Raw genomic sequence first — 230,686 nt, 5'->3', positions numbered from 1 at the left:
CCGCGGCAAAACGAGCATGAACGTCAGGATTTACTTGAAAAATTTCTTGCACCGCTATATCCTCGGGTAAAAAGGAATTTAGTTTATAAACCAGATCCTTAATATCGGCAATCTCTTCTACTTCAAAATGTGCATACATCTGTTTAGCATGTACTCCCGCATCTGTTCTTCCTGCACCCATTAGCGGAACATCTGCTCGCAAAATCGTAGAAAAAGTTTTTTCTAAAATCTGCTGCACTGTTATCGCGTTGGGCTGATTCTGCCATCCGTGATACGCCTTTCCGTTATATGAAAATTGAACAAAATATCTCAAAGGTATTCTCTAGATTTGTTGCAAAGATAGATGACCTTTCGGAAATCTAAATTCTGAAATAAACATTCCATAGGAAATGAAAAAAATCTTACTTCTTTCGGATACGCATTCTCATATGGACGGGAAGATTCTAAAGTATGTCCGTCAAGCGGATGAAGTCTGGCATGCTGGTGATATCGGAAGCTTAGAAGTTACCGATGCTCTTGAAAAACTAAAACCCCTTCGCGCTGTCTTTGGCAATATTGATGACCATATAATTCAAAAAGAATTCCCCTTAAATAATAGGTTTATGTGCGAGGGGGTGGATGTTCTAATGACCCATATTGGAGGTTATCCACCAAAATATAACGGACGAACCCGTAAAATGGTAAAGGAAAATCCTCCCAAGCTTTTTATCTGTGGACATTCTCATATTCTTAAAGTGATGTGGGATAAGCCCTTGGGAGTTTTACATATGAATCCCGGAGCATGTGGTAAGCACGGTTTTCATCAAGTAAGAACCATGCTAAGATTTGTTATTGATGGAGCTGAAATTAAAGATTTAGAAATTGTGGAGTTGGGAAAACGAGGTTAGTTAGCAACAGAATAATTTATCATTACCCTTTAGCCTAAGAAGAGCTCCAATAATTTGATATTTGTCATTTCAAACAAAAACCTATGCATTCGTATGTCATAGGTTTCAGAACGTTTTACAGTTTGTTAATTTTTAATCAATCTCTTTTCTTCATTTCCTGACGGGCTTTTAATTCTAAGAATATAAATTCCAGAATCTAAATCAGTTGTATCAATTGTATCACTAAAACTACCAGCTTCGTGATTGTTGCTTTGCTTTAGAGTCATAACTTTTAACCCGTAGATTGAAAAGAGTTCAATATTGACAAATCCATGTTTTTGAATACTGTATTCATAAGTAAATGAGCTGCTAAAAGGGTTGGGCGACACAGAAAGCTCTTTTGCGGAGCTATCTTTAGCTCCAAGGCTATTATTATCTTCAAGACCAATATCATCGACCCTTTTCTCAAGAACAAGACTCCACCTATTCTTTCCATTATCCCTGATAACCTCAAATACCTGAACAAAAAGTAAATTACGATTTGAAGGTTGCCCGGTAATCTGTATCGAAAGACCATCATTACCAGTACCAGAATCGAACTGCTTAGATGCTTGAGCAATCTTAACCCAATTGCCGTTTACATCAAACGCTTTACTGGTCACCCATGCTTGTACCCATCGACTGCCAGTAAATGAGTAGTTGAAAGCGATATCATAACCTTCGCCCTGCACCAATTGGTTGGGAGTTGCCTTAAGCGTTATCGAATCATCTTCTTCAAGTTCCGAAACAGCAACGGTTACTCCTTCTACAACTTGGTTTGCGAGATCTGTCCAGTTCCCATCAGTGCTTAAAACCTGTGCCTGCCACCGATAACTGTTACCGGGGTATTCTGGTACTGGGATAGTAAAGCTGTGGCTTCCTGATCCCGATTTCGTAACATAGCCCTGAGGACTATCACCATTGGGGTTTTCCAATCGAACCAAAACATAGGCCGACGGGTCCGAAATAGTATAATTTACTGTAACCTCAACGGAGTCACCTGCGATCAAATCTATTGGGACTTCTGTAAATTCAACACTACTAGGTGTTACATCGTTTACTGCATCACCATTGCTATTTGGGTTTAAAATGTCTTTAACACCATTAAGTTCCGTAGACACGTTTTCGTACTTAGGCTCTAGTACAGAACCGCTTCCCAATATCCAAAGAGGACCAATATCATTTTTTATAGTACCATCAATAATGGTTATATCTCCTAATTGATCACCTATACCCGCTAAAGCCGGATTTCCGCCCACAGAAGTACCATGCAAATCTGGATTTATAATCTTTATATTTTCGTTAGCCTGTGAATTGTTCGCATTATCACCTGTAAAAAGGAACATACCGAAATTTTTTGCAATGATTTTAGGATTGAAAAAAGTGACATTTTTGGAATGTCTTACTTCAATTCCACCCAAGCTGTTCCCTAATATCTTCACATCGGTAAAAGTTGAATTTTCCACATACTCAACAATACTTGGTCCAGCTGTGGGGTATTGACCACTTATATTATTAACGGTTACGTTTCTACTAAAACCAGTGGCTACGGCAGCATCTTTGGAAAAGGACCAAAAATGGTCTACTCCTTCAAGAAAAGTCTCATCATGCCAGTGTACATTGTTGCCACCTACCAATTCAAGACCGAAAAATAAATTACTGTAGGTATTGTGGTGAATGTTTAAATTTTTACCTGTTCCCGCCAAACTAATGGCAATTCCATGATCAAAAATTCCAAGATTATCAATCTTATTTCCGTAGACATCTATGTTCTCAAATCTGTTTTCATTTGGACTGTTTTGATTAACAATTTCTACGAACATCCCCCCAATGTCATGTGCAAAGTTATCATGAATTTTTACATTTTTAGTGAATGCTGTTCCCGATTCATTGTGCAACTTAATGCCATATCCGTTGTTCGATGGATTGGTAATCTCCATATTCTTGAACGTAAAGCCATTTAGTTGAACACCGCCAATCCAAATTACTGCAGGATTTAATATATTAGGATCGGCGCCATTTGGTACATACGCTCCATTATAATTACCACCTTTAGATCCTTTAGTTCCTCCATTTGCATTTGCGTCATACTCACTTCCTATAGTGAACCCATCGAAAACTATGTTTGTGATCGAAACATCACCTGAGGTCTTATTGAATATTGAAGTGAAGGCAGGAAAATTACCAGTTGCTACTACTTTTGCATTCGGGTGTAATTCAAAATTCAAGTTATTTACCCCATCAAGGTTTACAGAACCTTTGGCAATTATAAACTTGCCCCCTGTTCTACTTTTAATGAAATTGACAGTTCCTGTTACATTGGCGTCTACTGCTAATTGAATTGCCTCACCATCATCTATTCCATCATTGGCAATCGCTCCATAATCCTCAATATATGCGGTATTGAATATTGTATTTAATGCTGAAAGGTCATTGCTGTTATTTATAGCCGCCTTGGTTAAACGGGTTTCAACTCCCTCAGATAAGGAAACCCAAAAAATTGATAGTAGTAGGAAAGTAAAAGATGAAATAAAAAAAACCGTTCTCATGCTATATTAATTTGAAGTTAATAGTACAATGCAGGAATACCCAAAAGGCTAAACCTATTAACTGAGAAATGTTTTGGTAGCTGAAAATCGGTTTGGTCAAACCAAAAAATGCAAAACCTTAGGTTACGATAAAAGAGTTTATCTCAATAAAGCATGCATAAGGCAACAATTACTGAAATGAATTATTCTTAATTGCTTCGTTGCTAACGCTAAGACAACCCAATATATTGTCTAACTTTTATTCATCAATATATAAGCTGAAGATTGAAGCAAGAATTAGTTCGTTGATAAATGGATCCTGAAATGAATTCAGGATAAATTAAAAAACCCGGGAACAACCCCGGGTTTCACGCACTAATACTACTAAGATGTTAGGTTTAACGTAAGCGATCAACAGATTTTACAAGATCTTCATCCTTCTTTATTGCCCTGTTGGCCAGGACTAAAAAAACGATAGAAAATACAGGAATGAGCATCCCAATACCCTTCTCAGAAACCAAAGTCTCTCCGGATAAGTTTAGCGATCGGTAAACGAAAAATCCTAGTAAAAAAAGATTTAATATCATGTTCAATCTGTTTACAACAAATTGATTTTGTCTGTTCTTAAATAAAAATATTGCAATAAGCGCTAATGCAGATATCATATAGAACGCAGAAGAAACCAAAATATCATATTTGGCAAAAAATTCTTCTCCTTTAGCATCTAACCATAAATGAAGAAAAAAGGGCAGAATTGCTGCTAAGAGCGCCACGATTAAAAGATAAACGGTTTGAATTCTCTGTATCATTGTTAATTTTCAATACTCGGACTGCAAAAATACACGTCTTTTTAAAAAATATAGCTGCATTACTGAAAATAATTTGTAATATTGTTTCGTTATTAAGTTACATCACTTACCATAGGGATATCTTTCCCATCTATTACCCGATTAACAACTTACTTCTTGATATTTTTCCAAAAACGTATATAATTCATATTATTCTTAATGTTTGAGATTTCAGATTTAAAATCAAAAAAGCTTCCTGAGCTTCAGGAGATAGCTAAGGGTTTAAATGTACCGAAGTACAAAACCCAAAAAAAATTAGACCTTGTCTACCAAATTTTAGATGTGCAGGCAGCCAATCCTAAAGCTGCTGCCGAAGTTGCACCTGTAACAACTAATGCCGCAGAAGATAAGCCGAAACCAAGGCCAAGACCTCGGGCTAGAGTAGTTAAAGACGAAAAAAAGGTTGAAACTCCAGAAGTTGTCGCAGAAAAAACCGCTACACCTGCAAACACAGAATCAGTAGTTAAAACTGAAGGTGAAGAAACTCCTCGACCAAGACCAAGACCAAGACCGCAAAATAATGCTCATGGGAATGGAAAGAGAGATCAGAAAAATAATCCTCAGCATAAGAATCAAAACAATCAGAACAAAAAACCTCAACATCAAAAACGAGAGGATAAAAATAACTTTGACAAGGACCTGAAAAACAGATATAAAGAACCCGAGTTCGAATTCGATAGTATTATCGCAAGTGAAGGTGTTCTAGATATCATGCAAGATGGTTATGGCTTCTTAAGATCTTCAGATTATAATTATTTGTCTTCTCCAGATGATATTTATGTTTCGCAATCGCAAATTCGTTTGTTCGGTTTGAAAACAGGAGATACGGTTTTAGGAAATGTGCGACCACCAAAAGAAGGTGAAAAGTATTTCCCTTTGATTAAAGTGAATAAAATCAACGGAATCGATCCGCAAATTGTTCGTGATCGTGTTTCTTTTGAGCACTTAACACCTTTATTCCCGGACGAAAAATTTAGATTGGCTGAACGTCAAGCTTCTATTTCAACACGTATTATTGATTTATTCTCCCCTATCGGGAAGGGTCAAAGAGGTATGATTGTTTCCCAACCTAAAACTGGTAAAACAATGTTGTTGAAAGATATCGCTAACGGTATTGCAGCAAATCACCCAGAAGTATATCAAATTATCTTATTGATTGATGAAAGGCCTGAAGAGGTTACTGATATGCAACGTAATGTGCGTGGTGAGGTTGTAGCCTCTACTTTCGATAAGGAAGCTACAGAGCACGTGCGTGTGGCGAACATCGTTCTTGAAAAAGCAAAGCGCTTAGTTGAATGTGGTCATGATGTTGTAATTCTATTAGATTCAATCACAAGATTGGCAAGAGCCTACAACACAGTGCAACCAGCATCTGGTAAAGTATTAAGTGGTGGTGTTGATGCGAATGCACTTCACAAACCCAAACGTTTCTTTGGTGCAGCTCGTAACATTGAAGGAGGTGGATCTTTATCAATCATCGCAACAGCACTTACAGAAACTGGTTCTAAAATGGACGAGGTAATCTTTGAAGAATTCAAGGGTACTGGTAATATGGAATTGCAATTGGATCGTAAAATATCGAACCGAAGAATATTCCCAGCTATTGATCTTACTTCATCAAGTACACGTAGAGATGACTTATTATTAGATAAGGATACGATACAACGCATGTGGATTATGAGAAAATATCTTGCAGATATGAATCCGGTAGAGGCTATGGAATTCATTGAGCAACGTTTCAAACAAACCAAAAATAACGAGGAATTTTTGATGACAATGAATCAATAGTTGCTATAGCGACAAATTATTAAATAAATCCCAAATTCCAAGGTGATCAACACCGCAGAGTTTGGGATTTTTTATGCTTTAATACCTCTCCATTCTATAATTTTTTTCTTTTTTTACTGATTCCTCATATTTTAAAATATCTTTAAGGGAGCAAAAACTATTCTTCCCCCTTTTTTTTGCAAATAACAACCTTTAAACTCTTATGTCATGAATCAGCTTAAAACAAAGTGGCTTCCGCTTACTCTTGTATTTCTTTTATTTTTTACATTATCTAGTTGCAATGAGGAATGTCCTCCCTGCGACATAGATCCAAAACCCGTTGCCGCACCTGATCAAGTTATTGAAGTAGATCAAGCAAAAATGGCTTATGACGCATATGGCAAGCGCAGAGTACCTCTGATACAACGTTACGAAGATTCTATAAACAGAAGTCGAGGTTATGATAAAAAACAGCAAATTCAACAAGAGAAAAATGGTCAGAAATCAGACAACACGGGTCCAAAACCTTTTGACGTGGCAAGATATGTCCACTATGATTATGCGACCATTAAGCAGTATTTAGCTTATATTGAACAGGAAGCGAAAGCTGCCAATGTTGAAATATCTACGCTACGTTTTTATCTTTCAAATTATCCAGATCAGACGTTTTTTCCAGGTACCAAGGATTCGATCATGCACCCAAGACAGAATTCCGTGCTTATTTCTCCAACCATTAAAAAAGGAAAACGTGATTTTCTTTTTTATATCGATGACTCGATTGAAGAGCAACCAAAAGCAGTTATACTAAACGATGGTTTTGGACCAGCTCCAAAAGGTTTTGGAGATAATGCCTCAGAAAACAATCGATCATACGCTTCTTTTCTGCCAAATTTAACTGAGCCAAATGCAAAAGCTCCAATGCTTTATCAGGGGAGAAGTGTCACAATGAATAAAGGAAATGGGGCTCCTCCTCCATATCCTGAACAATAAAATTTTGATTAATCGATTTATTCCCCAAATGTGTTAGAGTTTTTTAAAAGTCATTATTTTATGCCTCTTTATGGTATTGCTTTGATAATATCCGTAATACGCTACCGCAGGTATTATGATAGCATATTGAGATATTTTCCAATAATATTAGGCTACACTTTATTAACGGAAATCCTTGGATTCTTAATTCGCGATTTCAAAAGCTTTCAAATTATCTATTTGGAAAAATATGATTACGCGAATTACTTTATTTACAATATCTACGATATTGTTTTCTTCTTATATTTCTATCTTGTTTTTTGGAAAGTCATTCAGAAGATAGAATATCGTAACTTTATTAAGTATGGGGCGATAATTTATATTGTTTCCACATTTATCAACCCATTTTTTCAAAATGTCCTAATTTTCCCTCAAGTCTATGCTTCTACAATTGGTTCAATTATATTGATTGTTTGCATTCTTCTATATTACCTAGATGATCTAAAAGGTCAAAAGAAAAATAAGCTTCTAATATGGATAAGCATAGGACTGCTGATTTTCAATATTTTCTTTCCTATAATAATGCTGGCGGGTCGGTATGATTATGATTTGTATGAAAAATTGAATTTTAAACAATTCCACAACTTTTTAATTGTTTTAATGTATATCTGTTTCATTATCGGTTTTTTAAAAATGGGTAGAATGAAACCGATTGAAGAAGAGAAATGAATCAAACAATCTTAGAGGCATTAAAAAACAACTATTTTTTTATATTGTACTTCGCAACTTTTGCGATTGCCTTAGTGAGATATCGAAGGTACTTCGATAGTATATTGAAATATTTTCCAATATTCATAGGCTATACGATTCTGACCGAACTACTTGGTTTTATGATTTTAAATTTTGAAACGTTTCAAATCAATTATTCTGAGGAGTATCCTTATGCTAATAATGCTATTTATAACATATATGACTTAGTATTCTTTTTCTACTTCTATACTATTTTCTTTAAAGTAATAAAAAAAAGAAAATCTAAAACACTAATCAAATATGGTGCACTTGCTTATGTAATAGCAACGGTCATCAATCCATTTTTTGAAGACTGGATTATTTTTCCACAAACGTATGCCCTAACCATCGGATCAGCTGTTTTGATAATGACCATCCTACTATATTTTAGAGATTCTAAACATCGAATAGAAAAGAATAACAATTTATTAGTCTGGATCAGTATTGGTCTTTTGGTTTTTAATTTATTCTTCCCTTTAATTATGCTCACAGCGCTTTACAGCACAAAGTTTTATCAAGAATTTCATCTTAGGCAGATTCATCATTTGTTGATAGTTGTGATGTACGGTTGTTTCATTATTGGTTTTTTACAGATGAATGGCAAGCATACGACAATATATGAAGATCTATAAAACAAAAAAATGCTCTAACTTTCGTTAGAGCATTTTTATATATGGTTAAGTAAGTACTTACAACGCAGCTACGTGCTTGTGTAATTTACTTTTTAAGTTAGCAGCTTTGTTATTATGAATAATATTACGTTTTGCCAAACGATCAATCATACTTACAACACTTGGCAATAAAGCTTCAGCATCTTTTTTCTTCTCTTCAGAACGCAGTTTTTTCAATGCATTACGCATTGTTTTATGCTGGTATCTGTTACGAAGACGTACTGCTTCGTTTCTTCTGATTCTCTTTAATGCTGACTTGTGATTTGCCATCTTTTTATCTCTTGATTATAATTCTTTAAATTCCTTCTTCGCCGATCTCACTCGAACTTTTGTAGCCCGTAGGGGAATCGAACCCCTGTTACCAGGATGAAAACCTGGCGTCCTAACCCCTAGACGAACGGGCCAAGTTAACTAAAAACTGAAAATTGTTGATGAAAAATAAATTTTTCACTTTATAATTTTCAACTTTACATTAAACTTTGTAGTCCGTAGGGGAATCGAACCCCTGTTACCAGGATGAAAACCTGGCGTCCTAACCCCTAGACGAACGGACCATTACTTTACGCAATTGCGGATGCAAAAATACAATTATTTTTTACTATCACAACACCTGAATATAATTTCTTTAAATCTTTTAATATGCTTTGGCAAAAAGCACTCGGTGTGATGATGGTTTTCCTGTAACCATGCAGCTTCCCTCTTCTTCTTTAACGTCAATAGGAATGCATCGAATGGTAGCTTTTGTTTCGTTTTTGATTTTATCTTCAGTTGCCATCGTTCCATCCCAATGGGCTGAAATAAAACCACCTTTTTTCTCTAAAACTTCTTTAAACTCTTCGTAAGAATCTACAGGAGTAATATGCTCCTTTCTATAATCAAAAGCTTTCTTATAAATATTCTTTTGAATTTCTTCCATCAAGTACTCAATTCTCGCAACTACTTCATCCGCAGGAACGGTTTCTTTTTCTAAAGTATCTCGTCGCGCAACTTCATAGGTACCATTCTCCAAATCACGTTGACCAATTGCTAAACGTACTGGCACCCCTTTCAATTCGTACTCATTGAACTTAAACCCTGGTTTATGTGTATCGCGATTGTCAAATTTTACGGAAAAACCTTTTGCTCTCAATTCATTTACTAGCGGATTAACTTTTTCAGAAATAATATCCAATTGATCCAATCCTTTATATATAGGAACAATGACCACTTGAATTGGCGCCAATTTCGGAGGAAGTACTAATCCGTTATCATCACTATGCGTCATTACCAAAGCTCCCATTAATCTGGTAGAAACTCCCCAAGAAGTAGCCCAAACATGCTCTTTACCTCCTTCTTTAGTAGCAAACTTCACATCAAAAGCTTTTGCAAAATTTTGACCTAAAAAGTGGGACGTACCAGCTTGCAAGGCCTTTCCGTCTTGCATTAAAGCTTCAATACAATACGTTTCGATAGCACCTGCGAAGCGCTCGCTTTCTGTTTTCAATCCCTTAATAACAGGCACTGCCATATGCTCTTCAGCAAATTCCGCATAAATGTTCATCATCAGTTCAGCTTCAGCTATGGCTTCTTTTTCTGTAGCATGAGCGGTATGCCCTTCTTGCCATAAGAATTCTGCCGTACGTAAAAATAACCTTGTCCGCATTTCCCAGCGCACCACATTCGCCCATTGGTTAATCAATAAAGGTAAATCCCGATAGGATTGAATCCATTTTCTGTAGGTATCCCAAATAATAGTTTCTGAAGTTGGTCTCACGATCAGCTCTTCTTCTAATTTTGCATCAGGATCAACAATAATACCACTGCCGTCTTCAGCATTTTTTAGTCTATAATGCGTAACCACAGCACATTCCTTAGCAAAACCTTCCACGTGACTTGCTTCCTTACTTAAGTAAGATTTAGGAATAAATAGTGGAAAATAGGCATTTTCATGACCTGTTTCCTTGAACATCTTGTCCAAACCAGCCTGCATTTTTTCCCAGATAGCATAACCATATGGTTTGATTACCATACAACCTCGAACTCCCGAGTTCTCAGCTAAATCAGCCTTTACAACGAGTTCGTTATACCATTTAGAATAATCCTCACTCCTCTTCGTTAAATTTTTACCCATTTCTTAAGTTTGGCACAAAACTTGTGTTATTATTTATCGTAATAGTTGGTAAAACTAACTATTTTTATAATGTTCAACAATTTAAATTACAACGATGATACATTCTCTACCCCTCCAAAAAATTCGTACCGCGGCCTTGTTTGCCTTAGTAGGTCTAATAGCCGTTTCTTGCGGTTCATACCAACAGGCTTCGTACTACGATAATGATGGTATTTATGGTGCAAATGAACAACGTGTTTCTGTAGATAGAGCTCCGAGAAAGGCACCACAGGCTAAGCAAGAGAATAACGCCTATGCTAACTATTTTGGACAAAAAGCTGATGAGATTTCAGAAAGTGAAATATTTACTGATGTTGACTCTTATTCTAGCGGCGTAGAAAATGACAGTATTGCTACAGGTGATTTAACGGAATACTACTCTTCAGATAATGATTATGTCGGTAATGCAGGATGGGGAGATAACCCAACCAGTGTTAGCATAAACATTTATGATAATGGATGGAACAACTGGGGCTGGGGAGGCGCTGGATTTGGATGGGGATGGAATGACCCTTGGTTATGGAACCGTGGATGGGGATGGAACAACTGGGGATATGGTGGTTACGGATGGGGCTGGAATCGTTGGAATAGATGGAACAACTGGGGCTGGGGAGGCGCTGGATTTGGATGGGGTGGTTACGGATACGCAGGCGCATGGTGTCCTCCATTTGGTTACGGTTATGCAAACCAAGGATTCTATGGGAATAGAGGTTATGCTTATAACTCAGGAAGACGTGGTTACTACGATAGAAACACGGTTGCTAGAAGCAATTCAAGAGTTGCGTTGAATAGTCGTTCAAATTTGAATACTACCAGAAGAAGTGCTACAGCAGCATCTTCAAAATATAGAAGCAACAGATCAACTTCGAGATCGGGAATCTCTAGAGGCGCGACTACAAGAAGTAATAGAACAGGTGTAGCTTCACGACGTACCGTTGGTGTAGATCGCAATCGTTCTTACAGAACAAGTAGAAGCACAAGGGCTACTCCGAGATACAACAGTTCTTCAAGAAGCAACCAGACTTATAGAAATAGCACACCTCGCAGTAGTGGGTATTCAAGAGGCACAGCTAGCTCAAGAAGTACTACAAGGTCTTCAGCACCTCGGACATCAACTTATAGAAGTTCAGGAAGCAGAACAAGAAGTAGTGGAAACTATAGTAGAAGCTCAAGAAGTTCTTCACCACGAAGCAGCGGTTACAGATCTTCAAGGGGTAGCTCGAGCTCAAGAAGTAGCGGAAGCTACAGAAGTTCGGGTAGCTCAAGAAGCTCTTCCGGAAGCTACAGAAGTTCTGGCGGTTCATCACGATCTTCATCTGGTAGTAGTAGATCATCCGGTGGAAGTAGATCTTCTAGTAGAGGTGGAAGACAATAGAGCTAGAAATAATCAAACAACAGATTTAAAAATTTAAAAAATGAAAAGGAATTTAACTTTCATAGTGCTATTGGTATGCGCGATTGCCAGCGCCCAAAACATTTCTGATGTGATTCGATATAGTTCTGAAAACACGCAGGGTACAGCGCGTTTTCAAGGCATGGGTGGCGCATTCGGAGCACTTGGCGGAGATTTGTCTGCTTTAAACATCAATCCCGCAGGTTCTGCAGTATTCAATAATAACCTAGGGACCGTATCAGGAACTGTCTATAATCGCGAAAACTCAATCTTTTACGGTGGTAATACCAACGGAACTGATCCGAACTATGCGGATATTAATCAGGCCGGTGGTGTATTAGTATTCAAAAGCACAAATCCAGATTCTCAATGGAGCAAAGTAGCTTTTGCCCTCAACTATGATGTTACAGAAAATTTTGGCAATAGTGTTTTTGCTTCTGGGTCTACCACAGAAGGTATCGATAACTACTTTTTGAATTTTGCGCAGGGAGTACCTTTCGGGGATATTCTTCTTCAAGATGGAGAATTTATTGAAGATGGGTATTTAGATATCGGAGCAAATGGAGGTTTCGCAGACCAACAGGCATTTTTAGGGTATTACGGAGGTTTAATAGATCCTGCTGTAATGGAAAATGATAATACCTCTTACGTCAGTAATGCAGGTTATACTAGTGTTAGCCAAGAGTTAACTAGAATTACTTCAGGTTATAATAATAAGTTTACCGTAAATGTTGCTTCTCAGTATAAGGAAAGGTTGCATCTAGGGGCATCACTTAATTTCCACAATATCTTGTACAATAGGTATGATGAATTTACCGAAACTGGATATGACGCAACTTCCGAAATTCAGCGAACCACTTTTGACAATAGATTATTTACACAAGGATCTGGATTTTCTTTTAGCCTTGGTGCTATAGCAAAACTGAATGATTTTGTTCGAATTGGAGGTAGTTACCAATCACCCACTTGGTATCGTTTAGAAGATGAACTTTCGCAACGTATTTCTTCAGATTTAGCCGATGACAATATCAACTTTATAAATTTTGATCAGGTTAATATTTTCCCAACCTACAAATTAAAAACGCCTGCCAAAGTAACGGGCAGCCTAGCATTGGTTTTTGGTAAAAACGGATTGTTAAGTTTCGATTACGGATATCAAGATATGTCTAAAGCAGAATTGGGGCCAAGCAGTGATGCAAATTTTGCCGCAGTAAATACTGATGTTGCAAATGAATTAGGAGCAGTAAACTCGTTTCGATTAGGTGGTGAATATCGAATAGAAAGATTCAGTTTAAGAGCAGGATATCGTTTTGAAGAAAGTCCATATGAAAGCTCAATCGCTATTGGTGATTTAGAAGGAATTTCTGGCGGAATTGGGTACGATTTTGGAGGAAGTCGATTAGACTTGGCAGTTAATAGAATTGAGCGTGATGTAGCGGAACGTTTGTTTGACACTGGGATAAATACACCAGCCTTAGTCAATGGCGTTTCAATGAACGGAACATTAAGCTACACGATAAACTTTTAATGAATTAGGCCAAAAGAGCCTAGCCTACTATAAATAAGAAACCCATCTGTAATGCATACAGATGGGTTTTCTTTTTTGAATTTTGTAGCATTATCGTTTTAGCGTAAAATGGGTTTTACGGGTCTTTGCGACTACAGCTCCATTTTCTTGTTCCCCATATTCAAATCGAAACCAGTAATCAGATGATGGCATTTGTCTTCCATTATAGGTGCCATCCCATCCGCCAACTGAACCCAGTTGCTGCAATAACTTACCATAGCGATCAAAAATAAATACGACAGGATCTTCTAGCCTTTCTATTCCTAGAATATTCCATGTTTCGTGCATTCCGTCACCATTGGGGGTGAAAAATTTAGGATATCCTACTACTATAAAGTCCTCCTCAGTTGTTCCACATCCATTTTTATCATTTACAATAACCGTATTAAGCCCTGGTGGTACATCTAGAAAAACAGGATCATCTTGAAATTCCCCTCCATTAATAGCATATTCATAACTACTATTTCCATCTACAAAAAACTCTATGTTATTTTGATCAGGATCAATAGACAAATTTGAGTCTAAAATTTCCACAAAGTTCTCAGGGTTTAAAACGGGATCTGAATAAAACGTAATTAAGATTCCTCCTTCATCTTGAACTATGGTTCCCAAAGTAGTAGTAATTACAGCAAAATATCGCCCTGAATTTGGGCTAGTCACTACATATTCAGCTCCGTACAATCCCGTTCCAGTTAAGGTATCGTCATCAATAGTGCCATCGTCATCATAATCAACAGCCCATCTCACGTTTCCTTGAATTTCATCTCCTGCAGGAGAATTCAATGCGTTTAACGTGATATCAGGGTCTCCTTCACAGGCAATAATATCCAATCCCAAGAACTCATCTCTTAGGGTACAATCTAAGGCAGTATCTTGATCAGCTTCAACCGAACTTCCTGTAAATGTCAATTCAAAAGGTTCAGCGTCGCCGTCGAAATTGGTGTTATAATTATTAATAAGTATGTAATAAATTTGACCGGGTTCTACCTCTAACCATTCATCATAGGTATTCATATTACCCTCGGTTTCATCTTCCACAGGAGGAACTCCGAGCAAACCAGTATCAGGGTTTACACCAACCCCAGTATAGATAGGATTAGTTGAATTTACTTCTACATTACAACGAATAGGCAAAGCCGTTCTATTAGCAATATCACCACAACTTACATCTGGTCCGTATACGGCAAAATCCCACTCTGCAGTGGGTCTACTGCAATTTTCTGTCCCGTCTGTACATAAGCTCTTAATATTAAAACCAACTTGACCTCCAGTCCCAGCCCTAAAAACAAACCAGGCTGTATTATTCTCAAGATTTGCTGAACTATTGCTTCCTTTGACCAAACAGCCACTTTCATAAGACTCTCTGTCAGGAAAATCATCCAAGACACCAAAATCATCAATATCGCCCGAACCATCTACAAAAGGCAGAATAACCTCCCCATCCGCGCATACAGGAATAGCAGTTCTACAATCAGCTGAATTATTGGATTGGGCGTTTGTTGATAGCGAAAATAGAAGCATACAACACATTACACAAAGAAGTGTTCGCATAGATTTTGGGCTAAATAGGGTATAATTGTATAAATACTATAACTCTATCAAGCCTGATTTAGTATGTTTTCGACGGCAATTTATGCTGTTAATCGACAAACTACATTCGGTGAAACTATACTTAACGCTTTAAAGAGAAGTGGTTATTTAGGTATTTCGCTTCTGTAATTTGACCATTGGTATCTTGATAAGTGAGTTTAAACCAATAATCAGAAGAGGGTAAAGGCTTCCCCGCGAAAGTACCATCCCAGCCTTCACTATTGCGTGTTAACTGTACTAATAATTTACCATAACGATTGTAAATAGAGACTAGAGGGTTTTCCAGATTAGAGATTCCAGCTATTTGCCAATAATCGTGCATATTATCTCCGTTAGGCGTAAAGAATTTTGGGAAACCAACAACAACAATTTGTTCCGAAACTGATCCGCACCCTCTTTTATCATTGACAGTGACCGTATGCATACCAGCCAAAACATCTTTGAATGTAGCTGAAGCTTGATAGGGTCCATCGTCCAAGCGATATTCCCAATCTCCTTCTTCTTGAGTAATTACGGTAATGGTGTTTTCCTCTAGTAAATCTTCAATTTCGACATCTGAAATTATTGGAGGGTCTGAAATTGTAACTGTAACTGCTTTTGAAAGCGTACAGCTAACACCATTCTGAGTATTTGTAACTGTAATGGTATATATTCCTTCTTGAGCGACATCAATACTAGGAGTAGTTTCGCCAGAATCCCAGCTATAGGAATGAAAAGGTCTAGCAATCGTAGAGCCTATTGTAACACTTGACTCGTTATCACAAATAAAAACCTGTGATGGAAAATCTAAAACAGGTGTCTCTAAACGAATTAACTGAAACCTTTGAGATGCATCATAACAGTCAGGGTTTTCACCTGATGAAACGCGAACGTAAATAGTCTGTGAAGTAGTGGGAATTGGCAATAACTTTGGCAGTACATTTGCCCCACTATTCGCATCTGCTAGGGTACTATGATAGCTAACAGTGAAATCATTTGGACTTTGACTGCCAAGAACCTCGTTATCTTTAGTTGACAAATCGAAAATAGTCTCTTCAGAACATGCAGCTACATCTGCCACAGCAAATGAGGTAGGTACTGGAGAAAAACCGACATGAACATCGCTTTTTATGATATTTCCAAAAGTAGTCTCAATTTCAACCAAATAGGTTCCAGAAGTAGAAACTACTAAAACTTCAGAAGTCTCGTCGCTAATGCGTTGAAATCCCGAACCTGCATCTTCGTACCACCTATAAACATCTCCATTAGTAGTTGTCGCATTTAGGGTAACACTCTTTCCTTCACAAGAAGAAATTGGTGGCCCCAAGAGATTGCTTACAATAGAGCAGTCTAGAGCATCAAAAGGGTTCGTGACGAATATATTTCCTGAAAATTGAATGGAAAAACCTGAATTACCATTACTAAAATTATCGATTATAAGGTAATAATCCTCTCCTGCTTCTACCTCCAACCAATCTTCATATTGAATATTTGACCAATCACCAGTAGGGTCCTCCCCTACACCCACATAAGAGTTTCCATCACCATTATCAAAAAAGTTGCAACGTACGGGGACATCTAAACCACCACAACCATCACTTTTATATAGAGCAAAATCCCAATCTTCAGAACTATCAATGCTAAGATTGAATCCCAATTGACCTGAAGCACCGGTTCTAAATCTATACCACGCAGAATTAGTCTCACCCCATCCAGAATTAACACCATTACATCTAATTAAAGAACCGTTAAAATCGTCAACACCGAAACCATTAGTACCCCCATTTACAGGAGTATTGTTACAAATAGGAATAGCATTGCCACAATCAGGAGAAACCTGAGCAGATAAATTATAAATCCCGAGAAATACCAGTGCGCTAAAAAGTACGCAAATACGCTTCATAAGTAGGTTTAAAATTAGGGACATTATAAAGGTAATCTGCAAGCTCTCTTAACACTAATTTATGTTGTGTAATGCCTGAAATAGGATATAAAGTGCCATTTTATGTATATCTTTGCCTTTCGTAAAAGTCATAATTGAATGAAAATTGACAGCACATTGAAAGAGCATTTTGAGGAGATGGGAGACGGTCATGTTTCCTCTTCGGAAGACACTCCCTTGCGTGAAGATGCATTTGTATTGAGTGATGAGGAAAAAATAGAGCGAATCAAAGAAAATGTTAGAGAAATCATGCTAACTCTAGGTTTAGATCTCGATGATGATAGCTTGCAAGGCACTCCAAATCGAGTTGCCAAAATGTTTGTCAAAGAGGTCTTTGGAGGGCTTCGACCTGAAAAAAAACCGAAGGCGTCAACCTTTGAAAACAAATACAAGTATGGTGAAATGTTGGTGGAGAAAAATATTACGCTTTACTCCACCTGTGAACATCATTTACTTCCTATAGTTGGTAAAGCACATGTAGCTTATATTTCTAATGGTACGGTTGTAGGTTTATCAAAGATGAATCGTATTGTTGATTATTTTGCAAAACGCCCTCAGGTTCAAGAACGTTTAAACATTCAAATCGTAAGGGAATTACAAAAGGTTTTAGGTACAGAAGATGTTGCTTGTGTTATTGATGCTAAACACCTTTGTGTAAATTCTAGAGGTATTCGCGATATTGATAGCAGTACAGTAACTGCCGAATATGGCGGAAAATTTAAAGAAGAATCTGTGCGCCGTGAGTTTTTAGATTATCTAAATTTAGATACCAACTTCTAATCCATTGCTTCTATAATGCAATTGTACCAAAATCAGCAACTTAGAATTTATAATTCCCTTTCCGGCAAAAAAGAAATATTTAAACCTTTAAATGAAGGTCACATAGGCATGTATGTATGTGGCCCCACAGTTTACAGTAACGTACACTTGGGTAACTGTCGCACCTTCATGTCTTTTGACATGATATTCCGTTACTTTAAGCATTTAGGTTATAAGGTGCGCTACGTTAGAAATATTACAGATGCAGGACATTTAGTTGATGATGCAGAAGATGGAGAGGACAAAATTGCAAAAAAAGCACGTTTAGAGCAATTAGAGCCGATGGAAGTTGTTCAGCGCTACACAGTTGATTTTCACAATATCTTACAGAAGTTCAATTTTTTACCACCAAGTATTGAGCCTACCGCAACAGGACACATCATTGAACAAATTGAAATCATAAAAGATATTCTTGAAAAAGGATATGCTTACGAAAAGAATGGTTCCGTTTATTTTGATGTCGTCAAGTTTAATGAGACGAATGAATACGGAAAATTAAGTGGTCGAAAGCTAGAAGACATGATCGCCAATACGCGCGAACTTGCAGCTCAAGATGAAAAGAAAAGTCCGCAAGATTTTGCGCTTTGGAAAAAAGCAGAGCCAGAACATATCATGCGTTGGCCTTCTCCTTGGGGAGATGGTTTTCCAGGGTGGCATCTCGAATGTACTGCAATGAGCACCAAATACCTCGGAGAAACCTTTGATATACATGGTGGTGGTATGGATTTGAAATTCCCGCATCATGAATGTGAAATAGCACAGGCTGAGGCAAGCAATGGTCACTCCCCTGTTCGGTATTGGATGCATGCCAATATGCTCACCATGAACGGTAAAAAAATGGCAAAATCTACAGGGAATAATATTTTACCTGGGGAAATATTTACTGGCGACAACAAAATTTTGAGCAAGGCATTTTCTCCCTCTGCGGTAAGGTTTTTTATGATGCAGGCTCATTATACAAGCATTTTAGATTTGAGTAATGATGCACTTTTGGCATCTGAAAAGGGATACAATCGCTTGATGGAAGCAATTGACTCACTTAGCAATTTAGAAGCCGGAAAGTCTTCAGACTTTGATATTGCATCTTGGCAACAAGAGTGCTATGAAGCCATGAATGACGATTTTAATACACCTATACTTATCGCAAAATTATTTGATGCGGTTAAGCACATTAATTTGATCAAAGAAGGTAAAGAAAATATTACTTCAGAAGATAAATCTAATCTTAAATCAATTCTCGACGGATTCGTATTTGATGTTTTAGGACTGGAAAGTAAAACCAATGTTGGCAGCGATTCCGATAAATTGTCTGGGGTAGTTGAACTCTTAATTCAATTGCGAAAAGATGCTCGAGAAAACAAAGATTTTGCGACTTCTGATAAGATAAGAGACCAACTGGCAGAAATGGGTATTCAATTGAAAGATGGAAAAGAAGGCACTACTTTTAGTGTTTCCTAGGTCAACCAGAAAAATGTCTGGTCGAGCGAAGTCGAGACCTAACTCAGGTAAATGACCAATTAGGCCATTTATATCAAAAGTTTCCTGCCTTCACAGGAAAGAAATTAAAAAGATTAAGTTGAAAAAGATACTGATAGCTCCTTTTGTTCTTCTAGTGCGGTTCTATCAACTGGCAATTTCACCATACACACCAGCAACTTGTCGCTATTCACCCACTTGTTCTCAGTATACACTTGAAGCACTCAAAAAACATGGGCTTTTTAAGGGAGGCTGGCTATCACTTAAACGCATTCTAAGTTGCAACCCGTGGGGTGGAAAAGGATATGACCCAGTACCCTAAAATTCAAGTGTAAATACTATTTACTGTTTACTGCATACTGATGACTAATTCATATCTTAGTCGCTCAAAATAAATCTACATGTATTTTTTAGGAATTACCTGGAATCCGAATGAAACCCTTTTCAGTCTTGGACCCCTTCAAATCAAATATTACAACCTTCTTTGGATAGCTGCCTTTGCAATTGGTTGGTTTGTAATGAAACGGATTTTTACAAGTGAAAAGAAAACCGTTGAGCAGCTGGATTCACTTTTTATTCATTGTGTTGTATCGATAATGTTAGGAGCTCGTTTGGGGCATGTTTTCTTTTATGACTGGGCATACTACAAAAATCATTTGTTGGAAATTTTACTTCCAATAAGAGAAAGTACAAGAGGTACTCTATTCGGATTCATTGACGGTTACGAGTTTACAGGCTTCACAGGATTAGCAAGTCATGGAGCTACAATTGGAGCAATAATAGGCATCTATCTCTATTGTAAAAAACAAGATTTAAAAATGCTTTGGGTTTTAGATAGGGCGGTCGTGGCTTCTGCATTTGGTTTATTTTGTATTCGTTTGGGCAACTTTTATAATTCAGAAATAGTTGGAACAAAAGTGAAAGAATCTTTCATTTTCGCCACACGTTTTGTCAGAGATGGTATTGGGCAAAATCAAGCCATGTCAATAACAAAAGAGAAAACCGTTAACGCGGCTTATGATGCACTAGTTAGTAAACCCGAATTTTCGGAATATCTTACGAAAATTCCGTACAAACATCCAGCTCAACTTTATGAGGGAGTTTTATATATAATCATGTTCGCGATTCTGTATTACATTTATTGGAAAACAGATAAAAAAAATCAACCAGGCTTTTTATTTGGTGTCTTTATGGTTTTACTCTGGGGAATTCGATTTGTTGTAGAATTCGTAAAAGAACGTCAAAACGAATTGGACGAATCATTTACTTTAGCTATTGGCCAAATGCTAAGTATTCCGTTTATTATTATTGGTTTATACTTTATGTTTAGACCAACTAAGAGCACCCAGTAGGTAGTTGGCAGTACTCAGATTAGAAGTCGCCTTGCGAATCTTTTTTCTTTGCGCACTTTGCGTTTAAACTTACTATCATGAAAGTTTTAAGATATATTATATTTATAAGTATTATTAGCGCCTTCATTGGCTCATGCAAAGAAGAACCAAAGAAGGTGATTAAAACGGAACCAATAGGCTTTACCAAAGAAGGTGAACTCACCATTACCAAGCAAAAAGTCGACACGTTAATTGCAAAGTTGGATATCGAATTTGCGGAATCCGAATATGAAACCCAAACCGGGTTAATGTATCGCAAAAGCATGGAAGACCACCAAGGAATGCTTTTTATATTTTCAGATGAACGAATGCATTCTTTCTATATGAAGAATACTGAAATTCCGCTTGATATTATTTTCCTAAAAGCAGATCTTACTATAGCAAGTTTTCAAGAAAATGCGCAACCCATGAATGAAACAGGACTTTCATCTCAGGTTCCTATTCAATATGTTCTTGAAGTAAATGCAGGCCTAGCTGAAAAATGGCTTTTAGAAGTTGGAGATAAAATCGCATATAACAAAAACTAGCTTTTTTGGAAGCCATAGTAAAAGAATTTAAAATTCAGACAGCGAACGGTGATACGGTAGCCGTTTCAAAATTCTTTGCAAAAAACCCTTCAAAACATACATTAGTAATTTCTTCGGCCACAGGAGTATTACAGAAGTATTACTCAAAGTTTGCCCTTTTCTGCGCTAATAACGGAATTATCGTTTACACCTTTGATTACAGTGGTATTGGTAAATCAATTTCTTCAACCGAAGAACTTAAAAGACATACAGGCAATCTCAAAAACTGGGGTCAGCAAGATCAAGCAGCAATAGTAAGTCTGGCGAAAAAAGAAAATCCAGATACAAACCTTACTTTAATGACACATAGTATAGGAGGACAAATCTTAGGTTTCAACCCTAATTACGATTTGATTGACAAAGTATTGATGGTTGCCTCTCAAGGTGGCTATTGGAATGATTTTAAAGGTCTGCACAAGTTAAAAATGTGGCTATTTTGGTACTTTCTGATTCCGGTTTCAACCCCTATATTTGGTTACCTACCTACTAAAAAGTTAGGATTCTTTGAGAATTTGCCAAAAAATGTGGTTTATGAATGGGCCACATGGGGAAAGAAAAAGGAATATATGATGCAATTCGAAAATGAAACATATCTCTTCGATGAAATTAAAATCCCCATTCTATCATGGAGTTTTCCCAAAGATTCCTACGCGCCCATAAAGACTGTTGACTGGTTGGTGAAACAATATAAAAATGCACAAATAACCCGAATGCATTATCCCGAAGAAAAACAAAAACAACCAGGACATTTTGGATTTTTTAAGTCTGAATTCAAAGAACTTCTTTGGGAACAAAACCTGAAATGGATACTTACAAATTCCCTAATATGAGCAAATATCTTCTTATCGGCCATGAGACTGAGCGTTTAAGATTTCGTAAATTAGAACCTACAGATTTTGATACCTGGTTACCCTTTCATCAAGAACCCTTAAGTACTGAATTTTGGGAAGGGCTACCAGAAGATCCTGTTGAAGCATGCAAACATTGGTTTGATAAAGCTTTCCATCGTTACGACAACAACTTGGGCGGAATGAATGTTCTTTTGCATAAAGAGACTAATGAATTTATTGGGCAGTGCGGATTGCTTATTCAAATTGTAGACGGCATCAAAGAGCTTGAAGTTGGATATTCTATGCTTCCCAAGCATTGGAGACAAGGGTATGCCACTGAAGCTGCGCAGAAATGCAAAGCCTTCGCCATAGAAAATAAGTTAGCAACATCACTGATTTCCATTATTAATGTAGATAATATTCCCTCGCAAAAAGTGGCTATCAATAATGGGATGCGCTTGGACAAGACTACAATCTTTAATGAAAACCCCGTTCATATATTTAGAATTCAATTGTAAGTATGCAACATTGGGCAGTTTTCATTACAAACGATTCAAACAAATCAAGATTCGTTCATAATCTTTTAGCCGCTATTGTTTCTGAACTCCCATTACCTAAGAACTACAAGGGAGCTTTGTTCTCTAAGCTGGCTCTCGAACGCTTTATGGATGAAGAAAACCGTCATGGAACGAAAATCATCACACAAGGAACGCAACAATCACTAAGAAGCATGTCAAGTGGTGAACAGAAAAAGGCACTGCTCAACCATCTATTTGAAAAGAATAATGACTATATCATACTTGACAATCCTTTCGACAATTTAGATCTTGAGTCTCAAAAAAAGCTTTTTAATGATCTTAAAGATAAAGCTGATCAAATAGTATTCATTCAAATTATAAGTCGAAAAGTTGACTTACTTCCTTTCATAACAAACTTTGCGAGTTTAAGTAAAGAGAAATTATCAATTTTGCAAAACCTAGACGAAGCATTCTCAGCTGAAAAAAATAGTCATTTTCATGGAAGAATACCTCCTCCTCTAGAACCTATTGAATTTCCTTATAATTTGCTTATTAAACTAAAAGATATAACTGTTCGTTTTGGAGATAAAACTGTTCTTAAAAATATTAATTGGGAAATTAATAAAGGAGAATTTTGGCAACTTATTGGCAAAAATGGAAGTGGAAAAACAACCATTTTATCGATGATAACTGGAGAAAATCCAAAGGGATATGGGCAAGAACTTTTCCTTTTTGGAAGAAAAAAAGGTAGTGGAGAAAGCATTTGGGACATCAAACAAAAAATAGGCTATTTCACCCCTGCAATGACGGATAAATTCGCAGGGTATCACAGCATCGAAAACATGTTGATTTCCGGATTCAATGATTCCATTGGTTTATATATGAAACCGACTGAAGCGCAATTGCGATTAGCAAAAGAGTGGCTGATGCTCATAAATCTATGGGAAATAAAAGACTCTTTATTTCATGATCTTTCAATGGGACAGAAACGTTTGGTCATGACCATTAGAGCAATGATTAAACATCCTTTGCTTCTTATTTTAGATGAGCCCACAGCAGGGCTTGATGATGCTTCTTCAAAGTTATTAGTTTCTCTAGTAAACAAAATTGCAAAAGAGAGTAATACTGCAACCCTATTTGTATCTCATAGAAAAGAACCTGGTTTAGAACCAGATCTTGTTTATGAATTACAAAGTCATGAAGAGGGATCAACAGGTAAAGTTGTTACTCAAAAGTTGCCAAGATTTTAAAAAAAAAAAGAGCTGCACTTAACGTACAGCTCTTGAAAGTAAAAATTTGAGTTAGTTATATTCTTACTTTTGTTCTTCTTTACCACCTGTTTTGATACTCTTCTTTAAGCTATCAAACATTACTGGTGTTGCAATAAATAAAGAGGAATAGGTACCTACAATAATACCTACGATCATTGCAAACATAAATCCTCTTAATGATTCACCTCCGAATACAAATATCGCCAATAATACGACTAGGGTGGTCAAAGATGTATTTAGAGTTCTACTTAAGGTGCTATTCAATGCTTGATTTACATTTTCACCTGAACGCCATCCTTTCTCATTTATAATCTCACGAATACGGTCAAATACCACCACGGTATCATTCAGAGAGTATCCGATTACGGTAAGTATCGCTGCGATAAATGCCTGATCTATTTCCATATTAAAAGGCATTATAGTCCCAAAAATGGAGAATACACCCAATACAATTAATACATCATGGAAAACCGCAGTTACCGCACCTAATGAGAATTGCCATTTACGGAAACGCAATAAGATGTAAAGGAAAACAACAGCCAGTGAACCTATAATGGCCAAGAAAGCATTCTTCTTAATATCATCAGCAATCGTAGGACCAACTTTCACAGACTTCATGATACCAATTGATCGACCATCGTTATCATCAATAAAATTCGCTTTACTAGTTCCTGAAGGAAGATACTTCTGAAGTGAAGTATACAATTTATTCTGAATCTCTTCGTCTACTTCTATTCCCTCTACTTCCACTTTATACGGTGTTGTAATACTAATTTGATTAGCCTCACCAAAAGTTTTCACCTTAGTTCCACTACCAAATACATCATTCAATTCTGAAGCAATCTCAGAAGGATTCACTGCTTTTTCAAAGCGTACTTGGTACGAACGTCCACCAATAAAATCAACACCTTGTTGTAAACCAGGTCCTGCGAATAAAGAAAATAAACCAACACCAACTAAAATTGCAGAAATGACATACGCAATCTTACGTTTTCCTAAGAAATTAATATTGATGTTTTGGAATAAATTCTTCGTTAATCCGGTTGAGAAATCTAAAGTTCTAGAACTACTAGATATATACCAGTCTACAAGTAGTCTAGTGATAAAAATTGCAGTAAATAAAGAGGTTAAAATACCTATCAATAATGTTGTTGCAAAACCTTTAATTGGACCTGAACCGAAAACCAATAAAATCAAGGCCGTAAGTCCCGTTGTAATGTTTGCATCTAAGATCGAAGAAAGTGCATTACTAAAACCGTCTGAAACGGCTTGACTCTTTCCTTTACCCTTTTTCAATTCCTCTTTAATACGTTCAAAAATCAGTACGTTCGCATCAACGGACATACCAATTGTTAAAACAATACCAGCAATACCAGGAAGTGTTAATACAGCTTCTAAGCTAGTTAACACTCCGAAGATTAATAAGATGTTCAACAACAATGCAACGTCGGCGAATAAACCAGCTTTTCCGTAATAGAAAACCATCCATAACAAAACGATAATCATGGCGATGATGAAAGACATCAAACCGCTATCAATCGCTTCTTGACCTAATGAAGGACCCACAATTTCAGACTGAATAATTTCAGCTCTAGCTGGTAATTTACCAGCTCGTAAAACATTTGCAATATCAGTAGTCTCAGCTACCGTAAATGTTCCTGTAATTTCAGTTCCTCCTCCAGAGATACCACCAACAACAGAACAGCCAGGAGCCGTATATACCTTATTATCTAATACAACTGCAATACCTGTATTATTTATGTTTGCATCACTAGTTAGCTTTTGCCATTCCTTTGAACCTCGAGAGTTCATACTCATACTTATGGCAGGCTTTCCAAATTGATCGAAAGTATCTCTAGCATCACTAACTACATCTCCACTTATCCGTGGCTCATTATTTCTATTTGATTTTAAGGCGTACAAGTCAATGACTTCAACCTCTTCAGTTGCTGGGCGCTCCCATGCAAATTTTACAAACTGTATATCAGCAGGTAGCAATCTAATAATTTCAGGCATTTTCAAATAGCTGTTAATTTCAGCCGTATCCTTTACCTGCGCTCTAAACATAGCATTGGTTCCAGGTATAGCTGGAAGCAACTTATCATACAGAGGATTTACCTGAGTAGCAATATCTAAAGAATCAGCAGATACATCGGAAAGCAAAGAATCTAATTCAGACGCTTCTTTAATCGGTTCTTCTTTAACAGGAGTATCAACCAACGTTTTCAGCTTTTCATTAGCTTGAATCAAGAATGTACTGAAACTGGTATTGTTTTGTTCGTAGGTTTCCCAAAACTCTAATTGAGCCGTTTGAGAAATCAATGTAATTGCACGTTTCACATCTTTAGCACCAGGAAGTTCAACTAAAACCCGACCTGAAGTACCTAACCTTTGAATATTAGGCTGTGTAACACCAAAACCATCAATACGTTCTCTTAATACTTCAAAAGCAGAAACAATCGCATCGTCAATTTTTGATCGAAGAATTGGTTTTACCTCATCATCAGTCATTTGAAAATTAACTTGATCACTTAACCCTTTATTAGCAAAGATATCAGGTGAAGCCAATTTTGTATCACCTTTGATGTTATCAAAAGCATCAAAAAACAAATCTAAATAAGTATCATCACTATTTTTTGACGCCTCATCTGCATCTGCTAGTGCTCTATTAAATACAGGATTCTTCGAACCGTCGGCCAATCCTTTTAGGATATCTTTAATTGATATTTGAAGTGTTACGTTAATTCCACCCTCAAGGTCAAGACCTTTGTTAAGTTGCTTCTTCTTAGCATCGTTATATGTTGTATAACCAAATTGCTTATTTGTGCCTATCGAATCAAGGTATCGAACAACTAATTGATCTTGCTTTTCCTGAGTTTCAAGGTCACCCGCATCTGGAATTTGACTAATAGCATAGGCTTTCGCCTCATCTTCAACTTTGCTTGTGATAAAAGTAAAGGATAGTTGATAGATACTAACTAGCCCAAACAAGAAAGCAAAAAGCTTTATAAGTCCTTTATTTTGCATTTTATTACTTCGTTTAAGTTTACAATATTCAATAGTTATAAGACTAAAAAATATCGGTAATTATTAATATTGATTGTGATATTGTTTGATTAGAAAACCTAAAGAATAATACGTGTTACAAAGTGTACGAATTCTTTAGTGAAATTATCTTTGAAAAGTTATATGTCTATTAACATAAATATGTCAATTAGTACTTTAACTATTTCCAAAAGAGAAAGGCCCTGCCCTTACCTCTGGGATAGTATCTGAAGTATTATCTATTGCAATTGCAATAACTTTATTTATTTTAAAGGAAACGTGTACCAGAGCATCTTGCTCAAGAGCAATTGTATCATTAAACCGTAGGACTACAGGATTAGAAAACCTCTGATAATCTTGTTTTAATTCAAAAGCTAATTTTCCGTTTAGACCTAATCCATCAGGATTTTGTTGTTGAAGATCCGAAACTACTATACTACAGGTTTCAGGGAGTTTATCTTCTGGAAAATCGACCGGCAGTTGATCTACATCTCCATATACCGATGATAATTCACCATCCTGAGAAATAAATTCTCCCACACTAAGCGCATCAACATCACTATAATAGCGTATGCTTAGTTGTGCATCATCATTTTCTATTATTTCAATATTAACAATACCTAAAGCTTCTAACTTTTTAGTAACTGTTGCCAAAGCATCATCATGCGAAGTTACTGAAGTCATTTCTACATCAGTAAATTGCAGTACAATTTGCTGGTTAGCGACTTTAGTTTGTTCTTGATTTAAGCCTATAAGGGCTAGAATAATAATTAAAGTACTTATGTACCATTTTGTATTCATGCGGCAAATATAAAAATAAAGATAGTACTAGGTAGTATATTTTCTTACAATACGTATTTCTTGAAGGTATCTAAAAAGGGAAAACCTTCATAGTTAAACTACAAAGGTTCTTTCTCTATATACAAAATGTAGAAGCTATAATTCTAAAAGACCGTTGGTTTTCGTAACCCCTTCTGCACTTTCCTGCATTTTTGCTTTCTCAGCATCACTTAAAGGCACATCAACAATTTTTTCAATTCCATTCTTTCCTAAAATTACCGGTACACCAATGCAGATATCATTCAAACCATACTCACCTTCTAAATAGGTAGAACATGGAAACATTTTCTTTTGGTCACAAGCAATTGCTTGAACTAATGCAGAAACGGCAGCACCTGGAGCGTACCAAGCACTTGTACCTAACAAGCCTGTTAGGGTTGCACCACCAACCTTTGTGTCTGCGGCAACTTGTTCTAAACGTTCTGTGGATAAAAATTCAGAAACCCGAATACTATTGCGTGTTGCGTGTGATGTTAAAGGAACCATTCCCTTATCACTGTGTCCGCCAATCACCATTCCGTCAATATCAGAAATAGGTGCTTCCATTGCTTCAGCTAGACGATATTTAAAACGAGCGCTATCTAAAGCTCCGCCCATACCAATTATCTTATGTTTTGGAAGATTAGTAGTCTTATGCACCAAATACGTCATGGTATCCATAGGGTTACTAACTACTATCAAGGTTACGTTTGGAGAATGTTCTATCAAATTAGAAGAAACAGTTTTCACAATTCCTGCGTTGATACCTATTAACTCTTCACGAGTCATACCTGGTTTTCTTGGAATACCTGAAGTAATTACAGCAATATCACTTCCAGCTGTTTTTGAATAATCTCCTGTTGTTCCAGTGATTTTTGTATCAAATCCGTTTAATGAAGCGGTTTGCATTAAATCCATCGCCTTTCCTTCAGCATATCCTTCTTTAATGTCTACCAAAACAACTTCTGACGCGAAATTTTTAATGGCGATGTACTCCGCGCAACTTGCGCCAACAGCTCCTGCTCCTACTACGGTAACTTTCATATGACTTTGATTTATTTGTTGATTTAAAATTTTGCCAAAAATACAAATTCTTAAAAGAAAAATCTCGACGAAATACACTTAAATATCAGCATTATAGTGTTTTAAAACATCGATGAAATGCTTCTGCTGTTAAAAAAATCTACACTTCAACGAAGAAAATCGCAATATCTTACCATACATCGAATTTTAGCAATACCTAATCGAATCGTTACGTTCTACACACACAAAAACCCCGAATCAAACCTACACGATGAAAAAAATATTTTCATTTTTAGCTATTATTGGAATCATTCTCGCAAGCAATTGTTCGCGAATTCCAGAAAATAATGACCCCGTAATTGGAATCTGGTCAAATATTGAAGTAAAGTCTATTAGTCGAACTCAAAAAAGCACAAATAGACAAGAGTGGATATTTAATGATGCTTACTTAGGAAGATATCATAATTATAATAATGGTGCGATTGATGTATTAACCGATTTCAAATGGGAAGAAGAAGATGGTGTATATACCATTTCTTACCCTGGCATAGAAAATAAACAAAACGATGTGGTTACCATGATTAAATCAGAAGACGGCGAGTTGCTCAAAGCTACCGACGGTCAAACTTTGGCCATACGAGAATAAAGAACATTCAATTTAACCTACTAAAAAACCCTGCTTGATATCAAGCAGGGTTTTTTATTTATAATGACAAAAAGTTCTTATTTAGAAAGCTTTCCGTCTTCTGCTAAGAATTCTGTATAATCTAAAATATACACACCTAACAAACTCCACTTAAATTTGTGGTCAGCGTACTTTGCTTTGAACTTAGCATTGTCCATAAACAAAGAAGCAAAATGCTCATCAAAGTCTTTCTTAGTCAACCAAAGTACCTTTTCATCTCCTTTTTTGATGTAGTATGATTTAGCAATACCACCGGCCAATTTCATTCCACCAAATCCAATACTAGCAGTCTGCTTAGCCCATGGATCAGAATATACCTGAATAAATTGACTAAATTTAGGGTTGATAACCTGCATCAAGAATTCTGCCTCTTTCTTCTTATTCTTTAAAGAAACCATTTGATTGGTATACATCGTATAGCCTTTGTTCATGTATTTTGATGCGTCACTTTTACCCCATTTGGTAGCATCATTCATGAAGTTACCTTGTTGATTCATTTTTTCAAGACCTGAAGGGGCCATGTATAAATCGACAATTTCTTCCGCTTTTACACGAAGTTTTTTGCCATCAGGCTTAATAAATTTAATTTCATTAATCTGACCTTTTTTTCGGTCGACATCTTTAATGTCAGCTTCTACTTTCTCTCCACTCTTCAGTGTGACATAAGCAGGTTTTTTTCGCGAGTATGAGCTGTAAGCTGGGTCAAAAGCAGCCTGCTTCTCTCTTTCTTTCAAATCTTCTTGCGCGAAACAAATCACAGCTGAGAAGAACAACATGGTAAAAAACTTAATTTTCATAAAATCTGATTTAGGAATTTATATTAATAATTCCTGCAAATAAAAACGTCCGCCAGTTGGCGGACGAATTTTTGTTGTGAAAGTGCTATTTCTTATACATCAATGTTGGCATAAACCGCATTCTTCTCGATGAACTCCCTTCTTGGAGGAACTTCATCACCCATTAGCATAGAGAAAATACGATCTGCTTCAGTAGCGTTGTCTATAGTAATTTGACGCAAGGTTCTAAAATCAGGATTCATAGTCGTATCCCAAAGTTGTTCTGCATTCATTTCACCTAGACCCTTATAGCGTTGGATGCTTACTCCACCACTATAACTATTTGCGATTTCGTCGCGCTCCTCATCATTCCATGCATAACGTTTCTTTTGACCTTTTTTAACCAAGTATAAAGGCGGAGTCGCAATATAGACATGACCCATTTCAATCAATTCACGCATATAACGGAAAAAGAAAGTCAAAATCAAAGTTTCAATATGACTACCGTCAACATCGGCATCACACATGATGACTACTTTATGATAGCGTAGTTTTTCTAGGTTCAACGCTTTACTGTCCTCTTCCGTTCCAATGGTCACTCCAAGAGCGGTATATATATTCTTAATCTCCTCGTTATCAAAGACACGATGCGGCATCGCCTTTTCAACATTCAAAATCTTACCTCGAAGAGGAAGAATTGCTTGGAAATTTCTATCACGCCCTTGTTTCGCGGTACCACCTGCCGAATCTCCCTCAACCAAGAATACTTCGCATTTTTCGGGATCTTGGTCAGAACAATCTGATAATTTACCAGGCAAGCCGCCAATACTCATTACCGTCTTACGTTGCACCATTTCACGAGCTTTGGTCGCTGCGTGTCTAGCTTGTGCTGCAAGGATTACTTTTTGTACAATTACCTTCGCATCATCGGGATTTTCTTCTAGATAATTCGTCAACATCTCAGAAACCGATTGGCTAACCGCAGAAGAAACTTCACGGTTGCCCAATTTGGTTTTTGTTTGTCCCTCAAATTGTGGTTCAGCAACCTTAACCGAAATAATTGCAGTAAGACCCTCGCGAAAGTCATCTCCTTGAACATCAAATTTCAATTTATCTAACATTCCCGAAGTATCTGCATACTTCTTTAGGGTTCCTGTAAGTCCACGGCGGAACCCTGATAAATGCGTTCCTCCTTCATGGGTATTGATATTATTTACGTAGGAATGCAAATTCTCTGTATACGAAGTATTATATACCATGGCAACCTCAACCGGAATACCATTTTTCTCCCCTTCCATCGAAATAACATTCTGAATCAACTGCTCGCGATTACCATCTAAGAATTTTACAAATTCCTTGAGGCCTTGATCCGAATAAAAAGTCTCACTTAAATAACCTGATTCACTTTCTTTATCTTTTTGTCGCTTATCCGTAATGCTAATCGTCACTCCTTTATTCAAAAAAGAAAGTTCACGCATTCTGTTAGATAGCGTTTCATAGCTATATTCTATGGTCTGGGTAAAAATGGTCGTATCTGGCAAAAAAGTTACCTCAGTACCCCTTTCTGTAGTTTCTCCCGTACTTTTTACAGGATACTGCGCCTTACCCCTAGAGTATTCTTGCTCCCAAACTTTACCATCTTTGAAAACAGTAGCCTTCAAATGACTTGATAAAGCGTTCACACAAGAAACACCTACACCGTGCAGTCCACCAGAAACTTTATAGGAATCCTTATCAAATTTACCACCTGCTCCAATCTTGGTCATTACCACCTCTAGGGCAGAAACACCTTCTTTTTTGTGCATTCCTACCGGAATACCTCTACCATTATCTCTAGTAGTAATCGAATTATCTTCATTTATCGTGACATCAATTTTATCACAATGGCCACCCATAGCCTCATCAATCGAGTTATCGACAACTTCATACACCAAATGGTGCAGCCCTCTCACACCTACATCACCAATATACATTGACGGACGCATACGCACATGTTCCATACCCTCAAGGGCCTGAATACTGTCCGCTGAATATGCCTTCATGGGGGTACTATCTTTTTGAGTTTCTTCTTGAGGTTTTTTATTCTCCTCGGCCTCATTTTTTGCTTCTTCGCTCATAAATAAATTAGGTTGTATTTAATTCAAATTTTGCAATCTTACAAATATACGGAATACCCTATGGAATATAGTGTTTTGGTAAATTTCAAACCTTGAAGTTATTAACAATAAATGTGGACAAAATGAGCCTCAAAAAAATGTTGAAAATGAGCTTTTTATGACAAGAACTCAATACAAAAAGACCCCACCAAAAGGCAGGGTCAATTGACTAATTAAAATAAAAACTGAATAAACAGAATTCACTCTCTTGATTAGGCTAAACCTAATATATTGCTAATAGGCTTCTTCATGAACATTCGCTACGGCTCGTCCTGAAGGGTCATTCATATTTTTGAAGGCTTCATCCCACTCTAGGGCGATTTGAGTACTACAGGCTACCGAAGCTTCTTGAGGCACACTCAAGGCCGCAGCATCCGATGGAAAATGTCCTTCGAAAATAGAACGATAGTAATATTCTTCTTTTGAAGTAGGTGTTTGAATCGGGAATCTGAAATTCGCGCTCTTCAATTGCTCATCGCTTACTTCGGCATCTACGACTTCTTTCAAAGTATCAATCCAACTATAGCCAACCCCATCTGAGAATTGTTCTTTTTGACGCCATGCAACGCTTTCAGGAAGCATATCTTCAAAAGCTTTACGAACCACCCATTTCTCCATACGTTCGCCATTAATCATTTTATCTTTTGGATTGATTCGCATGGCAACATCCATAAATTCTTTGTCCAAGAAAGGTACACGGCCTTCAATTCCCCATGCAGCTAAGGACTTGTTCGCTCGTAGACAATCATACATATGCAACTTGCTCAATTTACGAACGGTTTCCTCATGGAATTCCTTGTCATTCGGAGCCTTATGGAAATATAAATACCCTCCGAACAATTCATCTGCTCCTTCTCCTGAAAGTACCATCTTGATTCCCATAGATTTGATAACTCTTGCCATCAAATACATAGGCGTGGAAGCTCTTATGGTAGTAATATCATAGGTTTCCAGATTATATACTACATCTTTAATAGCATCTAAGCCTTCCTGAATTGTAAATTTTATCTCATGGTGTACTGTACCAATATGATCTGCTACTTTCTGTGCCGCAGCTAAATCGGGAGAACCATCTAATCCCACAGAAAAAGAATGCAATTGAGGATACCAAGCATCCGCTGTGTCACCAGATTCAATTCGCTTTTGGGCATATTTTTTGGCAATTGCTGATGTTACCGACGAATCTAATCCGCCTGAAAGCAAAACTCCGTAAGGCACATCAGACATTAATTGACGGTGCACTGCAGCTTCTAACGCTTCCTTGATTTCTTGAATGCTTGTTTCGTTTTCCTTTACGGCATCATATTCCATCCAATCACGAGAATACCATTGTTTTAGTTCTCCGTCAGAACTATGCAAATAATGTCCTGGAGGGAATAGCTCAATCTTCGCACAGGTTCCTTCCAAAGCCTTCAATTCAGAAGCTACGTAGAAAGTCCCATTTTGGTCCCATCCCATATATAAAGGAATGATTCCCATATGGTCACGAGCGATAAAATATTCATCTTTCTCTGTATCGTAAATAGCGAATCCGAAAATGCCGTTCATCTCGTCTATAAATGAAGGTCCTTTTGCTTGATATAGAGCTAAGATTACTTCACAATCAGATTCCGTTTGAAAGTCATAAGTACCTTCAAACTGCTTTCTTAATTCACGATGATTATAAATTTCTCCATTTGCAGCTAAAATCAATTTTCCATCAGGGCTCAATAAAGGCTGCTTACCGGAAGCTGGATCAACAATTGCCAATCTTTCATGAGCCAAAATGGCTTTTTCATCGGCATAAATTCCACTCCAATCCGGACCTCTATGACGTACTTTCTTCGACATTTCTAGTAACTGGGGGCGCAATACTTCGGTGCTCTCCTTTACATCAAACGCACATACAATTCCACACATAACAATTAAATTTATTTTTAATTACAATACAAATATTATATTATACTTTCATTATTAAAACATATTAACCTAAATCAATTACACATAATTACTATAATCACGCAAAAACTTAAAAATTATTTGATTTTAATGATGTATTCAAAAAGAAAGCGACATTATGTAAGAACTGATGATTTTAACGACTTTTTAGGAGAGTGTCATTGTATTACTCATTAATTTTAACTCCTAAATAAATTAAACACAATTATGAAAAAAGTTTTTACCATTGCCTTTATGGCATTAGCTATGGTTTTTTCAACCCAAGCTGTAGCACAAGATTTTAGCGGAATGGACAAAAGTCCTTTAGACAACGCTTCTTATCCGTCAGATTACAAAGTTTCTGACAAAGCGGTTCGTATCACTTATGGTCGTCCTCAATTAAAGGGTCGTGCTTTATCTGAATTAGCTCCTGCAGGAGAAGTTTGGAGAACTGGCGCTAATGAAGCTCCTGAAATTACATTCTACAAAGACGTTAAGTTTGGTGGACAAGATGTTAAAGCTGGCACCTATGCTTTATTAACTATACCTGGTGATAAAGAATGGACTGTAATTTTACATAGTAACTTGAACCAATGGGGTTCTTATTTCTACAAAGATGAAGCTTCAGATGTTGCTCGCGCTATGGGCGGTGTAAGCATGGGAGACGAATCTCTAGAAGCATTTTCTATCGCTTTCAAAGAAGTTGAAGGTGGAGTACATATGGTAATGGGCTGGGATAAAACTCGCGTTGCCGTTCCGATTATGATGTAATTTCATCATTACCGATAATAAAAAAGCCGAGATTATGGTAATCTCGGCTTTTCCTTTTTAAAGTATGAATAAACTCAAGCAATTTGTAGTGATTCCAAATCTTCTTCGCCGGTAGTTCGCTTAAAGAATCGGGAAATTAAAGTTGGATAATAGTAATTGAGACCTTCAACATCTTCTATTACGCAGGTCTTTAAAAAGGTATTTAAATCTTTATATACGAGATTGACAGACATTGTAGGAGCAAAAGGATGATTCAGGGTTTCTAGATCATAATATTTATCCTCAGCAATGACATTCATATAAACTCGCTTTCGCTTATAATCAATTGAAATATCTGCAGCCTTGTATGATATACGGATTAGCATTTTATGAAAAAGTTCGAACATGGTAACGTCTTCACCCTCCACGCAGCTAATATCAATTAGTAGTTTTAGATCTTTTACTACATCATTCTTTTTTGTTTTCATCGATAATGGTTTATGAGATTGAATTCTATGACCGCAAAGAAGAAAAAAAATAGGATGCAGTAGAAAATTATGTTGTGAAAACAACAATTTATGTAGGCAAATACTTACTTTTTGTAAATATTAACAGTTTAACGATTGTTTTTCAGGCATTTACCTAAAAACCGTATTTTATCGAACTTTGCCCCCAATATAGGTCTGTTCGGCCATAATTGTAGGAATTTCTTTGGCAGAAACCGTCATTAGGTCTTTATTATAAATGGTAAAATCAGCAAACTTTCCTACTTCGATGCTTCCTTTTTCGCTTTCTTCGAAATTAGAATAAGCAGCCCAAATTGTCATACCCCTTAAAGCTTCTTCTCTGGTAAGCGCATCTTGTTTTTGAAATCCTTCTTTAGGATTAGCATCTAAATCTTTTCGTGTTACTGCAGCGTAAAATGTTAAAAATGGACTTACTTGCTCGACAGGAAAATCTGTTCCCAAGGCAACTCTACCGGCTTTATTCAGAAGTTTCTTATAAGCATATGCCCCCTTCACCCGCTCCGCACCCAATCGATCTTCTGCCCAATACATATCACTGGTGGCATGGGTGGGTTGGATAGACGGAATAACTCCCGTCTCAAAATAATCGAAATCTATTGAATCTATAACTTGAGCATGCTCGACTTTCCATCTTCTGTCTTTTTGCCCCTTTAAAACTTTTTCATATGTTCTCAATACAACGGCATTTGCAGAGTCACCAATCGCATGGGTATTCATCTGAAACTCAGAAATGGCTATACGTCTTGCTAAATCCTCAATTTCTGCAACAGGAGTAACCATTGCACCATAATGACCCCATTTGTCAGTATAGGGTTTCTTTAGAACGGCACCTCTAGAACCTAAAGCTCCATCTCCATAGACTTTTACCGAGCGAACATTTAGCTTTTCGGTCTTAATGGGACCGTTGTATAAATAGTGTTCTAGATTATCAGGGGTGTTGCTAACCATAGCATAAACTCGAATCGACAATTCATCATTTTGTTGCAGACTATCAATGAGTTCAATTGTCGAGCGATCAAGCCCTGCATCATTTACCGTTGTCAAACCATAGTTCATGCAGATTCGCTCTGCATCCTTCAAAGCCTCTACCTTACTTTCAAGAGAAGGATCGGGTATGACCGCATCAATCATACGCATGGGATTATCTATAAGAACTCCCGTATTTCCATATTGATTTTTTACAATTTCACCGCCTTCTACCTTTGTATTCCATTTTATTCCTGCTTTGTCCAAGGCAGCTTGATTTACTAAATACGCATGACCATCAATACGTTCTAAAGCCACAGGAGTATCCGGAAAAAGCTCGTCCAATTCCTTTTTGGTGGGAAACTCCTTTAGCTCCCAGTCATTTTGATCCCAGCCACTACCGATAATAAATTCTTTTGAATTTTCTCTTTGAAATTGTCGTACGCGTTGAATTACCTCTTCAAAACTTTTTGTACCTACCAAATCAACTACCTGTTGATTAAGTCCCAACCTATAAAAGTGGCAATGCGCATCAATTAAACCAGGAGTAATTGTCCTTCTGTCTGCGTCAATAATTTGATCAGAAGTATATGTTTTTCGTATTTCTTCGGATGTACCGACTGCAACAAATTTACCCTTATGAACTGCAAATGCTTCAGCTTTGGAGAAATCACCATTAACCGTATAGACATTGGCATTGACGACTACCATATCTACTTCTTCTTTAAAATACTCACAGCTTATGGAAAGGAATACTGCAAGGAGTACGAATACGTTTTTCATTTTGGTTGGAATTGAGTCGCCCAAAAATAAGGAAATAAGTGGCAAACAGGTAAAACAGAATTCTTGTAAACCAAAAATGTCATTTAAGGTACCTTAAATGACATTTTTGGTTCGTACTAATAATATTATTCAGGAGAAATACTTTTTACTCCGGTAATTTTCATTGTACCATTACTTGGAGAAGTACTTGTACCTGAAAGTTTACTCCCATTTGCTTCTAAGGCAACTGACACGGTTTCACCTTCAACATTTACGGTAAATGTAATCTTGTTCCCTTTGACCACTACATTTTCAGCATTAACAGCTCCTCCTGCAAGTTGAATTTGGGCTTTGTACATATCGCCTTGTTTAACAATCATCATAAAGCCTTTTTCATAACCCTCTGGTGCACCTTCTACCGTATATTCCCACCCACCAATTAAATTATCTTTTACGATTATTTCAACGTCACTACTAACAGAACTTGCTATTATTTCTTGAGGTGCGAACATCAATGCAAAAGCCATTAGTAAAAAACCAGCTATTTTTTTTGTCAAATTTTTCATGTTTGTTGTTTTAGGTATTAGTCTATCTCTTTGTAAATGTAAAGAATTATTTAATTTGATGGGGCTAGGCGCAACTTTCAGGTTTAGCTTTTAAAGTTGGCCAGTACCATCATAACCTTATATTACAAAATCAATGCCAAGTTTTTGTAGCTTTCATTTATAGACCCAAGAAAAATCTAAGAAAAGGTTTGCTAGATTTGTTAAACAAAATTCATTTAAATGAGCAGCAAACAAGACTTTACCTTAATTGGTGCAGGAATCATGAGTGCCACCTTGGGGGTATTGATAAAACAATTAGTACCCAATGCTAAAATCACAATCTATGAGCGCTTAGATAAGGTAGCTGCTGAAAGCTCAGATGCTTGGAACAATGCGGGCACCGGTCATTCTGCCTTTTGTGAATTGAATTATACTCCAGAAGGTGAAAATGGTAACATTGATATTTCAAAAGCTCTACGCATTAGCGAGTCTTTTGAAATCTCAAAGCAGTTTTGGGCCTATTTGGTAAAGCAAGGTCTTGTTGAAACCAATGTACCTTTTATCAACGATATCGATCATATGAGTTTTGTTTTTGGCGAAGCCAATCAACGCTTCCTTAAAAACCGATACGATGCCCTTACCGCCTATCCTATGTTTATGGACATGAAACATTCTGAAGACTTTAGTGAAATCGAATCATGGGTACAGCTAATGATGGAGGGAAGAAATACAAACGAGAAAATCGCCGCCACTCGAATGCCTATCGGTACAGATGTGAATTTTGGGGCTGTAACACGGAAAATGATCGCATATTTAGAGAGTTGTGATAATGTAGAAGTTCATTTGGGCCATCAAGTAGAAGATATCGACAAAAGAGATGATGGCACTTGGGAAATAGAACTGACTGACCTCGGCACTGATGAAGAAAAAACTGTTCGTAGTAAGTTTGTTTTTATTGGAGCTGGCGGAGGTGCGCTAAAACTTCTTGAAAAATCTGATATTCCAGAAGGAGAAGGTTATGGCGGTTTTCCGGTCAGCGGGCAGTTTTTAAAGTGCAATAATCCAGATGTAATTTTACGGCACGAGGCAAAAGTATATGGCAAAGCTGAAGAAGGTTCTCCTCCAATGTCAGTCCCTCATTTAGACACACGTATGTTGAACGGAAATCGTTCTTTGCTATTCGGGCCTTATGCGGGCTTCTCAACCAAATTCTTAAAAAATGGATCCTATTTAGATCTCCCTTTATCGTTAGATGCTCATAATATCTATCCCATGATTTCTGCGGGAATCAATAATATATCATTGACCAAATATTTGATTGAGCAGGTAATGCAATCTCCGGAAGAAAAATTTGAAGCTTTGGTAAAATATTATCCAGAAGCAAAATTTGAAGATTGGGAATTGATTACTGCTGGACAGCGAGTACAGATTATCAAAAAAGACAAAGAAGAAGGTGGAAAGCTGCAATTCGGAACCGAAATCGTCGCGAGCAAAGACAAAACTCTCGCTGCATTATTAGGGGCTTCTCCCGGAGCTTCAACGGCCGTTTCTATTATGTTAAATCTCTTGCAAAAATGTTTTCCAGAGGAAATTAAATCTCAAGAATGGCAAACAAAACTTACTGAAATGATTCCCTGTTATGGAAAATCATTGATTGAAGATGGGGAATTATGCAAAAAAACGAGGGAATATTCAACAGCTGTTTTGAAATTAGAGGATGTATAAAAATCTTCTAAGATCAAATTACTTTTGGGAAGCAATCCAAGCATCTATTTTCTCCTCAAGCAAGATCAAAGCCAAGCTACCAGAGTTTAATACTTGATTATGGAATTCTTTGATATCGAAAGCTTCTCCCAGCTCATTTTCGGCTCTAGTTCTTAATTCACGAATTTTTAATTGTCCTATTTTATAAGATAATGCCTGACCTGGAGTAGCCATATAGCGCTCAATTTCGGAAATTATACCGTCTTCAGACTCGGCTTCATTCTCGAGGGAGTATTGAATCGCCTTCTCACGTGTCCAGCCTTTTGCATGAATTCCTGTATCTACCACCAAACGAATCGCCCTATGCATTTCCATGCTCAACATTCCGAAATATTGAAAGGGATCTTCATAAAGTCCTAGTTCCTTCCCCAGAGATTCTGCGTAAAGCGCCCATCCTTCCACAAAAACACCCATGCTTTCTGGATGTAAAAATTCTGGAAGCTTCTTATTTTCTTGCTGAAGTGATAGTTGAAAATGATGCCCGGGAATCGCTTCGTGCAAGAACAAAGCTTCGTCAGCAAATTTGTTATAAGTTTTCACATCAGGAATTGGAACATAGAACGTACCTGATCGACTTGCATCTTTTGAACCAGGCACATACTCAGCACTTGCCGACGCTTCACGAAAAGCTTCAGTTCGCCTTACCTCGAACCCTGCTTTTGGTTTTATATCAAATACGTCTTTCAGCTTAAGTTCCATTCGTTTCTGAATCTCATTGAAGTTGGCAATTACTTCTTCAGGACTAGTGAAAGGCATTTGATCTTTTCTCGATCTGACATGATTAAAGAAAGCTTTCAAATCTCCCTTAAAACCAATATCATTTTTAACACCTTCCATTTCACTCAAAATTCGTTGCACTTCACTTTTACCTAGTTCGTGAATTTCATCAGCCGTCATATTCGTTGTTGTGTGCAATTTGATCAAATAATCATAAGTTTCCTTTCCATTCGGTAAGGAAGATAACCCTGAAGATTCTCTGCAGGAAGGCAAATAAACTTCCTTTAAAAATGTATCTAGCTTTTTATATTTTGGTATTAATTCCTCAGAGAGAAAAGAGTAATACCGATTCTTTATCATTTCCATGTCGGAATCGCTCCAATCTTCGGGGAAATTTTGAATAGGTATGGTGAATAAATGTTCATCAACGGGAGAAGTAATAAACCCTTGTAACTGCGGAATCATTTTTAGCACAATGCTTCTTGGAAGGACTATTTTTTCACTCATACCTTCCTCCATCTTTGCGATACAGGTATCTAGAAACGACATATAATCTTTCAAACGCTCGAGCCAATTTTCATAGTCTTGAACCGTTTTGAAAGGTTGAAAACTTGCGCCACTTCCCAATTGAGCGACATATAAATGAAGCGATTGTATTTGTAATAAAGGCATTAATTCAAAACTTGGCAAGTCATAAACCGGTGATGCCATGGTCACCAATTCATTCTCAAGACCTTTTAATTTTATAGAGCAATCCCAGCGCATCACACGCAAACTTAGCCATTGCTCTGTGCTCATCATACTCTCGTCATACGCATCAAGTTGGGTTAAAAACTCATTATATTTTTCTTTGAGTTCTTCTTGATAATGGTCAGAAATATAATTGGCAATAGTATCGTTGTAGGAATTAAATCCGGCCTTGGTAGCCTCTATGGGATTAATAGCTTTCTTAAAATCATAATAGGTTTCAAAAACCTGATCAATAGGCGCTACTTCTGTTTCAACAACTTCAGAATTTTCCTTGCAGGAACTTACAAGGAGTAGCGCGAAAATAAAATTTGCGATTAATTTCATAGGATGTGAATTTTATAAAAAATATGAATAGAAAGAACCTACTATTTCTTAGATCTCGAATGCTTCTGTTCTTTCATCTTTACGTAGACCAATTTTTTATGCCCTCTAGAGTCTTGACGTCGTTCAACATCAATTGCCTTAATGGATTGAAAAAGTGGTGTAAGCTTTTGGAAACCGTAATTTCTAGAATCAAAATTCGGTTGTTTCTTTTGTAATAAACTGCCAACATCACCTAAAAAGGCCCAACCGTCGTCATCAGCTAAATCACCAATTGTAGTGGCAATTAGACGCAATTGCTTCGATGTGATTTTATCAAATTCGGTCTTCTCTTTTGATTTATGTGCATCGGCATCAGAAGCATCATCTTGCGATTGATTTTTCAAGATTTCTATATAGATGAACTTATCACATGCAACAATAAAAGGATTCGGAGTTTTCTTCTCTCCAATACCAAAGACCTGCATGCCTGCTTCACGGAGTCGCGTAGCTAGCCTTGTAAAATCACTATCACTGCTTACTAAGCAAAACCCATCCACTTTGCCGGAATACAGTATATCCATCGCATCGATTATCATGGCAGAATCTGTTGCATTTTTTCCTTGCGTGTAGCCGTATTGCTGTATGGGAGTTATTGCATTTTCTAACAATACCGTCTTCCATTTGTTGAGGCGCGGATTAGTCCAATCGCCGTAAATTCGTTTGATAGTGGGATTGCCGTATTTGGCGATTTCCTCCATCATTTCTTTAACATATGCCGAGGGAATATTATCGCCATCAATAAGTACTGCTAGATTTAAGTCCATGGATTGTTGTTGGTTTTCTGCAAGTTACGAGAATATTATATTCCTTAAACCTATTAACAAATATCTTTAAAGAATTACTTTTTGCGGGTTTATAGCTTTCAAAAATCAAAAACAATAAATCACAAAAAAAGCCCTGACTAAATCGTCAGGGCTCTGTCTTAAAAAACTAAGAAGTATATATTAAATTACTTTAACGTTTACTGCATTTAATCCTTTATTACCTTCTTGTAGATCGAATTCAACTTCATCGCCTTCACGAATTTCGTCTACCAATCCAGATACGTGTACAAAATGATCTTTGTCCACCCCTTCTTCAGTGATAAAACCAAAACCTTTAGTGTCATTGAAGAATTTTACTGTTCCTTTACTCATTACTTATAATTTAAATTAATTATTTAATATGAGTCAAAGATAGTGCCAATATACGTAACAACTTAGAAATTTGTACTTAATTTATTTTTAATCAAATAGTTAGCTTTATTCTAAGTGTTCAATAAAAGGCTATGACAACTACTTATTTATCTTCCCCCTTTTGGTAATAACAAACTCCACCCTTCTGTTCTGGCGACGACCATTCTCATTGTCATTGGTAGCGATAGGGGTTTTTCCACCAAGACCTTTTGAAACAATTCGGTCTTTAGATAATCCTAGTTTTAGTAGATAATCGGCGACCGCTTGAGCCCGCAGAGTAGATAATTTTTGGTTGTAACCCTCAGAACCTACGCTATCTGTATGCCCTAAGATACTAACATGAAAGGTCGAGTCGGTGCTCAAATGCTTATAAAGTGCTAACATTTCTTTTTTTGATGCTTCCTGAAGCTTGAACTTATCGAAATCAAATAAAAGATTTTCAAAAACATGCGTTTTATCTAGGCTATACATCTCATCAGTTGAGCTAAAATCGGTAATATTTTTTTGTGAAGTCTTAATTTTAGAAAGCGGCTCAACCAGCACTAGGTCGACATAATAATAGGCGCCCTGCTTTGCATTACGCTTGGTCTTAAACATTCTAGTTCTTGGGTTGCTTTTAAAATTACCAATTGTGAGATACCTTTCTGTTCCCTTAGCTATGAACTGAGTATGCACCAAAATCCAGTCTTTAGTATCGGAGTAGAAATTACTATATCCGATTTCCATGAAATTATAATCATTTCCCTTTTGCTGGTACCTCTTTTTCTTTGAAAGCTCTTTTCTTCCAGCTACTTGCATCTTATCCTTGGAAAACAAGACACCAAATTCCTTAATAGCGAAATCGGATCTTTCTGCAAGACTAACATAAAAAGAGACCTGATATTTTTTACCTTTTACCAATTGATCTGATAATTCAGCTTGCAGATACTCACGATAATCATCAGGAGCATATAAATACAAACCTGCATAACCTTCTCCAAAATCGGCTAGTTGGGTACCATTGAAGTTTTTAGGTGTACCCATATCTTGGCTACATCCATTAAAATAATCTGTTGACCCTTCGGTGGGTGTTGACCAGTTTGTTACATCTACGTTAAAATTGCCCAAACGTTTTGGACAATTAACGAATTCTTCAAAACTTGGATTCTTGACTAAGTTTTGAGATAGAGCTACTCCTGTAAAAAGAATACAGGCAAGTAAAGTCAATCGCTTTAAAATTTTAGAATACACTGGGACAAGGTTATAACTACCTCAAAAATAGCAAATTAAATCCCAGAAAAGGTGTTAAGGGTATATCGGTTCGATAAGAAGTAAATGTTTTTGGTTGAAAAACTCCTAATTGTTCGTCCTTTTAAAGGGTTTTACTAGTTGTCTTCATCTTCAAAGAGACCTGAAGCATAAAACTCTCTTTTCTTTTTTGAGATAATGAACTCAACTCGTCTATTTTGTTCGCGCCCTTGTTCAGTGTCATTGGTTACAACAGGTTTTCCGTCTCCAAAACCTTGCCAAGCAATTCGAAAAGGAGACAGGCCATTGTCTACCAAAAACAAACCTAAGGTCTTTGCTCTTCTTTCTGATAAAGCCTTGTTGTACTCTCTATCGCCAATATTATCTGTATGTCCATAAATCACAATGTTTACTTGAGGGTTCTCTTTTAAATACTTAATTAAGGGTTGTAAATAAGTGACTACCTCTCCCTCGATTTTAAATCCATCTACATCAAAATTCAATCCTTCAAAAACATAAATTTCATCAAAATTGAAAGGTTTATTAGCCTCTTCAACCGAAATCATATCGATATAATAATAGGCAGCTTTCTTAAGATTTGGCCCGGTGGAATTTGTTCGAGTCATTCTATTTCCCTTAAAATTTCCGAATGTTATATACCGTTCTGTACCATCAGCAGTATATTCCCCTTCGATTTCTATCCAATATTTTTTATCACTAAAAAAACTACGTTTTATTACTCCTGAATAATGCGAAATACCTTCTCGAACCATAAGACTATGAGGAATGTTCCTTTTGGTATGTAAATCCACTTCTTGACCCGTAAATAGAAAACCAAGCTCGTCAATTGCGTACTCCGATTTTTCGGATAGACTTACCATCGCAGACACAATATAATTCCTACCTTTTTCAAGTCTTTGCTTTAACTCTCCTTGAATGTATTCTCGATAATCTTTAGGTCCGTAAGCATATATACCTGCGTAGGCCTTTCCATGAAAAGCAGCTTGAAAACCAGTAAAATTCCGGTCCACCGTCATCGTTGAACTACAACTGTTAAAGTAATCTGTACTTCCGAAAGTTGGCTTAGTCCAAAATAAAACATCCTCTTGAAAAGTACCATATTCTTGAGGGCATTGAACAAAATCTTCAAAACTAGGGTTCATTACCAAATTCTGACCTATTGTCACTTGACATCCTAATAAAAGAAGAACGAACAAGGTATAGTTATAGCAGATTTTTACCAACTTCAGCAGCATCACATAAATAATTTGTAAGATTTAACCTACTTTATTTGAGGTGATAACGTGATTTGGTTAAAAAAAGTGTGTTTTCTCGATGAACGGCACAAGCAATTAAAGAATCAATTGAAAGTTAATTTGTTAAAGAGAATCTATATAGTCATGAATTAATTGAACTCCTTCAGTATGTTTTATAGTTACTCCAATCAATGGCATTGAAGGACCGAAGGCCGGGTCGGTGTTTACACGGTTTCGAATATCTGCCTTAAATGGTTCAATATTACTATCAGGAAAGCTAGTTTCATATCTTAGATCGGGACGAACACCTATACTTGAATCATGGAATCCGCCAGGTTGATGGCAATGTGCACAATTCACATCCATATAAGCTCTTGCTCTTTCTGAGACACTAAAAGAAAGGTCAGACCAGACGGGAAGCTTTTCAATTTCTGAAATGTTCGGTGCTCCCTCTAAAAGTCCTTTATCCATAAATTTTTGAAGGGAATTGATTCCATCCTGAACAAAATTCAAATTTCTAGCCTTTGGTCCGATTGGGTTAGTAACTCCATTGCTATTATGGCATTGTATACAATTGAGCATAATGGGCACTTGATAATTCACAGAACGGTTTGCACCCGTTGTATCGATCCAATCTACAGGAACGGTTGGGCCTTCTAAACTTAGAATTGCGTCGTCTTGTTCAGTATTCCAAAGGTAATTGCCAAATTGCCAAACTCCCGCTTTTTTAATCAAAAGTCTAGTTTCGATACGTTTTCTTCCTGCGGATGGGTCGCGTTCATCATTCAGATAATAGAAAGTTTTTGTAATAATGGTATTATCAGGAAACTCAAGAAGGCCTTCACCGTTGTAGGTCATTTTTGCATCCTGAGGGAGCGATATGGATCGTAATTTATAAGAGTAATCCGAATATAAAGGAGTTGCTAAATTGTATTCATGAACTGTACTATTGAATTCTAAATTAGCTACATCACCTTTGAACAAATTTAAATCTGAAAGTTTAGGAAGAAACTCTGCCGTGGGGTAAACGGTATCATCAACATAAGGATCAGTCGAATTAACTATTTCTTCACCATTCAAAAAACCATCTAAATCACAATCTGAATTTGACCATAAAGTACTTGAAACATCAAAACCTATATAACCAGCTTCTTGTTTTGGATCACAAGGGTCATTAACATTTGTGCCAGCTAAAATTTCAGCACTATTGACAATACCATCACCATCAGTATCGGTAATTTGATCAACATAGGGGTCAGTAGAAGCGGAAAGCTCATCACCATTTGTGATACCATCTTTATCACAGTCACTAGCCAACCAGACGGAACTTGTATTATCAAAACCGGTATATCCAGAAGGCTGTAAAGGGTCGCAAGCATTGTTCTTATTTGTACCATTAATCACCTCTTGTTCATCAAGTATTCCATCTCCATCCGAATCCAATATCACCACCGGGTTATCACTTGTATCATCTGATTTACACGAAAAAATTATGAGAGAGATAAAAATGAACAGTAAAGAGGATACTCCAAGAAGTTTAGAAACGGGCTTCGGCATAACAATAATTTTCTTCTACAGCATGTTAAAGTTAAGGCTGATAAATCTCATTTACATCAAAACAATTCTATTTTTCGACTAACGGCAATGTATACGCATTAGTCGCACGAATCAGCCTCTGGACTATAAAACAATTGATGAATTAAAAACCCTAATTGAACTGAATTTATTGTGAAGAAATAAAAATTAAAAATCAAACTTATAAGTAGCTCCGCCTAAAACCTGCAAGCCTTGTACTCTAAAGTTGGCCCAGCGCTGGTAGTTGTTGTTGGCTAAATTTGAGCCTCTTACAAAAACGGAAAGCTGATCTGTAATACGATAGCCGATATGAGCATTGGCATCAAAATAACTATCTAGGTCAATAATCGTGGCCGGAAAATCTTGTCTTAGAGTATTTTGAACAACTGTGGTTGAAAAATCTTGTCGCTCTCCAACATAAAATAAGTTAGCTCCTGCATACCATTTCTCGCCTATTTGATAATCTAGAAATAATGAACCCTTTAAATCAGGTAAGTTCCAAGCTGGTAAATCAGTTTCGGTACTGTAATTGAAGTACTCTGCATTTATTCCTAAAGTAAAATTTCTATTGACATCAATATTCAATTCACCAAAAATTCCAAAAGTTCTCACATCATCGCCAAGGGTAATACCGTCAATGGAGAAAATTTCAAAGGAGTTGCCTAAGTAATACTGCTTTTCATCATTTCGGAAATCATTTTGTGGATTCAATTTAAATAAAGGCTTTCTATTTTCTGCTTTATAGGAAGCTTTTACATTATAACTAAGGCTAGGAAACAATTGTCCGCGCAAGCCAAGATATGCATCATATTGTTTATCAGTCGGAGCAATAGTTAGCGTAGGAGACACATACGGATTCTCCTCAACAAATCCAAAATAGGAGTTCTGTACCAATTCACCTTCAATTCCACCGTAAGCAATTGCTAAATCATCCAATAAGCGATAGGAAGCCGTTACTGTAGGATACACATAAAAATTGCTGTCGCTGCGTTCTGCGTCTAATCCGTATACCAAATTCACTCCCAAATTAAGAGTCAAATCATCACGCAACATGGTCAAAGTTGGATTTACCCCTACTTGTAAATTACTATAATTAATCCCCTGAAGATTCTCTGCATTGTTTAGACTTGCGTTTTCAAAACTTCCATTTACATAATCCACTTTAAATTTGATTCCAAAAGTTTCATCAGCAACTGGGAATTCAAATTCTGGAATAAAAACTACACGATTTTCTCCTGATTTTATAACATCCCAAAAACGTCTGTATTTGATTTCTGCACTTTTAAAATAGGAATCCTCAAGGTTGATATGCGCACCAACTTCGCCCATAAAGTAATTTTGACGAGCATCTATACTATTAATATCTGGATCAAGAATAGGGTCATTAAAAAGACCTTCAGGTGTGCCGTACCAATTGTATAATTGATGTTTAAAGCCAAGGTCAATTCCCCAATCATAATCACGATCTCTTCTTTTGTAGGCACCTTCCAATTCACTATTCGAATAGAAGTTATCTAAAACTACTCCGCTAATATCTGCTCTTGAAGAATTGTGTTCCAAGCCAAACGTATAACCTGACTCACGATCGATTGTTCGACTCGTATAAAACTTAGCCATTATGTTAGCAGGGTTACCCCCTCCTGCCGAAGCATAAGAATTATACAAAACAGGCGGTGGTGTTGGCTTAACTTTGGATGCAGTTCCTTTTGTAGGCGAAAAAGTAGATGCTACAGGAACTGAAAATATACTGTAATCGATTTTCTTCTTTTGAAGGGCAATTGAGTCGTTAATATTCGGAATAGATTTAATCTTAAAAGCATCGGAAATAGTTGGTGTATATGCTTTCGTAACCGTAACCGTCTCTGTACCAATATTGGTTGAATCTTTTACCTGAGCAAGGCTAATTTGTGCAAAACCCATTAATAAAAGAAATGTGAATATCTGCTTTTGCATTTTGTGTTCTTTTGTTCTCTAGTTATCGTTTGGGTTTACTGATGAATTACTTTTCGCCTCCTTGGCTTTGATAATGGAAAGCTCTCCCCTAGCCTCAGCAACAATCTCAGGGTATTGACTAAAATTCGTTGTTACGCTTTCTAAAATATAGGTAGCCTGATAGGCATCTCCCAAGGCGTAAAAATTCTTCGCCATAATAATCAAACCTTTTCCACCCCATTCTTTATAACTAGAATAGTCTTTGGCCAATTTTTGAACCGAAGCACTAGAAGCTTCATAATCTTGATCTTGGTTTTTGAAGTAAGCATCATAATACAAGGCTTCTGCTGCTAGTGAACCAGAAGCAATATTAAGCACTTTGGCATAGGCTGCTTTCGCCCTTGGTTCATCGTTTGTCTTTATAGCTGACCTTGCAATCATTGTTTGCGCATCACTCTTTATGCGATTGTCAATGGAAGGTGTTCCCAATACTTTTTCAGCATACGCAATTGTCTTTTCATAATTTTTTTGCTCGTAATAGCCTTTCATCAAATTCGATTGAGCAAAGGTTCTATTTTGCTGAATATCTGCCTGTGCCTCCAAACGTTCTAAATAAGATAATGCAGATGAATAATCTTTATTTCCAATATAAACCTCGCAAACACGGGTTAAGGCTTGTTCTGCATATTCACTAGCACCTTGATCGGCGACATACTTGTAATAAGGTAAGGCCTTCCCCTTTTGATTTTTTCCAAAATACAATTGCGCTAAATTGAAATTTGCTTTGGTAGCGTGAAGGCCATTGGGGAATTGCCTAATATAACTTTCGTAGCCTCGAATAGCGGCATCGGTTTTCCCTTCTAAATTCTGTTTATCGGCTGATTCAAAAGTAGCATTATCCAATTCTGTATCGGTAACCTCGACAAAGTCTAAGTCTCGTACCCAAGCAGCATATTCATCCACACGTCCCATATCGACATAGACCAGTTTTGCTGTAGCTACTGCCTGAATCGCTTCTTGTGTTTTTGGAAAATCACGAACAACAGTTTTAAACTTAGCCAGAGCTGCTTCATTCCGACTGGCATTATAATGCACCAGGCCTTGTCGAACAATTGCTTGAGGCACCAAAGAACTGCCTCGATATCCGCTAATTAACTTGTCATAAGTCTGAAGCCCTTTATTTTCTTGTCCGCTAGATATATACGTATTCCCAAGTTCAAAAAGTGCATCATCTTTTAGTGTTGATCTCGGGTAACTAGAAACAAAACTTTCTAAGCCCTCAATTTTTGAGGCATTTCTACCTACAAAACCGTAGCTCAATGCTTTTTGAAAAGCGGCATAGTCTTTTTCAGGTCCTGAAAGGGCGAGTGATTTATTATAGGTTTCTATAGCTGGCCAGTATTTACTGGTCACGAAATAGCTATCTCCTAAACGCAAATATCCATCATTCAATTTCTGTATATCACTAGTTCCTGAACTGGTAAAATTGGTAAAGTAAGAAATAGCGTTAGTATAATCTCGTAGTTTGAAATAAGTATAGGCCAGACTATAATCGATATCTTTATACTCCTCTGTAGATTTTGCTGTCGGATTCCGTTGGAATTCCATAAAATGATTCAAAGCTGAATCAAAACGATTGAGTAAGTACTCTGATTCACCATTCCAATAACTAGCTCGTGCTTTAAAAATAGCATCTTCTGCATTACCTAGAGACTTTCCAAAACTTTCGGAAGCTCCTGAATAATCTGTATCTACAAATTGTTCGACACCTCTATAAAAGGCAACTTTCTGAAACGTAGTTTTGCTTGCAAAATCACGATTCTTTTCAAGCAATTCCATTGCGCCTTGAAAGTTCTTCGATGTGATATAAGAATCTACCAAAAGCTCTTTCATTTGAGCAGCGTTCTTATCGTTAGGATAGCGGTTTAAATAAGAAGAAATCACCTCAGGAACCGGCTCATAAGGATTCCCAATTTCATAACTCAATCGGGCATAGTTCAAATAAGCGTCTTTTTGAATTTCTGTCGAAAAGTCCATTTGAGAAGCATTGCGAAAGGCATTTAAAGCTTCCTGTTTCTTATCCAACTTCAAATAACATTCTGCTAAATGATAGTATGCATTTTGAGAAACACTGTTTGTACCTCCAATAATCTTATTAAACTGTTGAATGGCGTTTGCAAAATCTCCCTGCTTGTAATAACTATAGCCTAACAAATAATAATCTGTATTATTCCACCTTCCACGTTTCCCTTGATAATCTTCTAAATACGATGCGGCATTTTCATACTGTTTCAAATTAAAATAACTCTCTCCTATGATTTTGCTAAGCTCAGATTTCTCTTTCCGATCGCCTTTTGCCATCTGTTTTTTAGCAAGTGCTATGGCTTTTTCAAAATTTCCAAGCTTGAAATTCATATCAGCTTGGTAATAGTCCATTTTTTCTTCTAAAATATCAGGATCTGTGATCTCATCAAAACGCTCATTCGCTGCCTCATAATCATCTTCTTGATAAGAGATATAGCCCAAATAGTACTTTGCTTGACTAGCATATACCGGAGAATCTGTTACCTTACTTAAGTAACGCTCTGCTTCTTTTGTTTTTTTAGATGCAAAAAGGGAATACCCATAATTGAAATTGAACTTATCCATCTCACCACGAGAAAGTGCTTTTTGATCAACTTTATTGTACCATTTCAGCGCATACGGATATTTTCCGGTTTTAAAATAGTATTCAGCGACATCAGCAAAAGCAGAATTACGTTTTGTAGAAGTTGGGTATTTCACCACAAAATCTTCCATGAGATTATCTGCACCCAACTGATTTAGTCGAACTGCGGCATTCGCTTCATAATAAGCGCTATTTGCCTGAGTTTCTAAATTATCAGAACTTTTCTTGACTTTACTAAAAATAGTCTGCGCCGCCTGGTACTGCTCATTATTGTAGAGCGCCAAAGCGTCTTGGTAATCTTTGTCTTCGTGGGTGTAGATTTTGGTCTCTTGGGAAATTCCTAAAAAAACCATCCCTAGAAAAATCGGGACTAAGGTGATTGACTTTTTAAACATAGTGTTCTAACTATTTTCTATTCTAGATAACGGCAATTATTGCGCCAAAGTATTTTAGCCCATTGGTTTGTTGCTTGATTGGCAACTATAAGCAATACTCAAAATTAGAAAGATTTCGACCATCGGTAATTCGTTATCCATTTGAACTTATTACTTTTATATGAACAATACCTACATATTAGAGCCGTGGAAGATACTACCGAAAAAATACCTGAAACTATTCTAGAGCTGAATGAAGTCTCTATTTTCCAAAAAGAAAGTCTGGTTCTCAATGATGTGAGTTTGGATGTTAAAAAAGGTGAATTTGTTTACCTAATTGGTAAGACAGGTAGTGGAAAAAGTAGTTTTATGAAAACACTTTACGGTGATTTACCCTTAAGAAAGGGAGAAGGAAAGATTGTTGACTTTGATTTGAAAACACTCCGAGAAAAAGACATTCCCTTTCTACGGAGAAAGCTAGGTATTGTTTTTCAAGATTTTAAGCTCCTTCCTGACCGTACAATCAACAAAAATTTACGCTTCGTTTTAAAAGCAACTGGTTGGAAAGATACAGCCAAAATGGACCTGCAAATTGAAGATGTTCTAGAGAAGGTAGGTATGAAAACAAAGGGCTTCAAGTTTCCACATGAACTTTCAGGTGGAGAACAACAGCGTATTGCAATTGCTCGCGCTTTGCTCAACGACCCTGAACTTATACTGGCCGATGAACCGACGGGAAATTTAGATCCTCAAACCAGTGTTGAAGTAATGAAAGTACTTCAAGACATCAATAAAGCCGGTCGCACTATTCTGATGGCCACTCATGATTATGCCTTAATCTTGAAATACCCATCTAAAACATTAAAATGTGACGGAAATAAGGTTTTTGAGGTAATTCAAAGGGCTGTTTAGTTATTGTATTAGTCCATAAAGAGGAGAGCATCAGTCTTTATAAATTATCTGACAACCTTTGATTTGTCAGGCATAAAACTACTTTTATGAGTACACTAAATATTCTTTCTTGGAATGTGGAACATTTCAACGGTAAAGGTGGAATGGACAAACGCAACAGAAAAGCCCGCCTAGATCGTGTTGAACGTGTGGCAAATTTTATCGCTTCAGAATCACCAGACATTTTTGCTCTATCTGAAGTGGAGGGTAAAATAGTTCATGCTAAGATGACTTCTATTTTACCGAATTACGTTTTCAATATAACAGAAGGCAGGCAAAGTCAGCAAATTTTGGTGGGTGTTAAACATGGTTTAACGGCATTTTTCACTCAACGAAATGAATTCAAGCGAAGTAATCCATATCTGAGGCCAAGTGCTTTATTGACAATAACTATCGACGGAAAAAATATTCCGATATTGTTTAGTCACCTCAAGAGCCTTTTATCACCCGAGGGTTTTGGTTTACGAGATGCTATGTTTTCAAAGGTATTTAGCCTAAAAAGAGCCTTAGACAAAGTCGCCCGACGAAACGGAAATGAGTTTGCAAATTTTATAGTGCTAGGTGATATGAATACTATGGGAATGGATTATGAAGGAAAAGACAAAGACATTTCTAGTGCTTTCGAAGTTGAAATTGTTACCAATCGCTTTAGACGAAGAGGAATGGTTCGTTTAGAAAAAAACCATCCGACCACTTTCAACAATGGTTCAGATTCTTCATATCCGCAAACAGACTTAGACCATGTATTTGCAGCCAAACATTTACAATTTAAACCGGTCTCAGGAAATGGGTTTGTAGACGTAGGTGGTTGGGCAAAATTTGATGATGTGGTACAGCAAGATAAATGGATCGAAGATTTTTCAGATCATACACCCATCAAGTTAACCCTTGAAATTTAAATTCTCATGCCCTCAAAACCTATACAACAATCAGATTATCGCATTCGTAAGCTCATTGGAACACTAGGTATAGCGCTACCTGCATTATTACCTTTTTCTGAAGGAATGCTCTTATCTTCAATGAGTCACTATTATTACCAACCATTATCTTCATTAATATTCATTATCATATTATCCACTTTCGGATTATTTCTTCTCTCTTACAAGGGATATAAAATTGACACAGAAACAGAGAAAATAAGTGACGACCTTCTCACTAATATAGGAGGTATATCAGCCCTTATTGTTGTTTTTGTTCCTACCTATTGTCTCGAAAGCAGTAGCACAATAGTAGATGAAATATGTGCTAGTGGAAAATATCCATTATTGGGACATATCAATGAACTTAAAAATACAATTCATTTGATATTCGCCGGAATTTTCATCTTCACAATGGGATGGATGTCGAAGTACAAATTCACCAGAGGAGCAAATACTGTAAATAACAAAATCTATAAGTGGTGTGGAAATTTAGTTTGGTTTGCCATTGCTCTTTTGTTGACATTAGTAATTATTGACTTCTTCAATGAAGACTTTCAAGTAACTGCTTATGACGTTTTCTTTCTAGAAACTTTAGCTGTAATTCCATTCGGAATATCTTGGTTTATAAAAGGAGAAGCTATGGAAGATATCAAAGGTTTATTCACTTAAAGTAAGGTTTTTGAAGCTTTACAAATAGCCACAGCACTAGCCAAAGTTTTTTGCTATTTTTGTTCGCGAACCATAGAATCGTACATGGAAGTATTAGGAATTGATATCGGAGGATCTGGAATTAAAGGTGCTTTAGTGAACTCCATAACAGGAGAAATGTTGACCAAGCGACACAGAATACCAACTCCCGAAGGAAGAAAGCCCAAAGACATGGCTAGAGTGGTTTCTGAAATCGTTAAACATTTCAATCATAAAGGTCCTATAGGAGTTGGCTTTCCAACAGTTATCAAACACGGAGTATGTAAATCTCCTGGAAACCTTCACAAAAAATGGTTGGGCCTAAATGTTGAAGAGCTTTTTAAGGAAGCTACAGGCTTACCTGTAACTGTAGTAAATGATGCAGATGCTGCGGGCTTCGCTACTATGAATTACGGCCTTGGAAAAGATAAAAAAGGTTTGGTTATTATGATTACTATTGGTACAGGTTTAGGTAGTGGGGCTTTTCTTGATGGAAAGCTAATTCCGAACTTTGAATTGGGACAAATTCCTTACAAAAAATATAAAAAAATAGAACTTTGGGCTGCTGATTCGGCCAAAGAGCGCGAAGGGCTTACCTATGAAAAGTGGGGAAAGCGCTTTAATACTTTTTTGAAATATGTGGACCTAATTATCGCGCCTGATTTTATAATTCTGGGTGGTGGGGCCTCAAAAGACTTCGATGAATACAAGCATTGCATTACCATTGATACGCCGGTAATGCCAGCAAAATTGAAGAATCAAGCCGGAATTATTGGAGCTGCAGCAGCTGCGGTTCAATAGCATTCCAAAATTTAAATTTTATAAAAAATAAAATCCCCAAACTGGACTTCAGTTTGGGGATTTTTTATAAAACCTATTTGATATTAAGCAATCTTATTTCGCTTTCTATCCACTTCTGTTAGGAATATTTTTCGAAGCCTTAAATGCTTTGGAGTTACCTCAACATACTCATCTTTCTGAATGTATTCTAAGGCTTCTTCCAAAGAAAACTTAATTGCAGGAACAATCTTCGCCTTATCATCCGCACCAGAAGAACGAACGTTTGAAAGCTTCTTTGTTTTTGTAATATTGATGGTCATGTCGTCTCCACGAGAATTCTCACCAATTACCTGTCCCTCATAAATATCTTCTCCCGGATCAACAAAAAACTTTCCGCGATCTTGTAGTTTATCAATAGAATATGGAATCGCTTTCCCTTTTTCCATAGAAACCAAAGAACCATTTTGTCTTTGTGGAATATCACCTTTCATAGGTTGGTATTCAAGGAAGCGGTGTGCCATAATTGCTTCACCAGCGGTTGCAGTCAGTAATTGATTACGCAAACCGATAATACCTCTAGAAGGAATTAAGAACTCACATACCATACGGTCACCCTTGGCTTCCATGCTGGTCATTTCTCCTTTACGGATAGATACCATTTCTACCGCTCTACCAGATACTTCTTCTGGTAAATCAATAGTTAAGGCTTCAACCGGCTCACATTTCACTCCGTCAATCTCTTTGATAATCACCTGTGGCTGACCAATCTGAAGTTCATAACCTTCACGACGCATCGTTTCAATTAACACAGAAAGATGTAATACACCACGACCAAAAACCAAAAACTTATCAGCGCTATCTGTTTCGTTTACGCGAAGTGCCAGGTTCTTTTCCAACTCACGTTGTAACCTTTCGTTAATATGGCGTGATGTAACAAACTTACCATCTTGTCCAAAAAACGGACTATCATTAATCGTAAACAACATGCTCATTGTTGGTTCATCAATAGCGATTGTTTTCAATCCTTCAGGACTTTCAAGATCAGCGACTGTATCGCCAATTTCAAAACCTTCTACACCCACCAAAGCACATATATCTCCTGTAGCTACTTCTTTAACTTTTTTACGCCCAAGACCTTCAAAGACAAAAAGTTCTTTGATTTTGGACTTGACAATACTACCATCTCTTTTTACCAAAGAAATCTGTTGTCCCTCTTTTAAGTTACCTCTTGTTAGTCGTCCGATTGCAATTCTGCCCGTAAAAGATGAGAAATCCAAAGAAGTAATTAACATTTGTGTATTTCCTTCTGTTGGCTCAAAAGTTGGAATATGCTCAATTACCATATCTAACAAAGGCTCAATATTCTCTGTTTCATCCTGCCAATCCTCACTCATCCAATTGTTCTTTGCAGAACCATAAACGGTAGGGAAATCTAACTGCCATTCTTCTGCGCCCAATTCGAACATCAAGTCAAAAACCTTCTCATGCACTTCTTCAGGAGTACAGTTCTCTTTATCCACTTTATTAATAACTACACAAGGTTTCAATCCTAAATCAATAGCCTTTTGCAGTACAAAACGCGTTTGTGGCATCGGACCTTCAAAAGCATCTACCAACAATAAAACGCCATCAGCCATGTTCAATACACGCTCTACTTCTCCACCAAAATCGGCGTGACCAGGGGTGTCAATAATATTGATTTTTGTGTCCTTGTAAATTACAGATACGTTTTTGGAGGTAATTGTGATTCCCCTTTCACGTTCCAAATCATTGTTATCAAGAATCAAATCACCTGTGTTCTCGTTCTCACGAAACAATTGACAATGGTACATAATTTTATCAACCAAGGTGGTTTTACCGTGGTCAACGTGTGCGATAATGGCAATATTCTTTGTTGTAGACATACTTTTTATATTTAAATAGCGCTACCTGCTATTTTGAGCGTGCAAAGATACTGCTATTTTTCTCTGATGAAGCCAAACTTGTGTTATTTTTATGTTGTTGATTTTGAGGGAGTTATTTTAACGTCGTTTCCTTAGTACCCAACCGATTCTAGCCGCTAAAATTAATCCAACTCCTGAACCAAAGCCGTCTTCTAAATAGGCTACCCCACCTTCAAGTCTATAGAAAAATCCTCTTCTATAGGTACGTTGAATACCATAAACAGGACCTACACCAAATATATCAGGTCTTTGAATATCACCAATAATGGGGTTACCGAACTGAACTAACATAAGTCCACCAACATAATTGCCCGTGTTTCCACTGATGTTTTTTCCCTTTGTAATTCTGCGCTCCAAATTATAATAGTATCGATATTGACCTCTTAGAATAGCACGAATTCCGTATTGCGTTTCGCAACCCGTACATCCCCTCAATTCAAAGCCGGTTACAGCTTCAAGACTTAATGTAGAATTATTGCTAATACCCTTTTCATAAAGAATAGCTGGCATGGGAAGACCTATTTGTACTTGATGTTCTTCAACATTCTTATCGGTTTGAGCATTTAGGATGGAAAAACAAAGTACTGAGAAAAGAAAGGCACATTTTTTCATAGTTGGTTAGTTTAATTTAGCAAGCTGAAAGGTAAATTTCAGGTATCGAAAAGTATTTATCGCTTACGACCTCCTATAACCCAGCCTAGACGAGCATCTAGATATAGAGTTGCGGTGGGATCATTATCTCCCGTAAAGAAAGCGGGACCAACGGCGGCACCAAAATAAAAGCCTTTGCCATAGGTGCGTTGTAAACCATAAACAAAAGCACCCAAATAAGCTACTGGCTCATCATATTCAATATTGCCTATTATTGGAGTTGTTACAAACACCTGGTTTAAGAATGAAACATAGTTTCCACTATTTCCAGAAATATTTTTTCCCTTTTGAACTCTACGATTCATGTTTGTAAAATATCGAAATTCTGCACCCAATGCAGGAAATAAAACCCAATCGAAGTCCCCTCCGCTATCGGCTCTAGCAATGGGAATAACAGATACTTCGAAGTTAAAAGTAGAATTCTTGCCAGCGCCTAGTTCGTATGAAACACCAGGTGTTAGAGCATTAACTTTAAATAGGCCCAGCTCCACATTCTTATTAATTTGAGCGTTGAGGATTGAAAAACAAAATACTGAGAAAAGAAAAGCGCATTTTTTCATAGTTGGTTAGTTTTAGAATCATTTCACTTTCACCAACAAAGATTGCGCCAAAATAGTTTTAAAATGAAGAAATATCTTACTTCCCAACACACCAACGTTTTTCGCTGATAATCCAACCGATACTTAAATTTGCGACAGGTAAGATTTGGCCATTAAACTGACCTAGATAATATGCTGCTCCGATATCGACGGAGAAATTGATTCCTGAATTGTAGCTGCGTTGTAATCCTGTTACCAATCCGGCGTAGCCGAAAGCACCTTTTCCTACTTCATTATTTACCGTTCGAGAACCTGGAAAGAAAGCCGCAACCGATGGTGCTACATAATTTGCAGAATTCCCATAAATCTGTTTCCGATTTCGTTGCCGTTTTTCGAAGTTGTAGTAATAACGGTATTGTCCCGCAACAGCAGGTAAAAAAGCAACTTCCTCGTAAATATTTGAGACCAAAGGGTCTAAGGCAAACTGTAACCCGGCTTTGAAATCTAAGGTTGTATTGGTGCCTAACGCCATCTCGTACTCCACCCCCGGGTTCAAAATGTTTACCTTGAACTGTCGAAGTTCGCAGTTCTTTCCAAATTGAGCGGAAGCCAACATACAGCTAAAAAGCAGTACCATAAGAATGATTCTTTGCATAGTAGATTGATTTGGGATCAATTCATTTTACAAACTAGTTCATACTTTGTCTCATTCTAACGTAAATCTTACAGTCAATTGTACAATCAATGCGATTAAATCAATCAAAAGTAGGTTTACGAGACTTTCGTTTTGTTGCCACCCATCCAAAGTTAAAATTGAAAAGAGGACCGTACCCACTTAAAACACCATCACCGAGATAGTATCCAGCACCCAATTCTGCATTGAAGTTAAATCCATTTTCATAGGTGCGTTGTAACCCGTAAGTGAGACCATAAAATCCTAAATTAAAATCACTAGGACCCTCAATATTAGTAGCCAATCGAAGCGGAGCGAAAAAAACACTACGAGCTGCGCCGATGTAATTTCCTGAATTGCCAGAAACGTTTTTATCTTTAGAAACCCTTCTATTTAGATTATGATAGTATCGTACGCGGGTATGCAGGGTTAAGCCTACAGCATATCCTTCTTCGTAGGTAGCATAACCTAGAACTAGGCCTCCTGACGCACTTACATTTTTGAAAATTCCGAATTCATACGTAAAACCCGGACTAAGCAAATTAAATTTAAATTGGTGTCGTTCGAGATTTATCAATGCGAAGGTATTGCCCGAGTTGGTTTCTGTTATTCTTTGCCCTAGAGCATTATAAACTACAAAAAGAAAAAAAATGATGTTAAGAATCAGTATTCTAATCATGATAGCTGTTTTGATTTCTAAATCTAAAAAGTATACTAGAGTTATTAAGTATCTTTGTGCAAACTTTAAGATATGAATCTATCACTTATCCCACGGATAAAGCATACCGACAGCAATAACTTTTTTCTACTCTCAGGCCCCTGCGCTATTGAGGGTGAAGATATGGCCTTACGTATTGCAGAGAAGATAGTTTGTATTACGGATAAACTTGAAATTCCATATGTTTTTAAGGGAAGTTTTAAAAAAGCAAACCGAAGTCGTGTGGATTCTTTTACGGGAATTGGTGATGAAAAAGCCTTGAAAATCCTTAGAAAAGTATCCGAGACTTTTGAAGTTCCAACGGTTACCGATATTCACGAAGTTTCGGATGCTGCAAAAGCTGCTGAGTATGTTGATGTGCTTCAAATTCCTGCATTTTTAGTCCGTCAAACGGATTTGGTAGTTGCTGCTGCCAAAACCGGAAAAGTAGTTAATCTGAAAAAGGGACAATTTATGAGTCCTGAAAGTATGCAACACGCAGTTAAAAAAGTTACAGATTCAGGCAATGAAAAGGTTTGGATTACCGACCGCGGTACCATGTTCGGATATCAAGATATGGTTGTTGATTTTAGAGGGATTCCGACTATGAAAGAATATGCTCCAGTTGTTTTGGACGTAACCCATTCCCTTCAACAGCCCAATCAATCTTCAGGAGTAACCGGAGGACGACCAGATATGATTGAAACCATTTCTAGAGCTGGAATTGCAACTGGTGTTGACGGGCTCTTTATGGAAACACATTTTGATCCGTCAATAGCGAAAAGTGATGGTGCTAATATGTTGCATTTAGACCATTTAGAGCAATTGCTGACCAATTTGGTGGTTTTGAGGAAAACCGTTAATTCATTACAGTAACTTACTTTTCTACTCATATTACTTACAAACCAAACATCATGGCGATTAAATATGCTTATATAATTCTTGCTATACTTTTTTTTCAATACACCCTTGAAGCTCAGATACCCAAGGAAGATTTTGGCAAACTGACCTATCAAGAAAGAACAATGACTGCCTACGATAAGGATACAACAGCCAATGCCGTAGTTCTTTATGAAAGAGGGGATAATTATTTTACCGTTGTAAAGCGCAAAATTAGACTAGTAATCGAATATCATGGTAAAATCAAAATTCTTAACAAAAAAGCCTATGATCTAGGTACCGTTAAAATTCCTTTATATCATACAGAAAATGCATCTGAAAAATTAATAGAAATAAAAGCAGTAACATATAATGGTATATCAGAATTTCATGTTCAACCTTCTGAAATTTTTACTGAGGATATTTCTGAAAATTGGAAGGAAAAGAGCTTTACTTTTCCCAATCTGCAACCGGGTAGTATTATTGAGTACTCCTACAAGGTACACACTCCATTTTACTATAATTTTAATGGGTGGAAATTTCAAACTAATATACCAGTAATATACAGTGAATTTAATGCTAAAATTCCTGGTAATTGGAAATATAATCGTACCCTAATGGGTTACGAAAAGTTAGATGTTAACACAGCAAATATCGAAGAAAATTGCTTCTATGTTTTAGGATTTGGTAAGACCGCATCATGTGAGGTACTAAAATATATAATGAAAGATATTCCGGCATTTAAAGATGAGGAAAACTATATGCTAGCGCCTTCTAATTATAGGGCAGCCATAGAATTTGAATTGGCAGAATTCAATGATTTTAATGGTATCCCTCATAAATACACTGAAACCTGGAAAACTGCTGATAAAAAATTTAGAGGAGATAAAGACATCGGCAGGCAATTAACCAAAAAAGGTTTTTTTGAAAATCAAGTGCCTGGTGATTTATTGACCCAAGGAGACCCCCTTGCAAGGGCCAAAAATATTTACGATTATGTTAGAAAACACTTCAGTTGGAACAAAAAATATGGCGTTTATAAAAAGGCTCGTGTGAAAGATGCCTTCGACCGTGGTTCAGGCAGTGTTTCTGAAATAAACATGTCACTTATAAATCTGCTCAAAGCGGCAGACATCAAAACGAATTTGATGTTACTTTCCACCCGCAATTCAGGGCTTCCTAAAAGAACGCATCCCGTAATGAGTGATTTCAACTACATCATTGCTAAGGCTGAGATTGATGGTAAGAGTTACTTATTAGATGCCACTGATAAGTATATACCTTTTGGAGTTCTACCATTTCGTGCATTAAATCATTATGGTCGGGTCATGGACTATAAAAATGAAAGTTCGTGGTTCGATATTATACCTAATAAAAACAATAAAGTTATTATTCGGGCAAAACTCAAACTTGATATAGAAAATGAAAAAAATAGTGGAATACTTGATATAACGCATCTGGGTTACAAGGCAATTGGTCAACGAAAAAAATTAGCAGATTTGTCAGAAGATGACTATTTAGACGCTATGGAAAATGGAATTGAAGGTGACATACTATTCACTTCTCATGATCGCACTGATGATACAACAGACGAAAAAAAAGTAGTGGAGCGATTTGAATTTGAAATTGACCAAAAGCTACAGAGTGACATGGTTTATATCAACCCTTTTTTGATACGTTTTTTTAAACAAAACCCCTTTTTGCTTGAAAAGCGTAATTACCCGGTAGATTTCGGATATCCAAGCACTTACAAATATCAAATTAATATTGAAATTCCCAACGGTTATGCCGTTCATGAACTCCCAGAAAAGCAAATCGTTCAAATGGCGGGAAAACAAGCTTTTCTCAAGTTTGATCTCGTTGAGAATGCAACAAACTTAGCATTGATATTTGATTTAAAAATAAATCATTACCATATTCAATCTAAAGATTATCCGGCGTTAAAAGAACTTTTCGAACATGTCACTGATATTCAAAATAACACATTGATCGTTTTAAAAAAAGAGTAACTTTTAAACTAAACCGTCATTTATAAAACTTCTCTTTTCGAACCGAATAAGCGTCTTGTAAAACTTCGACCAAAACAGTATCGTTAATTTCTTCTAGCGTTTTATAACGAAGTGATTTCATCACTTTCCGCTTTTCAGTTACCATAAGCTCAACATGTTTGGTCAAGTATGCTGCATTCCAAAATCCAAGATCAACATAATCTTTGCTCTGATTCATATAGCAGAAAGGTTTTCCATCAATATAATAAAATGGAATCCGGTATTTGTACTTCAGGTCAACACCAGTAATTGTATTCTCAATAGTAACCTGTAAATGTAACAGGATACTTCTAAAAGGTTCTGGCTGATTAAGGATGTAGTTTTCTGCTGGATTCATCATTTTAAAATTACCATTTCTTAATCGAAATCAAATCCATTTTTCTTACTTTAAGGGGATTAAATCCAACCAAAAATGAAAAAAATAGCCATTCTTTTATGCTTAACACTCATGGTTTCCCAATTAGCTGCCCAACATTCACACCAAAGCGAACATGCCCTCACCTACCCCAATATCAGCGGTTATGTAAGCCTAAAAACCGATTTGCACATCCATACCGTTTTTTCAGATGGAAATGTCTGGCCAACGATTCGGGTTCAAGAAGCCTTACGGGAAAACTTGGACGCTATATCCCTAACGGAACATTTGGAATACCAACCGCATAGAGTTGATATTCCTCATCCAGATCGCAACCGATCTTACGATTTGGCTTTAGCCGAGGCCAAAGAACATGACTTACTTATAGTTCATGGTTCCGAAATTACACGTTCGGCTCCTATGGGACATAGCAATGCTGTCTTCATTAAAGATGCGAATCCTTTGCTACAGGATAAAGGTGAAAAAGCATTTTCGGAGGCTAAAAAACAAAACGCTTTTGTCTTTTGGAATCACCCCGCATGGCATGCGCAAAACCCCAATGGAAATCCAATACTCAGTGATTTTCAAAAAGAGCGTATCAACAAAGGAGAATTGCACGGAATTGAAGTAATCAATTCCGTAGACTATAATGAAGAATCATTGGCACTTGCCCTCGACCAAAATCTGACTATTATGGGTACAAGCGATATTCACGGACTCATCGACTGGGATTATACCGAAAAAGGAAATGATAGACCCATAACCTTGGTTTTTGCAAAGGAAAAGACTTTGAAAAGCATCCAAGAGGCCCTATTTGCTGGCAGAACTGTTGCGGTTTACAATTCGCTTTTAGTAGGGAAATCAGAGTTTCTTACTCCCTTAATTCAGTCCAGCATTGAGGTGACTGCTGCGAAATATATTTCAAAAACACAGGTACTTGAAGTACAATTAAAGAATGTTTCTAGCAGTCCGCTTTTATTTGAAAACGCAATGAACTATGGTTTTTACAGTAGCTCACCAGTTTTTGAGATTCCGGCTTTGGGTTCCTACATCCTTCGCATCAAGACTTTGGAGGAAAAAGATAGCATCGATTTGAAGTTAAAGGCTATTGGTGCTTTTACGGCACCTAAAGAATCTCCCGTTGTTTCGTGGAAAATTTCCGTTGAAAAGTAAAATCAATACTTTTTTACCCCAACCTTGGTATAATCTGAAATATTTAATTTAACTTTGAATTTCAAAGTACTTTAAAATGGACTCAAATAAATACTTAGACGACATATCAGAAATTAAAAATATGATGAGCCGCTCGTCACGGTTTATCTCTTTAAGCGGAATATCTGGTATTCTAGCTGGTTGTTATGCAATAGTAGGCGCGGGCTTTGCTTATATGCGGTTAAAAGAAGTTTCCAGTGCCAATTACGAAGGACTATCTGGACGAAGTTCTGCACTTTGGGGAAATGATATCATAAAGGATTTGGCTGTAATCGCTATTTCCGTCATTGTGCTGGCCGTAGTTACCGGTATAATTCTAACCGTTAAAAAAGCTAAGAAGAGTGGTGAAAAAATGTGGGATATATCCAGCAGACGCTTGGTATTAAACTTCCTGCTTCCACTACTAACAGGAGGTGCTTTTTGCTTGGCTCTTATTCAATATGGTGTTGCCGGTCTTGTTGCTCCTGCAACTCTAGTTTTTTACGGACTAGCTTGTATCAACGCAAGTAAATACACTATGCGAGACATTCGTTATATGGGATTGGCTTTTATTATCATCGGCTTAATTTCCACTCAATTTATAGGATATGGATTGTATTTTTGGGCCCTCGGTTTCGGAGTTTGCCATATTGTGTACGGAGCTTTGATGCATTTTAAATATGATAGGAAGTAAGTGGTTAGCAATTGGAAAAGTAAAAACTGTCAGTTCGAGAGGAGTCGAGAACGTGTTAGGAGTTAAAAAATGAGTATAATCAACAACATAAACAAAGCATTCGACCACCGTATTCGGTTGGGTATCATGTCTATTCTAATGGTGAATGACTATGCGGATTTTAAAATGCTGAAAGAGTTGTTGGGCGCTACAGACGGGAATCTAGCGAGCCACACCAAAGCTTTAGAAAAAGAAGAATACATTTTGGTAGAAAAGCAATTTATAGGTCGAAAACCAAATACCAGATACTCGGCAACCAAACTGGGTAAGTTACAATTCAAAAAGCATATTGACGCACTTGAAAAGTTAATCGGAAAGTAAAAACTATATTTTTTTATCAATTTACTTTGAAATTCAAAGTACTTTAAGAATAATAAAGCGTAAAGCGTAAAGCAAAAAAAATGAGAGCAATCATCTTAGAAAAACTATACGAGTGGAGTTTGATTCCCTACCAATCCTTCAAAAAGAATGAAGCTTGGGATTTGGGTATCGAAGACCTCTTACAATACTCCAAAGGCACTTTAGGCTATCAGATGGGTTACTTTTTGCTAAGCAACAATTTTGACCTGCAAGAGAAACTTGAAAGTCATGATGTATTTCATGTATTGACCGGAACAGGAACTACAGTCCCAGAAGAAGTAAGCATGCAATTTTATTTACTTGGGAATGGGAAGCGAAGTGCCTATCTCTTTTCAGTCATCTTTTTAGGTGGTCTACTCTTTCCTGACTATTTCAAAATGTTCCTTTCAAAATATAGACGTGGAAAAGCTTCCTTGCCTTTTCATCAACTGGACTTTAAAAAGCTTTTAAACCAACCGCTTGAACGCATTAAAGACACTTTTTTAATTCAATAAACCCTACTACAATGAAAAACAGATTTAAACATTCCATTAATTACATCGCTGTTCAGATAGCACTTCCCAGCATGATTGTCGGAGCAATATGCTTATTCCTTTTTAAAAACAACTCCAACACAGGCTTTGTCGGAATTGGCTATTTCCTCGCCATAGTAATTGGCGTTCTTAACAGCATTATGCTACTTCCTTTAGTAGTGAACACAATACGAAAAATAAAAGATTATCCAGAACATTTGAAGGCTCTGGTCTCGTTGCTCATTAACATTCCCTTATCGGGAGCTTATCTCGAAGTATTATGAAACTATTTAAAAACAAAGATTCAAAACTGCGTCATATCTACCGAAACTTAAGTCTCCTCATCGGCTTTGTTCTGGTACTTATTGTTGTCCGTATTAAAAATATTATCTCATTCTAAATAGCACAATTATGAACATTCATATCAAATCAATTTTGTCAGCACTAGCTTTTAGTTTGCTGTTTTATAGCAAAAGCTTCGGCTTAAACCTCTTTCTGATTTCTATTTTAGTGGTGATCCTGGTATCTACACTAAAAAACGAACGCACGATTTCTTGGGGCTATTCTCTCGCCTATATGGGAACGGCAGTATTTGTTTTTCTCAATCCCTCAGGCTTTACCATTTTCGTTCACTTTATGACCTTTATGGTATTTGTGGGAAAATCAATTTCCCGAAAAAGCTCGGTTTATCTTACTTGGTTTTTAGGCATGAGCAATATGCTCATCGCATCGATAGCGAACTTCGTCAAAAAACAGGAAAGTGAACAAGGCGTTGAAAAAAAGGAACCAAAAAATAGCTCTCCCAAACTAGTCAATCGCTTGAAAGGTGGACTCGCTGCAACTGCGCTGCTATTCATTTTCGGAATGTTGTATCGAAATGCAAATCCAGTTTTCGGGAATCTTATCGAGCAAATTAATCTAGACTTCATAAGCTTCCCGTGGTTGTTTTTCACCCTATTGGGATATGTCATCTTCTTGCACCTATTGCGTCCTTTCGATGCAAAAGAATTGGTAGAATTCGATTTGGCACAGACTAACGAACTAAAAAAGCCAACCGAAATCGTTCTTATCGGTGAAAAGAAAAAACTCGAAGGTGAACACACGCTAGGTAGCATCGTCTTTATAACATTGAACGCCCTCTTACTCTTTTTTCTAACTACGGATGTTATCTATCTCTTTCAAAAAACTGAAATCACGAATTCCGGATTATCTCAATCCGTTCATCAGGGAGTCTATGCTTTGATGTTTTCTATCGTCTGCGCAATTGCGCTTATTTTGTATTTCTTCCGTGGAAACCTCAACTTCTTCCAGGATAACAAACGCATCAAATCACTAACCTATTTATGGATTGGCCTAAACGTAATTCTAGTCGCTTTTACGGCTTACAAGAACTACACCTATGTAGAAACCTTAGGACTCACCTACAAACGTATCGGTGTTTTTGTCTATCTCTTACTAACCTTAACGGGATTGGTTACGGCCTATATCAAGGTTGCTCAAGTAAAGAATTTCGTCTATTTGGTCCGCACCAATATTGCAACCGTTTTTGCCTTCTTAATTGTGAGTGCCGCCATTCCTTGGGATAAAACTATCACTTGGTATAATTTGCATAAACTTGAAAACCCTGACATCAATTATTTGGTCAGTCTAGGCGATAACAACAGCGAACAATTGCACAGTTATTTAAAAGCCAATGCCCCTAAGCTTGAAACCTATACCAAAGAAAGGATTGAAGATAAGTATACAGACTTTATAGAAGCACAATCTGAAAAAACATGGCAAGAATATACCCTATATCAAATCGCAAAAAACGACACCAAATGATAGCGCTCTTTAAACATAGATGGAATCGCGTAGCCGTTCGTATCGCAACAACATGTTTCTTCTTAGGAACCTTGCTAATGCTTACGGCTTTGATGGCCGAAAATGACATCATACTTTCTGTAGGCATTGCATTTCTGGTCCTCTACATTCCGATTACTTTAATAGTTCTCTTTGTGCTATTTATAAATACCATAGCCCATTTGAAAGACATTCATGAACATGTAATGACCATGATAATTGTACTCATGAACTTTCCCATAGCCTTGTTATATATTAATTTTTTAAGTCCTTAAAACAATGAAATTCAACAATATAAAAATATCCGAATACGGCATACTCTATTTTAATCTATGTCTATCTATTGGGTTTGCACTATTACTATTATTATTTAGAATTCAATTGACCGATAGTCCCTTTTATCTCTTTTTGGTATGGAATCTTTTCCTAGCGGGAATTCCTTTTGCCATAACGCAGCTATTTAAAATGAGTTCAAAATTGCGTTCTCTAAAAATTGTTGGTTTCTTAGGATTTGCTGCGTGGTTACTTTTCCTTCCGAACAGTCCGTATATCATTACCGACTTGGTACACCTGCACAGCGACCGCTCTAGTTTGGTTTGGTTAGACCTCTTTTTGGTATTCGTTTTTGCCTTCAATGGATTGCTTTTAGGCTTACTATCTATGTTGGATATGTTCTCCTTAATCCGTCAGCGTTACGGAAATCGAGTTGCTAAATACACCTTATTCAAAGTATGCCTTTTAAGTGGCTACGGCATCTACTTAGGACGTTTTCTACGTTTCAATTCATGGGATATCACCACCAAACCAGCCACCCTATTCTACCAAATTGCACATAGTCTGAAAGAACCCAAAGTATGGCTTATCACTTTCGCCTTCGGAGGCTTTCTCTGGATTTTGTTTTCAGTGTTGCAGTCGGTTTTGAGTTTGAAGGAGGCACCGGTGGCAGAAAAAAGAGGATAGAAAGAGAGAAGAGAAAATCATGTCTCTTGTCCCTTGTCTCTTGTCTCTTGTCTCTTGTCTCTAAAAAAACATCATGAAACTAAAATTCAACAAAAACTATTTCCTATTCTTCATCCTACTCTTCTTAACAGAAGTAGCAATAGCCTATTATTTAAAGTCCGGATTCATTCGGCATACTTTCGGAGACTTTTTGGTGGTGATACTACTCTACTGTCTCTTTAAAAGTTTTATCAATGCAAATTCGGTACTAGTTGGTTTAATAACCCTAGTCATCGCATATACGATTGAGTTTTTGCAGTTAACCAATTTTCTAGAAATGTTAGGACTCAAAGGCAATGTATGGGCAAATCTAGTTTTCGGGAATAGTTTTAGTATTCAGGATTTGGTGGCTTATACAATTGGAGTTTTAGTAGTTATTTTATTAGAAAATCGCTCAACTCATAACTCATAACAAACCTATTCCTTTCCATCCACATAATTCTGCAAATAGGAATAGCGTTTTGTTAGCTTTCCATTTCTGGTCATACGCGCACGTTTAAGAACTCCGTCTTCATCTTTATTAAAAAAAGCGGGAATCACATGCTTCATAAAAGCCGCTCCGAATCCTACACTTGCATCGTTGGGTAATTCGCAAGGTAAATTATCAACTGCCATTACGGCGATGGCAGATTTGTTTTTAAAGTTGGTTTCCTTTTCTGTTTTGGGGTCGTAACCGTAGATTGGTTTTGCTATGGTGGAGGGTCGAATAGTCGTTGCCACTGGCCCATCTATATCGCAGCTTACGTCCGCCACTACTTTGATTTTAAAATTAGGATGTTTCGCATCTTCCCGAGTGTATAAATACGGAGCGCCGTCTCCATAGAAATGTCCAGCGATATAGAAATCAGTCACACGTGTGAAGCGGGTAAAATTGGTCTTGTACTCTTCGGGATTTGCAAAGAAATCAGCTTTGTTTCCTCGCACGCCGTCTTTGCGTTTGTTGTATTCTGATGCATCAATTTGACAATAAACAGGCTCTTTGAATTCTTCTTCGAGATATTCTGCCACATTTACTTTTCGCATACCCATACCGTCAAGCATTTCACGAGCGCCGTTACCTACTCTACCTCTTCCGGTGAGCATGATTTTAATATTCGGGAGTTTGATTTTTTTCAACTCCGAAATCAATTCAACTTGGTCTGCTAAAGTTTCTGCTTTCGGAAGCTTGTATGTTCCGTATTTGAGTCCGTAGGCTCGGAAGCCATTATATGCACCAACGATACCAGCGTATCTTCCAAAAGCTACGACACGTTGTTCTTTTTGGTTAGTGATTACTTCATGGTCATACATTTCGATATTCTTCGCGAGAATAGCTTTGAGCAACTTTCGATTATAGGGCTGCTTCTTTATGGTATGGGAAAAGAAAAAGTATTTTTTATTGGGAATAAGGGCATCTATAGGCACTTCTTTTACACCGAGAAGTACGTCACATTCCTCCATCTTGGAGGCTACTTCGAGTCCCACAGCTTTGTATTCCTTATCCTTAAATACCCGAATTGGAGAAGGTTCAACAACAATCTCTGCTTTTGGATGATTTTCTAAGACTTTTTGACAGGCTTCTGGAGATAACACTACCCGGCGGTCAGGTGGATTTTTGCGCTCTCTGATGATTCCGAACTTCATATATTCCTGGGTTTGTAACTTTTGGTGCGGTAATAGTTCCAAATTTAACGGATGACAGTGCCCTATCAAAACTTTTTTTGGAATACTTTTTGGGGTATCTTTGGCGGCCTGTCTGTTATTTGACGGGAGGTGCGTTAGGGATAGAGGCAAGTACCGTGTACTGCCGAAAGCCCGACCCGAGCGTTTTAGCGAGGGGAACGCCCAAATAGAAAACTATTGCAAAATGTCAATAGACCCTGAAATGAATTCAGGGATATGTTCTTTGAAAAATATTGTCATTCTATTTAAAAAATAGATTCCCGCCTACGCGGGAATGACAATGGGGCCGACTGGTTTTGACAGCGAGACCAATGGCAATGTAAGCATGTCGAGCGCTGATATACAGCTCGTAAATCTCATATTTCACACTTTTAATTGGCGATAATAACTACGCTCTTGCCGCTTAATCTGAATTATAGTAAGATTAGCCTCGTCTCTACTAGGTAGAGAAGCGAGATGTTCCTGAATAGCCTCTGTCGACGGCGATTCAATCAGGAGCACCATAAATGTCGATATAAGGCTACCAGCACTTCGATGGTAGCACCAAAACTAAAGAAGATAAGCGTTGGTTAGGCTGTTTCTGGTCAGGCCTGCGTCGAAAATCAATCAGAAACTAAACATGTAGAAGGCATTAACGTTGCTTGTTTGGACGAGGGTTCGAATCCCTCCGGCTCCACGATTCTAATTAAAAGCCACACCTCTCGGTGTGGCTTTTCTTGTTTCTTTGTGCTACATAAAATGTCGCAATCACCAGTTATTTGCAAGCTAGCATACTTTAATAACCTCAATATCGTTCTAGTCTTCTAACAAATAATCGTAAAATCCGACCAACATGAGAAAATCTAAACTCTTTATTCTTTTTGTAGTACTGTCAATTTCTTTTTATAGTTGCAATAACGACGATGGTCTTGATGCACCAATCGTAGACTCTACAACTATGGAGGAAGAAGAACCTGCTGAAGAGCCAATGGAAGATCCAGCTGTGACACTAGCTAACAATCGTATATCTGCTATTACTTTGTTGACTAGCGATACTGAAAAAATCTGGAAAATATCATCTGCTGAACTAGTAAATACAAACGGAACTTTCGATATCTCAACAAACTTCAACGTCAAGGATGATGAATTTATATTCCGTAAATCTCCCTTAGCTGCAGGAAAAAGTTTTACCGATTTTGAAGGATCTCTTGAGTGGAAACGAAATAGTGCAATTAACCTTTCTGCAGATAGTCAAGAATCTGCTTCGAACGAACTTTATGTTCCTTCAGAAGAATATAATATTGATTTCGGAGCAGATAGCAGTGCAATGCTTATGAATGCAGACAATACAATCAAATTTGAAATCGCTGCTGATAATTCAATATCTGGAATTCTAGAGCTCAATGGCGCAACGGTAAACATTGATTTGACAGAAAAATTACAATCTGATTATCAATCTATTCCGTCAATACCATTGAACTTTACCTCAGAATTCACTTTTGATTCCAATTCTATCGCAAGATATGCCCCAGATATGGTTGGTTCTTTAGCAAACAATAGCATTTACATCAGTACGCGAGAAGATGCTTTAATGAATAATGGTTTTAAACCAGAAAGAATATTGAAATATAACCTTACCACTTCCATTTTAGATGAAAAACTATTTTTTGAATCTGGTTTTATTTCAAAATCATTAATTATTAATAATAATAAATTGATGATTGCTGGTAGTCATAAAATCAATTCCTATGATTTAGATATTGTAGCCGACCCAACCAGCACCCAAACATACCAAGAGATATTAGGTCTTGAAACATTTTATGTTTCACGTAATGGAGCTGCGGTTTACAATAACTCGATTTACATCATCGGAGGCGTTTTACATGACGAATCTTTATCTGATCGTATTTATAAATTTGACCTTGCTACCGAGACAATGACCGAATTCGCAATAATGCCAGAAAGAAGGTCAGCAGCCCGTGCTGAAATCGTGGACGATAAGCTTTATATTTTTGGAGGTAATAAAAGGGTTTTTACACCTCCTGCACAGAATGATATTTATATTTATGATTTGAATACTGGAGAGCTTATAATTGAAACTATGCCTACTGGAGTAAATGTAACTTTTGCATCAAGGTCAGGAAATCTTATTTACGTGGCTGGAATAATTCGAACTAGGGATATTAATAATGATACTACAGATGAAGACCCTTATCTTGCAGTATACGATACTACTAAAGGAACATATACAGAACTTGAATCTAACTTAATGAGTCCTTCATTCGAAACAATTCATTCCATGACGACTTTAGGAAATAAAATATATATTATATACGGGCAGGAAGAAACTACGCCTGAAGGACAATTGCAAACATGGGAAGTACTTGTGGCAGATCTATAGTAAACAGTAGCTTAAAAAAGTTTCCATAATAGACAATACCCACTTGAAAAGCGGGTGTTTTCTATTATGGTGCAACTTTGCCAATAGCTAGTTTAAATGTCCATACAAGGAGCATACCATAGTAATAATGATAAGCGTTGGTTAGGCTTTTTCCGGTCAGGCCTGTGTCGAAAATCAATCAGAAAATAAATATGTAGAAGGCATTAACGTTGCTTGTTTGGAGGGGATTTCGAATCCCTCCGGCTCAAGTTGAAAAGGCTATTCCTGTGAGTGGCCTTTTTAGTTTGGTCATGAACTAAAAAGATTTAAATTTAGCAGACAAAAGTCATAACTTCATGATTTTTTGGGTTTTATTGGCCTTGGTGGAAATTGTTTGTTTGGGAAGGTTGTATAGTGTAGGTTTAACTTTCTAAAAAAATGATGCCCAGGACCGGGTATCGACTTGACCGTATAACTGCTTATTTTTAGAATTGCGAAATTACCTTTTGAGGTCTTTAAAAAATATACATAACCTGGAAGGGGTGAGTTAGATGGATGTTCATGAAAAAGGTCATAATAGTTTGATTTTGCGTGTTTTTTCCTAGCATACCTGGCATTTTTAAGTTCTTGGTAGGTTATATTACTTTGATCAACAAGTCCTTTATTAAGCCAACTCATTTTGTTCAGTGCTCTCAGATAGGAATTAAAACCTACATCACCACCCGAAAACATTAAGTCTATATTGGTCTTGTTAAAATTCGAATGTCTTTGTCCTGTATCCAAATCCAGACCGTTTGTATATAGGGTAACATTTCCAGCACTAATGGGTTCTGGATACCATTTTTCCCATTCCTTTAGCTGTACTTGCCATTCCTTTAATTGGCGCTGATATTTGCTATCCTTTTTATCGTTGTATTCGATGTAAAAATTTATGATCGCCAATATTCCTCCGACTCCAACAAAAGCAAATATCCCTTTTAAGATTTTCCGAAATCTACTTTTCTTTTTTTTTACTGACATGATATAAATTTAATTTGGTGTTTCTAAACAACTCAATAGCGTTGATTGATCATAATAGTTATTGCCCAAATCATCGGTTGCATTATCTCTATCAGTATATGAGAAAAGTAAGTTGCCGTCTTTTATTAATTCAAATAATGCATTCTTAAGTTTACCATCAACCACCTCATTCTCATCAGGTGATATCGCTGGGCAACCATGGCTTTTACCTACCCGACCTGTTTGTTCATTTACATAAGCGGCCGTATGCATCATTATACCTCGACGTTGTGCTTTATCATTAATACCAGGCTCAAGTCCGTGAAGTTTCAACCACACACGTTTATCCACAGTACCATCTTTCTTTGTCTTATTTTTAGGATAAGCCCAACCAGTAACGAAAAAACCAAGGCTTGATTTATTCGTATTAGATGTATTCGAAAAATGTCGCGCATGAAATCTATCTCCTGACACCCTACTTTCTGTATTTACCCCATGTGATACATATAAATAATCACGTTTAGTGCCGCTCAACATATTTAATACGACCATTCTCCGTTCGTTTGAAGGTTTTGTAAAATCAATGATGATCAAATATCCCGTACCATTGTCGTAGGTAATTTGCTCCTTTTTCCCTTTTCGATTTGTTCTGGTGGCATTTGACACACAATCTCCATTATCGATTTTTCTGTAGCCAGCATAGGCAATTCTAAAGGCTTCAAAGTCTATTTCACCTTCTAGACCAAATTGATCAAACAAGATTGTAGTTTCATCTTCTCCTTTACTTTTGGAGATATGCCAGTATTTCTCAATTGGCCAAGGGCCTTCTGCCTCATGCTTACTCCAATCATATCGCATATATTCATCTCCTTTAAAAAAATAGAGAAAGTTGGCAAAGCTGCCCACACCGTTTAAGACGGAATCAACCCCTTGGTTAAAATCACTTGATAGTTTCCAAGCTGAAAGTGGTCTCGGGTAACCTGGTTCTGGCCTATCTTCTTGCCAGTTATACTTTACATATTGATCATCTTTGAACAGGTAACCAAATCCTTCCAAATCTCCTCTTCCATTGCATGCTGCATCTATTCCATCAGAAAAATTAGCAGGAAGTTTCCAAAGTGATAACGGCTTTGGATACCCCTCTAATGGTTGATCATCTTCCCAACTATACTTGACATATTCATTGTCTTTGAATAGGTATACAAAGCCGTCAAATCCGAACAGTCCGTTAATTGCTGCATCGACCCCGTTCGCAAAACTACCTGGGAGTTTCCATAAAGAGAGATCTTTCGGATATGCCTTATCGGGTTTGTCTTCCCCCCAATCATATCTTGTATATTTTTGCCCTTGAAACATGTAAGCTTTGCCTTCAAAGCCTTTTTTTCCGTTTACTGCTGCTCCTATTACTGAATTTTCCATTTCTATAATTTTGTGATTTTATGTTGTATTGATCTGTCTAGTCATAGTATGATTCGTCTACAGATATAAATTTTGAACACTAAAAAAGAGACAAACAACTTTATATTCTAAATTCGACTAGCCAATTCTTTGCCCTAATACATAGTATCGCCCTTCATGCTCTAAATACAGGCCCGAAGGTCTTGAAGATGAAGATAGCCATGGTCTTTGTTTGATACAGGGTAGAATCGTTCTAGCGGCACCATAATTGAATTGAAAATTGGCATCCGCAGATGCCCGCATAGCTCGTACAAAATGTGGCACTTTATTTGGTAAGCGCCTAGTAATAGCCGCGGAAGCTTGCCTACCAGAAGGACCGCCACCAACTCGATCAGGATTACTATCGAGGCATATTCGTTGGGAATGTAACTTTAGCAATGCAGCAACTTGCGAAGACACATTTTCGTTTCCCATTCGAACCGCACGAAAAACATCATTTAAAGGATTAGGCGTATAACGGGGTCTCCCATGGCTTAGGTATGCGGCGGTTCCGATTATTTCTGGTCTTACATTTTGTTCCACAATCCATTCTCTAATTCCCCGTCTATTGTTTCTGTTATTTATTTTTAGACTATTTTTAAGATAGTCTTCAACTGATTTTTGACCTACTAACGCTACGTTATCAAAATTTTCGAAAAGCATAACTATTTGGTGCAGAGTTTCAATATCCAATCGGATTTGTTGGGACCCATTAAATCTCAATCCCCTGAAATATGAAATCTCGCTAAGAGCATCACCTAAAGGAGTGCCACGAAGTTCATTTAGATATCTGTTCAATCTACCTCCCGCTAGCCCTGTACCTAATGTGAATATTTTATTATCGTAGGTATTTATCGAGGAGAATCCACCCTCACCCAATACGGTATAACTGAGCACTGCTTTTTCAAAAAAGATTTGATTCTCTGTTCTGTGATTTTGTGCTATGGATGCAATTACTCTTCTCGTCAATTCCGCTTTACCACCGTAAAAAATTCCTCTTCTTTCTCCATATCGGGTTATGAAATAGACACGGTCATCAATAACAATAGCTGGTCTTCTAGAACCGTTTCTATTAATCATTCGAATGGTATGACCCATATGTGTTTGACCCTCTCGTGGAGAACTCCTACGGTTCCATTCATTACCTGAGGAAAGAGTTTCACCGCTTTCATTACCATAAACTTCATCTTCGGTAAATACCATGTCCGTTTCTGAATCTTCGCTACTATTACCGTAAACCTCATCTTCAGTAAAGACCATATCCGCATCTTGTTGGTCATCACCTCCTCCTTTACTCTGATATCCCGAATTACTTCTTGGATGTTTGGCCACTACCTCATCGCTATAGTCATCATAAGGAGGCGGATCATTTATGGGCTCGTTCGTTGAATAACCTCCGGTATCCTTTCCGTTGCCAGAATTGTAGGAATCGTCATTACTGTAAGAATCATTATAGGCATTCTCACCTTTAGTCGATGATCCACTATTGTATCCCTCATCAGAATAATTACCATTATTTTTAGAAGAACCATAAGAAGACGAACCGCCATCATCGTAGTTATCGCCATGTGTATAATCCTCCTTTGTTGATGAATTGCTATCATTGTAGCCATCGTACTGACCACGGTTATCTTTTGTATTCCCAGAGCCATAAGAATCTGCGCTACTGTAATCATCATTATAAGAGGACCCACCTTTTGTCGATGATCCACTATTGTAGCTCCCGGCATTACCTCCGCTGAATTTCGTGTGGCTAGAATTGCCTGCACCTGAAGAATAGCTTCCGTCATAATCATTTGAGTTACTGCCACCACCTTTTGTGCTTCCTGAAGAATACATGTCATTATCATAAGTATCGTCATATGATTGACCTCCTTTTGTTGTAGCTCTTCCGCCACTTCTACTTGAATTTCCTTTGGTGTTTGATGCGCCACCTGAAGATCTCGTCGATCTACCTTTACGCATTGTTGAAGTCCTTGTTTTTTTTGCCATGATGTTTTTTATATGGATTAAATATGTTGTTTAAACTACTTTCTTAAAAGACCATATTAGGGTCTGAAATTGCTGGTAACTTGGGCAGTACCTCGCACATCCAACCAATAATTTGCATGCCCGAATTGGTCAGTTCATTATCTGTAAACGTACTTTCACTCAGGTTGAAAATTCCAAGACCTACACTGTTCTTTGCATTCTGTATGTCTTCATTGGTCCAAGCTGCCTTTAGTTTTAGATTCTTGATCAAAATCATTGCGGTTGGAATACATTTCAAAGCACCTGAATTTGCTTCATCTTTTGTGCCTGTTGAAAAATAGTTTTCCTCCAAAGTAAGTCCGTACCACAATTTTGAGTAGTGAAACATAGCCGTATCAAACCAAGACCTTTCAAGGTTTACGATGCAATAATCAAACGACATCTCAAAGCCATTTGAACGCACCGGCTCTTGTGGTGCAGTATTATGATGCGCAATTTGACTTGTTATTTTTGTGCGTTCGGAAATATCAAGATGTTTTAAAACCGCTAAACTCGACCATGCCGTGGCTGACTTTAACTGGGTTGTTTTTACTGGAAGTGGTTTCCTTGGTTTAGGGCTTGCGCCTCTTCTTACGGTTCCTTCTCTTCTGCTGGGGACAACAGTAGTTGCTCTAACCGGTCTAGCCTTTGTCACTCGCCTAGTATGTCCAACTCTAACAGGCACTTTTTTTACTTTCACTCTAGCCGCGACTGGGGCAGCTACAGTTGCCATTTTCACCTTAATAGGCTTCGCATGAAATATGGGTTTTAATTTGACTGCTTGAACAACGGCGGTGCTTAACATTGCGGGGTTCGCTACGAGATTTTTTTTCCAAAGAAAGGGTACTGCTGTCTTCTTTATTGCTTTACTCTTAGGTGCAGGAGCCGTTTTATTTTCCTTTTCAGAAAAAGTTTTTGTCTGCCAAAAAGAACCTTTTGGATCGTACCATTTATTGGGCGTACCATATACAGGCAAGTAATTTCCTTCAGGCCTCTCAATAGAAGCTTTCACCGCTTCGTTATACTTGAATTCCGCATCTTTTTTAACTTCAGCGAATTTGGCCAAATAAGGGCTCGTATCATCTGCTTTTATATTTTCACCATAAAATTCAGTTCCACTTATAAGCATTTCATAGAGCGAGCTTAGCCTGGACGTATTCGTTAGAAAAATGTCATCTATCTCGGGAAGTCGATCTCCCAAGATAGATAACTGCTCCGTAGCTTTTATTTCCGATATTTCTTCATTTTCATCCTTGAAATCATCAGGGTCAATCATGGTACCCAGTGCTTCAAAAGAAAGAAACGAATTTGACTTTTCTACCCCTTTATATTGTTCGCTAAAAAAATCACGAACATTATCCATTAAATTATTGACATTCATAAGTAGCTTTTCAAGGATTCATATTATTTCAGTTTTCTAAGAACTATTCAACCAACTATAAAGTGGGTCCGGTTGTTGGTTCTGAAGGAGCTGGAGTTCCAGTGGTCGTTGGCGACGAAGGCTGTGCAGGTGCAGAAGGACCTGCCAGAGGTGCTGGTGCAGGTATCGGCTTTGACTTGATCTTCTGCATGTAATCCTTACCATTTTTCTTAGGTGATCCTGGCACGATAGAAGAAACATACCCTATTACCTGTACTCCTTCTATTTCAATTCCTTCTGTATTGGCATCATAGCTGAAATCTCTTTTTGCCTTGCTTTTTGAGTGTGAAGCACTAAATGCTGCAAATGGGCCATAACCTACACTACCACCGCCGGATACCGCCTCATCTAGAATATCAATATCTCTTTGTGTCTTACGCCATTTTATTTTAACATTTCGAGCTAAAATAAGGCTGGTCACCACAGAGGGTAGAAATAACATTTCTTTAGGGTCATTAACCTTAAACTGCTGTTCAAAAGTTCCGTCAGAAATACAGCTTGCAGGATAGTCACCCACCAAAAACCAGTTATCAAGACTTAATAAAGAGGTGTCCATCCAAGGTCGGTTTATATCGCAAGTAGCATACTCAAACGAAATGCTTAGGCTTTCTGTCTTGATATCAAGAGAAGTTTTTTTCTTTGAAGTGGAGCCATGTCCTCCAATTCGGAAGAACCCTAAATTAAGTCCTCCTCCAGCAGAAGTTTTACTGCTATTGGATTCAAAGTGTGATTCTGAATGGAAATCTGTTTTCGAATATGAATTCCAACCATCGGGACTCGTAGCTGAATACCATTTAGAAGGAGTCATAAACGTATATGGAATGTTACCTACGTTGGGAATATTTATCAAACTATTCTCATATTTTTTCTTCGCACGCGCTATTAAAAGAATGGCAGGGTCAATTCCTTGACTAGCCATTATCGCTGTGGCTGCATCAATTTCTTGCTTGAAGCCCATTGACTGCCACCGATCCCATGCAAACTCTACATCATCTTGGTAACCTTTTCCTTGAATTGGCCACATCTGAAGCTTTAAAGGATCTGAAAGGGCATTTGCATATTGCTTATTTCGAGTCCGTACGGCATCTTGATACTCCTCACGATATTCCACATATTTTTCATAATGAAGTGTAGAATCGCCTTCAGGGGTCATAAGCACCGCTTTTGCTTTTTCAAGAGACGCTTTCATTTCATCATTCAACTCCATATCAGGGGCAATACCATTCGCCCCATTAATAATAGCATACCATGAGTCGTTTACCTTACTCGCATTAGGCACTGCCCTATACGTACTTTCCAGGGCAAGTTTTGAATCGGTCAATACGAATGTTTGCAAAAATGCCTGCATACTGGCTCCAATATTGGCACTCATAAACTGCATGTCATCCAATTGCTTACTTGCAGAAACCGCCTCAACTGTAGTGGGATCTTGCCCCTCAGCGGTGACGGGCTTATCACCTTTTGATTTTGAATCTAAAATTTCCTTCAAGTTAGAACCTGTGGGAGTCCAAGGGTTTTTGAAATCTTCTTTAGGAATTGGAAGTCCAATTGGGCGAAAAGAAACAAAATAACCTTGCGGCATTTTTTTCGTAGTTGGATCCACACCAACAGCTTTGTACTTCAAATCTTCCAATACTTTCATTACATCTGCCATGATTATAAATTTTTAGGGTTATTATTTTTTATTAGTTCATTCTTATTCTTAGGGTTTCTACCATAAACTCTCTAGTATCTTTATCAAAAACACCATTTATTTTAAGTGACGGATTGGTTGCCTGAAAATCTTTCAGACACTGTTGGGTTTTCGAACCAAACAAACCGTCAGAAGTACCGCAATTATAGCCTAGTTGTTTTAAGGCATCTTGCAGTTTTACTACATCTCCACCAGTGTGGCCCTTTCTTAAGTTCTTTCTTGAAAATGTTGTTGGCCCATCTGGTCGAAGCCTTCTATAGCCCAGTACTTTAGACACAGGCTTTGCGGTTATAGAAACTTGATTGCCCTGATTGCCTCCTAAGCAATAGACGCGTGAACCATCATCCGAAAAGCCATGAAAAAAACCTACATGACCTTTCCATGAGTCCCTACTTTCTCTCCAGAATACAACAACATCACCGGGTTCGGCATGGTCTATTGGTATACCTACATTCAGCCAAGATCTGGCAGCTAAGGAGTTTGAACGTTCAAGACCTGCTTTATGTGCTACCCAGTTGGCAAACAGACTACACCAAGCGCTTTCGTCTGATGTATAGTTTGTAAAACCTGTTTCTTTAGCATATTTTAATATTTGAGGATTGCTTCGCGTTCCAGAAACTTCTCGTACACCGATTTCAGCCGATGCCACTTCTACTATATTTCCCATAATTTTCTTTTTTAATTAATGATTGGTATATTTTTCCTGTGCGGTAACATTCAGCTAGATTCTAGTGAATTGCTGTAAGCACTTTACTTTTCTTACTTAGATTGCCATTACCATCTAACAAGATTTTTCCTCCTTGCTCTAATACTACTAGCATAGCAGACAGCATATACAAGGGTCTACTTACATTGAGAAAACCACCTCGATTGATAAACGCTTTGAAATTTTTGGAATCTCCACTAGGCTCCGAAATGAAATCAATTTTTGCAATATTTTTTTCAGACTGAGAATCGCCTTGTTCGGAGTTTGATTTTTCTTTTCCGGTTAATTGAAGTTTTACATTATTTTCAGAAAAAAGTAAGGAATAGCCGGTCACCTCCGCAGGGTATGTTACTACAGACATAATATTAGGTTTTAAGTTCAATAATAGATTCAAGAAATCCATAAAGGCAAAGGCCTCATAAAACTTCTATACACGATGTTTGAGTAAAAGACATTCGAAAATGTCAATGAAAACAATGTTTGGGGAAATCAAAGTTAATTTGGGGTAACTACTTTAATTTGAAGGGGACTAATCTTTAGTTAAACACTTTAACTAGCAGGGAGGAACCTCTAAAACTCTTCGGGGAAGAGGGTAGAAAAACGGAATCGTTTTACACCCTAAAATTTGCAAGTGCAATATACGGGAATTGCAATTCTGAAAAATCAGTTATTGTATGAATTGATAACTTTTGTGTATGAATTACAATTTTAAATGTAAACCTATGCCTACGAAATATATCAGGAAGTCATCTACTTAAGAAGATACCCTTGTATTGAGGAGTTTACTGATTAGGTCTAAAAATCAATCGCAAAAGGTGATGCTAGCATTCATGATGGGCATGGGTGCCAAAAACCTTATCAAGTGGGTCAGTTTGTAAAAGAGGATTCTATTTTTATGATGAAGTTAAAACATAGGAAGAAGATTCAACATTGGGTAAGTTAAAACTCTTTACAAAATTCGCTTTTTGTAAAGAGTCTTTCTTAATTCCTTCTGGCAATAGAGGTGACATTCCAGATTTTTTTTTAGCAGTGCAAATGCACAAATTATTACTTCATATCTGATTCCATTGATTATTAGAGACACAATTGCGAAAACCAGTTTGAATATTTTTTGATAAAAAATAAAAGTTTAACCGATTTAGATAATCTACCAAACCTTGACATTCTCGCACATTAAATTATTAAATCAGGTTTCAAGAGATAATTAGGATGCTGAAGGATTGGATATTTAGTCAACAATGTTTAACAAAAAAGTAATGTCGTCCGCAGGTTTGTCAAAATAGAAATACTGCGAAGAGTCTTACTAATTTATTGCGAAGAATACAGATAGAACCAAATCACTCAATGGATAATTTGACGAATAAAAATATTAGTCTGCTCTGTAACGCTTCTAACTCCTTTAAATCATTAAAAATTTATTAATAATTTTGTATCGTAATCGTATTTATTGAGTCATTTTTTTATCAATCCAAGGTTTATATGGCAACACACTAGTTAAAGTGGAATATCTTTTGTTATTACTGTAATCATTTATACACTTACTTCCCGAGGTAATCAAACCTATTAATTTGAAGGCACCAGTATTATTATAAAAAACGCCATTCCCGCTATCTCCTGGGCAAAAGATGTTTACTGGTTCATCACCGAAACAAATCATGTTTGACTTTAAGGATTTGCCCATAGAAGGTTCCTTTCTACATTCTTCAAACGATTTTAATGGAAAGGTGGTTTTTTTTAATATTAGTGGTGCAGGTTCAGTTTTTGTTGAACCCCAACCAACCGCAGTTATCTTATCAGTTAGATATGAATTCTGAAGTTCAATATCACTTACGACACGAATTCTTTTAACTGAGTTTCTTTCTTTGATAATGGCTTTTTTTAGTTTAATCAAAACAATATCATTCTCCCCAGACTCCGCACTATACGCTTGTTTGCCTTCTGGATAAAATATTTTCTCAATACCTACGGTTCTGCCTTTCTTATGGTTAATATTACCAAAAGAAACAAAAATATCCTTTTTACCTAACCAACTTGTTACATTACCTAAGTTATCCCTATCTTGAAAACAATGTGCGCAAGATAAAAGCCACCTAGAACCTATAACGACTCCCCCACACCATATCTTTCTTTTATTTCCGTATTTCTTCAATGAAACGGTCCAAGGAAACTCACCTGCTTTCGCATCATCTCCAACTACATAAATCTCTTCAAGCACCTTTATTTCTTCTTCCATTCTAACATACAAAATCTCGTTTTCTTTTATTGTAATTAGTTTACTTTGAGCCCCTATGTAAGAAAAAACCAATACTATTGGAGGCCTCTGAATAGTCGCAATTGAAAAGTTGCCGTCAAAATCCGTTTGAACACCCTCAGTTGTTCCTTGTATAACAACATTCACACCAGGAATAGGACTATCATTGTTATCGACAACCGTACCCGAAACGGTAACTTGTGCCAGAGCTGAGGAAGCACTCATAGCTAAGATCAAAAAAAAAGCAAGGGTTTTATTAATTTTCATCTTCTACTTCTTCAATAATTGCGGGATTTAAAAGACTTTTCAATTCTGCTTCTGTTTTTAATTTTTTCAGTTGCATTTCAAGTAATGTTGCTTCTTCCGTGATTAATTCAAGTTCTGTTTTACCTTGTATCTTGTTCCTAAGTCCGCTTATACTTCCACCTAATGAATCTATATCAGCTGTTTCTATTGATTTATTGGATGCCTTAAAAGACTTTATCCAACCTAATTGTTCATAATATTCAACATTAGAAATATTAATCTGTGAACTTAGTCTTCCTAACTTACCTGCCGCTTTAAAAGGATATTCCCCTAATATCTTATCTTTTGATTTAATTACCAATCTATAGGCTTCTGGTATTTTAAATGGCAGCCCTTTTTTGTTGCTATTGGTAATATTCGCATTTAAAATATTTCCAATAGCAAGATTTTCCTTTTCTAAAATAAACTTTATGCAGCTTTTACATTTATCAAAAGTTAAAGGTGTTGGATAGTCAATAATTTCTAATTCTTGATTGTTCACGTTATTTCTTATCTGTTTAACAACTTCTTTCTCCTGATTTTCTGTAAATGGGAATGTCCATGGTAATTTAAAAGTTCTTGCAACCTCCGATTCTTCAATGGTGCCCATTATATTATTTAAAACAGCTATAAATTCCTGTTTCTTCTTTTCAACTTCGCCTTTCCAATAAGTGGTTTTTTCCTCAAGTTTTTTTACCCGAAATTCTGTTTTTTCTACTCCTCCTGGGTAAAAATTCCTCTTCAAAACACCAGACAAAATTTTATTCAATTGCTTGTTATAGAAACTCAAAGAATCTTTAAAAGATTCTTTTTTCTTAATGATTTTTATCATTTTTTTTCCATTTTCATTGGTTGGATTAGAAATGATGTCAGATAAATCAAGTCTATTGAAAATAATTGGACCATGTACAGCGGGGTTATAATCTTCATCTTTCATATTAACTAAAATAACTGCGGCAAATGAAATTACAGTTGTTACAAATTTTACAGTCAAATCTTTAGACTCGATTGATGCGCCAGTAATAAGTCCATTTTCAGAAACACTTATACCTATAGTATTTTTTTTATTGAATTTTCTATCTGTAGAAATACGATATAGATTCTTAGTATCCACAACTGCTTTTGACTGGGCAGAAACCTTTTCAATTGAATATTCGGCTTTACCTGTTAGTCGATTTGGTAGAATATTGATAAAATTACTAGAAAATATTTTTTCCAATTCAACATTATCAATCGGTGCTTTTTTTAGCTTCTTTTTTGTGTTGATTTTAGCCTCTACCACGGTATTTGGCAAAGCAAAATAAATGTTATTTAATGGCCCCGTGAAGTTTTCGGGGGTAACACTGGTTATTGTTTGACCAAAAGATAAAGTCGAGATAAATGTCAAAAAGAGAAATAAATTTTTCATACTTGTTTTATGGTTTGATTATAGACATAAATATAAAATAGATAATGAACCCTTACAATCACCATTCATGGGGATTTTCACTCTTTAGTCCGATCTGACAGGCTAAAAATCATACTTCTTCTCCAAAGCGTACCGCAATAGCTCCCCTGCCCCACTAAGTCCAAGCTTTCGAATCATATTCTTACGATGCGTATCAACTGTACTCTTACCAATAAAGAGTTCATCGGCAATTTCATGAGAGGTTCTACCTCTACCAACTAGAACCAAGATTTCCTTTTCACGTGAGGAGAGTATACTCTTTGATTTGTTCTTTTCTGCCGATGGCAGATGAATTTTTTGGTCGAAATAGGTTTTACCTTCAGCTACCGCTCGAATGGCCTCTAAAACGACTTTCAACGAAGAATTTTTCAAAATATAACCTACTGCTCCGGCATCGAGCATTTGTCGAATGGCCTCTTCTTGATCAAACATAGTAAAAGCCACTACTTTGGTTTGTGGAAACTTCTTTTGAATGATCTTAGCTGCCGCTATACCATCTACTTTGGGCATACGAATATCACAGAGCACAATATTGGTGGGTCGTTTTTCTATTAGCTCTAAGAGTTCTTCCCCATCATTAGCATGACCAACAATAGTAATATCATCTTCGTATTCCAAATACGACTGTATGCCATCAATAAGGGCCTGGTGATCTTCTGCTATGGCTACGGTAATCATATTGGTATGTCGATTAGTATTGAAGTTCCTTTTTCTTTTATGCTATCGACTGTAAAAGTGCCTTCTAAATGTTCGATACGTTTTTCAATGGTAACAAGTCCCATACCATTAGAACTGCGAGCTATGTTAGACATATCGAAACCTTTACCATTGTCTTCCACAATAATGTTCAGCTTGTCCTCATGTTGGGTAAACTGAATACTGGCCTTGGTGGCCTCAGCATGCTTTATAATATTGGCCATTAGTTCTTGTAGTATTCTAAAAATGGTTAGCTCCAAAGAGTTCTCCATACGGTCTGCGAGTCCAAAATCCTCAACAGTAACCTCAAGTGCATTCGTTTCGTTGATGGTCCGTGCCATTTTTTGAACGGCAGGTAACAAACCATGGTTCGCCATCACTCCGGAATTCTTGGCATGTGCCATACCGCGAATTTTTTGATACGCTTTTTCGAGCAGGGCTTGAGCATTTTTCATCGCCGCATCTTTTTCGTCAACCTTGACGTTGTCAAAATGAAGTTTTACCGTGGCCATGAGGCTGCCCAAATCATCATGCAATTCGTTGGCTACCTTTTGTCTTTCTTTTTCTTGGCCGGCTATCATGGCATCAATACTTACAAGTTCTTGCTCCTTAAGAAGGGTTTCTACTTTTTGTTGTTCAAGCAAGGTTGTTTGCTCAGCGAGTTGGCGTTTTTTGGTAGTATTTTTTTGGAGGAGAACCGCTATTCCAGATCCAAAAAATAAAGCCACCGCCGCTGCGATGAGCCAGTTTCTGTTGGTAGTTGCCCTCTGTTGTTCTACTAAAATTTGTTTTTCTTTTTCCGCCGTTTTATATTTTACTTCTGCTTCTTCCTTAAATTGTCTTGATAATTGATTGCTCATAAAAGCATAGTTTTTAGAAGATAGCACATACTCATTGTCAATAGACTTCTTCAAATGATCAAAAGCCTTTTGATAGTCTTCAATACTTCTATAATATTTGGCTGCTAAGCGATTATCATAAAAACTATCTTTTAAACTGGTTGCGACATCTTGCGATTTATTCAAATATTCATAAGCTTTTTCATATTGTTTAGAATTTAGAAACATATCGGAAACTTGCCAGTGATTTGTGCCATACAAACGACGATACTTTTTAATACCCTCTGTTAGTTCTTCTACCTTTTCAAAAGCTTTTTCAGCGAGTTTGGGTTGATAGGAGAATTTATACTCAATACCCTTTTCATGATAATAGTAAGGCATATATGGGTGATTTTCCGGAAGACTTGAAAATATTGAATCCATTCTAGTCAGGGCGGCCTCATACAATTCTGCCTTATGATTAAGATCTTCATCCGCTTTAGAATAAAAAACGATTTCATAAAGTATTAATAGTATTTCATCATCAACGTCTGATTTTATATCTCTAAAAGCATTTAAATAAAGTTCATATTGATTTGAACCTATAAAAATCTGATATCGCAATAAATCAAGAATCGCAATAAGAGAGGTTTTTTTATAGGTGTTATTAGTAGAATCCTCGGCATATTTATAAGCATTTAAAAAACTTTCGAATGCCTCTACATTGCCATAGTTGTTTTTAGTTGAGAATATATAACCATTTAACAGGCTTTTTAGATATTTAATTTCAAGATTGTCATTCTCATCAACAACTCTTAATTGACCGGTATAGTTTTCATCTATTACTGTTTCAGTAATAGCCTTTATCAATTTCCTTTTGTCAGAATCTTCAATTTTATAGTAATATGCAAGAGCCTCCTTGTATTCAAGTTTTTTTAGCGACTTTAAAAACATGTTCAGAGGCTCCATATTCTGAGCTATTGAGCTAAAATTCCAAAAAAACAAGATAATAATGAAGTTCCTTTTAACTACCCAATTGTATTTTACCGACAAACCTTGCGGTCTTGCAACGGAATCCAGGAGCCATATTATCATTGATAATATTTTTTTCAATTTCTGCATCATAATTTGGTTTCACTACAATATAAACTCCATCTTTATAAAAAAATTCCGAATCAAAAACTTTTATACTATCCTTGGGCATATCACTGCTAAATCCTGTATAAAAATAACCGAATGGTTTGTAATACGATGTGTCTGATTTAGTAATATACTCGTATTTAGGAAGTTTAGGATCTGCCAATTCTCTTTTACTTGTTACCTCAAAAATGGGTTCAAGGTATCGCTCCGAAGTTACAATGGAATTGTTGCCAACTTTTATTAAATTCTCATATCTTTTTGACATGATTCTTTTTCGAGAATACCCTTTAAGATAAATTTTGACTTTAAGCTTGTCGAACGCTTCACCTTGTTCAATCTCAAAATCCTTAATACCGAGTTCCACAGGACTAGATTTGTAATTCAGGATTTTGAGGCTAACTTTTTTTATCGAAACAATATTCTCATTTGATTCGTTCTCGTCCAATACAAATTTGGCATATACCGCATAATTTGTTTGGTAATTTTGTGAGGAAGCAACTAATTGCCATCTTTTGGTTCCATCAAAAATTATGTTAGAAGACAACTCTAATTCAGATTCATCAAATGCTTCTACGTCTTCAAATTCTCCCTCTAAAAGAACGAATACTTCTTGGGTATTTTTCTCTTCTACTTTACAAGAGTAGAACATCAATACTGTAAATAATGAAATTAATGATTGTTTGTGAAAGGTTTTCATAATTGGTTTATTTAATTAAAAGTTTCAATTTTAATAAGTAACTCATTCCAGCTCTTGGTAGGAGTAATTTTGACATATTCTTCATCAACTTCTTTTTCAGAAAAATCGGGATAGTAGATACTAATACCATTTAAGTTTTTAGAGTAATGTGGTGGGTGATTAATTTTAACTATTTCGTTGTTCCTAAATAGTCTTAATAAATGTTTTGCCTTATTTTTTAGTGCTCTATCGGAAGTACCGCGTTTGAACTTCTTGAGAAAATCTATAAAATCTATGGTTTTTTTATCCGATAATTCTTCGCCCAAGCTTGAGCATTTATTTCTTATTAACCCAATATCCCCAATACTAATAGACTTTTTATTTATTGCCTGAATAATTGCAATACTGAATTCTTCAAGCTCATTCAAAATCGGGGAGATATTTTCGGGAACAATTAGTGATAGGGCTCGATGTTTATTGTTTTTCCGGAATTGCGACATTATCAAATTTGCAAATTCACTTGGACTCTGAAGTGGGTTTTTTATAAGTCGATATAATAAATCATCATAGCGGTGACTCTTTGACGCCTTAATTACTTCCTGACTAGCTATCATGTATTCTGTCCTACCCTTTAAAATTTTTGCCATCTCTAAATTGGCAAGTAGGCAAGCATCAAACAATAGAATATCACTAGTATTATTATTTAGAGTCTTTAAATCAGAGACCACAAAAGTAGTATTGTCCAAAAATGACAATATCGGAGTAAACCTAGAATTATCGGGTACTTTGGGCAAAACTCTAGTAAATTCCTCAAAATCCATTACATTTTCATCCATTCCTAAAATCGCCTTGTAGTACTCAAACTTCAACAATAACTCATTTCTGTAAGTTGGATCGGCGAATGGTGGTTGTGGACTTACTGGAGGGCGATTTAAAATATTCGCATGATCCCAAAAAATTGTCATATACTTCCTTGCAGGAAATTTAATTTTTAGTTCTGATATTAAGCGATTAATGGATTCCTTACTTTTAATTTGGGAGACCACATCACTGTCTATGGCCTCTTTTGCATCATATTTATCATTCTTTTTGACATAAAATGTTTTCAAACCAGTCCAGTTCATGAACCCCTTTGATTTGACCGATTTTGCAAAATGTACAAGTATATTAACTTGATCTGAACTTCCTACACTAGCAATACTCTTTAAATCTTTTATTGCTTCATCCACTAAGGAATTACTGCCGTTTACAATAAATATCAATGACCATTCTTTTTCTTCCATTTGAGAAAAAACTGGACTTGCAATAAAAATCATAAAAAAATAGATACAAATTCTCAAGGGAGAAATCATTTTTCTAGAGTTTTAATTTTTACAAAAATGACTTTGAAATCGTTTAAAAAAAATACCCATTCATAGGTATTTCTCTCAAAGTCGATAAGAAAGTGAATTCAAAAGTGAAGAATTGGAGCCTCTCCCAAGATAGTAACAAATTTTAAAAGTCTCCTATTTTAAAGTTTCTCTTTTCACAAAAAATCCTATTCCCTTTTAGAACGATAAACAACATTTAAACCCTCTTATCAAAATACCCTTTTGTGGGTATTGTCCCAATTCATGAGTGCAAATAGTTTTGGAACTATTATAAATCGTAAAAATAATATCTCATGAAAAATCTATTTCTTTTAACGTCTTGTATTCTTTTTGTTACCCTAATTGGGTGCAAAAAACGTACTGTGGAAATTCCTGAAAACCTAAATAACGAACAAGTGCAAAAGGATGTTCTTTTCAACGGTTGGGGATTGACTCATTTTGAAAATACCTCCACCCCATTTGTCTTTGTGAACAAAGAGAACATCATAGCCTCTATTGTTGATGAAGACCAAAACGGTGTTTTTGATGGTTCTTTAATCAATACCCCTGATGGCACACTACTCGTTAATTTTAATGAAGATGATGGCTTACCATCCCAAATAACTACCTCCTTTGGAGAAACCTTGTTATTCGAATTTAAGGAGGGAGGATCTAAAGTAGACCTAGCATATATCTACGAAGGTGAATTCCAATATTTTAGAGATATTGATAATGGATCTGCTAGCAAAAATGATACATCATTTCCTAAATTCGTCAATTCTGGAAAGCCTGCAGATCTAGTAGATGCCTTTATTCTTACGGGCAATATTTTAAGCACAGCTCTAAGTGGCGCATTTTGTACGGCGGCAATAGCGGCTACAATTACTTCTTTTGGTGGTGCGGCACCTTCTTTATGGACTTGTGCCGGATTTATCTCTAGTCTTGGCTCTCTTATTATTGATAGTGGTGCTGTTGAAGCTGATCCAGATATTTTTAGAGGTTCTAGCCTAATTGCCGTGGGAGCAGATGTAGTAGGCTGTAATCCAACAAGCCCTGGTAATTGTGCTAACGCATTTCTTGGTATTGTCTCAGAACTTAAGTCCATAATTGACGATGTTAAGGTGGAGAATGGACCAGAAATTTCAGCTGCTCTAGGTGCATTACAATCTGGTTTTGGTCAGGTCAAAGTAACGCTAACTTGGACTTCTCGTGCCGACTTAGATCTCTGGGTCACCGAACCTAACGGCAATAAAATATATTTCGCTAACCCTAGTTCATCAACTGGAGGTTTCTTAGATTTTGATGATTTAGATGGACCAGGCCCTGAGAACATCTTTTGGCAAGAAAATGCTCCTTTAGGCTCTTACCTTGTGCAAGTTCACAATTACTCAAGCAATGGAGCATCTAGCTCTTCTTATACAGTTCAAACAGAAATTAATGGTCTTGTAACTACCTATAACGGTAGCATAAGTACAGATGACCAGGTAAACAACATTGCTGAATTTAATATTGGCCTTTCCAATAAAACTACTTCAAAAACTCTTTCAAAGAGCTATAAATCTAATCTAAGATTGGTAAAATAAAATCTAAAAGAAATTTCAAATCTGTGGAGACGATAAAATTGGATCGAACACTTAATTGCTGCCAACTTCCATTTCAAGATAACTGGAAGTTGGTACTTTAATGTTCTAAGATTCAATCTTAGATGGAATACTATTCAAAATACCCATCAATAGGTATTTCAGCATCACAATTCTTCAAATAGTTTTGTCTCATACAAACAAAAAAATGATCATCGATATGCCACCTAGTATTTCGCTTTTCATATTCCAACAACATCGAATAAACCAGATAGAGTTAGTTTGAGTTAGTTAGCAATGGGTCTGTTTAACCATTCGGAAATACAGGCCCATTCTTAAAAATAAAAGCTAATTGCATTCAATATATACTCTAAAATTTAAACCAATTAATACAAACCACATGAAAACAAAAACTTTTTTATTGATCACATTTATTCTAACCAACCTTTACAGCTGCTGTACCGAATGTGATGATGACGGGTATCAAGGATTAAGCAGAGTACATGAAGAGAAATCATTTCCAGGTTTTTTTAAAATCAATAGTACAGATATCGTTTTGAGTGAAATAAGCTCAACGAATAACTCTGCCAATGACCAAGCCAGCTTAAATGATCTACCAGGCCAAATGCTAAGTGATTTTAGTATGCGCATGTTTGTGCCCACTGATAACTCCGTAACTATTGAAGCATCGATAGGAGACATCTTTATTCTTAAGTCAGATGGTAACAACGCCCCTGCTTTTTTTGAAGGTAGTACCATAGATGAAATCGCAGACTTATATGATGAAGGTATTAATCGCCAAGGCTATACCTATAGGTTTTCCTACCCTAATAATGCACCTAAAATTGACCGTAGCAACTTAAAAGGATTCTCATTTCAATTCAAATTTAGCTACCTCGATCTAGAATCTGGCCAGCTTATCGAAAATAAAACCTTCGAGTATACCGTGAACCTTCAATTCAATTAATTCGAAATTATCTAACCAAATACCGCCAACTTTTAAAATAAATACAATGAAAACAATAACAATACTATTCAGTTTAATATGTCTCACTTTCAGTATAAATATAAGCGCCCAAAAAACCTCAACCTATACTTCTCGAGTTTATTTCGAGCCTGACGGTAACGGACTCATTGGATCGGCAACTTTAGTATACGCCTTCGCCAATTGCTATCAAAGCGCTGTAATGGCTCATGGTTATCGCGATTTACAAGTAGATGCCGTACAATACGACGGAAAAAAATATTCGGCTCAAGATCTTGGCGAAAGTGATCTTTCAGTATATGCCATGTCTTTCTCAAGATTGGAAGCCAGTTACTCTTATGGGAATACTCATATATCAAACCGAGTATTAACTTATATACAAGATTCATATGATGTGGGTTGCTTAGGGCAGACCAGCACCATTACCGATAATAAGGATATGGCAAAAAACCCAGGGCCGTTTTCTGTCCGTTTTTCTAATGCAAAATTGGCGATGGATGGCGGTTTAGGTTTTAGAATAAGAAATTTAGAAAAAGAAAGGAGAAAAAAGGAAAAATATGAAAGTTTGCTATCTACTGCCAAATACGATGGTAATCCGAACTCTAAACTCCAAACACTCAAAGAAGCAAGAAACTATGCAAAAGACACCTATGAGATAGATGCGCTAATCGCAGAAATAGAAAATGAACTTGAACAAGAAAGAGAGCAAGAACTTGCGAGAGAAAGAGAGCTAGCTGAAGAGCGTGAGCAAGAGCTACAAAGAAACAGTTCAGAAACGGAACAAGAAACAGCATCAAGTTATAAATCAAATACTCAAAAAGAACCGAGTACAGATTCTCAAACTTCCAATCTGGCTAGTGGTTATGCAAGTAAAGCTCAATTTTATAGAGATCAAGCTTCAAAGATTAATCCAAAATACCAATTTGAACTAGAAGAGAAAAACAGACTTCTAGCGGAAGCTCGAAAATATGAACAGCTACATCAAAAAGAAATATCCAATCAGCAAATACTTGAAGGTAGCAATGAAATATCTTCTTCCAATACAACCGAAGATAATTCACAATCAAGCACTCAAAGTACTCAAGTCAACACCTATGACAGAGCTGTTGATATGAGCGGTAGCAAAACAGTGGCCGCAGGAGCAGCTTTAGCAACTAGCGCAATACTGGCTAGTGAAGCGTCAAGAATAGGTATAGGCCTAAATTACGGTTATGGTGAAATCGACTATTTAGGCGCGGAGGGAATGTTTTTATTCTCCGAACATTTTGGATTACGTGTGGGTTATGCCCTTTCTACAGATGGCGATACCTCGGCACAGATATATGAAGATGGATATCGAATTGATGCAGGAATCATCTACGATTTTGCGAATGGTTTTGATGGCTTAGGTATTGGGGCTGATATCTACTATGAAGACTACCAAAAACAATATGATAATTACGGGGGTGATAATATCTATCAGAGTGGTAACAACCTATATACAGGCCTTTCATTGTACTTGGGAATTATAAAAGTGAGTTATGGGCAACAAATTAGTGGTGAAAACCTAATCAGTGATAGTCTATCGGAAGATTACGAATCTTCGGGTATATTATCAGCTGGACTCTTCTTTTATTTTTAAAACCAAATAAAATGGAAAACTATACTTGTATTTCAGCACTTTTAACTTATTGTAAAGATCATCTCATGAAAGAGACACATAAATGTCTGTTACTAATTCTATTGCTATTTTTTACTCATCTCAACGCCCAACAACCTCAACATAAAGGAGTAAAAGCTAAACCACTCGCCAAAATTGAGAAATCAATTGACAAGTTGAACAGCGAAATTAGTTCCTCTGAAAAAGAAGAGAAATCAATTATTTCAACCTATGTTGCTACCTACAAAGATAATCAAGGTGAGAATACAGGTGATTTTTTCCTAGTACATCAAAGAGAAGGACAGTCAGATGACTATGTTGAAAATCAAGCAAAATTGATCGCTGGAGATCGAAAATATTTTCTTCAAAAAAGTCCAATTCAAAAGGGATATTGCGGAATACTATATCAATTGCTACCATCAGGTGAGATGATGTTAAAAAATAAAATTAGGGGTGGTAAAAAAGCGGCCCAAAAAATATATACTAGAATTGAAAATTCAAATAATCAAAAAGCACTTAAACTTATTTGCAACTAATATTTAAGATGCTATTTATTGATATTCCATTCATTAGCCAAAAACCCTCTTCTGATACAAAGCGAATTATTTGGGGGAAAATCAGCTTTGTTTACTGAGAGGACTTTTATTACATAGAAACATAACTCCCTCAAAATACACGTTTCTTCGATTAAAAAACGTTTCACAACATTTCGTCGCTAAGAATAAGTCGTTCAAAGACTATTTTTTAATCAAAAGCGTTTTAAAAGGAGCTTTGCGCAGAAATCAATAACATGAAGGTAATCTTACTTCACCTCAAAAAACGTTTAAACGATGAAAACACACTAGCTGCAATTAGCTGTGTTATTTTGTCATTCACCATATTCTTTATCAAAAGAATCATGGACTTCCATGGTGGGTTTTAATCACTTGTTTTAGTGATCAACAAAAAGCCCCCCAATTTTTAAACCGGGGGGCTCTCTCACTAACCAACTTGAAAAAACAAACTCACTACTCAACTTGTACTTGGGCTACCAAATCTTCTATTTTGGTATTTACTTGTTTTAGTAACCCATCTATTTTTGAAGCATGGAATTCGTATTCCTTATCATCATATTTTAAAATAGTAACTGGGCGATCTCGAATTCTTTTAAAAAGTGTGGGTTCACCTAAACTATTTTCAAGAATGTTAGTCAATTCTCCAATTTCCTCTTGAGAAAGTCGACTTATTACCGAGACCTTTTTTCTGCGCACATCCCTACTTTCATACATCACCATTCCATCGCTGAATACACGAAGATTATAAACTGGGCACTTGCCTAAACATGGCCCTTTAGAATAAAACAAAACTGTATCTTTCTTGTCCACCGAGATGGTGGCCTCCTTACTGGACTTACAAGCGGCCAGGGCTAAAACTAGTAGAATCATTATTTTTTTCATTTTAAAATTATTTAAATGTCTTTTAATTCTATTTAGATCGTCTTACACAATTCGTGTGCTTTGGGTTACCAAAAGTTTTAGCCTTTTTCCAAGCGCCGGCAATGGGAAGCATTCTTTTTCCTTTTGCAGTTGCAGAATTGCCACGAATGAAGTCCCGAAGACCAATTAATTCAGAATGGTCATACATCAATTGAATTTTTTGTTCGGCAATTGAACTACCATTTACACCACCATTTCGAGTAACAAAAGTGGCAAACACTTCAGCGATATCTTCACCAGGGTTCGTAGATGCATAACCCGTTACAAAACGATCTTGGTACTTCGTATAAAACGCATCTTGCTTATCGTAATCTTCGCCCAGTTTGGAATGCTCGTCAGCAATATCGGCCCAAAATCTGGTTTGCAGTTTGTTGATATAGGCCTCTTTTTTAGCACATCCTTCACCAGTAAAATAGTTAGAACAATCATTTTCTGATATGGATGCATCTACCTGAGTATTATCCAAGGTCAGAATATGGCCAAATTCGTGTATAATGGTATAGGCCAATTCACCATCGCCATTGAACACTCCGCTGGGGTAGGCAAAATCAATAGCGATGCCCATCTCCCACTCTGATAGGTCCTGCGCAGTATCATAAACATATCCTGCAGTACCATTATTTTCACCGGCAAAAATCATGAAACGACTCATTTTAGCTAGGTAACTCGCGGGAATTATTTTTTTGGTAAGCGCCCATACCTCTTGGTGCTTTGCAGTATCTTTTTGAAAATCCAATTCCTTTCCAGTAACATTAAAATCCTTTTCTTTTATAAGATTCTCACCATCCACCCGATATAAGGTTATCTCACCTTCTCCTCCATCTGAATCTGGACTATTATTTGAGTCATCATCAGAATTTGTAGTATCTGTATTCGGGGTTTCTGGCTGGGTATCTGTACTTTCCGTTTCCGGATTATTGGCGGTAGGCACAACAGTATCGGTAAGTACATCATCTTTTACGCAAGATTGAATCATCGCAATTGCCAAAAACAATACCAACAGTAATCTCAATTTTTGTAGGTTTTTCATAATTATCAGTTTTAAATTATCATTCGTTTGCTATAACAACCGGATACTTTTAAAACACCCTATTTTTTTTCTTCAATTATTTTTTCCTGAAGCATTTTCTAATAATAAATAGGGTAAAGGGGAAGTAGCCTGTTGTTATGGTGGGAACCGTGATTGGCAACATGTTCAAATGAAATAAAAGGGAATATTGGTTTCCTGTTTTTTAGAAATCTTTAGCTTTGGGGAAAACCTCAGGTATTTTAGAATGGCAGGAGAACAGAAGTCCGTTTGCGACGAAAAGACCTTTAAAATGATTTTTGACACCAATTCTGAAGTAATTCGGAATTTCATTTATTACAAATGTGGTGATATGGCCCAGGCCGAAGATATCACGCAAGACGCATTTGTTAAACTTTGGAAGAATTGTAAAAAGGTGCTTTTTGAAAAAGCAAAATCGTTTGTGATGAAAGTAGCACAAAATGCATTTTACAATGAGGTTGACCATAAAAAAGTGGTGCTGAAGTACAACAAAAATGCAGTGAAATCTGAAGGACATGGAATAAGTCCGGAATTTTTACTTGAAGAAAAAGAATTTATGGCAAAGCTTCAAGAAAGCATTGCCAGCCTTCCACCAAAGGAACGTGAAGTATTTCTATTAAGTCGGAAGGATAAAAAAACATATAAAGAGATTGCCGAAATAGTAGGCATCTCACAAAAAGGAGTAGAACGAAGAATGCACTTGGCGCTCATGAAATTGCGGGAGAAAATAGGCACTTCAATCTAAACAATACGGGATGGAGAAATTTTACAATAAAGATGATTTTTTAGCAAAATGGTCAAGTGGAGACCTTTCCGAAGAACAAAAGGAAACTTTTCGTCAAACGGAAGACTATAAATACTACGCTGCTATTTTGGAAGGAACAGATTTGCTTGAAGTTCCTGCTTATGATAAGGAGAAGAATTTTGAAAGGGTACAGCAAAAAATGGCCACGGAGAAGAAGGTAGTTCAATTCATTCCCAAATGGGCCTATGCAGTAGCTGCTTCGGTTGTTATTCTTATTGGGTATACTTTCTTTTTTAATCAAACTACGAGCTATGAAACTGGTTTTGGTGAGCAATTGGCAATTGTGCTTCCAGACGAATCGGAAGTCCTTTTGAACGCAGATTCCGAATTAGAACATAAAAAGAAAGATTGGGAAAACAAGCGAACCCTTCAGCTAGATGGAGAAGCATTCTTCAAGGTCAAAAAAGGTTCCACATTTACTGTTCAAACCGACAATGGTTCGGTTACAGTTTTGGGAACACAATTTACAGTCACTTCTGATGATGGCATTTTCGAAGCCAAATGTTTTGAAGGGAAAGTTCGAGTTACAAAAGGAAATTTATCCGAAGTACTTACCAAAGGAAAAGCGGTACGCCTTGTTGACAATTCCTTTGAAAATTGGGAATTCATGGCAGATGCCCCTGCATGGGCTCAAGAGGAAAGCAGTTTTAAAAATGCTCCATTATCACAGGTTATTCGGGCCTTGGAAAAGCAATTCGATGTTACTATTAACACCGATAAGATTGATAAAAATGTTCGTTTTAGTGGTAGTTTTACGCATTCTGATTTGCAAAAAGCACTTCGAACCGTTTTTGAGCCTTTAGAAATTAAATTTACTTTTGACAATGAGAACACTATTGATCTCGTTATAGAGTAAATGAGGAGAATCTATATTCTACTTTTTCTTTTGTTTTCTATCAGTGCGTTCTCGCAAAAAGATATACAATTCACGAATACCCCTTTGAGTGAGGTCTTGATTGAGCTTGAAGCTATTTACGCTGTAAAGTTCTCTTATAATTCAACTTTCGTAGAACAAAAACAAGTCAACCTTCAGCTAGAAAAGGCTTCCCTCTCCGAAATTTTAAAACGACTTGAACAGGAATTAAATGTAGTTTTTGATAAGATTGATGAACGCTACTACATCCTAAAGGTCAAAAAAGAGTTGACCATTTGTGGTTACCTAAAGGATGGATTGGACAACACTTCCATTGATGGAGCGACTATTTCTAATTCTGCACAAACTAAGGGAAGCATTTCAGATACAAACGGCTACTTCTCTCTGAAAAATATAAGTCTGTCGGATACCTTATTGATTTCCTTTTTAGGCTACAAAACACTGTCCATACCAGCAAGCAGGTTTAAGGAAGAACATTGTGAAACATATGTCTTATCAGCTTCAAGCTATCTACTAAACGAGGTAGTTGTTCAAGAATACCTTGCCTCGGGAATTCTCAAAACACAAGATGGTTCCATCAAGATAAACCCGAAGAACTTGGATATTTTATCAGGATTATCTGAACCAGATATTTTACAGAACATTCAATTGCTTCCAGGTATTGAAAGTCCTACTGAAACCGCCTCCGGACTTTACATACGAGGTGGATCTCCCGACCAAAACCTTATCCTTTGGGATGGCATCAAAATGTACAATTCAGACCATTTCTTCGGAATGATATCCGCTTTCAACCCTTATATCACAAGCGATGTTAAAGTCTCTCGAAGTGGTACAAAAGCTGAATACGGCGATCGGGTTTCCGGAGTTATCGATATTAAAACAGACAATACCATTCCCTCCAAAACAGAGGGTGGATTTGGTTTGAACATGACCCATGCCGATGCATATCTTAAAATTCCTCTATCTGAAAAAGTGGGTGTTTTAGTTTCTGGAAGACGGTCTATAACGGATATCATACAAACTCCAGTATTCAATAATTTATCAGAGCAAGTGTTCCAAAACAGCAGCATTACCGAAAATCAGAACTTCTTTGACCCTGAATTTTCTGAAAGTGATGAGTTGTTCAATTTTCATGATGTTACGTTAAAACTGATTGCAAACCTTTCTGAGAAAGACCGACTTGTGATATCCAATCTGATAACAAAAAACAAATTGGATTATACCTTTCAAGACACACAGTTTGACATTAGTTCTAGCGATAAGCTCGATATTAAAAATTTCGGAACGAACCTAACCTGGAATCGGAATTGGAATGATAGATTTTCATCAAAAGCACAATTCTACTATTCAGATTATGATTTTAACTACCTAGGGGACAACATTTTTTCTACGGAAAGTGTTGTTACTGCAAAAACCAATAGCATAAAAGAACTAGGAGCATCATTACTTACGGATTGGAAACTTAACGAGCATCTTACCCTTTCAAACGGTTACCAGTTCTTTTCCAATCAGGTAGCTTATCTTTTGCAGTATGACGATTTCATACAAAATGATGACCAGACAAGTCCCACACATGCCTTGTACAGCCAACTAAACTTTAATAAACCAAAGCAATGGTACATTGACCTGGGTTTAAGGGGGAGCTATTATTCAGGACAAAATGCAGTTTTTCTTGAACCACGAATTTATGCTGAGCGTATTTTAAGTGATAATTTTCGACTGAAGGCTTCTGGGGAAATTAAGAATCAGGCTATCAGCCAAATCATTGAATTTACTACACAGGATTTCGGATTAGAAAATCAGGTATGGGCTTTAAGCTCTGAAGCAGACATCCCGATTTTGAAAAGCGGCCAATTTTCTGCTGGATTACTCTATTCAAATAATGGGTGGAACCTTGATATTGATGGTTACTATAAAAGCATTGACGGTTTGACCTCTATTACCCGAGGATTTGAATCAGCTGAAGATAACCTTTCAGAGGGCACAAGTACCAGTACAGGAATCGACTTTCTATTAAAAAAGAAATTCAACAACTATTCGACTTGGATAGGTTATACCTACTCTACTACCAACTTTTTGTTCGATGACCTTAACCAAGGAAATTCATTTAGAGGAAACAATGATATTACCCATTCCTTAACTTGGTCGCATGCTTACAAATGGAAGGGGTTTCAGTTTTCTTTGGGATGGAAATATAGATCAGGAATTCCCTTCTCTCAAGCTAGTGGTTTTGTTGATAACGAAGATGAAACCTTTATTGAATATGAGGAAATAAATGCGGAAACTTTACCTGCTTATCATAGAGCAGACTTTTCAGCCCTGTACAAATTTCAACTTTCTAAAAAGCCCAATTCGCCAGTCGGTAAGTTCGGATTCTCGTTACTCAATGTCTATGGAAGAAGAAATCAATTAAGCAAGAATTTTGGCCTTTTTAATGTTACCGATGAAAACAATGATACAACCGTAGAACTTGGTCAAATCGACCGTTTTTCGTTGCGGACCACGCCTAATTTTGTTTTTCGATTGGAATTTTAGGTTCGAGTACATCAATAGGAAATGGCACTACTTTCCCACTTTCTTTATCAATAGGCATTTGTGCCTTTGTTGTCTTCAAATGGTTCGTTAAAGTTGTCGCTAAATCTTTTAATTTTTCTGGATTTGCTTCAACCAAATTCTTCGTTTCTCCAATATCATCTTTTAGATTGAACAATTCCATACCTCTATCGACATGGTAATAAATGAGTTTCCAGTCGCCTTTTCGTACTGTACTTGCCGCCCCAATTCCCGGGCCGGATGCACCCCACTCATTTGGATAGTGCCAAAACAAGGGCCGAACACCATCATAGGTTTCCCCCTTCAAAACAGAAACAAAACTCTGTCCATCCACTTTTTGTATGGTTTCTAAACTATCGATTCCGGCCATTTCTAGAATGCTGGGGTAAAAGTCTTCGATAATTACTTGATGTGCAGAAGTAGATTCTGGTTTGGTTATTTCTGGCCATTTTACCAACATGGGTTCACGAATTCCTCCTTCGCGCATTGAACCTTTTCCACTTGACAAAGGTGCATTATGAGTATGTGGCTCCCCTGCTCTGGCATGCGCACTTAATCCGCCATTATCTGACATGAACAAAATGATCGTATTGTCTTCAATATTTTTCTTCTCCACATAATTCATGATATCTCCAAGGCTTTTGTCCATACCTTCAATCATAGATGCATATTTGGCCTCGGTGGAATCCATTCCCTTTTCCAAGTACTTTTGAAAGTAGCGCTTGTCTTCCATTATGGGTGTGTGAATTGCATAGTACGACATATACAAAAAGAAAGGCTGCTGCCCTGTAACCGCTGAATCCATGGCAATTAGAGCCTCTTGAGTAATTGCTTCTGTAAGATAAACATCTTTTCCATGGTACTTTTCTAATCCTGGTACGGCCCAAATTGCTTTCTCTTTTTTGCCATTTCCAAAGTTTTCTGTACCCAGATAGCTTCCTGGTGCTCCAGCGGCATGTCCTGCGATATTAATATCAAAACCTAATTTCAAGGGATTCTCTCCTGGAGTTCCTATAGCTCCTAAATGGGCCTTACCTGAATGAATAGTAAAGTATCCAACATCATGCAAAGCCTGAGGCAGAGGCATTGCTTGTATCGCTTTTGAATCTCCTCCAACCGGACTCATCCCATTGACATTCCATTCCGGAAAGATTAAAGATTCATGATTTTTCTCCATAGGTTGAATAGAATCCTTTCTGAGCGTCCAATTGGTGACTCTGTGGCGGGCGGCATTCATACCAGTCATCAAACTAACTCGTGTTGGAGAGCAAACTGGAGTCGCATAAGCTTGGGTAAATTTCATACCGTCTTTCGCTAATCGCTCCATATTTGGCGTATGGTACAAATCATTGTAAGGCGTTCGTTCCGTCCAAAAAGGAACTGAGGTATCTTGCCAACCCATATCATCTACCAAAAACAAGATAATGTTTGGCGGAACTTCTTCGATTTCCTCTGGCTGACAAGAGGCAAAGAACAATACACATAGTATAAAACCCAAAATGATTTTTTTCATATTATTCGCTCTAAGCCTTAAAGATACATTATGTTTTAGATTTGATTTTGAGATTATTCTTCAAGTTCATTTTCGTTTCTCGCGATTTTTTTGAGTGTGGAAAAAGAAAGTATCTTTATGCTTTCAGATCAACAAACGATAAGATTGTACACCATAATTGACATAGAAACTACTGGGAACGGTATTAAGGGCAATAAGATTACCGAAATAGCTATTTTCAAATATGATGGGTACGAAATTGTTGAGGAGTACACTTCTTTGGTAAATCCTGAATGTGAGATACCTTATTTCATTACAGGTTTGACTGGTATCGATAATCAAATGGTGCGTGATGCCCCCACAATTGATCAAATAGCAGATGAAATTCTAGAGATTACAAAAGATACCATCTTCGTTGCGCATAGCGTTAACTTTGATTACAATGTTATCAAAAATGAATTCAAGAATATTGGCCGAGAATTTGTTCGTAAAAAACTTTGTACGGTTCGGTTATCGCGAAAGTTGATTCCGGGTTACAACTCCTATAGTTTAGGAAAACTTTGTTCGGCATTAGGTATTCCATTAACGGACAGGCATCGTGCTCGTGGTGATGCACATGCTACTACCCTATTGTTTGAAAAACTATTGCGCGCAGAGGGAGCAGAAGCAGTCTTCAAAACCTTTTTAAATGCCCGCTCGCAAGAAGCCACACTCCCTCCTGCATTATCTCGAGAAGTTTATGAAAAGCTTCCTGAAGTCCCTGGTATCTATTTTTTCAAGAATGCTAAGGGAGCGATTATCTATGTAGGTAAGGCTATCAATATTAAAAAAAGGGTACTAGGTCATTTTTATGATAAATCTACCAAGGAGATTGAGATGTGCCAAGAAACGGCCAATATTGATTTTGAGCTTTCTGGAAGTGAATTAGTTGCCTTACTCATGGAATCTGATGCGATCAAGCACCATTATCCACCTTTTAACCGGGCACAAAAGCGCACCATTCAGCAGTATGCTATTTTCTCTTATGAAGATCGAAAGGGCATTATGCATCTAGCACATAACAAACTAAAAGCTGCTCCTAATCCTTTGATGATTTATTATAGTACTACCGATTGTCGCGCAGCACTTCAGGAAATTTGTAAAACCTTTGAACTATGTCCTAAATACTGCCATTTACAAGAAGGGGTAGAACATTGTTCTCATTATAGCATTACAAACTGCGGAGGTATTTGCCGTGGGAAAGAAAAAGCTCTTAGTTACAATGAACGAGTTTTAAAGGCCATTCAATCTTTAAAAGGCACTCATCAAAATTTTGTTATTCAGGAAAAAGGAAGAACCCTAGAGGAACAAGCATTTATATGGATCGAAAATGGAAGATATGCAGGTTACGGTTTTGTGCAAAAAGAAGAAACTATACACTCCTATGACGATTTGGAGACTTTCTTAATCCGCAAAAAAAATACGCTTGAAGCACAGCGCATTTTGCAATCATATCTTTTAAAAAATCCGGAGAAAGAAAAATTCTTATTGACAGCTCCCATACTCTAGCTCAATCAGTCATTGAGCTTTCGATACATTCGGATTACAAAAACCAACCAAATCATAAAAATGGCACCAACAAAAATGGAATAGTACAAAATTAAATCCATTACTTCTTATACTTTAGGTAGTTCATGAAACCTAGTATGGTGGGGGCCCAAAATGCAACAAAAATTGCATCTAACTTTTTTCCGCTTAGAAACATATATTCTGAAAAAACGATAATCGAAAGGACTATCAGAAGCATCAGACAATTCATTGGTCCTATGCGCTTAATAAAATTTTTAATCATTGAGCGTAAAGTAATTCTTATTAAATATAGGCTTTTGCGAAATGAAAAACTATTAAAATTTAAGTTTTCTTTAACGTTTGCATTTTTGGCATAAAAAATCCCATTTAACCGTATTATGCATAATTAAAAAGGTATTTATTTTAATATTTGTAGTTCAGTATAGTACAGTAATTCACCCACATTACTGTATTTTATTACAATGTAGATGGACAAACCCAATCAGTAACTTCAGCACCAGCCTTTTTCAATGCACCAAATCCGCCAGCAATATCAATCAAATTATGATAGCCTCTACTTTTAAGAATAGACGCTGCAATAACCGATCGATACCCTCCTGCGCAATGCAGATAAAAGGTTTTGTCTTTTGGAAACTTCGCCAAATGATCATTTAGCATACTTAAAGGTGTATGATTTGCATCGATAACATATTCTGACTGATACTCACCTTCTTTTCGAACGTCAAACACTGGAATTTCTTTAGCATTAATCTTGGGAGTCACTTCTTCAGCAGATAATGAAGTAATGCCATCAGATTCTTTTCCTGCAATAGTCCATGCTTCAAAACCTCCTTTTAGATATCCAATAGTTCCATCAAAGCCTACTCTTGACAAACGTGTAATCGTTTCTTCTTCTTTTCCTTCGGGTGTTACCAATAAAATTGGTTGCTTGACATCCGCTATAAGAGCCCCAACCCAAGGAGCAAAATCTCCATTTAAACCAATAAAAATAGAACGAGGAATATGCCCCTTCACAAAATCGTGTTGATGACGCACATCTAGGACTAAAGCCCCTGATTCATTGGCTGCTATTTCAAACTCAGTTGGAGAGAGTGCTGTACTACCCCTATGGAGTACATCGGCAATATCTTCGTAACCTTCTTTATTCATCTTCACATTAAGTGGAAAATATTTCGGCGGAGGTAAAAGCCCGTCAGTTACTTCTTTGACAAACTCTTGTTTGGTCATATCTGCCCTTAGTGCATAATTCATCTTCTTTTGATTACCAAGAGTGTCTACAGTTTCTTTCATCATATTCTTTCCACAAGCCGAACCAGCGCCATGAGCGGGATAAACAATAATATCGTCTGCTAAAGGCATAATTTTAGTACGAAGGCTATCAAATAAAATACCCGCTAAATCTTCTTGTGTCATATCTGCCGCTTTCTGTGCAAGATCAGGTCTTCCCACATCTCCTAGGAACAATGTATCTCCAGAGAAAATAGCATGATCTTTTCCATTTTCATCTCTTAGAAGATAGGTAGTACTTTCCATGGTATGCCCAGGCGTATGCAAAACTATGATAGTCAATTTCCCTATTTTAAATTCTTGCTCATCTTTCGCAATGATAGTTTCGAATGATGGATTCGCATTTGGCCCGAAGACTATTGGTGCTCCACTTTGTTTTGAAAGCGTAACATGCCCGCTAACGAAATCAGCATGAAAATGTGTTTCAAATATGTATTTGATTTTTGCATTGTCACGTTCAGCACGGTCTAAATAAGGTTGCACCTCTCGTAAGGGGTCTATTATAGCAATTTCACCATCACTTTCGATATAGTAAGCTCCTTGGGCAAGGCATCCGGTATATATTTGTTCTATATTCATAACTCCATCTTTACTACTACAAAATTAATACTTATTGTATTCACACTAAGTAACCTTAGTTACCATTTGTTCGATTTTGATAGGCAACCTTGCCTTGTAAATCAGAAAGACAACCTGGTTTGTCAAAATGTGCCACTGCATCCTTAGTTTTCACAAACAGATGTTCCTTTTGTAGCTCTTTGATAATTCCACTACTAAAAATAATATCACGCGTTGGACCAATGGCACCCGCTACTGAAAAGTGTAAATTTCGATAATGTAATTCTTTGATTACTTTGATCAGCATTTGAGCGGCGGAACTGTCGATGTAATTAATCGCCTCTGCATTTAGAATAACTCCCCTTAAAGAACTTCCTTTTTTATCAATTTCTTTAAACAATTCTCTCTTGAAAAATCCTGCATTGCCAAAATACAATTGAGCATCGAACCGAACAATCAACAAATCATCTCGGTCGACTATCTCATCGCCAAAACGCTTTATATTTTTATAATACTCCGAGCCTGAAATATTACTAAGAACCGCAAAATGAGGATTCGAAGTTCGATATACCATAAGTAACAAGGCGAATAAAACCCCGAGAAGAATACCCTGCGGAATACCCACAAACAAAGTAACTAAAAATGTTAGCATTAAAACAAAAAACTCATCTTTTCGGTTATTCCATAAGTTCTGAGCATAACTAAAGTCGATCAAACTAAATACAGAAACCATAATGATGCTTGCCAAAATTGCATTCGGCAAATAATAAAACAAGGGTGTTAAAAATAATAGTGTAAGCACTACCAATATCACCGCAAAAACTGCTGCTAAATTCGTTTTTACTCCCGATTCTAAATTGATCGCCGAACGCGAAAAACTTGCAGTAGCCCCATATGATTGAAAGAAAGATCCAACGATATTTGAAGTACCTAAAGCCACGAGTTCTTGATTCGCATCAATGGTCTCTTTGCCCTCCTTTTCTTCTAAAGCTTTCCCTATTGATATAGCCTCTAAATAACCTACTAAGGCTAAAGTCAAGGCTATAGGCCAAATACTAATCGCGTTTTCCAAACTAATATTTGGCACTTGAAAACTAGGTAACCCTGTAGGAATAGCACCAACTATTTTAACCCCGAAGCGTTCTAGGTCTAAGAAGTAGACCGCCAGAATTCCTAATACAACTACGATCAGAATAGACGGAATCTTTTTACTCCATTTCTTTACACCGACAATAATAAGAATTCCGATCAGGCCAATAGCAAAATCCGCAAGATTGGTATCAGATATTCTTTCAAAGGCATTTATAATCAACTGGTGAAACTTACTGCTACGTTCAATATCAGCACCAATAAGATGTTTTAATTGGCTAAAAATTATTATCAAAGCTGCTGCAGAGGTAAAACCGCTAATTACCGGTTTGGACAAAAAATTGACCAAGAAACCCATTCTACTAATCCCCAAAAACAGCTGAATTGCTCCAACCATGAAAGCTAAGAAAATGGCCATGGCTATATAGTTCTCCAATCCTGTAATTGCCAAAGCACCTAACCCTGCGGCTACCAAAAGTGAATCCATCGCAACTGGGCCAATACCAACATTTTTTGAAGTACCCAGAAACATGTATACCAATAGAGGAAAAATAGATGCATAGAGTCCGTAAACGGGAGGCAAACCGGCAATCATAGCATAGGCCATCCCTTGGGGAATCAAGACAATTCCCACGGTAAGACCCGCTACCAAATCTTTACTAAAATTGGTTTTTTGGTAATTGGCTAGCCATTGCAGAAATGGAAAGAATTTTTGCATTGGTCAAATTTACGCTTAAATGTGGAAATTGGTGTAACTGGGGTTACGTTTGGGTTTTGAAGACAAGAGTGAATCTTAAACTTACTCATTCAATTTCCCTAAGAAAACATTCACTCTGGGGTTTATAGGGTTACCCGCCGAACGCCGCATTACAACAATTTGACCCGCATGCCATATGGCATCTTCAATAGGCCCGTTAATGCCATTCCAAAAGGGGTACTGCGCCGTACCATTTTTAGTTTCAAAGATGATATGATGCTCATTCAAATCCGTAGACGACGCAAAAAGTGTACTCGCCTCTTTTAAATTTTCAAGTGTTTTCTGTCTTCGTTCAAGTCCTTCTAACTTTACAGGTTGCGTGGTTCTGTCATTGGGCATTTTCTTTGCCGCATTTAAAATTACTGCAGAAAGTCCATAAATATGATCCAGTGTTTGGTCAATCGTACGCCCTTCATTACCAGGTTCGTATTTCAAATTGTCTTCGGTAATTCCATGCGTAGCCCAATAGTAACGGAAGCCGAGTCCGTCAATCATTCGTGCCACAACTGTACCTGAAGTATAGTTTTCAAAAGCTTCGGGTATACTTGCATAGGGCAAAGAATCGTTTGTCATTTCCTGTGCATTACAAGTGAGGCTCACTAAAATTAGGATACTGCTAAAAAGAACTTTCATTATTTGTCAATTGAGTTTAAGTAGATAAAATTACAAAGAAAGGTTTTGGGTTTAAAGTTTTAAAACTTTAATATGATTGCGATGCATTTCTATTTTACCTTCTTTCTCTAATTTTTTAAGCAATCGAGAGATAACAACTCGAGAGGTATGCAAATCATAAGCGATTTCTTGATGTGTCGTATGAATAGTATCATCGTGCGTCACTTTTGCCTTGTCTTGTAGGTGTTTTAAAACACGTTCATCCATCCGAAGAAAAGCTAAGGTATCAACGGTCTCCAAAAGTTCCATCATGCGCGTATGATAGCTATCTACTATAAATTGCTGCCATGAGGGATATTTGGCCATCCAGACTTCCATCTTTTGAGCGGGAATCATCAATAATTCTGTATCGCTTTCGGTGACCGCCCGTATTTCACTTTTGGTTTTTCCCATCCCACAGGAGAAAGTCATCGCGCAGGTATCCCCCTTTTCCAAAAAATAAAGAAGTAATTCATCGCCCTCATCATCTTCTCTTAAAATTTTAATAGCACCTTCGAGTAAGAGGGGCATATGGGTAATGGGTTCACCAATATCCATTAAGGTTTGACCCTGAGGAATATTTTTATAAATACCAGCAACATCAATTTCAGCTAAAAGCGCCTTCTCAAAAAGAAAACCGTACTGTTCTTGTAATTTAGGTCTCACTACTATTAATTTTAATTTCAATTCCGCATTTGTACTGAACCTGTCCGCCGACAGGCGGGATAATTTCAGTAAAGGTGGAAATCTTCTAGTCGTTTAAAGAGATATAAACTTTAAAGGTTTTCGCAGTATCATGCAGATACTGAAATCCCTCATGCAGGCTTTTTTGCTCTACTTCGTAGGGATAAAAAGTTATCGGTTCGATACATATCATATTCGGGACCTCCGTCCACAACATAAAATTACCAAAACCTTCGGTACGAATCCGAAGTTCGTTTTTATCCTTTAATATCACTTCTTCATAGCCAATCACCTTAAAAGCTCTACTACCAACGGCCATAATCTGAGAAAGTGAAATACTATGTTCTTCCGCTATAATAATTGGATTTTTGGTAACTAAATTAAATGCCGGATGATAGCCCAGCATAAAAGGTGTATCTCTTTGCCCAGAAACGGTAAAGGAAATTTCGAGTCCGTCTTCTTTGAGTTTGAACTTTTTTTCAAACTCAAAGTCATAGGTCCAATACAAAAACTGTTTGTTTGACTTCTCAGGATACTTTGAATTGGCTATTGGAGTTCTTGCCTTATAACTTTTTCGAAATACAGCTTCAGTTTCGGATTGAGAAACTAATTCGTAATCCATTTCTCTCAGTAAACCGTGCTGATCTTGAACAGCTATACCCTTAGGTGTCTCCACTTGAAAATCTACTTCATCGGTTGGACCAATAATCGGAAACATCTCTGTATCTGAATTTCGCCACCCAGGATTCCCTTTTTGGTGAATGTACTCATGATCATTTACTTGATAACCGACAAGTTCGCCGGCATCAACTCTTAATATTTGAGAGCCAAATTTTAAAATCATCAAACAAAATTAAAGTGCTCCAATTGAATTGTCTAACCAGAGGGTTCTATCTTTAATCCATTGAATAAGATAAGCCGTTTCTTCATTATAGGTACTACCCACAAATTTATTGGGCCAAACATAGGTACCCAAAACTGGCCATTTGGTAAAATTTGAACTTATGGCAGCTCCATCATTTAAGGTTTTGACATAATCGTCTACTTTGGCCAAAATAGTGGCATCTGAAAGTGTGCTTCCTCGTAAGGCATTCCACCGTTCTTTCAAACGTGCTACAAAAGCTGGGTCTTCTAACAAGCGATCCCACCAAAAAGGAACCGCCCAAAAATCATCGGGGCACCTTTCATTATATTTGTATGCCCATACATTGGCTTCACCACCACTACAATAATCTGCATTTCCGAAAGCAAGATTGAAATCCCAAATGGGGCCCATTTTAAGCTTTTCGTTTTTATCTTTATGCATCCAGGTACTAATGCGAAAGGCATCTACATTGTTAGAAAGTTCATTCAATATGAAAAAATCTACAAAGCTATCGACATCAACAAATGATGCGTAACCCGTATCGGGGTCGGTAAAAGTTTCAGAGGCTAAAGCGTCTTCAAAATCTGTAATGTAGCTAGAGATATACGTCTTTTGTGCTTCGGTAATATCATCGTATTTCGGGTAATCGTATAAAAAACGAATAGGGCTTCCCGTTTCGTCAATAGATGAACCATATCTAGAATTAAACGAATTTTGATCCGTATATCCGTCTCTATCACTCTTATCAATTTTAATGATATATCCTCCGGTAAGATCTTCACCTTCATTTTCATCCTCCTTTAACTTATTGATATCTATACGCCCACTATCACGTTTGAGCTTTTCCATGAAAACATAAAGACCATTGTATTGCCCATTGATTTCTAATTCAACAAACTTGGTTCGGCTAGCGTAAAGGCCCATATCTCTTGCAAGGTCATAAATCAAAACGTTTCGAATTAATGACTTATCACTATAGGGAGCATATAAAATCCAATCTTCTTCTTCCGGCATTTCTAATAAAGAGGTATCTATATCATTTCCTTCAGCATCCCAAGTTTCAAATCCGTATGACTTTTTTGGAAATTGCTGTGAGGAAGATCCTCTGATTTCAATGCCCATATTTCCAGAATATAGCGTTTGTTCGTTCTCAATAATCGTAAAATCTGCAGGGATTTTCGGTTCATCGACAATTAAACCACCATTCGTATTTACTAAAAAACGTGGAAGGGGGACTTCAGCAACTGCATCAGGCTCATCACTGTTAGGTTGGTCAGATGGTGCATTGTCATCGCTACTACATGAGGCAACAATTAATAAAGATAATAACAGAAGAAAGTATCTAGCGAATGACACTAGTTGTGGGATTCTTTTTTTTAACATTAGGCATTTTTTTTCTAAGATATGAAACTAATTATAACTACTTTTTTTTAGAATTTTAATGCAGCCCACTAATAATATCATATTTAGTAATAATATGATGTCTACCATCACCTAAATCTAGTAAAACAGCTTGAACGTCTTTATTGATTAATTTCGCTACGTGATCAATTGACGTATTTCTATCTACAATGGGAAAAGGGTCTTGCATAACCTCCTTTACTGGTTTTGAAGTTACGTCGGCATCTTCTATAATTGCTCGAAAGAGAATAGCTTCATCAACTGAACCAACAAAACCATCAATATCTTCAACTGGAATTTGCGATATATTGTGATTCTTCATTCGCTCAACGGCATGCATCACCAACTCTTCAGTCTTAACGGTTACTAGAGGTTCATCAATATGATTCTTAATCAAATCTATCGCTTTAGTAACCTCATCATCTAAAAAGCCACGGTTGCGCATCCATTCATCATTGAACATTTTGCCAACATACCTGCTTCCATGATCATGAAAGAGTACGACAACTACATCATCTTTGGTAAAGTGATCTTTTAATTGGAGTAACCCCTTTATCGCAGCACCGGCAGAATTGCCCAAAAACATACCCTCTTCTTTAGCCAAGCGTTGTGTATAAATGGCCGCATCTTTATCAGTTACTTTCGTGAAACCATCGATAACACTAAAGTTTACATTTTTTGGAAGTATATCCTCACCTATTCCCTCGGTGATATAAGGGTATATTTCATTTTCATCAAAAATACCCGTTTCGTGATATTTTTTAAAAACCGAACCATAGGTATCAATTCCCCAAACTTTCACATCGGGATTATTCATTTTAAGGTAAGAGCCCACTCCAGAAATTGTTCCTCCTGTGCCTACACCAACTACAAAGTGTGTAACTCTTCCATCCGTTTGCTCCCAAATTTCTGGTCCCGTACTTTTAAAATGCGCTTTGCAATTTGACGGATTATCATACTGGTTTACATACCAAGAATTCGGAATCTCTTTTGCTAATCTTTTTGCTGTGGAATAATAACTTCTGGGGTCATCAGGAGCAACATCTGTAGGGCAAACATATACTTCACTACCCACAGCTTTTAAAATATCAATCTTCTCTTTGGATTGCTTATCGCTGATTACACAGATCATCTTGTACCCTTTCACCACAGCACCTAAAGCTAGACCCATTCCTGTATTGCCAGAGGTACCTTCGATAATCGTTCCGCCGGGTTTTAGGATACCTGCTTCTTCAGCATCTTCAATCATTTGTACCGCCATTCGATCTTTTACCGAATTTCCAGGGTTAAAAGTTTCGTATTTCGCAAGCACCAAACAAGGCAGTTCAGCGGTAAGCTTATTTAGTTTTACCAAAGGGGTATCGCCAATAGTTTCAAGGATATTTTCTGCATACTTCATATACTTACAAAGTTATGGATTTGAAATGGACGAATTTCAATTTGCGATGTAAGTTTTACTCAAACTTAATTGCTTTAACGGGAGTAATTTTTGTAATGATATAAGAGGGCAGCAATAGCATCAACAGACAAAGTACTAAAACACCAATATTCAAGATCAAAACTGTAAAAAAATCAATGTGCACAGGTATGAATTCAACATGATATTCTTTCGGGTTAGGAAATCTAAAGAGTTTGTACGTATTCTGCAACCAGATAATTCCAAGACCAATAAAATTTCCCCAAAGAAGCCCAATGCCAATGAGATAAGTTGCGTTATACAAAAATACTTTTCTAATACTCCAATTTGCAGAGCCCAACGCCTTCAAAATTCCAATCATTTGTGTTCGCTCTAGAATTAGGACTAACAAGGCCGTAATCATGTTAATGCCTGCAACTATAATCATGATACCAATTATTAGAGCCACATTAAAATCGAAGAGACTTATCCATTCGAAAATCGGTCCGTATTTATATTTTATATTTCTGGTATCTAAGGTAGAAAGTGTATTCCCGTATATCTCATTGGTCTTCGCATCAATAGCGTCAAAATCATCTAAAAAAACTTCAAAATTACCGACTTGATTAGTCTCCCACTTATTCATACGCTGAATATGTCGGATATCAACGAAAACCAAGACTCCATCAATTTCTTCAAAACCGCTATCGTAAATACCAGTGATATTAAATTTTCTTTGGTTAGGCAGTTTGTCAGCAGCATCTTTAAAAAAAACAGAAAAGAAGGTATCACCTGTTTTTAACTGTAGTCGATTTGCCATTATTCGAGACATCAGTACATCTCCATTTAAGTCTCCATTATATTGTGGCAACTCACCTTCAACCAAGTACTCTTCTAAAACATTCCAATTATAATCTTTACCAACACCCTTGGCAATAATGCCCTCAAAAGTAGTTTCAGTACGAATCACACCACCTTTACTAGCAACAGCCTGCACATGAGATATACCTTCAACATCGGTAAATTTTGGATAGAAATCTTGTTCTAAAGAAACAGGAACAACCGAAACATCAGAATTGTTATTGTCGAAATTGTAAATTTGGATATGCCCGTTAAAAGCAGTGACTTTTTCGCGAATCTTAACTTTTAAACCGTCACCTGTAGCAATGGCTATCAGCATCATGATAATACCTAAAGCAATCGCCGAAATCGCTATTTTTATTATTGGCGCGGAAATGCTAATTTTATCAGCACCACCACGAATTAGTCGCTTGGCGATAAAGTATTCAAAATTCAATCTATGGCGTTTTTTTCCGGATATAAAAGTACTGTTTTCATTTGGTTTTTAATCTTATCAACTTGTGGAAGCCCTCAAAAATCGGAAAAGATAAATAGCGATATAGCAGAAGTCAAAGAAAAATCGGTAGTTCTAAAACCGATTCGCACAGGTGCGAATCAAACGGAAAAATATCTCCCGATGCTAAAAAATAAGTCTGTGGGTATTGTAGCTAATCAAACTAGTGTAATTTTCAAAGGTCATCACTATACTCATCTTGTTGACTCTCTGCTTGCTCTAGATGTGAACATTATAAAAGTATTTGCTCCCGAACATGGGTTCCGAGGTCGAGCGGATGCAGGAGAAAAAGTAAAAGATGAGATCGATATTAAAACCGGGCTACCCTTAATTTCTCTTCATGGAAAAAGCAGAAAACCCTCTTCTGAACAGCTACAGGGGTTAGATGTCATTGTTTTTGACATTCAAGATGTAGGAGTTCGTTTTTATACTTATATCGCTACCCTCCAGTTGGTTATGGAAGCTTGCGCAGAAAGCAACATTCCTGTTATTGTTCTAGATCGTCCCAACCCTAACGCACATTATATTGATGGGCCTACCATGGAGGCTGAACATACTGGTTTCTTAGGAATGACAGAAATACCTTTGGTTTACGGAATGACCATTGGTGAATATGCCAAGATGATCAACGAAGAAGGCTTACTGACTAATGACTTAAAAACAAACCTCATCGTCATTCCACTTCAAAACTGGATGCATACTACCTCATACTATCTACCGATTCGGCCTTCACCTAACTTACCAAACGATCAGGCAATCAATCTGTACCCGAGTCTTGGCCTTTTTGAAGGCACAAACGCGAATGCTGGCCGTGGAACAGAATTTCAATTTCAACGTTATGGAGCTTCTTTTTTAGATAGTACGCAATACAATTTTTCCTATACCCCAAAACCAAATTTCGGATCAAAAAGTCCAAAGGAAAATGGGAAATTATGTTACGGGAAAGACTTAGGGAAAATTCCGAAAATGAATCAAGTTTCTTTGCAATGGCTTATTGATGGATATCAAAATTCTATTGATAAATCAAAATTCTTTAACACCAGTGGATTTACGAAACACGCAGGCACCGAAAAATTACAACAACAAATTGAGGCAGACATGACAGAAAAAGAAATAAAAGCTTCTTGGCAAAAAGATTTAGAAAAATTTAAAAAGGTTCGTGAAAAGTATCTTATCTATAATTAATTAGCAGCCTCTTCATAACCTGTTGGTTTGCGATACTTATGAAATGGTTGTTTCAATAAAACACCTATTTTGCTATTCTCTTCTTCATTAAAAAAGGTGTCAACTCCATAAACAATATCGTCACGATCATACTCCAGATAGGTACCACATAATCGATCCCAAATGGAAAAAATATTACCGTAGTTAGAATCAGTATACGGCAATTTATAGTGATGATGTACCTTATGCATGTCTGGTGATACAATCACATAACTTAGCGCTTTATCGAGCTTTCTCGGTAATTTAATATTCGCGTGATTGAATTGAGAAAGCACTAAGGATAAAGATTGATATAACATCACAACCCCCATAGGCGCGCCTACCAAAAAGACCCCAACAAGTGTAAACGTGTAGCGAATCATACTTTCTAGAGGATGATGACGATTGGCTGTAGTGGTATCTACATTGTGATCTGTATGGTGAACTAAATGTATCATCCAAAGAGGTTTTACCTTATGCTCGGTAAAATGAGCGAGATAAGCTCCAATAAAGTCCAATAATAATAATCCAATTATTACATAAGCCCATAAGGGCATTTCTGGCAACCAATTTATAATTCCGAAATTATTAGCTGCAGTCCAATCTGCCGTTTTCAATAAAACAAAAGCGAGTGGCAAGTTCACTAGAATAGTAGTTCCGGTTAAAATGAAATTAGGTAATGCGTGCTTCCATTTTTTGTATTTAAAACTTACTAGAGGTAAAATACCTTCGAGCAGCCAAAAAAAAGTAATTCCTCCCACTAAAATGATAGATCTATGCAATGAGGGGATCGTTTCAAAATAATTGATTATTTCTTCCATAGGATTATAAATATAAGAAATTTAGGTTTTTGGTTTAGCATTGTAAAAGTGCTATTATTTCAAGGGTATTCTTTTCTTCATTTCTTCCACAATATTAAAAGCAGCCGGACAAATCGTAACATTCTTAAGGGTTAGATGGCTGATTTGCTGAAACTTCTTTCGATTTGTATGCGGAAACTCACGACAGGCTTTGGGTCTCACTTCATAAATTGAGCAGTAATTATCTGATCCTAAAAATGAACATGGTACTTGTTGAAGCACATAATCATTGTCTTCATCAACTCGTAAATATTGAGCTATGAACTGCTGTGGCTTTTGTCGCAGATGTTTAGCAATTCGTTGTACATCAGCATTTGTAAATAGGGGTCCCGTAGTTTTGCAACAATTTGCACAATGTAAACAATCGGTTCTTTCAAACTCTTCTTCATGCAATTCTTGCATGATATAGTCTATTTTTTTTGGTGGTTTGTTGCGTAGCTTAGCAAAATACTTTTTGTTTTCTGTATGCTTTTCTTTTGCCTTTCCAGGAAGATTTCTTAATATTTCAGTCATCCGCTACTCTTTCAAAAGACTTAAAGCAGTTTCGTATAAATCTCGACTCCAACTTTCTGAAGCCGCGGAAATAGCCTTGGTTAAAACAGGTTGCTTTTCAATAATTTTTTTACCTAAGTCTGAATTATAAAATGCGTTTAGTTCTTCCTTTTGTGCAGATGTCATTTTAGACCTATCAGCAGTAAGCTGCAGTCCTGCCGGACTATTATAAAAAGTATTCATCTTCTTGATTTCTGATCGTTCAAAATTTTGCTGATAAATAGGAACAAGTTCTTTTAGAATATCAGAAATAGCCTTTTCCTTGTTGTTTTCCAGATATTCCCAACCTCGCGATGTGCGCTCTGATTTCGGGTATTGGGTACTCAACATCTTCAAAAGTTCATCGTAAGCATATTCATATTGATTTAAGGTCCCATTACTTTCTAGATAAGTAGACACTTCGAAAGAAAAATCAGTTTCTTGAGCGCTCACATCCATAGAAATAAATAGAAATAAAATGAGAGATAATTTAATTGTTTTCATGGGATATGAATTCAGGCAAAAATTGCCACTTTTGCACAAATTACAAATAATATTACCATGGATGTTTTTGGGGATGCAGTTTTCGATTATCAGCAGGGTAGGTATACAGAAGATCTGATTACCTTTTCTTCAATCGCTGAAGAAGATGTAATTCCTCTACCCTATCTTTTTAGAGATTTTAAGGCAATGCCTATTTTAGAGCAAAAGGCTTTAAACATTTGTAACGGAAAAGTTCTTGATATTGGTTCTGGCGCAGGAAGTCACAGTTTATACCTCCAAAAAAAGGGCATGGATGTAACTGCACTAGATTCATCAAAGGGAGCCCTTAAAACATGTAAACTTCGCGGAATAAAAAATTGTGTGCATGCTGATATCTTAGATTTTGAAGGAGAACAATTTGACACGCTTCTCATGCTTATGAATGGAATTGGGTTAGCTGGGGAGCTGAAAAACCTCAGTAAATTCTTCACACATTTAAAAAAACTACTTAGACCTAACGGACAAATTCTATTAGATTCTAGTGACATTATCTATCTATTTGATGAAGACGAAGATGGCGGTAGATGGCTTCCGGAAAGCGCAAAATATTATGGCGAAGTAAGCTTCACCCTGAGCTACAAAGGTTTAAAAGGCAAGCCTTTTTCATGGTTGTACCTTGATCAGAATACATTACACAGTGCCGCTCTAAGCAACGGCTTTAATTGTGAAATAGTAAGCTTGGGCGAACATTACGACTATTTAGCCAGATTAATTGCCTCTAAATAATAGATGGTGTAATTTTTGCGTTATTTTAGACAAAAGCTATGAAGATGAAGAATTTAAATATTTGGACAATACTGATTTGTTTGAGTGTTCTTATTAACTGTAGTAAAAATTCTGATGATACTGGCGAAGGGCCTATTGTTCAAGTTGATAAGACAGCTAACCTTCTTCGTACGGGTGAGTCTGCCAATGATATACTTTCAAATGATAACTTCGATAAACTTAAGATAGAGATTGCATTTGTGGCCGGTTTCAGACCCACACAATCAGCAATGGATGCGTTTATGGATTATTTAAGAACCTATACTTTCAAGGAAGATATTGAAATGGTCTTTAAAGGGCTAGATTCGGCGAACAAAGAAACACTTACTCTGCAAGAGGTTATTGATCTTGAAGAAGAGAATAGAACCGTCTACAATGATGGTAAAACTTTAGGTATCTATATCTATTTTACTGATGCAGCTGCTTCTTCAGACAATGCCCAAGAGGGCAGAGTTACTATTGGTTCTGTATATAGAAATACGTCAATGATAATTTATGAATCAACTATTAGAAGAATAGCTAACCAAAGCGATTCAACAACAAATGCGGATGTTGAAACAGCTACCATTAACCATGAATTTGGTCACTTATTTGGTTTGGTAGATTTAGGAACTCCAAAGATTAATGATCATGAGGATGTAGATTCAGCAAACCACTGTAACGTTAGTGGCTGCTTAATGCGCACAGCGCTACAATTTGGATCTTCAGGAAAATCTGCTAATCTCTCAGCGAATAACAATGAAATCAAAGCAAGTTGTTCATTAAGTGCTGAAAGTGTATTAAAAATGTTGGAAACCAATACATCTAAAGGTTTTTCGAATTCCGTTCCTCTTGATGCAGAGTGTATTCTAGATCTGCAGTCTAATGGAGGTAGGTAAACCCAAAGTGAAAACTAAGATCAATATTGAAGAACGACGACCAATTTGGATTGCCCTCTCAGACCTCTATATTGATAATGAGCTACAAGACTACGATTTCAAATATATTTCGCAAAAAATCAAGGCGAGTCCTTATTCCCTAGAACAAATAAAACAAATTGACAAAGAGGAGGTTTTTCCTGTTTTACATACAAACTTGTTAACCGTTGCTGGAATTTGGACGGGTTTTCAAGAAGAATGGTTGATTACAGAAATCATGCGAAAACTCGAAAAGAGAAATTTTCTCTCTCGCCTCATGAATGGCATCATGTATGCTTTTTTAAAATCGATGCAAAAAGACAATTGGAGAAAAATCGAAACTATGCTTAAACACGATTAAAGTTCAAAACTTAAGGAATATTCAAATATTTATGCGTCTGTAAAGAAACTTTCCATTTTGGATTTTTCATAACGTAATCGACAATTAAAGGCGTTACTTTTTCACTTACGCTCCATTCAGGTTGTAAATATAAAATACAGTCTTTATTGGTTTTTGCCGCCTGTTCCTCTGCAAAAATAAGATCGTGCTTGTTATAAACGATAACTTTCAATTCATGGGCTTCTTCATAGATCTTACCAAAAGGAAGCTTGTTTTTTTTGGGAGAAAGACAGATCCAATCCCAAATTCCTGTCAACTCATAAGCTCCAGAAGTTTCAATATGTGTTTGAAGGTTTTTGGCTTTCAATGCTTCAGTCAAAGGCTGCATATTCCAAGTAAGAGGCTCCCCTCCTGTTACAACTATTGTATCAGAATATTTGGCGGCATTATTTACAATTTGTTCTATGCCAGTTGGTGGATGCAATTCTGCATTCCAGCTTTCCTTAACATCGCACCAATGGCAACCTACATCACAACCTCCGACACGAATAAAATAGGCAGCAGTTCCCTTATGAAAACCCTCCCCTTGAATGGTATAAAATTCTTCCATCAAGGGCAGCATTACTCCTTTATCCACTAGCCATAAAACCTCATCTTTAACCATTTGACAAAGATAGGTCGCTAAAGCAGCATATCCCAAATAAGAAATACCAAAAAGCAAAAAAATAATTCCCTCTTAAGAGATTATTACAAACTTCTTTCAATACTCTTTTTAAACCGTAAAAATCCTTTATTTTTATGGCAAATAAAACCAAATGAGTACCAGAGACGAATTCTTTTCACATATTGAGAAAGGATATACCACCAAAGGCGATTTTATAACCATGGGCGCTGCAATGCTTGACGGAGAAGCAGTCAAAGATGCTTATGTAAAAATCCCTTTAAAAACCTTAAACCGCCACGGACTTATCGCCGGCGCTACTGGTACCGGAAAAACAAAAACACTGCAGGTTCTCGCAGAAAACTTGTCTGAAAAAGGTATTCCCGTTTTATTGATGGACTTAAAAGGCGATTTAAGTGGAATCGCACAACCGAGTCCTGGTCATCCTAAAATAGATGAACGCCACGAGAAAATCGGACTTCCTTTTGAAGCCAAAGGTTTTCCGGTGGAAATTTTATCCCTATCTGAACAAGATGGTGTTAAATTAAGAGCGACCGTTTCAGAGTTTGGACCAACTCTCCTATCCCGTATTCTAGATTTGACAGTAACACAAGAAGGCATCGTTGCTGTGGTCTTCAAATATTGCGACGACAACAAGTTGCCATTACTAGATCTAAAGGATTTCAAAAAAGTCTTACAATATGCAACAGGAGAAGGCAAAAAGGAATTCGCCAAAGACTATGGTAGAATATCTACCAGTTCCACCGGAACCATTCTTAGAAAAATAATTGAGTTAGAACAGCAAGGTGCAGATTTGTTCTTCGGAGAAAAATCTTTTGAAGTAGATGATTTAACCCGCATCGATAAAAATGGAAAAGGATATATAAATATCATCCGACTGACGGATATTCAAGATAGGCCTAAACTATTTTCTACTTTTATGTTGAGTTTGTTGGCAGAGATTTATTCTACTTTTCCAGAGCAAGGTGATAGTGATTCCCCAGAATTAGTTCTTTTCATTGACGAAGCGCACCTCATTTTCAAGGAAGCATCAAAAGCTCTGTTAGATCAAATTGAAGGTATAGTAAAATTGATTCGATCTAAAGGTATTGGATTGTATTTTGTTACACAAAACCCTACAGATGTGCCCAATGAGGTTTTGGCGCAATTAGGTTTAAAAGTGCAGCACGCGCTGCGGGCGTTTACGGCCAGAGATAGAAAAGCGATAAAGCTTACGGCAGAAAACTACCCAGAATCCTCCTATTATAATACCAAAGAAGTGCTAACCTCGCTTGGAATTGGCGAAGCTCTAATTTCAGCTTTAGACGAAAAAGGAAGACCAACTCCTCTAGCGGCCACTTTATTAAGAGCACCAATGAGTCGTATGGATGTGCTTACAGATAGCGAATTGAAAACTGCTATAAAGAACTCTAAACTGGTCAAAAAGTATGGAGAGGTAATAGACCGTGAAAGTGCATATGAAATTCTTAATGAAAAAATTGAGAAAGCTGAGAAGGCGGCTGCAAAAGAAAAGGCGAAACCAAAATCTAAATCTTCAAGAAGGAGAAGTACACGTCAAAACCCGGTAATAAAAGTATTGACCAGTGCAACCTTCATACGAGGTGTACTTGGGGTACTAAAAAAGGTATTACGATAGTTTTATGAAGAAAATAGCAATAGTCACAATACTACTTTTGAGCCTTTTCTTAATGGTTAATTGTGAACAGCCTCCAAAAAACACTAATTTTTTGATTACAAAAGCTAGTATTGGCAAACTTGACAAGTCTAGTCTTGCTCGTGATTTGGAGATTATTTATGAACAAGATTCTATTGTAAAAGATACAGCAAGGCTTCTAGTTGGCTTTGGAGCTAAAAAAATTGATGTTTACGAAAAAGGCGGCAAACATCTCTTAACCTTAACCCCAAGTTCTGATAGTATACCAACTATTGAGAATGTCCGGATTCAAGATCCACGTTTCAAAACTGAAATGGGCATTGGACTCCATAGTACTTTCAAAGACATCAAAGACAAATATGAGATCAGCAAAATAGTAACCTCAACCAAAAATGTAGTCGTTCTTATTAAGAACAGTGATCTCTATTTCACTATTGATAAAGAAGAACTTCCTTCAAGTTTACGCTACGTGTCAAGTGTAAATATTGAAGCAGTGCAAATTCCTGATGAGGCAAAAATTAAGTATATGATGCTTGGATGGGAATGAATTTGTCATTAATGAATTCATAGACAACTCACATTTCTATGAAACTTTTTTTGCCTTTCGACTTTCCACAATTACATCACCGTGTGCAGTAACCCATTCCGTCAAATCAATTAGCTTTTTTAAGTAGGAATGTCCGAAATCAGTTAACGCATATTCTACTCTTATTGGGACTTCAGGATACATTTTTCGTGAAATATAACCATCTGTTTCCAACATTTTTAAACGCTCACTTAACACTTTATTTGATATACCATACACGCGTTTTTTAATGTGGTTAAAACGCATTACCGGATAATAGCCCAAATAAAGAACTATTAGAATACTCCATTTATCCGAAGCCAAAGCCATCACATCACGAATCGGACAGTATTCCATCTCACGACGATCCATATGTCCAAACATTTTTTTTAATTTTTTTGCAACCTTAACCTTCTGATTCTCAGTAATAGTTTCCATAGGGATACTTGATGTGTTTCTATTCACCTCTTTTAATTCATAAAAAGAAGGTGTAATTTTAGTATATATTTTATACTAAGTTACTTAAAGTAACTTTAACTTCAAAACTACAAATTATGAAAAAAAACGAGCTCATCATAGCCTTAGAACGAAACTATGCTGCTTTCATAAAGTATATTGATTCACTCTCCATAGAAGCCTATAATTATAGTGTAGAAGGAAAATGGTCTGCTAGTTTGCATCTAAGTCATTTAATACTTAGCGTGCAGCCATTGACCTATGTTTTCGAATTAAACAAAACCGCTATAGCTGAAAAATTCGGAAGCACTACGAAACGGCGCCGTTCCTATGAGGAAATGAAGACCTTCTATTTTGAAAAACTCAAAGATGGTGGTAAAGCTCCTGACCGTTTTGTTCCTGACTCCGAAACGGTTAGACCACAGACCGTGCTTAGCGAAAAATTAAGGAGTTTGGTAAACCAACTCGGTATTTCCATTGAAAAATTTTCTGAAGATGAACTAGATACTTTATGCATACCTCATCCTCTGCTAGGTAGTTTGAGTCTGCGTGAAATGTTATACAACGCCATTTATCATGCAGAGCATCATCAAAATTTGATTATTAAAATGTTGAATGACAAATTGGATAACACAAACTAAATCATAGGCTATCTTTGCGGCCTTTAATCAGTTTTTTTACTAAATGAGTAAATAATCATGAACAAATTGATAGGTAAAATAGCAACCCGCATAATAGGCCTCTACTTTAATTTGGGATCTTTTTTTATACCCAGAAAAATAGCAAAAAAAGCGTTCATACTTTTTTGCACTCCTCGAAAAGGAAAAGTCATCAAGGGTCAAAAAGGATTCTTAGAAGATGCTAAAGACCTTATTCTAGAGGAAGATAGTATAAGCATTCAAACCTATCGCTGGAAAGGTTCAGGCCCTACTGTGTTATTAATGCATGGTTGGGAAAGCAACACATTTCGTTGGAGGAACTTCATTCCGCGTCTTCAAAAAGAGAGTTATAATATTATAGCGATGGATGCCCCAGGCCATGGTAATACATCTGGCAATTTACTCAACCTACCTTTATACTCTTCATGTGCTCAGAAAGTCATCAATACGTATCACCCAACCCACATCATAGGTCACTCACTTGGCGGAATGGCTGTTATATATAATCTATACAAATACAAAACCGATAATGCATCTATTGAAAAAGTAGTAACACTAGGTTCGCCTTCTGAATTATCAGACTTTATGAAACAATACAAAAATATTCTCGGACTAAGCAGCAGAATGATGCGACTTCAAGAAAATTATTTCAAGGAGACTTTCGGGTTGAAATTTGCAGATTTCTCGTCATCAAAATTCGCTAAACATATCTCCACAAAGGGTCTATTGATTCACGATGAGTTAGATGTCGTGGCTCCCTATTGGTCTTCAGAACAAGTGCACGCCAACTGGAAGGGCAGTAAATTAGTTACTACAAAGGGCCTAGGTCATTCATTACATCAAGATAAAGTAAGAGACCAAATTGTTTATTTTTTGAAGTCGTAGGAAAGAAGTATTTTTATTTAAACAATTTACCTATGAACAAAGTAACTCCTTTCCATATTGCAATTCCCGTGCACAATCTTACGGAATGTAGAACCTTTTATCGCGAAATTTTAAATTGTGAAGAAGGACGTAGCAGTGACCATTGGGTAGATTTTAATTTATTCGGACATCAATTGGTGATTCACTATAAGCCTAAAGTAGAGACGGAAGATTTACACCACAACCCTGTTGATGGTCATGATGTTCCTATACCTCATTACGGAGTAGTTCTTCCTTGGGATACATTTCAATCTTTTTCGGAAGAACTAAAATCCAAGGGAATCCAATTTGTTATTGAACCCTATATACGTTTTGAAGGGCAACCCGGTGAGCAGGCTACCATGTTTTTCTTAGACCCTGCGGGGAATGCTTTGGAATTTAAGGCCTTTAAGGATATGGGGCAGTTGTTTGCAAAATGACCTCTTTAATGACTCCGATGACCTATTAACTCGTCTTTACGAGGAGCATTTTAGCAACGAAATAATCTATTTATTCGTGTCCCAAAGTAACAGATTGCTTCGCTGGGCTCGCAATGACTACTGCGACCACTCGGTTGGTGTTCTGTCCCAACGATGCCTTTTCAGTTCTTGGTGCAGCTCTGCGGATACGCCTTTTCCATCACTGGTCGCTACATTCGCCAGCACATTTCTTTCTTTTCGCATTCCGGGAATAATCGTACTAACTGTTTTATTCATGGTAATAAACCGAAGTGCCATTTCAGCCATAGTCATTCCTTCAGGAATTAGTGGTCGAAGAGCATCGGCATGGTCAACACTTGAATTCAAGTTCTCAGGCACAAAATAAGTCCCTCGCCAATCTCCTTCTGGGAAGGTGGTTTCCTTCGTGATGTTTCCAGTTAGGGTTCCCTCATCAAAAGGTACTCGGGCAATTACTCCAATATTTAATTTTTCACAAAGAGGAAAAAGTACATCCTCAGGGTTTTGGTCAAAGATGTTGTAAATCACTTGAACTGTATCTAACATCCCCGTTTTTAGGGCTTTTATTCCGTTTTCAGGTTCCCATCGATTAACGCTTATGCCCATAGCCGCAATCTTACCAGAAGCTTTTAAATCTTCAATGGCGCGTTGCCATTCTTCACGATGACTCCAACCATCATCCCAAGTATGGAACTGCATTAAATCGATTTGTTCTAAACCTAAATTTCTTAAAGTCTTTTCAGTGTATTTAATAATATGTTCTGTAGGATAGGACTCTTCAAAAGTATATTCAGGTTTTGCCGGCCATTGAAAGTTTTTAGGTGGAATTTTACTCGCAGTATACAGTTTTTTGGAAGGATGCCGCCTTACTAACTGCCCTAATAATTCTTCGCTATGCCCTTCTCCATAGCCCCATGCCGTATCAAAAAAGGTAACTCCGTTCTCGACGGCCAAATCCAAAGATTTTGCAGATTGAATATCACTACTTTCTGTCCATCCGGCCATACCCCACATGCCATAACCTATTTCACTTACGGGCCAGTTTGTTCTTCCGAAATTTCTGTAAATCATTAATTTATTGTTTTAATATTGATGAAAGGCATCCGAAACAAAACCTAAAACAATCGGTAAGGCTTCCCGCCAATACGTCCAGTTGTGAGCTCCATCTCGTACCCTGTATTCGTGTGGGATTTCCTTTTTCTTCATAGCGATATGAACTAAACTATTTCCCTCGTAGAGGAAATCATCATCGCCACAATCAATATACCAACGAACAGATTTCACATCTTTAACAGGAATCGTTTCAAGCAATTCCAAAACATTGTGATTTTCAAAATAAGCCTTCAACTCCGCTTTGGAATATTCTTCTTTGTACCAATTCATTCTATCCTCTAATTCCTTCATTGTCAATGGTCCGACATAAGCACTCAACGGACAAGCCGATGAAAACAATTCCGGATGATGCAAAGCATACATAAAGGAACCTCCTCCTCCCATTGAAAGTCCGGCAACAGCTCTGTATCTTTTCTCCGATTTAATGCGGTATTTCTGTTCCACATGGGGCACGAACTCTTGAAAGAAAAAATCTTCATACTTCCAATCGCCAGCATTGAAATACCCCATTCGCCCGGTATCGGCGTCAGGCATCACTATAATCATTGGTGTTGCCGTACCATCTTTGATTGCATTATCAGTAATTCGTAAAACCTCACCAAATTGTACCCAACCCGTATGGTCATCTGTTGCCCCATGCAAGAGGTACAAAACTGGATAGCTTCGCTCCGAAGTTTCATAGTCTGGCGGAAGGTAAATCGCATAGTTCCGTTCCATTTTTAAAATCTTACTGGTCATCGAAAGATTATCATGAACTTTTCCAGATTGTCCAAAAGATGTTGCGATTAAGCAGAGGACCATGGCACCGGTAAGGATTGACTTTTTCATTTTCTATAGTATTGATTGAAGTGTATTACAAGATAGGAAAAGAGGATGGGTTTTCTTATAAACCTAGCTTTTGAATGCATTCCTGGTCATAATCAGGGGAAGTCCGATAAGCACTAAGGCAACCAAATTTATCATAACCATATTATGTAAAGCTCCATAATATAGTGTTATGCTACTGTCTACAACAAACCAAGAAAGAAGTCCAAACCATAAGGCCTTGTAAGCCCATAATTCCCTTTTCTTAAATGCATTTTCTGAAATCATGATCATCAATATGTGAAAGCCAACTATGGTGCCTCCTATAATCCCGAATAGCCAATTCTTAAAATTCAGCAGCTCGCCTTGCATTTCATTTCCTTCGAAAAACAGCTCATTCGTAAAGGAATTGTATGCTTCAAAGAATATGGAATTACCTGCAAAAGCTGCTAATAGACCAACTATAACGGTCATCACATTGGCCCAAGTCAGCCATTTTTGCCAAAAATTGAATTTTGAAACTGTCATTTGATTTCCTATTTAGGGGGAAGCGACATTACATAATCATAACTTTCATTGAGCAGCTTAACTGCAATTTTTTCATCTTTCCACATAGATTCAGGAATCAAAATATAGCCTTGCATCACTGCGCCGTATGACTTGTAAGCAGTTGTATTAAACTCTTTTATATACTTTTTTTGGACTTCTTTTGAAAACCTGATACCGATTTCATTTGCCTTGTTAAAGAGCGAGAACATATACCCATTCGCAGATGTATACGGCATCGTTTTACCTTTTCTTTCAAATCGTTCGCATTTGGCTACAAGAGCATCATAAATTTCCAATTTATCCTTATCCATAGCACAAGTCATTTAGATCAAACCACTGCAAAATTCTTTCTCCTCACCCAGAAATAGGCGAAAATTATATTCGGTACCCAACACAACCATGCTACAATACGATAGGCTGGTATAAACCCACCAAAAGCAGCTGACAATATGGGCAACCAAATGCGTAAGGTTACCGCCGCAAAGCAGGCAGCATAACTGTATATCATGTAAACTTCATGTTTTTGTACATCCCTTTTTTTAATGCTTTGATATCCCTTGAAAGTCGTATACAACCAAACTATCGCCAAACTACCGAAACCAAGTTTGGCAATTATACCACCAGTAGCGTAGAAAGCGATATACAATCCCGCTAGACCACTTATAAGCACTGCTATCATGTAAATTTTACCTATGATCCTATGCCGTTTCAAATTTGCATTCCGAAAACGCTTACTGAACTGTACCCAACCCACTAGCAAAGCCAAACCGCCGAAAGAAATATGTGTATAAAAACCAGTATTCCAAAAAACACTAGATAACAATTCCACAGTTTTTCTACTACGCAAAGCCTCATCTACACCGATATAAGCGAGATACCCGTATAATAAAGGGTACAGACTTACACCAATTGCAAAAAATGCGAAGAAAAACCAAGCTATTTTTTTTGTGTAGTTTTTCATTTATCAACTTTTAAAGACACATTGTTTTAGTTAGGTCTCGACACAGCCTGTGCCCAGCGCAGTCGAGGTGCTCGACCGGACAGACTAGATTCATTTATACCTCCAACTTGTTAAATCAGCTCCTTTCGGTGCGCTTTCCGCAATGCGTTTCATTATTTTGGGCACATACATACTGTTGTAACGCAGACGGCTTATGGCATTAGGCTGTTCAGGGTCCCCATTCCAGCAGTGTTCTGCCCTATCTCCATATAAAACTTCTCCGTCATAATGCGGATTTGTGGTGCCTTCAAGAAAGTCCTCCATTAGATAGACGGCATTATTCAGGTAATAGTTATCCATATCGCCACAATAAATATTTATTTTGCCTTTTAGGTTCTCCCCCACTTTATCCCAATCACGTTCAAGAATGTATCTCAGATCATAGTTTTCTTTCCAATAGTCAGCGACTTTGTGGTCAATATCTCCGGTCATTTTATCCCAAATGCGAACTGGATAGCCATCTTCTCCTTGCGGGGAATAAGTTGCTTCCCAAATATCCCATTGTTGCCCTGAGCGGGATTTATCCCCCAAAACCAGTTCCAAATGATTTCCGGAGCGAAGTGTTGATTGAATGTTGCCTAAGTAATCCCTGTGGGATGGAACCTCAAGTTTCTTGTGGTTACTATCATAGTAATACGCATTCTTATCCTCATAAATATTCGTGAGACAATAGGCGCGAAAATCAATAGGGTCTGGGCAAGCTGCAAAGCAACCATTGTATTCTTCAGGATATTTTACCTGAACTGCCAAAGCCTCCCAACCACCAGTAGAACCTCCATATAAAAAACGAGACCATCCTTCTCCTATTCCTCGAAACTGTCTTTCTATTTCAGGAATCAATTCATAGGTAATCGCATCACCATATGGGCCTTGACTTGCCGAATTTACAGCATACGAATCATCATAATACGGCGTGGGATGTTGAATTTCTATAATCAGCATTCTAGGAAAATCAGGCGCATTCCAACGCTTATAAAAATCATAGGCTTCCTGTTGTTGAATAACATTGTAACCTTCTAAATCGAATCGTGCAGAATATTCTGGTTTCATTTCAGGGTCTGGAGGAGTCGTTCTAAATCCTCCAAAATCAGATGGAAAATGTCCGTGGAAAACCATTAAAGGATACTTTGCCTCAGTATGCTCATTAAATCCCTTTGGCAACAAAACATGTGCTCCTAAGTAGATATCCCTGCCCCAAAATTCGGACAGCTTTTCAGACTTGACTTTGATGTGTTTAATCCATTCCGAGTCTTTTGGTTCTTCTATAGGAGGAATTACCTGATCCATAACAACATTAAGATTTTGAATTCCCTCTTCTGTGACGGTAATTTTGAAAGGTTTGCTATAGATGTTTCCCGGGGATCTGTTCCATTTTTGTCCCTCTCCATTATCCATAGGAAGTTTTACTGTGTGACCAGTTGAAAGATTAAATGTTTCATAAATATGAAGTAATGCCTGGACATTATATTCCCCTGGTGGGATTTCAGAAAGACTAGGATATGGATATCCAAATATTTCATTGGTAAATGTTGTCGATTTTCCTGCAGCCATTCCATCGACATTCTTTCCGAAAATCAATTGTGTTGATGGACCATCGTTAATTTGAAAACGTGGTTCTTTCTCACCATTTGTTGAAAACATGAGTAATAAACGACCATCTTTAGAATCGACACTTACCGCATCAGAAAAAGAGACGTTTATAGAGTTTGCTATCTCATTTTTGGAATTAGGCTGGCATCCTAATAAACTGCAGCATACAAAAAAGAAAAATAATTTTTTCATGGTTGATTGATTTACCACAAAAGGTACTGATTTTCAGTAAGGAATCAAATTCAACTATTTCTCAAAAAAAGGTCCGTATAAACACGGTAAGACAATTTTATAGACCTCCTGTAGAGAGTTCAATTAAACAATATTTCGGGTAAATTTTACGTTTTTAACAGACTAAACAAGGTGAGAAATACCTACTAAACTCTCTGATTATGAAAAAGATATTATTTGCTCTATTGATTCTAGGATCAATTTTAGTAGTAAGTAGCTGTGACTATGATGACAGCAATGATATTGATGTTATCAATCCGATTGACAGCACTGCTACGGGAATAGCTCAAGGAAAATAGCATAAAAAAGCCCTCGTGTTGAGGGCTTTTTTATACATATTACTATTCTCTGCTTCTGTGTCTTTCTCTTGCAAGCAATGTATTTTTCAATAGCATTGCAATAGTCATAGGACCCACTCCACCGGGAACTGGAGTAATATAAGCTGCTTTCTTACTTACATTTTCAAAATCGACATCACCAGTAATATAATAGCCTTTTTCTTTTGTTTCATCGGGTACTCTTGTAATACCCACATCAATAATTACCACATCATCTTTGACCATTTCCGCCTTTAAAAAATTCGGTACACCTAAGGCCGAAATGATAATATCAGCTTGAGTAGTGATCTGACTGAGGTTTTTTGTTCTACTATGAGTAAGAGTAACTGTAGAATTACCTGGGAACCCTTTTCTTCCCATCAAAATGCTCATAGGTCGCCCTACAATATGGCTTCTTCCAATAACTACAGTATGTTTGCCTTGCGTTTCTACTTGATAACGATCTAGAAGCTCTAAAATTCCAAAGGGGGTAGCTGGTATAAAAGTGCTCATATCCAAAGCCATTTTACCAAAGTTCATTGGGTGAAATCCATCTACATCCTTATCAGGGTTTACGGCTAGCAATACTTTTTGCGTATCAATTTGAGGAGGTAATGGTAATTGTACTATAAACCCATCAATATGATCATTTGCATTTAACTCTTCTATTTTCTTAAGTAATTCGACCTCACTTGTGGTATTGGGCATTTGCACCAAAGTGGATTCAAAACCAATACGTTGACATGACCGGACTTTACTACCAACATAGGTCAAACTAGCTCCATCATTTCCGACCAAAACAGCCGCCAAATGAGGAACCTTTTCTCCCTTCTCCTTCATTTTATCAACTTCAGCTTTGATTTCGGCCTTTATGTCGTTAGCTATTTTTTTTCCGTCCAGTATTTCCATATTCTCTAAATATTCTGTTGGCAGTTGCAGATGGTAGTCTATCTCACTTCAAATACAACTGAAATTATAATTCCATATACTCTTTGCACATCTAGCATCTAGCATCTAGCATCTAGCAAAATTATTTCATCCCTTTCATGCCGCCCATCATCTGCATCATTCGCTTTCCTCCTCCACCTTGCATCATCTTCATCATTTTACTCATTTGATCAAACTGCTTTAAGAGTTGATTTACTTCTTGGACATCACGACCGGCACCTTTCGCAATTCTCTTTTTACGACTTGCATTTAGTTTGGCCGGTGTAGAACGCTCGTCAGGGGTCATTGAATGAATAATAGCCTCGATATGTTTGAAAGCATCGTCATCGATATCTAAACCTTTTAGGGCTTTACCCGCCCCTGGAATCATTCCCATCAAATCTTTGATGTTACCCATCTTTTTGATCTGCTGTATTTGAGACAGGAAGTCATCAAATCCGAATTTGTTCTTGGCAATTTTCTTTTGGATTTTCCGTGCTTCCTCTTCATCAAATTGATCTTGAGCTCTTTCAACCAAGGAAATAACATCACCCATTCCCAAAATACGATCTGCCATACGATCGGGATAGAAGACATCAATAGCCTCCATCTTCTCACCGGTACCAATAAATTTTATGGGCTTATCTACAACAGATTTAATTGAAATAGCCGCACCACCTCGGGTATCACCATCCAATTTTGTTAGAATAACTCCATCAAAATTTAGAATATCATTGAAGGCCTTTGCTGTATTCACTGCATCTTGACCTGTCATAGAATCAACAACAAACAAAGTCTCTTGTGGTTGTATCGCTTTATGGATGTTGGAAATTTCATCCATCATCTTTTCATCAACCGCCAAACGACCAGCGGTATCAATTATAACAACATTATGCCCGTTGGACTTCGCATATGCAATAGCAGCTTTCGAAATTGAAACCGGATCATTATTTTCTCGATCAGAATACACCTCAACACCAATCTGTTCACCGACTACATGCAATTGATCAATCGCTGCTGGGCGATATACATCACAAGCGACCAATAGAGGTTTTTTAGTTTTCTTTGTCTTTAAGTAATTTGCCAACTTTCCGGAAAAAGTGGTCTTACCTGAACCCTGAAGTCCGGACATTAAAATTATAGAGGGGTTTCCAGAAAGGTTAATTCCTTCAGATTCACCACCCATCAAAGCGGTTAGCTCATCCTTGACAATCTTCACCATCAATTGACCTGGCTGTAAGGTGGTCAATACATTTTGACCTAAAGCTCTTTCCTTTACACGATTGGTAAACTCTTTTGCTATTTTAAAATTAACGTCAGCATCTAACAAGGCCCTACGGACTTCTTTGGTAGTTTCTGCAACATTAATCTCAGTAATTTGCCCATGTCCTTTTAGAACATGTAAGGCTTTATCTAGCTTTTCACTTAAATTATCAAACATCGTCTACTAACTTTTGAAGAAAGGCAAATTTAAGAATTACAACGTGAATGGTATAGGTATGTCGCGAAAAATATTAAAAGTAAAAAGCACCCATCTGACGACGGATGCTCTTTAAGAAATGTGGGGCAAAAAAGGTAAAGAATATTAAATCTTTTCCAGAGTCAGAAAGTTCAAGCTACCATCTCCGCCGCTAACATCTTTCAACTCAATTTTGGTATCAGAATAGGAAACAATGTCCCAGTCTTCTGTCAACTCTTCTAAAACATCTGGATTCGTGAAAAAAATATTAAAATCAACATCACTTTCACTATCGTTACTAGAATCAAAATCTATAGACCAGGAACCAGAGGATGCAATATTGCCATTTGATGCGCCTAAAACACCGTCTTGACCAAAATCAAAGACAAATCCGGTATAGTTACTGGTTTCATCTATATCATCAAAATACCTTGTAACTTTCCACTCGCCATCAATTATCATCAGTTTGATCTCAGATACATCAGCTGAAGTAACCTGATCGTCTATCGTTTCTTTATCACAGGCCATAAACAGCATAACAATAAACAGCCCTAAAAGATTAAAAAAATTAGTTTTCATAGTTTCTAACGTCTTAAATAGTTTTTAGAAAAGAGTACAACATGTCTATTCGCAGTCTTTTTCGACCACCAAATATTCTTCTCCTCTTTTCATTTTAAAACGAACTGCACTGCATTCGATGATCTCCCAATCGCCAATGTAATTGGCCATTTCCATACTTAAGTTATTGAAGGTGATGACCGTTCCAGAAATTTCCCAATTTCCTTCATCAACAACAGTTTCATTTGGATTTCTTACATGAATGTTCATACTTGTAAAATCCATTCTAAAATCATCTAAAAACTCATTATTCCCATCAGAAACTGCCCAAACACAATCATCAAGTAATGTTTCTTTTATAAAAGCCTCAGTGCATTCTACCATTGGTTCTTCACAAGCTCTTTTTAAGATAAGTTTATCTCCGTCTGCACCTACGATATATAGTTTAATTCTATCCTCATCGATTTCATAAACAAACCATTCTAGGTTAAAATCCTCCAAGAATTCAAAGTTTAAAGTCAACTTCACTCGGTAATCACTCACTTTGGTTTCCCATTCTCCTGTCAGCATATTACCTTCTCTATCTCTAGCCGTAACAGTTCCATCTTCTTTAAAATTCAAAGCATAGTCGGCATATTGATCTGTATTATTTTGATCGTATCTTTTGATTTCCTTGACTATCCAAGGGCATTCAACTAGTAAATTATCCAAACGCTCTTCAGTAAAATCATCATCATTATGATCATTATCATCATCTTCATCACAAGCATTTTTAGCACGTTCCATAGCATCTGCTAATTCGGTATTGTTATTTACACTTACTTTAGTACCGTCAAACATTTCGAACATTACAGGAAATTCGATACTAATAAGATCCGTTTCATTAAGACCAGCGAAAAAACGTCTCATTTCTTTATCACTATTCACTGTAACCGAACCTGTTTGTTCAAGGTTAGGGTTAAATGTAAAAAGTGTTACCGGGTAAATTACATCAATACATTCTATATCATCATCATCGCCACCTTCAATACATTTAGCGGCAATTTCTCTTAAATCTGCAATATTGTTAATAGTGATTTCAGAATAATCAGCCATTGTAATGGTGATTGGAAAAATAATGTCTAGAACATCATCATCGCTGTCGAGAGCATCAAACAATTCTTCGATAATTTCTAAATCATCTTCAGAATCAATTGTGATTTCAAGTCCGTTTACCATAACAGTATATGGAAAACGAATATCAAAACAACTCGAACCATCAACTATATTGTCATGTGACCCATCATTGGAAACTGTATTTTCGATCAACTTCGATGTTGCCGAACTAGCTGTAAGAGTCTGTTTATCATCTAATTGAAGATCCAAAGGTTCTTCATCAGAACAAGAAGTAAAACTTAGTGCGAATGCAAGTAGGATTGCATAGGACGCGAAATTCAAAAACTTTTTCATAACGATTTGGAATTTTGTTTGTTAATTATGGTCTTAAAACAATTCATTTTAAAAAGACCCTACTTTCGGTTTTAATTTTTTTCTAAATATCTTTGACAAAAACCAGCTCTTTGGAAACCAAAAATAACGATACTGTCTGCGATGAGCAGGTCTTTAGCAATATCTTCAAGACTAATTCTAAAACGGTATTTAATTACATATATTATAAGTTTGGCAATGAAGAAAAGTCGTATGATGCTGTACAAGAGGCATTTGTAAAGTTATGGGAAAACTGCGCTAAGGTTTCTCCAGAAAAAGCAAAATCATACGTCTATACAGTTGCCAACAATTTGTACCTAAATGTTATTAAGGCCGAAAAGGTGCGTTTGAAGTATGCCGACAAAACTCTAAAGACAACTCATGAGACCCCTGAATATTTGATGGAGGAAAGTGAGTTTAAAACCAAACTAGATAAAGCTCTGAATGATTTACCAGAAAACCAGCGAATAACCTTTCTATTAAATCGCATAGATGGAAAAAAATATAAGGAAATTGCTGAAATGGAAGGAGTTAGTTTAAAAGCCATCGAAAAACGAATGCATTTGGCTTTGAAAACATTGCGAGAAAAAATAGAAGGAATATAGTTTTCATCAAGATTTTTTCATCTTGATGAAAAAACCAAATTATAAGTACCAAATTCCAATTAGAATTGTTGGATATTGTTTCGCAAATAAGATTACCAATTTGGAATTTGGAATTTGGAATTTAATATTAAAGTAGGGTTTTTTCATAATGAGTTGTTATTAAGCTAGTAAGATAGAAATCATGCAAGAAAATTATTTAGCAAAATGGCTGAACAATGAGCTTTCTGAGACAGAACTTGCGGAATTTAAGAATTCCGATGAGTATACTGCTTATCAGAAAATTGTTGATGCCTCAAATGCTTTAGAGTCCCCCGATTTTAATGCTGATGATGCTTTAGTAGCATTGAAGAATAAACGTGTTCTCAATGACCCTAAAGTTGTTCAATTGAGCCCTTTTAAAAGATTCCTAAGAGTAGCTGCCGCTGCAGCCATTTTACTCACCGGAACTTATTTCTATGTAAATTCTTTAGGAGAAGCTATTTCCACCGATTATGCAGAGAATAAAGAAATTGTGCTACCCGACAATTCAAAGGTCATCCTAAACGCAGATTCTAAGGTCACGTATAGTGAAAAGAAATGGGATACTAACAGAAATGTAAAGTTAGAAGGTGAAGCCTTTTTCAAAGTAGCCAAAGGGAAGCGTTTTACAGTTGCTACGGCCTCTGGTGATGTTACCGTTTTAGGAACGCAGTTTAACGTTGAGAATAGAAAAGATTTCTTCGAAGTTACCTGTTATGAAGGTTTGGTTAGCGTTTCATTCAATGGTAAAGAAACAAAACTCCCAGCAGGTAATTCATTTGTTGCTATTAAAGGAGAAGTTATATCAGATCAGGTTCAAAATACCACAACCCCTTCTTGGATCAATAAAGAGAGTACCTTCAAAAGTATTCCTCTGAAATATGTTCTTGACGAATTTCAAAGACAGCACAACATCATTGTTGAAACCAAAAATATTGACACTAACCTACTCTACACGGGTTCATTTAGCAATACAGATGCTAATTTGGCGTTAAAAAGTATTAGTACGCCTTCCCGAATAAAGTTTAAATTAGAGGGCAACAAAGTGCTCTTCTATGCCGAGAACTCGCAGTAAACTTTTAGGAACCCTATGTATAGTGCTGCTTTCTCTCTTTTCGGTGGCTAATGCCCAAGAAAAGAAGATAGAAGAAACTTTTCTTATTCCGTACATCCAGCAACTTGAAAATAAATTCGAAGTTAAATTTTCATATGCGGATGCTGATATTGGATCTGTAAAGATTATCATTCCTGAATCAGAAGTACTCGCCGAGATTCTCAATCACATCAGAATTCAGACCAAACTTCAAATTCAAAAGCTCAACGAGCGTTACTATACTATCGTAAATATCAATTCTCTTTCTATATGCGGAATTGTTCTCGATAATTTTGAGCAAAACACTGTTAGTGGCGCTACAGTTGAAGTTCTCGGGACGAATAAGGCAGTAGTAACAGATTCACTTGGAAGTTTCTCTTTGGATAATATTCCTACGAACGCTAAAATTCAAATTAAGCATATTGGCTTTAAACCTTTATTTGTTGATGCGGCTAGTTTAAAAAATTCTGATCCCTGTCAAACACTTTTGTTGGGACAGTTTTATCAACAGCTAGAAGAAGTCGTAGTATTTGAATTCTTGACAAAAGGTTTAGTAAAGCAATTCGATGCGAGCATCGATATGAATACTGATGAATTTGGAATACTTCCAGGACTGATTGAGCCAGATATACTGCAAACCGTTCAAGCCTTACCTGGAATCAAAAGTATTGACGAAACCGTATCTGACATTAATATAAGAGGAGGAAGTAATGATCAAAACCTTATTTTATGGGATGGCATCAAAATGTACCAATCCGGTCATTTCTTTGGTTTAATTTCTGCCTTCAATCCATTTTTGACTGATAAAGTGACTTTAATTAAAAACGGAACAAGTGCTCAATATGGCGATGGAGTTAGTGGTATTATTGATATGCGCACTAATAATGAATTAACAGAAGATTTTTACGGCGGAGCCGGATTCAATTTAATAAGCGGTGATGTACACGGACAAATTCCCTTGGGAGAAAAAATAGCATTACAATTTTCGGGTAGGAGAGCATTTACAGATTTTCTAAACACAAATACCTTTAGCAATTTTTTTACCAAAGCATTTTTGAACAATCAAGTTCGGGATGGTCTTTCTCAAAGTGTTGATGTTGAAAGAGACGACACCTTTTACTTCTATGATTTTACAGGAAAGGTTTTATATGACATTAATTCGGACCAAAAACTACGATTTAGTTTCATAAACATGAATAACTTTCTAGATTATAGTGAACTTGACTTAAACACAAACAGCAGCACGAGCAGCGCGTTAGATCAGACCAACTATTCATTTGGGGGAAGCCTAGAAAGCAAATGGACAGATAAGTTTTCTACTTTTATGAATACCTATTATTCAAATTACAATCTTGATGCAGTAAATATTGACGCAACTGGTCGGCAAATTTTTTCGCAAAGCAATACGGTTATCGAAAATGCTTTTAGACTTAATACAAACCTTAAAATCAATACTAATTTAGATTGGCTCAATGGGTATCAGTTGACCGAAACTAGCATTACCGATTTTGCCGATGTCACGCTACCTCCCTTCAGTAGAAATGTAAAGGACATTGTCAAAATGCATGCTTTTTTCTCAGAACTAGGGTATGTCTCTAAGAACGAGAAATTACATTTGAGAGGTGGCGCCAGATTAAACTATTATGATAACCCCAATACCTTTACCGAATTTGTAATTGAACCTAGACTAAATCTGAATTATGCGTTTACCAGAGAGCTAAAGGCGATGATCTTAGGGGAATATAAAAGTCAGGCAACTAATCAGGTGATTGATCTTGAACAAAATTTTCTAGGCATCGAAAAACGTAGATGGATATTATCCAATGGAGATAATCTTCCAATAACAAAAAGCAAACAAGTTTCTTTTGGTATAAATTATGACTCAAGAGATTTCTATATTGGAGTAGAAGGATTCTATAAAGAAGTAAATGGCATTAACACCTCCACGCAAGGTTTCGAAAGTCAAAATCAGTTCAATAGCGAAGATGGTGAAATTGGAAAATATGACGTAAAAGGAATTGAATTCTTAATCAACAAGAAGACTTCGAAATATAGTGTTTGGGCTAGTTACGCCTATAATTTAAACAACTATACCTTTGACGATGTAGTTCCTCCAACTTTTCCTAATAATTTTGACATTCGACATACCGCAACATTTGCAGGCACCTATACCTTCAATAAATTAAAAATTGGTATTGGATTGAATTACCGAACTGGAAAACCCTTTACAGAGCCAGATACTGATAATCCATTGGACACAACTTTTTTCCCCGCAAGAATTAATTATAACACAGTGAATAGTAGTCGACTTACGGAATATTTAAGAGCAGATGCATCTGCTATTTACAACTTTAAGCTTAGTTCTGATATTAAAGCTTCTGCTGGTATATCAGTTTTAAATTTTACCGACCGACTAAATCTTTTGAATACCTACTACCAGGTAAACGATTTAAATGTTATCGAAACCGTAGAGAGTTTCTCATTGGGGTTAACACCGAATTTCAGTTTTCGAGTGAAGTTCTAAAAGTGCGACCCTCTTTGTTATAGTGAAAATCCATATTCAACATCTTTTGCAACTCATCAAACAATTCAGGAAAATCATTCTTAAAAATAGCTGGTGTTTCAAAATAGTTCTCCACCGCTACAGAAAAGAACTCCTGTATATTGGTAAGTCCGTATTCTCGAAAGTATTGTGATGCAGCGAGTTTGATTAAAAAATCTTCTTGAGCAAATAGTTTTTTTATCCGCCTAAGACCAACTCTAAACTTTCGCCCTTGCCATGAACTGTTTTTGTTCATTTCAAAACTCAAGGCATGTGCAAACTCGTGCATAGCAAGGTTCCTATTGTCCATTAAATCTTCGAAGCCTTTCCAGATTTTATCTGCAGAAAATATGATTGTTTTAAAATTCGGGTTATACTCCCCCAAGTGGTGCCTTCGATTGATTTTAGAATAAAATTGAGTAGGATAAACGATAATCCGTATCAATGAACGCATCATACGATATTGTCGTAAACCCAATGTCATAATAACTGTGGTAGCACTTAGCAATAGTTTAAGGTCTTCTTTCCTATCAATATCTCCATAAAAAACAAAATGCTTTTTACTCCGAAACCAAATGATACGTTCGTTACATTTTGCTTTTACTTGAGGTGAAAATTCTCTATAAATAGGAAAGTTGTCTGCGATAAAGTCTTCCTCATCTTGAGATAAAGGTTTAAGCTTTATAAAAGGATTAAATTGGTACAAGTCAATCGCATAGTATACCAAATACAATGCATGACCAACTATATAAACAGGGGCTAGGTATTTTAGGACATCCCATAACTGCATAGGTTTAAAACTCTATTCGCAGCTATAAATTGCCTAAAATTAAGTTACATACGCTCAGGAACGTCTATACCTAAAAGTTTAAAACCTGATTCGATTACCTCACTAACCTTCTGCGAAAGTTGAACGCGCAATGCTTTTTTTTGTTCATTAGCCTCTCCTAAAATGGAAACTTGCTGGTAGAACGAATTGAATTCTTTTACCAAATCATACACATAATTTGCAATCAAAGCGGGACTAAAATTAGCCGCTGCCAATTGAATAGTTTCAGGAAAAATTTCTAACTGCTTGATAAGTTCTTTTTCCTTCGGATGTAATCCATTTGATGAATCAATCACAGTAGAGACGTCAACATCCGTATCTTTTGCCTTTCTTAAAATAGATTGAATACGAGCATAGGTATATTGAATAAACGGACCTGTATTTCCTTGAAAATCTACTGATTCCTCAGGATTAAAAAGAATTCGTTTTTTAGGATCTACTTTCAGGATATAATACTTCAAAGCACCAAGTCCGACCATTTTATAGAGCTTTTGTTTCTCCTCTTCGGAATACTCATCTAGTTTTCCTAATTCTTCGGAAATTTTAGCCGCCGTTGCGGTCATTTCAACCATCAAATCATCAGCATCTACTACAGTACCTTCACGGCTTTTCATTTTTCCACTTGGGAGGTCAACCATTCCGTAACTCAAATGATGTAGTTGTTCTGCCCATGAGAACCCTAATTTTTTAAGAATCAGAAACAATACTTTAAAATGGTAATCTTGTTCGTTACCCACAGTATATACCATTCCGTTGATATCGGGGTAGTCTTTAACCCGTTGAATTGCTGTCCCGATATCTTGGGTCATATAAACTGCAGTACCATCGGAGCGGAGTACGATTTTCTCGTCTAAACCTTCGTCAGTCAAATCTATCCATACACTACCATCACCTTTTTTGTAGAAAACTCCTTTTTGCAATCCGTCAGCAACTACGTCTTTCCCTAATAAATAGGTGTCACTTTCATAGTATAACTTGTCAAAATCAACACCCATATTTTTATAGGTTTCTTCAAAACCTTTATAAACCCAACCATTCATTTTTTTCCAGAGAGATACTACTTCTTCATCACCAGCTTCCCATTTTTGAAGCATTTGTTGGGCTTCTAATAAAATTGGCGCTTCTTTTGCTGCTACTTTTTCATCAACTCCATCTGCAACCATTTTAGAAATCTCGGCTTTATAAGCTTTGTCAAAAGCAACGTAATAATTGCCAACCAATTTATCTCCCTTCAATCCAGTACTTTCCGGAGTCTCACCATTTCCAAATCGCTGCCAAGCCAGCATACTTTTACAAATATGAATTCCGCGGTCGTTAATGATTTGGGTTTTGTAGACTTTCTTTCCAGAAGCCTTTAAAATTTCTGCAACAGAATATCCTAAGAGATTATTTCGAATATGTCCTAAGTGCAGAGGTTTGTTGGTATTGGGTGATGAATATTCTACCATAACCGCATCCGAAGCACTTTCGGTTACCAGTCCGTAGTTTGCTTTATCTTTTATTCCGCTAAAGAAATTGATATAAAAGGCATCACTTACCACAAGATTTAAAAATCCTTTGACCACATTAAAATCAGAGACCTCTGCAACTTCTTCGTTTAAAAAAGCACCAATTTGTTCACCAATTTGAACAGGATTTCCTTTAACAACCCTTAACATTGGAAAAACCACAACGGTCACATCACCTTCAAAATCTTTACGCGTCGGCTGAAATTCAACGGATGGTAATTCCGCATTAAAAATCTTCGAAACAGCCTCTTTGACCTTATTTTCTAAAATGGCTTGAATATTCATAAAATCATATCGTATAAAGGCGCAAAACTAATCATTTTTTGCGCTTTTACAGTACTTAACATCACTTATACAATGGGTTTTCGTTAACTTTAGAAAAAAGAATTGTTCTGAGAAGCAGTTTGCCGTTTTATCTAAAGATGGTAATTTCATGCAGTTTGGAGAGAACTTTTAACTATGCTCGTAAACGTATCATACAAAAACAAAGCTGTCACTCGAAAAGTAGATGGATTAGTTGGAAAACCTTTCACCTTAAAAGAGCGATGGAATATGCACGGAATTGGCTCACCCAAGCTTTTCATAACTGAAACTAGCATTGAAATAAACAGTCTGCTTATTCTCGACAACAACACGAATTCTTGCAATATTGAGATGCGCCCCAAAGGAATTATCGTTCGGTTCAGGTCATTATTAGAAACTTTTGCTTTGGTAATTCCTTACTATAAACTTACCGTATATAAAGGTGATTTCGCGGTCTATTCCATTTACAAAGACCATCATTTTATAAAAGTCAAATCGGATACCAAAGCCATTCAAAAATACTTTCGAAAAATGCTTGATTATAAAGCTGATAATGCACCCACTTCAATTGAAGATTTATAACTATGTTCAGAAAGCGACCTAAAATCAAAGTAGAACTAACCAAAATTGACAAAAAAATTATTCGTTTTGGATGGGTTCTTTTACTTCTTAACTTAGGATTGATTCTAGTTTTTTACTCCGATCTTCCTGAGAAAATACCGACCCACTTTAATTTAAGAGGAGAAGTTGATGGATATGGCGAGAGATTCACCATTTGGATACTTGCCGTAGTTGGTATACTCCTTTACTATGCCTTAAACCTTGTAATTTCAAAAATACCTGCTTATAAACATAATTACCCCGTAAAACTTACTGAGAAAAATGCACCCACCATATACCGTCTGAGCTTAAAAATGATGGTACTATTAAACATTTCTATTGTCTTTCTTTTTCTTCTAATTTCTACCCATACAATATTGATATCCAAGGATATCTATACTTTCCCCTTGATTCAAATCGTACTAATCGGGACAATCTTTATTATTTTGATGCCATTCTTTTTTATTTATAAAATGTTTAAAGTTCCTAAATGAAAATACTCCTCACAGGTGCAAATGGTTATATTGGGATGCGATTACTTCCGATGTTACTCGAACTAGGGCATGAAGTCATATGTACCGTGAGAGACGCAGAACGCTTGTCAGTGGATAAAGAAACACGGGCGAAGATTCAAGTTTTAGAAATTGATTTTTTAGAGGATTTCGTTGCTGGAAAAGTTCCACATGATATTGATGCGGCATATTTTCTTATCCATTCGATGAGCAGTTCTACAAAGGATTTTGATGAAATGGAAGCAATTACTGCTAAGAATTTCAATACCTACCTAGAGGGGACACAAGTACAACAGGTCATTTATTTGAGTGGAATTGTAAATGATGACAACCTTTCAAAACACTTATGGTCACGAAAAAACGTAGAGCAGATATTAGCTGAAGGCCCATTTGAATTGACGGTTCTTAAGGCTGGGATAATCGTCGGTTCAGGAAGCTCTTCTTTTGAGATTATTAGAGACCTCTGTGAGAAACTACCCTTTATGATTACACCAAAATGGGTGCTTACCAAGACACAACCCATTGCAATTCGCGATGTCATGAACTTTTTGGTAGGTGTTTTGGGCAATGAAAAAACCTATAATGAATCCTATGATATCGCTGGGCCTGATGTACTTACCTACAAAGAAATGCTGCAACAATATGCCAGAGCAAGAGGTTTTAAAAATTGGATTGTAACGGTCCCAATTATGACCCCTAAAATATCTTCTTACTGGTTATATTTTGTTACCTCAACTTCCTATAAATTGGCTCTCAACTTAGTGGATAGTATGAAAATAGAGGTTATTGCAAAAGACACTCGTTTGCAAGAGTTGTTGAATATAAAAACACATAGCTATTCAGAAGCAATTGATATGGCTTTCAATAAAATTGCACAAAACCAAGTTGTCAGCAGTTGGAAAGACAGTATGGTAAGCGGGCGCTTTCGACAAGATTTAGAGAAGTATATTCAAGTGCCAAAATTTGGAATTTTAAAGGATGAACAAAAAAGAAACATAACAAATCAGGAAGCCGTTCTGGAAAACATTTGGAGCATAGGCGGAGAAAAAGGCTGGTACTATGGAAATTGGTTATGGAAAATTAGAGGCTTTTTAGACAAGGTTTCTGGGGGAGTAGGTTTGAGAAGAGGTAGAACACATCCTGATAAATTATATCCAGGTGATGCCCTAGATTTTTGGCGTGTTCTTCTAGCAGACAAGAAAGGCAAGCGATTGTTGCTTTTTGCAGAAATGAAACTACCGGGAGAAGCATGGTTGGAATTTAAAATTGATGATGATAACGTGCTGCATCAAACCGCAACATTTAGGCCTAGAGGTTTAAGAGGACGTTTGTATTGGTACAGCATCGTTCCTTTTCATTATTTTATCTTCGGGGGCATGATTCGAAACATTGCAAAGACCTGAATTTTCTATTGTACTAAACCGTCAGTTACGTTGTCAAAAATCAGGGCTTGACTTTTAATGACTTTCCAAACCTTATAGCAGATTCAACTAGATTCGGGTACACATTCGAGATAGCCTCTTCTAAATTCTTGCAATTTTTACTAATAGCATCTATATAATCCAACCCAAGAACCTCGACATCTTCATTTGAAACAGTAACAGCACCACACAAAGCAGCAACGGGAATATTCTTTGCTTTTGCAGATTTCAATACTCCAGAAATCGTTTTCCCAGAAAGTGTTTGATTGTCTAACTTTCCTTCACCAGTAATAATCCAGTCTGCATTTGCAATTGTCTTATCAAAATTTGCGAGTTCTTTAATTATTTCAATACCAGAGTGCAATTGACCTTTTAAGAAAATGAGTGCTCCACCGCCCATACCTCCGGCAGCACCGGAACCCGATATTTCTTGAAGATCAATATCAAATTTTTTAGAAACTACTTTTGCAAAATTTCGAAGTCCATCATCAAGTAGAACAATTTCTTCTTTTGAAGCACCTTTTTGAGCCGCGTAAACATGAGCAGCGCCACTTTTACCGTAAAAGGGATTAGATACATCACAGGCTACTACGACCTCAACTTCTCTAAGCTTAGGATGTATATTTGAGGCGTCTATTTCCTTGACCTTTTGCAAATTACACCCAACAGGTTTCAATTCTTGATCATTTTCATCTAAAAATTGATAACCCAAAGCCTTCGCCATGCCCATTCCACCATCATTGGTGGCACTTCCCCCAATACCAAGAATAATCTGTTTTACTCCTTTTTCCATAGCATCGACAATCAACTGTCCCGTACCCAGACTAGTTGTATACATGGAATTTCTTTCATTTTCTTGAAGCAACTGTAATCCGGAAATCTCGGCCATTTCTATATATGCGATTTTTTCCTTCTTGGAGTAGACGTACCAAGTGTTTATCGATCTGAATAGGGGATCGCTTGCTTTTAAAGTTACTTTTTCTCCTTCCAAATAATATTTGACAACCTCAGCGGTACCATCACCTCCATCAGCTAAGGGCATTTTAATAATTTCAATGTCAGAAATTACATTTTTTAACCCTTTTTCAACCGCATTACAAAATTCGAATCCCGTTAAAGACCCTTTGAACTTGTCTGGCGCAATGACAATTTTCATTTGAAATTTAGGTTAATGCTTTCGGTAAAAATACTTCTGCCATCATACAGCGAGCGCTTCCCCCACCACAGGTTTCAATAGTCTCTAAAGAGCTATGCAAAATGTCACAATGCTTTTCAATTGATGAAATTTGAGATGAATTCAAACTATCATATGCCTGAGAACTCATTACTAAATATCGTTTATCATCTGAACCTAACACCTGAAGCATATTACCAGCAAAATGATGCATTTGTTCTTCTGAGATGGTGATGATTTCTTTTCCACTTTCCTTTAAACGCTGTACTACGTTTTTCTTTTCCTTTTTATCATCTATAGTATCTAAACAGATAACGGAGAAAGTTTCCGCTAAACACATCATCACGTTGGTGTGGTATATAGGAAGACGTTTCCCTTCAACAGTTTGGTTTGCCGTAAAAATTACAGGTAAACAGTCGAAATCTTCGCAAAACTCTATGATCAATTCCTCTTCCGCACGAGCTGATAAAGCGCAGTATACTATTTGGTTAACCCTATCAATTAGTAGACTTCCAGTACCTTCTAAAAATAGATTATGTTCCTCTGCGGAAGTGTAATCCATAATATTTTCTATTTGAAAGCCCTCGCTCTCTAATCGTTCTAGAATATCTTCTCTACGTTCATTTCTTCTGTTCTCCGCAAACATCGGATATAAACCTACTGTTCCGTTCCGGTGAAAAGAAACCCAGTTATTTGGGAAAATACTATCAGGGGTATCAGGTTCTTTAGTGTCATCGACTACAATAACATTGACTCCTTTAGCTCTCAAAACGCTAACAAAAGCATCAAACTCTTCTTGAGCTTTTATATTTACGGAAGCAGCTGATGCTTCAAGTTCTTCTTGAAAATAGTTGTTTACAGCCGTTTGTTCGTTCATGCGAAAATTGACCGGCCGAATCATTAAAATGGTATTTGTGACCTGCATAACTTGCTTATTATTCTCTTACTAATGGTAATGTACTGCAACGTAATAAACCTTCTTGTTTGGCAATTTCAGCATACGGAATTTCCTCAACGGTAAAACCTTGCTCTCTAAGCCAATCATTCAATCTTATAAAATTTTGTTCTGAAACCACAACCTCTGGAGAAATGGAAAATACGTTGCTAAACATATTATACATTTCATCTGAAGTTATTTCAAAGACGTTTTCTTTTCCAAAGAAATCAACCAACCATTTGTATTCCTCTTCTACCAAAAATCCGTTTTTATGGAGAATTGCTTTGCCATTTCCTAAAGGTTGAAAACAGCAATCTAAATGCAAAGCATTCTCTCTTGCGTTCTTTGATTTTCGAAGTTCGAAAGACTTCACGGTCTTATGCGGAAATTGTTCTTTTAAAAATGCTACTGCTTCTTTATTTGTACGGGCAGTAATCCAATTTGGGTAATCAGCCGCTGTGTAAGTGCCTACAAAAATATAATCGTTCCAAGGCATTACGTCTCCTCCTTCTACATGTACCTCTTCTGGTGCATGAACAATATGTTCGGGGTCAATATATTCTAGAACATGTAAAATCGCCTCAAACTCTTTTTCACGGTCAGGAAGTATATTCGCCTTTATCAATTTGTTTTCTATGACGAACGCGATATCCCTAGAAAAAATCTGATTGCAATTTTCTAAAACTTCAGGTCGAAAAACGTCAACATCATATTTTTCAAAAACAGCTGCAAAAGCATCCATTTCTGATATCATATCTTCTTCTTTCGGATAGGTTCCTGCTAAGATATGTTCTAAGGACTTTGGGTCGTATGCCTCTTCAGGTTTCGGTGTAGGCCCACAACTTTTCGCCGTACCTAAAACTACAGCCTTCAGCCTTGAAACCTCATCATTTACATTTAAATCTAACATCGCTTAGTTTGTATTAATTACAAAAAAAAGGCTTCTTTAGATTTTAAAGAAGCCTTTTTGTTTTTTTTGGAGGTAGCAATCTACCTTTTGTCAACTTCGACAAAAGGTCTGCTATTCTCTCCTATATATACTTGTCTTGGGCGGCCAATTGGCTCGTTACGCAATCTCATTTCTCTCCACTGTGAAATCCAACCTGGCAACCTTCCTAAGGCAAACATTACGGTAAACATTTCGGTTGGAATACCTAAAGCTCTATAAATAACTCCGGAGTAGAAATCCACATTTGGGTATAATTTTCTGTCCACAAAATATTGATCTTCCAACGCTTCTTTTTCAAGTCCTTTAGCTACATCTAAAATAGGGTCTTCAATTCCTAAGTCAGCCAAAATCTCATCTGCAGCCTTTTTAATGATTTTAGCTCTAGGGTCAAAGTTTTTGTATACGCGGTGTCCAAAGCCCATCAAGCGAAAAGGGTCGCTTTTATCTTTGGCCTTGGCCATATACTTTTTAGTATCACCACCATCAGAAACAATAGCCTCTAACATTTCAAGTACCGCTTGATTCGCACCACCATGAAGTGGGCCCCAAAGAGCCGAAATTCCTGCAGAAAGCGAAGCGAATAATCCAGCGTGCGATGAACCAACTATACGTACAGTAGATGTCGAACAGTTTTGCTCATGATCAGCATGCAAAATCAAAAGTTTATCAAGAGCTTCTATTACAATTTCATTCTTTACATACTCCTTACTTGGCTTATTGAACATCATTTTATGAATGTTCTCTACATAACCCAAATTATCATCACCATAATCTAATGGTAAGCCTTTTTGCTTGCGCATTGTCCAAGCCACCAACACTGGAAACTTAGCCAAGATACGTACAATGGCTCCGTACATTTCATCTGCAGAAGTTACATTGACCGATACAGGGTTAAAAGCAATCAATGCACTGGTCAGAGAAGATAGCACTCCCATTGGATGTGCTGATTTTGGAAAAGCATCCAAAATCTTTTTCATCTCCTCATCAACGTGAGACTCATTTTTAATATCAATATGGAACGCTTTAAGCTGTTCGCTATTCGGCAATTCTCCAAAAATCAATAAGTAGCATACCTCCAAGAAATCAGCTTTTTCAGCCAATTCCTCAATAGAATATCCACGGTAGCGTAAAATACCTTTTTCCCCATCTAAAAAAGTAATGGCACTTTCACATGATCCGGTATTTTTATAACCGGGGTCGATAGTCGTTAAACCCCCTGTGGCACCTCGTAAAGTTTTAATATCAATTGCAAGCTCATCTTCGGAGCCCTTAATGACTGGAAATTCGTATTTTTGACCGTTATATTCTAGAGTTGCTTTATCTGACATTTGTATGTATTACTATAAATTAGAGTGAATTACAAATTTAAGAAAAACAAGGCACGTTAACAATTCTTGTTCTCCATTTGTTTCTTAGTCGAACCCCTTGAAATGACTTACAACAAGTATAAAACTTTGTAATATTCATCTACAAATTTCTCCCAAGTAAAACGTACTTTTTTCGCGTTGGCTTGAATCTTTTTCCACTTCGATTTATCATTTTCATATATCGAAATAACCTCATCAAAGCTAGAAAGCATATTACTGATCTTTTCATCGTACGTTTTTCCATCAAAGGCGAAACCTGTTTTCATAGGTTTTACGGTATCTATGAGTCCGCCTGTATGATGCACCAAACAAGGGTTTCCATTTCGCATGGCAAGCATTTGACTTATGCCACAGGGTTCAAAAAGACTTGGCATAAAATAGAGATCAGACTCCAGGTAAATGGAATCGATAAGATCTTCTGATTGTCCGTTAGTGAAAATAAAATTATGATGATCATAACTCATTTGACGAAACATCTCTTCGTACTCGGGGGCGCCCGTACCAAGGAGCATAAAAATTCCATCAATCTTATCTAACTTTTTCAGAATTTCAATAAAGGCCTCTGGAGAACGTTTGAAAAAATAGAACTTCTGCTCGGTAAGTCTCGCGACACTAGAAACAATAAATTTTGGAGGGTGTTCAACATATTCCATTACTTTTTCCCCTGTATGCGCCAAGAAGTCTGCTTTATAACTCTTTGATTCTTCTTGCAACCACTTGAAAAGAGCTTTGACCGTATTTCGATACAATTTTCCTTTATCCGCAGCCCTAATATTTGCATAGTTGGAACCATTCAAAATTCCATGTAACCGCCCTTCATTGTCTGCTTGCTGCAAGTCTTTTTCTAATCCTTCTCCACCAATAAATTCGGGAGGAGAACTTGGCTTAAGTACGTCTTCTTTATAGGATGGAGAAACTGTGTGAACTGCATCGGCTAGGCGAATACCTACAGCCATGAGATTTATACAATCTTGATAACGATAATCCATAAGACCCTTAAAATCCAGTGGAATATCAGGAAACCAATTTCTTAATGATGAATAGTTATTCTCAAAAGGACGTATACCCTGAATTGCTAAATTATGAATGCTATACACATAGCGCATTTTCTTCAGCGACTTATATGCAGGATGATATTGTTTTAAGAAAAGTACCAAACTAGAATGCCAATCGTGCATATGGACTACATCCAATTTACCGAACGCACCCTTTTTAATAGCTTCAGCAACTGCAGTACAAAAGATAAAGTACTTTATGGCATCCGTGTAAAAAGGTTCTGTAGGATCGTTGTGATAGATATGAGCGATATCACCCGCTTCTATTTCTGGATGATGAATAACGTAATGGTGAATATTTTTAAATTCCTTCTTCGGAATTACTTCGTATAATTCGGCTGTATATGTTATGCCTCTAAGCTGAAAATTTAAATTTGTTTTGAAAGTGCCGTTTTGATGTAATCGCGAATAGGAAGGAACTACTACATGGACTTTATCTCCTCTTTCCGAAATCTGTCTTGGAACATCTCTTACTACATCACCCATTCCTCCGGCTTTACAATTGGCAATAGCGTCATTTTCGGCGGCAACAAAGAGGAAGTTATTCATAAAATCTAGTATTGGGTTTAGCTGTTAAAAAGATAGGTATTCTTAACGATGAGACCAAAAAAAAGCCTTTCTTTAGTGAGAAAGGCTTTTTAAACTTTAATAAATTAGTATTATTTGATTTTAAATGCTTTTTCTTGCGGATAATATGCTGTACCTCCTAACTCTTCTTCAATACGAAGCAGTTGATTATACTTTGCCATACGATCAGAACGGGAAGCCGAACCGGTCTTAATTTGACCTGTATTCAGTGCAACTGCTAGATCAGCGATGGTATTATCCTCAGTCTCGCCCGATCGGTGCGACATTACCGAAGTATAACCGGCATTCTTAGCCATATTCACGGCAGCTATGGTTTCTGTAAGAGTTCCTATTTGGTTTACTTTAATTAAGATGGAATTTGCAATGCCATTTTCAATTCCTTTAGAAAGTCTTTCTACATTGGTTACAAATAAATCATCTCCTACTAATTGTACTTTATCTCCAATTTTGTCGGTAAGTGATTTCCAGCCATCCCAATCATTTTCATCCATTCCATCTTCGATAGAAATGATAGGATATTTTGCAGATAAATCCGCTAAATACTGTGCTTGCTCTTCAGAAGTCCTTACTACTCCTTTATCGCCCTCGAATTTCGTGTAATCATATTTTCCATCTACAAAGAACTCCGCTGCTGCACAGTCCAAAGCGATCATTATATCATCGCCTAATTTATAACCTGCTTTGTCAACAGCTTTTGCTATCGTATCTAGAGCATCTTCTGTACCGCCGGCTAAGTTCGGAGCAAATCCTCCTTCATCACCAACTGCTGTACTTAAACCTCTGTCATGCAAAACTTTTTTTAAGTTGTGGAAAATTTCAGTTCCCATCTGCATGGAATGAGAAAAGCTTTTCGCTTTTACAGGCATCACCATAAATTCTTGAAAAGCTATGGGAGCGTCCGAATGTGAACCTCCATTAATAATATTCATCATAGGTACCGGAAGTGTGTTCGCACTAACACCACCTACATATCTGAACAATGACAAACCTAATTCATTGGCAGCAGCTTTTGCAGCAGCCAAAGAAACACCTAAGATTGCGTTTGCACCAAGTTTTGATTTATTTGGAGTACCATCTAAGTCAATCATGACCTGATCGATTAGGTTTTGTTCGAAAACGTTCATTCCTAAAATCTCTTCTGCAATCAACGTGTTTACATTTGAAACCGCTTTAGTAACAGCTTTCCCCATAAATGCATCTCCTCCATCTCTTAATTCTACAGCTTCATGCTCACCTGTTGAAGCTCCAGACGGCACAGCAGCTCTTCCCATCACTCCATTTTCAGTAATTACATCGACCTCTACCGTTGGGTTTCCTCTTGAATCTAATATTTGTCTTGCGTGAACGCTTAGGATAATACTCATTGTATTCTATTTTATTACTATTAATTTAAGCCCACAAATATACGAAAGAGCCTTTTGTTTGCCCCTTGAAAATGAATGGATTGAAGAAATATAACGATTTGTTAAATTGAGACTTCTTTCTTGCTTGATTTTGCGATATTCTCAAAAAATTGGTCAAATAAATATTCAGCATCATGCGGCCCAGGGCTAGCCTCTGGATGATATTGGACGGAAAACACATTCTTATTCTTCATACGAATACCTGCAACAGTTTGATCATTAAGATGTACATGAGTTATTTCTAATTCGGGATGTGCTTCAGTCTCTTCTCTATTAATTGCGAAACCATGATTTTGAGAAGTAATCTCTCCTTTTCCTGTAAGTAAATTTTTAATAGGATGGTTGATTCCTCTATGCCCGTTGTGCATCTTGTATGTTGACACGCCATTTGCCAGCGCAACAACTTGATGTCCTAAACAGATTCCAAAAAGAGGAGCATCACTCGCTATAATATCTTTTGCAGTAGCAATAGCTTGTGTCAAGGGTTCGGGATCGCCAGGACCATTTGAAATAAAATAAGCATCTGGATTCCATGATTTCAACGCCTCAAAAGTACTATCATATGGAAAAACCTTGATATAAGCATCTCGCTTAGCTAAATTTCTTAGGATATTCTTTTTGATTCCAATATCTAGAGCGGCAATCTTATAGGTAGCGTTTTCATCTCCATAGAAATAGGGCTCCTTTGTAGATACTTTTGAAGAAAGTTCCAAACCTTCCATGCTTGGAAAATCAGCCAACTCTTCCTTTAACTTTGTGATATTGTCAACATCTGTAGATATTACAGCATTCATAGCACCATTATCTCGAATATAGCTAACCAATGCTCTAGTATCCACATCAGAAATAGCAAATAAATTACTCTCCGCTAGAAATTCTTGGAGGCTAGCATCTGAATCTTCTCTAGAATAATTATAGCTAAAATTTTTACATATCAATCCTGCAATTTTAACTGAATCTGACTCCACCTCCTTTTTATTGGTCCCATAATTACCAATATGAGCATTCGTCGTGACCATTAATTGTCCGAAATAAGAGGGGTCGGTAAATATCTCTTGATACCCTGTCATTCCTGTATTAAAACAAACTTCGCCGAAAGCTGTGCCTTCGTTTTCACCAACTACCTTACCGTGAAAGATAGTACCATCAGCTAATAAAATAAATGCCTTTTTTCTAGTTTGATACTTCATGTCCTACTTTACAATTTTTAATTTGACAAATAAACATAAAAAAAGGATAGACTTAAAGTCTATCCTTTTTCAATTATTAAAATCTCTTAACAATTCTATTCTTCTGAATCATCTGCTTTTACTTCTGCATCAGTTTGAGAATCAGTTTTCGCTTCAACAGCTACTGGTGGAGTTTCTGTTTTAGCTCCACTTCCCCTTCTACTTCTTCTAGTAGTTTTCTTCTTAGGCTTATCGGCATTGTAAATTCCATTGAAATCAACTAACTCTATCATCGCCATATCAGCGTTATCACCTAAACGATTACCTAACTTGATAATTCTTGTATAACCACCTGGTCTATCACCAACCTTTTCAGAAACTACGCTAAACAATTCAGTAATGGCGTTTTTGTCTCTTAAACTTTTGAAGACGATACGTCTGTTATGAGTGCCCTTTTCAGTAGACAAGTTGTTCTCAGCTTTTGATTTTGTAATCAAAGGCTCGACAAATTGTTTCAAAGCTTTAGCCTTCGCAACAGTTGTGTTAATTCTCTTATGCTCAATTAATGAACATGCCATGTTAGCCAACATCGCCTTTCTATGCGCTGTCTTGCGACCTAAATGGTTTATTTTTTTTCCGTGTCTCATTATTTTAATTTATCATCTTGCTACCAAACCCGTTCGAACGAGGAGCAAAATATGATTACTTAATCTTTATCTAATTTGTATTTTGAAAGATCCATTCCGAAGCTCAAACCTTTGTTAATTACCAACTCTTCAAGTTCAGTCAATGATTTCTTACCGAAATTTCTGAATTTCATCAAATCATTTTTGTTGAAAGAAACCAAATCTCCTAAGGTATCAACTTCTGCAGCTTTCAAACAATTCAAAGCACGAACAGAAAGATCCATATCAACTAATTTCGTTTTCAACAACTGACGCATGTGAAGTGATTCTTCATCATAAGTCTCTGTTTGAGCAATTTCATCAGCTTCTAAAGTGATACGCTCATCAGAGAATAACATGAAGTGGTGAATCAAAACTTTAGCACCTTCAGTCAAAGCATCTTTAGGATGTATTGAACCATCAGTAACGATTTCGAAAACTAATTTTTCGTAATCTGTTTTTTGCTCTACACGGAAGTTCTCAATGCTATACTTCACATTTTTGATCGGAGTAAAGATTGAATCGATAGCAATGGTTCCCATTGGCATACCAGATTTCTTATTCTCCTCTGCAGGAACATAACCTCTACCTTTATCAATAACTAGCTCCATATTGATGCTAACTTTTGACTCCATGTTACAAATAACTAAATCAGGATTCAATACTTGATACCCAGAAATGAATTTTTGAAAATCCCCAGCAGTCAACTGATCTTTTCCGCTAACGGAAACAGATACAGTTTCAGCTTCTGAATCTTCTATTTGTTTTTTGAAACGTACTTGTTTCAAATTCAATATGATCTCAGTAACATCTTCAACAACACCTGGAATCACAGAGAATTCGTGCTCTACTTTATCAATTCTTACTGAAGTAATTGCATGACCTTCTAATGAAGCGAGCAATACTCTACGTAAGGCGTTCCCAACAGTTAATCCATAACCAGGTTCCAAAGGACGGAATTCAAACTTCCCTTCGAAATCTGAGGAATCGATCATTATTACTTTATCGGGCTTCTGAAAATTAAATAATGCCATAATTGGATTGGTGTTGTTTATTTAGAGTATAACTCGACGATTAATTGTTCTTTGATGTTTTCTGGAATTTGCATTCTCTCGGGAATTGCAACAAAAGTACCTTCCTTCTTTTCACTATTCCACGTAATCCATTCGTAAACGCTACTGCTTGCTGCAAGAGAATCTTGAATAGCCTGTAAAGACTTTGATTTTTCTCTTACACCAACCACATCTCCTGCTTTTAAAGAGTATGATGGGATGTTTACCAATTCACCATTAACAGTAATGTGTCTGTGAGAAACTAATTGTCTAGCTCCACTTCTAGTTGGAGAAACTCCCATTCTGTAAACTACGTTATCTAAACGAGACTCACACAATTGAAGAAGAACTTCGCCTGTAACACCTTTACTTCGGTTTGCTTTGGTAAATAGGTTACGGAATTGCTTTTCTAAAATACCATAGGTATATTTTGCTTTTTGCTTTTCCATTAACTGAACAGAATATTCAGATTTCTTTCCACGACGTCTTGCATTTCCATGCTGCCCTGGAGGGTAACTTTTTTTCTCGAAAGACTTATCGTCTCCGAAAATCGCTTCTCCGAACTTTCGGGCGATTTTACTTTTTGGTCCTGTGTATCTTGCCATTTTCTTTTAATTTGAAGTGTGATTATGAATTAAGGCTTCCTCCTTCGATAATCTTGAAATACACTTCTGTGAAATTATATAGTGATTTATTAAACTCTTCTTCTTTTTGGAGGTCTACACCCATTGTGCGGCATTGGAGTAACATCAATGATTTCAGTTACTTCAATTCCCGAGTTGTGTATCGCACGTATTGCAGACTCTCTTCCATTACCAGGTCCTTTTACATAAACCTTTACTTTTCTAAGTCCAGCTTCGTGAGCAACTTTTGAACAATCCTCGGCCGCTACCTGAGCAGCGTAAGGTGTATTTTTCTTAGAACCTCTAAAACCCATTTTACCAGCAGAAGACCAAGATATCACGTCTCCTTTTTTGTTGGTCAATGAAATAATAATATTATTGAAAGATGCAGTTACGTGAGCTTCTCCAACCGATTCAATAATAACTTTACGTTTTTTCGACGTTTTAGTACTTGTCTTTGCCATACTACGCTACTTATTATTTAGTTGCTTTTTTCTTGTTAGCAACTGTTTTTCTTTTTCCTTTTCTCGTTCTAGAGTTGTTCTTTGTACGTTGTCCTCTTAATGGAAGACCTGATCTATGACGAATACCTCTATAACAACCAATATCCATCAATCGCTTGATATTTAATTGTGTCTCAGAACGTAATTCTCCTTCTATAGTGTAACTAGCAACAGCCTCACGAATACGACCAATTTCATCATCATTCCAATCCGAAACTTTAGTGTCTTCGCTAACCTTTGCGGTTGACAATATTTCTTTAGCTCTGCTGCTACCAATTCCAAAAATATAGGTTAGCGCTATGACGCCTCTTTTCTGTTTTGGTATATCTATACCTGCAATTCTTGCCATAATTACCCTTGTCTTTGTTTAAATCTAGGATTCTTTTTGTTGATTACGTACAACCTACCTTTTCTGCGAACAATCTTGCAGTCGGCACTTCTTTTCTTAACTGATGCTCTAACTTTCATCTTATTACTATCTTAATATCTATAAGTAATTCTTGCTTTTGTCAAATCGTATGGACTCATCTCTAACTTCACCTTATCCCCAGGAAGCAACTTAATATAATGCATACGCATCTTTCCTGAAATATGTGCAGTCACTACGTGACCATTCTCTAATTCGACCCGAAACATTGCGTTTGACAATGCTTCAATTATGGATCCATCTTGCTCTATCGCTGCTTGCTTAGCCATAATCTTATGCTACTTTTCTGTTTTTACCCGTTTTCATTAAACCATCATAATGACGATTTAATAAATAGGAGTTTACTTGTTGAACTGTGTCAATTGCTACACCAACCATAATTAAAAGTGATGTACCACCAAAGAACAATGCCCATCCTGCCTGAACATCAAGCAATTTCACTACCACTGCCGGCAAAACCGCTAACAATGCTAAGAATATTGAACCTGGTAAGGTGATTAATGACATAATTTTATCTAAAAAATCACCTGTTTCTTTCCCTGGACGTATACCTGGAATAAAACCTCCACTACGTTTTAAATCATCTGCCATTTTATTCGTAGGAACAGTTATCGCAGTATAGAAATATGTAAATATGATAATTAGTAAGGCAAACAATAAATTATAAGCCCAGCCAAAGATATCTGAAAATTGCGTTTGAATCCAAGTTCCTACTTCTCCTTCTATAGCTCCACCTATTAAACCAGGAACAAACATAATAGCCTGTGCAAAGATAATCGGCATAACACCTGATGCATTTAACTTCAAAGGTATGTATTGTCTAGATCCCATGATATTTTTTTCGTATCCACCAGAAGCAGTTCTTCTCGCATATTGCACAGGAATCTGACGTGTAGCCATTACCAACAATACACTGGCCAAAATTACTAAGAACCAAACAATAACTTCTACCAAGATTAACATTGGACCACCTACACCATCAAGCCTTGAAACAACTTCTTGAGCAAATGATTGAGGAAGTGTAGCTATGATACCTATCATAATTAATAATGAAATACCATTCCCAATTCCTTTATCAGTAATCTTTTCTCCTAACCACATGGCAAATACACAGCCTGTAACTAAAATAATTACAGCTGGCACCATGAAATCAAGACCTTTACCCATTATAAATGCACTATCGCGAACACCAAAAGCTTCAAGTCCATACAAATATGCAGGAGCTTGAACGATACAAATACCAATGGTCAACCATCTTGTTATCTGATTGATTGTTTTACGACCACTTTCACCTTCTTTCTGTAACTTCTGAAGATATGGAATTGCAATACCCATTAATTGAACTACAATTGATGCTGAAATATACGGCATTATACCTAATGCAAATACAGAAGCACTTGCAAAAGCTCCTCCCGTAAAAGCATTCAATAAAGCAAAAATACCTTGATCAGTTCCATCAACCAAAGCACCTAATTGAGTAGTATCTATACCTGGAAGAACAATCTGACAACCAAAACGGTATACTAAAAGAAGTAATAAGGTAATACCTATTCTATTCCTTAGTTCTTCTATTTTCCAAATATTGGATATTGTTTCGAAAAAATTCTTCATAGTATAATTCGCTTATAAATTTATTGCTTCTCCGCCTGCAGCTTCAATCGCAGCTTTCGCTGTAGCAGTAAATTTATGCACAGAAATTTTTAAGGATGCTTTCAATTCTCCACCACCTAAAATCTTAACCAAATCATTCTTACGTGCCAATCTATTTTCTACGAGTGTTTCAAAAGTAATCGTATCTTTTACAACCTTCTTATCCACTAACTCTTGCAATTTAGAAAGGTTAATGCCCTGATATTCTTTTCGGTTAATGTTTGTAAACCCAAATTTAGGAACACGTCTTTGCAACGGCATTTGACCACCTTCAAATCCAATTTTCTTAGAATAACCAGATCTTGATTTAGCTCCTTTATGTCCTCTTGCAGCCGTACCGCCCTTACCAGACCCTTGGCCTCTTCCTAATCGTTTTCCGTCTCTATTGACAGAACCTTCAGCTGGTTTTAGATTACTTAAATTCATTACCTTATATGTATTAAGCTTCTTCTGTAGAAACTAAGTGTTTAACTGTATTTACCATGCCAACAATACTAGCTGTAGCCTCATGTTCTACAACCTGACCAATTCTTTTCAAACCAAGAGCCTCAAGGGTTCTTTTTTGGTTCTGTGGTCTTTTGATAGCGCTTTTTAACTGTTTTACTTTAATTTTCTTTGCCATTGTCTGCTTGAATTATCCTTTAAAAACTTTTTCTAAGGAAACACCTCTTTGTTTTGCTATGGTATGTGCACCTCTTAATTGCAAAAGTGCATCAAAAGTAGCCTTTACCACGTTATGAGGATTCGAAGAACCCTGTGATTTTGAAAGAACATCATGCACTCCAACGGCCTCTAGTACCGCTCTAACTGCACCACCTGCGATAACACCCGTACCATGTGATGCTGGTTGGATATATACACGAGCACCACCGAACTTACCTTTTTGTTCATGTGGCAATGTGGCTTTATTCAAAGGAATACGAATCAAATTCTTTTTAGCATCTTCGATAGCTTTAGCGATAGCAGTAGCAACTTCCTTGGATTTACCCAAACCGTGACCTACAACTCCATTTTCGTCACCTACAACAACAATTGCAGAGAATCCGAAAGCTCGTCCACCCTTTGTTACCTTAGTAACTCTCTGGATACCGACCAATCTATCTTTTAAATCTAAACCTCCTGGCTTAACAGTTTCTACGTTTTTGTATTTCTGGTACATGCTCTTATTTTAGAATTTTAATCCCGCTTCTCTTGCTCCTTCAGCCAATGCTTTTACTCTACCGTGGTACAAGTTACCTCCTCTATCGAAAGCTACTTTATCGATACCAGCTTTTGCAGATCTTTCAGCAATTGCTTTACCAACTAGGGCAGCAATTTCACTTTTAGTTCCCTTAGCTTTCGCTAAATCTTTATCTCTAGAAGAAACAGCTACTAAAGTTTTTCCTTCAACATCATCAATTACCTGAGCATAAATTTCTTTATTACTTCGGAAAACCGACAATCTGGGTCGTTCTGCAGTTCCGGCCGATACTTTACGTATTCTCCTTCTAATTCTTAATTTTCTTTGTGTCTTTGATAGTTTCATAACACTACTTTATTATGCGGATTTACCTGCTTTTCTTCTCAATTGTTCACCAACGAACTTGATTCCTTTTCCTTTGTACGGCTCAGGCTTACGGAAAGATCTAATTTTTGCCGCTACCTGACCAACTAACTGCTTGTCAAAAGATGTTAGTTTTACTATTGGATTCTTTCCTTTTTCAGAAATAGTTTCCACTTTGACTTCTGGCGCCAAATTTAAAACAATGTTATGAGAGAATCCCAATGCCAAATCTAACTTTTGACCTTGATTGCTAGCTCTATATCCTACACCAACAAGTTCTAACTCTTTTGTCCATCCTTTAGAAACTCCTTCAACCATATTCAAAACCAAAGATCTATACAGACCATGTTTTGCTTTATGCTCTTTGGAATCAGAAGGTCTGGTTACCCATGCTTGTCCATCTTCAACCTTTACAGATACTCCTGAAAACTCTTGAGTCAATTCACCCAACTTACCTTTTACAGTAATTATATTCTCATTTACCTCTATCGTGACTCCCTCAGGAATCGCTACCGGATTATTACCTATTCTAGACATCTTCTAAATCTTTATACTGATTAATATACGTAGCAAAGAACCTCGCCACCTACATTTTCATTTTTAGCTTGCTTACTTGTCATTACACCGTGAGATGTAGAAACAATTGCAATACCCAATCCGTTTAAAACTCTTGGCAGATTATCAGCTCCCGTATACTTACGTAAACCTGGCTTACTAACTCTTTGCAACTTCTTTATAACAGGATCTTTAGTGAACTTGTCATATTTCAAAGCTATCTTAATGCTACCTTGGACTTTATCTTCTTCAAACTTGTAACTCAAAATATATCCTTGATCGAATAATATTTTTGTTATCTCTTTCTTCACTTTAGATGAAGGTATCTCAACAACTCTGTGACCTGCGCTATTGGCATTTCTAACTCTTGTTAAGTAATCTGCTATAGTATCTGTAACCATTCTTATATATTTCGGTAACGGTTTCCGACAGTAGTGCCAGACCTGAAACCAGTTATTCAATTTTGTCTTACCAGCTGGCTTTTTTAACTCCTGGAATCAATCCTTGATTTGCCATCTCTCTGAAAGTCACCCTTGAAATACCAAAAGTTCTCATGTAACCTTTAGGTCTTCCGGTAATCTTACATCTGTTGTGCATACGAACAGGTGAAGCATTCTTTGGCAATTTCTGCAGGCCTTCATAGTCTCCAGCTTCTTTCAAAGCTTTTCTCTTTTCAGCATATTTAGCTACAGTCGCTGCCCTTTTTCTTTCACGGGCTTTCATTGATTCTTTAGCCATACTATTTCTTTTTAAAAGGTAATCCTAGTTCTGTTAATAATGATTTCGCTTCCTTATCGGTTGCAGCAGTAGTTACGAAAGTGATATCCATTCCGTTTATTCTATTGATCTTGTCAATATTAATTTCCGGGAATATGATCTGCTCTGTAACACCTAAGCTGTAATTTCCTCGTCCATCAAAACCGGTAGCTTTGATTCCTTGAAAATCACGAACACGAGGCAATGCACTTGTCACCAAACGGTCTAAAAATTCGTACATTCTTTCTCCACGAAGCGTTACTTTGGCACCAATTGGCATACCCTTACGTAATTTGAAGGTAGCAACATCTTTTTTAGATATTGTTGCAACTGCTTTTTGACCTGTAATCATAGTCATCTCATCAACCGCATGGTCAATAAGCTTCTTATCGGCAACTGCAGCACCAACACCTCTACTTACTACTATCTTTTGTAGTTTAGGTACTTGCATTACATTCTTGTAACCAAATTCCTCTGTCAACGCACTAACAATGCGTTCACCATATTCTTTCTTTAATCTTGCAACGTAAGCCATAACTAAATTACTTCATTGGATTTTTTAGAAACTCTAACTTTTTTTCCATCTCTTACTTCATAACCAACTCTGGTAATGTCACCAGATTTAGCATCGAGAAGCGCTAGATTAGAAACATTGATAAACGCTTCTTTTTGAACAATACCGCCCTGTGGATTTTTCGCACTTGGCTTTTCATGCTTAGATACCATATTAGCACCTTCCACAATTGCTTTGTTCTTTGCAATATCAACACGCATCACTTTACCTTCGGTACCTTTATGGTCTCCAGCTATGATTCGTACTGTGTCTCCCGTTTTTATTTTTAACTTTTTCATTCCTCGCTATAAATTATAGTACCTCAGGGGCCAATGAAACAATTTTCATGAACTGTTTGTCACGAAGTTCTCTTGCAACCGGTCCGAAAACACGAGTTCCTCTCATTTCACCAGTTGGGTTTAACAACACACATGCATTGTCATCAAATCGAATGTAAGAACCATCAGGTCTTCTTACTTCTTTTTTGGTTCTTACCACAACTGCTGTTGATACAGCTCCCTTTTTGATACCTCCGTTCGGAGTTGCCTCCTTAACAGTAACAACTATTTTGTCTCCAATAGAAGCATATCTTCTTTTTGTCCCACCTAAAACGCGAATGGTCAAAACTTCTTTTGCTCCTGTATTGTCCGCTACTTTTAATCTTGATTCTTGCTGTAACATAATTATTTAGCTCTTTCTAAGATTTCTACTAACCTCCAACATTTGGTTTTGCTCAAAGGACGTGTTTCCATAATCTTTACGGTATCACCTTCCTTACAATCGTTCTTTTCGTCGTGTGCAACGTACTTTTTCGTTTTCAAAACGAACTTACCGTACATAGGGTGCTTCACTCTTTTTACCTCTGCAACTACAATAGATTTCTCCATTTTGTTACTAGTAACAACCCCTATTCTCTCTTTTCTTAAGTTTCTTTTTTCTTCCATAAAGCAGAACCAGTTATTGGTTTTCCCTATTAGTTAATTCCGTTGCCAATCGCGCTACTATTCTTCTAACCTTTCTAATTTGAAGAGGATTCTCCAAAGGAGTTACGAAGTGTGCCATTTTTAAATCCGCGTGCTCTTTTTTAAGCTCAGCGTACTTTAGTTTTAGCTCTTCAACAGATAATTCTTTTATTTCCTTTTTTTTCATGATTTCCTTCAATTAGTCTGCAGCAGTATAATCTCTGGCAACAATAAATTTTGTCTTAACCGGTAATTTTTGAGCCGCCAATCGCAATGCTTCCTTGGCAACATCCATTGGTACACCAGCAACCTCGAACATAATTCTTCCAGGTAAAACACGAGCTACGAAATATTCCGGTGCACCTTTACCTTTACCCATACGTACTTCTAATGGTTTCTTGGTAATAGGCTTGTCTGGAAATATCTTAATCCAAAGTTGTCCCTCCCTTTTCATGTATCTTGTTGCAGCAATACGAGCCGCTTCAATCTGACGTGCTGTTATAAAACGAGTCTCCAAAGATTTAAGACCAAACATACCATTCGAAAGCAGGTGACCTCTACCTGAGATACCCTTCATCCGGCCTTTTTGCATCTTACGAAACTTTTGTCTTTTCGGTTGTAACATGATTTTCTTACTTCTTTAAAAAATTACTTTCTACGGCGTTGTTTTCCACCACGATCTCCTTTTCCTCCCTTGTCGCTTTGGCCTTTTTTCATACCAACCAATGGAGAAAGCTCTCTCTTTCCGTATACTTCGCCTTTCATTATCCAAACTTTGATTCCCAACTTACCATAAGTAGTTTGAGCTTCGTGCAATGCATAATCAATATCTGCGCGGAAAGTAGACAATGGAATTCTACCATCTTTGTAAGACTCAGAACGTGCCATTTCAGCTCCATTCAGTCGACCGGAAATCTGAATTTTGATTCCCTCAGCATTCATACGCATCGCAGCTGCAATTGCCATTTTGATTGCTCGTCTGAAAGAAATTCTGCTTTCAATTTGACGCGCTACACTAGCAGCTACCAAATTGGCATCAACCTCAGGTCTTTTGATTTCGTAAATATTGATCTGAACCTCTTTTCCAGTGATCTTCTTAAGCTCCTCTTTAAGCTTATCTACTTCTTGACCACCTTTACCAATAATGATACCTGGTCTTGCTGTTGTTACAGTTACTGTAATCAACTTCAAAGTACGCTCGATAATCACTCTCGAAACACTTGCCTTTGAAAGACGGGCATGGATGTATTTTCGAATTTTGCTATCCTCAGCTAGTTTGTCTCCATAATCGTTTCCACCGTACCAGTTAGATTCCCATCCTCTGATAATACCTAGACGATTTCCTATCGGATTTGTTTTCTGTCCCATTCTAGCTTGCTATATTATTGTTAGACCCCAAAACCAATGTTACATGGTTGGAACGTTTTCTAATTCTATGCGCTCTACCCTGTGGAGCTGGACGCAATCTTTTCAACATTGCCGCGCTATCCACTCGAATCTCTTTTACGATAAGATCAGCATCTTCTAAACTAGCATCCTCATTCTTTGCTTGCCAGTTTGCCAAAGCAGAAAGCAAAAGCTTTTCTAACTTGCGAGAAGCTTCCTTCGGATTGAATCTCAATATTGCCAGCGCCTTTTCCACTTCAACACCTCTGACCAAATCTGCAACAATACGCATTTTCCTAGGAGAAGTAGGACAATTGTTCAATTTTGCGAACGCTATCTGTTTCTTTTCAGCCTTAATTCTTTCGGCCATCTGTTTTTTTCGAACTCCCATAGCTTACTTTTTACCTTTATTCTTTGCCCCTGCGTGACCTCTAAAAGATCGTGTTGGAGAAAATTCCCCTAATTTGTGCCCTACCATATTTTCTGTTACGAATACGGGAACAAATTGTCTCCCGTTGTGCACAGCTATAGTTAAACCTACAAAATCAGGTGTTATCATAGAAGCTCTTGACCATGTCTTTATAACACTTTTCTTTCCAGAAGAAGCGTTTTGTTGGATTTTTTTCTCCAAGCTATAGTGAACGTAAGGTCCTTTTTTTAGTGAACGTGCCATTTTTTCTTCTTTTTATTTCTTTCTACGTTCTAAAATATATTTGTTTGTGCTCTTGGTCTTCTGACGAGTTCTATAACCCTTAGCCGGAATTCCATTTCTAGATCTTGGATGACCACCCGAAGCTCTACCTTCACCACCACCCATTGGGTGATCGACAGGGTTCATTGCTACCGGTCTAGTTCTTGGTCTTCTACCCAACCATCTACTTCTACCAGCTTTACCAGAAACCAATAATTGATGATCGGAGTTAGAAACCGCACCAATCGTAGCTAAACAACCTGATAGAATTAATCTCGTTTCACCAGATGGCATCTTTACAGTTACAAACTTCCCATCTTTCGCCATTAATTGAGCAAAAGTACCAGCACTTCTTGCCATTACAGCCCCTTGTCCAGGTCGCAACTCAATACACGAAATAATAGTCCCTAAAGGAATATCGCTTAATGGAAGTGCGTTACCAATTTCAGGTGCTGCATTCGAACCAGATGTTACCGTCTGATCTACTTCCAATCCGTTTTGAGCGATTATGTATCTTTTCTCACCGTCAGTATATTCCAGCAATGCGATAAATGCCGTTCTGTTTGGATCGTATTGAATCGATTTTACGGTTGCAGCAACACCTTGCTTATCCCTTTTGAAATCAATAACACGATACCTTCTTTTATGACCTCCACCTTTTTGACGGATCGTCATCTTTCCTTGACTGTTTCTACCTCCGGACTTTTTTAACGGAGCGAGCAAGCTCTTCTCCGGCTTATCAGTCGTAATGGCGTCAAACCCATTTACAACTCTAAAACGCTGTCCAGGAGTTACTGGTTTTAATTTTCTAACTGACATTGTTTGTCTTTATAGATTACTGTAAAAATCAATAATATCTCCTTCGGCAACATCAACTATCGCTTTTTTGATAGCATTCGTTTTACCATGCTGAATACCCGTTTTGGTATACCGCGATTTTCTTGTTGGACCATAATTCATGGTACGAACTTTCTTAACCGAAACTCCATAAGCTGATTCAACAGCTTCCTTGATCTGAATCTTGTTGGCCTTTGGGTCAACAATGAAACCATACCGATTGTACAACTCGCTATCAGCGGTCATCTTTTCAGTTATAATTGGCTTTATCAACACACTCATGGTTTTCCTATTTATTTAAGTTCGCTACGATTCCTTCTAATGAACCTTCTAATAACACAATATTGTTTGCGTTTAATATTTTGTAAGTGCTTAATTCTGAGCTAGTTACAACTTCAGAGCGCTTCAAATTACGCGAAGACAAATATACACCATTATTTGAATCACCCAACACAAATAAAGACTTTTTGTTCTCCAGTCCCAAAGACTTTAAAACCTGTACAAAATCTTTAGTTTTTGGAGCCTCAAAATCAAAGTCTTCAACTACCAAAATTGCCTTCTCATTTGACTTGATACTTAAGGCAGATTTACGTGCCAAACGCTTCAAGTTTTTATTCAATTTTTGAGTGTAATCTTTAGGTCTTGGGCCGAAAATTCGTCCACCACCTCTAAAGATTGGCGATTTGATACTACCAGCACGTGCTGTACCCGTCCCTTTTTGTTTTTTAATCTTTCTTGTACTGCCTGCAATCTCCGCTCTCTCTTTCGATTTGTGCGTTCCCTGTCTCTGGTGAGCTAGGTATTGCTTTACATCTAAATAAACTGCGTGATTGTTAGGCTCTATTCCGAAAACAGCATCAGAAAGGTCTGCCTTTCTACCTGTTTCTTTTCCTTTGATATCTAAAACTGCTACTTTCATTACTTCTGAATAGTTACGTAAGCATTCTTATGACCAGGTACACATCCTTTTACTACGATAAGGTTTTTCTCTGGAACTATTTTTAAAACTCTTAGGTTCTGAACAGTAACTTGATCACCACCCATTCTACCAGCCATTTTCATTCCCTTGAAAACTCTCGCAGGATATGAAGCAGCACCAATTGAACCAGGAGCTCTTAGTCTGTTGTGTTGACCGTGTGTTGCTTGACCAACTCCGGCGAAGCCATGTCTTTTAACAACACCTTGAAAACCTTTTCCTTTTGACGTACCAACTACATCAACAAATTCTCCTTCTTCAAAAAGATCAACACCAACGGTGTCACCTAATTTGAACTCACCTTCAAAATCTTGGAACTCAACGACTTTTTTCTTGGGAGATGTACCTGCCTTTTTAAAATGACCCGATTGAGCCTTATTAGCACGTTTCTCTGCCTTGTCATCGAAACCAAGTTGAAGGGCACTATACCCGTCGACCTCTTCGGTTCTGACTTGGGTAACTACGCATGGTCCAGCTTCAATAACGGTACATGGCATATTCTTACCATTCTCGTCAAAAATACTGGTCATACCTACTTTCTTTCCTATTAACCCAGACATTCGATTTAGATTTTGGAAATCCGATTTAAACTTTAAATCTTCCTTCCGTTTATATTAATTTGTATTACTCTCAACTAAGACATAAAAAAACAGGGTTAAAAACTAATTCAACCCTGAATTTTGTTTTCTTCCGTTTTTCCCTTGCACGCGGCTCAGGACATGTCACCTATCCTATTCGAATAGGTTTTTCACTTATACTTTTATCTCAACTTCAACACCACTTGGAAGCTCAAGCTTCATAAGCGCATCAATAGTTTTTGACGAAGAGCTATAAATATCCAAGAGTCTTTTATAAGAACTCAATTGAAATTGCTCTCTAGATTTTTTATTTACGTGTGGCGAACGCAAAACCGTAAATATTTTTTTATGTGTTGGCAAAGGAATAGGGCCAGTTACTACCGCTCCGGTTGTCTTTACCGTCTTTACGATTTTCTCAGCAGATTTATCTACTAAGTTGTGATCGTAAGATTTTAATTTTATTCTAATTTTTTGACTCATCTTCTAAAAATTAAGCGGTTACACCTTTAGCTGCCTTAATTACTTCCTCTGAAATATTCGATGGAGTTTCTGCATAGTGCGAGAATTCCATAGTCGATGTTGCTCTACCAGAAGACAATGTTCTTAATGAAGTAACATATCCGAACATCTCAGATAAAGGAACAGTACCTTTTACAACTTTAGCTCCAGCTCTATCGCTCATATCACTAATAGTTCCACGTCTTCTATTCAAGTCACCAACAATATCACCCATATTTTCTTCTGGAGTAATAACTTCCAACTTCATGATAGGCTCCATGATAACAGCACCAGCAGCTTTACCCGCCGCTTTGTAACCCATTTTTGCAGCCAATTCGAAGGAAAGTGCATCGGAATCCACAGGGTGAAAAGATCCATCTTTCAATACCACTTTCATAGTATCCATCTCAAACCCAGCCAAAGGCCCATTCATCATTGCCGCAGCAAAACCTTTCTCAACAGATGGAATGAATTCCTTAGGAATACGTCCACCTTTAATTTGATCAACAAATTGCAGTCCTGTTCCTTCGAAATCATCATCCGCAGGACTCATTTCAAAGACAATGTCACCGAATTTACCACGTCCACCCGATTGCTTCTTGTAAGTTTCTCTGTGCGCAGCCATTTTCGTAAGCGCTTCTTTATATTCAACTTGTGGCTCACCTTGGTTCACCTCAACTTTGAATTCACGTCTTAAACGATCAACAATAATATCTAAGTGAAGCTCACCCATACCAGAAATAATGGTCTGACCTGATGCTTCATCAGTTTTTACTTGGAAAGTAGGATCTTCTTCGGCCAATTTAGCCAAAGCCATACCTAATTTATCAACATCGACCTTAGTCTTAGGTTCAACAGCAATACCAATTACCGGATCAGGAAAGTCCATACTTTCAAGAATGATTGGATGTTTTTCAGAAGACATAGTATCACCAGTCTTAATATCCTTAAAACCTACAGCAGCACCAATATCGCCCGCTTCGATATAATCGATAGCATTTTGTTTATTAGAATGCATCTGATAAATACGTGAAATACGTTCTTTTTTACCTGAGCGGTTGTTCAATATGTATGAACCAGCATCTAAACGACCAGAATATGTTCTGAAAAACGCCAAACGCCCTACAAAAGGATCGGTAGCAATTTTAAATGCCAAAGCAGCAAATGGTTCTTTAACATCCGGCTTTCTACTAATTGCTTCACCAGTATTTGGATCAGTTCCTACAATAGCTTCTTTATCTATGGGTGAAGGCAAGTATCTACATACTGCATCCAATAAAAATTGCACACCTTTATTCTTAAAGGAAGAACCACAAATCATTGGAATGATTGCTCTATCCATAACAGCAGCTCTTAAAGCAGCATGCACTTCTTCTTCAGTAATGGAGTCTTCATCTTCGAAGAACTTCTCCATCAATTCTTCATCATATTCCGCAACAGCCTCAATTAAAGCAGCTCTATACTCCTTTACTTCAGCTTTCATTTCTTCTGGAATGTCAACAACATCAAAAGTAGAACCATAGCCTTCATCATGCCAAACTATAGCTCTGTTCTTTGCTAAATCTACAATACCTTTGAAATCGGCCTCATCACCAATTGGCAAAACAATAGGAACTGCATTCGAACCTAACATTGTTTTAACCTGCTTACAAACCATCAAGAAGTTAGACCCCTGACGATCCATTTTGTTTACAAAACCAATACGTGGCACTTTGTAGTTATCAGCAAGTCTCCAGTTTGTTTCAGATTGTGGCTCAACACCATCAACCGCACTAAAAAGGAATACCAAACCATCAAGAACACGTAACGACCTATTTACTTCAACAGTAAAATCAACGTGACCTGGAGTATCAATAATATTAAAATGAAAACCTTTTGCATCAGCAGTCGGTTTTCCGTTTTCTGTTGGAAATTGCCACTCACAAGTAGTTGCAGCAGAGGTAATTGTAATACCACGCTCCTGCTCTTGCTCCATCCAGTCCATGGTAGCAGCACCATCATGAACTTCACCAATTTTGTGACTAACACCTGTATAGAACAAAATACGTTCTGTAGTAGTGGTCTTACCAGCATCAATATGCGCGGCAATACCTATATTTCTTGTATATTTTAAATCTCTTGCCATTTCTGATTAGAATCTAAAGTGAGAGAATGCTTTGTTTGCTTCAGCCATTTTATGAGTATCGACTCTTTTCTTGACTGCCGCACCTTCCTCTTTGGAAGCTGCTAAGACTTCAGCTGCTAATTTGGCAGCCATACCTTTTTCGTTACGCTTTCTAGAATAACTAATCAACCACTTCATCGCAGTTGAAATTTTTCGGTCTGGTCTTATTTGCATTGGAATCTGGAAGGTTGCCCCACCAACACGTCTACTGCGAACCTCTACGTGAGGCATAACATTAGACAATGCATCCTTCCAAAGCTCAAGAGCTGTTTTTTCTTCGTCGGTCTTTTTTTCTTCTACGATATCAATTGCATCGTAAAACACACTAAAGGCAACCGATTTCTTACCATCCCACATCATCATGTTCACAAAACGTGTAACTAGCTGATCATTAAATCTTGGATCCGGTAATAATGGCCTTTTCTTTGCCTGCTTTTTTCTCATTACTGCTTCTTTACAAAGTTATGATTACTTCTTAGGGCGTTTTGCACCGTATTTAGATCTTCGTTGAGTTCTTCCTGCAACACCTGCAGTATCTAAAGCACCTCTAACGATGTGATATCTAACTCCTGGCAAATCTTTTACCCTTCCGCCTCTTACTAATACTATCGAGTGCTCTTGTAAATTGTGACCCTCACCTGGGATGTAAGCATTTACCTCTTTACCATTCGTCAACCTTACCCTTGCTACTTTACGCATAGCTGAGTTAGGCTTCTTAGGTGTAGTGGTATAAACACGCGTACAAACCCCTCTTCTTTGAGGACACGAATCCAAAGCAGCCGATTTACTCTTCTTAGTAATTGTGACTCTTCCTTTTCGTACTAATTGTGATATTGTTGGCATACCTTATATATGTATAAAACTTTACCCCTGTTTAAGGGTCGGCAAATGTAATACTATTTCATTATATTTCAAATCCTAATGGATTAAATTTCTTTTATTTTTTTTAAACCCAAATTAAACCCACAATTAACCTCAGAATTACATAGTTCAAAAACCGCGAATTCTTAAAACATGTATTACTCTTAATAAATCAAAAAAGTATGTATTCCCCTACCCAATTACTCCAAAAAATGTCAAATTGATCTATTAAAATTCTTTTAATATGTTAAAATCTAGTTTTTTATCAAATCATTAAAAACTCGGCCTGTTACATAATACATTGATATAATAGCAAATTGTTTTATATGTAACCGGCAAAAAAGAAAACCATTCTTAAAGTTTTATTAATATTCTTTTGGATTATTAACATCATTTTATGATTTTTGCGCTTAGCTAATTCAAATAATTTAAAAATGAGAACAAAATTAAATGGAATCTTAACGCTGCTATTAGCGTTTGTTGTGCATTTATCTTTTGCACAAGACAAAACGATTACCGGTACAGTAACAGATCAAGATGGTCTACCACTGCCTGGTGTTAACATCGTTGTAGAAGGTACTACAAATGGTACCCAAACCGATTTTGACGGAAACTACTCTATAAGTGGTAGTGAAGGTCAAACACTTCTTTTCTCTTACATTGGTCAGAAAGACGTAAGAGAATCTATCGGTGCTGGCAGTACTATTAATGTACAAATGCAGGAAGACGCACAGGCTTTGGAAGAAGTTGTGGTAACTGCGCAAGGTATCAAGAGAGAGAAAAAAGCTCTTGGTTATGCGGTGACCTCCGTTGGCTCTGAAGATTTAGAGCAGAAAACGGAAGGTGATGTTGCTAGAGTTTTATCTGGTAAAGCGTCTGGTGTTCAGATAACCGCTGCTGGTGGTGCCTCTGGTTCTGCAACTAATGTGACTATTAGAGGTCTGAGTTCATTCAGCGGTAGTAACCAAGCATTATTTATTGTTGACGGAATTCCGTTCAGTAGCGATACAAATGACTCTGGTAACTTTATTAGTGGTAACACTGGTTCCTCTCGTTTTTTAGATTTGGATCCAAACAACATTGCGAGCATTGAGGTTTTAAAAGGTTTAGCAGCAGCTACGCTTTATGGTACTCAAGGTAAAAATGGTGTTATCTTGATTACCACTAAATCTGGTGGAACTACATCAGGACCAAAGAAAACTGAAATATCTGTAAGCCAATCATTTTTTACAAATGAATATGCTTCTGCACCCGATTATCAAAATCAGTTTGGTAACGGTTTTGATCAAAACTTTGGATGGTTCTTTAGTAACTGGGGGCCAAGTTTTGATAGAGGTGGTACTGCAGGTTGGGGAAGACAGTCAGCTATCGATGAGAATGGAACATTGGAACATCCTTACTCGACTACGAGTGTTGCTTCTACAAGAAATGCATTTCCAGAATTACAAGGAGCGCGTTATGACTGGAAGCCTTACGATTCAGTAGGAGAATTTTTTAGACCAGGAGCGGTTGTTAACACCTCGATAAACATTGGTGGTGCATCAGAAGATGGAAACACAACTTACAATGCGAATATTGGATACTTAAATGATGAAGGTTTTACACCAGGCAACTCGCTATCACGTGTTAACGTCTCATTGGGTGGTCGTGCTAAGTTAAGTAACAAGTTCAGCCTAACGGGCACTATGAACTATGCTAGAACTGATTATAGAACTCCTCCAATCGCATCAAGTAGAGGTAACGGTACTGATGGTTTATCAGTTTATGGTAATGTTCTTTTCACACCTCGAAGTGTTGATTTGATGAATTTACCATTCGAAAATCCAGTTGACGGGTCAAGTGTTTACTATAGAAATGGTAACGACATTATCAACCCAAGATGGACTGCAAAAAATGTTACTTATTCTCAATTAACAAATAGATTCAATTGGAATCTAGGGTTGTCTTATGAGTTAAGCGAAAGTTTGACCTTGAATTGGAGAAGTGGTATGGATTTCTATAACGAGCGAAATGTAAATAGCTCTAACAAAGGAGGAATTCGATTCACAGAAGCTGTTTTTGGTTTCTTGAATACTTTTGACAACAACAATACCATTTGGGATCACTTTTTATCAATTAATGGAAATTATGATCTTTCTGAAAAACTTGGCTTATCATTCACAGCAGGTGCCACATCTAGACAGGATTTTTATGATAGACAAGGGGTAGCAAGTACTGGACAGATTGTTTTCGGAGTTAAAAGACACTTTAACTATGAAAATCAATCACCTATTCAATTTTCTCGAAAGCGAAACATTGTTGGTGTTTTAGGTCAGGCTACCTTAGATTACGATGATTTTCTTTTCTTGAATATTTCGGCAAGAACTGACTGGGTATCAAACTTAACTACAGAAAACAATAGTAAGACCTATCCAGGGGTTAGTTTATCTTTTCTACCAACAAATGCTTTTCCTGGTTTAAAATCTGAAAATGGATTAAACTTTTTAAAGCTTCGTGGTAGTTATGGTACATCTGCTACTTTCCCAACAGGGTATCCTACTATTAATGTTGTTGAACAAAACACACTGCGTTTTAATGACAACTTAAACGGTGGTAGCGTTACTACTAACCAAATTGATAACTTCAGAGCGAATCCAGAATTGAAACCAGAGCTTTTAGAAGAGTTAGAATTCGGATTCGAATCTAAATTCTTAAAAAACAGAGTTTCTTTGGACTTCACATATTTCAAGAGAACTACTAACGATTTGATCGTTACACAACCTCTTGCACCGTCAACTGGTTTTACTTTTACTCAAAGTAACATTGGTGAAATTCAAAATGATGGTATCGAAGCAGATTTAGGTATTGATTTTTTCAAAGGTGAAAATTTCAGCTGGAACTCAAGAGTAAACTTCTTTGCAAACAATGAGGTGGTTACCGAACAAGAACAAGATTTCATCGCTTATGCTGGTTCATTAGCAGTAGGTGGTGGTTTATTCAGAGGTTCCAATGCTGCGATAGAAGGTGAATCTTTAGGTACTATTGTTGGTACTCAAATAGCTCGAGATGCTGCCGGTAATTACTTAGTAAACGCAGGTGGTAGTTATGTAACTGCTGAGCAAGATGCAGATGGTAACATTCCAATTGTTGGTGATGCAATACCAGATTACACAATGAACTTCATCAATACCTTTAGATACAAGAATTGGAACTTAGGTTTCCAAGTTAGTCACATTAAAGGTGGTGATATTCTATCAAGTACAGTTGGTGTATTACTAGGACGTGGTCTTATTGTAGAAACCCAAGATCGTTTGAACACTTATATTCTTCCAGGGTCACTTCAAAGCTCAATTGATGACTCAGGTGTTGCTCAACAGAGTAATGACATTCAAATTAATAACTCTACATATTTCTTCAGTAACCTTCTTTTCGGCCCTACTGAGACAAGAATTTATGATGCTTCAGTCTTAAGATTACAAGAGGTTTCTCTAGGATACACATTCCCAGCTAAAGCCTTGGAAAAGACACCATTTGGTTCTATTACTATTACAGCCCAGGGTTTCAATCTTTGGTATGACGCTTACAACACTCCAGCTGGTGCGAATTTTGATCCGAACGTTGCGGGTGTAGGTATCGGTAATGGTAGAGGTTTTGATTTTATCAATGGACCTAGCTCAAGAAGGTACGGGTTTAGTATAAAAGCTTCTTTCTAATAAAAATTGTAAATGATATATAGAGACATGAAAAAATTAATGAAATATATTTCGATGGTTTTCGCAGCAGTGGTTTTAGTTACTGCATGTGAAACAACTGAACTGGACTTGAGAGTAAGTCCGAATGATCTAGCTGCTGATCAGGCAGATCCGAACTTGCTATTGAATTCGATTCAGTTAGCATATGTTACCAATCAACAAGCATTTAGCGGTCAATCGGCAAGATTAACCCGAATCGATTATTTTGGTAGCAGAGATTACTTTAACGCACTACCTGGTAATACAATGAATGGGGTGTGGTCTAGAACGTACAGTTCAGGAGGAAACGGTGCAGGTGATTTTGTATCTGTCGGAATCTTGACTAACGTTCAGGCACTTGAAGAGCTAAATGCTACTTCTGATACTGATTATTCATTTCACGAAGGTGTTGGTAAGACACTTTTAGCGCATTCACTTTTTCAATTGGTAGATTTTATTGGAGAGGCTGCGTGGTCAGAAGCCGGAAATGCTGCAGAATTTCCAGCACCTAAGCTTGATAGTGGTCAAGAAGTATATGCTGCTGCTTTCGGTCTTCTAGACGAGGCTGAAGCCTTATTATCTGGTTCTCCAGATCCAATCGGAGCCCAGGATTTGTTTTACTCTGGTGATTCTTCAAAATGGGTTAAGCTAATAAATACTATCAGACTTCGCTCTTACAAGAATACAGGTGACACGGCAAGCTTTAATGCTGTAATTGCCGGTGACAACTTTATCTCAGATAGTGCTGATGACTTTCAATTAATTTACGGTAACAGTGAATTACAACCAGATGATAGACATCCGCTTTACGCAGCTAACTATACACCATCTGGAGCAGGAGGATATCGTTCTAATTATATGATGAATCTGATGCTAACGCAAGATGATCCGAGAATTAGATATTACTTCTATAGACAAGTTGGTGCCACACCTGGTGCAGATGCTCCACCAGATGAAGAAACAATTTCTTGTTCGTTATTTACACCTCCTCCACATTATGATGGATTCGTATATTGCGCACCACCTGAAGGCTATTGGGGTAGATCTCACGGTAATGACGAAGGTGGACCACCAGATACGTTTCTAAAAGCCGCAGCAGGTGTTTATCCTGCAGCTGGTAAATTTGACGGTGACTTGTTCCGTAATGGTAACGTGGTATTGGATGACGATTCAGGAGAATATGTTTTTGAATTGGACGAAGATGACAACGGTGTTGGACTTGGCCTTGGAGGCGGAGGTGCTGGTATAGAGCCTATTATTTTAGCTTCATATGTTGATTTTTGGAGAGGTGAAATGGCTGCAACTGATGCCGATAAATCTGCTTTCTTACAAGCTGGAATGGAAAAGTCAATAGCTAAAGTTACTTCATTTGCCGACCCAACTTTTGAGGCTGGTGCTTTACTTGATGATTCTGTGTTTGATGCAACAACAGGGGAGGTAACCACTGCCGTGTTAGCTTCTTCTTTGGTGCCGACAGCTGCTGATATTACTGACTACATCGAGACTACCATAATGCGTTATGAAATGCTAACAGGAGATGACAAAGAAAATCTTTTTGCAGAGCAATATTGGATAGCTATGTACGGTGGTGCTTCAGAAGCCTATAATTATTATAGAAAAACAGGATACCCAACAACTGTATTTCCTAACTGGGAACCTAATCCAGGTTCATTCCCAAGGACTTTATTGATACCACAAAATGAGGTTATTAATAATCCAGGTATAACACAGAGAACGGATCTTAGTACACAGGTATTTTGGGATACAAATCCTGCAGGTCCGGCTTTCCCACCAGCCAATTAATAATTAAAAAAAAATGACAATGAAACTAAATTATAAAATTTTTACAACTATTGCTCTAGCAGCTATTGTATCTATTTCATGTACGGAAGGTGATAAAACCTTTGATGACATTGTAGATGCTGAACAAAGAGGTGCTGTGTTGCGAACTATAAACGTGAACTCCAACGAGCTTCCGATCGGTGTTTCTGATGGATTCTTTGAAGTAGCCTTAGAAGTTCAAGATCAAGAAGATGGAAAGTTAGTCCAGTCCATTGATGTATTCGGTACATTTTTAGATAATACTCCGGATAATGGAAAAGGCGCTACAAGCTCCGAAGCCTTGATTGAGACTTTAAACCCTGCTTCATTTGAACTAGGAGATGCAGGTTTGCCTGTAACCACTTATCGAGTAGAGTTATCTTCTCTTCTTTCAACAACAGGAGTATCTGATGCTGATATTGATGGTGGAGATGAGTTCGCCGTTCGTTTCGAATTAGTTATGACTGATGGAAGAAGGTTCTCAAATGGTCAAAATTCAGGTACACTTACTGGGTCTTACTTCAGTTCACCATTTCGCTACACAGCGATTATTGTTTGTCCACCGAAAGCACCTACACCAGGTGTTTGGACTATCAACATGACCGATTCTTATGGTGATGGGTGGCAAACTGATACCGGAAGCGGTGGTGCAGGAATTACAGTTACTTTGGATGACGGTACTGTTTTAGAAGTTGGTATGTGCTCTCCTTACGGCGGTGCTGCAGGAACATTTTTAGGAGGAGCAGATTGTACTCCAAATGATGGATCTGTAGGAGTGGGAACCATTACGATACCAGATGGTACACTAACTGCAGATTGGTTCTTTCCCGGAGATCGTTATGGAGAAATTGGATATGAAATCCTTACTCCGAATGGAAATGTAGTGGGAGGTTATCAAGGAGTTGAAGCCGGTTCAATACTAATCAACTTCTGTTTGGATTAATCTAAACAATTCATATTAAATTTATAAAACCATCTCGTTTTTAACGGGATGGTTTTTTGTTTCTCCCCATTGTTTCGAATCTCAAAACAGATAGAATCAATTGAAATCAATTCCTTATCGCTAAACCTGCATCTCCAAAATTAATTTGAGCTAATCAATTTCTTTTAAATATATTGTACTTTTATACCAAAATTTAAGATGTTAAAGAATCTCTCTTTTTGTTATTTTTTAAAGTTTCTGCTCGTCTTCGCAGCAGTCAACTTTATACAGTCTTGTTCTAAAGACGATTCACCTAAAGTAGACACTGAAACTTCTATAGAAGATGTGCCTATTCCTGAGGAACCTGAAGAGGAACCAAGCTTTATGCCAGTAGGCTCAGTTGAAGTATTTCTAGATGATAAAGTTGATGATAATTATATTTTAGTCAACGACGCTGCCTCAAATCAAGTCTACTTAATGGACAAAGAGGCTAGGTTACTACACGAATGGTCGTTAACCAATAATATTGGAAATGATGTATTCCTGTTACCCAATGGCCAATTATTAGCATCACTTGAGGCTGATGATCCTCAAATAAAATTAGGTGGCAAAGGTGGAAAACTACAATTAATTGGACCTAATGGCGCAGTGGAATGGGACTATCTCTATTCATCAATGGACAGGGAAACTCATCACGATGCAGAATTACTACCTAATGGTAATATTATTGCCATGGTTTGGACTAAGCATAGTGCAGAAGAAGCACTGCAATCAGGTTTCATGTTTGAAACCGATGTTTTTGTAGAATCAATTATAGAAATTGATCCAAATACTGATGAAATTGTTTGGGAGTGGCATTCATGGGATCATATAGTGCAAGATCACGATTCCACAAAAAATAATTACGGCAATATAGCAGATCACCCTGAACGTATTGATGTTAATTACGTACCAATGTCAAATGCTTCAACCGAAAGCGATGGAGATATAATGCATGCAAACGGCATAGCTTATGATAAGCTTAATGATGCTATTTTATTAAGTGTCAACTTCTTTTCTGAAGTTTGGGTTATTGATCATAGCACCTCTACAGAAGAAGCTTCAACAAGTAGTGGCGGTAATTATGGCAAAGGCGGAGATCTGATTTACCGATTTGGTAATCCAGAAACCTATAAAAACACCTTTGGTGAGCGGCAGTTTTACAACAACCACTTCCCCAATCTTCTTAAAGGCATGGATCTTGGCAAATTACTTATCTTTTCGAATGGATTCAATATTGAACAATCTACAGTATACGAACTGGAATTACCAAGCGAATATGACTTGAAACCGGATAGAGATAATGAATTGAATATACTATGGTCTTATACAAATCCTGATTTATACTCGGGTAAAATATCGGGAGCAGTTACCCTTCCAAATGGCAACGTACTTATTACAGAGGGTGATTTCGGGTTTTGGGAAGTTACACGTGAAAAAGAAGTAGTTTGGAAATTTAGCGCCGAAGGATTTTTTTGGAGAGGTTATTCTTATGCCAAAGACGCACCTGAAATAAAATTGCTAGGACTTTAATACATTGAAAAAGAAGATAGTGAGGCTTAATGATTATTAACTCATACACTACCAAAGGAAAATCAACTATTTTATTTGCCTACATTAGCCATTAACACTTGAAAACACTAATGGCATGATGAAAATTTTGTTATGAAAAAGAATATACTTCTAATCATTCTATCGGCACTAGGCTTTACTTCTTGTAAGGAAACCAATAAAAACAAATTAAATTCTACTCCAAGTACAAATACAGAAATTGCTCAACAAAAAGTCTTTCAAAAAATTGAAGCAGTCCATTCTGGCCTAAATTTCGAAAACAAAATAATTGAAGATGTTTCCACTATGGAAAATCTTTTCAACTACGATTATTTTTATAATGGAGCAGGTGTAGGTGTAGAAGACATCAATAATGATGGATTACTTGACATATTTTTCTGTGGCAATCAAGTACCAAATAAATTATTTCTAAACAAAGGTGATTTTGTCTTTGAAGATATTTCTGAAAAAGCACAAATCAATAAAAATAAAAATTGGTCAAATGCTGTGACATTCGTTGACATCAATAATGATGGTTGGATGGATATCTATGTCTCACAAGGCGGTCCGAAATCAAGGCCGGATAGAAAAAACTTACTATTTATAAATCAAAAAGACGAAACTTTTGTAGAAAGTGCAGATGAATATGGTTTGGCCGACATAGGAATAAGCACTCAGTCAGCTTTTTTCGACTTTGACAAAGATGGTGACTTAGACTGTGTCGTAATGAACGAGAATGAGCTGTATGGTGTAGATCCGATAAACCTTTACAAATTGGCTAACGCAAACTCAGAGAACCAATACTTTAATTCATCACATTTTTATCGAAATGAAAACGGTAAGTTTATCGACTACTCTGAAGACGCGGGTATTCAACGCCCGATATTTGGACTTGGTTTATCCATTTCAGACATAAATCAAGATGGTTGGCTAGATTTCTACATTGCTAGTGATTATTATATACCAGATGCACTATTCATAAATAATCAAAAAGGTGGTTTTGATGATAAGATAAAAGAGTTTACCAATCAAGTATCTTTCTATGGTATGGGAATGGACATTGCTGACCTAAATAATGATGGTTTACAAGACATCTTTGTTCTTGATATGGCCGCAAACGATCACGTAAGATCCAAAACACTAATGGCTTCAATGAATACAAAGCGCTTCGACTACTTGGTAAAAGAAGCAAAGTTTCATCATCAGTATATGTACAATTCTCTGCAATTGAATACTGGACTTAATAAGTTTTCCAACATCGCACAAGCAACGAAAACTGCTAACACAGATTGGAGCTGGTCAGTACTCCTCAACGACTTTGACCAAGACCAAGACAAAGATATATATATCACCAATGGGTATCGTAGATACGCTCTAGATAACGATTTACAGAATAAGGTCTACGCAGCTAAAATGAAATACAAGAACAATGTGCCCTTAGAGGTTAAAAAGAGTCTTTATGATGAAATGCCGTCAGAAAAACTTCAGAACATACTTTTTGAAAATCAAGGAACCCTGAATTTTGAAGAAAATGCAAAGAGGTGGGGCCTTGATCAATTTTCTTTCAGTAATGGTGCTGCAACAGGCGATTTCGACAATGACGGAGATCTAGATCTTGTAGTTAATAATTTAGATGAAAACTGTTTCCTATATAAAAACACAACAGTAGAAACCAATGGAGGGAATTATTTAAAAGTTAATACCATAGGTAAGCTATCTGAATCATTTGCCAAAGTAAAGATTGTATATGGTGAACATAAACAGCTAATCGAAAACAGAAGGGTTCGTGGTTATAGATCGTCGCAACAGACTGCTGCCCATTTTGGCCTGGGTGATGTTAATAGTATAGATACAGTGATTGTTTCATGGCCCAATGGAACTATTGAAGAAAAGTATAATATTGCTTCAAATTCCGAGCTTTTTTTTAATGAAGAAGACGCAGTAAAATCCAAAGCACTATCGAAAGCGAAATCTAAGCCATACTTTAAAGAAGAGAGCGCTTCAAATCTTGGAATTGAGTTTGTACACAGAGAAAATCCTTATGATGATTTTGAAACAGAAATCTTACTTCCATATAAACAATCAAGTCTTGGCCCCTATTTTTCAAAGGGAGATTTAAATGGGGATGACCTAATTGATTTTTACGTCGGTGGAGCATCAGGTCAATCGGGAGCACTTTATTTTCAAACCAAAAACGGGAAGTTTAAGAAGTCAACTCAAAAAGCAATTTCTCAGGACAAAAATTATGAAGACCTTGAGTCTCTAATTTTTGACTGGGACAATGATGGTGATAAAGACCTATATATTGTAAGTGGTGGAAACGAATTTCAACAACATTCTTCGTTTTATGCCGATAGGTTATACCTAAATGATGGAAATGGTAATTTCTTTCGCGCTGCCAGTGCAGCACTTGAAAAATTACCAAAAAATGGAAAAACAGTTACAGCTATAGATTTTGATCAAGATGGTGATCAAGATCTTATTATTGGTAACCGTGCCATTCCGCAAAAATATCCAAACCCCTCTACCTCATCAATTTATGAAAATATAAATCATGAATTTGTTGATGTTACAGAAAAAGTAGCTCCTGAATTTCTTGAATTTGGTATAGTTAACAAAGTAATAAGTACAGATTTTGACAATGATGGCTGGCAAGATTTTATTGCAGTTGGTGAGTGGACCGGTATCGGTATGTTTCGAAATAATAAGGGCTCTTTCAAAAACATATCAGATTTAAGCAAAGATATTAGCGACTTGAAAGGATGGTGGTTTTCAGTAAGTGAGACAGATGTTAATAATGATGGGTTAGCTGATTACCTAGTAGGCAATGTAGGTACTAATCTTAAATTTGACGCAAGTGCCAAAAAACCGTTTAAAGTTTTTGCTAACGACTTTGATGATAATGGAACCCAGGATATAGTATTTAGCAAACAGTATCAGGGAGAATATGTACCTGTAAGGGGTCGTGAATGTTCTTCTCAACAAATGCCGTTCATCCAAAAAAAATTTAAAACCTATTCTGATTTTGCCAATGCAAACTTAGAAGACATCTATGGAGTAAAGCTAAAGACCGCTTATGAGGCAGAGGCTAATGAATTTAGATCTCTTGTTTTAATCAATTTGGGTAACAACAAGTTTCAGCATTCTTTTTTGCCATCTGAAGCACAATTTTTTCCATTACTCCAAAGTATATTTATTGATCTTAACAATGATGGTTTTGAAGATGCTGTTCTTGGAGGAAATATTTATAACACCGAAGTAGAGACTCCAAGATTAGACGCTCTATCAGGTTTAGTTCTATTATCCAATGGAAAAGATGGATATGATGTGACGTCTCATTCTAATTCTGGCATCTTATTTGATGGAAACATCAAAGACATGATATTTTTAGAAGTTAATAAAAGTCAACGGCTATTAGTCTCACAAAACAACGGAAAAATACTCTCTTTCAAAAAGAATTAGACATAGATTTTTTCCTTTGCTAATTAAATTTTAAGAATATTATACGATCCAAAGTACCCTGCCCTATCTTTTTAGCAATTTGTCTAAAATAGATGTTAAAAAAATTGATATTTGGGAGACGTGGCATAAATTAATTATCTTGCATTATTATATAAATTTTATTTAACATGAAAAAGTCATTATTTCTATTATTTACTTTCTTTGCGGCATACACTATGAGTGCCCAAACAACTGGCCAACTAGCTACATACACTTCATCACGTGGTGATGGTGGTGTGACAGATGCTCTTTATAATTATTCTGCTGGATCCCTTTCAGAAAAGTATTCTGAAAAATCTGTTCTTGAAGATGAGAACATTCAAGGATCTCCATATACTTCAAATGTATTCTCACCAACTCCACTGTACTATAAAGATGAAAAAGTTGGAAATATCTTCTTCAGATACAATGCATTAAATGAGGAGGTTGAAATAATGAAGGCCAATGTAGAAGGTGAAGCTATACGAAGCTTAGCTAGAGATAAAGAACTTAATATACGCCCTAATGGTAAAAAAATGAGTTTCAAAACCTTTGTTACTTCCAAAAAGAGAACGACTAATGGTTATCTTACAGAGATAGTGAATGGCGAAGAATATGATCTTTTTAAAAGAATTCATGTGAAATTCACCGAAGGAACAGCTGCTCAAAACTCTTTTGTAGCTGCAATTCCTGCAAGATTTACAAAGTTTACCGAATATTATATGCAGAAAAAAGGGGTAAACAGAATCGATGAGGTATTACCAAAAAAAGGTAAACTTTTAAAACTTTTAGGTGATTCCCAAAAAGAATCTGTAAAGAATTATTTGAAAGAAAATGATTTAAATATTAAAAACGAAAGTGATTTAATTAAGGTTTTTGAATTTTTAAACCAATAAATTACATTACATCTTTTAACCAAAACTGCTTACCTTAAGGTAAGCAGTTTTTTATTGCAACATTTTACGAATAAAATGTTTAGGGATAGCCAAAATTCCAAAATAGTTTAAAACTTCAAAACCGTGCTCGCAATGAGGATGGTTTTTTATTTACCTTTAGCCATATGCATAAAACCAGTCAAATATATGGTATTCGAGCCGTCTTAGAAGCTATCAACTCTGAAGAATCAATAGATAAGATATTTATACAAAGAGGGCTTAAAAGCGACTTATCACAAGAATTAGAATCTGCAGTTCGTAAGAATCAGATAAATATATCTTACGTACCTATTGAAAAGCTAAATAGGTTAACTAAAAACAATCATCAAGGAGTAGTTGCAAATATTTCGCCCATCAGCTTTCACCAGCTTGAGGAATTGGTTGAAACCGTTTTGGAGTCCAAAAAACTACCCTTGTTTTTATTGCTTGACCAACTTTCTGATGTCCGTAATTTTGGAGCTATCATTCGAACTGCCGAATGTACGGGCGTTGATGGAATTATCATTCAAAAGAAAGGTGCAGCCCCTGTAACTTCAGATACGGTTAAAACTTCAGCTGGAGCAGCTTTTAAAGTTCCTATTGCTAAAGTTGATCATATTAAAGATGCTGTATTTTATTTGCAAGCATCTGGAATTCAAGTTATTTCAGCGACAGAAAAAACTGAAAATACGATTTATGACGTATCATTCAATGCTCCTATCGCTATTGTAATGGGTTCTGAGGATAGAGGAATTTCTCCATCTATTCTAAAAGCTTCAGATCAAATGGCTAAGCTACCTTTACTAGGTGAAATTCAATCATTAAATGTCTCGGTAGCATGTGCCGTTTTTCTCTATGAAGCGGTAAGACAGCGAATGAAGTGATAAATTGTTTGTCTTAACTATTCAGAATCAACATCTTCAGAATTCTTTTTGTAGAAATACTTGACTTGTAAAGTATTTTCTTCCTGCGAATGTTCTTCATGAATTGTTTCAATAAAATTTCCTTCTTCATCAAAGTGTTTTAGAAATTCATCTTCTTCTTCGTTATAATCGTCATGTTCCCAAGCGAATTTTTTTGGTGATGGAACGCTTCCTTTTACTAAAAACGCTAGTCCAAAACCAGTAAGGAAACCTCCTAAATGCCCTTCCCATGATATTCCATTCTTTACAGGAAATATATACCATAGTAAACTCCCATAGATGAAAACAACAATTAGAGAAAGTGCCACCAAACGATAATGCTTTGTAAAGATACCTTTGAAGAAAATAAAACTAGCCAAAAGATAGATAACTCCACTTGCTCCAATATGATAAGAGGGTCTTCCTATACCCCAAGTAATTAACCCTGATAACAAAGCTCCAAAAACGAGTACCTTAATGGCTATATCGCGATAGAAATAAAATAACGAAGCCAATAATAATGCTAATGGAATGGTATTATTATATAAATGCTCTAAAGAGCCATGAATAAATGGACTAAAAAGCAACCCTTGTAAACCAGAAATTCTTCTTGGATAGAGGCCAAAATCGTTAAAATTGGTCTGAAAACGTAATTCCATCCAATAAACGATCCAAATCAGAAGGACCGCACCAAGTGGAGCTATTACGACGGAATTGGAAAACTTAAAATAGTTTTGTTCTGACATCTTTTAAAATTACTTTATAAAGTCAACAAACAAGCCAAAATGATCAAAACGGAAAAATTGTCATTTATATTATTTCTTACATTTACTATATGAACGAACCACTTGCCGAACGGGTACGCCCAAAAACATTAGAGGAATACATTAGCCAAAACCACTTGGTTGGCGAAAATGGATCGTTAACTCATCAGATTAAAAAAGGAATTATACCCTCACTTATCCTTTGGGGACCTCCTGGAACAGGTAAAACTACACTGGCCAATATAATTGCCAACGAAAGCGAAAGACCCTTCTATACGCTGAGCGCGATTAATAGCGGTGTAAAGGATATTCGTGAAGTTATCGACAAGGCCAAAAAGAGCGGCGGATTGTTTACAGCTAAAAACCCTATTCTATTTATTGACGAGATTCATCGGTTTAGCAAATCACAGCAAGATTCACTTCTCGCTGCAGTTGAAAAGGGCTGGGTTACTTTGATAGGAGCTACTACGGAAAATCCTAGTTTTGAAGTCATACCCGCTTTATTATCAAGATGCCAGGTATATGTTCTCAATGCCTTTGGAAAAGAGGACTTAGAAGCTTTACTAAAAAGGGCTTTGAAACAAGACACTATACTCAAGAATAAAAAAATAAAACTCAAAGAAACTGAAGCTTTATTAAGACTTTCAGGAGGGGATGGTCGTAAGTTGCTGAACATCTTCGAGCTAGTTATTAATTCAGAAGAATCAGATACAGTACAAATTACAGATGAACTAGTTTTAGGCAAAATTCAGAAGAATACCGTGCTTTATGATAAGACCGGAGAGCAACATTATGATATCATCTCAGCTTTCATTAAATCAATTCGAGGTAGTGACCCCAATGGAGCTGTATATTGGCTAGCTAGAATGATAGAAGGAGGCGAAGATTTAAAGTTCATTGCCCGTAGAATGCTTATTTCCGCTTCTGAAGATATCGGATTGGCAAACCCCACTGCTTTGGTAATGGCTAATACAACTTTTCAAGCAGTAACTACCATTGGTTATCCTGAAGCTAGGATACTATTGAGTCAATGTGCAATTTACTTGGCTACCTCGCCCAAAAGTAATGCTAGTTACATGGCTATTGGAAAAGCACAACAGGCTGTCAAAAAAACCGGCGACCTGTCTGTTCCACTCCCCCTGCGAAATGCACCCACCAAATTGATGAAAGATTTGGGATATGGCGAAGAATATAAATACGCCCATAACTATCAAAACAACTTTGTCGAGGAAGAGTTTTTACCAAAAGAAATTTCTGGTACTCAATTCTACGAACCTGGCGTAAATCAACGTGAAAATGCGATAAAAGAATTCTTAAAAAATAGATGGAAAGACAAGTATAATCCTAAAACTTGATATCCAATTCCTCTTTTATAATTTGCTCTCCCTCACTATATTCAAAAAACCATTTTCCGTCAGAAGTGTAAACCACCCCATCTTTATTATCTCCCTTGGCAATATATACATTAGGCATTGAGCTCTTAAATATCTTTAGTTGAATTTTCGGAGTGCTATCGACCAATTGATAACCATTATTGACGGCCTGAGCATACAAAATTCCTTTAGAAATTTTAGCTCTAGAAGAAACATCAGTATCTCTTTTCTTGAAATCAGTTTCAATTGGCTCCATACTTTCAAAGCTTTGCTCCTCTAACGTGGCATTTTGCTTCTCCATCTTTTCACCTTCTTTAACCGGAGCCTTTTTGAAATTTGATTCAACAGGACGACGATCTTCATAATACTGGACTTCTCTAGTGGCAATTTGCTTTACCATCGAATCTTCATTTTCATCTTTTTTTGGTGCATCCTCAACAGTCTTTACATCATTTTCAAAATTTAAAACAACCGGCTCTTCGGCCGTGACCTTATCTTTTGACTCATAAGAATAATCGAGTGAGGCAAAAGAATCAAAAGCCTTGGTGATAGCTTCAGCATAAGCAGCCTTATAATCTTTTTTCTTGCTTTTACCTTCTTGCGATGTAAAAATCTCTTGATTATTACAATCTTTCAAAGTCAAAGCCGTTTTCGTTGTAAACATTGAAGAATTATTAATCAAGTCAACAAAAAGTCCAAGACATCTATTACTATTTAAGTCATCAGGTGGATAATCATCATAAACTGTAATAAAACCTTTTTTAGCGAACAAATGCTTTATCAAAGTACTTGTTTGATGTTGATTCTCCTTTTTAAAACCTTCAAATCTTTTGGGTATTATGACATACTTGTATTCATTCAAGTTTGATTGTGCAGAACTCATTAAAGTTGTCATTAAAAAAATAGCTAAAACAATACCTTTCAAAACATTACATTTTTTTGAATTGTCATAAAATAACAATTACTGATTAATTAAAGTCAAATATGAAAAAAGTGTGCCAAAAAGAAAAGTATACCAAAAAAGGCTTTTCAGATCATATTATTTCTTGCCCCAAGATATAATATTTAATCCTAATTGGAAAGAAGCATATTGGCTGTCAGCAATGTTGCGATAAGCAAGAAGGTTATCTGCTATTACATATAAGTTCACAGGCCCCGCCTGCAGGTTCATACCAAAACCAACATTAGTATAAGTAAATTTATCAGCGGTATAAGTAGCTTTGACAGCCAGGACATTTCCAAATCTTCGTTGATAAAAAGCTGTTAAAGCGGTTTGAGGTCCTCTAGGTCTATTAATTACATACAGTTGTCCTCCTACTCCATTTACGAATTTCTGAGCCCTATTGCTTCGGTTAACATTTGGGCCACAATCACAGTCAGCAGCTCTTAAAGATTGTTCTCCCCAATTATATCTTAATGAAGCATTTAGTTTGGTAGGTCTAAATGTGATGTAGTTTTTAAAATTGTTTTCAAACGGAAGAATTTCTTCAATATCATCTACCAAATCTTGCCAAAAATCACGGCTAGGGTCTAAAATATCCCCTGGTAAGATAACCTCGACACCTTCGGTTGTTACGTCGCCTTTTAGGGTATAGTTTTCAACATCATTGGAGTGATAGATAAATCCTAAATCTAAAAGGCTTGCGGTAAATACAGTTTGTTTATTTATTTGATAGGTAAAACCCAAATCAATTCCCAACCCAAGGTTACCACCAAAAAAACCTCTTTTAAGAATGGTACTAGGTATTTCATCATCACTAGCAGCGTTTTTTAAAGCATTTATGCCGGAAGTTCTCCATTTCATATCTGCATTAATAGTGCTCGACAGCAAATTGTTTTGACCAGGTCGGGTAACAAAAAATCCCTTGTTCCTAGTTGAATTGAAATCAAAAATACTGGAGTAAATCTTTCCTCTAGCCCCAACAGTAAATTTGTTATCTATCTTTTTATTTACTCCAAAGTGAAAAACATTCATCATTTCACCTCTGGTCTTTAAATCTCCTAAATCAAATCGTTGGTTTAGTCTATCAGCATTACCTTCAATTGCTAATATGGCATAGTCTTCAAACCAGTATCCAATGGCATCGCCTTCGTTGTAAATTCCGAAAGAATAAAACACATTTGGATCTTGACTTCTAAAACCTACATTCAAAAGCTCTAATTGATATGTTCCGCTCAACTCGTCTCTTCGAGTCATTCCACCAATTAAACGATTTCTAAACTTGGTATTAAAATCGATACCATCAGCAGCAAAAAGATCATAGGCAGAAACTCCACTTGAACCTATTTGAAAAGAAAGACCAGATATCCCTGGAATACCAGCATACCATTTGAAATCACTTTGAACACCCGGATTTATCATCAAAGACTGTGGAATCTCAGAGAAATCGTAGAGCACCTGTTTGTTTTGCGCTTGCGCACCAAAACATGTCCATAGTAGGATAATGAAATAAAAGATTTTGGGAATTCTCATTTAAGACGGACTCTAAACTTACCGCTAGATTTTAAGGTTATGAGCGGCTCAGGAAGGTTTGATGTACTTGTATTATTTCCGAGGTTTTCGGCACTAACTCGTATGGTTGAAAGTGTTTTTATTATGTCTATGCTTTCTCCTGAATCACCATAGGTGATTTCTCGTTGTATAATAGCAGTAGGCGCGGGTTGAATAGAAAAAAATTCAGTGTCTGTTACATTTTCATTTTCATCCAAAAACTCGATGGTAATGTTCAATTCTTTGCTGGTAGTATTTTCAACAACATAGGTGATTACTCCATCAATTACTCGATCTGAAAAAATATCAGAACTAAAAGCATCAAAATTGAAGTTTTGGCTAAAAACACTTTGTCCAGAAACTAAGTTTATGATGTCCTCGGGAGCTTCAAGATAAAAAATACCCGCCTCATATGTAGGTGTGGCCTCTAAATCATCGAATTGATTAAAATCAAGTTCTTCTGTACAAGCGGTGATACCAACTAGCAGCATAACAAATAATACACTTTGAAGTATTCTTTTCATCGAATAAACCTTTTAATAAACAACAGGAAAGAAGCACTTTACCCTACTTATGATAACTCTACAAAAAGGTTTTTATTTCACTTAAATCTTGAATGATTGGGCAAAACTCGTGGAAAGGTTCGTTATGTGCGTTAAAATGCAAGATGTGAAAACCTGAATCTTTTGCACCTAAAATATCAGCCTCAAGGCTATCTCCAACCATTAATGCATTTTTTGAAGCAATATTTGCTTTGTTGAGCGCTAATTCGAAAATTCTAGGATTTGGTTTTTTTACACCGGCCATTTCGGAATCAATGACATGTTCAAAATAACCATCTATATTAGAGTTTCGCAGCTTTTTTCCTTGGATTTCCTGAAAGCCGTTGGTGATAATGTGTAGTCTGTATTTGGGCTTTAAATATTCTAAAATTTCAATTGTATTTGGAAAAAGATGATTGTAAGATGATAAGTAAAGGATATATTCTTCGGATAACTTATGAATCATTTCATCTACAACGGAAAGTCCTAATTTATCAAATACAGATTTCAAACGCTGATATCTCAGGGCTTCTTTTGTAATTTTTTCTTCCCTATATAACTTCCAAAAAGCTAAGTTGGCAGGGACATAGACCTCCAAGAAATTTGGAAGATCCACAGGAATATTATTTTCTGAAAGTATTTTTTCAAAAGTCAAAGCCGAATTCCTTTCAAAATCCCAAAGCGTATGATCTAAATCAAAAAATACATCGGTTACTATTTCTTTAAACATGAAACTCACTTAATACGGATTCATATAATTTTTTCCAATCTTCGGACTTTTCACCACCAATAAGTTCAATTGAAAAAACACTTGTGAAATCTCCATTAACATTTTTAACCCTTTTATTCAATGTACTAATCTTTTGTGCGATTTCTTCTTTTGATGCCATGCTTACCAATGCATAGTCATGAAATGCAAATGGATGAACACGAATAGGTTGCTGCAACTCAAGATTAATATCATAAAAATAAAATGGGCTGCAAGTTCCTGCTCTAAAACCTATTTCATGGGTATAACCCATAGTATAATCATCCGTAAACTCTGCATCTACCAAATTTCTATACGTATTTGGCACATCCACTCGATTATAGCGCATTCGTGAGGAAGTCACATCTCGATTAATCACATCGGAGAGCCGCTTTTTTTCATTCTTTAAAAGAGTAATATCTTCAAAGGAGCTATAGGAAGCACTTAGCGCGACTGCACTATAATCAGCAATTGATTTAATTAAAAACTTGAACTTGTTATTATTCGGAGATAGGTTTTTATCATAAGTAGAATAAGCAGCAAACTGAAAAAAGAACATACTTTTCAGGGCAAATCGCTTATGCAGATTAATTAAGTATTCATAATTATTAAAAGGGTCTTTTTTAGGATTAAACCAAACCCCAATACGTCTTCCAACCCTTCGTAATTTGAAGGATACCAAATCATACATAAGCCCTGCCACACTTCTAGTGAATCCTCGATGTGCAAAGCCGTGCGAGGTGGTTACATCGATTATGGAATTATAGGTATAAGTTCTTTTTTTGTACTCTAAATTGAGAAAACGTTCTTTTAGTTTATCTAATAACTTAAAGGCCCACATATCTACCACGGGCTGTTGCAAAAATCCATTCTGATATGCCAAACTTTCCTTAGGAGGAAACCTTCCATGCATATCTTTGACATGTGGTAAATATTCTTCGTATCTACTCAGCAAATAAAAACTAGCTGAAAATATATCAAACGGAATCGTGCTGCGCTCACCTGCGGTAAAAAAACATGGAATACCTTCCCAATTTGAGATGGTAATTTGAAGGTCATTGATACCTTGCTCAAACAGCAAATCATTACTCCGAATGAAAAACTCATTCTGCAAAGGCTGTTTGGTATAAGTTATTTTCGCTCCCGAATGTTTTATGAAATCTTCTACTTTAGTAGTGAAAGTCACATCTATCCCCAAAATTCTGGTGAAGATATGCTTCATTGTATAGCTAAAGCGGGGCGTTATTTTGTGCGTGTATATAAGTAACATGAATATCTCAGTCAGAAAAGTACGATTTTATAAAACGCCTTCGTCTGCAAAACTAAAATATTCCTTTTGGGTAATGATTAAATGGTCTAAAACTTTTAGATCAAGTGCTTCACCGGCAACTTTTAACTTTTGTGTGATTTGTTTGTCAGCATTACTGGGTTTTAATGTTCCTGAGGGATGATTGTGTGCCAGAATAAGTGCTACCGCTCCAAGTTCCAGGGCCTGTTTCATCACCAATCGGACATCTACTAAAGTGCCCGTAATTCCACCTTTACTTAACTGTGCACGATGAAGGACCTTATTCGAATTGTTCAGGTAAACAATCCAAAATTCTTCGTGTTCCAACTCTCCCATAATGGGTTGCAAAAGCTCAAAAACACTTTTACTACTTTGAATCTTTGTGATTTTTTGGGCCTCTTCTCCCCTTCTTCGTCTACCCATTTCCAAGGCAGCTCCAATAGTTACAGCTTTCGCTTCGCCGATTCCTTTAAACTCCATTAATTGTTTTATGGAAAGTCTGCCGAGCTCATTAAGGTTATTATTGACAGATGCTAAAATACGTTTGGAAAGTTCCACAGCGCTTTCGTTTCGGCTTCCGGAGCCAATCAAAATGGCAATGAGTTCTGCATCCGACAGGACAGCTTTACCTTTCTGAACCAATTTTTCCCGAGGTTTATCATCATCGGACCAGTTCTTAATCGAGAGGGAAGCTTGTTTTTCTTGCATCTCTAAAAATAGGATAAATCCTACGAAATATAAAACTACTTGATATTTTACAAATTCACCGAAAGTTCATAAACATCTCCAAGACGATTATTGGTAAATATGTTAAATAATAATTCTTCATACGCCAATTGCTCAGAAGCATCAAAAAAAGTTATCCTATTAGTCGTATTTGAATTTAAAGAAGAAAGATTCAAATTTTGCGCTTCAGAATAGATTACAAACTCATCAGGAAACTCAAAAGATTCAAAAGGAAGATGAAAATTTTCTATGGGTTTAGCAGTGTATTCCCACAGCAGTTCAGCATCTGGATTATTTAAAGTAATAATTAAAATTGTAAACTTGTCAAATTCTCCAGTCATTTGAATCGTTTCATCAGTTAAAGTGGCATCCCAATCTGGAACATCAGAAATATTTTTTATCCCCAAAGTTGACGCCACGTATCGCTTACGGCTATTTAATTGCATAACTATATCATTTCTTAACACCTCAAATTCATCAATAACTGGAATTTCAACAAAGCTATTAAGGCTTTCTTCATATTTAGTATCATATAAAAAACGATATTGATTATTTCGATACGCCTCTTGATCCCTAAAACCTAGAATGCGCAAAGAGTGTGACGTTACTGAGGCAGGTATATCTATTACTTCCGTATTTGGAGGTGTTTTAAATTCGGAAAAAGATATTGCTGAATTTGAAGGTTCTTCCAAAAACAGATATTTATAATCATCAACTTCTATTTTATCTTCGTTGGTTAAAGCAGATAGGTTAGAGGTATAAACAATAGCATTTTCGATGACTTGATTCTTAGAATTAAATTGCAAGCGTGAGTTTAATACGCCAAATTCTTCGAAGGGGTTGGAACTTGAAACAAAGCCGTTTCCTATTGTCCAAAGTGAATTTGCCAGTTTAATTGTATCGATTCCAGTTATATCAAGAGTAAGCGGTACAATAGTTGGTCGGTCATCAAAAGTATTTGCAGTTATAACGCCTCCGACTTCTTGAAGTATTGTCAAATCGGTACCAGGTTTAATATTGGCATAAGAATCCAAGCTTGCTTTTCGAGTTGCATTTGGTTGTAAATCATAAGATGTTACAACTAATTGCTGTGGTACAAAATCATCATCCGCATATAGCTTAATATTTTCAAGTGATTGCATTACTTCTTTGAAAGCCAATAGGTTACCAGTCATTGTGTTAACAGAAAAGAATATCCGCTGAGAACTTGAAAAACTTGGCGCTGAAATACTTACTAATAATTTTTTAACATCAAAAGTTTGATTAATTACAACTTCGTTGCCCTCTTCATCGTTTGAAGTAATTTCAATAGTATTCTCACCCGTCATATAATCAAACGGATTCACCTCAAAAGAAAATGATTTTTCATTACTAGTGGAAACTTCTTGTTCATTAATCAACACTGAAGTACTTACCTTATCAGATTCATCTTGTATAGTAACATTCAAAGTTGTTATAGTTTCTATGGGACTCTCAAGTCCCGATATCGTTATGATTGGTGGCTCCGTGTCGACCTGCTCAATCAGTTCATCCGGCATCATGTTAGTTGCTTGTTCATCGCATCCCAGTATCAGCAATGAAAAAAGAATTATCGCTAGTATTTTGTTTCGCATTTTTTCTTTATGAATTTTAATCAATTTATGTATTCTGCTATTTATTAAACTATTAAGCAATACTACTGCCAACGAATGTGGGGTAATTTAAATTGTATTTTAAGTACATAGTAAAAGTGAAATACAGCACTAATTTACAAAACTAATATCTGGCCAATTCTTTATGAAAAGAAAGCTAGTTCTTAATGAGTCTTCTGAAAACAAAATAAATACTATAATATTAAATCATCCAATAAAGCATACATTTATGATTCAAATATGATAGCAATGAAATCTCTTTTTGAAGAAAGTACATATAATGAGACTCTAGCGCGTATTGATGCGCTAAACGAAAATTCAGAACGGCAATGGGGTAAAATGACCGCAGGACAAATGGCTTGGCATTGCCAATTTCCATTTGTGATTGGAATTAAAAACAAGAACAAAGGGAATGGAAATATCTTCGTTAGAACGTTCTTTAAAAAGCAAATGTATTCAGACAAACCTTTTCGAAAGAACCTACCAACAGCACCTAATCTTAAGGCAAAAGAGGAAAAGGATTTAACTACTGAGAAAGCAAAATTAAGACAATTGGTTACTGATTTTTATGAGTGTAGAACTCGAACGGAATGGAACCCACATCCCATATTTGGAAAATTCACACATGAACAATGGGGGAAAATGGAGTACAAACATTTAGACCATCACTTGACACAGTTTGGAGTCTAATCGTCTTCCGACTGAATCTCTTGATGTTCGATTTTAGCCCGGGTATCATTGACCATTCTATCTTCTTCCATAATAACGTTGGATATGCCGAGCATACAAGCTATCATAAAAAGGGATAGTTTTCGTCGGAGAAATCGATATGCGGCATTTAAAAGTGTGGCTTTTTGTTCTTTGGTCATGTGTTACATTGGTCAAAATGCATTCCAGACTAACCATACCTGACAAATATGCAGCTAATAATCAATCACTTAAGATTCTACCGTGGCTTTCAGCGCTTCCAAATCCAATCCGCCGTAGTTACCTGAACTCATTAGAAGTAATGTTGAATTGGTAAAATCTTGACTGAAAACGTAGTTATGAAACGCTTCGGAGTTGGTGTGTATTTCTAAATCTGGGCGTTCAAAAGCTTCCTTAATTTGCTCCGCACTAACAGGTTCTAGTTTTTTGATGGCCACAGACTCCGGCAAATAGAACACTACAGCGACATCGGCAGCATCTAAAGCACCTTTATATTCCTTTAAAAATTCAGGATTAAAACTACTGTAGGTATGCAATTCTAAACAAGCAATTAATTTCCTATCTGGATATTGCTCCTTCACAGCCTTTGCAGTTGCAGCCACTTTGCTTGGTGAATGGGCAAAATCTTTGTAGGCAACACTTGTCTTTCCTTCCGCAATCTTCTCTAGTCTTTTCGAAGCACCTGAGAAAGTAGCAATCGCTTCGTAAAAGTCATCTTCATCAACACCCATGTTTTGGCAAATCCATTTGGCGCCCGCTAGGTTGTTCAGATTATGCTTTCCAAAAACTTCAATTGGCATTGGGCCTTCGGGAGTTTCTAAAAGCGTTTCTCCATCTTCAACGGAATACTCGGGAGTTTGATAGGGCAACTTGCGAATCGCATTTTCCGAAGCTTCCACAACCTTCTTAACTTCTACATCTTCTTCATTGTAGGTGATGCTTCCCCCCTTAACAATGCTATCCACAAAAATCTGAAATTGCTCCACATAGTTTTCAAAAGTGGGAAATACGTTAATGTGGTCCCAAGCGATTCCGCTTAACAAAGCGATATTGGGTTGATACAAATGAAATTTCGGTCTTCTATCGATAGGTGAAGACAGATATTCATCTCCCTCTAAAACGATAAAATCATTTTCTTCCGTCAAGTGAACCATTCGATCAAAACCATCTAACTGTGCGCCTACCATAAAATCTACAGGACGGTCGTGATAATTCAAAACGTGAAGAATCATTGAGGTGATTGTGGTTTTACCATGACTTCCACCGATTACCACTCTTGTTTTATTCTTCGATTGCTCGTATAGAAACTCCGGATAGGAATAAATCGTCAATCCTAATTCTTGCGCTTTCAGCAATTCAGGATTATCGGGCTTGGCATGCATCCCTAAAATAACAGCATCGATATCAGCATGTAATTTCTCAGGAAACCAACCAAATTCCTGAGGTAGCAAACCTTTGTCTTTCAGTCGACTTTTAGAAGGTTCGAAAATGACATCATCACTTCCGGTAATTGTATATCCTTTAAAATCTAGTGCTAAGGCGAGATTGTGCATGGCACTTCCGCCTATAGCGATAAAATGAATTTGCATGAAGTAGTAATTATGGTGTAAAGATAGGAATTGAAGTTAGCTTCGAAAACCCTGTATTATAATTATCTTAGTTGTGTAAACGAAATGCAATGAACCTCAACCTCACCAACATTCAATCCAAAGAAATCATGCCAGGTTATCATGGCAAACTAGTGCATACTGAAACCATGAGTTTGGTTTTTTGGGATGTTGAAAAAGATGCTGTAGTACCAGAACATTATCATATTCACGAACAAATCATGCATGTCATTGAAGGGGAATTCGAATTTACTTTGGATGGAGAAACCAAAATTTATCATCCTGGAGATATTGTACCCATTGCTTCAAATATCCCGCATAGCGGAAAAGCATTGACTCCCTGTAAATTAATGGATGTATTTAGTCCAGCGAGAGATGAGTACCGGTAAAGGCTAAATGCACGATGCACGATGCACGATGCACGATGCACGATAAAAATTAAAAACATCGAGCACCAAACATCTAACCCCTCTCCCTAACCCAAAAGCACACTTCCCTCAATTTTCATTGTTTTCAGGGGGTTTTGGCTTCACCTTTGTACGTAATTTTGAAATTGTATACCTTAAGTGGAGCTAAATCGTTCTATGTATAGCGTATAGCTTAAGAAACTCATAATGAAACATCTAGTAACCATATTGACGATAATCCTATTTTCACAAATGGCGCAAGCGCAGAAAAACAATGATTCCTTCGAAACACTTTGGAAACAAGTTGAAAAACTTGAGGGCGAAGCGTTGACGAAGTCCGCGCTGAAAGTGGTGACCTCTATTTCTGAAAAAGCAAAAAAGGAAAAGAATTCTGCTCAAATTGTAAAAGCTTTATTATACTCTTCAAAGTATGCGATGACCTTGGAGGAAGATGCCCAAATGAAAATTATTAATGATTTCAAATCAGAAATCGCAAAAGCAGAATCACCCACCAAAAATATCTTGGAAAGCTATTTGGCCAATTTGTTTTGGCAATATTTTCAACAAAATCGATATCAATTTTACAACCGGACTAAAACCGAGGTAAAAGTCGATTCAATAGATTTCAGAACGTGGGATTTGACTACCTTATTCAAGGAAATCAGCCTTCATTTTGATGCCTCTTTACAGAATGAAACGGTATTGAAACAAACTCTGGTTTTTGAGTTTGATGCTATCCTACATAAACAAGATAACACCCAAGAATATCGCCCTACCTTATTTGACTTGCTAGCACATAACGCACTTAGCTTTTATAAGACCAGTGAAAATAATATTACGCGTCCCGCAGAAAAGTTCGAAATTGATGACCCAGACTTGCTCTGCGACGGATACGCTTTTACTGCTAAAAACATCGATATCGAAGATGCAACCTCCATGCAAGCCAAGGCGCTCTGCATTTACCAAAAGCTACTATTGCAACATCTACCTAGCGCAAAGCCCTACACCTTTGCTGAAATCAATATCGAACGTCTGAACTTTATACATCAAAACGCAACCTTTGAAAATAAAGATGCCCAATTTCTCGAAGTATTTCAGAATTCAGCTTCAGCAGCAAAAGGAAGCTTGGCATCGGGTTTATATAAGTTTCAAATTGCTTCCCTATTTAACCGTCAAGGCAACACATTTCAGCCCAAAACTAACGAGGAAAATCGTTGGAAAACAAAAGAAGCCCTAGCCGTTTGCGAGCAGGTAATTAAAGAACTTCCTGATAGCAGAGGTACTGAGCAATGTAAAAGTCTTAAATCACAGATTCTTCAAAAGAGTCTGCAACTAACAACGGAAAGACACATTCCTATTAATACGGCCTCCCGTTTTTTAGTGAATTATAAAAACCTCGATGGTTTATCACTTACGGCAAGAAGAGTAACACAAAAGGAACTCAATAAGATACAAGAGCTTTATCCGAAGGAAAAAATATTGGATTTCATTAAAAAACTACCCGTTGCCAAAACTTGGGAAGCTGACTTAAAAAATGAAAGTGACTACCAAATGCACAGCACCGAAATTTCGATGCCACCATTGGACAATGGACAATATGTGATTTTGGCACTGCCAAAAGGTGAAGGGAACAAAGACTTTTCATATAGCCCAGTGCAAGCGACTGACATGGCTTTGGCAGAAACCCGAACAAACACGCATCAGTACTTTCAAGTTATCAATAGGCATGACGGAAAACCTATCGCCGGGGCTAAGCTTACCTTTCGTTACCGAATAAATTATGATGGTAAACGCCTGAGCAAAAACTTCACAGCTGATAAAATGGGGAATATTACCATTCCTTTAAATAATGAAAACTGGAGTGATGTTAGCGTATCAGTTACCTCATCTAAGGATAGGGCTTATTTCAAAGATTATTATGTCAACCGAAAGTATCATCAGAATAGGAATGTGGTCAATTATTCTTGTTTCTTATTTACCGACAGAAGTATCTACAGGCCTGGGCAACCTTTATATTTTAAAGGAATTGCCATTGAAAATAATAATGGTGTTTCTTCGGTTTTAGAGAATGAAACCGTATCTGTTCAACTAAAGGATGTAAACGGACAAGTGCTAAAAACAACCGAGTTCATCACCAATGATTATGGCTCCTTTTCTGGGGAATTCATATTGCCCAGCAATGGTTTAACGGGAGAGTTTTCAATGCTAGCACTTTCCAATAAAATCGCTTTAAGCGGGTATGCAAATTTCTCAGTGGAAGAATACAAACGTCCGAAATACGAAACTTCATTTGAACCCGTTACGGAAACCTATAAAGTCAATGATAGTGTAACTGTAAAAGGAAACGCTACCGCATACTCGGGAAGTAATATTACCGATGCAAAAGTCGCCTATCGTGTAAAACGCTTGGTGTATTACCCGAGATGGTGCTATTGGTATTATCCCAATCTTAGTAGTTCTCCACAAGAGATTGCGCATGGGGAAACTACCACCAATGCTTCCGGAAAGTATGAAATCGATTTTAAGGCCATACCCGACAATGGCGTTGATAAAAAGCATATGCCCACCTTCAGTTACGAGGTAACTGCAGATGTGACTGATATCAACGGAGAAACGCATAGCACAACAACTTATGTAACCGTTGGCTATCACACGATGACGGCAAATATGTATATGGCGAATCCGTTTGATAAAGATTCCAAAGAAAATAAGCTCAGCATCTCGACAAACAATTTAAACGGACAATTTGTTCCAGCAAAAGGAGTCATTAAGATGTATAAATTAAAAGCTCCGAAAAGTGTAAATCGTCCTAGAACTTGGGCTGCACCTGACTATGCCGGATGGTCTAAAGAGGAGTTTAAGAAAATTTATCCACATGACTCCTTTGCTAATGAACATGACCCGTCTACATGGGAAAAAGGAGAATTAGTTTGGAAGGCTGATTTTGATACAGATAAATCCAAAGAAATATCTCTTGGGAATACTAAAAAATGGTTATCTGGAAAATACGTGCTTGAATTAGAAAGCAAAGACAAATTCGGAATGCTCGTAAAAGACATTCTTCAAACAACGCTATTTAGCCATTCGGATAAAAAATTGGCCGATAATGGCTTATTCGAAATCAAAACGGATAGGAGTAGTTATGCTAACGGAGATAAGGTCAAAGTCACCTTACTTTCTAGTGCAGAAGATATCAATGTAACTGTAAATATCGAAAAAGACCATAAAGTTATTGACACGAAGTTGATTCGTCTAAATAACAATTCGGAGTCTTTTAACATACCTGTAACGGCGGAGGATTTAGGAGGATTTGCAATCACTTATAGCTTTTCCGTATACAATTACTTTCAAGCGAGTAGTGTAAATATACAAGTGCCCTACCCTAGCTCGCAATTGGAAATCGAGACCGTCACTTTCCGTGATAAATTACAACCCGGAACGGATGAAACTTGGTCCTTTAAAATCAAAGGTCCGAAAGGTGATAAGGTCGCTGCCGAGCTTTTGGCAAATATGTATGACGCTTCCCTAGACTCTTTTCGAGGACACTACTGGGGGTTTAATCCTTTAGTGAGACCTACCTATTATACCCAACGCACTGCAAATGCCTACAACTGTTTTTCTACAGGTTCGTTCAGCACTTTTATAGATAATCAAAGTTATGGTTACGATAGTCTCTACTTTGATTCTTTAAATTGGTTTGGGCTACATTTTGGTTATGGAGGGTACTATGGGAGAGGCCTAAGACGCAGTAGAATGATGAAAAAGGAAGGTGCCCCTGCACCTGTAATGGCAATGGATATGATGGAAATGGAGCTGGAAGATTCCGCTTTGGGTCAAGTCGCTGGAGTATCTGTAGAGGCGGACAAATCTTTAGGTGATGAGTTCAAGCAAAACAAACCTCAATCGGAAAGACCTGAAGAGCAAAAAGGTCAGACAGACACTGGAGATGTACAAATCCGTAAAAATCTTCAAGAAAATGCTTTTTTCTTTCCACAGTTAAAAACAGATAAAGAAGGTAATGTTTCTTTCAGTTTTACCACTCCAGAAGCACTCACCAAATGGAATGTGCAATTATTGGCGCACACCAAAAATTTAGAAAGTTCGGTCCGTATGCTAAATACAGTTACTCAAAAAGAATTAATGGTGATACCCAATGCACCACGTTTTCTGAGAGAAGGGGATGAAATCTTTATCAGTACCAAGATTGCCAACTTGACCGAGAAATCCCTCGCCGGACGAGCTAAGTTACAATTGGTAGATGCCGTGACCGGTTTAGATATTTTGACTCAATTGATTGAAACTCCAATTGGAGAAACACCAACCCCTATTGACGAACGCGACTTCAAAGTCGATTCCATGGGCAACACCCAAGTTTCATGGCGATTGAATATTCCGGAGGGCATTCAAGCGGTTCAATATACGGTTAGTGCTAAGGCTGGAGATTTTGGCGATGGCGAGCAGAATATGCTTCCGGTTTTGACAAATCGCATGTTGGTTACCGAAACCATGCCGATGTGGGTTCGGAGTAATCAAACAAAGACTTTTACTTTGGATAAGTTGAAGACCTCAAAGTCAACTACTTTGAAGCATCATAAGTTGACTTTGGAAATGACTTCTAACCCTGCTTGGTATGCAGTACAGGCACTCCCCTATTTGATGGAGTATCCCTATGAATGTAATGAACAGACATTCTCAAAGTATTATGCGAATACCTTGGCAACGCATATTGCGAATAGTAATCCTAGAATTCAAGAAGTCTTTAATCAATGGGCAAATTCAGATGCCTTAGTGAGTAACTTGGAAAAGAATCAAGAATTGAAGTCACTATTGATTCAAGAGACGCCTTGGTTGCGTGATGCACAATCCGAAACAGAACAGAAAAAACGTATTGCTTTATTGTTCAACTTGAATAAAATGAAAAACGAGCAGTCTACTGCCTTGAACAAATTAAAGCAAAACCAAAAAGGTTCAGGAGCTTGGCCATGGTTTAATGGCGGTCCGGATAGCCGTTTTATCACTCAGCATATCATTACCGGCTTAGGACACCTGAAACAACTTTCAGTGACATCAGAAGTCGAAATGCAAAGCGTAATTCAAAAAGCAGTTAGGTATTTGGACAACGAATTCGTCAAGGAATACAACCAAATGAAAAAGTATGCTACAGATATCAATGATGACCATTTGAGCAATACTCAGATTCATTACTTGTATATGCGTAGCTTCTTTTCAAATATTAAAACCTCGAAAAAAGTTGATGAAATAACTACTTATTATAAAGGACAAGCTCAGAAATATTGGATGAATAAAGGATTGTATTCTCAAGGGATGTTAGCCTTGATTATGCATAAAGCGAAGGATTCAAAAACAGCTGATAAAATTCTTAGAGCCTTAAAGGAGAACAGCATTACTTCCGAAGAATTAGGCATGTATTGGAAAAAAAATACAAGCTCTTGGTATTGGTATCAGGCACCAATTGAAACACAGTCCTTATTGATTGAAGCGTTCTCTGAAGTTACACCTGAGGATATTGATACAGTTGACAATCTTAAAATCTGGTTATTGAAGAACAAGCAGACCACTCAATGGAAAACTACCAAAGCGACTTCAGATGCAGTTTATGCTTTGTTGTTACAAGGAAACGATTGGTTATCAGTCACAGACGCTGTTGATGTTTTAGTGGGAGGCGAAAAAATAGAACCTTCAAAACTGGAAAATGTAAAAGTCGAAGCAGGTACAGGCTACTACAAAACCGCTTGGGACGGAGCAGAAGTAAAACCCAGAATGGCCGAAGTACAAATCAGCAAAAAAGGAAATGGCGTCGCATGGGGCGCTTTATACTGGCAATATTTCGAAGATTTGGATAAGATTACCTCAGCGGAAACTCCGTTGAAATTGAAGAAGAAGCTCTTCCTTAAAAAGAATACGGATACAGGAGAGGAAATCTCTGAAATCACAAACAAGACTGATTTAAAGGTTGGTGATTTGGTAAGAGTCCGTATTGAACTACGAGCGGACCGACCCATGGAATTCGTTCACATGAAAGATATGCGAGCAGCCGGTTTTGAGCCTATAAATGTCATCTCCAAATACAAATGGCAAGACGGATTAGGATACTACGAAGCCACAAAAGATGCTAGCACCAATTTCTTCTTTGACTATTTACCTAAAGGGGTATATGTATTCGAATACGATTTACGCGTTAACAATGCTGGAGATTTCAGCAATGGCATTACTACTATTCAAAGCATGTATGCACCTGAGTTTAGTAGTCATTCTGAGGGTGTCCGGGTGAAAGTAAACTAAGAATTCACTAAATTGTTCTGACATTTTGTAATTTCAGACTAACTAAAAAGGTGACTTGACACATTCAAAGCGGCACTAGCCTAGATAGTGGTTTTTTAAGGGATAATAAGCACATAGTTTAGAGGTATAACTTTAAAACTTGTAGATTATGAAAAATGCCATTCGAATATCCGTAGAAAAACCATGTCAAGAAAAGTTTGAAAATTTTAGTCCAACATCAGCAGGAGGGTTTTGTGATTCCTGTCAAAAAGAAGTCATTGACTTTACGGCAATGACATCCACAGAAATAATGACACATTTCAGCAGTACATCTGAAAAAACCTGTGGCCTTTTTAAACCGGCTCAATTGCAAAAACATGAACCGATGATAAGTAGACCTAGTAATAGTTTCGTATCGAGAGGACTCGCCGTAATGAGTTTTTCATTACTCTCCTTATGCGCAGTTTCAAATATGCAAGCGCAAGAAGTAGTCAGCCATGAGGTGCCTACAGAAATGATGGTATTGGGAGAACCCGCTGTTATGGGTAAAGTCGCAATTCAACAATATACAGTCTCAGGTACGGTGCTAGATGAAGAAAACTTACCCCTAGCAGGTGTCAATGTAATTCTAAAAGGAAGTGCCGAAGGAGTTGTTACTGATTTAGACGGAAAATTTGAATTCCCGAAAGCTCTGGATGCAGATGACGTTTTAGTCTTCAGTTATATTGGATATAATCCTCAAGAGTATAAAGTTGTTTCAGATGCTTCTAAAAATGCTGACATCAAAATTACTTTTGACCTATCTGATATTTCACTCATGGGAGCTGTTGAAGTTGAGGGTGTTTATAAATCTAAACAGAACATCTTTCAAAAATTCATAGGTCTCTTCAAATAATGAGATGCATTACAATTTTACTATTCCTAGTCGGAACGATTGTATACGGACAGCGTTCCGACTTTGAACATATCGACTTTACCAAGGCCGATAGTATTGCCGCCCATTATTCCGGAGCAAGCTTAAAAAACTTACCTGTACTGACCCATAATTTAACGGCTAATTTACCTACCGATGTAGAAAAGTTTCGAGCTATTTATACATGGGTAGGCACAAATATCGAGAATGACTATAGCTCCTATGTAAAGACACGAAAAAAGCGAAAAAAACTCTCTGAAAATCAGGAAGCCTTAACCGCATGGAACAACAGCTTTACTCCCAAAGTTTTTGAAAATCTTCTGAAACATAAAAAAACAGCTTGCACGGGTTATGCCTATTTAATCCGTGAGTTGGCAAGTCTGGCAGATATCAATTGTAAAATCGTAAATGGTTACGGAAGAACAGCCACTTTGATTTTAGATGAAAATAGTATCCCAAACCATTCTTGGAATATCGTTGAACTCAATGGAAAATGGTATTTATGCGACCCTACGTGGTCAGCCGGTAAAATAGTTATTGAAGAAGACGGACCCCGCTTTGAGCCTGATTATTTTGATGGTTATTTTTTGGCGGAACCTGAGTTGTTTATTCGAAACCACTACCCTCTTGAAATTAGTGCTTCCCTTTTGGAAAACCCTCCAACTTTCGAGGAATTTATTGAAGGTCCTGTGGTGTATAAAGAAGCTTTTGGAGCTAGCATTTTTCCTATAGTTCCAAAGAAAATGTATTTAGAGATAGTTAAAAATGAATCAGTCTCCTTTAAGCTGACCTCAGCTCAACCGATTGAAAAGGAAAATACATTCTTATTACTCAATACTGGAGGTAGCAGCAAGGAGCACCAACCTAAAATAACACGAAATGGGAATGCTACTATCTTACAACATACTTTTGACAAAGCAGGAAGATACGATGTACATATAAAAGTGAACGATACTATTATAGCAACGTATGTTATAAAAGTAAAACGGAAGTAATTCTTCAAGTTAAAGACTCATTCTGTCTTTAAACAAATACGATTGCCTTCTTGAGACTTCAACTTCTTCACCATTCATCATGGATAGCTTCAATTTTCCGTTAAACCAAGGCACTACATTTTGAATGAAATTGGTATTTATAATCTGTTGTCGGTTCGCGCGAAAGAAGTATTTCTGTGGTAGCTTTTCTTCCACTTGATTTAGTGATTTGTAAAGCATAGGACTTTGGTCTTCAAAAAAGACACGGGTGTAGTTGCCAACAATTTCCATATGAGAGATATCTCCAATCTTGACCAGCCAGCATTTTTCCCCGTCCTTAATAAAGATTTGACTATTGCCCGTTAAACGTTCCTTCCCAGCTTCATCTTCAGTAGAATTTCCCTCCAATTTTGCATGAACTTTTTCAATAGCCAGAGCAAAACGCTTTTCGTTGATTGGTTTTAGCAAGTAGTCTAAAGCATTATACTCAAAAGACTTTATGGCGTATTCATCAAACGCGGTCGTAAATATGGTAATGGGTACCTCATCTAACATCTCTAACAATTCAAATCCATCTTTCTCCGGCATATTAATATCCAGAAAAAGTAAATCGGGATTTGTGGATTGAATCAATTCAAATCCTTTGTCCACATTTTCAGCTTCACCCAACAATTCAATTTCAGGATGCTTTTTAATAAGCTCCTTAAGCTCATTACGAGCCAGACGAGAGTCTTCAACGATTACTGCTTTAATGCTATTCATTATGTCAAAGGAATTTTAATTTTTGCTAGTACCTCATTTCCCATTTCTTCTAAAGAAAAAGATGCTCGTTCACCATAAAGTAATCGCAACCGTTGCTTAATATTTTTAAGTCCCAGCTGCGTAGATTTACTATCGATTTTTAGCTTTCCAGTATTGTTTACTTCAATTTCTAAATGGTCATCAACATGTTTGGTAGTTAATTTGATTATTCCTCCATCCTTTAAATTAGAAATACCGTGTTTCGCTGCATTCTCTACAAGCAGTTGAATGGTCATGGGAGGAATTGAGGTTTTGAGTGTTTCAGGGGCTATCTCTTGAACGAATTCTAGTCTATCTTCAAATTGAATTTTAGAAAGTGAAATATAATTATCAATCATCTCGAGCTCCTCTTCTAAGGCAATGGCATTCACATCATTTTTCGTCAATGAATAGCGAAGCATTTCAGAAAGTTTGGTCAACATGTCACGAGACTTATCTACATCTTCAAGCATCAAACCTCTTATGTTATTCAAGCTATTAAACATAAAGTGCGGATTTATCTGGCCCTTCAAAGTATTTAATTGAGCTTGGCGTATGGTAGCATTTAGCTCAGCGCGTTCCAAACGATTTGCATTCAGTTTAAAGGCGATTTTCACGGACATATAAAAAATCGTCCAAACAAAAATGGTCATGAAAGAATTAAATATGACAAAACCCAAGCCTAAGTTCTCGTACATTTTCGGCACCTCAACCTTCTCTAAGTCAAAGTATCCTTTTAAAAAACCTGTTCCATAACTTAGACCCGCATATATTATCGTTGCAATAATAATAGCTCCTACAACTTTTTTCAATTCCTTAGAATCAAATTTATCAAGTAGTACGTTTCTTTTTAAATACGCTCTTAACAGTCCGGTTGCAAACAAACCTATAAACAAGCCAGCCCAAATAGCGAAGGCAAAGTATGAACTATCCCTCCAACCACCTTCGGTGGGGGAAAACAAATAACCTAAATAGGACACGCCACCCCATCCGATTAGTTGAACCAGCCAAAAGGCAAAGCTCCATTTTGTATTTGATTTATCAATTTTTGATATGCTCATACGAATGCTAAATATAGCTTTAATTAAAAAGTTGATTTAATGTATAAAATTATGAAAACCTTGCCCCGCCAAATAGCCTACACTAAACAAGATCATAATCATCATTAGAACTATGAAAGCTCACTTTAATATGTTCCATTCTTTTTTGAAATCTAGTATGCTATAGATCATTGTTGTTTTTTTAAAAAACGATGCTAAACAAGATTGCTAAAATCACTTTAATTAATACTACCATAATATATTTATTTAGTTGAATTATTCAGAATTAAAATTAGTCGTATTTACTACTATTAATTGTTGAATTATGCCGAACGGTAAAATTCAAATTATGAACGGTTTATCGATTTCAATTTAAGTTCATGAGCCAATGGGCAAATTTGGTTAGTGTGTACCCTACACACAAGCCTATGACCAAGCCCACAAGTGTAAACATGATAACTTTTTTAAGGTCTATAACATTTCCGTTTTTATTGTTTTCGTTTAATATCTTCATAACATGATGATTATTGATATTGACTACCTTCGAGTTGTATGGCTTAAAGACTTACTATTTTTGATACGAGGTAAATAAGGCCTATAGTTAAAAAAATAAATGTTTTAACAATTTCTTTCTGTTTGATACTCTCTTTGTGCATTGCTACTTTCATGATATTAAAGTTTATAAGGTTATTACTATGTTTTTCTATTATGATGTAAATGTATACCGGAATACCAGCATTTGAAATGAGTTTATGACGAATGGTAAATTTCAAAAAGTAAATGGTAGTGGCAAGTGTGAGAGTTATGACAAGCGGTAAAATGAAGCTCCTGAACGGTTTCGTCGTTCCAGATTATAATTAGTAAACGGATTAGATTTCGGTTGAAGAGAAAAAAATCTTCTAAATCACAGCTCCATAGCCGGCCAAAAGAGGTTGTAAAAAAGAATTCCCAGAGTAAACCCAAAAGCCAATCCCATAATTATGACCATAACAAATAATTGGGTTGAAGTTTTTGGACGAATATTAACCAGAGAAATAGGCATTCCGTTTTTTCGAACCTCAAAAATACTTCCTCGCTTTTGATACGTTTTATCTCGTTGTGCTATTCGGTACTCATTTTTACCGATTGTAAACGTATGTGACGAACCTATATTTGAATTTTGCTCAGAAACCGTTTTTCCATTAAGAAGAATTTTTTCTTTTCCTAAAAATGTACTTACCACTTCAATTTTATGGTTTTCAATGTAGTACATAGCACATATTGCCATAGATGTCTTTTCTTAGTTTTACTATTTTCTTTTGGGGGAACACAGTTTTACTAAAGAACCTGAAGAAACTAAAGTGAATTAATTCACAAATAAAATATATTCTAGATAGGTTTGGGTATCGCAACAGAGAGATAATCTGCCTTGAAAAGGCAAATTATAGAATTCTAACAAAATCTCAAATGAAAGTTTTTAACAAAAGATATATTCTTACAAAATCTGTAATTCGTTTTATATAAATGCAAAGAATTACCGTAATTAAGCATTCAACATCTTCCAAAGACGATCTTTTAGCTCTTGAATACCTTGTTGGGCTACAGAAGATATGAACATATATGGTGCGCCCTTTAGGTCTTTGTCTAGCTCTATTTCCATCTCGGCTATCAATTCATCATCAAGCATATCACTTTTTGAAATAGCAATAAGTTTTTCCTTATCGAGCAACTCTGGATTATATCTGCGCAGCTCATCTAAAAGAACCTCGTATTCCTTACTAATATCATTGCTATCCGCAGGAATTAAAAATAAAAGCGTTGCATTTCGCTCAATATGGCGTAGAAAATAATGTCCCAGTCCTTTGCCTTCAGCAGCTCCTTCAATAATTCCAGGAATATCTGCCATCACAAAACTTTGAAAATCACGATATTCGACAATTCCTAAATTCGGTTTTAGGGTTGTGAATTCATAGTCCGCAATTTTCGGTTTCGCGGAAGTAATTACCGAGAGCAAAGTTGATTTTCCTGCATTCGGAAAACCAACCAAACCTACATCTGCCAAAACTTTGAGTTCCAAAATAAAAGAACCTTCTTTACCTTCCATTCCTGGTTGGGCATATCTTGGAGTTTGGTTTGTAGAACTTTTGAAGTGCCAGTTACCTCTTCCACCCATACCACCTTCTAGAATGATTTTTTCTTGATCATGATCAGTAATTTCGAATAAAACCTCTTCCGTTTCAGCATCACGTATCACAGTACCCAAAGGAACATCTAAATACACATCTTCACCATCTGCACCACTACTGCGATTTTTACTACCATGACCACCATGACCTGCTTTGAAGTGTTTTTTGTACTTAAAGTTTATAAGAGTCCATAGGTTTTGATTTCCTCTTAAAATTATATGTCCACCTCGACCACCATCCCCGCCATCAGGACCTCCTTTGGTTATAAATTTTTCACGATGTAAATGCACAGAACCTTTCCCTCCTTTACCAGAGGTCAAAAACATCTTTACATAGTCTACAAAATTCCCTTCCGTCATAAGTTTATGTTAAGTCATTTTCGAAAAGTCAATAGGTTATTAGTAATCTATTTGCTTAATTCGCGGCAAAGGTAGGTCAATTTTAGTCTTTAATTGGCGTATCTAGGTAATAGGTTATTCCAACTGCTTCATTCAATGCCCAAGGCTTTTCGTCATCGGAAATTTTCTCTGCGCCTAGCTTCTCCATAGCTTTTTGAGATCTAAAGTTCAAAGAATTTACATGAAAAATGACATACCTATATTTTTTCAAAGCATGATTCACCATTAATGTTTTAAAGGAACGATTGAACTGACCACCCCAATGCGATCTTGCTAAAAAACTCCATCCAATTTCAACCACACCTTCAGATTCGTCAATACTCTTGAATCTAGAACTACCGATGATTCTATTGGTTTTCACATCAAGAATAGCAAATGTAGTTTTTGAAGAAATTGCCTCTTCAAAAAATAAAGTAAACTTCTCTTTTGTATAACGATCTTTATTTTGATGTTGCTCCCATAGTAATGGGTCTGATGCAAGTTTATACAATTCTGCAAAGTCTGATTCTTCCAGTGGCCGAACTTTGACAAGATTATTTTCAAGAAAAGGTTGAAGACTAAAATTCATAAGAATCAGGATGGTAATGAATCATCAAAATAATAGAGATAGATCAGATAACCCGCTGCTGACAAAACAAAAAGTACAAATGCAACGCCACAAGTAAAAAGGCAGCCTTTTAATCCATCTTTTGCAGTTATTACTTTATCAGACATTACCCACTTATATGATTAAGAGATTAAATAGACCTATCGAAAACTAAACTTTTAAAATTTTCTACAACTCTTCTATCACCTTGCTTAAACGCATTGTAATTTCATCAATTTCACCAATACCATTAACACTGTGAAATTTATTCTGAGCTTCATAAAAATCTTTCAGAGGAGCAGTCTTTTGATTATATTCATCAAAACGATTCCGAATCTTATCTTCATCTTGATCATCTGTTCTGCCACTTACTTTTCCTCTTTCCAAAAGACGTTGAATCAAAATTTCGTCATTTGCTTCTAGCGCTATGGTGGCGTCTATTTTCATTCCTTTGCTTACCAAAAATTCATCCAAGGCTTGTGCTTGAGCGGTGGTCCTAGGAAATCCATCAAAAATGAATCCACTCGCTTCAGGATTCTTCTCTACATCATCTTGCAGCATTTTGATGGTTACCTCATCAGGCACCAAATCTCCTTTATCTATATATGACTTGGCCAATTGTCCCAATTCCGTATCATTCTTCATATTGTACCGAAACAAATCGCCCGTAGAAATATGTTTTAAATTGTATTTTTCCTTCAAAAATTCAGCCTGAGTGCCCTTTCCTGCTCCAGGTTTTCCGAATAATACGAGGTTAATCATATGTTTTTGGTTTAGTTGGTATACTTCTTTTAAATTTCGACCTAGTTCGTTGTAATCAAGTCCGTAGCCTACAATAAACTTATTTGGTATTTCGATTCCGACGTAGTCGATGCTATATTCCCCATTATAAATTTCGGATTTGTAAAATAAGGTAGCAATCTTGAACTCCTTGACATTTGTATTTGAGAATAGGTGCACCAATTCTTTTAAGGTGCGACCCGTATCAATAATATCCTCAAGAATGATAACGGTTCGGCCTTCAATATTTTCAGGTGGGTCTAACAAGGTTTCAACAATACCGGTAGAAGTCAAGCCTTGGTAAGAGCTCAACTTCACAAATGATACCTCGCAAGGGTGCTCGTATGCTTTTAGAAAATCAGCAACAAACATAAAAGACCCGTTCAACACTCCAATAAAAATCGGTGTTTCTTCTTTATGGTCGTCCGAAATCTTTTTGGCTAAATCTTCAACTGCGGATTGAATTTCAGTTTGGCTCAAAAAAGGTTTGAAATATTTGTCGTGGAGCTTTATCACAATTCTATTTGTAAAGGCGCAAATATAGCGTTTTGATTTCTCTTTTTTACCGCCATAACGCTGGTTTTACTATTTAAATGTATTTTTGTGAGAACAAAAAAAAGGACTTTGGCGAATAACTCAAATAACTACTTTTCTTCCGATTTTAAATTGGGAATATTAGGCGGTGGTCAACTAGGAAAAATGTTGCTCTATGAAACACGAAAATTCGATATTCATACCAAAGTTTTAGAAGCGTCGAATGAAGCTCCATGCCAAATCGCCTGCGACGAATTTATCTTGGGAAGTCTAATGGATTTCGATGCAGTATATAACTTTGGAAAGCAAGTTGATGTATTGACCATCGAAATTGAGAATGTCAATCTTGATGCACTTGAAAAGCTTGAAGATGAAGGCCTGAAAGTATATCCTCCAACAAAAGCCCTCCGTACCATTCAAAACAAGGCAACTCAAAAACTGTTCTATACGGATAACAATATTCCTACGGCAGATTTTTCACGTTTTGCTTATGCTAGTGAAATAAAAGATACCATTGAAAATGGCGGATTAGAATTTCCATTTGTTTGGAAAGCTGCCCAGTTTGGCTATGACGGACAAGGTGTAAAAGTGGTCCGTTCTATGGAGGATTTGAAAGAATTACCAGCTGGAGAATGTATTGCTGAGAAGATGATTCCTTTTAAGCATGAGTTAGCTGTTATTGTGGTTCGCAGTCATAAAGGAGAAGTTGTTACGTATCCCGTAGTTGAGATGGAATTCCATCCGGAAGCCAATCAGGTGGAATATGTAATTTGCCCTGCCAGAATAGATAAAATAGTAGCTCAAAAAGCGCAAGAAGTGGCCTTAAAAGTTTCAGAAGAAATTGGTCATATCGGCATTTTAGCGGTGGAAATGTTCCAGACGCAAGAAGATGAAATTCTAGTAAACGAAGTAGCACCAAGACCACATAATAGCGGACATTACAGCATTGAAGCAAGTTATACGAATCAATTTGAACAACACATCCGCGCCATTTTAGATTTACCTTTGGGTAAAACCGATAGTAAAGTGGCTGGTATTATGGTTAACCTAGTGGGAGCTGAAGGTCATACCGGAGATGTAGTTTATGAAAACATTGCTGAAATCATGGCAATGAATGGAGTTACTCCACATATCTACGGAAAAAAACAAACCCGCCCTTTTCGCAAGATGGGGCATGTGACGATTGTAGATGAAGATATTGATGAGGCCAGAAGAGTAGCACAAAAAGTAAAGGAAACGATAAAAGTAATCAGCAAATAATATGAGCAAAGTAGCCGTAGTAATGGGAAGCACAAGCGACCTGCCCGTAATGCAGGAAGCTATCGATATTTTAAAAGGTTTCGACATCGAAGTTGATGTTGATATTGTTTCAGCACATCGTACCCCTGAAAAGCTTTTCGAGTTTAGTAAAAATGCCCACACCAATGGTTATGCTGTTGTTATTGCCGGAGCTGGAGGAGCAGCGCACCTTCCAGGAATGGTTGCTTCAATGTCTCCCCTACCGGTAATCGGTGTTCCTGTGAAAAGTAGCAATTCTATCGATGGTTGGGATTCTGTTCTTTCCATCCTACAGATGCCAGGCGGAGTTCCTGTAGCAACCGTTGCTTTGAATGGAGCAAAAAATGCTGGTATTCTTGCCGCTCAAATTATTGGTTCTTCGGATAAATGTGTTCTGGATAAAATTATTCTCTACAAAGAAGGTTTGAAACAGAAGGTTATTGATGGAGCTAAATCAGTAAACAGTTAATAGTAAACAGTTGGCAGTTGGCAGTTGGCAGTTGGCAGTTGGCAAAATTAAAATATATAAGGACTATCCGTTCGAGCCTTTTGACTTCGCTCAAGATAAACTATGTCAAGAACTAATTTCTAAAAAATAGAATGAATAACCCATTACTCGAAAAATTCGATACCGCCCCTTTTTCTGAAATCAAAAACGAGCATTTTAAACCTGCTTTTCTAAAAGCTATGGAAGATGCGCGAGCGGAAATAGATGCTATTACTTCAAATACGGAATCACCAACTTTTGAAAATACTATAGAAGCATTGGAATTTTCAGGACAACAACTAGATAGAATTTCTAGTGTATTTTTCAACTTGAATTCTGCGGAAACGAATGAAGATATTCAGAAGATAGCTCAGGAGGTTTCTCCCCTACTTGCTGAATTTGGGAATGATATTACCTTGAATGAAGATTTATTTAAACGAATTAAATCTGTTTACGAACAGAGGGAAACTTTGAATCTTTCTGTAGAACAAAACACCCTGTTAGATAAGCGCTACAAGAGTTTTAGTCGAAACGGCGCGAATCTATCCGAAGAGAAAAAGACCCGCCTGCGGGAAATCGATGCAGAATCTTCAAAATTAAAATTGAAGTTCGGGGAAAACGTTTTGGCCGAGACCAACAAATACCAAAAGCATATTATAAATGAAGCTGATTTAGAGGGATTGCCTGAAGGAGCAAAAGAAGCAGCGGCGCAACTAGCAAAATCAAAAGGCAAAGAATCTGGATGGATGTTGACTTTAGACTATCCCAGCTACATTCCCTTCATGAAATATGCAAAGAATAGGGAGTTGCGCAAAGAACTCTCCATGGCTTTCGGAAGCAAATCTTTTAAAGGAGATGAACTGGATAATCAAGAAATCGTTCTAAAAATCGCCAATTTACGACACGAGCGGGCAAGTCTTTTAGGCTATAAAACACATGCACATTTTGTGTTGGAAGAGCGTATGGCGGAAACTCCTGAGAAAGTCCATTCGTTTTTGAATGAACTCCTTGAAAAAGCAAAACCAGCTGCTGAGCGGGAATTCAAACAATTGGAAGATTTTGCCAAAGAACTTGATGGAATAGACCAATTACAAAAATGGGATGGCAGTTATTACTCCGAAAAACTGAAACAAAAATTATTCAGTTTAGATGACGAGCAACTAAAGCCTTATTTCAAATTGGAGAATGTTATTGACGGTGTTTTTGAAGTGGCAGAAAAACTCTTCGGATTACAATTTGAAGAAGTATCGGATATCGATAAATACCATGAAGAAGTGAAAACCTATCGTGTTTATGATTTGGAGAAAAACTTTATCTCTGTGTTCTATGCCGACTTCCACCCAAGAGCAGGAAAACGAGGTGGCGCTTGGATGACTTCCTTCAAATCACAATGGAAAAAAGACGGTGAAAATATCCGTCCGCATATATCGAATGTTTGCAATTTCACGCCTTCAACAGAAACAAAACCTTCCCTCCTAACCTTTAATGAAGTAACCACTTTATTTCATGAATTTGGTCATGGACTCCACGGAATGTTAGCTAACACAACATATCCCAGCCTCTCAGGAACATCTGTGTATTGGGATTTTGTAGAGCTTCCGAGCCAAGTAATGGAAAACTGGTGTTACGAAAAAGAGGCTTTGGAACTCTTTGCAAAACACTATGAAACAGGAGAAGTAATTCCGATGGAATTGGTCCAAAAAATCAAAGAATCCGCCACCTTTCAAGAAGGCATGGCAACAATGCGCCAATTAAGTTTCGGACTTTTAGATATGTCGTGGCACGGTGCAGACCCAACTCATATTACAGATGTAAAAGCACATGAAACAAAAGCGTTCTCAGAAACCAACTTATATCCCGACACTCCAGAAACATGCATGAGCACAGCTTTTGCACACATTTTTCAAGGTGGCTATTCCTCAGGATATTACAGTTACAAATGGGCTGAAGTACTCGACGCTGATGCTTTTGCTTACTTCAAAGAGAAAGGTATTTTCAATAAAGAAGTGGCAAAAAAATTCAAAGAGCATGTTCTTTCAAAAGGAGGAACAGAAAACCCGATGGTCTTGTACAAAAGGTTCCGAGGAGCGGAGCCCAAAGTAGAAGCTTTGTTAGAAAGGGCAGGATTATTGGAAGTTTAACAAGAAGTGTATTTAACAGGTAAAAATTAATATAAATCACGCACATTCAAATAGTCGAGGCTTAATCCTAATTTATCCATGTAAATGACCCTCGAACCTACGACTACGGTTTCCTCTGCTTTGAATATCACCCTATTTTCAATATCTGTGAATTTGACTTTTAAAATTTCAGCTTCTTTACTTAGCTCGATGAACATAACAGAATTGTCTCCGTATCTCGGGGTTAAAAACAGAGTTCCAGATACCAACTTTCCTTTTAACACATTAGCTCGGTGTTGTTCTTTTCCTTCCGAATCGTATCGAATAATTGTACCATCTAATGTACTGTTTGTAAGACCATAGCTTAAGCGTTTTTTATTAGAATCTTTGTAATACGAAATAGTCTCTGAGTTTTTTCCTTCGGTATACTTCGTAATACTTTTTCCATTTTTATCATATGTTATGGATTCGACTAAAACCCCATCTTTATAGGTTTCTTGATTGGGTTCTTTGCCATAACTATAGGTCATATTTCTTGTTCCATTTTCGGGAAGTCCTTTCTTATACTCCATCTGATACAGCACCTTACCTTTCGTATCATAATATACAGCCTGTCCGTTCAATTGGCCTGTTGTGAAATTCTCAGTTTTTTGAAGATTACCTTGATAATCGTAGTACTTAAAAGTTCCTTCTTGTTTATCATCTATAAATTGACCCTCTTCTAAAACCTTTTGGTAATAATCCAGTTTTTCATAGGTGCCGTTGCGCTTTCCTGCTTTTACCTCATACCTAGTTCTAGCAGAAGGGTCATACGCCATACCTTCCCAAGGAAGTTGATTTTTGAACTTTAACTTCGCTATAAGCTCGCCTTCAATATTATAATAGGCTGCACAGCAATTGATATCAACATCTTCTTCTAGAATAGGATTTATCTGTCCATATTCCGAACTCTTACCATAATTGTACTTTTTCAGGCGTATCATTTTGCCCTCCTTTACTTCTTCCATAAGCTCCAGTTTATCAGAATCTCCAAAGAACTTATAGAGAATACCTTCTTTTTTCTTATAATCGTAAGTCCCCAATAGCTGCTCTTTTTCGTCGTAAAAAGCACCGCTGATTTCGGAATAGTTTTTATACACTATTTCACTCTGTTTGCTGCCGTTACTGTAAAATTTAATTTCTTTTGTTCTCGTATATCCTTCCGAATCATACTCTTCTATCTTTTTAAAAGTTTTGTAGTTGTCTTTACCCACAAGACGTTTTCTAAAACTTGTCATTTGTACTCTTGCTCCTTCTCTGAATTCTTCTATACTTGCGATATTACCTTTGTTAGTGTAATCCATAGAAAAACGTTGTCCTTCAAAAGCCTTAGGGTAACCATTGTCATCTATTAGTTTCAATTCGCCCAGTACTTTGCCTTCCATATTATAGTAGGTTTCAAGTAAATCGCTCTTTTTCACCTTTACTAGTTTCGTATTGTGGTAATAGGTAACAGACTCTATAAGCTTCCCTTGGTCATAAGTGGCTGTGCCTCCAGCATTAATTTCTTTACCCTGAAACGGCCGATAGCCTTTGTATAACATACGTGCGATTTCATTTCCAATTTCATCATAACTGACTTGCAGTTCTCTAGAACTATTTTTATAGGTTGTCTCACTGCTAATTTGACCATTTTCATGACGAAGTTCTTCTCTAACAATTTCTCCATTTTCATAGGTCGTTACTTTTTGAATAACATGAATTTTTCGACTCTTTTCGTACTTGAAAAATATTTGGGTTCCATCAAAGGGATTCAAACGATCTCTATCTAATTGGTAAGTTATTTTTCCAAGCACTTTTCCATCTACCGAATAATAAGTCTTGGACCACGCTGGTTCTTGCCTTACTTCCTCCCTTACCTGTCCGTTTGGATAGTAAGTTGAAGATATGAGCTGTTGTCCGAATGGGGAAAAAGCAATTTCCTTAACCCGCATTGGGCCGTAATAGTAAAGCACTTCAATACCTTTATAATAATTATTAGGCAAAAGTTTGCGCTCACCTATCAATTCACCATTAGCATTGTAATATTTGGAAAGAAATCTATATCTTTCCTTTGTGCCATAATGCTCTGAACGAATTCCCTTGATATCCTTTTCATAAAGAACTTCATAGAGTGTATCGCCTTCTTGCTCAAAATACATTTGACTGTTGTTGCCATAAGGCGTATTTCTTCTACCAGAAACAAAACGACCATTTGCATATTTCGAAACCAATCTTTTTGCGTCCATATAGGTAATGAATTCACCTTCTAAACGATTGTCTATATAGGTTCCTTCCTGAAAAACACTTCCATCTTCATTGTACCAAGTTACTTTACCCTCCCAAAAGTCTTTTTCTGAGCTTTTTGATAAGGCGTTCATTTGAAGTTGACCGCTCATAAAATAATCTTGTATCCGAAACAATTCACCTTCCTTTTGTATTGGAGGCCTAAAAAAAGTAGCACTATCCTTTACAGTAGGCTTCCATTTCGAATTATAATATAGCGTGTCTTGCTGTGCAGATACCGAAATATTTATTACTATCAACAAAAAGAGAATTATGCTTTTTTGGATAGATTCAAATGGAATTTTTTGTTTCATTTTGGTTGGGTTTTACAGATACTCAAACAGCATCATTTCTAAAACGAAATTACTACAGATGAATTATGTGAACATCCCTGAATTCAGGTAAATTCTCCCTTAAGCTAACACTTTCAATTAAAGACATTTTCTGGTCTTCAGAAACTTGACCATTTTAGGATGTATTTCATGACGTATCATCTTTCGAAGCGGTTTGGTCTTAGCGCCATTTTTTATGAGAAGAGAAACCATATCAGTGTCGTTGTTTGACACTGCAGCGGTTAAGGGAGTCTTATCGAAACTCATGAAAAATCCCGATTTGATTTCGGTATGTGCTCCGGAATCCAAGAGTATCTTTACTACTTCGGTATTTCCTGTATTAACGGCAACTTCTAAAATGCTTTTCCCATTTCCTCCAACCATATTCACCTCAGCATCTAAAGCAATGAGATACTTTATCATAACAATATTTTCGTTTTCACAAGCTTTCATTAAGGGTAAGATAGCCATCAAATTTTCAGAGTCGTTGAAATTGATGTCGGCTCCGTAGTGCAAAAGACAATCAATAAGGTTTTTATCACTAAAGCTAACAGCAATGGCTAATGGAGAACCTCCTAAACCTATAAAATTCGGAGAGAGTTGTTTTTGTAATAAATTTTCAACCGTTTCAACTTCACCTGCACGACAAGCCTGCATCATTTCGTCTTGTAAACGCTTCAGCTGTGCTGGTTCGAAAAAAGTCTTTTTTGTATCCGTGTGTTCAAAGTTTTGAAAAACGTTTTTAGTTTCGTTTTCGTCTACCACTTCCCAAAAAGCCACTGCGTCTCTTTCATATTCATCAGATTGCAGGTAGACTATACTTTTCTCAAAATAGTTCTCAACGGTATCATCAAGATATTCTTTATACTCTTGATTTTACTCTTTTTTTTTCAAGGATAAGGAAGCCATAGCATAGGCACTTACTTGCTCAGGCAAGTAGCCTTGACTTTGCATTTGCCAGCCAAAACCATTGTTCATTCCGGATTGGAATTGAAAACGGGCGTTGGCAATAAAAATTCCAAAACCATATACAATTGCTGTCAAATCAGTCAGATACTCGTCATTCTCAATAATGCGATTTTCGCCTAACAATTTCTCATGCGCTAATTCGTGACTTATTGTGGCTATTAAAATTTGAGGATGTTTCAGTTGACCGCGTTCAATTTGAATAATCGATTTACCTGATTGCTTATGGTAAGTTCCAGCCGTACCTTCAGATCTGCCCATAATATCTGCAGATGAGCTAAGTAAAGTTCCATCATCTAAACAGTGGTTCTCTTCGGAATAGAATTCCAATTCAACCTTTCCCTTCGGGATATTCATAAACTCTAAGCATCGTTGAAGAATGAATTCCGCATCCAACTCTGAACCATCAAAATGGCGATTAAAAAATACCTCCGTCGGTTCTACTGTGTTGACCGACAAAAGGTTCTCTTCGCCTAGACTTTGCTTAAGAAAAGTAAGTGACTCTTCAACCCAAATTTGGTCTTCGGGTGTTATGGGTAATTTTGGTTTTTTGTTCCAGAACATGAGGTTTGTTATTTGGAAAGTGCTTGACTCTAAAAACAGCCCTATTTTATGTTAAAAGGAAATTGTTTCGAGTAAAAAGACTGGTAATAGTTTTATGAGATTTTACGTTTCGTTTTTATTTATTCCTTCTAAAGGTTAAGATTAGGTGTTTGCAAATCTCCACAATAATTTCTACGTCAACTCAAGAATAAGTTGTTCAAGAAATGTGAAAAAACGTTTCTCTTTCGTTCCAGAACAGATGTCTGTTCTCAGATATCTTTGATCGCCTTTGTCATCAACCGAAAATGAATATACCAAATACCTTTTACCTAACTCAAATTGTACGTCACACATACCATAATCATCGTTTGATTTTATTCGTATCTGTTTTTTACTGGCTAATGATTTTCGCCCCTTATGAACACTTCTTACCCTGAAAACATAGACATACTCCCTTTGTTTAAGATGCTTAAAAAAATCGCCATTTTCATCTGTAATATCTATTTTTTCTATAACCTCACCAGTAAATATTACCTCAGCGTATTTTTGCTTTTTTAGAATTCCCTTTGGTCCGCAAGTACAAGCATACAATGAGACACCGCCCACAAACACTAAAAAAATGGTTATTGATATTTTCATTTGCTTGAGTTACTTTTCGAATTTTTGAGCTTTGTAGTTAGGAAATAATTTTTTATCAACTACCTTTTCTTTTTCAAAAAGTGCCACAATTAATTCTATAATTGAAATCTGTTCTAGTTCGATGGTTAAAAGTAATATCGACAGAAAGAACTAAGTACCCTGTTTTCAGGGAAAGTTTAACACTAAATCATATTAAGAAGAAACGTTTTTGTTAGCGCTTGCTTTTTTCCTCAGGTAACAAATCGTTCTTAAAGGGGTTTTTAATAAAAGGAAAGACAAACTGTTTCATAAACCCTTTGGGAAAAGAAGCATCTACCAAACCTGTACCTTTTGGCCATTCGTTGCCCGGCAGATAGTACGTGCCGAAGATTTTATCAATAAAGGGAAACACTACAGCAAAGTTATTGCCATAGTGCTCAGGTTCTTGGCAATGGTGCCAATGGTGGTACTGCGGAGTGGTAATGATATACTTCAAAAAGCCGAAGTTGATTCTGGTATTTGCATGAATGAAAACCGCATGAATAGCTATAAATACAATATATACATTGAACGTTAATGTCGAAAAACCGAGAACATACAGGGGCATGTATGACATACTACGGGTAAAAAAGATATCAATAAAATGGGTTCTCGAACCCGCGAGCCAATCCATATTCTCAGTGGAATGATGAATGGAGTGAAAACGCCATAAAAAATAATGAGAATGAAAGATACGATGCGCAGCATATTGAAATAAGTCTGTCACTACTAGCGCAATTAAAAGTTCAACTACAAAAGGCAGCTCATTCACCCACTGATGGACATTTTCCAAATCCATCCAACCGAAAAAAGCTACTGCTGGTTTTTTAGTCAATACCCCAAATAGTTGAATAGCCAAATGGCTGATTCCGAAATAAATAAGATCGGTTCTCCACTCTGGATGAAATTTAGACTGTAATTTGTTCTTTGGAAAAACCAGCTCTATTGGTACAAATATCAAGACCATTACCAATAAATCAAGTATAAGCCAATCTAGACCCAAGCTCCAATTCATTTTTTCAACAGCCCGGCCTTCAACCGTCATTCCACCAAGCAATACAGCTAAAGCCCCTAAAATGACTCCAACTACAGCATATCTCTTGTTTTTAGCCAATAACAGACTAACCAATGCAAAAAGAAAAGTGGCAATAATACCACCGAGCATTAAGTTTTCAACTAGTTCAGGGGTATAAACTTCACGAAATTCTGCGGTCGTCAGCTGCTCAGGAAACTTGAAACACAATATGCCGCCTAAAGATAGTACTCCAAGAAAAATAGATAGCGCTCCGCTTATTCGGCCTTCGCCAACGCGCATTCGTTTATTTTGAAGTTCCATTAACTTATGTTTGGTTTGATATTCTCTGAATACCAACGTTTAAGAAAGGTCTTTAATTGTACAACTGCTTTTTAACCTCCCAACAGTTTAGTGAACACCAATAGATCCTTCCTTTTTATTTATTTAGAAATATAGGACCCTCAATTCGCGGTGTTGAATCTATTACAAAGGCAAGTTAAAACTGTATGACTTTCAATACTACCCTGTTTACAGTGATTTACGACTACCCAGAAATTTGAAAAACGCAGCTGGCTACTTTTTAAGAAAAGCATCATAACCACCCTCTAAATCAATCACTTTTTTGTAGCCCAAAGAATCTAGGAGATGAGCAGCCTTCGCACTACGTCCACCCTTCTTACAATACACATAAATTTCCTCGTCTTTATCGATGGACTCGAGTTGCTTCGCAAAATCTGAATCATACCAATTGATATTCAATGCATTATCAAGATGGCCGGCAGCATATTCTTCCGGAGTTCTAACATCAACTAATATCACGCTATTGAGCTCATTTTGTGAGACTTCTGTGATAGGTTTTGATTTACTTTGGGCACAGCCCATTGAAAATATGAGAAATAGGCTAAGAAAAAATGAATATCGCATAACAAAGAAGTTTAAACAAAGATAAAATTATGGCAGCATTAAACCTGCCTGTCGGCAGACAGGATTCGCAAGAACAGGAAAATTTTAAGGTAATTAAGTCAAATTCCGTTATTTTTGATACCGATTCAAAAAAAATGGCTCCACATCAATTAAATCCTGACGCTTGGATAGATCTTTATGCTGATTATCTATTCAATTTTGCCGTTGCTCGTGTTAGCGATGCTGAGATTGCCAAGGATTTGGTACAGGAAACTTTTTTTGCAGGCTTAAAATCAGCCAAAAACTACAAAGGAGATGCTGCTGAGCGTACTTGGCTTATTGCAATACTAAAGCGCAAAGTGATTGATCATTACCGAAAAATCAATTCCAATAAAGGAAAAGCTGAAGTACGTATGAACTATAGTGCCAGTAGCGATTCAGAAGGTGATTGGCTCGAAGAGCAGGTAGCAGACCCTTTTAGCCAATTGGAAAATAGCCCCATTGAGAATGAAGAATTGGGCATGGCAATTCAGGATTGCATTTCGAAATTACCTAAAAAACAAGCCCTAGTTTTCAAAATGAAAACCATTCAAGGCATAAGTACTGAAGACATTTGTAATGAATTAGGAATTAACCCGTCAAACCTATGGGTAATGATACATCGGTCAAGAACTGCGCTGATGGGTTGCCTTAACGAAAATTGGTTCTAAAACTATGATTTCCTGCGAAAAAGCTGCTACAATTTGCGACAAAACTCAGTATAATGAGGCTTCCTTTATGGAAAAATTGAAGCTTCGATTTCATCTTTTAATGTGCAAAACTTGTTCTGCTTTCACAAAAAAGAACACTGAATTTACTACACTCTGCGAAAAAGCAAACCTTCAAAGTCTTTCAGAGCAAGATAAGATTAAAATGAAAGAGCAACTTCGAGAGAAGTTATAAATAATCGCTCGATTGCAATTGACAATGCAAACCAAAAAATAGGAATAGCTTCCACCCAAAAAGACGCGAAGTATTTTGACTGCTTTCTTTTGGTAATAAAAAGAACTATCCCCAGAATAAGAAAAAGAAAACCTTTTAAGATCAACTCTTCGACACTAAGTTCATCCTTTAAAAAAGTCATAAAGAACAAAAGAAGAATTGCAAATCCTCCAAATATTTTAGTTTTTGTAACACCATAGTATTGAGGTAGTGTATTCAACTCTTTACTATCATAAGCCAAATCTCGAATCTCAAAAGGGATAAGAAGAATGAATACCAAAATGAAGCGTTGAGTTAGTTCAAGACCGACGTCCCATGAAAGAACTTCTTCAGCTGCAAGAATTGGAAGCAATACTGTTGTTCCTGCCCAAACTAAAGCAACAATAAAAATTTTAAGCCCTCCCAAACTTCTTAGATTTTTTGATTTTGGGAGCACAGGGAGTGAATACAGCCCTGTCAATAAAACGAGCCCTATTATACCAATCCATACTTCAAAACTTAAAAAAGAGCCATGATATATTGCAATAGCTGCTGCAATAAAACTTAAAAACTGGATTCCTTTCTGATAGTCATTGGCAACCAAAATATACTTTTCAGCTTCCACCCCGTATTTAATAAAATTATAGCAGCTAATCGATCCGAAAAAGACAAAAAACGACAAGTGCTGATCAGAAAAAATGTTTAAGGTTTGGAAGCTGATTTGAACTAACGCATATACTGCAAAAGCAACATGAATGCTTGCATCTAAGTAAAAGTCAAAAATGCGTTTAAGCCACTTCATTAAACAAAAGTAGCCAAACTGTTTATAACCCACATTTTTAGTTAAAAACTTTCATGTCGTTCATCGACTATACGCTGATTTTATGTCAATTAATCATTAATTTTGCCTGACTAATTTGAAAGCTATTTTATGAAAACTGACGTGTTTGCATCGCGCCATATCGGCATAAGAGAAGAGAACCTTCAACATATGCTGAAAAAGGTGGAAGTTGAAAATTTGGAGCAACTCATTACTGAAACCATTCCAGAAGATATTCGTCTTGCAGAACCTTTGAAACTAGATGCCCCGATGAGCGAACACGAGTTTTTAAACCACATTGAAGCTCTATCAAAAAAGAACAAGGTTTTCAAATCATATATCGGTCTAGGTTACCATGAGAGTCTAACGCCCTCGGTAATCAAAAGAAACATCTTAGAGAATCCAGGCTGGTATACAGCGTATACCCCTTATCAGGCAGAAATCGCCCAAGGTCGCTTAGAGGCACTTTTAAATTTTCAAACCGTGGTTACTGACCTCACGGGAATGGAACTCGCTAACGCCTCCCTTCTAGATGAAAGTACTGCTGCTGCGGAAGCCATGGCAATGCTTTTTGACGTACGTAGTCGCGCTCAAAAGAAAAGCGGTGTTTTGAAATTCTTTGTTTCCGAAGAGATATTACCACAAACCCTATCCTTATTACAAACCCGTTCGACTCCTTTGGACATTGAATTGGTAATCGGAAATCACGAGGAATTCAACTTTACAAAAGACTTTTTCGGTGCCATATTACAGTATCCTGGAAAGTACGGACAAGTGCATGACTATTCAGATTTTGTGGCCAAAGCCAGAGAAAATGACATCAAAGTAGCCGTCGCCGCGGATATATTAAGTTTAGTGCTTTTGACTCCTCCGGGAGAATTTGGTGTTGATGTAGTTGTCGGTACAACACAGCGTTTCGGAATTCCATTAGGATACGGTGGCCCTCACGCAGCATTTTTCGCGACCAAAGAAGAATACAAAAGAAGTATTCCCGGTCGTATTATAGGTGTCACTAAGGATACCGATGGCAAGCCTGCACTCCGTATGGCACTGCAAACCAGAGAACAGCATATAAAAAGAGATAAGGCCACTTCTAATATTTGTACTGCTCAAGTTCTTCTAGCTGTGATGGCCGGAATGTATGCGGTGTATCATGGGCCTGAAGGATTAAAGTATATTGCCAATAAAGTACATAGTTCGGCAAAGGTCATAGCACAAGTAGCTAAAGAATATGGCATTGAGCAATTGAACTCTAGCTATTTTGATACTTTAAAATTTTCTATTAAAAACATGGATTTACTCAAAAAGTGTGCTGAGCATTTGAAAGTTAATCTAAACTATATTGACAAAAATACGGTCTCTATCTCGCTTAACGAAGCAGTAAGTACAAAAGACCTTTACAACCTTACTCAATGCTTTATGGCGTTGAATAAGTCGGAAGGCAGTTCAACATCGACATCCAAATTAAACAAAGACATACCGGTAAATTCAGATGTTAGCGGAAGTGAAGGTTCTGAAAGCTATACTCAAATCATTCGAGAAACATACATCAAGAGTTCAAGCGAAAAAATGATTCCCACTTCACTTCAAAGAAGAACTCCCTTTCTACAAAACAAAGTTTTCAATTCCTATCACTCCGAAACAGAATTGATGCGCTACATTAAAAAATTGGAGCGAAAAGATTTAGCACTCAACCATTCCATGATTTCCTTGGGAAGTTGTACTATGAAATTAAACGCCGCTTCTGAGATGCTACCCCTTAGTATGGCAAATTGGGGTAATATTCATCCTTTTGTTCCATTGGATCAAGCTGAAGGCTATCAAATCGTTTTAAAGGAGTTAGCCAAAGACTTAAGCGTAATTACAGGTTTCGCTGATACTTCCTTACAACCCAATTCAGGGGCACAAGGCGAGTATGCGGGCTTGATGGTAATACGTGCATATCACGAATCAAGAGGTGAAGGGCATCGTAATATTTGTATTATTCCGGCATCTGCACATGGTACTAATCCAGCTTCTGCGGTTATGGCAGGTATGAAAGTTGTAGTCACTAAAACTGATGAAAGAGGTAATATCGATGTAGTCGATTTAGAAGAAAAGGTAATTCAGCATTCCGAAAACCTGGCGGCCTTGATGGTTACTTACCCTTCAACACATGGGGTTTTTGAATCATCTATCAGACATATCACAAAATTGATTCATGACCATGGCGGACAGGTTTATATGGATGGCGCCAACATGAACGCTCAGGTAGGACTTACCAACCCAGGTATGATTGGAGCAGATGTTTGTCACTTGAATCTACATAAGACCTTTGCCATTCCTCATGGTGGTGGTGGACCAGGTGTTGGGCCAATTTGCGTTGCAGAACAATTAGTTCCTTTTCTTCCCGGAAATCCAATAATTGAAACTGGTGGTAAGCAAGCTATCACCGCAATTTCAGGAGCACCTTGGGGTAGTTCTTTAGCCTGTTTAATTTCCTACGGATATATCAAGATGTTAGGGGAAAGCGGATTAACGGATTCCACCAGAATTGCAATTCTCAGTGCCAATTACATCAAACATCGATTGGAGGGTAAATTTGATGTTTTGTACACTGGAGAGAAAGGTCGAGCAGCCCATGAAATGATTATTGATTGTCGCCCTTTCAAACAAAATGGAATTGAAGTTACCGACATTGCAAAGCGCCTAATGGATTATGGTTTTCACGCGCCAACAGTTTCGTTTCCAGTTGCAGGAACAATGATGATAGAACCCACGGAAAGTGAAAGCCTTGATGAACTTGACCGTTTTTGTGATGCTATGATTTCTATTCGACACGAAATTGATGCGGCTCAAGCTGATGATTCAAATAACGTTTTAAAGAATTCACCTCATACAATGGACATGGTCACAAGTGATTCGTGGGAGTTTCCATACAGCAGAGAAAAAGCCGCTTTCCCCTTACCCTATATTTCAGATAATAAGTTTTGGCCTTCTGTTCGTCGTGTAGATGATGCATATGGCGACCGTAATCTTATTTGTACCTGTGCGCCGATTGAAGCGTATGCAGAAGTAGATTAATCCTAATAAAAACAATACTTTCAAGCCTTTTTCTATTTTGAGAAAGGCTTTTTTTTTGTTTCAAAGGGGAGCAAAATGGTTTTGACCATCGTATTAAATATTATGCATGCATAATATTTTTAGGTTTTTACAGTATGTTTATTTCACCAAAACCATAAGTCCCATGCAAATCGCAATTACCGGTTCCGGAAGTTACATACCCGAAACAGTGGTAGAAAACCAAGATTTTGAAAAACATGAATTTTTAAATTCTGATGGTTCTTCTTTTAAACATGATAACCCTATCATCATTGAGAAGTTTAAAGCCATCACTGGTATTGGCGAAAGACGTTATGTTGAGGAAAACCTGAATACTTCTGATATTGCCTTTCTTGCGGCCGAACGAGCTATAGCAGATGCGGGTATTGATAAGGAGGATTTAGATTATATCATTCTTGCGCACAATTTTGGTGATGTCGCCCATGGTCAATCTCAGGGAGACACTTTGCCAAGTTTAGCAACACGTGTAAAACATCATCTTCGTATTAAGAATCCGAAGTGTGTGGCATATGATTTGATTTTTGGCTGTCCCGGATGGATTGAAGGTGTAAACCAGGCTAATGCATTTATCAAAAGTGGAATGGCCAAAAAGTGTTTGGTAATTGGTGCAGAAACGCTTTCTCGAATAGTAGACCCTTATGACCGTGATTCGATGATTTATTCAGACGGTGCTGGAGCAACCATTATTGAAGCAAAAGAAAATGCGGGGCACATTTTATCCCATGCAAGTGCTACCTACGCTCATGATGAGGCCTATCTTTTGTTCTTTGGGAAATCTTATAAAAATCCATCTGAAGCTAAGCCTTCCGATAGGCAAGAAAATACCAAGTACATAAAGATGTACGGCCGAAAAATTTATGAGTTTGCGGTTACTTATGTTCCTCAAGCCATGGATGATTGTCTTAAAGATAGCGGAGTATCCATTACCGATGTCAAGAAAATATTCATCCATCAAGCCAATGAAAAGATGGACGAGGCCATCGTAAAAAGATTCTACGGTCTCTATGACATGGAAATGCCAGAAGGAATTATGCCAATGAATATTGGAAAATTGGGCAATAGTTCGGTAGCCACCGTACCCACCCTTTTCGATATGGTTCGGAATGGAAAGTTAGAAAATCAATCCATTCAAAAGGGAGATGTTGTTATCTTTGCAAGTGTTGGCGCAGGTATGAATATAAACGCCATCGTATATAGGGTTTAAAGTTTAAGGTTCCATTTTAAAGGTTCCGTATACTTATGAACCTTGAACAATAAACCTTGAATTCTCTAGATGTACGAAAAGACTTTTCCGAATAAGCGTTTTCAAAACACACTTTCCTTTCTTCAAAAACATATAGCAACAGAAGAGTCTATTTTAGATTTGGGTGTATCAAATCCCTTTTCTGAAATAATGACTAGAGAAGGTTATTCTGTTGAAAATACTTCTGGAGAAGATTTAGATGTAGAATTTTCATCTGTTCAAAATTCAAATGCCGAGGTAGTTACCGCTTTCGAAATTTTTGAGCACCTGATAGCTCCTTTTAATGTACTCAGGGAAATAAAAGCGAATAAACTGGTTGCTAGTATTCCTATGCGTTTATGGTTTTCTCCAGCATACCAAAGTAAGACCGACCCATGGGATAGACACTATCATGAATTTGAAGATTGGCAATTTGATTGGTTACTTGAAAAAGCGGGGTGGACCATAAAAGATACTGCCAAATGGACTAATCCTGTTAAGAAAATTGGAGTTCGTCCTTTACTTAGAAGTTTTACGCCTAGGTACTATATCGTTTATGCCGAAAGGAAGTCTAAGTAGAAAAATTTACCAATTGCTTCTTGATACTATTGTTGTAATTTCGTTTTGAGATGAAGTATTATGTTGTCATTCCTGCGCATAACGAAGAAGCCTTTTTGGCCGACACGCTAAATTCTATCTTGAGGCAAAGTTTACAGCCGCAAAAAGTAATTATTGTAAACGATAATTCTTCGGATGAAACGGAAGCAATCATAAATGAGTTTACCACTCTAAGTCCCATTTTCTTAAAATTGAATACTACATCTTCTGAAATTCATATGCCCGGAAGCAAGGTCATAAATGCCTTCAATAAAGGTTTAGCTATTTTAGATGAGGCCTATGATTTTATTGTAAAGCTAGATGCTGATATCATTTTACCCGATAATTACTTCGAACGTATTGCTTATATTTTTACCGGCAGCCCCAAAGTTGGTATCGCTGGAGGATTCATTTATGAAAAGGGTTCAGATGGAAATTGGAAATTAAATCACCCCATGAATAAAAATCATGTTCGAGGTGCATTCAAAGCCTATTCTAAATCCTGTTTTAAAGCCATAGGCGGACTTAAAAACGCGATGGGATGGGATACGGTAGATGAGCTCTTAGCGCAGTTCAACGACTTTGAAATCTTTACAGATGATGCACTGCATGCGAAACACCTTCGCCCAACAGGTCATTCTTATAACGAAAAAGCAAAATTGCTTCAAGGAAAAGCCATGTACACCATGCGCTATGGCTTTTGGATTACCTTTATCGCTTCGATGAAAATGGCCTGGAAAGCCAAAAACTGGAAGAGCTTTATTGACAACTTTGAAGGATACTATACTGCTCGAAAGGAAAAGGAGCCCTTTCTAGTAACCGAGAAACAAGGAAATTTCATTCGAAATCTACGTTGGAAAAGTATTAAAAGAAAACTGTTGTAAATCAAAACATCCCGCAGAGTGCGGGATGTTTTTATACTATGAATGTGTTTAAGTTTCTTAGAAACCTAATTCTTGTTTTACTTCTGCAAGCAAATCTTTTCCTTTAGCAACGATAAGACCACCTCCGGCTTGTGCGTCAATTACATAATCAAAACCTTGTGCAGCTGCAACTTTTTCAATTGCTGCCTTTGCCTTTTCAGAAATAGGACCGAAAAGTTCAGCTTGTTTCTTCTGAATTTCTTGTTGTGCAGCCTGTTGCGCCTCACCAATACTTTTCTCAAAGCCTTGTAACTCTTGAGCTCTCTTCTGATTTTCTTCTTCAGATTTAGCTCCGGCCTCATTCTTATAAAGGGTATACTTATTTTGCAATTCAGTCATCGAAGCCTGAATATCGGCTTGGTAAGTTTCTGAAAGTTTCTTCAATTCAGATTCTGCAGCCTTCATCTCCGGCATGTCAGCTAAGAGCTTCTGTACGTCAATGTGTGCCACTTTGCTCTGTGCATTAACAAAACTTGTCGCTGCTAGGAACAAAACTACTGCTACAGCTATCTTCTTTAAATGTTTCATGAGTTTAATTTTAAAAATTTGAGTGTTAATTTATGTTAGTGAAAATTTATATTTACTTTAATTTCCGGAATCTTCATCCTCAGTGTCTTTTTTTCTTCCTTCTTGTTTTGCTTTCTTTTTAGCTTCTCTATCTTCTAGTAACTTCTTTCTTCTTTCTTCGTAAGCCTTCTTTCTTTCCTCTCTTAATTTTAACTGATCAGCTCTCTTCTCATCTGCTGTCTTTTTTCTAGCGTCATCAGCCTTCTTCGCAATTTCCTTTCGTTCCTTTAAAGCGTCACTTACTTCTTCTGTTGGCTCTCCTTCAACATCTTCAAATCTACTCTTTTTTGGGGCTTTTTTCTTTGGCGCACTAACCTTTCTTGTTCTTGCTATTCCCCTCAAAATCTGATCACTAATGTCGTGCCTTTTTTGGGAGTACAACATTACAACATCCGCCGATTTATCGAAAATAAAATCATATTTTTTATTTGTTCCTATTTTCTGTACTTCATTAAAGACTTGATCTTGAATTGGCTGAATCAATTGTCTCTTTTGTAAAACTAAATCTCCTTGAGGACCAAAACGATCTTGTTGATAATCAAACATTTCTTTTTCAAGAATTTGAATCTCTTCCTCTCTTTCTGCGATAAGTTCATCAGTCAAAAGAACTTTCTCAGCCATAAGATCTTTCTTCATTTGTTCAACAGCGCTTTGCTTCTGCTCTATCTGTACCTTCCACTTCTGGACTTTTGTTTCCAATTGAGTTGTAGCATCGCGATACTCCTCTACATTCTCTAAGATATATTCCATATCAACGTACGCTATTCGAACTCCTCTTTGAGCGAAGGTGAACGCTGAAAACAGCACTGTCATCAATACAATAAGAACTTGTGTTTTTGCTTTCATTTTTGATTTCGTTTTATCCAATAGAAAATATCGTGCCAAAAATACTAAAACTTTTAAAATGAACGGTTTAGCTTTTGCTACGATAGTATTAAATCAAAACTGTTGGCCGATAATGAAGTGCGTTTGCCAACCACTAGGTCCGTTACCGATTGATTGCGGTCTTAGATCTTCATCAAACCCGTAACCAAAATCGATACCAAGTAAACCAAATGCAGGCATAAAAATACGGAGCCCCACTCCAGCCGATCGTTTTATTTGAAACGGATTAAACTCCTGAAAATTGTTGAAAGCATTACCTCCTTCTAAAAAAGCTAAGCCATAAATGGAAGCTGAAGGTTTCAAAGTAAGTGGATATCTAAGTTCTATGGAGAATTTATTGTAAATCGTTCCACCTTCCTGTTGTTGTGTTATTGGATCAACAGGAGTAAGTGATTGATTCTCATAACCTCTTAATTGAATGATATCTCGTCCATCTAAAGTAAAATTACCCAGACCGTCTCCACCAACAAAGAAACGCTCAAATGGCACATCACCGACATCATTATTATAATTTCCTAAAAAGCCTAATTCAACATTTGTGCGCAATACGAGAGATTTATCCGCACTACCTACCAAAGTGGTATACCAATCACCTTTAAACTTTAATTTGTAGTACTCCAACCATCTGAAACGTTCTTGATCTGAACTTTCAAGTTCAGCAGATTCCTCAGCAGTTAAAGTCTCTCCTTGTTGAAGTGTTGATCTTTTTTCATTGAGCTCATCGCTCCGATCCCTTAAAGCTTGAAAGTCTTTATCGCTGAAAAGAGAATATGGCGGAGTAAACTTCGCAGTAATTTCAAAGTTCGATCCTCCTCTAGGGAAAATACGCCCTCCAGAAGTTGCATTCCTGGAAATACCTAAAGTGTAGGCAATAGAATTCGACTTACCATTACCAAAATTGAATAAACCAATATTATAATTTTTGAAATTATACAATTGATAACCCAAAGAATGTGAAATGGTAAAGAAATCATCTGGCCATTGTACACGTTTTGCAATACCAATTGTCGCTCCTGTTATAGAAAATTCTCGATCTGGATCACGTTCAAATCTTCCACTATCATCTCTTTGAACACCAAATTGCTGGGTTCTTGATAAAGACAAATTAAACCGAACAGGCTTTTTGCCACCTAACCATGGTTCTGAAAAATTTAAACTATAAACTCTAAAGGTTCGGCTAGCTTGCAAACGAAGTGCAAATGTTTGACCATCACCCATTGGCACAGGCTTATATTCTTCACCCTTAAATAAGTTTGCAATTGAAAAGTTACTAAATGAGAGACCTAGCGTACCAATAAAACCACCTCCACCATAACCACCCTGTAACTCAATCTGACTTGCTCCAGATTCAACCAAACTGTATGCCAGATCTACCGTTCCTTCATTGGGGTCTGGATTTTGAATATCAGGCTTAATTTGTTCAGCATCAAAATAACCAAGCTGTCCAAGTTCACGAATACTTCGAATAATATCAGATTTGTTGTACTTCTGACCAGGCCTAGTTCGTAATTCTCTAAATATTACATGATCATTCGT

The 230,686-nt window shown here is 36.9% G+C and carries 215 protein-coding genes, 2 tRNA genes and 1 other RNA gene (2 of these 218 only partly in view); 79 read left to right on the top strand and 139 right to left on the bottom strand.

The genetic code is table 11. The annotated features are described in order from the left end of the window. Positions 1-313: the 5' end (the start) of a tRNA pseudouridine(38-40) synthase TruA gene (gene truA, locus ACKWCD_RS12905; protein WP_413984372.1), read on the bottom strand. 440 nt of this gene lie to the left of the window's left edge; 313 of the gene's 753 nt are visible here — the first part of the coding sequence; it begins with the start codon at positions 311-313; the stop codon falls past the left edge of the window. A gap of 76 nt (positions 314-389) precedes the next feature. Here truA and ACKWCD_RS12900 point away from each other — a divergent pair, with 76 nt between their 5' ends. After that, entirely contained in the window at positions 390-887 is a 498-nt protein-coding gene (locus ACKWCD_RS12900; protein WP_413984371.1) for a metallophosphoesterase family protein, read from the top strand. 125 nt (positions 888-1,012) lie between these two features. On the opposite strand, the gene ACKWCD_RS12895 is transcribed toward ACKWCD_RS12900, so the two are convergent. Together ACKWCD_RS12895 and ACKWCD_RS12890 are read right to left on the bottom strand one after the other, a co-directional pair. Continuing rightward, positions 1,013-3,454, bottom strand: coding sequence for a T9SS type A sorting domain-containing protein (locus tag ACKWCD_RS12895; protein WP_413984370.1), 2,442 nt, complete (start codon positions 3,452-3,454; stop codon positions 1,013-1,015). Between the two features lie 377 nt (positions 3,455-3,831). Next, positions 3,832-4,242 (bottom strand): DUF4293 domain-containing protein, encoded by a 411-nt coding sequence (locus ACKWCD_RS12890; protein WP_413984369.1) that lies wholly within the window; start codon positions 4,240-4,242, stop codon positions 3,832-3,834. A gap of 198 nt (positions 4,243-4,440) precedes the next feature. Between ACKWCD_RS12890 and rho the strand changes: the two genes are divergently transcribed. The 3 genes from rho (at position 4,441) to ACKWCD_RS12875 (ending at position 8,438) form a co-directional block, all read left to right on the top strand. Beyond that, a complete protein-coding gene (rho, locus tag ACKWCD_RS12885; RefSeq protein ID WP_413984368.1) occupies positions 4,441-6,069 on the top strand; it encodes a transcription termination factor Rho in 1,629 nt (542 codons plus the stop codon). A 207-nt stretch (positions 6,070-6,276) separates the two neighbouring features. Further along, positions 6,277-7,038: a hypothetical protein gene (locus tag ACKWCD_RS12880; RefSeq protein WP_413984367.1), complete on the top strand. Its 762-nt coding sequence runs from the start codon at positions 6,277-6,279 to the stop codon at positions 7,036-7,038. A 704-nt stretch (positions 7,039-7,742) separates the two neighbouring features. Continuing rightward, on the top strand, positions 7,743-8,438 hold the full coding sequence (locus ACKWCD_RS12875; RefSeq protein ID WP_413984366.1) for a hypothetical protein: 696 nt from the start codon (positions 7,743-7,745) through the stop codon (positions 8,436-8,438). A gap of 57 nt (positions 8,439-8,495) precedes the next feature. On the opposite strand, the gene rpsT is transcribed toward ACKWCD_RS12875, so the two are convergent. From rpsT to proS, 4 genes are all read right to left on the bottom strand, one after another. Continuing rightward, positions 8,496-8,747, bottom strand: coding sequence for a 30S ribosomal protein S20 (gene rpsT / locus ACKWCD_RS12870; RefSeq protein WP_413984365.1), 252 nt, complete (start codon positions 8,745-8,747; stop codon positions 8,496-8,498). A gap of 62 nt (positions 8,748-8,809) precedes the next feature. Beyond that, positions 8,810-8,881 (bottom strand) — tRNA-Glu (locus tag ACKWCD_RS12865). A gap of 78 nt (positions 8,882-8,959) precedes the next feature. Beyond that, positions 8,960-9,031: transfer RNA gene (locus ACKWCD_RS12860), tRNA-Glu, on the bottom strand. 80 nt (positions 9,032-9,111) lie between these two features. Continuing rightward, positions 9,112-10,587: a proline--tRNA ligase gene (gene proS, locus ACKWCD_RS12855; protein WP_413984364.1), complete on the bottom strand. Its 1,476-nt coding sequence runs from the start codon at positions 10,585-10,587 to the stop codon at positions 9,112-9,114. A 94-nt stretch (positions 10,588-10,681) separates the two neighbouring features. Here proS and ACKWCD_RS12850 point away from each other — a divergent pair, with 94 nt between their 5' ends. Both ACKWCD_RS12850 and ACKWCD_RS12845 read left to right on the top strand, forming a co-directional pair. Next, positions 10,682-12,001, top strand: coding sequence for a hypothetical protein (locus tag ACKWCD_RS12850; RefSeq protein ID WP_413984363.1), 1,320 nt, complete (start codon positions 10,682-10,684; stop codon positions 11,999-12,001). 40 nt (positions 12,002-12,041) lie between these two features. Continuing rightward, positions 12,042-13,547, top strand: a complete 1,506-nt coding sequence (locus tag ACKWCD_RS12845) for an OmpP1/FadL family transporter (RefSeq protein WP_413984362.1) — start codon at positions 12,042-12,044, stop codon at positions 13,545-13,547. Between the two features lie 90 nt (positions 13,548-13,637). On the opposite strand, the gene ACKWCD_RS12840 is transcribed toward ACKWCD_RS12845, so the two are convergent. Together ACKWCD_RS12840 and ACKWCD_RS12835 are read right to left on the bottom strand one after the other, a co-directional pair. Next, entirely contained in the window at positions 13,638-15,137 is a 1,500-nt protein-coding gene (locus ACKWCD_RS12840; RefSeq protein ID WP_413984361.1) for a T9SS type B sorting domain-containing protein, read from the bottom strand. 121 nt (positions 15,138-15,258) lie between these two features. Then, positions 15,259-17,058 carry a T9SS type B sorting domain-containing protein gene (locus tag ACKWCD_RS12835; RefSeq protein ID WP_413984360.1) on the bottom strand — a complete coding sequence of 600 codons (1,800 nt, stop codon included), beginning with the start codon at positions 17,056-17,058 and terminating at the stop codon, positions 15,259-15,261. 138 nt (positions 17,059-17,196) lie between these two features. On the opposite strand from ACKWCD_RS12835, the gene folE reads away from it, so the two are divergent. From folE to ACKWCD_RS12795, 8 genes are all read left to right on the top strand, one after another. Next, positions 17,197-17,877, top strand: coding sequence for a GTP cyclohydrolase I FolE (gene folE / locus ACKWCD_RS12830; protein ID WP_413984359.1), 681 nt, complete (start codon positions 17,197-17,199; stop codon positions 17,875-17,877). 15 nt (positions 17,878-17,892) lie between these two features. Continuing rightward, positions 17,893-19,374, top strand: coding sequence for a cysteine--tRNA ligase (gene cysS, locus ACKWCD_RS12825; RefSeq protein ID WP_413984358.1), 1,482 nt, complete (start codon positions 17,893-17,895; stop codon positions 19,372-19,374). Between the two features lie 118 nt (positions 19,375-19,492). After that, complete coding sequence (yidD, locus tag ACKWCD_RS12820) at positions 19,493-19,714, top strand: membrane protein insertion efficiency factor YidD (protein ID WP_413984357.1); 222 nt, start codon at positions 19,493-19,495, stop codon at positions 19,712-19,714. Positions 19,715-19,793: 79 nt separating this feature from the next. Continuing rightward, positions 19,794-20,744 carry a prolipoprotein diacylglyceryl transferase gene (lgt, locus tag ACKWCD_RS12815; protein WP_413984356.1) on the top strand — a complete coding sequence of 317 codons (951 nt, stop codon included), beginning with the start codon at positions 19,794-19,796 and terminating at the stop codon, positions 20,742-20,744. 77 nt (positions 20,745-20,821) lie between these two features. Further along, complete coding sequence (locus ACKWCD_RS12810; protein ID WP_413984355.1) at positions 20,822-21,310, top strand: DUF192 domain-containing protein; 489 nt, start codon at positions 20,822-20,824, stop codon at positions 21,308-21,310. 5 nt (positions 21,311-21,315) lie between these two features. After that, positions 21,316-22,179, top strand: coding sequence for an alpha/beta hydrolase family protein (locus ACKWCD_RS12805; RefSeq protein WP_413984354.1), 864 nt, complete (start codon positions 21,316-21,318; stop codon positions 22,177-22,179). Beyond that, a complete protein-coding gene (locus ACKWCD_RS12800; protein WP_413984353.1) occupies positions 22,176-22,697 on the top strand; it encodes a GNAT family N-acetyltransferase in 522 nt (173 codons plus the stop codon). Before ACKWCD_RS12805 ends, ACKWCD_RS12800 begins: the two co-directional genes overlap by 4 nt. Before the next feature lie 2 nt (positions 22,698-22,699). Then, the gene (locus ACKWCD_RS12795) at positions 22,700-23,947 is read left to right on the top strand and encodes an ATP-binding cassette domain-containing protein (protein ID WP_413984352.1); all 1,248 of its coding nucleotides are present in this window, start codon (positions 22,700-22,702) and stop codon (positions 23,945-23,947) included. 63 nt (positions 23,948-24,010) lie between these two features. Here the strand turns inward: ACKWCD_RS12795 and secDF are convergent, their stop codons facing one another. From secDF to ACKWCD_RS12780, 3 genes are all read right to left on the bottom strand, one after another. Beyond that, positions 24,011-26,995, bottom strand: coding sequence for a protein translocase subunit SecDF (gene secDF / locus ACKWCD_RS12790; RefSeq protein WP_413984351.1), 2,985 nt, complete (start codon positions 26,993-26,995; stop codon positions 24,011-24,013). Positions 26,996-27,190: 195 nt separating this feature from the next. Then, positions 27,191-27,814: a hypothetical protein gene (locus tag ACKWCD_RS12785; protein WP_413984350.1), complete on the bottom strand. Its 624-nt coding sequence runs from the start codon at positions 27,812-27,814 to the stop codon at positions 27,191-27,193. Positions 27,815-27,949: 135 nt separating this feature from the next. Next, positions 27,950-28,876, bottom strand: coding sequence for a malate dehydrogenase (locus tag ACKWCD_RS12780; protein ID WP_413984349.1), 927 nt, complete (start codon positions 28,874-28,876; stop codon positions 27,950-27,952). 250 nt (positions 28,877-29,126) lie between these two features. Between ACKWCD_RS12780 and ACKWCD_RS12775 the strand changes: the two genes are divergently transcribed. After that, complete coding sequence (locus tag ACKWCD_RS12775) at positions 29,127-29,501, top strand: hypothetical protein (RefSeq protein ID WP_413984348.1); 375 nt, start codon at positions 29,127-29,129, stop codon at positions 29,499-29,501. 77 nt (positions 29,502-29,578) lie between these two features. Here ACKWCD_RS12775 and ACKWCD_RS12770 read toward each other — a convergent pair whose 3' ends face one another. The 3 genes from ACKWCD_RS12770 to asnB all read right to left on the bottom strand — a co-directional run bounded on the left by ACKWCD_RS12770 (position 29,579) and on the right by asnB (position 34,371). Beyond that, positions 29,579-30,337, bottom strand: coding sequence for a hypothetical protein (locus ACKWCD_RS12770; RefSeq protein ID WP_413984347.1), 759 nt, complete (start codon positions 30,335-30,337; stop codon positions 29,579-29,581). Between the two features lie 92 nt (positions 30,338-30,429). After that, positions 30,430-32,358 carry a DNA topoisomerase (ATP-hydrolyzing) subunit B gene (gene gyrB / locus ACKWCD_RS12765; protein WP_413984476.1) on the bottom strand — a complete coding sequence of 643 codons (1,929 nt, stop codon included), beginning with the start codon at positions 32,356-32,358 and terminating at the stop codon, positions 30,430-30,432. 348 nt (positions 32,359-32,706) lie between these two features. Beyond that, positions 32,707-34,371: an asparagine synthase B gene (gene asnB, locus ACKWCD_RS12760; protein ID WP_413984346.1), complete on the bottom strand. Its 1,665-nt coding sequence runs from the start codon at positions 34,369-34,371 to the stop codon at positions 32,707-32,709. Between the two features lie 246 nt (positions 34,372-34,617). Here asnB and ACKWCD_RS12755 point away from each other — a divergent pair, with 246 nt between their 5' ends. Beyond that, positions 34,618-35,160, top strand: a complete 543-nt coding sequence (locus ACKWCD_RS12755; protein ID WP_413984345.1) for a DUF2911 domain-containing protein — start codon at positions 34,618-34,620, stop codon at positions 35,158-35,160. A 74-nt stretch (positions 35,161-35,234) separates the two neighbouring features. Here the strand turns inward: ACKWCD_RS12755 and ACKWCD_RS12750 are convergent, their stop codons facing one another. The 3 genes from ACKWCD_RS12750 to ACKWCD_RS12740 form a co-directional block, all read right to left on the bottom strand. Beyond that, on the bottom strand, positions 35,235-35,627 hold the full coding sequence (locus ACKWCD_RS12750) for a hypothetical protein (RefSeq protein WP_413984344.1): 393 nt from the start codon (positions 35,625-35,627) through the stop codon (positions 35,235-35,237). 168 nt (positions 35,628-35,795) lie between these two features. Continuing rightward, positions 35,796-37,415 carry an amidohydrolase gene (locus ACKWCD_RS12745; protein WP_413984343.1) on the bottom strand — a complete coding sequence of 540 codons (1,620 nt, stop codon included), beginning with the start codon at positions 37,413-37,415 and terminating at the stop codon, positions 35,796-35,798. A 125-nt stretch (positions 37,416-37,540) separates the two neighbouring features. Beyond that, positions 37,541-37,960: a hypothetical protein gene (locus ACKWCD_RS12740; RefSeq protein WP_413984342.1), complete on the bottom strand. Its 420-nt coding sequence runs from the start codon at positions 37,958-37,960 to the stop codon at positions 37,541-37,543. A gap of 219 nt (positions 37,961-38,179) precedes the next feature. Here ACKWCD_RS12740 and mqo point away from each other — a divergent pair, with 219 nt between their 5' ends. Further along, positions 38,180-39,664: a malate dehydrogenase (quinone) gene (gene mqo, locus ACKWCD_RS12735; protein WP_413984341.1), complete on the top strand. Its 1,485-nt coding sequence runs from the start codon at positions 38,180-38,182 to the stop codon at positions 39,662-39,664. An 18-nt stretch (positions 39,665-39,682) separates the two neighbouring features. On the opposite strand, the gene ACKWCD_RS12730 is transcribed toward mqo, so the two are convergent. The 8 genes from ACKWCD_RS12730 to ACKWCD_RS12695 all read right to left on the bottom strand — a co-directional run bounded on the left by ACKWCD_RS12730 (position 39,683) and on the right by ACKWCD_RS12695 (position 51,761). Continuing rightward, complete coding sequence (locus ACKWCD_RS12730; protein WP_413984340.1) at positions 39,683-41,494, bottom strand: DUF885 domain-containing protein; 1,812 nt, start codon at positions 41,492-41,494, stop codon at positions 39,683-39,685. 41 nt (positions 41,495-41,535) lie between these two features. Then, complete coding sequence (locus ACKWCD_RS12725) at positions 41,536-42,297, bottom strand: NYN domain-containing protein (protein WP_413984339.1); 762 nt, start codon at positions 42,295-42,297, stop codon at positions 41,536-41,538. Between the two features lie 180 nt (positions 42,298-42,477). Continuing rightward, positions 42,478-42,669 carry a cold-shock protein gene (locus ACKWCD_RS12720; protein WP_413984338.1) on the bottom strand — a complete coding sequence of 64 codons (192 nt, stop codon included), beginning with the start codon at positions 42,667-42,669 and terminating at the stop codon, positions 42,478-42,480. Between the two features lie 138 nt (positions 42,670-42,807). After that, the gene (locus tag ACKWCD_RS12715; protein WP_413984337.1) at positions 42,808-43,938 is read right to left on the bottom strand and encodes an OmpA family protein; all 1,131 of its coding nucleotides are present in this window, start codon (positions 43,936-43,938) and stop codon (positions 42,808-42,810) included. Positions 43,939-44,072: 134 nt separating this feature from the next. Beyond that, positions 44,073-45,191: an OmpA family protein gene (locus tag ACKWCD_RS12710; RefSeq protein ID WP_413984336.1), complete on the bottom strand. Its 1,119-nt coding sequence runs from the start codon at positions 45,189-45,191 to the stop codon at positions 44,073-44,075. A 123-nt stretch (positions 45,192-45,314) separates the two neighbouring features. After that, entirely contained in the window at positions 45,315-46,748 is a 1,434-nt protein-coding gene (locus ACKWCD_RS12705; RefSeq protein ID WP_413984335.1) for a hypothetical protein, read from the bottom strand. Positions 46,749-46,934: 186 nt separating this feature from the next. Beyond that, positions 46,935-48,719, bottom strand: a complete 1,785-nt coding sequence (locus ACKWCD_RS12700; RefSeq protein ID WP_413984334.1) for a TonB-dependent receptor — start codon at positions 48,717-48,719, stop codon at positions 46,935-46,937. Between the two features lie 18 nt (positions 48,720-48,737). After that, positions 48,738-51,761, bottom strand: coding sequence for a tetratricopeptide repeat protein (locus ACKWCD_RS12695; protein WP_413984333.1), 3,024 nt, complete (start codon positions 51,759-51,761; stop codon positions 48,738-48,740). Between the two features lie 207 nt (positions 51,762-51,968). Here ACKWCD_RS12695 and ACKWCD_RS12690 point away from each other — a divergent pair, with 207 nt between their 5' ends. The 4 genes from ACKWCD_RS12690 (at position 51,969) to ppgK (ending at position 55,099) form a co-directional block, all read left to right on the top strand. Then, complete coding sequence (locus tag ACKWCD_RS12690; protein WP_413984475.1) at positions 51,969-52,652, top strand: cell division ATP-binding protein FtsE; 684 nt, start codon at positions 51,969-51,971, stop codon at positions 52,650-52,652. Between the two features lie 86 nt (positions 52,653-52,738). Beyond that, positions 52,739-53,590 carry an endonuclease/exonuclease/phosphatase family protein gene (locus ACKWCD_RS12685; RefSeq protein WP_413984332.1) on the top strand — a complete coding sequence of 284 codons (852 nt, stop codon included), beginning with the start codon at positions 52,739-52,741 and terminating at the stop codon, positions 53,588-53,590. A 6-nt stretch (positions 53,591-53,596) separates the two neighbouring features. Further along, entirely contained in the window at positions 53,597-54,280 is a 684-nt protein-coding gene (locus ACKWCD_RS12680) for a hypothetical protein (protein ID WP_413984331.1), read from the top strand. Between the two features lie 84 nt (positions 54,281-54,364). After that, positions 54,365-55,099 (top strand): polyphosphate--glucose phosphotransferase, encoded by a 735-nt coding sequence (ppgK, locus tag ACKWCD_RS12675; protein ID WP_413984330.1) that lies wholly within the window; start codon positions 54,365-54,367, stop codon positions 55,097-55,099. A gap of 83 nt (positions 55,100-55,182) precedes the next feature. On the opposite strand, the gene typA is transcribed toward ppgK, so the two are convergent. From typA to ACKWCD_RS12650, 5 genes are all read right to left on the bottom strand, one after another. After that, positions 55,183-56,982, bottom strand: a complete 1,800-nt coding sequence (gene typA, locus ACKWCD_RS12670; RefSeq protein ID WP_413984329.1) for a translational GTPase TypA — start codon at positions 56,980-56,982, stop codon at positions 55,183-55,185. A gap of 117 nt (positions 56,983-57,099) precedes the next feature. Continuing rightward, on the bottom strand, positions 57,100-57,633 hold the full coding sequence (locus ACKWCD_RS12665; protein ID WP_413984328.1) for a hypothetical protein: 534 nt from the start codon (positions 57,631-57,633) through the stop codon (positions 57,100-57,102). Between the two features lie 56 nt (positions 57,634-57,689). Continuing rightward, a complete protein-coding gene (locus tag ACKWCD_RS12660) occupies positions 57,690-58,232 on the bottom strand; it encodes a hypothetical protein (RefSeq protein WP_413984327.1) in 543 nt (180 codons plus the stop codon). Between the two features lie 76 nt (positions 58,233-58,308). Next, positions 58,309-58,866: a hypothetical protein gene (locus tag ACKWCD_RS12655; RefSeq protein ID WP_413984326.1), complete on the bottom strand. Its 558-nt coding sequence runs from the start codon at positions 58,864-58,866 to the stop codon at positions 58,309-58,311. 100 nt (positions 58,867-58,966) lie between these two features. After that, positions 58,967-59,563 carry a hypothetical protein gene (locus ACKWCD_RS12650; RefSeq protein ID WP_413984325.1) on the bottom strand — a complete coding sequence of 199 codons (597 nt, stop codon included), beginning with the start codon at positions 59,561-59,563 and terminating at the stop codon, positions 58,967-58,969. A 72-nt stretch (positions 59,564-59,635) separates the two neighbouring features. On the opposite strand from ACKWCD_RS12650, the gene kdsA reads away from it, so the two are divergent. Next, the gene (gene kdsA / locus ACKWCD_RS12645) at positions 59,636-60,457 is read left to right on the top strand and encodes a 3-deoxy-8-phosphooctulonate synthase (protein ID WP_413984324.1); all 822 of its coding nucleotides are present in this window, start codon (positions 59,636-59,638) and stop codon (positions 60,455-60,457) included. 38 nt (positions 60,458-60,495) lie between these two features. Then, on the top strand, positions 60,496-62,469 hold the full coding sequence (locus ACKWCD_RS12640; RefSeq protein ID WP_413984323.1) for a DUF3857 domain-containing protein: 1,974 nt from the start codon (positions 60,496-60,498) through the stop codon (positions 62,467-62,469). A gap of 16 nt (positions 62,470-62,485) precedes the next feature. Here the strand turns inward: ACKWCD_RS12640 and ACKWCD_RS12635 are convergent, their stop codons facing one another. Then, a complete protein-coding gene (locus ACKWCD_RS12635; RefSeq protein ID WP_413984322.1) occupies positions 62,486-62,848 on the bottom strand; it encodes a DUF1801 domain-containing protein in 363 nt (120 codons plus the stop codon). 72 nt (positions 62,849-62,920) lie between these two features. Here ACKWCD_RS12635 and ACKWCD_RS12630 point away from each other — a divergent pair, with 72 nt between their 5' ends. The 9 genes from ACKWCD_RS12630 (at position 62,921) to ACKWCD_RS12590 (ending at position 68,912) form a co-directional block, all read left to right on the top strand. Then, complete coding sequence (locus ACKWCD_RS12630) at positions 62,921-64,036, top strand: Sb-PDE family phosphodiesterase (RefSeq protein ID WP_413984321.1); 1,116 nt, start codon at positions 62,921-62,923, stop codon at positions 64,034-64,036. A gap of 76 nt (positions 64,037-64,112) precedes the next feature. Then, the gene (locus tag ACKWCD_RS12625; protein ID WP_413984320.1) at positions 64,113-64,748 is read left to right on the top strand and encodes a hypothetical protein; all 636 of its coding nucleotides are present in this window, start codon (positions 64,113-64,115) and stop codon (positions 64,746-64,748) included. A gap of 69 nt (positions 64,749-64,817) precedes the next feature. Continuing rightward, positions 64,818-65,108 carry a winged helix-turn-helix domain-containing protein gene (locus tag ACKWCD_RS12620; protein WP_413984319.1) on the top strand — a complete coding sequence of 97 codons (291 nt, stop codon included), beginning with the start codon at positions 64,818-64,820 and terminating at the stop codon, positions 65,106-65,108. A gap of 80 nt (positions 65,109-65,188) precedes the next feature. Further along, on the top strand, positions 65,189-65,641 hold the full coding sequence (locus ACKWCD_RS12615; RefSeq protein ID WP_413984318.1) for a hypothetical protein: 453 nt from the start codon (positions 65,189-65,191) through the stop codon (positions 65,639-65,641). An 11-nt stretch (positions 65,642-65,652) separates the two neighbouring features. Then, a complete protein-coding gene (locus ACKWCD_RS12610) occupies positions 65,653-65,943 on the top strand; it encodes a hypothetical protein (RefSeq protein ID WP_413984317.1) in 291 nt (96 codons plus the stop codon). A gap of 127 nt (positions 65,944-66,070) precedes the next feature. Continuing rightward, positions 66,071-67,483 carry a DUF4153 domain-containing protein gene (locus ACKWCD_RS12605; protein ID WP_413984316.1) on the top strand — a complete coding sequence of 471 codons (1,413 nt, stop codon included), beginning with the start codon at positions 66,071-66,073 and terminating at the stop codon, positions 67,481-67,483. After that, a complete protein-coding gene (locus tag ACKWCD_RS12600) occupies positions 67,480-67,776 on the top strand; it encodes a hypothetical protein (protein WP_413984315.1) in 297 nt (98 codons plus the stop codon). The genes ACKWCD_RS12605 and ACKWCD_RS12600 overlap by 4 nt, the downstream gene beginning before the upstream one ends. 4 nt (positions 67,777-67,780) lie before the next feature. Next, entirely contained in the window at positions 67,781-68,461 is a 681-nt protein-coding gene (locus ACKWCD_RS12595; RefSeq protein ID WP_413984314.1) for a DUF1361 domain-containing protein, read from the top strand. Positions 68,462-68,534: 73 nt separating this feature from the next. Beyond that, positions 68,535-68,912: a ribosomal maturation YjgA family protein gene (locus ACKWCD_RS12590; RefSeq protein ID WP_413984313.1), complete on the top strand. Its 378-nt coding sequence runs from the start codon at positions 68,535-68,537 to the stop codon at positions 68,910-68,912. A 5-nt stretch (positions 68,913-68,917) separates the two neighbouring features. Here ACKWCD_RS12590 and ACKWCD_RS12585 read toward each other — a convergent pair whose 3' ends face one another. After that, positions 68,918-70,123, bottom strand: coding sequence for an NAD(P)-dependent oxidoreductase (locus tag ACKWCD_RS12585; protein ID WP_413984312.1), 1,206 nt, complete (start codon positions 70,121-70,123; stop codon positions 68,918-68,920). A gap of 321 nt (positions 70,124-70,444) precedes the next feature. Between ACKWCD_RS12585 and ssrA the strand changes: the two genes are divergently transcribed. Continuing rightward, positions 70,445-70,841, top strand: a transfer-messenger RNA (tmRNA) gene (ssrA, locus tag ACKWCD_RS12580). A 153-nt stretch (positions 70,842-70,994) separates the two neighbouring features. Beyond that, positions 70,995-72,542 (top strand): Kelch repeat-containing protein, encoded by a 1,548-nt coding sequence (locus ACKWCD_RS12575; RefSeq protein ID WP_413984311.1) that lies wholly within the window; start codon positions 70,995-70,997, stop codon positions 72,540-72,542. 333 nt (positions 72,543-72,875) lie between these two features. On the opposite strand, the gene ACKWCD_RS12570 is transcribed toward ACKWCD_RS12575, so the two are convergent. The 13 genes from ACKWCD_RS12570 to ACKWCD_RS12510 all read right to left on the bottom strand — a co-directional run bounded on the left by ACKWCD_RS12570 (position 72,876) and on the right by ACKWCD_RS12510 (position 89,415). Further along, positions 72,876-73,541: a hypothetical protein gene (locus ACKWCD_RS12570; RefSeq protein ID WP_413984310.1), complete on the bottom strand. Its 666-nt coding sequence runs from the start codon at positions 73,539-73,541 to the stop codon at positions 72,876-72,878. Between the two features lie 9 nt (positions 73,542-73,550). Beyond that, the gene (locus ACKWCD_RS12565) at positions 73,551-74,939 is read right to left on the bottom strand and encodes a murein L,D-transpeptidase catalytic domain-containing protein (RefSeq protein WP_413984309.1); all 1,389 of its coding nucleotides are present in this window, start codon (positions 74,937-74,939) and stop codon (positions 73,551-73,553) included. A gap of 117 nt (positions 74,940-75,056) precedes the next feature. Beyond that, on the bottom strand, positions 75,057-76,949 hold the full coding sequence (locus ACKWCD_RS12560; protein ID WP_413984308.1) for a hypothetical protein: 1,893 nt from the start codon (positions 76,947-76,949) through the stop codon (positions 75,057-75,059). Positions 76,950-76,992: 43 nt separating this feature from the next. Beyond that, the gene (locus tag ACKWCD_RS12555) at positions 76,993-78,348 is read right to left on the bottom strand and encodes a hypothetical protein (RefSeq protein ID WP_413984307.1); all 1,356 of its coding nucleotides are present in this window, start codon (positions 78,346-78,348) and stop codon (positions 76,993-76,995) included. A 55-nt stretch (positions 78,349-78,403) separates the two neighbouring features. Beyond that, entirely contained in the window at positions 78,404-80,041 is a 1,638-nt protein-coding gene (locus tag ACKWCD_RS12550) for a hypothetical protein (RefSeq protein ID WP_413984306.1), read from the bottom strand. Between the two features lie 31 nt (positions 80,042-80,072). Next, positions 80,073-80,747, bottom strand: coding sequence for a C40 family peptidase (locus tag ACKWCD_RS12545; protein ID WP_413984305.1), 675 nt, complete (start codon positions 80,745-80,747; stop codon positions 80,073-80,075). A 61-nt stretch (positions 80,748-80,808) separates the two neighbouring features. Further along, entirely contained in the window at positions 80,809-81,147 is a 339-nt protein-coding gene (locus tag ACKWCD_RS12540) for a hypothetical protein (protein ID WP_413984304.1), read from the bottom strand. A gap of 1,083 nt (positions 81,148-82,230) precedes the next feature. Continuing rightward, positions 82,231-83,304, bottom strand: a complete 1,074-nt coding sequence (locus ACKWCD_RS12535) for a serine protease (RefSeq protein ID WP_413984303.1) — start codon at positions 83,302-83,304, stop codon at positions 82,231-82,233. Continuing rightward, positions 83,294-84,730 carry a hypothetical protein gene (locus tag ACKWCD_RS12530; protein ID WP_413984302.1) on the bottom strand — a complete coding sequence of 479 codons (1,437 nt, stop codon included), beginning with the start codon at positions 84,728-84,730 and terminating at the stop codon, positions 83,294-83,296. Before ACKWCD_RS12530 ends, ACKWCD_RS12535 begins: the two co-directional genes overlap by 11 nt. Positions 84,731-84,832: 102 nt before the next feature. Continuing rightward, on the bottom strand, positions 84,833-85,447 hold the full coding sequence (locus tag ACKWCD_RS12525) for a response regulator (protein ID WP_413984301.1): 615 nt from the start codon (positions 85,445-85,447) through the stop codon (positions 84,833-84,835). Next, positions 85,444-87,252, bottom strand: a complete 1,809-nt coding sequence (locus tag ACKWCD_RS12520; RefSeq protein ID WP_413984300.1) for a sensor histidine kinase — start codon at positions 87,250-87,252, stop codon at positions 85,444-85,446. Before ACKWCD_RS12520 ends, ACKWCD_RS12525 begins: the two co-directional genes overlap by 4 nt. 55 nt (positions 87,253-87,307) lie before the next feature. Next, positions 87,308-88,120, bottom strand: a complete 813-nt coding sequence (locus ACKWCD_RS12515) for a hypothetical protein (RefSeq protein WP_413984299.1) — start codon at positions 88,118-88,120, stop codon at positions 87,308-87,310. A gap of 11 nt (positions 88,121-88,131) precedes the next feature. Further along, entirely contained in the window at positions 88,132-89,415 is a 1,284-nt protein-coding gene (locus ACKWCD_RS12510) for a clostripain-related cysteine peptidase (RefSeq protein ID WP_413984298.1), read from the bottom strand. A 347-nt stretch (positions 89,416-89,762) separates the two neighbouring features. On the opposite strand from ACKWCD_RS12510, the gene ACKWCD_RS12505 reads away from it, so the two are divergent. The 4 genes from ACKWCD_RS12505 to ACKWCD_RS12490 all read left to right on the top strand — a co-directional run bounded on the left by ACKWCD_RS12505 (position 89,763) and on the right by ACKWCD_RS12490 (position 94,188). After that, entirely contained in the window at positions 89,763-91,031 is a 1,269-nt protein-coding gene (locus ACKWCD_RS12505; protein WP_413984297.1) for a YfaP family protein, read from the top strand. Positions 91,032-91,428: 397 nt separating this feature from the next. Further along, positions 91,429-91,995, top strand: a complete 567-nt coding sequence (locus tag ACKWCD_RS12500; RefSeq protein ID WP_413984296.1) for a hypothetical protein — start codon at positions 91,429-91,431, stop codon at positions 91,993-91,995. Positions 91,996-92,041: 46 nt separating this feature from the next. Then, entirely contained in the window at positions 92,042-93,634 is a 1,593-nt protein-coding gene (locus ACKWCD_RS12495; RefSeq protein ID WP_413984295.1) for a hypothetical protein, read from the top strand. A gap of 11 nt (positions 93,635-93,645) precedes the next feature. Beyond that, on the top strand, positions 93,646-94,188 hold the full coding sequence (locus tag ACKWCD_RS12490; RefSeq protein ID WP_413984294.1) for a hypothetical protein: 543 nt from the start codon (positions 93,646-93,648) through the stop codon (positions 94,186-94,188). A gap of 471 nt (positions 94,189-94,659) precedes the next feature. Here the strand turns inward: ACKWCD_RS12490 and ACKWCD_RS12485 are convergent, their stop codons facing one another. After that, complete coding sequence (locus ACKWCD_RS12485; RefSeq protein ID WP_413984293.1) at positions 94,660-95,088, bottom strand: DUF6438 domain-containing protein; 429 nt, start codon at positions 95,086-95,088, stop codon at positions 94,660-94,662. A 28-nt stretch (positions 95,089-95,116) separates the two neighbouring features. Next, on the bottom strand, positions 95,117-96,157 hold the full coding sequence (locus ACKWCD_RS12480) for a zinc-binding metallopeptidase (RefSeq protein WP_413984292.1): 1,041 nt from the start codon (positions 96,155-96,157) through the stop codon (positions 95,117-95,119). Positions 96,158-96,401: 244 nt separating this feature from the next. Here ACKWCD_RS12480 and ACKWCD_RS12475 point away from each other — a divergent pair, with 244 nt between their 5' ends. From ACKWCD_RS12475 to ACKWCD_RS12465, 3 genes are read left to right on the top strand one after another with little or no spacing between them, the layout of a single operon-like run. Next, complete coding sequence (locus ACKWCD_RS12475) at positions 96,402-96,920, top strand: RNA polymerase sigma factor (protein WP_413984291.1); 519 nt, start codon at positions 96,402-96,404, stop codon at positions 96,918-96,920. A gap of 10 nt (positions 96,921-96,930) precedes the next feature. After that, the gene (locus tag ACKWCD_RS12470; protein WP_413984290.1) at positions 96,931-97,836 is read left to right on the top strand and encodes a FecR family protein; all 906 of its coding nucleotides are present in this window, start codon (positions 96,931-96,933) and stop codon (positions 97,834-97,836) included. Next, complete coding sequence (locus ACKWCD_RS12465; RefSeq protein ID WP_413984289.1) at positions 97,837-100,389, top strand: TonB-dependent receptor domain-containing protein; 2,553 nt, start codon at positions 97,837-97,839, stop codon at positions 100,387-100,389. Here the strand turns inward: ACKWCD_RS12465 and ACKWCD_RS12460 are convergent. Further along, a complete protein-coding gene (locus tag ACKWCD_RS12460; protein WP_413984288.1) occupies positions 100,361-101,920 on the bottom strand; it encodes a sulfatase in 1,560 nt (519 codons plus the stop codon). The two genes, ACKWCD_RS12465 and ACKWCD_RS12460, sit on opposite strands and share 29 nt — an antisense overlap. Before the next feature lie 117 nt (positions 101,921-102,037). On the opposite strand from ACKWCD_RS12460, the gene ACKWCD_RS12455 reads away from it, so the two are divergent. Continuing rightward, the gene (locus ACKWCD_RS12455) at positions 102,038-103,447 is read left to right on the top strand and encodes an exonuclease domain-containing protein (RefSeq protein ID WP_413984287.1); all 1,410 of its coding nucleotides are present in this window, start codon (positions 102,038-102,040) and stop codon (positions 103,445-103,447) included. A 477-nt stretch (positions 103,448-103,924) separates the two neighbouring features. Here the strand turns inward: ACKWCD_RS12455 and ACKWCD_RS12450 are convergent, their stop codons facing one another. From ACKWCD_RS12450 to ACKWCD_RS12415, 8 genes are all read right to left on the bottom strand, one after another. Further along, positions 103,925-105,334, bottom strand: a complete 1,410-nt coding sequence (locus tag ACKWCD_RS12450; protein WP_413984286.1) for an MBL fold metallo-hydrolase — start codon at positions 105,332-105,334, stop codon at positions 103,925-103,927. Between the two features lie 55 nt (positions 105,335-105,389). After that, positions 105,390-107,120, bottom strand: a complete 1,731-nt coding sequence (locus ACKWCD_RS12445; RefSeq protein WP_413984285.1) for a SulP family inorganic anion transporter — start codon at positions 107,118-107,120, stop codon at positions 105,390-105,392. An 81-nt stretch (positions 107,121-107,201) separates the two neighbouring features. Next, the gene (locus ACKWCD_RS12440) at positions 107,202-107,792 is read right to left on the bottom strand and encodes a DinB family protein (protein ID WP_413984284.1); all 591 of its coding nucleotides are present in this window, start codon (positions 107,790-107,792) and stop codon (positions 107,202-107,204) included. Positions 107,793-107,843: 51 nt separating this feature from the next. After that, entirely contained in the window at positions 107,844-108,476 is a 633-nt protein-coding gene (locus ACKWCD_RS12435) for a Crp/Fnr family transcriptional regulator (RefSeq protein ID WP_413984283.1), read from the bottom strand. Between the two features lie 85 nt (positions 108,477-108,561). Continuing rightward, the gene (locus tag ACKWCD_RS12430) at positions 108,562-109,338 is read right to left on the bottom strand and encodes an aldose epimerase family protein (protein WP_413984282.1); all 777 of its coding nucleotides are present in this window, start codon (positions 109,336-109,338) and stop codon (positions 108,562-108,564) included. Positions 109,339-109,347: 9 nt separating this feature from the next. Next, positions 109,348-110,742 carry a CotH kinase family protein gene (locus tag ACKWCD_RS12425; protein ID WP_413984281.1) on the bottom strand — a complete coding sequence of 465 codons (1,395 nt, stop codon included), beginning with the start codon at positions 110,740-110,742 and terminating at the stop codon, positions 109,348-109,350. Between the two features lie 55 nt (positions 110,743-110,797). Next, positions 110,798-112,159, bottom strand: a complete 1,362-nt coding sequence (locus tag ACKWCD_RS12420) for a pyridoxal-phosphate dependent enzyme (RefSeq protein ID WP_413984280.1) — start codon at positions 112,157-112,159, stop codon at positions 110,798-110,800. 55 nt (positions 112,160-112,214) lie between these two features. Further along, a complete protein-coding gene (locus tag ACKWCD_RS12415) occupies positions 112,215-113,453 on the bottom strand; it encodes an ABC transporter permease (RefSeq protein WP_413984279.1) in 1,239 nt (412 codons plus the stop codon). A 3-nt stretch (positions 113,454-113,456) separates the two neighbouring features. Between ACKWCD_RS12415 and ACKWCD_RS12410 the strand changes: the two genes are divergently transcribed. Beyond that, positions 113,457-114,695 carry an exo-beta-N-acetylmuramidase NamZ family protein gene (locus ACKWCD_RS12410; protein WP_413984278.1) on the top strand — a complete coding sequence of 413 codons (1,239 nt, stop codon included), beginning with the start codon at positions 113,457-113,459 and terminating at the stop codon, positions 114,693-114,695. Here the strand turns inward: ACKWCD_RS12410 and ACKWCD_RS12405 are convergent. The 3 genes from ACKWCD_RS12405 to ACKWCD_RS12395 are packed head-to-tail and all read right to left on the bottom strand — an operon-like array spanning position 114,692 to position 116,608. Then, a complete protein-coding gene (locus ACKWCD_RS12405; protein ID WP_413984277.1) occupies positions 114,692-115,534 on the bottom strand; it encodes a sterol desaturase family protein in 843 nt (280 codons plus the stop codon). The two genes, ACKWCD_RS12410 and ACKWCD_RS12405, sit on opposite strands and share 4 nt — an antisense overlap. Positions 115,535-115,588: 54 nt before the next feature. Then, positions 115,589-116,086 carry a YkgJ family cysteine cluster protein gene (locus ACKWCD_RS12400; protein WP_413984276.1) on the bottom strand — a complete coding sequence of 166 codons (498 nt, stop codon included), beginning with the start codon at positions 116,084-116,086 and terminating at the stop codon, positions 115,589-115,591. Positions 116,087-116,089: 3 nt separating this feature from the next. Beyond that, complete coding sequence (locus ACKWCD_RS12395) at positions 116,090-116,608, bottom strand: DUF2059 domain-containing protein (protein WP_413984275.1); 519 nt, start codon at positions 116,606-116,608, stop codon at positions 116,090-116,092. A gap of 57 nt (positions 116,609-116,665) precedes the next feature. Between ACKWCD_RS12395 and ACKWCD_RS12390 the strand changes: the two genes are divergently transcribed. The 3 genes from ACKWCD_RS12390 to ACKWCD_RS12380 are packed head-to-tail and all read left to right on the top strand — an operon-like array spanning position 116,666 to position 118,669. Further along, on the top strand, positions 116,666-117,373 hold the full coding sequence (locus tag ACKWCD_RS12390; protein ID WP_413984274.1) for a class I SAM-dependent methyltransferase: 708 nt from the start codon (positions 116,666-116,668) through the stop codon (positions 117,371-117,373). Positions 117,374-117,417: 44 nt separating this feature from the next. Then, positions 117,418-118,290 (top strand): hypothetical protein, encoded by an 873-nt coding sequence (locus ACKWCD_RS12385; protein ID WP_413984273.1) that lies wholly within the window; start codon positions 117,418-117,420, stop codon positions 118,288-118,290. Next, positions 118,277-118,669 carry a DUF7079 family protein gene (locus tag ACKWCD_RS12380; protein ID WP_413984272.1) on the top strand — a complete coding sequence of 131 codons (393 nt, stop codon included), beginning with the start codon at positions 118,277-118,279 and terminating at the stop codon, positions 118,667-118,669. The genes ACKWCD_RS12385 and ACKWCD_RS12380 overlap by 14 nt, the downstream gene beginning before the upstream one ends. Before the next feature lie 10 nt (positions 118,670-118,679). On the opposite strand, the gene ACKWCD_RS12375 is transcribed toward ACKWCD_RS12380, so the two are convergent. Further along, on the bottom strand, positions 118,680-119,312 hold the full coding sequence (locus tag ACKWCD_RS12375) for a 7-carboxy-7-deazaguanine synthase QueE (protein ID WP_413984271.1): 633 nt from the start codon (positions 119,310-119,312) through the stop codon (positions 118,680-118,682). Between the two features lie 151 nt (positions 119,313-119,463). On the opposite strand from ACKWCD_RS12375, the gene ACKWCD_RS12370 reads away from it, so the two are divergent. Together ACKWCD_RS12370 and ACKWCD_RS12365 are read left to right on the top strand one after the other, a co-directional pair. Further along, positions 119,464-120,966, top strand: coding sequence for a helicase HerA-like domain-containing protein (locus tag ACKWCD_RS12370; RefSeq protein WP_413984270.1), 1,503 nt, complete (start codon positions 119,464-119,466; stop codon positions 120,964-120,966). A gap of 91 nt (positions 120,967-121,057) precedes the next feature. Beyond that, positions 121,058-121,531 carry a hypothetical protein gene (locus ACKWCD_RS12365; RefSeq protein ID WP_413984269.1) on the top strand — a complete coding sequence of 158 codons (474 nt, stop codon included), beginning with the start codon at positions 121,058-121,060 and terminating at the stop codon, positions 121,529-121,531. A 36-nt stretch (positions 121,532-121,567) separates the two neighbouring features. On the opposite strand, the gene ACKWCD_RS12360 is transcribed toward ACKWCD_RS12365, so the two are convergent. Beyond that, entirely contained in the window at positions 121,568-121,987 is a 420-nt protein-coding gene (locus tag ACKWCD_RS12360; RefSeq protein ID WP_413984268.1) for a winged helix-turn-helix transcriptional regulator, read from the bottom strand. A 116-nt stretch (positions 121,988-122,103) separates the two neighbouring features. On the opposite strand from ACKWCD_RS12360, the gene ACKWCD_RS12355 reads away from it, so the two are divergent. The 3 genes from ACKWCD_RS12355 to ACKWCD_RS12345 are packed head-to-tail and all read left to right on the top strand — an operon-like array spanning position 122,104 to position 124,007. Continuing rightward, positions 122,104-122,646 carry a DinB family protein gene (locus tag ACKWCD_RS12355; protein WP_413984267.1) on the top strand — a complete coding sequence of 181 codons (543 nt, stop codon included), beginning with the start codon at positions 122,104-122,106 and terminating at the stop codon, positions 122,644-122,646. 57 nt (positions 122,647-122,703) lie between these two features. Beyond that, on the top strand, positions 122,704-123,549 hold the full coding sequence (locus ACKWCD_RS12350; RefSeq protein ID WP_413984266.1) for an alpha/beta hydrolase: 846 nt from the start codon (positions 122,704-122,706) through the stop codon (positions 123,547-123,549). Positions 123,550-123,581: 32 nt separating this feature from the next. Beyond that, the gene (locus ACKWCD_RS12345) at positions 123,582-124,007 is read left to right on the top strand and encodes a VOC family protein (RefSeq protein WP_413984265.1); all 426 of its coding nucleotides are present in this window, start codon (positions 123,582-123,584) and stop codon (positions 124,005-124,007) included. A gap of 117 nt (positions 124,008-124,124) precedes the next feature. On the opposite strand, the gene ACKWCD_RS12340 is transcribed toward ACKWCD_RS12345, so the two are convergent. The 6 genes from ACKWCD_RS12340 to ACKWCD_RS12315 all read right to left on the bottom strand — a co-directional run bounded on the left by ACKWCD_RS12340 (position 124,125) and on the right by ACKWCD_RS12315 (position 129,273). Next, entirely contained in the window at positions 124,125-125,096 is a 972-nt protein-coding gene (locus ACKWCD_RS12340) for an aldo/keto reductase (protein ID WP_413984264.1), read from the bottom strand. Between the two features lie 12 nt (positions 125,097-125,108). Beyond that, positions 125,109-125,966, bottom strand: a complete 858-nt coding sequence (locus ACKWCD_RS12335; RefSeq protein WP_413984263.1) for an alpha/beta hydrolase — start codon at positions 125,964-125,966, stop codon at positions 125,109-125,111. Positions 125,967-126,029: 63 nt separating this feature from the next. Further along, positions 126,030-126,470 carry a hypothetical protein gene (locus ACKWCD_RS12330; protein ID WP_413984262.1) on the bottom strand — a complete coding sequence of 147 codons (441 nt, stop codon included), beginning with the start codon at positions 126,468-126,470 and terminating at the stop codon, positions 126,030-126,032. Between the two features lie 8 nt (positions 126,471-126,478). Continuing rightward, a complete protein-coding gene (locus ACKWCD_RS12325) occupies positions 126,479-126,802 on the bottom strand; it encodes a hypothetical protein (protein ID WP_413984261.1) in 324 nt (107 codons plus the stop codon). Between the two features lie 17 nt (positions 126,803-126,819). Continuing rightward, positions 126,820-127,452, bottom strand: a complete 633-nt coding sequence (locus ACKWCD_RS12320) for a DUF2306 domain-containing protein (protein WP_413984260.1) — start codon at positions 127,450-127,452, stop codon at positions 126,820-126,822. 90 nt (positions 127,453-127,542) lie between these two features. Then, a complete protein-coding gene (locus ACKWCD_RS12315; protein WP_413984259.1) occupies positions 127,543-129,273 on the bottom strand; it encodes an alpha/beta hydrolase in 1,731 nt (576 codons plus the stop codon). Between the two features lie 200 nt (positions 129,274-129,473). Here ACKWCD_RS12315 and ACKWCD_RS12310 point away from each other — a divergent pair, with 200 nt between their 5' ends. Then, on the top strand, positions 129,474-129,611 hold the full coding sequence (locus tag ACKWCD_RS12310) for a hypothetical protein (protein ID WP_413984258.1): 138 nt from the start codon (positions 129,474-129,476) through the stop codon (positions 129,609-129,611). A 42-nt stretch (positions 129,612-129,653) separates the two neighbouring features. Here ACKWCD_RS12310 and ACKWCD_RS12305 read toward each other — a convergent pair whose 3' ends face one another. The 4 genes from ACKWCD_RS12305 to ACKWCD_RS12290 all read right to left on the bottom strand — a co-directional run bounded on the left by ACKWCD_RS12305 (position 129,654) and on the right by ACKWCD_RS12290 (position 134,022). Next, positions 129,654-130,538, bottom strand: coding sequence for a bifunctional 5,10-methylenetetrahydrofolate dehydrogenase/5,10-methenyltetrahydrofolate cyclohydrolase (locus tag ACKWCD_RS12305; RefSeq protein ID WP_413984257.1), 885 nt, complete (start codon positions 130,536-130,538; stop codon positions 129,654-129,656). Between the two features lie 121 nt (positions 130,539-130,659). After that, the gene (gene ffh, locus ACKWCD_RS12300; RefSeq protein ID WP_413984256.1) at positions 130,660-131,997 is read right to left on the bottom strand and encodes a signal recognition particle protein; all 1,338 of its coding nucleotides are present in this window, start codon (positions 131,995-131,997) and stop codon (positions 130,660-130,662) included. Positions 131,998-132,141: 144 nt separating this feature from the next. Continuing rightward, positions 132,142-132,594, bottom strand: a complete 453-nt coding sequence (locus ACKWCD_RS12295) for a hypothetical protein (protein WP_413984255.1) — start codon at positions 132,592-132,594, stop codon at positions 132,142-132,144. 45 nt (positions 132,595-132,639) lie between these two features. Beyond that, positions 132,640-134,022, bottom strand: a complete 1,383-nt coding sequence (locus ACKWCD_RS12290) for a hypothetical protein (protein WP_413984254.1) — start codon at positions 134,020-134,022, stop codon at positions 132,640-132,642. Between the two features lie 110 nt (positions 134,023-134,132). Between ACKWCD_RS12290 and ACKWCD_RS12285 the strand changes: the two genes are divergently transcribed. The 3 genes from ACKWCD_RS12285 (at position 134,133) to ACKWCD_RS12275 (ending at position 138,280) form a co-directional block, all read left to right on the top strand. Further along, positions 134,133-134,645, top strand: coding sequence for an RNA polymerase sigma factor (locus ACKWCD_RS12285; RefSeq protein WP_413984253.1), 513 nt, complete (start codon positions 134,133-134,135; stop codon positions 134,643-134,645). Positions 134,646-134,826: 181 nt separating this feature from the next. Further along, the gene (locus tag ACKWCD_RS12280) at positions 134,827-135,738 is read left to right on the top strand and encodes a FecR family protein (RefSeq protein WP_413984252.1); all 912 of its coding nucleotides are present in this window, start codon (positions 134,827-134,829) and stop codon (positions 135,736-135,738) included. Then, the gene (locus ACKWCD_RS12275; protein ID WP_413984251.1) at positions 135,719-138,280 is read left to right on the top strand and encodes a TonB-dependent receptor; all 2,562 of its coding nucleotides are present in this window, start codon (positions 135,719-135,721) and stop codon (positions 138,278-138,280) included. The genes ACKWCD_RS12280 and ACKWCD_RS12275 overlap by 20 nt, the downstream gene beginning before the upstream one ends. On the opposite strand, the gene ACKWCD_RS12270 is transcribed toward ACKWCD_RS12275, so the two are convergent. Next, positions 138,258-139,088 (bottom strand): zinc-dependent peptidase, encoded by an 831-nt coding sequence (locus ACKWCD_RS12270; protein ID WP_413984250.1) that lies wholly within the window; start codon positions 139,086-139,088, stop codon positions 138,258-138,260. The two genes, ACKWCD_RS12275 and ACKWCD_RS12270, sit on opposite strands and share 23 nt — an antisense overlap. A gap of 44 nt (positions 139,089-139,132) precedes the next feature. Further along, positions 139,133-140,920, bottom strand: coding sequence for an arginine--tRNA ligase (argS, locus tag ACKWCD_RS12265; protein WP_413984249.1), 1,788 nt, complete (start codon positions 140,918-140,920; stop codon positions 139,133-139,135). 174 nt (positions 140,921-141,094) lie between these two features. On the opposite strand from argS, the gene ACKWCD_RS12260 reads away from it, so the two are divergent. Genes ACKWCD_RS12260 through ACKWCD_RS12250 form a run of 3 tightly spaced genes read left to right on the top strand, consistent with a single transcriptional unit; the run spans position 141,095 to position 143,453 of the window. Continuing rightward, on the top strand, positions 141,095-141,520 hold the full coding sequence (locus tag ACKWCD_RS12260; RefSeq protein WP_413984248.1) for a hypothetical protein: 426 nt from the start codon (positions 141,095-141,097) through the stop codon (positions 141,518-141,520). A 2-nt stretch (positions 141,521-141,522) separates the two neighbouring features. Next, complete coding sequence (locus tag ACKWCD_RS12255; RefSeq protein WP_413984247.1) at positions 141,523-142,032, top strand: DUF1648 domain-containing protein; 510 nt, start codon at positions 141,523-141,525, stop codon at positions 142,030-142,032. Then, on the top strand, positions 142,029-143,453 hold the full coding sequence (locus ACKWCD_RS12250) for an SDR family oxidoreductase (protein WP_413984246.1): 1,425 nt from the start codon (positions 142,029-142,031) through the stop codon (positions 143,451-143,453). The genes ACKWCD_RS12255 and ACKWCD_RS12250 overlap by 4 nt, the downstream gene beginning before the upstream one ends. Before the next feature lie 40 nt (positions 143,454-143,493). On the opposite strand, the gene ACKWCD_RS12245 is transcribed toward ACKWCD_RS12250, so the two are convergent. From ACKWCD_RS12245 to rpsL, 39 genes are all read right to left on the bottom strand, one after another. Next, on the bottom strand, positions 143,494-144,627 hold the full coding sequence (locus ACKWCD_RS12245; RefSeq protein WP_413984245.1) for a glycerate kinase: 1,134 nt from the start codon (positions 144,625-144,627) through the stop codon (positions 143,494-143,496). A gap of 7 nt (positions 144,628-144,634) precedes the next feature. Beyond that, complete coding sequence (gene ctlX / locus ACKWCD_RS12240; protein ID WP_413984244.1) at positions 144,635-145,570, bottom strand: citrulline utilization hydrolase CtlX; 936 nt, start codon at positions 145,568-145,570, stop codon at positions 144,635-144,637. A gap of 10 nt (positions 145,571-145,580) precedes the next feature. Next, on the bottom strand, positions 145,581-146,492 hold the full coding sequence (locus ACKWCD_RS12235) for a dimethylarginine dimethylaminohydrolase family protein (protein WP_413984243.1): 912 nt from the start codon (positions 146,490-146,492) through the stop codon (positions 145,581-145,583). Positions 146,493-146,572: 80 nt separating this feature from the next. Further along, entirely contained in the window at positions 146,573-147,859 is a 1,287-nt protein-coding gene (locus tag ACKWCD_RS12230; RefSeq protein ID WP_413984242.1) for a citrate synthase, read from the bottom strand. 107 nt (positions 147,860-147,966) lie between these two features. Continuing rightward, entirely contained in the window at positions 147,967-149,502 is a 1,536-nt protein-coding gene (locus ACKWCD_RS12225) for a glycogen synthase (protein WP_413984241.1), read from the bottom strand. A gap of 110 nt (positions 149,503-149,612) precedes the next feature. Next, positions 149,613-150,905, bottom strand: coding sequence for a phosphopyruvate hydratase (gene eno, locus ACKWCD_RS12220; RefSeq protein WP_413984240.1), 1,293 nt, complete (start codon positions 150,903-150,905; stop codon positions 149,613-149,615). A 101-nt stretch (positions 150,906-151,006) separates the two neighbouring features. Next, on the bottom strand, positions 151,007-152,134 hold the full coding sequence (gene carA / locus ACKWCD_RS12215; protein WP_413984239.1) for a glutamine-hydrolyzing carbamoyl-phosphate synthase small subunit: 1,128 nt from the start codon (positions 152,132-152,134) through the stop codon (positions 151,007-151,009). Between the two features lie 95 nt (positions 152,135-152,229). Then, positions 152,230-152,760 carry a 50S ribosomal protein L17 gene (gene rplQ / locus ACKWCD_RS12210; protein WP_413984238.1) on the bottom strand — a complete coding sequence of 177 codons (531 nt, stop codon included), beginning with the start codon at positions 152,758-152,760 and terminating at the stop codon, positions 152,230-152,232. Between the two features lie 59 nt (positions 152,761-152,819). Beyond that, on the bottom strand, positions 152,820-153,812 hold the full coding sequence (locus tag ACKWCD_RS12205; RefSeq protein ID WP_413984237.1) for a DNA-directed RNA polymerase subunit alpha: 993 nt from the start codon (positions 153,810-153,812) through the stop codon (positions 152,820-152,822). Between the two features lie 17 nt (positions 153,813-153,829). Beyond that, positions 153,830-154,435, bottom strand: a complete 606-nt coding sequence (gene rpsD / locus ACKWCD_RS12200; protein ID WP_413984236.1) for a 30S ribosomal protein S4 — start codon at positions 154,433-154,435, stop codon at positions 153,830-153,832. Positions 154,436-154,524: 89 nt separating this feature from the next. After that, positions 154,525-154,917, bottom strand: a complete 393-nt coding sequence (gene rpsK, locus ACKWCD_RS12195) for a 30S ribosomal protein S11 (protein ID WP_413984235.1) — start codon at positions 154,915-154,917, stop codon at positions 154,525-154,527. Positions 154,918-154,930: 13 nt separating this feature from the next. Further along, positions 154,931-155,305, bottom strand: coding sequence for a 30S ribosomal protein S13 (gene rpsM / locus ACKWCD_RS12190; RefSeq protein WP_413984234.1), 375 nt, complete (start codon positions 155,303-155,305; stop codon positions 154,931-154,933). A gap of 2 nt (positions 155,306-155,307) precedes the next feature. Then, complete coding sequence (ykgO, locus tag ACKWCD_RS12185) at positions 155,308-155,424, bottom strand: type B 50S ribosomal protein L36 (RefSeq protein WP_013305171.1); 117 nt, start codon at positions 155,422-155,424, stop codon at positions 155,308-155,310. Positions 155,425-155,436: 12 nt separating this feature from the next. Continuing rightward, positions 155,437-155,652 (bottom strand): translation initiation factor IF-1, encoded by a 216-nt coding sequence (infA, locus tag ACKWCD_RS12180; RefSeq protein WP_013305172.1) that lies wholly within the window; start codon positions 155,650-155,652, stop codon positions 155,437-155,439. Between the two features lie 4 nt (positions 155,653-155,656). After that, positions 155,657-156,994: a preprotein translocase subunit SecY gene (secY, locus tag ACKWCD_RS12175; RefSeq protein ID WP_413984233.1), complete on the bottom strand. Its 1,338-nt coding sequence runs from the start codon at positions 156,992-156,994 to the stop codon at positions 155,657-155,659. 12 nt (positions 156,995-157,006) lie between these two features. Continuing rightward, complete coding sequence (gene rplO, locus ACKWCD_RS12170; protein WP_413984232.1) at positions 157,007-157,459, bottom strand: 50S ribosomal protein L15; 453 nt, start codon at positions 157,457-157,459, stop codon at positions 157,007-157,009. 13 nt (positions 157,460-157,472) lie between these two features. Next, complete coding sequence (gene rpmD, locus ACKWCD_RS12165) at positions 157,473-157,655, bottom strand: 50S ribosomal protein L30 (RefSeq protein WP_138656043.1); 183 nt, start codon at positions 157,653-157,655, stop codon at positions 157,473-157,475. 12 nt (positions 157,656-157,667) lie between these two features. After that, the gene (gene rpsE, locus ACKWCD_RS12160; protein ID WP_138656044.1) at positions 157,668-158,192 is read right to left on the bottom strand and encodes a 30S ribosomal protein S5; all 525 of its coding nucleotides are present in this window, start codon (positions 158,190-158,192) and stop codon (positions 157,668-157,670) included. 9 nt (positions 158,193-158,201) lie between these two features. Beyond that, positions 158,202-158,558, bottom strand: a complete 357-nt coding sequence (gene rplR / locus ACKWCD_RS12155; protein ID WP_138656045.1) for a 50S ribosomal protein L18 — start codon at positions 158,556-158,558, stop codon at positions 158,202-158,204. A gap of 12 nt (positions 158,559-158,570) precedes the next feature. Continuing rightward, entirely contained in the window at positions 158,571-159,113 is a 543-nt protein-coding gene (gene rplF / locus ACKWCD_RS12150) for a 50S ribosomal protein L6 (protein ID WP_138656046.1), read from the bottom strand. A gap of 20 nt (positions 159,114-159,133) precedes the next feature. Beyond that, positions 159,134-159,532 carry a 30S ribosomal protein S8 gene (rpsH, locus tag ACKWCD_RS12145; RefSeq protein WP_138656047.1) on the bottom strand — a complete coding sequence of 133 codons (399 nt, stop codon included), beginning with the start codon at positions 159,530-159,532 and terminating at the stop codon, positions 159,134-159,136. A gap of 67 nt (positions 159,533-159,599) precedes the next feature. After that, positions 159,600-159,869 carry a 30S ribosomal protein S14 gene (gene rpsN, locus ACKWCD_RS12140; RefSeq protein ID WP_138656048.1) on the bottom strand — a complete coding sequence of 90 codons (270 nt, stop codon included), beginning with the start codon at positions 159,867-159,869 and terminating at the stop codon, positions 159,600-159,602. A 1-nt stretch (position 159,870) separates the two neighbouring features. After that, positions 159,871-160,422, bottom strand: a complete 552-nt coding sequence (rplE, locus tag ACKWCD_RS12135) for a 50S ribosomal protein L5 (RefSeq protein WP_413984231.1) — start codon at positions 160,420-160,422, stop codon at positions 159,871-159,873. 2 nt (positions 160,423-160,424) lie between these two features. Further along, positions 160,425-160,739, bottom strand: a complete 315-nt coding sequence (gene rplX / locus ACKWCD_RS12130) for a 50S ribosomal protein L24 (protein ID WP_413984230.1) — start codon at positions 160,737-160,739, stop codon at positions 160,425-160,427. Positions 160,740-160,752: 13 nt separating this feature from the next. Beyond that, positions 160,753-161,121, bottom strand: coding sequence for a 50S ribosomal protein L14 (gene rplN / locus ACKWCD_RS12125; protein ID WP_013993867.1), 369 nt, complete (start codon positions 161,119-161,121; stop codon positions 160,753-160,755). A 2-nt stretch (positions 161,122-161,123) separates the two neighbouring features. Then, positions 161,124-161,384, bottom strand: a complete 261-nt coding sequence (gene rpsQ / locus ACKWCD_RS12120; RefSeq protein ID WP_055397057.1) for a 30S ribosomal protein S17 — start codon at positions 161,382-161,384, stop codon at positions 161,124-161,126. Between the two features lie 13 nt (positions 161,385-161,397). Next, positions 161,398-161,589, bottom strand: coding sequence for a 50S ribosomal protein L29 (gene rpmC, locus ACKWCD_RS12115; protein WP_413984229.1), 192 nt, complete (start codon positions 161,587-161,589; stop codon positions 161,398-161,400). Between the two features lie 12 nt (positions 161,590-161,601). Beyond that, positions 161,602-162,027 carry a 50S ribosomal protein L16 gene (gene rplP, locus ACKWCD_RS12110; protein ID WP_138656052.1) on the bottom strand — a complete coding sequence of 142 codons (426 nt, stop codon included), beginning with the start codon at positions 162,025-162,027 and terminating at the stop codon, positions 161,602-161,604. 23 nt (positions 162,028-162,050) lie between these two features. Continuing rightward, positions 162,051-162,770, bottom strand: a complete 720-nt coding sequence (gene rpsC, locus ACKWCD_RS12105) for a 30S ribosomal protein S3 (protein ID WP_413984228.1) — start codon at positions 162,768-162,770, stop codon at positions 162,051-162,053. Position 162,771: 1 nt separating this feature from the next. Then, positions 162,772-163,179, bottom strand: a complete 408-nt coding sequence (rplV, locus tag ACKWCD_RS12100) for a 50S ribosomal protein L22 (protein WP_138656054.1) — start codon at positions 163,177-163,179, stop codon at positions 162,772-162,774. A gap of 3 nt (positions 163,180-163,182) precedes the next feature. After that, positions 163,183-163,461: a 30S ribosomal protein S19 gene (rpsS, locus tag ACKWCD_RS12095; RefSeq protein WP_138656055.1), complete on the bottom strand. Its 279-nt coding sequence runs from the start codon at positions 163,459-163,461 to the stop codon at positions 163,183-163,185. A 12-nt stretch (positions 163,462-163,473) separates the two neighbouring features. Further along, positions 163,474-164,298, bottom strand: coding sequence for a 50S ribosomal protein L2 (gene rplB, locus ACKWCD_RS12090; RefSeq protein ID WP_413984227.1), 825 nt, complete (start codon positions 164,296-164,298; stop codon positions 163,474-163,476). Between the two features lie 9 nt (positions 164,299-164,307). Next, on the bottom strand, positions 164,308-164,598 hold the full coding sequence (rplW, locus tag ACKWCD_RS12085; RefSeq protein WP_138656057.1) for a 50S ribosomal protein L23: 291 nt from the start codon (positions 164,596-164,598) through the stop codon (positions 164,308-164,310). 7 nt (positions 164,599-164,605) lie between these two features. Further along, positions 164,606-165,235, bottom strand: a complete 630-nt coding sequence (gene rplD, locus ACKWCD_RS12080; RefSeq protein ID WP_413984226.1) for a 50S ribosomal protein L4 — start codon at positions 165,233-165,235, stop codon at positions 164,606-164,608. Then, positions 165,235-165,852: a 50S ribosomal protein L3 gene (gene rplC / locus ACKWCD_RS12075; RefSeq protein WP_413984225.1), complete on the bottom strand. Its 618-nt coding sequence runs from the start codon at positions 165,850-165,852 to the stop codon at positions 165,235-165,237. Before rplC ends, rplD begins: the two co-directional genes overlap by 1 nt. A gap of 192 nt (positions 165,853-166,044) precedes the next feature. Then, positions 166,045-166,350: a 30S ribosomal protein S10 gene (gene rpsJ / locus ACKWCD_RS12070; protein ID WP_007094989.1), complete on the bottom strand. Its 306-nt coding sequence runs from the start codon at positions 166,348-166,350 to the stop codon at positions 166,045-166,047. 10 nt (positions 166,351-166,360) lie between these two features. After that, positions 166,361-168,493, bottom strand: coding sequence for an elongation factor G (fusA, locus tag ACKWCD_RS12065; RefSeq protein WP_413984224.1), 2,133 nt, complete (start codon positions 168,491-168,493; stop codon positions 166,361-166,363). Between the two features lie 6 nt (positions 168,494-168,499). Beyond that, positions 168,500-168,976, bottom strand: coding sequence for a 30S ribosomal protein S7 (gene rpsG, locus ACKWCD_RS12060; RefSeq protein WP_138656061.1), 477 nt, complete (start codon positions 168,974-168,976; stop codon positions 168,500-168,502). 24 nt (positions 168,977-169,000) lie between these two features. Then, entirely contained in the window at positions 169,001-169,375 is a 375-nt protein-coding gene (rpsL, locus tag ACKWCD_RS12055; RefSeq protein ID WP_031445118.1) for a 30S ribosomal protein S12, read from the bottom strand. A 452-nt stretch (positions 169,376-169,827) separates the two neighbouring features. Here rpsL and ACKWCD_RS12050 point away from each other — a divergent pair, with 452 nt between their 5' ends. The 7 genes from ACKWCD_RS12050 to rlmB all read left to right on the top strand — a co-directional run bounded on the left by ACKWCD_RS12050 (position 169,828) and on the right by rlmB (position 182,714). Continuing rightward, positions 169,828-173,085, top strand: a complete 3,258-nt coding sequence (locus ACKWCD_RS12050; RefSeq protein ID WP_413984223.1) for a SusC/RagA family TonB-linked outer membrane protein — start codon at positions 169,828-169,830, stop codon at positions 173,083-173,085. A gap of 27 nt (positions 173,086-173,112) precedes the next feature. Continuing rightward, the gene (locus ACKWCD_RS12045) at positions 173,113-174,906 is read left to right on the top strand and encodes a SusD/RagB family nutrient-binding outer membrane lipoprotein (protein ID WP_413984222.1); all 1,794 of its coding nucleotides are present in this window, start codon (positions 173,113-173,115) and stop codon (positions 174,904-174,906) included. Positions 174,907-174,925: 19 nt separating this feature from the next. Continuing rightward, a complete protein-coding gene (locus tag ACKWCD_RS12040; RefSeq protein ID WP_413984221.1) occupies positions 174,926-175,867 on the top strand; it encodes a hypothetical protein in 942 nt (313 codons plus the stop codon). Between the two features lie 198 nt (positions 175,868-176,065). Further along, the gene (locus ACKWCD_RS12035; protein ID WP_413984220.1) at positions 176,066-177,418 is read left to right on the top strand and encodes an aryl-sulfate sulfotransferase; all 1,353 of its coding nucleotides are present in this window, start codon (positions 176,066-176,068) and stop codon (positions 177,416-177,418) included. Positions 177,419-177,550: 132 nt separating this feature from the next. Next, on the top strand, positions 177,551-180,898 hold the full coding sequence (locus ACKWCD_RS12030) for a VCBS repeat-containing protein (RefSeq protein WP_413984219.1): 3,348 nt from the start codon (positions 177,551-177,553) through the stop codon (positions 180,896-180,898). Between the two features lie 167 nt (positions 180,899-181,065). Then, the gene (locus tag ACKWCD_RS12025; protein WP_413984218.1) at positions 181,066-181,812 is read left to right on the top strand and encodes a hypothetical protein; all 747 of its coding nucleotides are present in this window, start codon (positions 181,066-181,068) and stop codon (positions 181,810-181,812) included. Positions 181,813-181,976: 164 nt separating this feature from the next. After that, a complete protein-coding gene (gene rlmB, locus ACKWCD_RS12020) occupies positions 181,977-182,714 on the top strand; it encodes a 23S rRNA (guanosine(2251)-2'-O)-methyltransferase RlmB (protein ID WP_413984217.1) in 738 nt (245 codons plus the stop codon). 17 nt (positions 182,715-182,731) lie between these two features. Here the strand turns inward: rlmB and ACKWCD_RS12015 are convergent, their stop codons facing one another. After that, on the bottom strand, positions 182,732-183,478 hold the full coding sequence (locus tag ACKWCD_RS12015) for a rhomboid family intramembrane serine protease (RefSeq protein ID WP_413984216.1): 747 nt from the start codon (positions 183,476-183,478) through the stop codon (positions 182,732-182,734). An 89-nt stretch (positions 183,479-183,567) separates the two neighbouring features. On the opposite strand from ACKWCD_RS12015, the gene ACKWCD_RS12010 reads away from it, so the two are divergent. After that, complete coding sequence (locus ACKWCD_RS12010) at positions 183,568-184,851, top strand: replication-associated recombination protein A (protein ID WP_413984215.1); 1,284 nt, start codon at positions 183,568-183,570, stop codon at positions 184,849-184,851. Here ACKWCD_RS12010 and ACKWCD_RS12005 read toward each other — a convergent pair. The 7 genes from ACKWCD_RS12005 to ACKWCD_RS11975 all read right to left on the bottom strand — a co-directional run bounded on the left by ACKWCD_RS12005 (position 184,841) and on the right by ACKWCD_RS11975 (position 192,277). Then, positions 184,841-185,752, bottom strand: a complete 912-nt coding sequence (locus tag ACKWCD_RS12005; protein WP_413984214.1) for a hypothetical protein — start codon at positions 185,750-185,752, stop codon at positions 184,841-184,843. The two genes, ACKWCD_RS12010 and ACKWCD_RS12005, sit on opposite strands and share 11 nt — an antisense overlap. A gap of 156 nt (positions 185,753-185,908) precedes the next feature. Continuing rightward, on the bottom strand, positions 185,909-187,342 hold the full coding sequence (locus ACKWCD_RS12000; RefSeq protein WP_413984213.1) for a DUF5723 family protein: 1,434 nt from the start codon (positions 187,340-187,342) through the stop codon (positions 185,909-185,911). Further along, on the bottom strand, positions 187,339-187,884 hold the full coding sequence (locus ACKWCD_RS11995; RefSeq protein WP_413984212.1) for a hypothetical protein: 546 nt from the start codon (positions 187,882-187,884) through the stop codon (positions 187,339-187,341). Before ACKWCD_RS11995 ends, ACKWCD_RS12000 begins: the two co-directional genes overlap by 4 nt. A 58-nt stretch (positions 187,885-187,942) precedes the next feature. Beyond that, positions 187,943-188,632, bottom strand: a complete 690-nt coding sequence (locus tag ACKWCD_RS11990; protein WP_413984211.1) for a YjjG family noncanonical pyrimidine nucleotidase — start codon at positions 188,630-188,632, stop codon at positions 187,943-187,945. Then, positions 188,625-189,872: a polysaccharide deacetylase family protein gene (locus tag ACKWCD_RS11985; protein WP_413984210.1), complete on the bottom strand. Its 1,248-nt coding sequence runs from the start codon at positions 189,870-189,872 to the stop codon at positions 188,625-188,627. The genes ACKWCD_RS11990 and ACKWCD_RS11985 overlap by 8 nt, the downstream gene beginning before the upstream one ends. A 75-nt stretch (positions 189,873-189,947) precedes the next feature. Next, positions 189,948-190,646: a RadC family protein gene (gene radC, locus ACKWCD_RS11980; RefSeq protein WP_413984209.1), complete on the bottom strand. Its 699-nt coding sequence runs from the start codon at positions 190,644-190,646 to the stop codon at positions 189,948-189,950. Positions 190,647-190,693: 47 nt separating this feature from the next. Beyond that, positions 190,694-192,277: a hypothetical protein gene (locus ACKWCD_RS11975; RefSeq protein WP_413984208.1), complete on the bottom strand. Its 1,584-nt coding sequence runs from the start codon at positions 192,275-192,277 to the stop codon at positions 190,694-190,696. Between the two features lie 267 nt (positions 192,278-192,544). On the opposite strand from ACKWCD_RS11975, the gene ACKWCD_RS11970 reads away from it, so the two are divergent. Continuing rightward, positions 192,545-192,985 carry a DUF1569 domain-containing protein gene (locus ACKWCD_RS11970; protein ID WP_413984207.1) on the top strand — a complete coding sequence of 147 codons (441 nt, stop codon included), beginning with the start codon at positions 192,545-192,547 and terminating at the stop codon, positions 192,983-192,985. Here the strand turns inward: ACKWCD_RS11970 and ACKWCD_RS11965 are convergent. Then, on the bottom strand, positions 192,982-193,164 hold the full coding sequence (locus tag ACKWCD_RS11965) for a hypothetical protein (protein ID WP_413984206.1): 183 nt from the start codon (positions 193,162-193,164) through the stop codon (positions 192,982-192,984). The two genes, ACKWCD_RS11970 and ACKWCD_RS11965, sit on opposite strands and share 4 nt — an antisense overlap. Positions 193,165-193,233: 69 nt before the next feature. Further along, the gene (locus ACKWCD_RS11960) at positions 193,234-194,592 is read right to left on the bottom strand and encodes a UDP-N-acetylmuramate--L-alanine ligase (protein ID WP_413984205.1); all 1,359 of its coding nucleotides are present in this window, start codon (positions 194,590-194,592) and stop codon (positions 193,234-193,236) included. Between the two features lie 89 nt (positions 194,593-194,681). Here ACKWCD_RS11960 and ACKWCD_RS11955 point away from each other — a divergent pair, with 89 nt between their 5' ends. From ACKWCD_RS11955 to ACKWCD_RS11940, 4 genes are all read left to right on the top strand, one after another. Continuing rightward, a complete protein-coding gene (locus tag ACKWCD_RS11955; RefSeq protein ID WP_413984204.1) occupies positions 194,682-194,999 on the top strand; it encodes a cupin domain-containing protein in 318 nt (105 codons plus the stop codon). Positions 195,000-195,224: 225 nt separating this feature from the next. Next, complete coding sequence (locus ACKWCD_RS11950) at positions 195,225-201,320, top strand: alpha-2-macroglobulin family protein (protein WP_413984203.1); 6,096 nt, start codon at positions 195,225-195,227, stop codon at positions 201,318-201,320. A gap of 148 nt (positions 201,321-201,468) precedes the next feature. Continuing rightward, a complete protein-coding gene (locus ACKWCD_RS11945) occupies positions 201,469-202,194 on the top strand; it encodes a carboxypeptidase-like regulatory domain-containing protein (RefSeq protein WP_413984202.1) in 726 nt (241 codons plus the stop codon). Next, entirely contained in the window at positions 202,194-203,207 is a 1,014-nt protein-coding gene (locus ACKWCD_RS11940) for a transglutaminase domain-containing protein (RefSeq protein WP_413984201.1), read from the top strand. The genes ACKWCD_RS11945 and ACKWCD_RS11940 overlap by 1 nt, the downstream gene beginning before the upstream one ends. Positions 203,208-203,216: 9 nt before the next feature. Here ACKWCD_RS11940 and ACKWCD_RS11935 read toward each other — a convergent pair whose 3' ends face one another. The 6 genes from ACKWCD_RS11935 to ACKWCD_RS11910 all read right to left on the bottom strand — a co-directional run bounded on the left by ACKWCD_RS11935 (position 203,217) and on the right by ACKWCD_RS11910 (position 209,451). Next, positions 203,217-203,948: a LytR/AlgR family response regulator transcription factor gene (locus ACKWCD_RS11935; RefSeq protein ID WP_413984200.1), complete on the bottom strand. Its 732-nt coding sequence runs from the start codon at positions 203,946-203,948 to the stop codon at positions 203,217-203,219. Next, positions 203,948-205,027 carry a sensor histidine kinase gene (locus ACKWCD_RS11930; protein ID WP_413984199.1) on the bottom strand — a complete coding sequence of 360 codons (1,080 nt, stop codon included), beginning with the start codon at positions 205,025-205,027 and terminating at the stop codon, positions 203,948-203,950. The genes ACKWCD_RS11935 and ACKWCD_RS11930 overlap by 1 nt, the downstream gene beginning before the upstream one ends. 883 nt (positions 205,028-205,910) lie before the next feature. Further along, positions 205,911-206,273, bottom strand: a complete 363-nt coding sequence (locus ACKWCD_RS11925) for a hypothetical protein (RefSeq protein ID WP_413984198.1) — start codon at positions 206,271-206,273, stop codon at positions 205,911-205,913. Positions 206,274-206,528: 255 nt separating this feature from the next. Continuing rightward, positions 206,529-207,530 carry a GTPase ObgE gene (gene obgE, locus ACKWCD_RS11920; protein WP_413984197.1) on the bottom strand — a complete coding sequence of 334 codons (1,002 nt, stop codon included), beginning with the start codon at positions 207,528-207,530 and terminating at the stop codon, positions 206,529-206,531. An 82-nt stretch (positions 207,531-207,612) separates the two neighbouring features. Continuing rightward, complete coding sequence (locus ACKWCD_RS11915) at positions 207,613-208,137, bottom strand: GNAT family N-acetyltransferase (RefSeq protein WP_413984196.1); 525 nt, start codon at positions 208,135-208,137, stop codon at positions 207,613-207,615. A 207-nt stretch (positions 208,138-208,344) separates the two neighbouring features. Further along, entirely contained in the window at positions 208,345-209,451 is a 1,107-nt protein-coding gene (locus ACKWCD_RS11910) for an adenylate kinase (protein ID WP_413984195.1), read from the bottom strand. Between the two features lie 87 nt (positions 209,452-209,538). On the opposite strand from ACKWCD_RS11910, the gene ACKWCD_RS11905 reads away from it, so the two are divergent. The 3 genes from ACKWCD_RS11905 (at position 209,539) to ACKWCD_RS11895 (ending at position 213,375) form a co-directional block, all read left to right on the top strand. Further along, a complete protein-coding gene (locus ACKWCD_RS11905) occupies positions 209,539-210,729 on the top strand; it encodes a 5-(carboxyamino)imidazole ribonucleotide synthase (protein ID WP_413984194.1) in 1,191 nt (396 codons plus the stop codon). Position 210,730: 1 nt separating this feature from the next. Further along, positions 210,731-211,216: a 5-(carboxyamino)imidazole ribonucleotide mutase gene (gene purE, locus ACKWCD_RS11900; RefSeq protein WP_413984193.1), complete on the top strand. Its 486-nt coding sequence runs from the start codon at positions 210,731-210,733 to the stop codon at positions 211,214-211,216. Between the two features lie 131 nt (positions 211,217-211,347). Then, positions 211,348-213,375: a M3 family metallopeptidase gene (locus tag ACKWCD_RS11895; protein WP_413984192.1), complete on the top strand. Its 2,028-nt coding sequence runs from the start codon at positions 211,348-211,350 to the stop codon at positions 213,373-213,375. A gap of 26 nt (positions 213,376-213,401) precedes the next feature. On the opposite strand, the gene ACKWCD_RS11890 is transcribed toward ACKWCD_RS11895, so the two are convergent. The 6 genes from ACKWCD_RS11890 to ACKWCD_RS11865 all read right to left on the bottom strand — a co-directional run bounded on the left by ACKWCD_RS11890 (position 213,402) and on the right by ACKWCD_RS11865 (position 220,095). After that, positions 213,402-215,972, bottom strand: a complete 2,571-nt coding sequence (locus ACKWCD_RS11890) for a toxin-antitoxin system YwqK family antitoxin (protein ID WP_413984191.1) — start codon at positions 215,970-215,972, stop codon at positions 213,402-213,404. Between the two features lie 117 nt (positions 215,973-216,089). Beyond that, positions 216,090-216,770, bottom strand: a complete 681-nt coding sequence (locus ACKWCD_RS11885; RefSeq protein WP_413984190.1) for an ankyrin repeat domain-containing protein — start codon at positions 216,768-216,770, stop codon at positions 216,090-216,092. Positions 216,771-216,866: 96 nt separating this feature from the next. Then, entirely contained in the window at positions 216,867-217,520 is a 654-nt protein-coding gene (locus ACKWCD_RS11880) for a hypothetical protein (RefSeq protein WP_413984189.1), read from the bottom strand. A gap of 171 nt (positions 217,521-217,691) precedes the next feature. After that, positions 217,692-218,138: a hypothetical protein gene (locus tag ACKWCD_RS11875; protein ID WP_413984188.1), complete on the bottom strand. Its 447-nt coding sequence runs from the start codon at positions 218,136-218,138 to the stop codon at positions 217,692-217,694. A gap of 211 nt (positions 218,139-218,349) precedes the next feature. Then, positions 218,350-219,492: a sterol desaturase family protein gene (locus tag ACKWCD_RS11870; RefSeq protein WP_413984187.1), complete on the bottom strand. Its 1,143-nt coding sequence runs from the start codon at positions 219,490-219,492 to the stop codon at positions 218,350-218,352. Between the two features lie 252 nt (positions 219,493-219,744). After that, the gene (locus ACKWCD_RS11865; RefSeq protein WP_413984186.1) at positions 219,745-220,095 is read right to left on the bottom strand and encodes a rhodanese-like domain-containing protein; all 351 of its coding nucleotides are present in this window, start codon (positions 220,093-220,095) and stop codon (positions 219,745-219,747) included. Positions 220,096-220,229: 134 nt separating this feature from the next. On the opposite strand from ACKWCD_RS11865, the gene ACKWCD_RS11860 reads away from it, so the two are divergent. Then, positions 220,230-220,784 (top strand): sigma-70 family RNA polymerase sigma factor, encoded by a 555-nt coding sequence (locus ACKWCD_RS11860; RefSeq protein WP_413984474.1) that lies wholly within the window; start codon positions 220,230-220,232, stop codon positions 220,782-220,784. A 197-nt stretch (positions 220,785-220,981) separates the two neighbouring features. Here ACKWCD_RS11860 and ACKWCD_RS11855 read toward each other — a convergent pair whose 3' ends face one another. Then, a complete protein-coding gene (locus ACKWCD_RS11855; RefSeq protein ID WP_413984185.1) occupies positions 220,982-221,836 on the bottom strand; it encodes a UbiA prenyltransferase family protein in 855 nt (284 codons plus the stop codon). A 129-nt stretch (positions 221,837-221,965) separates the two neighbouring features. Here ACKWCD_RS11855 and gcvP point away from each other — a divergent pair, with 129 nt between their 5' ends. The 4 genes from gcvP (at position 221,966) to ACKWCD_RS11835 (ending at position 227,659) form a co-directional block, all read left to right on the top strand. Further along, positions 221,966-224,917 (top strand): aminomethyl-transferring glycine dehydrogenase, encoded by a 2,952-nt coding sequence (gene gcvP / locus ACKWCD_RS11850; protein ID WP_413984184.1) that lies wholly within the window; start codon positions 221,966-221,968, stop codon positions 224,915-224,917. Between the two features lie 163 nt (positions 224,918-225,080). Beyond that, positions 225,081-226,160: a 3-oxoacyl-ACP synthase III family protein gene (locus ACKWCD_RS11845; RefSeq protein ID WP_413984473.1), complete on the top strand. Its 1,080-nt coding sequence runs from the start codon at positions 225,081-225,083 to the stop codon at positions 226,158-226,160. 69 nt (positions 226,161-226,229) lie between these two features. After that, the gene (locus tag ACKWCD_RS11840) at positions 226,230-226,757 is read left to right on the top strand and encodes a methyltransferase domain-containing protein (RefSeq protein WP_413984183.1); all 528 of its coding nucleotides are present in this window, start codon (positions 226,230-226,232) and stop codon (positions 226,755-226,757) included. 50 nt (positions 226,758-226,807) lie between these two features. Beyond that, positions 226,808-227,659, top strand: coding sequence for a glycosyltransferase family A protein (locus ACKWCD_RS11835; protein ID WP_413984182.1), 852 nt, complete (start codon positions 226,808-226,810; stop codon positions 227,657-227,659). A gap of 57 nt (positions 227,660-227,716) precedes the next feature. Here the strand turns inward: ACKWCD_RS11835 and ACKWCD_RS11830 are convergent, their stop codons facing one another. The 3 genes from ACKWCD_RS11830 to ACKWCD_RS11820 all read right to left on the bottom strand — a co-directional run. After that, a complete protein-coding gene (locus tag ACKWCD_RS11830; protein WP_413984181.1) occupies positions 227,717-228,226 on the bottom strand; it encodes an OmpH/Skp family outer membrane protein in 510 nt (169 codons plus the stop codon). A gap of 57 nt (positions 228,227-228,283) precedes the next feature. Then, positions 228,284-229,111, bottom strand: a complete 828-nt coding sequence (locus ACKWCD_RS11825; RefSeq protein WP_413984180.1) for an OmpH/Skp family outer membrane protein — start codon at positions 229,109-229,111, stop codon at positions 228,284-228,286. 93 nt (positions 229,112-229,204) lie between these two features. Beyond that, positions 229,205-230,686, bottom strand: partial view of a BamA/OMP85 family outer membrane protein gene (locus tag ACKWCD_RS11820; protein WP_413984179.1) — the 3' portion only. It continues 1,149 nt past the right edge of the window; the window shows 1,482 of its 2,631 coding nt (coding positions 1,150-2,631); its start codon lies off the right edge, out of view — the gene reads right to left on this strand; the stop codon is at positions 229,205-229,207.

The sequence above is a fragment of the Maribacter taeanensis genome, from assembly GCF_047345145.1.
Lineage (GTDB): Bacteria > Bacteroidota > Bacteroidia > Flavobacteriales > Flavobacteriaceae > Maribacter_C.
This window is presented reverse-complemented; position numbering and strand designations above follow the sequence as displayed.

Bases quoted from the DNA above. Each gene is read 5' to 3' on its own strand.
- ACKWCD_RS12900 (WP_413984371.1), top strand. From the start codon at position 390: ATGAAAAAAATCTTACTTCTTTCGGATACGCATTCTCATATGGACGGG.
- ACKWCD_RS12895 (WP_413984370.1), bottom strand. From the start codon at position 3,454: ATGAGAACGGTTTTTTTTATTTCATCTTTTACTTTCCTACTACTATCA.
- ACKWCD_RS12890 (WP_413984369.1), bottom strand. From the start codon at position 4,242: ATGATACAGAGAATTCAAACCGTTTATCTTTTAATCGTGGCGCTCTTA.
- rho (WP_413984368.1), top strand. From the start codon at position 4,441: ATGTTTGAGATTTCAGATTTAAAATCAAAAAAGCTTCCTGAGCTTCAG.
- ACKWCD_RS12880 (WP_413984367.1), top strand. From the start codon at position 6,277: ATGAATCAGCTTAAAACAAAGTGGCTTCCGCTTACTCTTGTATTTCTT.
- ACKWCD_RS12875 (WP_413984366.1), top strand. From the start codon at position 7,743: ATGAATCAAACAATCTTAGAGGCATTAAAAAACAACTATTTTTTTATA.
- rpsT (WP_413984365.1), bottom strand. From the start codon at position 8,747: ATGGCAAATCACAAGTCAGCATTAAAGAGAATCAGAAGAAACGAAGCA.
- proS (WP_413984364.1), bottom strand. From the start codon at position 10,587: ATGGGTAAAAATTTAACGAAGAGGAGTGAGGATTATTCTAAATGGTAT.
- ACKWCD_RS12850 (WP_413984363.1), top strand. From the start codon at position 10,682: ATGATACATTCTCTACCCCTCCAAAAAATTCGTACCGCGGCCTTGTTT.
- ACKWCD_RS12845 (WP_413984362.1), top strand. From the start codon at position 12,042: ATGAAAAGGAATTTAACTTTCATAGTGCTATTGGTATGCGCGATTGCC.
- ACKWCD_RS12840 (WP_413984361.1), bottom strand. From the start codon at position 15,137: ATGCGAACACTTCTTTGTGTAATGTGTTGTATGCTTCTATTTTCGCTA.
- ACKWCD_RS12835 (WP_413984360.1), bottom strand. From the start codon at position 17,058: ATGAAGCGTATTTGCGTACTTTTTAGCGCACTGGTATTTCTCGGGATT.
- folE (WP_413984359.1), top strand. From the start codon at position 17,197: ATGAAAATTGACAGCACATTGAAAGAGCATTTTGAGGAGATGGGAGAC.
- cysS (WP_413984358.1), top strand. From the start codon at position 17,893: ATGCAATTGTACCAAAATCAGCAACTTAGAATTTATAATTCCCTTTCC.
- lgt (WP_413984356.1), top strand. From the start codon at position 19,794: ATGTATTTTTTAGGAATTACCTGGAATCCGAATGAAACCCTTTTCAGT.
- ACKWCD_RS12810 (WP_413984355.1), top strand. From the start codon at position 20,822: ATGAAAGTTTTAAGATATATTATATTTATAAGTATTATTAGCGCCTTC.
- ACKWCD_RS12800 (WP_413984353.1), top strand. From the start codon at position 22,176: ATGAGCAAATATCTTCTTATCGGCCATGAGACTGAGCGTTTAAGATTT.
- ACKWCD_RS12795 (WP_413984352.1), top strand. From the start codon at position 22,700: ATGCAACATTGGGCAGTTTTCATTACAAACGATTCAAACAAATCAAGA.
- secDF (WP_413984351.1), bottom strand. From the start codon at position 26,995: ATGCAAAATAAAGGACTTATAAAGCTTTTTGCTTTCTTGTTTGGGCTA.
- ACKWCD_RS12785 (WP_413984350.1), bottom strand. From the start codon at position 27,814: ATGAATACAAAATGGTACATAAGTACTTTAATTATTATTCTAGCCCTT.
- ACKWCD_RS12780 (WP_413984349.1), bottom strand. From the start codon at position 28,876: ATGAAAGTTACCGTAGTAGGAGCAGGAGCTGTTGGCGCAAGTTGCGCG.
- ACKWCD_RS12775 (WP_413984348.1), top strand. From the start codon at position 29,127: ATGAAAAAAATATTTTCATTTTTAGCTATTATTGGAATCATTCTCGCA.
- ACKWCD_RS12770 (WP_413984347.1), bottom strand. From the start codon at position 30,337: ATGAAAATTAAGTTTTTTACCATGTTGTTCTTCTCAGCTGTGATTTGT.
- gyrB (WP_413984476.1), bottom strand. From the start codon at position 32,358: ATGAAGGCATATTCAGCGGACAGTATTCAGGCCCTTGAGGGTATGGAA.
- asnB (WP_413984346.1), bottom strand. From the start codon at position 34,371: ATGTGTGGAATTGTATGTGCGTTTGATGTAAAGGAGAGCACCGAAGTA.
- ACKWCD_RS12755 (WP_413984345.1), top strand. From the start codon at position 34,618: ATGAAAAAAGTTTTTACCATTGCCTTTATGGCATTAGCTATGGTTTTT.
- ACKWCD_RS12750 (WP_413984344.1), bottom strand. From the start codon at position 35,627: ATGAAAACAAAAAAGAATGATGTAGTAAAAGATCTAAAACTACTAATT.
- ACKWCD_RS12745 (WP_413984343.1), bottom strand. From the start codon at position 37,415: ATGAAAAACGTATTCGTACTCCTTGCAGTATTCCTTTCCATAAGCTGT.
- ACKWCD_RS12740 (WP_413984342.1), bottom strand. From the start codon at position 37,960: ATGAAAAATTTGACAAAAAAAATAGCTGGTTTTTTACTAATGGCTTTT.
- mqo (WP_413984341.1), top strand. From the start codon at position 38,180: ATGAGCAGCAAACAAGACTTTACCTTAATTGGTGCAGGAATCATGAGT.
- ACKWCD_RS12730 (WP_413984340.1), bottom strand. From the start codon at position 41,494: ATGAAATTAATCGCAAATTTTATTTTCGCGCTACTCCTTGTAAGTTCC.
- ACKWCD_RS12725 (WP_413984339.1), bottom strand. From the start codon at position 42,297: ATGGACTTAAATCTAGCAGTACTTATTGATGGCGATAATATTCCCTCG.
- ACKWCD_RS12720 (WP_413984338.1), bottom strand. From the start codon at position 42,669: ATGAGTAAAGGAACAGTAAAATTCTTCAATGACACTAAAGGTTTTGGT.
- ACKWCD_RS12710 (WP_413984336.1), bottom strand. From the start codon at position 45,191: ATGCTGCTGAAGTTGGTAAAAATCTGCTATAACTATACCTTGTTCGTT.
- ACKWCD_RS12705 (WP_413984335.1), bottom strand. From the start codon at position 46,748: ATGCCGAAGCCCGTTTCTAAACTTCTTGGAGTATCCTCTTTACTGTTC.
- ACKWCD_RS12700 (WP_413984334.1), bottom strand. From the start codon at position 48,719: ATGCAAAAGCAGATATTCACATTTCTTTTATTAATGGGTTTTGCACAA.
- ACKWCD_RS12695 (WP_413984333.1), bottom strand. From the start codon at position 51,761: ATGTTTAAAAAGTCAATCACCTTAGTCCCGATTTTTCTAGGGATGGTT.
- ACKWCD_RS12685 (WP_413984332.1), top strand. From the start codon at position 52,739: ATGAGTACACTAAATATTCTTTCTTGGAATGTGGAACATTTCAACGGT.
- ACKWCD_RS12680 (WP_413984331.1), top strand. From the start codon at position 53,597: ATGCCCTCAAAACCTATACAACAATCAGATTATCGCATTCGTAAGCTC.
- ppgK (WP_413984330.1), top strand. From the start codon at position 54,365: ATGGAAGTATTAGGAATTGATATCGGAGGATCTGGAATTAAAGGTGCT.
- typA (WP_413984329.1), bottom strand. From the start codon at position 56,982: ATGTCTACAACAAAGAATATTGCCATTATCGCACACGTTGACCACGGT.
- ACKWCD_RS12665 (WP_413984328.1), bottom strand. From the start codon at position 57,633: ATGAAAAAATGTGCCTTTCTTTTCTCAGTACTTTGTTTTTCCATCCTA.
- ACKWCD_RS12660 (WP_413984327.1), bottom strand. From the start codon at position 58,232: ATGAAAAAATGCGCTTTTCTTTTCTCAGTATTTTGTTTTTCAATCCTC.
- ACKWCD_RS12655 (WP_413984326.1), bottom strand. From the start codon at position 58,866: ATGCAAAGAATCATTCTTATGGTACTGCTTTTTAGCTGTATGTTGGCT.
- ACKWCD_RS12650 (WP_413984325.1), bottom strand. From the start codon at position 59,563: ATGATTAGAATACTGATTCTTAACATCATTTTTTTTCTTTTTGTAGTT.
- kdsA (WP_413984324.1), top strand. From the start codon at position 59,636: ATGAATCTATCACTTATCCCACGGATAAAGCATACCGACAGCAATAAC.
- ACKWCD_RS12640 (WP_413984323.1), top strand. From the start codon at position 60,496: ATGGCGATTAAATATGCTTATATAATTCTTGCTATACTTTTTTTTCAA.
- ACKWCD_RS12635 (WP_413984322.1), bottom strand. From the start codon at position 62,848: ATGATGAATCCAGCAGAAAACTACATCCTTAATCAGCCAGAACCTTTT.
- ACKWCD_RS12630 (WP_413984321.1), top strand. From the start codon at position 62,921: ATGAAAAAAATAGCCATTCTTTTATGCTTAACACTCATGGTTTCCCAA.
- ACKWCD_RS12625 (WP_413984320.1), top strand. From the start codon at position 64,113: ATGGACTCAAATAAATACTTAGACGACATATCAGAAATTAAAAATATG.
- ACKWCD_RS12620 (WP_413984319.1), top strand. From the start codon at position 64,818: ATGAGTATAATCAACAACATAAACAAAGCATTCGACCACCGTATTCGG.
- ACKWCD_RS12615 (WP_413984318.1), top strand. From the start codon at position 65,189: ATGAGAGCAATCATCTTAGAAAAACTATACGAGTGGAGTTTGATTCCC.
- ACKWCD_RS12610 (WP_413984317.1), top strand. From the start codon at position 65,653: ATGAAAAACAGATTTAAACATTCCATTAATTACATCGCTGTTCAGATA.
- ACKWCD_RS12605 (WP_413984316.1), top strand. From the start codon at position 66,071: ATGAACATTCATATCAAATCAATTTTGTCAGCACTAGCTTTTAGTTTG.
- ACKWCD_RS12600 (WP_413984315.1), top strand. From the start codon at position 67,480: ATGATAGCGCTCTTTAAACATAGATGGAATCGCGTAGCCGTTCGTATC.
- ACKWCD_RS12595 (WP_413984314.1), top strand. From the start codon at position 67,781: ATGAAATTCAACAATATAAAAATATCCGAATACGGCATACTCTATTTT.
- ACKWCD_RS12590 (WP_413984313.1), top strand. From the start codon at position 68,535: ATGAAACTAAAATTCAACAAAAACTATTTCCTATTCTTCATCCTACTC.
- ACKWCD_RS12585 (WP_413984312.1), bottom strand. From the start codon at position 70,123: ATGAAGTTCGGAATCATCAGAGAGCGCAAAAATCCACCTGACCGCCGG.
- ACKWCD_RS12575 (WP_413984311.1), top strand. From the start codon at position 70,995: ATGAGAAAATCTAAACTCTTTATTCTTTTTGTAGTACTGTCAATTTCT.
- ACKWCD_RS12570 (WP_413984310.1), bottom strand. From the start codon at position 73,541: ATGTCAGTAAAAAAAAAGAAAAGTAGATTTCGGAAAATCTTAAAAGGG.
- ACKWCD_RS12565 (WP_413984309.1), bottom strand. From the start codon at position 74,939: ATGGAAAATTCAGTAATAGGAGCAGCAGTAAACGGAAAAAAAGGCTTT.
- ACKWCD_RS12560 (WP_413984308.1), bottom strand. From the start codon at position 76,949: ATGGCAAAAAAAACAAGGACTTCAACAATGCGTAAAGGTAGATCGACG.
- ACKWCD_RS12555 (WP_413984307.1), bottom strand. From the start codon at position 78,348: ATGAATGTCAATAATTTAATGGATAATGTTCGTGATTTTTTTAGCGAA.
- ACKWCD_RS12550 (WP_413984306.1), bottom strand. From the start codon at position 80,041: ATGGCAGATGTAATGAAAGTATTGGAAGATTTGAAGTACAAAGCTGTT.
- ACKWCD_RS12545 (WP_413984305.1), bottom strand. From the start codon at position 80,747: ATGGGAAATATAGTAGAAGTGGCATCGGCTGAAATCGGTGTACGAGAA.
- ACKWCD_RS12540 (WP_413984304.1), bottom strand. From the start codon at position 81,147: ATGTCTGTAGTAACATACCCTGCGGAGGTGACCGGCTATTCCTTACTT.
- ACKWCD_RS12535 (WP_413984303.1), bottom strand. From the start codon at position 83,304: ATGAAAATTAATAAAACCCTTGCTTTTTTTTTGATCTTAGCTATGAGT.
- ACKWCD_RS12530 (WP_413984302.1), bottom strand. From the start codon at position 84,730: ATGAAAAATTTATTTCTCTTTTTGACATTTATCTCGACTTTATCTTTT.
- ACKWCD_RS12525 (WP_413984301.1), bottom strand. From the start codon at position 85,447: ATGATTACCGTAGCCATAGCAGAAGATCACCAGGCCCTTATTGATGGC.
- ACKWCD_RS12520 (WP_413984300.1), bottom strand. From the start codon at position 87,252: ATGGAGCCTCTGAACATGTTTTTAAAGTCGCTAAAAAAACTTGAATAC.
- ACKWCD_RS12515 (WP_413984299.1), bottom strand. From the start codon at position 88,120: ATGAAAACCTTTCACAAACAATCATTAATTTCATTATTTACAGTATTG.
- ACKWCD_RS12510 (WP_413984298.1), bottom strand. From the start codon at position 89,415: ATGATTTTTATTGCAAGTCCAGTTTTTTCTCAAATGGAAGAAAAAGAA.
- ACKWCD_RS12505 (WP_413984297.1), top strand. From the start codon at position 89,763: ATGAAAAATCTATTTCTTTTAACGTCTTGTATTCTTTTTGTTACCCTA.
- ACKWCD_RS12500 (WP_413984296.1), top strand. From the start codon at position 91,429: ATGAAAACAAAAACTTTTTTATTGATCACATTTATTCTAACCAACCTT.
- ACKWCD_RS12495 (WP_413984295.1), top strand. From the start codon at position 92,042: ATGAAAACAATAACAATACTATTCAGTTTAATATGTCTCACTTTCAGT.
- ACKWCD_RS12490 (WP_413984294.1), top strand. From the start codon at position 93,646: ATGGAAAACTATACTTGTATTTCAGCACTTTTAACTTATTGTAAAGAT.
- ACKWCD_RS12485 (WP_413984293.1), bottom strand. From the start codon at position 95,088: ATGAAAAAAATAATGATTCTACTAGTTTTAGCCCTGGCCGCTTGTAAG.
- ACKWCD_RS12480 (WP_413984292.1), bottom strand. From the start codon at position 96,157: ATGAAAAACCTACAAAAATTGAGATTACTGTTGGTATTGTTTTTGGCA.
- ACKWCD_RS12475 (WP_413984291.1), top strand. From the start codon at position 96,402: ATGGCAGGAGAACAGAAGTCCGTTTGCGACGAAAAGACCTTTAAAATG.
- ACKWCD_RS12470 (WP_413984290.1), top strand. From the start codon at position 96,931: ATGGAGAAATTTTACAATAAAGATGATTTTTTAGCAAAATGGTCAAGT.
- ACKWCD_RS12465 (WP_413984289.1), top strand. From the start codon at position 97,837: ATGAGGAGAATCTATATTCTACTTTTTCTTTTGTTTTCTATCAGTGCG.
- ACKWCD_RS12460 (WP_413984288.1), bottom strand. From the start codon at position 101,920: ATGAAAAAAATCATTTTGGGTTTTATACTATGTGTATTGTTCTTTGCC.
- ACKWCD_RS12455 (WP_413984287.1), top strand. From the start codon at position 102,038: ATGCTTTCAGATCAACAAACGATAAGATTGTACACCATAATTGACATA.
- ACKWCD_RS12450 (WP_413984286.1), bottom strand. From the start codon at position 105,334: ATGAATATAGAACAAATATATACCGGATGCCTTGCCCAAGGAGCTTAC.
- ACKWCD_RS12445 (WP_413984285.1), bottom strand. From the start codon at position 107,120: ATGCAAAAATTCTTTCCATTTCTGCAATGGCTAGCCAATTACCAAAAA.
- ACKWCD_RS12440 (WP_413984284.1), bottom strand. From the start codon at position 107,792: ATGAAAGTTCTTTTTAGCAGTATCCTAATTTTAGTGAGCCTCACTTGT.
- ACKWCD_RS12430 (WP_413984282.1), bottom strand. From the start codon at position 109,338: ATGATTTTAAAATTTGGCTCTCAAATATTAAGAGTTGATGCCGGCGAA.
- ACKWCD_RS12425 (WP_413984281.1), bottom strand. From the start codon at position 110,742: ATGTTAAAAAAAAGAATCCCACAACTAGTGTCATTCGCTAGATACTTT.
- ACKWCD_RS12420 (WP_413984280.1), bottom strand. From the start codon at position 112,159: ATGAAGTATGCAGAAAATATCCTTGAAACTATTGGCGATACCCCTTTG.
- ACKWCD_RS12410 (WP_413984278.1), top strand. From the start codon at position 113,457: ATGGCGTTTTTTTCCGGATATAAAAGTACTGTTTTCATTTGGTTTTTA.
- ACKWCD_RS12405 (WP_413984277.1), bottom strand. From the start codon at position 115,534: ATGGAAGAAATAATCAATTATTTTGAAACGATCCCCTCATTGCATAGA.
- ACKWCD_RS12400 (WP_413984276.1), bottom strand. From the start codon at position 116,086: ATGACTGAAATATTAAGAAATCTTCCTGGAAAGGCAAAAGAAAAGCAT.
- ACKWCD_RS12395 (WP_413984275.1), bottom strand. From the start codon at position 116,608: ATGAAAACAATTAAATTATCTCTCATTTTATTTCTATTTATTTCTATG.
- ACKWCD_RS12390 (WP_413984274.1), top strand. From the start codon at position 116,666: ATGGATGTTTTTGGGGATGCAGTTTTCGATTATCAGCAGGGTAGGTAT.
- ACKWCD_RS12385 (WP_413984273.1), top strand. From the start codon at position 117,418: ATGAAGAATTTAAATATTTGGACAATACTGATTTGTTTGAGTGTTCTT.
- ACKWCD_RS12380 (WP_413984272.1), top strand. From the start codon at position 118,277: ATGGAGGTAGGTAAACCCAAAGTGAAAACTAAGATCAATATTGAAGAA.
- ACKWCD_RS12375 (WP_413984271.1), bottom strand. From the start codon at position 119,312: ATGGTTAAAGATGAGGTTTTATGGCTAGTGGATAAAGGAGTAATGCTG.
- ACKWCD_RS12370 (WP_413984270.1), top strand. From the start codon at position 119,464: ATGAGTACCAGAGACGAATTCTTTTCACATATTGAGAAAGGATATACC.
- ACKWCD_RS12360 (WP_413984268.1), bottom strand. From the start codon at position 121,987: ATGGAAACTATTACTGAGAATCAGAAGGTTAAGGTTGCAAAAAAATTA.
- ACKWCD_RS12355 (WP_413984267.1), top strand. From the start codon at position 122,104: ATGAAAAAAAACGAGCTCATCATAGCCTTAGAACGAAACTATGCTGCT.
- ACKWCD_RS12350 (WP_413984266.1), top strand. From the start codon at position 122,704: ATGAACAAATTGATAGGTAAAATAGCAACCCGCATAATAGGCCTCTAC.
- ACKWCD_RS12345 (WP_413984265.1), top strand. From the start codon at position 123,582: ATGAACAAAGTAACTCCTTTCCATATTGCAATTCCCGTGCACAATCTT.
- ACKWCD_RS12340 (WP_413984264.1), bottom strand. From the start codon at position 125,096: ATGATTTACAGAAATTTCGGAAGAACAAACTGGCCCGTAAGTGAAATA.
- ACKWCD_RS12335 (WP_413984263.1), bottom strand. From the start codon at position 125,966: ATGAAAAAGTCAATCCTTACCGGTGCCATGGTCCTCTGCTTAATCGCA.
- ACKWCD_RS12330 (WP_413984262.1), bottom strand. From the start codon at position 126,470: ATGACAGTTTCAAAATTCAATTTTTGGCAAAAATGGCTGACTTGGGCC.
- ACKWCD_RS12325 (WP_413984261.1), bottom strand. From the start codon at position 126,802: ATGGATAAGGATAAATTGGAAATTTATGATGCTCTTGTAGCCAAATGC.
- ACKWCD_RS12320 (WP_413984260.1), bottom strand. From the start codon at position 127,452: ATGAAAAACTACACAAAAAAAATAGCTTGGTTTTTCTTCGCATTTTTT.
- ACKWCD_RS12315 (WP_413984259.1), bottom strand. From the start codon at position 129,273: ATGAAAAAATTATTTTTCTTTTTTGTATGCTGCAGTTTATTAGGATGC.
- ACKWCD_RS12310 (WP_413984258.1), top strand. From the start codon at position 129,474: ATGAAAAAGATATTATTTGCTCTATTGATTCTAGGATCAATTTTAGTA.
- ACKWCD_RS12305 (WP_413984257.1), bottom strand. From the start codon at position 130,538: ATGGAAATACTGGACGGAAAAAAAATAGCTAACGACATAAAGGCCGAA.
- ffh (WP_413984256.1), bottom strand. From the start codon at position 131,997: ATGTTTGATAATTTAAGTGAAAAGCTAGATAAAGCCTTACATGTTCTA.
- ACKWCD_RS12295 (WP_413984255.1), bottom strand. From the start codon at position 132,594: ATGAAAACTAATTTTTTTAATCTTTTAGGGCTGTTTATTGTTATGCTG.
- ACKWCD_RS12290 (WP_413984254.1), bottom strand. From the start codon at position 134,022: ATGAAAAAGTTTTTGAATTTCGCGTCCTATGCAATCCTACTTGCATTC.
- ACKWCD_RS12280 (WP_413984252.1), top strand. From the start codon at position 134,827: ATGCAAGAAAATTATTTAGCAAAATGGCTGAACAATGAGCTTTCTGAG.
- ACKWCD_RS12275 (WP_413984251.1), top strand. From the start codon at position 135,719: ATGCCGAGAACTCGCAGTAAACTTTTAGGAACCCTATGTATAGTGCTG.
- ACKWCD_RS12270 (WP_413984250.1), bottom strand. From the start codon at position 139,088: ATGCAGTTATGGGATGTCCTAAAATACCTAGCCCCTGTTTATATAGTT.
- argS (WP_413984249.1), bottom strand. From the start codon at position 140,920: ATGAATATTCAAGCCATTTTAGAAAATAAGGTCAAAGAGGCTGTTTCG.
- ACKWCD_RS12260 (WP_413984248.1), top strand. From the start codon at position 141,095: ATGCTCGTAAACGTATCATACAAAAACAAAGCTGTCACTCGAAAAGTA.
- ACKWCD_RS12255 (WP_413984247.1), top strand. From the start codon at position 141,523: ATGTTCAGAAAGCGACCTAAAATCAAAGTAGAACTAACCAAAATTGAC.
- ACKWCD_RS12250 (WP_413984246.1), top strand. From the start codon at position 142,029: ATGAAAATACTCCTCACAGGTGCAAATGGTTATATTGGGATGCGATTA.
- ACKWCD_RS12245 (WP_413984245.1), bottom strand. From the start codon at position 144,627: ATGAAAATTGTCATTGCGCCAGACAAGTTCAAAGGGTCTTTAACGGGA.
- ctlX (WP_413984244.1), bottom strand. From the start codon at position 145,570: ATGCAGGTCACAAATACCATTTTAATGATTCGGCCGGTCAATTTTCGC.
- ACKWCD_RS12235 (WP_413984243.1), bottom strand. From the start codon at position 146,492: ATGTTAGATTTAAATGTAAATGATGAGGTTTCAAGGCTGAAGGCTGTA.
- ACKWCD_RS12230 (WP_413984242.1), bottom strand. From the start codon at position 147,859: ATGTCAGATAAAGCAACTCTAGAATATAACGGTCAAAAATACGAATTT.
- ACKWCD_RS12225 (WP_413984241.1), bottom strand. From the start codon at position 149,502: ATGAATAACTTCCTCTTTGTTGCCGCCGAAAATGACGCTATTGCCAAT.
- eno (WP_413984240.1), bottom strand. From the start codon at position 150,905: ATGAGTATTATCCTAAGCGTTCACGCAAGACAAATATTAGATTCAAGA.
- carA (WP_413984239.1), bottom strand. From the start codon at position 152,134: ATGAAGTATCAAACTAGAAAAAAGGCATTTATTTTATTAGCTGATGGT.
- rplQ (WP_413984238.1), bottom strand. From the start codon at position 152,760: ATGAGACACGGAAAAAAAATAAACCATTTAGGTCGCAAGACAGCGCAT.
- ACKWCD_RS12205 (WP_413984237.1), bottom strand. From the start codon at position 153,812: ATGGCATTATTTAATTTTCAGAAGCCCGATAAAGTAATAATGATCGAT.
- rpsD (WP_413984236.1), bottom strand. From the start codon at position 154,435: ATGGCAAGATACACAGGACCAAAAAGTAAAATCGCCCGAAAGTTCGGA.
- rpsK (WP_413984235.1), bottom strand. From the start codon at position 154,917: ATGGCAAAGACAAGTACTAAAACGTCGAAAAAACGTAAAGTTATTATT.
- rpsM (WP_413984234.1), bottom strand. From the start codon at position 155,305: ATGGCAAGAATTGCAGGTATAGATATACCAAAACAGAAAAGAGGCGTC.
- ykgO (WP_013305171.1), bottom strand. From the start codon at position 155,424: ATGAAAGTTAGAGCATCAGTTAAGAAAAGAAGTGCCGACTGCAAGATT.
- infA (WP_013305172.1), bottom strand. From the start codon at position 155,652: ATGGCTAAGCAAGCAGCGATAGAGCAAGATGGATCCATAATTGAAGCA.
- secY (WP_413984233.1), bottom strand. From the start codon at position 156,994: ATGAAGAATTTTTTCGAAACAATATCCAATATTTGGAAAATAGAAGAA.
- rplO (WP_413984232.1), bottom strand. From the start codon at position 157,459: ATGAATTTAAGTAATCTAAAACCAGCTGAAGGTTCTGTCAATAGAGAC.
- rpmD (WP_138656043.1), bottom strand. From the start codon at position 157,655: ATGGCAAAGAAAATTAAAGTAAAACAGTTAAAAAGCGCTATCAAAAGA.
- rpsE (WP_138656044.1), bottom strand. From the start codon at position 158,192: ATGTACCAGAAATACAAAAACGTAGAAACTGTTAAGCCAGGAGGTTTA.
- rplR (WP_138656045.1), bottom strand. From the start codon at position 158,558: ATGAAACTATCAAAGACACAAAGAAAATTAAGAATTAGAAGGAGAATA.
- rplF (WP_138656046.1), bottom strand. From the start codon at position 159,113: ATGTCTAGAATAGGTAATAATCCGGTAGCGATTCCTGAGGGAGTCACG.
- rpsH (WP_138656047.1), bottom strand. From the start codon at position 159,532: ATGGTTACAGATACTATAGCAGATTACTTAACAAGAGTTAGAAATGCC.
- rpsN (WP_138656048.1), bottom strand. From the start codon at position 159,869: ATGGCTAAAGAATCAATGAAAGCCCGTGAAAGAAAAAGGGCAGCGACT.
- rplE (WP_413984231.1), bottom strand. From the start codon at position 160,422: ATGGCTTACGTTGCAAGATTAAAGAAAGAATATGGTGAACGCATTGTT.
- rplX (WP_413984230.1), bottom strand. From the start codon at position 160,739: ATGAAAAAGTTAAAAATAAAAACGGGAGACACAGTACGAATCATAGCT.
- rplN (WP_013993867.1), bottom strand. From the start codon at position 161,121: ATGTTACAGCAAGAATCAAGATTAAAAGTAGCGGACAATACAGGAGCA.
- rpsQ (WP_055397057.1), bottom strand. From the start codon at position 161,384: ATGGAAGAAAAAAGAAACTTAAGAAAAGAGAGAATAGGGGTTGTTACT.
- rpmC (WP_413984229.1), bottom strand. From the start codon at position 161,589: ATGAAAAAAAAGGAAATAAAAGAATTATCTGTTGAAGAGCTAAAACTA.
- rplP (WP_138656052.1), bottom strand. From the start codon at position 162,027: ATGTTACAACCGAAAAGACAAAAGTTTCGTAAGATGCAAAAAGGCCGG.
- rpsC (WP_413984228.1), bottom strand. From the start codon at position 162,770: ATGGGACAGAAAACAAATCCGATAGGAAATCGTCTAGGTATTATCAGA.
- rplV (WP_138656054.1), bottom strand. From the start codon at position 163,179: ATGGGAGTTCGAAAAAAACAGATGGCCGAAAGAATTAAGGCTGAAAAG.
- rpsS (WP_138656055.1), bottom strand. From the start codon at position 163,461: ATGGCACGTTCACTAAAAAAAGGACCTTACGTTCACTATAGCTTGGAG.
- rplB (WP_413984227.1), bottom strand. From the start codon at position 164,298: ATGTCAGTTAGAAAATTAAAACCAGTAACTCCTGGACAGCGTTTTAGA.
- rplW (WP_138656057.1), bottom strand. From the start codon at position 164,598: ATGAGTGTGTTGATAAAGCCAATTATAACTGAAAAGATGACCGCTGAT.
- rplD (WP_413984226.1), bottom strand. From the start codon at position 165,235: ATGAAAGTAGCAGTTTTAGATATCAAAGGAAAAGAAACAGGTAGAAAG.
- rplC (WP_413984225.1), bottom strand. From the start codon at position 165,852: ATGTCTGGGTTAATAGGAAAGAAAGTAGGTATGACCAGTATTTTTGAC.
- rpsJ (WP_007094989.1), bottom strand. From the start codon at position 166,350: ATGAGTCAAAAAATTAGAATAAAATTAAAATCTTACGATCACAACTTA.
- fusA (WP_413984224.1), bottom strand. From the start codon at position 168,493: ATGGCAAGAGATTTAAAATATACAAGAAATATAGGTATTGCCGCGCAT.
- rpsG (WP_138656061.1), bottom strand. From the start codon at position 168,976: ATGAGAAAAAAGCAGGCAAAGAAAAGGCCATTATTACCGGATCCAAGA.
- rpsL (WP_031445118.1), bottom strand. From the start codon at position 169,375: ATGCCAACAATATCACAATTAGTACGAAAAGGAAGAGTCACAATTACT.
- ACKWCD_RS12050 (WP_413984223.1), top strand. From the start codon at position 169,828: ATGAGAACAAAATTAAATGGAATCTTAACGCTGCTATTAGCGTTTGTT.
- ACKWCD_RS12045 (WP_413984222.1), top strand. From the start codon at position 173,113: ATGAAAAAATTAATGAAATATATTTCGATGGTTTTCGCAGCAGTGGTT.
- ACKWCD_RS12040 (WP_413984221.1), top strand. From the start codon at position 174,926: ATGAAACTAAATTATAAAATTTTTACAACTATTGCTCTAGCAGCTATT.
- ACKWCD_RS12035 (WP_413984220.1), top strand. From the start codon at position 176,066: ATGTTAAAGAATCTCTCTTTTTGTTATTTTTTAAAGTTTCTGCTCGTC.
- ACKWCD_RS12030 (WP_413984219.1), top strand. From the start codon at position 177,551: ATGAAAAAGAATATACTTCTAATCATTCTATCGGCACTAGGCTTTACT.
- ACKWCD_RS12025 (WP_413984218.1), top strand. From the start codon at position 181,066: ATGAAAAAGTCATTATTTCTATTATTTACTTTCTTTGCGGCATACACT.
- rlmB (WP_413984217.1), top strand. From the start codon at position 181,977: ATGCATAAAACCAGTCAAATATATGGTATTCGAGCCGTCTTAGAAGCT.
- ACKWCD_RS12015 (WP_413984216.1), bottom strand. From the start codon at position 183,478: ATGTCAGAACAAAACTATTTTAAGTTTTCCAATTCCGTCGTAATAGCT.
- ACKWCD_RS12010 (WP_413984215.1), top strand. From the start codon at position 183,568: ATGAACGAACCACTTGCCGAACGGGTACGCCCAAAAACATTAGAGGAA.
- ACKWCD_RS12005 (WP_413984214.1), bottom strand. From the start codon at position 185,752: ATGAGTTCTGCACAATCAAACTTGAATGAATACAAGTATGTCATAATA.
- ACKWCD_RS12000 (WP_413984213.1), bottom strand. From the start codon at position 187,342: ATGAGAATTCCCAAAATCTTTTATTTCATTATCCTACTATGGACATGT.
- ACKWCD_RS11995 (WP_413984212.1), bottom strand. From the start codon at position 187,884: ATGAAAAGAATACTTCAAAGTGTATTATTTGTTATGCTGCTAGTTGGT.
- ACKWCD_RS11990 (WP_413984211.1), bottom strand. From the start codon at position 188,632: ATGTTTAAAGAAATAGTAACCGATGTATTTTTTGATTTAGATCATACG.
- ACKWCD_RS11985 (WP_413984210.1), bottom strand. From the start codon at position 189,872: ATGAAGCATATCTTCACCAGAATTTTGGGGATAGATGTGACTTTCACT.
- radC (WP_413984209.1), bottom strand. From the start codon at position 190,646: ATGCAAGAAAAACAAGCTTCCCTCTCGATTAAGAACTGGTCCGATGAT.
- ACKWCD_RS11975 (WP_413984208.1), bottom strand. From the start codon at position 192,277: ATGCGAAACAAAATACTAGCGATAATTCTTTTTTCATTGCTGATACTG.
- ACKWCD_RS11970 (WP_413984207.1), top strand. From the start codon at position 192,545: ATGAAATCTCTTTTTGAAGAAAGTACATATAATGAGACTCTAGCGCGT.
- ACKWCD_RS11965 (WP_413984206.1), bottom strand. From the start codon at position 193,164: ATGACCAAAGAACAAAAAGCCACACTTTTAAATGCCGCATATCGATTT.
- ACKWCD_RS11960 (WP_413984205.1), bottom strand. From the start codon at position 194,592: ATGCAAATTCATTTTATCGCTATAGGCGGAAGTGCCATGCACAATCTC.
- ACKWCD_RS11955 (WP_413984204.1), top strand. From the start codon at position 194,682: ATGAACCTCAACCTCACCAACATTCAATCCAAAGAAATCATGCCAGGT.
- ACKWCD_RS11950 (WP_413984203.1), top strand. From the start codon at position 195,225: ATGAAACATCTAGTAACCATATTGACGATAATCCTATTTTCACAAATG.
- ACKWCD_RS11945 (WP_413984202.1), top strand. From the start codon at position 201,469: ATGAAAAATGCCATTCGAATATCCGTAGAAAAACCATGTCAAGAAAAG.
- ACKWCD_RS11940 (WP_413984201.1), top strand. From the start codon at position 202,194: ATGAGATGCATTACAATTTTACTATTCCTAGTCGGAACGATTGTATAC.
- ACKWCD_RS11935 (WP_413984200.1), bottom strand. From the start codon at position 203,948: ATGAATAGCATTAAAGCAGTAATCGTTGAAGACTCTCGTCTGGCTCGT.
- ACKWCD_RS11930 (WP_413984199.1), bottom strand. From the start codon at position 205,027: ATGAGCATATCAAAAATTGATAAATCAAATACAAAATGGAGCTTTGCC.
- ACKWCD_RS11925 (WP_413984198.1), bottom strand. From the start codon at position 206,273: ATGGCAATATGTGCTATGTACTACATTGAAAACCATAAAATTGAAGTG.
- obgE (WP_413984197.1), bottom strand. From the start codon at position 207,530: ATGACGGAAGGGAATTTTGTAGACTATGTAAAGATGTTTTTGACCTCT.
- ACKWCD_RS11915 (WP_413984196.1), bottom strand. From the start codon at position 208,137: ATGAATTTTAGTCTTCAACCTTTTCTTGAAAATAATCTTGTCAAAGTT.
- purE (WP_413984193.1), top strand. From the start codon at position 210,731: ATGAGCAAAGTAGCCGTAGTAATGGGAAGCACAAGCGACCTGCCCGTA.
- ACKWCD_RS11895 (WP_413984192.1), top strand. From the start codon at position 211,348: ATGAATAACCCATTACTCGAAAAATTCGATACCGCCCCTTTTTCTGAA.
- ACKWCD_RS11890 (WP_413984191.1), bottom strand. From the start codon at position 215,972: ATGAAACAAAAAATTCCATTTGAATCTATCCAAAAAAGCATAATTCTC.
- ACKWCD_RS11880 (WP_413984189.1), bottom strand. From the start codon at position 217,520: ATGTTCTGGAACAAAAAACCAAAATTACCCATAACACCCGAAGACCAA.
- ACKWCD_RS11875 (WP_413984188.1), bottom strand. From the start codon at position 218,138: ATGAAAATATCAATAACCATTTTTTTAGTGTTTGTGGGCGGTGTCTCA.
- ACKWCD_RS11870 (WP_413984187.1), bottom strand. From the start codon at position 219,492: ATGGAACTTCAAAATAAACGAATGCGCGTTGGCGAAGGCCGAATAAGC.
- ACKWCD_RS11865 (WP_413984186.1), bottom strand. From the start codon at position 220,095: ATGCGATATTCATTTTTTCTTAGCCTATTTCTCATATTTTCAATGGGC.
- ACKWCD_RS11860 (WP_413984474.1), top strand. From the start codon at position 220,230: ATGGCTCCACATCAATTAAATCCTGACGCTTGGATAGATCTTTATGCT.
- ACKWCD_RS11855 (WP_413984185.1), bottom strand. From the start codon at position 221,836: ATGAAGTGGCTTAAACGCATTTTTGACTTTTACTTAGATGCAAGCATT.
- gcvP (WP_413984184.1), top strand. From the start codon at position 221,966: ATGAAAACTGACGTGTTTGCATCGCGCCATATCGGCATAAGAGAAGAG.
- ACKWCD_RS11845 (WP_413984473.1), top strand. From the start codon at position 225,081: ATGCAAATCGCAATTACCGGTTCCGGAAGTTACATACCCGAAACAGTG.
- ACKWCD_RS11840 (WP_413984183.1), top strand. From the start codon at position 226,230: ATGTACGAAAAGACTTTTCCGAATAAGCGTTTTCAAAACACACTTTCC.
- ACKWCD_RS11835 (WP_413984182.1), top strand. From the start codon at position 226,808: ATGAAGTATTATGTTGTCATTCCTGCGCATAACGAAGAAGCCTTTTTG.
- ACKWCD_RS11830 (WP_413984181.1), bottom strand. From the start codon at position 228,226: ATGAAACATTTAAAGAAGATAGCTGTAGCAGTAGTTTTGTTCCTAGCA.
- ACKWCD_RS11825 (WP_413984180.1), bottom strand. From the start codon at position 229,111: ATGAAAGCAAAAACACAAGTTCTTATTGTATTGATGACAGTGCTGTTT.